Here is a 230,686-nt window from a genome sequence, read left to right on the forward strand (position 1 = left end):
AACTTCATTATTATGTTGAAGTTGTAATACTTCTCCCTGGGCAATTTTAGATGAAGTTGATGATAATAATTTTAGTACCTCTAAGTTTCCATCTTCAACCATCATCTCAAAACATCTACTTAAGAGATAATCTCCAATTAAAACAGAGGAATGATTGCTCCAAATTTTATTTAACGTTCCTTTACCTCTTCTAATCTCGCCTTCATCGATAACATCATCATGCATCAAAGTTGCACTGTGAATAAGTTCTACACAAGCTGCTAAATTTATATCTCTTGACCCTTTAGAGTAACCACATAACTTAGCACTTCCTAATGTTAATAAAGCTCTAAGTCTTTTGCCACCAGTTTCTATATGATAATTAGTCATTTTTTGAACTAATTGAACATCACTAATTAATTTAGATTTTATTCTTTCTTCAGTCAAAGCTAGTTTTTCTTCAACAGAATCCCTCAATTGGAAATATGAATTATTTATCTGGTTTTTAAGCTGTACTACAGTTCCCATATTAATTTTAAATTATTATAAATAAGCTATATTTATTACTTATCATTTGACGCACCTATTTCTTCAATTATAAGTAGTCTTTATAATCAACTAAATATTCTGTAAGAAATAAATATGTTCTCCTTTTTAAAAAAGAAAAAAATTGTTTCACATATTAAATTAAATGGTGTCATTGGTAATGCTGGTAAATTTAAGCAAGGTATTGATTTTGCAGGACAGGAAGAAATTATTAAAAAAGCTTTTTCACTAAAAAAAGCTGCTGCAGTAGCAATATCAATCAATTCTCCAGGAGGTTCACCTGTACAGTCACATTTAATTTATAGTTTTATTCGTCAGCAAGCTAAAAAAAGTAATAAGAAAGTTATTTTTTTTGCAGAAGATGTTGCTGCATCTGGGGGATATCTTATCTCATGTGCTGGAGATGAAATTTATGCAAATTCAAGTTCAATTATTGGGTCTATAGGGGTTATATATTCATCATTTGGTTTTACTGAATTAATCAAGAAAATAGGCGTTGAGAGAAGAGTTCACACAGCTGGAAAGAATAAGAGCACACTTGATCCTTTTATGGAAGAAAAGGAAGAAGACATTCAAAGACTAAAAAATATTCAATTAGATTTACACCAAGATTTCATAAATATTGTTGAAAAAAGTCGTGGAGCAAAATTAAATAAAACAGAAGTAGAATTATTTTCTGGTGAATTTTGGTCAGGTTCAAGAGCTAAGAAATTAGGATTAATAGATGGCATAGGAGATGCACATGAAATCTTAAAAGAAAAGTATGGTGAAGATGTAGTAATTAAAAAATTTGAAAAAACAAAAGGGTGGTTAAGTCAAAAACTTTCATCTTCAAATCATATTGACCAATTTGCAAATATTTTAGATGAAAGATCAATCTGGCAAAGATATGGTTTCTAAATCAAAAGAAAAAATTCTTACATTTCAAGATACAATTTTAAATCTTCAAAAGTTTTGGAGCAAAAAGGGATGTGTAGTTCTCCAACCTTATGACATGGAAGTAGGAGCAGGTACATTTCATCCAGCAACTACATTGAGGTCATTAGGGACTAAACCTTGGAAGACAGCATATGTGCAGCCATCAAGAAGACCTACAGATGGAAGGTATGGAGATAATCCAAATAGACTTCAACATTATTATCAGTTTCAAGTTCTTATAAAACCTTCACCTGAAAATATTAAAAAACTTTACCTTAATAGTTTATCATCTATAGGAATTAATCATTCAGATCATGATATTAGATTTGTGGAAGACGACTGGGAAAGTCCAACATTGGGTGCTGCTGGTCTTGGTTGGGAGGTATGGTGTGATGGCATGGAAATTACTCAATTTACTTATTTTCAACAGATGGCAGGATTTGAGTGTAAACCTGTTTCTGTAGAAATTACATATGGATTAGAAAGAATATGTATGTTTATTCAGCAGCAAAAAAATGTCTACGATCTGTTATGGAATGATGATGGTGTAAAATATAAAGAAGTATTTCATCAAGCTGAGAGAGAATTTTCGGCATATAATTTTGAACATGCAAATGTAGAGTCACTTTTTAAAATGTTTGATATGCACGAGTTGGAAGCAAAGTCATTAGTTGAAAAAAAAATTTCATTACCAGCTTATGATCAATGTTTAAAAGCAAGTCATGTATTTAATATATTAGATGCACGTGGAGCAATTAGCGTTGCTCAAAGAGCAGGATATATTGCAAGAATAAGAGATATTACAAAATCAGCTGCTAGTATTTGGTTAGATAGTCAAAAATAATGTCTGAATTTTTCTTAGAATTGTTTAGCGAGGAAATACCTTCAAATTTACAAAAAAATTTAAGAGAAAATTTACTAAAAAGTTTTAATGAATTTTTTTTAGAAAAATCTATTAAATTTAAAAATAGTTCGTCTTACTCAACACCCAATAGATTGTTAATTTTGTTTGAGGGGGTTGAAAAGAAGATAGTTTTAAAATCTGAAGAAATAAAAGGTCCGAGTACAAAGTCTCCGGATGCTGCGTTGGACGGATTTGCGAGATCAAATGCTGTTTCAAAAAAAGAATTGTTTATAAAAAAAACAGATAAAGGTGAGTTCTATTTTTACAAAACTAGATCAAAAAAATTAGATACTCATACTTTATTAGAAGGAGCCATACCTCAAATACTGAATAAAATTCAATGGAAAAAATCAATGAAATGGTCAAATTATGAACTATTATGGGGTAGGCCGTTAAAATCTATCTTATCCATCTTTGATAAAAAAAAACTAAATTTTAAATTTCATCATTTCATTTCATCTAACTCGACATTTGTAGATCAAGAATTTGAAGAAAAGAAAAAACTATTTTCAGACTTTAAAACATATAAAAATTTTTTCAAAAAAATGGATATACTTATCGATCACACTGAGAGAAAAGATTTAATAGAAAAAAAATTCGATATTATTTTAAAAAAAAGAAATATAAATATTGACAGCAATCCCAAGCTTCTTCAGGAAGTAGTCGATTTAACTGACCAACCTAACGTAATTGTTTGTGAATTTGATAAAAAATTTTTAAATATACCCAAAGAGATTTTAATACTAACCATGCAATATCACCAAAAGTATTTTCCTACTTTTGATAAAAAAGGAAACATTACAAATCAATTTTTGGTAGTAGCAAATAATAAAGATAAAAAAGGATTAATTAAACTAGGAAATGAAAGAGTAGTTGAAGCAAGATTAAGTGATGCAGAATTTTTCTGGCAGAAAGATAAAGCTCAAAACATGGTCAAAAAAATTTCTGATTTAAAATTAATGAATTATTTCAAAGGTCTTGGAAATTATTTTGATAAAGCTCAAAGAATGAGAAAGCTAGGTGCTATTATTTCTGATGAGTTATTAATTAGTAAAGAAAAAGTGGAATTATCAGCATCGATTAGCAAAGTAGACTTGTTATCTGAATTGGTTGGTGAATTTCCAGAACTTCAAGGGATTATGGGAGGTTATTTTGCAAGTATGCAAGGTTTTGATAAAGAAATATCATTTGCTGTTAGCGAGCAATATTTACCCATTGGATCTGGAACAAAAATTCCAAAAAAACCTTATAGCATTGCTTTATCCTTAGCTGACAAGATTGATACTTTAGTTGGATTTTTTGGCGTAAACCAAAAACCAACAAGTTCCAAGGATCCTTTTGCCTTAAGAAGATTAGCATTAGGGATTGTTAGAATTATGATAGAAAATAAAAAAGATTTTAAAATTAGAGATTTAATAAATTATTCTTCAAGTTTGTATCAGGATCAAGGATTTGAATTTGAGAATAAATCTTTACAAAAAGAATTACTAGATTTTCTTTTAGAGAGATTGAAATATTATATGAAGGAGGAAAATATCCGAAACGATATAATACAAGCTTCAATAAGTTCCTCTAACTTAGATCAATCTGTAATTATTTTTAATAAAGCAAAAAATTTAAATAAAATAATAAATAAACAAAACGGAATTGATATTATTTCAAGCTATAAAAGAGCATCAAATATTCTAGAAAGTGAATTAAAAAAGGATAAAATTGAATTATCTAATACAACTGACCCTGGTATTTTTAAAACTGAGCTTGAAAAAAATTTATTTAAAAAAATTAATGAATTGAGGAAATATTTTTCTAGTATTAATAATGATGAAAATTTTGTTCAAACATTGGACAATTTAGCAAGTATTAAAAGAGAGGTATTTGATTTTTTTGATAATGTAATTGTGAATGAGGATGATCTGATAATTAAGAAAAATAGGCTAGAACTAATTCAAATGATGTGTAAAACATTCGACAATTATGTTAACTTTTCTTTAATCGAGTCTAGCTAATGACGAAACTCATATTAAACTTTAATTCGAAACAATCTAAAAGTATTAAAAATCCAAAAAATTTTTTAGGTGGCAAAGGTGCTAATCTTTCTGAAATGGGCAGAATGGGTTTGCCAGTTCCCCCTGGTTTTACAATATCCACTAAAGTTTGTGAGATTTTTTATAAAGATAAAAAAAAATTGAATAAAAATTTAATTTCTCAAATTAAAAAAGAATTAAAAAATATAGAAAAAGATGTTTCTAAAAAATTTGGAGACTTAAAAAATCCTTTGTTATTATCGGTTAGATCAGGTGCTAGAGTATCTATGCCAGGAATGATGGATACAATTCTCAATTTAGGTTTAAATGATAAAACAGTAAACGCGTTAGCTTTGAAAACTTCCAATGGGCGATTTGCCAAAGATAGTTACAGACGATTTATTCAAATGTATGGAAACGTTGTGATGGGTGTAGAGGGCTATCATTTTGAAGAGTTAATTGAAAATTATAAATTAACAAAAGGTGTTTTGTTAGATACAGACTTAGATGAAAATGATTGGGATGGTTTAATTGATGATTTTAAAAGAACAGTAAAAGAAAAAACAAAAAAAGAATTTCCTCAAGATGTGTTTCAACAACTATTTGGAGCAATTAGTGCTGTATTTTTATCATGGGAAAGTAATAGAGCAAAAGTCTATAGAAAGTTAAATCAAATACCAGCAGAATGGGGAACAGCAGTCAACGTTCAATCAATGGTTTTTGGTAATATGGGTGATGATTGTGCTACCGGAGTTGTATTTACAAGAAATCCATCAGATGGATCAAATGAAATATATGGTGAGTACTTAATTAATGCACAAGGAGAGGATGTTGTTGCTGGTACAAGAACACCTCAATACATAACTAAGAAGGCAAGAAAAAATGCTAAAGTTGAAGAACCTTCAATGGAGGAGTCTTTGCCAAAAGTTTTCAAAGAATTAAAAAAAATTTTAAAAAAATTGGAAAAACATTACAAAGATATGCAAGATGTAGAATTTACGGTTGAGAATAATAAGCTGTGGATGCTTCAAACTAGATCGGGAAAAAGAACTGCGAAATCTGCGGTAAAGATTGCAGTAGATATGGTTAAGGAAAAATTAATATCAAAAAAAGAAGCAGTATTAAGAATTGATCCAAACTCTTTAGATACACTTTTGCACCCTACGCTTGATGAAAAAAGTACAATCAATGTAATAGCAAATGGTTTGCCTGCATCTCCAGGAGCAGCAAGTGGGAAAGTGGTTTTTACCTCAGAAGAAGCAGAAAGATTAACTTCTATGATGCAAGACACTATTTTAGTAAGAGTAGAAACGTCCCCTGAGGATATACAAGGAATGCATGCTGCAAAAGGAATTTTGACGGCCAGAGGAGGAATGACGAGTCATGCTGCTGTAGTTGCAAGGGGCATGGGAAGACCATGCGTATCTGGTTCAAGTGAAATTGAAATAAATTATGAGATGAAGACATTTAAAACATCTTCAATGGAAATTAAAGAAGGGGACGTCATTACTATAGATGGATCAACCGGTAGAATTATATCAGGAAGTGTGGCAACAGTTAAACCAGAGATATCTGGAGATTTTTCCAAGATAATGACTTGGGCAGATAGTTTTAGAAAATTGAATATTAGAACAAATTCTGAAACACCTAGGGATACCAAAACAGCAAAAGATTTTGGAGCTGAAGGAATTGGTCTTTGCAGAACAGAACATATGTTTTTTGATGAAGAAAGAATTTTATCAGTAAGGGAAATGATTTTATCAAAGACTAAAGAAGATAGATCAATTGCATTAAAAAAACTTTTACCTCATCAAAAAGAAGATTTTATAGAAATATTTAAAATTATGAGTGGATTGCCAGTTACAGTAAGATTGTTAGATCCACCTCTTCACGAGTTTTTGCCTCGAACAGATAAAGAAATTAATGAAGTTGCAAATATTGTTAATCTTCCAGTAAAAGAAGTAGAATCTAGAATTGATGAATTGCATGAACAAAATCCCATGTTGGGTCATAGGGGATGTAGACTTGGAATATCTTTTCCTGAAATATATGAAATGCAATGTAGAGCAATATTTGAAGCTCTAGCAGAGCTCAAAAAAGAAAAAATTAGATCTGCTTTTCCAGAAATTATGATCCCATTAGTATCTACTGAAGCAGAAATAAAAATTATGAAAGATTTAGTAATTAGAATTGCAAGTGAAGTTCAAAAAGAGCATAAATTAAAAATTGAGTTTATGGTAGGTACGATGATTGAGCTTCCTAGAGCAGCTATAAAAGCCAAAGATATTGCAAAACATGCTGAATTTTTTAGCTTTGGGACTAATGATTTAACTCAAACTACATTTGGAATAAGCAGAGATGATAGTGGAAAATTTTTAAATGATTATATAGATAATAAAATTTTTTCAATTGATCCGTTTATTTCGATAGATGATGGAGTTGGAGATTTAATCAAAATAGCTGTTGAAAAGGGAAAAAGTCAAAATAAAAATATTAAACTTGGAATTTGTGGAGAACACGGTGGTGATCCTAACAGTATTTTATTTTGCTCAAAAGCTGGATTAAATTACGTTTCTTGTTCTCCGTACAGAGTTCCTGTAGCAAGATTGGCTGCTGCACAAGCCGAATTAAAAGATAAATAGAGAGAATTTTATGAAGGGATATAGATTTATTACAGATGATGACACATCAAAATTTTGTCACCGTGTTTCTGAAGCATTGTCAAATGGTTGGACTTTATATGGAGAGCCAAAAATGACATTTGATAAAAAAAGAGGTGTTATGCGTTGTGGACAAGCAGTCATAAAAAATTCACCTAAAAAAAAATACTCAAAAAAAATTAATTTATCATCAATTTAAAGTAGGGGGCGTTCTGTTGCCAGGTGCCCCGGACCCCGTGCTTAATTAACTAAGTTAATTATGCAGCAAGTGCGTAACTTTCGTTAGCAATTATAAATTAGCCCGTTACGGTGGAACAATCCCGAACGAAAGAATAGCCTTTAGTCACCCGTCGATTCTAGTTCACCCCCGTAAGTTGTAATGGTGGAGGTGGTGGGTACTGCCCCCACGTCCGCAATGGTTATTACGAAATTCGTTTATCGTCGTAGTTGGAAATCCAACATTAATAATATAAAAGTAATTACAACAGATTCAATAACAATCATGAAATTAACAAAAGAACAATCAGAAGAAATAAAAAACCAGCAATCCCAAAGCAATCAAACTAAAAGAGTTACCGCTCCAGAGCTTGAAAAAATACTCTACGAAGCGCTGCCAGCATTAGATCATGGATTTGTAAGAGTAGTTGATTATATGGGTGATGACACGTCTATAGTTCAGTCAGCAAGAGTATCTTATGGAAAAGGGACAAAGCAAGTTTCAACAGATAAAGGTTTAATAAAATACTTGATGAGACATTGGCACAGCACACCATTTGAAATGTGTGAAATAAAATATCATATTAAACTTCCAATATTTATTGCAAGGCAGTGGATCAGACATAGAACTGCCAACGTAAATGAATACTCCGCAAGATATTCAATTTTAGATAAAGAATTTTATTTACCAACTAAAGAAAATTTAGCAGCGCAATCTACTAGCAACCGACAAGGAAGAGGAGATGTCCTTGAAGGAAAACAAGCAGAAGAAGTTTTAGAACTTTTGAAAAGTGATGCAGAGAGAACTTATGACAATTATGAAACAATGCTTAATGAAAGATATGATGGTTCAACAATTGACGAGAATAAAAAAGGATTAGCAAGAGAACTTGCAAGAATGAACCTAACATTAAATACCTATACCCAGTGGTATTGGAAAACTGATTTATTAAATTTAATGAACTTTTTAAGGTTAAGAGCTGATAGTCACGCTCAGTATGAAATTAGAGTTTATGCAGACATAATGTTAGATACAGTTAAAAAATGGGTACCGATTACTTATGATGCATTTATGGATTACAGAGTAGGAGGAACAGAGGTTTCTGCTAAGGGAAAAGTTATAATTCAAAAACTTATTAAAGGTGAAAATGTAGATGTTGAAAGCTCAGGTCTATCTAAAAGAGAATGGAATGAATTGATGGCTGCTTTTGATCTTAAAGATAAGTTGATTTAATCTTCTCAGCAAAATCTAGATATATTTTTGAAATTTGATGGTCTGGGTTTAATTCGACTATTGGTTTTCCTTGGTCACCAGAATTTCCAACATCAGGATTTATTGGTATTTCACCTAAAAAATCTTTTTGAAATTCTTCTGCTGTTTTTTTTACTCCGCCTTCTCCAAAAATTTTGTACTTCTTGCCATCATCTCCAACAAAAAAACTCATGTTATCAACTAAACCTAAAATTTTAACTCCAAGCTTATCAAACATTTTAATTCCTCTTTTTACATCCAAAAGAGCAACTTCTTGTGGAGTTGATACTATGATTGCACCATCCATTTTAATTTCTTGTGAAAAAGTTAATTGAGTGTCACCAGTTCCTGGAGGCATATCAACAATTATAAAATCTAAATCCTTCCAATTAACCTTCTGAGTAAAAGTTTTAATTGCACTTGTCACCATTGGACCACGCCAAATCATCGGAGTTTGCTGATCTGCTAAAAATCCAATTGACATACATTGAATGTCATACTTTGTTATGGGGTCTAATTTTTGACCGTCACTTTTTGGCTTTTCATTAATATCAAACATTTTTGGAATTGAAGGGCCATAAATATCAGCATCTAACAATCCAACTTTGCATCCAACTTTTTTTAAAGCCAAGGCAAGATTCGTTGCAAATGTAGATTTACCTACACCACCTTTTGCACTCGAGATTGCAATAGTAAACTTAGTTCCTAGAATTGGATTTTTTGTAAAAACTCTAGGCTCCACCTTCTTTTTCATTGCGTCACTTAGTTCTGTCTTTTTATCTGACATAAAACTATCCTTACTTGTTTTTTGCGATAAAGACACTATATACTTTGACATATGTCAGATGATTTCAGAGGCAGAGGCGGAAGCCCATGGGGAACACCTCCAGGAGGTGGTAGCGGAGGTAATGGTTCAGGAAGAGGACCAACACCACCAAACGTAGATGAAATCATAAGAGAGTTTCAAGATAAAATAAGAAAGTTTTTACCTGGTGGAAAATCTTCAGGTGGAAAGTCTATTGGATTAATTTTATTAGTCTTAGCATTTGTATGGCTTGCAAGCGGGCTTTATAGAGTATTACCTGATGAACAAGGTGTTGTTCTTAGATTTGGAAAATTTGTTAAAACTACTCAACCTGGATTGAACTATCATATTCCTTTTCCAGTTGAGACTGTTCAAACTCCAAAAGTAACTAAAGTAAATAGAATCGATATTGGATTTAGGTCTGAAAGAGATAGTGGTTTTTCTACAGGTGGAGGAGTTGCAGATGTTCCTCAAGAAAGTTTAATGCTTACTGGTGATGAAAACATTGTAAATATTGATTTTTCAGTATTTTGGGTAATTAAAGATGCTGGAAATTTTTTATTTAAAATTCAAGATCCTGTAGGAACGGTTAAAGCAGCTGCAGAAACAGCAATGAGAGAGGTAATTGCTAAAAGTGATATTCAACCAATACTGACAGAAGGTAGATCAAGTATTGAGATAGAAACTCAAGAAATTATTCAAAGTATTTTAGATGATTATGAAAGTGGAGTGCAAATTACTCAGGTACAAACTCAAAAAGCTGATCCACCTGATCAAGTAATTGATGCATTTAGAGATGTTCAGGCTGCAAGAGCAGATATGGAAAGGTCTAAAAACGAAGCTGAAGCTTATGCAAACGATGTGATCCCAAGGGCAAGAGGGGAAGCACAGAAAATTTTACAAGCTGCAGAAGCTTATAAAAAAGAAGTTGTTGCTAAAGCTGAGGGTGAAGCTAGTAGATTTTTAGCAATTTACAATGAGTATGCTAAAGCAAAACAAGTTACACAAGAAAGAATGTTTTTAGAGACAATGGAGACTGTTCTAGCAGATATTAATAAAATTATTATAGATAAAGAATCTGGTTCAGGTGTTGTGCCATATCTACCATTACCAGAGCTTAAAAAGAAAGAGACAAATTAAATGAAAGCTGGAAAAATAGTAGCTGGAATATTAGTTTTAATTGGCGTTGTAGCTTTCCTATCAGTAATTATAGTCAAAGAAGTTAATCAAGCGATTATTCTTCAATTTGGTGATCCAAAAAGAATTATAATGAAACCAGGCTTAAACTTTAAGATTCCATTTATTCAAAACGTTGTTTATTTAGATAAAAGGATTTTAAATTTAGATACCCCGCCAGAGGAAGTAATTGCATCTGACCAAAAAAGATTAATTGTTGATGCTTTTGCGAGATTTCAAATAGTTGATCCTTTGAAATTTTATATTTCTGTTGGAGACGAAAGGGTTGCAAGATCAAGATTGTCTACGATTATAAACTCAAGAATTAGAAATGTTTTGGGTCAAGAAGAATTACAAACTTTGCTATCACAAGATAGATCAAAACAAATGTCTTTGATTAAAGATGGAGTTAATAACGAAGCGCAAAATTTTGGAATAAATATTGTAGATGTAAGAATAAAAAGAGCTGATCTTCCTACAGCGAACAGTGATGCAATTTACAGAAGAATGCAGACTGAGAGGGAAAGAGAAGCAAAGGAATTTAGAGCAAAAGGTGCTGAGATGGCGGTAACAATTACTTCGACTGCTGACAAAGAAGTAACCGTAATATTAGCAGATGCTCAAAAACAATCAGAAATTATGAAGGGAGAAGGTGACGGAGAAAGAAACAAAATTTTCGCTGAAGCTTTTGGAAAAGATCCTGAATTTTTTGCTTTTTATAGATCTATGCAAGCTTATGGTAAAGCATTTAATGCAGGTGAAACATCAATGATCTTGTCTCCTGATAGTGAATTTTTCAAATTTTTTGGAAATATAAATCCTGATATTAAACAGTAGTTTTTAGATGAATGAGCTAGTCATAGCTTTTGGTCTTTTTTTATTTATAGAGGGAATTTTATATGCCTTATTTCCAGCAAAAATGAAAAGTATGCTTAAAAAAATTGAACTTGTTAAAGATAGTCAGCTAAGATCAGGAGGACTTATTTTTGCAGTTATAGGTTTTGTGATAATTTATTTTATTAAAAGTTAATATGAAAAAATTAAAATTTATTGTTTTAACAATTATATTTTCTTTTAGTTTTTCGTTACAATCAAACTCTAGGCCTGTTCCAGCATCATTTGCAGATCTTGCAGAAAAATTGATGCCATCTGTAGTAAATATTTCTACATCGACTACCGTGGTTACAAATAATAACTCTTTTCCATTTCAATTTCCTCCAGGTTCTCCATTTGAAGACATGTTTAAAGAATTTGGAACTCCCCAGGAGAGAAAATCAGCAGCTTTGGGTTCTGGATTTATTATTGATGAGAAGGGAGTAGTGGTTACAAATAATCACGTAATTCAGGATGCTGATGATATTATTGTTAGAGTAAACGGTGACCAAGAATATAAAGCAAAAGTGCTTGGTGCTGATCCTTTAATGGATATTGCGGTATTACAACTAGATACAAAAGATAAGTTTAAACCAGTTGGCTTTGGAGACTCTGATAAAGCAAGAATTGGTGATTGGGTTTTAGCAATTGGAAATCCATTTGGTCTTGGAGGAACAGTAACTGCTGGAATTATTTCAGCAAGGAATAGATCAATTGGATTATCAAGATATGAAGATTTTATTCAAACAGATGCATCAATAAATTCAGGAAATTCAGGTGGACCTTTATTTGATATGGAAGGAAATGTGATTGGAATTAATACAGCTATTCTAGGAAGAAATGGTTCTATTGGTATAGGATTTTCAATTCCATCAAACAGCGCTCAACAAGTAATCAAACAACTTATAGAGTTTGGCGAAACAAAAAGAGGTTGGCTAGGTGTAAGAATTCAAGATGTAACAAAAGAAATTGCTGAAGTTGAAGATCTAGATAAACCAAGAGGTGCTTTAGTTGCAAGCGTTGCCGAAAATAGTCCCTCTGAAAAAGCAGGAATTCAAGCTGGAGATATTATTTTGGAGTTTAATGGAGTTGAGATTAAGCAAATGAAAGAGTTGCCAGCAATTGTTGCAAGAACAGAAGTTGGAAAAAATGTAGATGTAAAAATTTGGAGAAATAAAAAAGAAATAACTAAAAAGGTTTTATTGGGAAGATTAGAAACCTCTGATGATTTTAAAGTAAGTGAAAATCCAAAACAAAATGAAAATAATTTAGATGAAATTGTAGAGAGTTTAAGAATATCAGTAAGACCTTTAACTAAAGAGGATATAAAAAACCGTAAATTACCAAACCAAACTACAGGATTAGTAATTACCAATATGGCTAATAACAGTCCTTTAGTAAACTCAATCGAGATCAATAGCATTATTATTGAAGCTCAGAAGAAAAAAATTAAATCAGCAGATGATTTAAGAGATATCACTGAGAAAGCAATAAACTCAAATCAAAAAACTATTTTAATTGCAATTTATAACAATCAAAATCAACGAAGATATATTGGCGTTAAATTAGATTAGTAATGGATTTGAAATCCAAGATAATTTTAATTTCAGGACCTACAGCATCTGGAAAATCAAGTTTTGCAATTAAACTTGCAAAAAAAATTAATGGAGAAATTATTAATGCAGATAGTATGCAAGTTTATAAGCAACTTAAAATCTTGTCTGCAAGACCTAGTCCAAAAAATTATCAGTCAATAAAACATCATCTATATGGTTTTCAAGATGCAAAGAAAAGTTTTTCAACTGGTGATTGGCTTAAAATTGCAAATAAAAAAATAATTGAAGTTAAAAATAGAAAAAAAGCTCCAATTCTTGTAGGAGGAACTGGGCTTTACTTCAAAGCATTAACTGATGGTTTGGTTCAAATTCCAAACATTCCAATCAAGTTTAGATATCAAATTAGAAATTTAAACAAAAAAATTGGCCAAAATAAATTTTATAAGCAATTATTAAAACTGGACCCTCTTTCAAAAAATAAAATTAATCCAACTGATATTCAAAGATCAATAAGAGCATTTGAAGTTAAAAAGTTTACAAAAAAATCTCTTCATGATTGGTTTAAAAGTACTAAATCAAATTATTTAGAAAAGGATTTCTTTAAAATTTATATCGATTACCCTCGTGAAGAGTTAGTTAAAAGAATTCATCAAAGAACTGGAAAAATGATTAGAATGGGCGCTGTGAATGAGGTCAAAAGATTTCTAAAACTAAAAATTAACGAGCAGATGACTGCATGTAAAGCAATTGGAATAAATGAAATTCAGGAATATTTAGCAAAAGAAAAAAAAATTGATGAAATCAAAGAAAAAATATCAATAAAAACTAGACAATACGCCAAAAGACAAAGCACATGGGCCCGAGGACACATGAGCGATTGGGTTAAATTGAATCCATCTGAGATAAATAAATTTCTAAAAAAAATATAAATTTTCTATACTTAACCTTGACCAATTAGCACAACTTCAGCTAGATTGCGAGATGCCAAAATTATTAACTGGAGCAGAAATTGTATTTAAGTGTCTTGAGGACCAAGACGTAAACCATATTTTTGGTTATCCCGGTGGTGCTGTACTGCCAATATATGACGAATTAAAAAATCATCCATCTATTAAACATATTCTTGTAAGACACGAGCAAGGTGCAGGTCATGCAGCAGAAGGTTATGCCAGATCATCTGGTAAACCTGGTGTAGTTTTGGTTACATCAGGCCCTGGTGCCACTAATGTAGTCACTGCTTTAACTGATGCGTATATGGACTCAGTTCCAATGGTTTGTATTTCGGGTCAAGTCCCAACACACCTAATTGGTACGGATGCATTTCAAGAGTGTGATACAACAGGAATAACAAGACCATGTACAAAGCATAACTGGTTAGTAAAAGATATTAATGATCTTTCAGATGTTATGCATGAAGCATTCAAAGTTGCAACGACAGGAAGACCTGGCCCAGTATTAATTGATATTCCAAAAGACATTCAATTTGCAAAAGCAAAATATAAAAAACCAAAAAAAGAAAAAAGTTTAAATGGAAAATCTCACAATAGGTTTTCAGCTGATGAAATTGACCAATTAATTAATTTAATTAATAAAGCAAAGAAGCCAATAATTTATAGTGGCGGAGGCGTAATTAATTCAGGACCAAAAGCAAGTGAAGCTCTTAGAAAATTTGTTGAACTAACAGGATTTCCAATTACTTCAACTTTGCAAGGCCTAGGTGCTTATCCTGGAGATGATAATCAGTTTTTAGGAATGCTAGGAATGCATGGAACATATGAAGCAAACAATGCAATGCATGACTGTGATTTGTTAATTAATATTGGTGCAAGATTTGATGATCGTATTACTGGAAAAATTGATGAGTTTTCACCTAATTCGAAAAAAGTTCATATTGATATTGATCCATCATCAATTAATAAAATTATTAAAGTAGATCTTGCAATCGTAGGCGATGTAACGAAAGTAATTGATAAAGTAAATAAAACAATTGTTAAAAAGAAAAATGGTAATGGTAAATCAAATAAACCTAATATTGCAAAATGGTGGGAACAAATTCAAAAATGGAGAAATAAAGAGTCTTTAAATTTTATTAATAGTGAAGATAGCATAAAACCTCAGCATGCTGTTCAAAGACTTTATGAATTAACAAAAAATAAAGATACTTATGTAACAACAGAAGTAGGTCAGCATCAAATGTGGGCTGCTCAACACTATAAATTTAATAAACCAAATAGATGGATGACTTCAGGAGGATTAGGAACAATGGGATATGGATTACCTGCAGCTGTTGGAGTTCAAGTAGCTCATCCAGAAAAATTAGTTATTGATATTGCTGGAGAAGCCTCAGTTTTAATGACAATGCAAGAGATGTCTACGGCTGTTCAATACAACTTACCAATAAAGATATTTATTTTAAATAATCAGTACATGGGAATGGTAAGACAGTGGCAAGAGCTGCTTCATGAAAAGAATTATTCTGAAAGTTATTCAGAAGCATTACCAGATTTTATGAAAATGGCTGATGCTTATGGCTGTAAAGGAATTAAGGCTGATAATCCATTAGAGCTAGATGAAAAAATTCAAGAAATGGTTGACCATAATGGTCCTGTTATTTTTGATTGTCGTGTGGATCCAAATGAAAACTGTTTCCCAATGATACCTTCAGGTAAACCCCATAATCAAATGATCTTAGGACCAAACGATCAAGAAGAGAATAAAATAAAAGGAAAAGGCAAAGCCTTAGTTTAATCAAAATGCCAAAATCAAAGTCAGCTTATAGCTCTCCATCTATAAAACAAAAATCAGATACTTATATTTTTGTTGTTTGGGTAGATAACGAGGCGGGTGTTCTGGCGAGAGTGGTTGGTCTGTTTTCTGGAAGAGGTTATAATATTGAGTCTTTGGCAGTAGCAGAAATTGATGCTATCAAAAACATATCTAGAATAACAATTGTAACAACTGGAACACCACAGGTAATTGAACAGATTAGACTGCAATTAACCAAATTAGTTCCTGTGCACAAAGTTGCTGAATTTAAAAGAGACGATAAAGATGTGATTTTTAAAGAGATGGCTCTATTTAAAATTGTAGGTAAAAAAAATAAAATTGAAAAATGTTTAAATGCTTGTAAAAAATTTAACCCAGTAGTATTGGATGAAACAAAATCATCTGCTGTTATTCAAATAACAGCACTTAGAAGAGAGATTGATAAAATGAACAAAAAATTAAAACCCTTGGGACTTATAAGCACTTCAAGAACAGGGGCTGTTGCAATGACAAGAGGTGCAAAAATTTTTAACTAATTAATAGGAGATAAATTATGAAAATGTTTTATGAAAAAGATGCAGATGTAGATTTAATTAAAAATAAAAAAATAGCTATTTTTGGTTATGGAAGCCAAGGCCACGCTCATGCACTTAACCTAAAGGATAGTGGAGTTAAAGAGATTGTTGTTGCATTAAGAGAAGGATCATCAAGTGTTGCTAAAGCTGAATCAAAAGGTTTAAAAGTGATGAACTTATCTGATGCAGCTGCTTGGGCAGATGTTGTTATGATATTAACTCCAGACGAATTACAAGCTGAAATTTATAAAAACCATATTGAACAAAGAGTAAGAGAAGGAACAAGTATTGCTTTTGCTCATGGTTTAAATGTTCACTATGATTTAATTAAAGCAAGAAAAGATTTAGATGTATTTATGGTTGCTCCAAAAGGACCTGGTCACTTGGTAAGAAGCGAATATGAAAAAGGTGGTGGAGTTCCATGTTTGTTTGCAGTTCATCAGGATGGATCTGGTAAAGCAAGAGATTTAGCTCTTTCGTATGCATCGGCAGTAGGCGGAGGAAGATCAGGTATTATTGAAACTACTTTCAAAGACGAAGTTGAAACAGATTTATTTGGTGAACAAACTGTTTTATGTGGTGGTTTAGTTGAACTAATTAAAAATGGATATGAAACTTTAGTTGAAGCTGGTTATGAACCTGAGATGGCATATTTCGAAACAGTTCATGAAGTTAAATTAATTGTTGATTTGATCTATGAAGGTGGAATTGCAAATATGAATTATTCAATTTCAAATACTGCTGAATATGGTGAGTATCAATCTGGTCCAAGAATTATCAATAAGGAAGAAACAAAGAAAAGAATGAAAGAAGTTTTGGCGGATATTCAATCTGGTAAATTTACCAAAGAGTGGATGGATGAGTGCAAAACTGGTCAAAAAAACTTTTTAGCAACTAGAGCGAAATTGGCCGAACATTCTGTAGAAAAAGTTGGGGCAGAGCTAAGAGCCATGATGCCTTGGATAAGTAAGAAAAAATTAGTCGATAGCGATAAAAGTTAATTATTAATAGAATTTTATATCTGTAATAATCTTTTTTTTTCACTTATAATTTTTTTATAAATTTAAAAAAGAGGTTAATTATGAAGGCTAAAAATTTAGTAAGAATATTACTATCATTAGTTCTAGTATTTGGATTTTCTTCAGCATGGGCAAAAACTATCAAATGGTCAATGCAAGGAGACAGTCTTACACTAGATCCACACGCACAAAACGAAGGTCCAACTACTCAAGTATCTAGACAAGTTTATGAAGCTCTTGTTCAAAGAGCTGTAGATATGAAAATTGAACCAGCGTTAGCAAGAAAATGGACAGCTACAGATCCTAATACTTGGATATTTAATTTAAGAGAGGATGTAAAATTTTCTGATGGTTCTAAAATGACATCAGCTGATGTTGTATTTAGTATATTAAGAGCTAAACAAAGAACATCTGATTTCAAAGAATATATCAGCACGATATCTGATGTTAAAGCGGTTGGGGAATATGCTGTTAAAATTACAACAAGCAAACCTAATCCTATACTTTTAAATCAACTGTCAAACATTTTTATAATGTCTAGAGCTTGGTCAGAGGCAAACTTTGCAATGTCTCCTCAGAATTGGGATGCAGGACAAGAAACTTTTTCTGCAACTAATGCTTTGGGAACAGGTCCATTTAAAATTACTTTGAGAGAGCCTAACACAAAAACAGTGTTTAAAAGAAATAAGCATTGGTGGGGTGATATGGAAGATGATGGCATAAAGCAAATTGAGTTACTTCCAATTAAAAATGCTGCAACAAGAGTAGCTGCCTTACTGTCTGGTGAGATTGATTTAGTGACTGATGCACCTGTTCAAGATTTAAAAAGAATTGGTTCTTCTTCAGGACATCAAGTTGTAAGTACACCGCAGATGAGAACAATCTTTTTAGGAATGGATCAAGCAGCAGATAAATTAAGAACTGGAAACACTGGTGATAATCCTTTCAAGAAAAAAGAAGTTAGACAAGCACTTTATCAAGCAATTGACATTGAGGCTATCAAGAAAAAAGTAATGAGAGGTCTAAGTGAGCCAGCTGGAATAATTACATTCCCAGGTGTAAATGGTTACACAGCAGAACTTGATAAAAGATTACCTTATGATGTTGATGCTGCAAAAAAACTTTTAGCTAGCGCAGGTTATCCTAATGGGTTTGATGTTGAACTAAGATGTCCAAACGACAGATATGTAAATGATGAAGCAATTTGTACAGCTGTTGTTGGTATGTTGGGTAAAATTGGAGTTAACGTTAACTTGTTTGCTCAAACAAAAAGTAAACACTTCAAAGAGCTAAAAGATGACCAAGGTGATTTTTATATGCTTGGATGGGGTGTACCAACTTTAGACAGTCATTACGTATTTCATTATTTATATGAAACAGGTGCTAGTTGGAACAAAGTTAACTTCAGTAACCCTGATGTAGATGCTGCAATTAGAGTTATGGAAGGCGAAGTTGATTTAGATAAAAGAAACGCTGCAATCGCAAATGCTTGGAAAATTGTAAAAGATGATATTGCTTATCTTCCTTTACACCACCAAGTAATTTCTTGGGCATCTAAAAGTAACGTGAATGTTCCTATCAGACCTAATAACGAACCGTTATTCAGAGCTGCTAGCGTAAATTAAATTAAAATTATTATAAGCCCCTTAAGTTTATAAGGGGCTTATAAATTTAAAATCCTCATAAATTGATAAAGTATTTTTTTAAAAGATTGTTTCAATCAGCTTTGGTAATGCTAGTTGTTGCCTTTGTCTCTTTTTCCTTGTTCAATTTTGTTGGAGACCCAATAAACAACATGGTCGGAGAAGAAACTTCGGATGAAGAAAGAGCTGAATTAAGAGAAACATTAGGTTTAATGGACCCAATTCATGTTCAATTTTCAAGATTTGTAATCAATGCGTCTAAAGGAGAGTTTGGTATTTCTTATCAATTAAGAAGACCAGTGTCTGAACTGATTGTTGAGAGATTACCAGCTACTATTGAACTTGTTGTAATTTCTGCTTTGATAGCATTAGTGACAGGAACTCTTTTAGGAGTTTATACAGGTATAAATAGAAAAGGTTTTTTAAGTGACTTTGTTTTAGCAATCTCATTGCTTGGAGTGTCACTCCCCACATTTGTAATTGGGATATTATTTATTTACTTATTTGCTGTAATTCTAGGAGTGCTTCCCTCGTTTGGTAGAGGAGAAGTTGTTGACATAGGATTTTGGACAACAGGTTTTTTAACAGTTTCAGGTCTTAAAGCGATAATTCTTCCATCAGTTACATTAAGTCTTTTTCAAATGACATATATCATCAGGCTAGTAAGAGCTGAAATGATGGAAATTTTACAAACTGATTATATAAAATTTGCTCGAGCACGTGGAATTAGTGAAGACAGTATTAAATACAAACATGCGCTAAAAAATGGTTTAATACCTGTAATAACAATTGCTGGAATTAATATTGGAACTTTAATTGCTTTTTCAATTATAACTGAAACTGTTTTTCAATGGCCTGGAATGGGTTTCTTGTTTATTCAAGCTGTTCAGTTTGTAGATATACCAATTATGTCAGCTTATTTAGTTTTTATTGCATTTGTTTTTGTAATGATAAATTTTATAGTTGATATTCTGTATTATTTTATTGATCCAAGGATCAGAGTTAAAGGAGATACAGCAAGTGGATAATAATTTGAGTTTAACAAGATGGGAAAGAATTAAGGATAGCGATATCTATCATAGCTTCATAAAGTCTCCTACGGCAATTATATCCTCAGTAATTTTATTTGTTATTTTTTTCTGTTCTTTTTTTATTGAATTTTTAACACCTTACACTCCTTTTGATCCATCATCTTTATCTTTGATGGATGCATTTACACCTCCGTCTTGGACAGAGGATGGTTTAGCAAAATTTATTCTTGGTACAGATGGTCAAGGAAGAGATATGTTATCAACTATATTATACGGGTGTAGGATATCCCTTATCGTTGGTTTTGCTGCAATTATATTTAGTTTAGTTCTTGGCGTTGGTTTAGGATTAACGGCTGGATATTTTGGTGGCAAATATGAAATGGTAGTAATGAGACTTACAGATGTTCAATTGACTGTACCAAGTATATTAATGGCACTATTGGTTGATGGAATAGCAAGAGGATTAATTTCTAGAGAAATGCATGATGAAATGGCAATCTATGTTTTGATTTTTGCTATTGGAATTTCCGAATGGCCACAGTTTGCAAGAGTATCTAGGGCAGCAACTTTGGTAGAAAAAAATAAAGACTATGTTTCTGCCTCAACGATAATCGGTGTTTCAAATATAGTAATTATGTTTAAACATATTCTACCAAATATTATGAGACCAGTTTTGGTCATCGGTACAATTGGTCTAGCTCTTGCAATCTTGGCAGAGTCGACTTTAAGTTTTTTGGGTGTTGGGGTTCCTCCAACAACTCCTTCTTTGGGTACATTAATAAGATTGGGAAATGATTTTTTATTTTCAGGAGAATGGTGGATTACATTTTTCCCAGCAATTTTTTTGGTGATTTTAGCTTTTTCCATTAACTTATTAGGAGATTGGATGAGAGACACTTTAAATCCAAAATTAAAAAAATGAGTTTTTTAAAAATAAATAATTTAAGTGTTGATTATAAAATGCGTAAAGAGACTGTTTACGCAGCCAAAAACGTTAATATTGAGGTAAATAAGGGTGAAATTTTAGGACTGGTTGGAGAGTCTGGTTCTGGAAAAAGTACTGTTGGAAATGCTATTATTAATTTAATTGATGAACCAGGAAAGGTTTCAGGTGGTTCAGTAATTTTGGGAGACTTAAATATTCATGAAAACTCAGAGAGTATAATTAAATATCGAGGTAATAAAATTGGATTAATATTTCAAGACCCACAAACATCTTTAAATCCAATATTAACAGTTGGTGAACAATTAATTGAAACTATACAAACTCATTTAAATTTAAACAAAGAGGAATCAAAAAATAAATCCATTAATTTACTAAAAGAAGTTGGAATTAAGGATGCTGAAAAAAGATTTAATGATTATCCTCATCAGTTTTCAGGAGGAATGAGACAAAGAGTAGTAATTTCTTTGGCCTTATGTTGCGAACCAGAATTACTGATTGCCGATGAACCTACTACTGCTCTAGATGTTTCTATTCAATCACAGATTTTAGATTTAATTAAAAAATTAACAAAAGAAAGAAACTTAGCTGTGATTTTAATCACTCATGATATGGGTGTTATTGCTGAAACAGCCAATCGTGTAGCTGTGATGAAAAGTGGAAATTTAGTCGAAATTGGTGAAACAAAAAAAATATTAACAACTCCTCAACAAAGTTATACCAAAAGTCTTGTAAGTTCGGTTCCACCTACCAACAAGAAAATTTCAAGATTTGTAATAGTAGAAAAAAACAAAAAAAATAAAGAAAATAATATCAAAATTTTGAATAGATGGACTAAAAAAGAAATTACCAAACAAGATTTAGTTCTAGTTAAAAATCTTAATAAAAGTTTTGATGACAATTTTTTTACAGAAAATTCTAAAAATTCTGTGTTAGCTGTAAATAATGTTTCATTTGAAATAAAAGAAGGTGAGTCATTCGGATTGGTAGGTGAGAGTGGTAGTGGAAAATCAACTATTGCAAAAATGATTGTAAATTTATTTAAACCTTCATCAGGAGATATATTTTTTGATAACACTTGTATTACAAAGATAAAAAATAGGTCTGAACTAATGAAATTTAGAAAACAAATACAAATGATTTTTCAAGATCCCTATTCATCACTAAATGGTAGATTGAAAGTAAAAGATATTATTGCTGAGCCTATTACGCTTCACAATCCTTCGATATCTAATTCTGATCTAAATAATTATGTCTATGATTTATTAGACTCTGTTGAGATGTCTCAAAAATCAGCAGATAGATATCCTCATGAATTTTCTGGTGGTCAAAGACAAAGAATTTCGATCGCGAGAGCTTTAGCAACTCAGCCAAGACTCTTAGTTTGTGATGAACCCACATCTGCATTAGACGTTAGTATTCAAGCACAAATATTAAATTTATTAAAAGATCTTCAAGAGCAATTAAATTTAACTATTTTATTTATTAGCCATGACTTACCGGTTGTAAGACAAATGTGTGATAGAATTGGAGTTCTAAAAGATGGCAAGTTATGTGAAGTTTCAAATACTGAGGATTTATTTTTGAACCCTACTCATGAATACACAAAGGAACTTTTACACTTGATGCCTAAAATTGAGTCTATTTATAATTAATTTTTGTATCACCTAAAATGGACAAAAAAATTTAGCTATTTATACTAATTATTTTGCAATCTCTCTTATAGATTGTATTATAGATCTTCCAAAAATTTTTATTATGAGCGACAAAGATAGAGTCTTTATATTTGATACAACTATGCGTGATGGCGAGCAATCACCTGGCGCATCAATGAGTTTGGAAGAAAAAATTCAGATTGCTAGAGTATTTGATGAACTGGGAATTGATATTATCGAAGCAGGTTTTCCTATAGCATCACCAGGAGATTTTGAGGCTGTTTCTGAAGTTAGTAAGATTTTAAAAAATTCTATTCCAGCAGGATTATCTAGGCATTCAGTAAAGGATATTGATAGAGCTTACGAAGCACTAAAACACGCACCTAGATTCAGAATACATACTTTTATTTCAACAAGTCCTCTACATATGAAACATAAATTAAATATGTCACCAGAAGATGTTTATGAGTCAATTGGTAAACATGTTTCTTATGCAAGAAAATTTACTGATGATGTTGAGTGGTCATGTGAAGATGGGACAAGAACAGATATGGATTATATGTGTAAAACAGTTGAGCTTGCAATAAAAAATGGAGCAACTACAATTAATATCCCTGATACCGTTGGTTATACAATACCATCTGAGTTCACAACAATCATTGAAACACTTTTAAACAAAGTTCCTAATATTGATAAAGCAATTTTATCTACTCATTGCCACAATGATTTAGGTTTAGCAGTAGCTAATTCTTTAGCTGGTGTTCAAGCAGGAGCAAGACAAATTGAATGTACTATAAATGGTTTAGGTGAGAGAGCAGGAAATGCTGCATTAGAAGAAGTTGTTATGGCAATTAAGACAAGACCAGACTTGATGCCTTACGAAACTGGAATTAATACAACTTTATTAAGCAAAGCATCAAAGATAGTTTCAAATGCAACTGGATTTCCAGTCCAATATAACAAAGCAATTGTTGGAAAAAATGCATTCGCTCATGAGGCAGGTATTCATCAAGACGGAATGTTAAAAAATAGACAGACTTATGAAATTATGACGCCAGAGAGTGTCGGAGTTAAACAAACTTCATTGGTAATGGGTAAACATTCTGGACGTCATGCTTTTAAAGATAAATTAAACAGTTTGGGTTATCCAGATTTAACAGATGATGTAGTAGGAAATGCATTCGCAAAGTTTAAGGTTTTAGCTGACAAGAAAAAACATGTTTATGATGAAGATATTATTGCACTTGTTGATGATAGTTTAATTGTTGATAATAAAGTTAGCGCAATTAACTTAAAATCATTAAAAGTATTTGCGGGTACAGGAGAACCTCAAAAAGCAGAGATGACTCTAGATGTATACGGAGATGTAAAACAAGCTATAGAAACTGGGGATGGACCAGTTGATGCAATATTTAAATGTATAAAAACCCTTTATCCTCATGATGTAAATTTACAGCTTTATCAAGTGCATGCTGTAACCGAAGGTACTGATGCTCAAGCAACCGTAAGTGTAAAAATTGAGGAAAATGGAAAAACTACTGTGGGTCAAGCAGCAGATACTGATACTTTAGTTGCTTCTGCAAATGCTTACATAAATGCTTTAAATAAAATGATAATTAAACGAGATAAAACAGCTCCAATGGAGCAAGAAAGTCAAAAGGTAAGGGGAATATAATGGGATTATTCGATAGCGTTAAAAAAGTATGGAGTCAAGATATGGCAATAGATCTTGGAACAGCAAATACACTAGTAGTATTAAAAGGAAAAGGTGTTGTTCTTAATGAACCATCTGTTGTTGCAATTGTTGATCAAGGCGGAAAGAAAAATGTTTTAGCTGTTGGAGATGAAGCTAAAACAATGCTTGGAAGAACACCTGGGAATATTAGTGCTATCAGACCCTTAAGAGATGGTGTTATAGCAGACTTTATAGTTACAGAGGAGATGATCAAACACTTTATAAAAAAAGTTCATAAAGGAAGTACTTTCGCTAATCCTAGAATTTTAATATGTGTACCAACTGGTTCAACACCAGTTGAAAGAAAAGCAATTCAAGACAGCGCATTAGCTGCGGGAGCAAGAAGAGTTCAATTAATTGAAGAACCAATTGCTGCAGCTATTGGAGCCGGACTTCCAATTTCTGAAGCCACAGGATCAATGATTGTTGATATAGGTGGTGGTACCAGTGAGATAGCAGTCATGTCATTAGGTGGACTGGTTTATTCTAAATCCCTAAGGGTTGCTGGTGATGCTATGGATACAGCAATAGTAAATTACATGAGAAAAGAATACAATTTACTGATTGGAGACACCACTGCTGAAAAAATTAAGAAAGAAATGGGTACAGCTGTTCCAACAGGAACTAACACTTACCCAGTAAAAGGTAGAGATTTAAGATCAGGTACTCCTAAAGAAGTAAATATTACCGAGGAAGATACTGCTGAAGCATTAAATGATATATTGAAAGAAATGGTTGGTGCAATCAAAGATGCTTTAGAAAATACTCCCCCTGAATTATCTGCTGATCTAGTAGATATGGGTCTTACTTTAACAGGTGGTGGAGCTTTATTAAAAAATATTGATAAAAGATTCTCAAAGGAAACAGGTTTACCAGTACATGTTGCTGATGATCCATTGTCTTGTGTTGCAGTTGGAACTGGTAAAGCTTTGGATCAGGAAGAAACTTTTTCTACTATGTTATCTGAATATTAAAAGATGGTAAAAGGCAGAGACGACTTTGTAATTGCCTTAAGATCAGTTTTTTTAAAAAAGAAAGATCAACAAAAGTTTTCGCTTATAAGCTTAATTATTTTATCTGTTGTTATAATAATTTTAAGCAATTTTAATTTTAAACCAATTCAACTTGTTAAGTTAGGAATTAACGAAGTAATATATAGATCTTCTTATGTTGTATCTGTACCAGAAAATAAAATTGAAGAGGTAATATCTAAAATTAAATCACACCTTGATTTTTATAAAAATCATCAAAACCAATTAATTAAAATAGAAAATACAGATGAGATTAAAGTATTAAATACTATTTTAACTGCTGAAAATAAAAGACTTAGAGAGTTGATTGATGAAAGCATAAATTCAGAAGATATATTTGCAAGAGTTTTAATTGATAGAGAAAGTCCATACTTAAAATCAATAGTTTTGAATAGAGGAACTAAAGACAATGTAAAAATGGGAATGGCTGTAATGGATCGAAATTATTTGGTCGGTCAGATTATTGAGGTAAATTATTCAAATTCAAGAGCTCTACTTCTGTCAGATTTAAATAGCAAAATACCAGTAGTAATTCAGCCCCCATTTCTACAAGCTGTAGCCTCTGGAACTGGTAAGGATCATGGGATAATTGAATATACCAAAGATGAGTACAAAGAAAATCAGATTGAAAATGAGGCTGTTGTATACACTTCTGGTCTTGCAGGTATTTTTAAACCAGGTATTCCAGTTGGTAAAATAACAAATAGTTCAGAGCAAGTAAGTTTTTTTTCTGATTTTGGACAATTAAGTTTTGTAAAGATTGTAGAATTTAAAATAGGGGAGCGTCAATAATGGCTTCATTGAACAAAAGTACATTCTTTAGATCATTCCTCTCTTATTTGCCGATTATTATTTTGTTTTTTTCAGTGTTTAATGAATTTGACTTTAATTATTTAAAGTTAGATTATTTTTCATTCAACTTAGTTTTCATTTTAATCTTTTTTTGGACTTTAAGAAATCCAGATTACCTGGGATATTTCTCAATTTTCTTAGCAGGAATTATTAATGATGTAGTAATTGGTATTCCAATTGGAATAAGCAGTTTTTGTTACTTACTAATCTGTGCCATTACTTCATATATTAGACAAATTACACTAAGTCCAAAATTTATAAATGATTGGCTTTCATTTATCATTGCTGTTTTGCTTATCAATTCAATTCAAGTAATAATTTTAGACTTAGTATTTTTATATCAGGTAGATTTTATGGATTACTTAATAAACTCTGGTTTTACTTTTCTATTTTACCCATTATTTTTTATTTTATTTAACATTTTAAATAGCAAAATTTCAAATAAACAGAATGATTAGCGGTAATTCAAGTATTAGAAAAACAGACGTAATTAATAGACGGATGTTTATTATTGGTGCTGCAAAAGTAATTATTTTTACAGGAATTATAGCTAGACTTTTTTCTCTGCAAGTTAACGAAAATAAAAAATATCTTACTCTTTCAGATAAAAATAGAATTAGAGAGTGGAAGTTGCCACCAATAAGAGGTGATATAGTGGATTACTTTGGCAATGTTATAGCCGGAAATTTAAAAGTATATCAACTTCATATAATTCCAGAACAAGTTGAAAACTTCAATTATTTGTTAACTCGATTAAAAACTCTACTTAACCTGAGTGATAAAAAAATAGAAAAAATTGTAAAATTAAAAAATAAATTAAAACCTTGGGAAAGTATTATTGTTTCTGAAAACTTATCTTGGAGTGATTTTTTAAAAATAAATAATTATTTATATGACTTAGTTGGTGTTAAACCAGTTATGACCATTTCAAGAAATTACCCTTTTAGCGAAACTTATACTCATATTCTAGGATATGTCAGTCAACCTAATGAAGAAGAGATTTTAGCTAATGAAACTGTTCAAGAAAGATTTGTTCCAGGTATGAAAATTGGAAAATTAGGTCTAGAAAAAACTTTAGAAAATTACTTAATTGGTACAAATGCTATCCAAAGGTATGAAGTAAATGCTTATGGGAAAAGAATTAATCAACTTGAACATCAAAAAGGCAAACAAGGTTTAAGAGTAAGATTAACTGTTGATACGGAGGTTCAGAAAGCTTGTGGAAGACTTTTAAATGATCGTGCTGGATCTATAAGTGTAATGGATATTTATACTGGCGATATTATAGCAATGTACTCTTCTCCATCTTACGACCCAAACAAATTTTTATTTGGAATAAGTAATGATGATTGGTCATTAATTAGAAATAATCCATTAAAACCACTAGTAAACAAGACACTTGCAGGACTTTATTCTCCAGGATCTACAATAAAACCAATTGTAGCTTTATCTGCTTTAGAAAATAAAATTGTTAGTCCAAGTTTTAAAGTTAAATGCACTGGTAAAATGGAACTTTATGGACAGACCTTCCACTGTTGGAAAGAAAAAGGTCATGGATTTGTAAGTTTAAAAAATGCAATGAAACAATCATGTGATACCTATTTTTATGAAGTTGCAAGATTACTAGGAGTAGATCGATTAAATGTTACAGCTGAAAAATTTGGCCTTGGTAAAAAAGTGTTAGGAGATTATTTTGATTTTGAAAAATCAGGTTTATTTCCAAACACTAAATGGAAAAAAAATAATCTTGGAAAAGGTTGGGTTCTTGGTGAAACATTAATAACTGGAATAGGTCAAGGTTACACTCAAACAACTCCACTTCAATTATGCCTTATGACAGCTCAGATTGCTAATGGAGGCTACTCTATAAAACCAAGAATAATAGTTGATAATAATACTGTTTCTTTCGAAGAAGCTAAAAATAAATTTGAAGAAGAGCCTTTATTTTCAGAAGAAAAAAAATTATTTGAGAATCCTAAAAATATAAAAATTGTTCAAGAGGCCATGTTTAGTTCAACTAATGAATTATACGGCACATCATACAAATCTAGAATAGACGATCCAAAATATCAATTTGCTGGTAAAACTGGAACTGCGCAGGTTAAGAGAATTAGTATGCGAGAAAGAGAACTTGATCTTAAAATTGAGCAAATCCCTTATAAAGATCGAGATCACGCATTATTTGTTGCTTATGGTCCGTATATTAATCCAAGATACGCATTAAGTATTATAGTTGAGCATGGTGGCTCAGGAAGTAAAACTGCAGCACCAATTGCAAAAGAATTGTTCAAATTAATAATTGATAGAAATGATCTAAGAAATAAACAAAAAAATTTTGAGGAAATAGAAATTTGATGTTTCAACACGATAGATTAAATAACGAACTTACTTTCTGGCAAAAGATTAAAGAGTTAGATTATATTTTACTGACAAGTATATTTTTACTTTCAATATTAAGTTTATTTGTGATGTACTCAACAGATGGAGGAGAAATTCTATTTCATACAAAAAGTCATTTTAGTAAAATAGTAGTTTTTTTCCCTTTAATGATTTTAATTGCGTTTTTTAATATTAGATGGTGGCACAACTTATCATACTTGTTTTATATAGCTGTAATTCTTCTACTAATTTATGTTTCTTTTTTTGGAATAAAATCATCAGGCTCAAGAAGATGGATGGATTTATATTTATTTAATTTACAGCCTTCCGAGTTAATGAAAATAGCAATTATACTTTGCTTAGCAAAATATTATCACAGGGTTAAAATTGAAAATGTAAACTCAGTTACAAGTATCATGACAGTTATTACTATAATTTTAGTACCAATTATTATGGTGCTCTCACAACCAGATTTAGGAACTTCAATTCTCATTGCATCAAGTGGACTAATTGTTTTGTGGCTGGGAGGCGTTAAGATAAAATATTTTATTTATTCTTTTATAGTTTTTTTAATATCACTACCTTTTGTAATTTCTTTCTTAAAGCCTTATCAAAAATTGAGAATATTGACTTTTTTAGACCCTGATAGAGATCCATTGGGCGCTGGTTATCAAATAATTCAGTCAAAAATAGCAATAGGTTCTGGTGGCATAGAGGGCAAAGGTTTTTTAAAAGGCACACAAAGTTATTTGGATTTTTTACCTGAAAAACATACTGATTTTATATTCACTTTATTTTCTGAAGAGTTTGGATTTATAGGATCAGTAGGATTATTAATTTTGTATTCAATTATTATTATCAGAATTTTGAGAATAGGTGCTATCTCAAGAAGCAATTTTTCAAGGTTATTCTGTTTTGGATTTGCTTTTGCAATATTCATTTACATTGTTGTAAATCTTTCAATGGTCTTAGGTTTATTGCCAATTGTGGGTTCTCCATTACCGATAATGTCCTATGGAGGTTCCTCTATGTTAGCAACTATGATCGGATTTGGTATTGTTCTTAGTGCCAAGATAAATCACAAACAGATGATTGCTTAAAATATTTAATTTAATTAAGCATAATTTGTCACTATGAAACTTTAATTTTTTAATTGTATAACGTCCTTATGAATAATAAAATTAAGGTTGGAATAGTTGGTGCAGGTATCCAAGGTGTTTCAAATGCATTGTTCCTTCAAAAAAAGGGATTTAATGTAACAATATTTGATAGAGATAATCCAGGAAGCCAAGCAGCCTCTTATGGAAATGCAGGACACTTTTCGCCTTATGCTTCACTTTCTTTAAATAGAACTGATGTCTTAGCGGATGTTCCGGCTATGTTGTTAAGTTCAACTGGTCCTCTAGCTTTAAAGTGGAATTATGTTCCAAAAATGATTCCATGGTTCATGAAATTTATCATGAACACTACAAAAACAAAGATGATGCATACTGCAAAAAATATGCATCAAATTTTAGATTTAGCTTTACCAGCTTATGATGAATTATTTGATGAAATAGATCTTGAAGGATTAGTGGAAAACAAAGGAATACTTTATATCTGGAATGATCAAGATTTAAAAAGTAGGGAATTAGAAATTAGAGTTAGAGATGAACTGGGAGTAAAGCAGCAACTAGTTAACAAAGCTGAAATTCATGATTTAGAACCCCATATTAAACCTTTCTATCATGCTGGAGTTTACTATCCTTATGCAAGACATGCTCGAAATCCAAAGAGAATCCTTTTAAAATTATTTGATCTATTTTTGCAAAAAGGTGGAAAGTTTAACAAAGTAAATATTAAAGATATAAAATTTGAAGATGAAAAACCTATTTTTAAAACTGAAACACAAAGTTATGTTTTTGATAAAGCAGTAATTGCTTGCGGCGCTTTTTCTAAAAAATTGACTGATAATTTAGATGAGCAAATTCCTCTAGATACTGAAAGAGGATACCATGTCCATTTTAAAAACTGTGATCATTTATTAAGCCGACCAGTAATATTTTCAAACCGTGGTTTTGGAATTACACCAATGGAACAAGGATTAAGAGTAGTTGGTACAGTTGAATTTGGTGGATTAGAAAATCCTTTGTCAAAATCTAGAGTTAAAAATTTAATTAATAATGCAAAATATATGCTTGGTGATTTACCCGAGCATGAGGATGAGTGGTTAGGATTTAGACCAACTTTACCAGACTTTTTACCTGTCATGGGGCCATCAAAAAATTATAAAAATGTTTATTATTGTTTTGGACATCATCATTTAGGATGGACTTTAGGCCCAATTTCTGGAAAGATTGTTTCAGGAATGATTGCGAACGAAAATACAAACTTAGATTTAAAACCATATAGCTCGCTTAGATTTAGTTAAGTGACCAAAGATAATAATTTTCTAGCTTATATATATCTATTTTTGACTGTAACATTTTGGGCAGGAAATTTTGTAGTGGGTAAGCTTGCAAGTTTTTATGAAGTTCCACCATTTTCACTAAATTTTTATAGATGGTTTTTTGCTTGGTTAATTTTAGCACCTTTTACAATTCCTGAAATATTAGAGAAAAGAAACTATATAATCAAAAACTATAAGCTTTTTATTATATTAGGAGTTACCAGTATTACAGTTTTTAATTCTATTGTTTATTATTCATTAAATTTTACGCAAGTGATCAGTGGAGTTTTAATGATCTCAACTATACCCGTAATGATAATGCTATTTTCATCAATTTTAAAAATTGAAAAGACAAACATTTTTCAAATTATAGGAGTGATATTCTCTTTTGTGGGTGTGATTACGATTATCACAAAAGCAAATATTCAAATTTTAAAGAATTTAGATTTTAATAAAGGTGATATTACAATGGTTATAGCAATGTTTTCTTGGGCTTTATATTCTACATTATTAAAAGGAAAAAAATATGAATTAACACAAATATCTTTGCTTCAAGTAGTAATAACTTTTGGTTTGATATTTTTAATACCAGTTTATTTTATTGAGTATCAAATTGGATTTAGAATTGACTTAGAGTTACCATTTATTTTAATTTTATCCTATGTAGTTTTGTTTCCAGGTTTGGCATCTTTTCTTTTATGGATTAAAGGAATTTCAATGATAGGAGCTAATCGATCAGGAGTTTTTTTGCACTTAATGCCAATATTAAGTGCAATTATGGCAATGCTTTTTTTTAGTGAAAAATTTATGTTTTATCATATTTTAGGCGCTTGTTTTATTGTAACAGGAATATTGCTATCAAATAAGAAAGTTAAAAATGCTTAAAGTTGCTATATTAGATGATTATCAAAATGTTGCTCAACAATTTGTTGATTTAGAAAAATTATCTGGAAAATATGAATTTAAAATTTTCAGTGAACCTTTTGTAGACGAAGCAGATGCTATTGATCAATTAGCTGATTTTGAGGCTCTTTTGATAATGAGGGAAAGAACTCCAATTACAAAAAATCTAATTGATAATTTAAGTGATTTAAAATTTGTTATCACGAGTGGATTAAGAAATAGATCTATAGACCTAGAAGCTGCTAAAAAAAGAAAAATTATAGTTTGCGGGACAGATATTAATATCAATCCTACTCCTGAACTAACTTGGGCATTAATTCTTGGCTTAGCTAGGAATTTTAAAGAAGAGTTTGATAATATGTATCAAGGATACTGGCAAACTACTATTGGTGTTGAGCTAAAAGGAAAAATATTAGGATTAATAGGATTGGGAAGAGTAGGAAGTGAAGTTGCAAAAATTGGAAAAGCTTTTGGAATGCAAGTTATGGCTTGGAGTGAAAATTTAAGTTTAGATAAATGCAAAGAGCTAGATGTCTTGCCATGTAGCAAAGATGATTTGATTAAGAACTCAGATGTTTTATCTATTCATGTGCAAGGTGGAGAGAGATATAAAGATTGCATAACATTAAAAGAGTTAGACAATATGAAGAAGACAGCTTTTTTAATTAATACCTCAAGAGGTCCAATAGTTAATGAGGATGATTTGATTATAGCATTATCAACTAATGTAATTGCTGGAGCTGGAATTGATGTTTATGAAAAAGAGCCTTTGCCTGAAAATAATAAATTAAGATTTTTACCTAACGCTTTGTTAACTCCACATATAGGATATGTAACAGCAGAAAATTACAGTATTTTTTACAATCAAATGATTGAGGGATTAGAGGCTTGTGTTAATGGAAAGCCAATTAGAGTTTTAGAGTAACCATGGAGTTACCAGTTGTAAATCACGAAGATTATTTTGCAAAAATTGGAGATGATCATAAATTTCCAATAAATAAATTTAGTGAACTTGCAAATTATTTAATTAAAAAAAATGTAGTCAAAAAGTTTCTCAAACCTTATCCATGTTCATCTGAAACATTAAAGTTTGCTCACTCTGAAAAATATATAAGTGATATCAAAAATAAAACTTTAGATAAAGATGGTGTAAAAAAAATAGGTTTTCCTTTGGTAGATAGTGTTGTTAAGAGATCTTTGGTTGCAACAGGGGGTACTGTGTTGGCATCAAAACTTGCAATTAATTATGGAATTTCTTGTAATACGGCTGGAGGGAGTCACCACGCTAATTACAATGGTGGTGCTGGTTACTGTGTATTTAATGATGTAGCAGTTGCAGCTCATTATTTACTTAACAGGGGTCTGGCCAATAGAATTTTAATTGTAGATCTTGATGTTCATCAAGGAAATGGCAATTCAGATATTTTTAAAGAAAATAGAAACGTTTTTACATTTAGCATGCATTCAAAAACTAATTATCCTGCAAAAAAATCTATTAGTGATTTAGATGTAGAGCTAGAGGACAACACAGAGGATGATACATACATCAAAACTTTAAAGCACTATTTAACAGAGTTAAATCAAGAAAATTTTGATTTTGTATTTTATATCGCAGGAGTAGACATTCATTTCAATGATCGATTAGGAAAATTAAAAATTTCCGATCAAGGTGTAAAGTTTAGAGATGAGCTTGTAATAGAAAATTTTTATTCAAAAAGAATACCTTTTTGTGGAGTTTTAGGAGGAGGATACAATAAAGATTTTGAAAAATTAGTAGAATTGCACTCTTTGTTGCATCAAACTTGTGCTAAGTATATTTGAATATGACAAAAAAAATTAACCCCAACTTAACCGCTGAACAGAAATTAATTTTATTTGAGGAAGGCACAGAACTTGCTGGATCAAGTGAACTTAATCATGAAAAAAGAGAAGGAAGTTTTCATTGTGCAAATTGTGGTGAGAAGTTATTTGACTCAAATACTAAATATGAAAGTGGATCTGGTTGGCCATCTTTTTATGAATCTTTACCAGATGTTTTTGAAACAAAAACAGATTATCATTTAGGTTATGGAAGAACAGAATATCATTGTAAAAAATGTGGTGGTCACCATGGACATATATTCGATGACGGTCCAGAGCCAACTGGAAAAAGATATTGCAATAATGGTGTCTGTTTAGTTTTTAAACCAAAAGCTTAAAAATAATTTTAATTTTTTAACAAATCTTGTAGTTTATTTTCTTTTTCTAGAGCCCTTACTTCATCATAGCCACCTATATGCTGCTCATCAAAAAAAATTTGTGGAATTGTTCTTTTTCCATTTGCTTTTTTAATCATTTCATCCATTGCACCTTCAACTTTTGAAATATCAATTTCATTATATGGAGCATTGTTTCTTGTTAATAATCTTTTTGCAGCCTCACAATAATTACATAGGGGGCCAGTATACATGGTAATTTTTTTCATAACTTATAGATAGTCACCTTTTTTAATTTTACTAGTGATTTCTTTTCTAGAATATTCAAATTTTTTTCTATGTTTGATACTTTTTTGATTTACTCTTTTTCTCCACAATCTAAATGATGATGGTTTTAAAGATCTTCTCATAATTTTAATTACATCAGATTCTCGCTTCCCTGTTTTTTTCTCAATTTCCTCAAAAGTAATTCTGTCTGCCCATGCCGCCCAAATTACCCAGTCTGGGTCATCAATACTGGGTTCAGGATTTTTAACTTTAGTTACTGGGGTGTAGCCTTTTTTTTTCATAAATCCTTTATATTTGAAAAAAAAATTTAATGCATTTTTTTTACCCTCTGATATTATGATTTAGATAGTCCTTCTTAGCCATCTTTAGCTCCCGGTTTTTAAGGACTATCTTCTCTAAAAATATGCTTCCTTTAGAATTCATACTTTATTTACAGATTATCATTTTTTTATTCATTACTCCTGGTACTCCTAGAATAGTTATAATTTCTTACTCAATGAATTATGGTGTAGGGAAATGTGTTTGGTCAGCGCTTGGAGATGTTACTGCAAATTTAATTCAAGCTACTTTGGTAATTTTTGTAATAGGTTCTTTTTTTTCAGAAAATTCATTAATTCTTAATATTTTTAAATGGATTGGAGTTCTTTACATTTTATATCTTGCTTATGATATTTATAAGTCTCGTCCAAAAAATTTAAAAGATAAGGAAGAAGTCACAAAAAGTAATTTATCTTTTTTTAGAGATGGATTTTTAGTTGCAGGAACCAGTCCTAAAGCTTGGATGTTTTTTCCTTTTATATTTCCACAATTTATTGATTTTAGTTCCAATCTTTTAGTTCAATTTATAATTTTAATAACAACTTACGTTGTGTTAGATTTTTTATCTCTGATTGGTTATGCAATACTTGCACAAAAATTGATTAAATGGATTACTGCAAATCCGAAAACTATTAATACAATTTCAGCGAGTGTTTTAGTCATTATTGCTGGAATTATTGTTATTACACAACAGTATTAAACTCATACTAAGTCTTTATTCCTACTTGCATTGTTTGAAAATTGTTTATTTAATTAGTTATTAATTAATTAATTAAAGGGGAAATAAAATGAAGTTAAATAAAATAATTTTAAGTTTTGTTTCTGCATTAGTAATTTTATTTTCAACTTCTGTTGCATCTTTTGCAAAAGTAGTTGGTGACAAAATTATTTTAGGTGCTGCAATTTCCTTAACTGGTAAGTACTCATCAAATGGTGTTCATACTCAAAATGGTTATAACATGGCCGTTGACAGAATTAATAGCATGGGTGGTGTAAAAGTTGGTGGAAAAACTTATAAGTTTGACATTATCTATTACGATGATGAATCAAACCCTAAGAGAGCTGCACAGCTTGCAGAAAGATTAATTTCACAAGATGGTGTTGAGTTTATGCTTGGCCCATACAGTTCAGGTCTTACAAAAGCTATTGCACCTGTAACTGAAAAATATGGTGTTCCAATGGTTGAGGCAAATGGTGCATCTAGATCTTTGTTTACTAAAGGTTACAAATATCTATTTGCGGTACTAGCTCCAGCAAACTTATATCTTGATGTAGCAATTGAAACAGCAGTTGAGCTAAATGGTGGAAAACCAGTTAGAATTGCTCAAGCTTTTGAACAAGATGCTTTTTCACAGGACGTTAGATTAGGTATTTTAGATGCTGCAGAAAGAACTGGTTCTAAGATCATTATAGATGACAAATTGCCTAAAGAGTTAAATGATATGGCTGCAACTTTGGTTAAGGTGAAACAAATGAAACCAGATGTTCTTGTTGTATCAGGTCATACTAAAGGTGCATTGACTGCAATCAGACAAATTGCTGAAATGAAAGTTGATGTTCCAATGTTGGCTATGACTCACTGTGATGCTGCTAAATTATCAAAACAACATGGTAAAAACTCTCAGTATGCACTTTGTGCTTCTCAATGGCATAAATCTCTAACCTATAAAGATGATTTCTTTAAAGATGGAATGACATATGCTGCAGACTTTGAGAAAGAGTTTGGATATGATCCACCATACCAATCTGCTGAGTCTTCAGCTGCATTGTTAGTATTTAAAGATGCATTTGAAAGAGCTAACTCTTTCGATCAAAAGAAAGTAAGAGATGCTCTTGCGGCTACTAACATGCAAACATTCTATGGAAATATTAAATTTGCACCTGGCGGTCAGAACGTTGATAAGCCAATGGTACTTTTCCAAGTAATGTGTGATGAAGCTGGTAAATGTGAAAACAAAGTTGTTGCTCCATTAAAATGGGCATCTGCTAAGTTAATTCACCCAGTACCTAAGTGGTCTGAAAGATAATAATTAAAAATTGAGCCCCCTAGTAATAGGGGGCTTTTTTTTATATAAACCAAAAAAGATTTTATGGATTTTCTTGTATTTCAATACCCAATGATAACGGTTCAAGCTTGCTTGGACGGTATTCTTTTAGGAGTATTATTTGCATTGATTGCTTATGGTATGGCACTCCAATGGGGTGTTATGAATATTATTAATATTGCTCAAGGAGATCTAGTAATTTTAGGAGGATACATTGCATACTTTATGTATCTATATGGTATTCATCCAGCATGGGGAGTTATTGTTGCTCCAATCATAATGTATTTCGTAGGAATAGCGATTTACAAACTGGTTATTAATAAAGTAGTAGATAGAGATTTATTTATCTCAATTTTAGCAACTTTTGGAATAAGTATTTTGTTCATGCAGTTAATGAACTTTGCATTTGGTGCAGATGTTGTTTTGGCAAACTCTCATTACGGTACAACAATGTTGTTTGATAACAATGTTGTTCTTCCAAATTCGAAAATATTTTCAGCATTTATCAGTATTCTATTTGCAGTTTGTTTGGTGATTTATATGAAAAAATCTAAGCTTGGACGAGCAATTAGAGCTACTGCTCAAAATGCACGTGCTGCAAAAATTTTAGGCGTAGATACTGAAAAAGTATACGCAGCAACTTTTGGAATTAATGCTGCTTTATGTGGTGTAGCTGGGGCCTTGATTTCTATAACATTTACTATTCACCCTTATATGGGTTTACCTTACACGATTAGATCTTTCATGATTGTAATTGTTGCTGGTTTAGGAAATTTACCAGGAGTAGCTATGTCAGGAATGGGATTAGGAGTTTTTGAAGAATTTGCAGATTATATTTTAGGTACAGAATTTAGAATTGGATCAGTATTTTTATTACTAGTTTTAATTTTAGTTTATCGAAGATTTAAACTTTCAAGAAAAAGAGAGTACTTAAAATGAGGAAAGTTAAAATTAATGATAATCAAGGTCAATCAGTCGAAGTTGACATAGATAAATTTAAAAAACACTTAGACGAATATCATTCATCAGGCTCAAGTGTACATGATGAAGATGGTCATTATTTTACAGTTGATCAAAATTTCAGAGAAAAAATTAATATTCTATATGAACAAAAATAATTTAATACTTTATATTGGAATTTTAATATTTGGTTTATCAGCACCATTTTTATTTCCAGCATTCAAAGTTCAATTATCTATTCTTTGCATTCTAATTGTTCTTGCAACTACTTGGAATATTCAAGGAGGAGAGATGGGCTACAATACATTTGGAAATATTTTGTTCTATGGACTGGGAATGTATTTGTGTGCTTCAGTTCAGGTTGGAATGTTTTTTCCATTAGCAGAATGGACAGAAAGTGGTGGTGAAAAAACATTTGTACATACTCCTACCCAATTTTTTCAAGGTATGGCGATGGGACTTGTTGTTGCTGCAGTAGTTCCAACTATTGTTGCTGGTTTAATTGGTTATGCAATTTTAGGATTGAGAGGTCACTACTTTGCAATTTGTACTCTAGGATTAGGAGTAGCTGCTGGTGAAATTTCTGGAGGAATTGAAATTATTGGAGCAGGGCAAGGTTTTACTACTCCACCTTTTCCTAACGTAGGAGGCTTAGAAGCTAGAGGAGAGTTCTTCTATTTTTTAAGTTTCTTAGTTTTGATACTTACATTCGTTGCAGTCAAAGCAATTTACTCTACTAGATTTAAGTTAATCCTTAATGCAATCAGAGATAATGAAGACAAGGCTGAAGCTATGGGAATTGCAACAATGAAATATAAAATTATTGGTTGGATGATTTCTGCATTTTTCTGTGGTCTTGCAGGAGGAATAATGGGTGGACTAGTTGGATATATCGACTCTACAGACGTTGCTTTTGACGGAAGAGAAATGGGAGTGTTCATGGTTTTAATGGCAATATTGGGTGGTAAAGGAACTCTTTGGGGACCAATTATTGGTGCAACAATATTCCATATTTTTAAAGAAGGATTTTGGACATTCTTCCTAGGCTGGCAGTATGTAGCCTTGGGAGTTTTAATTGTGGTGATTGTAATTTATTTCCCTGAGGGATTAATGGGATGGTTGAGAGAAAAATATCCTCACAGATTTGGAGAAGTAGTTGATGAAGCTGATCGAAAGGCTCAGGTAGAGATAAAATGAGTATTTTAGAAGTTAACAATGTTAGTAAATCTTTTGGAGGAGTAAAGGCTAATGTTGATATCTCCATGTCAGTTGAAAAAGGTAAAATTGTAGGATTGATTGGCCCGAATGGATCAGGAAAAACAACTTTGTTTAATTCAATTGTAGGCACTTATCCAATTGACCAGGGTTCAATTAAATTTAATGGAAAAGAAGTTTCTGAACTTCCTGTTCCCGTAATAGCAAAACTAGGATTATTAAGAACATTTCAACAAACAAGAATTTATGGAAAACTTAACTGCATTGATAATATGCTTATTAGCCACAAAGGTAGCGATGAAAGTTTATTAAAACTGTTTTCAAAAATACCTCAAGAGCTTACAGAAAAAGCAGAAAATTTACTAAATTTTGTTGGCTTATATCAGAAGAGAAAACTTAGAGCAGGAGATTTATCTTTCGGACAACAAAAACTTTTAGAGCTTGCCATGGCATTAATGAATGAACCAGAAATGCTATTGCTAGACGAACCAACAGCAGGAATTAATCCAACTTTAATCAATGGAATTATAGATAGATTAATAAAAGTAAATCAAGATTTTGGCATAACTCTCTTGGTTATTGAACACAATATGAGAGTGATAATGCAATTAGCTGAGAATATATTTTGTTTAGCCCACGGTAAAATGTTAGCAAATGGTTCACCAGATGAAATTAAAAACGATAAGCGAGTTATCGATGCATACCTAGGAGCCCAATAATGTCAAATCAATATGAAGTTTTAGGAAAAGCTCCAACGCCTGAAGATTTAAAAAAACTATCTCCAGATGAAATACATCTAACAATTAAAAATTTAAATGCTGGGTATGGTAAAATGGAAATTTTACACAATTTTGATTTATTTGTGAACAAAGCACAATCGCTATGCTTGATAGGACCAAACGGAGCCGGTAAATCTACAATTCTTCACTCAATCTATGGATTTACAAATATCTTCTCTGGTCAAATTGAAATAGAAGGAAAAGAAATTACAAATCTTACTCCAGCTGAAAAATTAAAATCAGTTGGAATTGCATATATCTTGCAAGACAATTCAGTATTTCCAGATATGACAGTTGAAGAAAACTTGTTAATGGGTGGATATATTAAAGATAAAACAGAGGAATCTTTTGAAGAAGCTGAAAGAATTTTAGAAAAATATGAGAGATTAAGAAATAGAAGAAATCAGCCTGCTAAAGTTTTATCTGGTGGTGAAAGAAGGTTATTAGAAATTTCTAGAGCATTAGTTATGAAACCATCAGTATTGTTGGTTGATGAGCCATCAATTGGTTTAGAACCAAGATACATTGATATGGTTTTTGAAATTTTGAGAGATCTTCAACAAAATGAAAAGAAAACTATTATATTAGTTGAACAAAATGCCAAAAAAGGACTAGAATTTGCAGACATTGGATATGTATTAGTATCTGGACAAACTGCAATTGCTGGCAAAGGGGATGAGTTATTGCAAAACCCTGATGTTGGTAGACTATTCCTTGGTGGCTAATGATAAATAAAGATTTCTTTTTTAAAGGCTATAAATCAATACTAGCACATGATAGTCCAGCAATAGCATTAGGTTGTTGCTTTATTGCTATAGGAGCTCTTTTAAAAAATCTTGGCTTCAATATTCAAGAAAGTATTTTTTCTACAATGCTGACTTACGCTTTGCCAGGATCTTTGGTTATGGCAGAGTCTTTATTGGTTGGTGCTTCTTTGTTAAATATTTTTTTAGCAGTTTGGTTTGTTAATGCTCGTTTATATCCAATGGCTGTTTCTTTGTTTCCATTAATGATGCATGAGGATCAACCAAAGTGGAAATATTATTTTTCATGTCATTTCATAGCTGTATCAGCTTGGTTGATTATGAAGAGTAATTATAAGACTATTCCAGAAAAATATAGAATTGATTATTGGATAGGGATTGGAAGCGCCACTTGGAGCGTTGCCGTAATCGGAACTTTAATAGGTTTCTATTTTTCAGAATATTTAAACAAGGAAATGATGATGGGTTTAGCTATTTTAAATCCTGTTTATTTTTTATGCATGATGGTAGGAGCGTCTAAAACAAGACAAGTTACTTTATCAGTTTTACTTGGAATTATTTTGGGACCTGTTTTTTATTTTTTTTCTCCAGAATGGTCTATTTTATTAGGCGGAGTAGTTGGTGGGACTATTGCTTATTTAGTAGGAGAAAAAAATGTCAACTAGTATCGTTTTAGCAATTTTGGTGACATCCCTTGCAACTTTTTTATCAAGATTTCTTGGGGCAGTAAGCTCAGAGGGTATAAAAGAAACTTCTAAGATATTTAAATGGTTCAACTGTTTAGCTTATGCAACTTTAGCAGCTCTAATTGCAAGAACAATAATTTTTCCAGTCGGAGTAATGGATGACTCAAGTTACTTAGTAAGATTTGTTGTTGTTGTACTATCCTTAACTGTTTTTTTTATTTCTAAAAAAAATTATGTTTATCCCACAATTTTTTCTGCCATAAGTATGGCAATATTGGTTAATTATTTCTAAATAAAATTGATTTATTAAAAAAGTTAACTTAAGGTTTCTTATGCAAAAAATACCTGGTTTAGAAATTCAAGAACATGATAAATCAAAAAGAATTTTGAATATTAAAATTACTGATGAGATTATTAAGAAATTAGTTTTTCCATTTAATAAATTCGACTTAACAGCTTTAGAACTAAAGCCTTTTACAAGGTTTACAATAGCAAAAAGTTTAGATGATTTAACAGAAAATAAACTTAGTAAACTAATGAACTCAATAATTAGAGATCGTTCAACTGGTTGTTTTATAATAGGGCCAAAAAATATTTCATCAAAAATTAATGATAAATTTTTAGTAAAATTATCAACTGCTATTGCCTATTTAATTGGAAATCCTAACCATGATTCAATGGCAGGAAAATACTATGCTCGTTTCCATGTTAAACACGAAGATGCAAGCGACTCTTATTTAAGAAAAGCTTACCGTAATATGGATCTTCATACAGATGGTACTTATGTTAAAGAAATTACTGATTGGTTAATTATGACAAAGTTAGAAGAAGAAAATGTAGAGGGTGGAGAGACTGCGATGTTGCATTTAGATGATTGGGAACATTGCAAAGAACTATCAAATGATCCTGTGGGTAAACAAGATTTTCTTTGGAGCTCACCTAAGAGTAAAAATGTAGATTATAAAGTTGAGCATCCAGTTTTTTCTTCAGATGATAAAGGAAGACCACATATTTCATATATTGACCAATTTCCTGAACCAAAAAACATGGAACAAGGCAATTTTTTACAGAGATTATCTGATGCTCTGGAAGGAAGTGAAAATAAAGTAATTACAAAGTTACCGGTTGGTTGCTCTATAATTGCAAATAATTATTTTTGGCTTCATGGAAGAAAACCTTTCAAAGAAAATAAAGAATTAAGCAGAGAATTGTTGAGAATTAGAGGATCTTTTTTTGTTAATTAATCCAATATAATCAATATAAAGTAATCAAAATATTATGATTTTAGGTTTTATTGGTACGGGTAAAATTGCATCTTCAGTAATAACTGGAATATGTAAATCCAGTCTTAAATATAAAAAAATAATAATTTCTCCAAGGAATAAACAGATTGCCAAAAGTTTAAAAAAAAAGTTCAAAAAAATAGTTATTGCTAAAGATAATCAACAAGTTATTGATCAATCTAATTGGGTATTTTTGTCTATTACACCTACGGTGGGAGAGAAGATAATTAAAGATTTAAAATTTAAGTCTAGTCAAACAATTGTTAGCTTTATATCCACAATAACACTGTCACAGTTAAAGAAAGCTGTTAAAGTAAAAGCAAAAATAGTAAGAGCAATTCCCTTGCCACCAATATCATTAAAGAAAGGACCAGTTCCAATTTGTCCTCCGAATTCAAAAGTGAAAGCTTTTTTTAATCATTTAGGAACTACTGTAGAAATCAAAAATGAAAAATCTTCAATAAACTTTTGGTCTACATCTGGAATGATGGCACCTTTTTATGAAATGCAAAGAATAATGTCTGATTGGTTAGTTAAAAAAGGGGTAAAAAGAAATAATGCTCAAAAATATATAACTTCATTGTTTTTAGCTTTGTCAGAAGATGCAATTGTACATTCTAAAGAGAATTTAAAAAAGTTAGTTAAAGAGTCGCAAACACCTAAAGGATTAAATGAACAGGGTGTAAATGAATTGACAAAATCTGGTTTTTATAAATCGTTAGAGAAAACTTTAAATAGTATTTACAAAAGATTAGATAAATAAATGTCTGAAAATATTTTAGAGATAAATAATTTATCAAAGTATTTTGGAGGACTTGCGGCAGTTTCTGATTGTTCTATTAAAGTTAAAAAAGGAACTATTACAGGGATAATTGGTCCAAATGGATCTGGTAAAACAACTTTATTTAATTTAATTGCTGGAAATTTAAAATCCTCAGGTGGGAGTGTAACCTTTGATGAAGAAAATATAACAGATGTTCCATCTTATGAATTATTCTCGAAAGGACTGCTTAGAACTTTTCAAATAGCACATGAGTTTTCAAATTTGTCTGTTTTAGAAAACTTAATGATGGTTCCAGGAAATCAATCAGGCGAAAAGCTAATGACGGCATTATTTAAGCCAGGTTTAGTTGCAAAAGAGGAAGCAGAAGTTAAAGAAAAAGCAAAAGAAGTAGTTGAATTCTTAAATCTGGGGCATTTGTCAAATGAGCTTGCAGGTAATCTTTCTGGAGGACAAAAAAAATTGTTAGAACTAGGGAGAACAATGATGGTTGATGCAAAATTAGTGTTATTGGATGAAGTGGGAGCAGGGGTGAATAGAACTTTATTAAAAGATCTCGGCACTGCAATCGAAAAGCTAAACAAAGAAAAAGGTTATACTTTTTGTATGATTGAGCATGATATGGATTTTATAGGGAGATTATGTGATCCCGTAATTGTTATGGCCGAAGGATCAGTTTTATTTGAGGGTTCTGTTGAGGAAGCTAAAAAAGATGAAAAGGTAATAGAAAGTTATCTTGGCAGAGGATCAAAATTAAAGGATGAAGTTTAATGGCATATTTTGAGGGAATAGAGATGACTGGTGGTTATGGAAATGGACCAGATATAATTAATTCTTGTTCTGTTGAAGTAAACAAAGGAGAAATTGTTTCTATTCTAGGACCTAATGGTGCTGGAAAATCTACAGCTATGAAAGCAATGTTAGGTTTATTAAATTTAAAATCTGGATCAGTTAAAATTGACAGTAAAGATATTTCAAAACTTTCTCCACAAGATCGAGTTAAACAAGGAATTTCATTTGTTCCTCAAACCAAAAATGTTTTTGCGGGAATGACAGTTGAGGAAAATTTAGAAATGGGGGCCTTTTTAGTAAACTCTGAGATAAAAAATATTATTGAGGAAATTTACGAACTATTTCCAATCCTTAGAGAAAAAAGAAATCAAATGGTAGGTGAATTGTCTGGTGGTCAAAGACAACAGGTAGCACTTGGAAGAGCATTAATGATTAAACCCACAGTTCTAATGCTGGATGAACCTACCGCAGGCGTATCACCAATTGTTATGGATGAATTGTTTGATCATATCGTTAAAGTAAAAAGAACTAATGTTGCTATTTTAATGGTAGAGCAAAATGCTAAACAAGCATTAAATATTTCTGATAGAGGTTATGTATTGGTAACTGGAGAAAATCGTTATTCAGGAACAGGTAAAGAATTATTGAACGATCCAAGAGTAAGAAGCTCTTTCTTAGGAGGATAGTATGGATCTTATTAATGCAATAATTCTTTTGCTAAATTATATTTTTATTCCAGGACTTACTTACGGTTCTCAATTAGCTTTGGGTGCAATTTTTGTTACTTTAATTTATGGAATCCTGAGATTTGCTAATTTTGCAACTGGAGACATGATGTCATTTGGAACCATGATGACAATTTTATTCACTTGGTATTTTCAATCTTTAGGTATTTCTCTTGGAGTTCTGCCTACAGCATTAATTGCACTTCCATTTGGTATTTTTTTTATGATCCTATACATGCTTACAATCGATAAATTTGTTTTTAAGTATTACAGAACTCAAAAAAGTCCTCCAGTTCAGTTTGCTATGGTTAGTATCGGTGTGATGTTTGTAACTCAAGCAGTTGTTAGAATTATAATAGGTCCAGGAGATAGAAGATTTTTTGATGGAGAAAAATTCATTATCAAGGCTAGAGAATTTAAAGAAATGACAGGTTTAAACGAAGGACTTGCTCTTAAATCTACTCAGGTAATTACAATTTTTGTTACAATAATCTTAGTCTCTTTATTATTCTGGTTTTTAAACAAAACTAAAACAGGAAAAAGCATGAAAGCTTACTCTGATAACGAAGATCTTGCTTTGCTTTCAGGAATAGATCCTAAGAAAATAGTATTGGTAACCTGGGTAATTGCAGGAATTTTAGCTACTATTGGAGGAGCTTTGTATGGTTTAGATAAAAGTTTTAAACCTTTCACTTACTTTAATAATATGCTTCCTATTTTTGCTGCAGCAATTGTTGGAGGAATTGGAAATCCTTTTGGTGCATTTTTGGGTGGCTATGTGATTGCTTTTTCAGAAATTTTATTAACATATGCATATAAGAAATTTTTTATGTACATATTACCTGTAAGTATGGAACCAGAAGGCTTAGTTCAATTACTTTCGACCGATTACAAATTTGCAGTTTCATTTTCAATCTTGGTGATTGTATTACTTTATAGACCATCAGGGATATTCAAAGGGAAAGTATTGTGAGAAAAAATCTAAACGTTATTGCAGCATACAGTATCATGATGGTTCTAATTCTATTAGTTGGAATTTTTCAATCATGGAATATTGCATTATCAATATTTAATCTTTGCTTAATTTCAGCAGTTATGACCATGGGTGCAAACATACAATGGGGTTATGCTGGTTTAATAAATTTTGGAATAATGGGATACACAGCTTTAGGAGGTCTTGCTGCAGTAATAATTTCAGTTGATCCCGTCCAAGAAGCATGGAGAGCTGGTGGATTTGATATTTTAATGTGCTTATGGCTCATCATTGTAATGGTTTTAGTTATCAGATTTATTTTGAAAAATTTTGAAAAATCAAAACTAAGAACTTACAGTATTGCAGCTCTAATTATTGCAGCTATCATAATTATCAGAGTTACAGCGGAACCAGGTATTGAAAAAATTGAAGCTGTAAATCCTGCAACAACTGGTTTTCTTGGTGGGTTTGGTTTACCTATCATTTTCTCCTGGATCGTAGGTGCATTATTTGCTGGAGGTTTAGCTTTTATAGTTGGAAAAGTTGCTTTAGGTTTAAGAGCTGATTATCTAGCAATTGCAACACTATTGATTTCAGAAATTGTAATAGCAATAATTAAGCATGAAGACTGGTTAACTAGAGGTGTTAAAAATGTAATCGGCTTAAAGAGACCTGCCCCATATGAAGTCGATCTACAGACCACTGATTGGTTTATAAATTTAGTAGAAAAGTTTAAATCTAGTAAGTTAGATCTAATTACTGATTTATCCGAAAGACAAGCAGCGTTAAATCAATTTGTAATCGAAGGTTCTTCAATTTTTGTTAAACTATGCTACTCAGGTTTGTTCTTAGTTGTTGTTATAATACTTTTAATTCTTACTCAGAAAGCTCTTTATTCTCCATGGGGAAGAATGATGAGAGCAATAAGAGATAATGAAGAAGCAGCAAATGCTATGGGTAAAAATGTTGTGAAACAACACCTGTTAATTTTTATTTTAGGCTCAGCTATTGTTGGAATTGCTGGCGCAATGCTTGTTACACAAGACGGCCTATTCACTCCAGGAAGCTATAGACCTATGAGATATACTTTCTTAATTTGGGTAATGGTAATTGTAGGAGGAAGTGGAAACAACTTTGGTGCAATTTTAGGTGGTTTTGTTGTGTGGTTTTTATGGATCGAAGCAGCACCAATTTCAATGTTTTTAATTAATTTCTTTACAGCAGGTATTCCTGAAACAAATGCTATCAAAGCTCATTTAATTGAAAGTGTTCCTTATTTCAGATTTTTGCTAATGGGATTAGGATTGTTGTTTATAATGAGGTATCGACCTAAAGGTATACTTCCAGAAAAAATAGAAATAAAATAAACCAAATGAAATATATTATATTAGGTGCTGCAATTGCTTGGGCTATGTATATGGCTGACAAGTATATGTTTTAATGAACAGAAATCTTTCGCTACTTATTTCAAGCCAAGTTTTTGGTTTCACAGCGGCCAATGTAACAGTTTTTTTAAGTGGAATAATCGGAAGTCAGCTTTCAACTATTAAATCACTAGCTACTTTTCCTCCTTCAATTTATGTAGTTGGTATAGCAATCTCTACTATTTTTGCTGCAAAAGTTATGTCAATTATTGGCAGACGTTTAGGTTTTGTTTTGGCATCTATAGGTAGCTCTTTAGCTTGTTTACTTGCTGCTTACTCAATCTTTATTAATAGCTTCATAATATTTTCATTTTCTTGTTTTTTACTTGGTACTGGAATGGCTTTCATTCATCAGTATAGATTTGCAGCAGCTGAAACAGTTGAAAAAGACAAAGCACCCAAGGCAGTTTCTATGATTTTGTTAGCTGGAATTGTCTCTGCATTTATAGGAATTACTTTAGCAAATAAAACAAAAGATTTAATTAGTGATCATGTTTATGTTGGATCGTATATCGCATTAGCATGTCTTACTATAATGCCTGCAATTTTTTTAAGTTTTTATAAAAATTCAAAAATTACTAACAATAACAATTCAACAAATACTAATGTTAGGACTTACAAAGAATTTGTTTCTGATCCAAAATTTTTACAAGCAATGGTAGCTGCTACTTTTGGTTATGTGGTTATGGCATTTTTAATGACAGCTACTCCAATTAGTATGCATTATGTCCATAAATTAAGTGTAGACAAAGTTGGATTGGTTATCCAATTTCACGTACTTGGAATGTTTCTTCCATCATTGTTCACAGGTAATCTAATAAAGAGATTTGGTTTTTCAAATATAATGTACATGGGAGTATTTTTTTATGCTTTGACAATATCATTAAGTTTATTTGAACCGACTTTTATAAATTATTTTGCCTCATTGATATTTTTAGGTATAGGATGGAATTTTCTATATATCTCAGGAACTAGCTTGTTAGTAACCGCCTACAATGAGCAAGAAAAATTTAAAGCCCAAGGATTTAATGATCTAATAGTTTTTTCTGCTACAGCAATTGGAAGTTTATCAGCAGGAATTTTAATTTCATTGTTGAGTTGGAAAATAGTAAATTTTATGTGTATTCCTTTTTTGATAATTATTTTATTTGTAATTTTAAGAGCAGATATAAAAAAAGCCCCAGCAAACTAATTTACCAGGGCTTTTTAAAATAAGATTTAAATTATCTTTGTTTTTTAGTTTTGAATTTTCCGCTTTTAACTTCTTGTTCTAAGAAAGAACCTTCAGCTTCACCAACACTAGTAAAAGATACTCCAGTAGCACCTTCGTAATTTATCTTTTTACCTTTTGCTAGTAAGTCTAAACCTTTCTTTAATTCACCTGGGTAGATTTTAGTACCAGGAGCGTTAGCAACATCCATTACATTTTTTGCAATAGATGCTCTGTCAGCAGAATTACCCGCTTGCATTGCAAGAACGATTAAAGCAGCTGCATCATAAGACTCTCCAGTGTAAGGACCAGATGAATCTATACCACCAGCTTTTGCAACTTCTGCAAATACACCAGCACCTTTGCCAGTAGAACCTGGAAGAGATCCAAATGATTTGCTCAAGTCTTTACCAAATGCATCAACTAATGATTGACCAATCATACCATCTGATAAAACGAAAGTATCAAATGCACCAGAGTCTAAAGAAGCCTGAATAATTCCTTTTCCTCCTTGGTCAAGATAACCAATAACTGCTACAGCATCACCACCAGCAGAAGCAAGAGTTGCTACTTCTGATGAGTAATCTGCTTTACCATCTTCATGAGCAGTTACAGTTGTAACTTTAATACCATGAGCTTCAACTGCTGCTTTGTAAACATCAGCTAAACCTTTTCCATAGTCATTGTTAGTATAAGTGATTGCAATACTTTTTACTTTTCTGTCTTTAGTAATGTCAGCTAAGATTTGACCACCTCTAGCATCTGATGGAGCAGTTCTAAAGAAATATCCATTATCATCTAGAGTAGTTAATCCTGGAGAAGTTGCTGAAGGCGAAATCATTACTACACCATTTGGTACAGCAACATTTGTTGCAATAGCACCTGTTACACCTGAACAGTCAGCTCCCATAATTGCAGCTACACCACCTGAAATTAAACCTTCAGCTGCTGCTGTTGCTGCTGCTGAGTCAACACAAGTTGAGTCCGCTCTCATTGCTTCAATTTTTTTTCCACCAAGTAATGAACCTGAATCTGAAGCTTCTTTAAATGCAAGCTCTGCAGATGCAGCCATAGCTGGAGTAAGAGATTCAATTGGACCTGTAAATCCTAAAATGATTCCCATTTTGATTGAATGTCCGTCTGCCATAACGTTTGAACCAAAGCTTGATACAAACATAAATGCAGCGATAAATAGTTTTCTCATTATCTTCCTCTTTATTGTTAACAATTTATAAAATCTAATTTAAGTATGAATAATCTGAATATTCAATGACAAAATTGGCTTATTTTAAACTATTATCTGATAGAGAATGGGTCTAAAGATGGTTCATCTGATGTGTAGAACCAAGTTGTTTTTACTCTTGTGTAATCTTTAATTGAGTCAATTCCTGCCTCTTTACCGTATCCACTATCCTTGATACCTCCAAATGGAGCTGAAGGTGAAATTAATCTGTAAGTATTAACAAATGTTATTCCAGCTCTAATTGCTTTTGATACTCTCATACCTCTAGATAAATTGCTGGTATATACTCCAGAAGATAATCCATACTGATTGTCATTCATTTTTGAGATAACCTCTTCTTCAGTATCAAATTTCATTACTGATAAAACAGGTCCAAATAATTCATTTTCTGCAACAGGTAAATTATGATTATCACATTCAATTATAGTCGGTGGAAAGTAATAACCTTTATTTGAAAAAGAATGTCTCTCACCACCACATTTAATTTTTCCACCTTGATCAATAGTTTCTTTAATATTTTTTTCTATTGTTTCTAATTGTTTAAAATTACTCAATGGGCCCATTTCAGTTTCAGGATCCATAGGTGCTCCTATTTTTATTTTAGAAGCTCTTTCAGAAAGTTTGTTTAAAAATTCGTCATAGATACCTTTTTGAATATAAAGTCTTGAACCAGCTATACAACTTTGACCGCTTGCTCCAAAAATTCCTGCTGTAATTCCATTAATTGCATTTTCTTGCTCGGCATCATCAAAAACAGCTACTGGACTTTTTCCTCCAAGTTCTAAACTTACTTCAGAAAGATTTTCTGCTGAATTTTTAATTATATGTCTTGCGGTTTCTGGTCCACCTGTGAAAGCAATTTTTTCAACTAAATCATGCGTTGTTAAAGTTTTTCCACATGGGTCTCCAAATCCAGTTATGACATTTACTACTCCTTTGGGTATCTCAGTTTTTTCAATTAATTTGGCAAATTCAAATAATACCGCCGGTGCTAGTTCTGATGATTTAATTACAACTGTATTTCCCATTGCAAGTGCTGGAGCTAATTTAGTGGCAGTTAAAAACATTTGCGAGTTCCAAGGGATAATGGCTGCCACCACACCTATAGGTATTCTGGTGGTTATTGCTTGAATATTCGGTTTATCAATTGGCAAAACTGTACCCTCAACTTTATCAGCTAAACCTGCGTAGTAATCATAGTATTCTGCAATATAGATTGCTTGTTTTTTTGTTTCTCTAAACAATTTTCCTGTATCTATTGTTTCTATTTCTCCGAGCATTTCTGCATTTTCTCTTAACTGGTCCCCAATAGCTCTTAAAAATTTTGCTCTTTCCTTAGGAAGTAATTTAGGCCATTCACCTTCGAATGCTTTTTGCGCAGCTTTAACTGCTTTATCAGTATCATTAGCACTTGCTTCAGGAACAATTGCCCAAGGTTCATTATTTTCAGGGTTTAAAGTTTCAAATGTTTTATTGTTTTCAGCATCGACCCACTGTCCATCAATATACATTTGATATTTTTTAAGTTTACTCATTTTCTTTGATAAAATTGTTTAGAGATGAATTTACATCATCGGCACACTCAATACCACAAAGATGTTTTCCATCCCTGATTATCTTTAATTGGCTTTTTGGTATTAAAGCATTTAATTCTTGAGACATTTTAACTGTAGAGCCAATGTCATATTCTCCAGTCATAACTAAAGTGTGATTTTGAATTTTATTAAAATCCTCATCATTTTGATGTTTTACAAACAGCTCATAAACTTTCAGAAAATGATCCATATTATTAGCTGCTAAAATAGAGCTAATTTTATCATAAATACTTGGATGGTTTTCAATATACTTGTCTGTAAACCATCTTTTAAGAGCTTGTCTTGACAATTTAAGATCTTTCTTTGCTTGTTCAAATCTTTGATTTACAATTTTTTGTTGCTCTTCGGTCCTTTTATATATTGAGCATAAAAGAGTTAGTGATTGTAAATGTGAACTGTGATTAATAGCAAAATTTCTCGCAATCAAAGAACCTATTGAAAAACCAACCAAATGAATTTTTTTTATATTAAGGTGGTTAATTAAATCAATTAATTGATCAGAAAAGTCATCAAATGAAATTATTTCCTTATCTAAAGATGATTTTCCATGACCAAGAATATCATATGCAAGAGTACTATAATCATTAAAAAAATCTAATTGAGGTTTCCAAATCTCGTGGGTTAAACCTACACCATGAACAAATACAATTGGAATTTCTTGGTCTTTTTTTATGTATGAGTAAAAAGTTCCAGAAGCAGTAGTTCCAGTGGTCATCAAGATTTATTTGGGTTCAATTCCCATTTCTTTCATATCTTGATATCGATCACCTGTTCTAGCGTGTGCCCTTCCAGTAGATGCTCCACCTATCGCAATTACCACCTCATCATTAAATGGTGCATCATGTATAGTAAATTCATGTGTTAGATAATAAGGTCTTAACCCAGAGTCAGTTTTATGCATCATGGGAATAGAAATTTTTGATCCTGCTGGTCCTCTTGTGTTTGTAAAACTTAAATAAGATGTGCCTCCCACAGCGTCTCTAAATTTATTTCCAAATCTCAAAGTGTGAATAAAAGCAGATGCATGCTCTATTTCTCCATCCAGTCCAACTACTCCTGCTTTACCATATGCTAGTATTTTTTCTGGAGATCCTATTTCTTTTATTAATTCTGGAACAAGTAAATCACCTAACTTAGGAGCTAGATCTAAAATAGTTGGTCTTAAGTCCTCAACAAATCCTTGACCATGCCATGGATTTTTAAAAACTGCAGCAACAGATACTAATAATACAGGCTCTTTTGCTTCCTTGCCTCCTTCAATAAAAGTTTTGTCTACAAATTTTGTAAATTTTCTTAGTTCTAATTTCATTTTTTAATTCTATGTTGAAAACTATCTCTTCTAAAACTGTATAATGCTTTTGGATCTACATCAACATCAATCACAGAAGGTTTATTGCTTTTAATTGCAGCTCTAACTGCTTCATTTATTTCAGAAACTTTTTTAACTTTAAATCCTTTTGCCCCATATAATTCTGCAACTTTATCAAAAGATGGACTTGTTATATCAGCACCTAAATATCTTTTACCAAAAAAATCTTTTTGATAAGCTTTTTCGGCTCCCCAACTTTGGTTATTCATCACTATAGTTGTTGTATTTATTCCATATTCAACAGCTGTGCTTAATTCAGAAATAGTCATTCCAAAACCACCATCGCCCATCAAACTTACAACTGTTTTTTTGGGTTTTGCAACTTTAACTCCAAGTCCACAAGCGAAAGAGAAACCAACTAGGCCAAAATCTAAAGGTGTAAATAGAGAAGGGGGATCATAGTATTCTAAAGCGTCTGTTGCTTGTAAGCACAAGGTTCCTGCATCTAAAGTGATCGCTGAATTTTTAGGTAATACTTTTCTTAGTTGTTTAAACAAACCTTTTGGTTGGATTGGAAAATTTTTTCCTAAATTTTCATTTTCTCTATTATTTAAAAATTCTTTTCTTTCTTTAAAATACAAATCAGTCCATTTTTTTACATCTAATTTGATTTTTTCTTTTTTAATTTCTTTATATAATTGAACAGTGGCTGTTGCAGCATCTGCATGAATTCCTATTGATACTGGAAAATACTTTCCAATCATTTTTTTTTCTAATTCAATTTGAATTATTTTTGCTTTTTTATTTATATTTTCATAAGAGTAAAATGTTGAATTGAATCCTAGTCGAGTACCGATAGCTAAAATAATATCTGCTTCTTTGACTAATCTTGATGCAACAGGATTGCCTCTTGGCCCCATTTGCCCTGCATTTAATTTATGACTAAATGGTATGGCATCTCCATGACCTGCGGCTGTAACAATTGGAACATTAAGCAATTCTGCCAATTTAATAACTTCTCTATATTTTGAGTTATATTTAATTCCAGCCCCAACAATTATTGTAGGATTTTTTGATTTCAGTAGCAATTTAGTTGCTTTATTTATTCTCTCTTTATTTACTTTAAGATTACTTTCACTTGAGAACGAAGGTTTATTTATATTAATATTGTAAGTATTTTTTTCCGCCAATATGTTTCTTGGAAGATTGATACAAACAGGTCCTCTTCTTGGTTTCATTGATAAATCAAATGCATCGCCAATTACTTTAGGAACAATCTTAGAATTTTTTACAGTCCAAGTCTTTTTTGTAATTGGAGTAAACAAGGATTGTTGATCTAGGCCTTGAAAAGCATCTTCCATTTTATCTTTTGTTGAGTAAGAACCTGCAATCGCAACTACAGGAGAGAAAGCGGCTTTTGCTTGCGCTACCCCAGTCACTAAATTTGTTGCACCTGGTCCATTTTGACCTGCAATAATTACGCCATGCTTATTAGATGCTCTTGCATATCCATCAGCCATATGTGTTCCAGTTCGCTCATCTCTAACTCCAATAAATTTTATACTTTTTTCATGATAAAGAGCATCAAACATTTCCATTGTTGCAGAACCTATTAAACCAAAAACGTGTTTAGTTTTTTCTCTTTTAAGAGCTCTAACGGCAGCTTGACCACCGCTTATTTTTTTTTTGGAATTGATCACGAAACTTTTTTAACTTCAGTACCTAAATCATCTAGAAAATGAGGCATAACTTTTTCTGTAAAAAGTTTAATACTTTTCATACAATCTTTATGTTTCACGCCAGGAAAGTTTGACCAAACTTGTAAGTTTTGTAAATTTAATTCAGATTTTAATTCATGAATTTTATCAATCACATATTCAGGCGTTCCAAATAACATATTTCTTTTGTGTAAAAATTCATAATTTAATAAATCCAGCTTACCTTTGGTCTCTGGAAGTTCTTCACCTGGATCCATATGATTGCCTAGACCACGCCAATGACAAACCCAACGCATATAATTTACCATGTGTTCACCAGCCTTTTCTTTAGCTTCTTCCATTGTATCAGCTACAAACATATCTCTAACTAGAGATACACCTTCACCTAAAGGAATATTTTTTTTGGTTACTTCAGATCTTTTATTTTTATAAGCTTCAAATTTTGCCTTTAGAGCTTTTACTGTTGGTATCCACATTATAATATTAATATTATTCTCAGCTGCCCACTCAATTGATCTAATTCCATCAACTACTTGATGAATAGGAGGATAAGGTTTCTGAAAAGGTTGTGGCAAAACACTAATTTTTTTCAATGTGTTATCTTCCATATTCATAAATTCTTCACTTGGTGGGCTCATATCATGTTGCCAAACATAATTTGGAGAAGGATATGTATAAAACTCACCTTGATGACTAAAAAACTTTTCACTCCATGCTTTTTTTAGCACTTCAAGTGTTTCAGCAAACAATCTGAAGTTTTTTGCCTGGTCTTTAAGATCAGCTTCTTTGTTTAAATTGATTGCTTCTCTACCGTAAATTCCTCTAGCAACACCTACTTCAACTCTTCCTTTTGAAAGTTGATCTAGCGTAGCAATATCCTCTGCTAGTCTTATAGGATTATGAAATGTAATTACATTTGCAGCTTGTCCTATTCTAATATTTTTTGTTCTTGCAGCTGCATCTACCCCCATCATTATTGGGTTAGTGCATGACTCCATTCCTTCATGATTAAAGTGGTGTTCAGTAAACCAAATAGAGTTCCAATTATTTTGATCACAATATTCTGTGATTTCCTTAGTTTCGTCTAATAATTGATGATATGGTTTGTGTGTCCAGTTAGTGGTATTGCAAAAATAACCAAATTTCATAAAGCCTCCTTTAAAAGTTAATTTAAAGACGACCGATCCCACTTTCGCAAATCTTTGATTTCAACGACGAGTTATGTATCGCTTTATAAAATAACGTATCACTTTTTAATAGCAGTGGAAATCTAAAAAAGCTTCTTTTTATCTGTCCATGGACCTTTTTTAGTTTTGGGTAAAAACTTTTTAAGATCTAATAGGACTTTTTCAGACAGCTTTCTGTATGTAGTAAGTTTTCCTCCATAAATGTTTAAAAGTGGTAATTTTTTTACAATTTGTAAATCAAAAACATAATCTCTTGTAACTTTTGAGGCTTCTTTAAAATCCTCTATTAGAGGTCTTATTCCTGAATAAGTATCAACTATATCTTTTTTGCTGATTTGTTTTCTTAAATAATTATTTACTGATCGAATTAAATATTGAGTTTCTTGTTTTGATATTCCAGTATTTTCTGGAGATTTAACTTCCACCTCAGTTGTTCCAATTAATGAAAATTTCTTTTTGTAGGGAATTACAAAAATTATTCTTTTGTCTGTATTTTGAAATGTAAATGCAACATCTTCTTTGTATAATTTCTTTGTAATTATGTGACTACCTTTAACTAATCTGATTTTATTTTTAGATTTTATTTTTATATTTTTATGCAAATTTTCATTTATCCATGGTCCTGATGCATTTATTAAAACTTTTGATTTTATTTTTTTTCTATCTTGAAGACTAATGACCCATTCATTATTAATAATTTCAGCTTTTTTAACTTTATTGTATTCTAGTATTTTGGCTTTATTTTTTTTTGCATCTTGTGCATTTAGTTTTGTTAATTTTTTATCATCAATTTGAATATCGTAATATTGAAAACCAGTTTTGAATTTCTCCTTAAGAATATTTGGAAATTTTTTATTAAGATCTAATGTTTTTGATTTTGGAATACTAGTTTTCCCACCCAAATTATCATACAAAAGCAAACCAAATTTAATTAACCATGCTGGTCTAATTTTATCAGTATGAGGAATAATAAATGGAATTGGCTTTGAAATGTGTTTTGCAATTTTGTAAACAATCTCTCTTTCTTTAAGAGAATCTCTTACTAATTTAAATTCATAATTTTCTAAATAACGGAGACCACCATGAATTAATTTTGTTGACCAAGAAGAAGTTGCTCCTCCTATTTCTCCTTTATCTGCTAAACATACAGACAAACCTCTTCCAGAAGCATCTCTTGCAATACCAGCTCCATTTATACCGCCACCTATTATGAATAAATCAAATACTTTAGACATCAAACTGAATTGTTTATAAAATGTAATAATAATTTTTCAATGACTTAAATTATTTTAACGCTGGTATTCGATAAATTTTTTTAAAGATTGATTTAAAAATTTTTCATAAATCTTACCTGTGTTAGAATATTTTTTTGAATTAAGGAAAGATTTACTCATTTTAAAGTCATAAGAGGGCTCAAAGAAGAATGGAACGGAAAGTCTCTTGCTTTTATTCCATAGCACTCTGTGATTTGTAGCTTTAAATTTACCTTTACTTAAAAACTCTAAAGCTCTTCCTGTATTTACTACCAAAGCTTTTTTATTAAATGGCACATCATACCATTTTTTCGTTTTTCTATTCTGTACTTGAAGACCACCTTTTTTATCTTGGTATAGAACTGTAAATATTCCACTATCTACATGCGTTTCACATCCAAGTGCAACTCCATCTTGTTTTGATATCTCCACTGGCCTTGTTTGATTTGGATAATAATTAAATCTTAAAGTACTTAAAGTTTTTAACCTTGCAAAAGCTTTGTTTGAAATATTTGGATCAAGTTTATTTAATTTAATTACACTTTTAAATAAAGTTTCACTTAAATTGTAAATATTTTCAAAATATTTATTCAAAGCCTTAATGGAAGTTTTGTTAAAACATTTATTTAGATCTAAATATTCAATGTATTGGTTTCTAGTTTTTGAAGAATATTTCTTGGTAATTTTTAAATCTCCTATATCCAAACCTTCTTTTCCATTTACATCATTTGGAAAATAACCTCTGTAAAGATTGCTATTTTTTTTATTCCATTTTTTTGGTGATAATTTCCTTTTTTTACTGTCTGACAAATTGAAAAACTTGTTTCCTATTCCACATATTTTATTAATTTCTTTCAAATCAAGACCATGACCAGTCACTTGAAAAAAACCTATATTTACACAAGCTTTCTCAATTTCTTTAATTGTTTTTAACGCACTCCGGGTCTCAAAATTATTTTTGATAAGTGATGATATATTAATTGTGGGTATATAATTTTTGGTCATCTTCTAACAGGTGTTTCTGTAGCAATGTACTGCTCTCTGACTCTTTCTCTTAAATAGATATATATTCCTGCTGCTATTATACAGGCAACACCTAGAAATATTCTTCCAGATGGAATCTCGTTAAATAGGAAATACCCTGGTATCATCGACATTATAATTAGAGAGTATTCAAATAAAGAAACAACCGATGGAGATGCAACTATGTATGCAGAAAATATACAAAGAAAAGCAATTGATGCTGCTACACCAAAAAATAATATAAATTTCCATGTGTAATCAAAGTTAGAAAACCATTCTCTAAAAATAAATTGAGTTGTTGGATCAAAATGAGAATTGTTAAACTGACCATTGCCCATAAACAGATAAATAGCTCCACATAATATGAGCGCAATTAAGTAAAAGTAAAATAACTGAGTATTTACATCATCTTTGTCAGATGTATATTTCGTTATTGTCATAGAAGCTGCATAAAAAAATGCACATCCGACTGGAAGTAGACTTCTGTATTCAAAGTCTGAAAAATTTGGATCTAAAACTATAAACACACCAATAAAACCAAACACAATTGCAGACCATCTTCTTATCCCAATATGTTCATTTAAAAAAAATTTAGCAAAGATTGAAACAAAGAAGGGGCAGGAGAAAAAAAGTGCATTAGCTGTAGCTAATGGCATATAAGTTAGAGAAATAAAAAATGCTGAAAAAGCCAAAAAATGCAAAACTACTCTTACTAAGGTTAAAATTGGATAGTAAGTTTTTAAACTAACCTTTTGTTTTTTAAATTTGATGTAGCAAAACAGTAAAATTGCAGCAACAAAGTATCTGCCAAAAAAAATTTCATACAACGCTGCTTTTTCAAATATAAATTTGATTAATGAGTCCTGCATTGCAAATAAAGTCATTGCAATAATAATAAGAACAATTCCTTTAGAGTTATTATCGGTACTCATTTCGCACCTATACCAAAATAAGATAATGAATAATATTTAATTATTTCTTAAGTTTTGAGGTGAACAAAAGATTTTCACTTGAAAATTTAGCTTCATTTTTCTCTATAAAAGAAGCCATCAACTTCAACTTTTCTTCTTCAAATTCTGTTACCTTTCTTTTGCTGAGATCAATATATAAAGATATCCATTCCATCGATGCTGAAATTTTTTTAGTCTCTTTTACAATCATTTCCATTTTTAAATGTAATCTTTTTTTATCATGGTCAAAATAAGTGAGGTTTATATCGACATTTTCACCTTCTTTGACCTCATTAAGATATTTAGTATTTGTCTCTACTACCATCGTGCTTCTGTTTAGATTTTTTGCTGCACTTGCTCCCATTTTAAACTTTTCAAGCGCTACTTCCCATGCTTCATCAAATATTAAAACATAATAGGCCATGTTCATGTGATTGTTATAATCAACCCAATTATTTGTGATAGTGAAGCTTTTAAGAAAAACAGACATTTAATAATTTAATTTAATATTAATATCATATAATAAAGTTTTATGAAAAAAGTATTAACAGCTAGTTGTTTATGTAAAGGTGTAAAGTTTAAAACACTTAATAAACTTAGAAGTGTATCAAATTGCCATTGTGTTCAATGCAGAAAAACTCATGGTATATTTGGTGCCTATACAAATATTAAAGACAAAGAAATTAAATTTTTAAATAAAACTACCTTAAAGTGGTTTAAGTCGTCTAAGAATTCTAAGAGAGGTTTTTGTAATAAATGTGGAGCAAGTATATTTTTTAAAGTTGACAAATCTGACAATGTTTCAATTTCTGCAGGAATGCTTGATGGTAAAACAAAACTAAAAACTTTTAGAAATATATTTGTAGGTTCAAAGTCAGATTTTTATCAAATCAATGACAAACTTCCAAAATATAAAAGATTTGCTAAATAATATTATTTTAAGATTTAGTTAAAGAAGACTGTAATTCTTGATTAGTAATATAACCCTTAATATTACCGTTCTTATCAACTACTTCACAATTTGAGTCTGAACAAACTATTTGAGGTAAAAATTCTTCAATAAATTGATCTTCATTTACTTTAATAACGTTTGATTTATCAATATTTTCAGATTCATTTAAATTTTTCATAATTATTTTTGCTTTGATTACCTTTGCTCTATTAACATCTTTAACAAAAGCTTTTACATAATCATCTGCAGGGTTCATTATAATTTCTTCTGGAGTTCCAACTTGTACTAATTTTCCTGAATTTAAAATTCCAATATGGTCACCTAATCTCAATGATTCATCAAGATCATGAGTAATAAATACAATTGTTTTTTTTAATTCTGATTGAAGATCAATAAGTTGTTTTTGCATATCACTTCTTATAAGTGGATCTAGAGCACTAAAAGCTTCATCCATTAACATTATGTCTGTATCAGTTGCTAATGCTCTTGCTAAACCTACACGCTGCTGCATTCCACCAGATAATTGATTTGGATATTGATTTTCAAATCCATTTAATCCAACAGCATCAATTTTTTCCATTGAGATTTTGTTTCTCTCATCTTCTGCTTTGCCTTGCATTTCCAAACCATATCCAACATTTTGCAAAACTGTTTTATGTGGAAATAATCCAAACCTTTGGAAGACCATACTCATTTTGTGTCTTCTAAACTCAATTAGCTTTTCTTTATCAAGCGACATCACATTTGTGCCCTCAACCAAAATTTCACCGTCAGTTGGATCTATAAGTCTATTTAAATGTCTAATTAATGTAGATTTTCCTGAGCCCGAAAGACCCATGCAAACAAACGTTTCGCCTTCTTCAATTTTAAGAGATACATTATCTAAACCAACTGTGTGCCCAGTTTTTTCTAATATTTCATCTTTAGTTGAACCTTCCTTGACCATTGGAAGCACTGATTTTGGATTATTACCAAAGATTTTATATACGTTGTTGATTTCGATTTTTGACATCAATTAAGTTCTAACAGTTCATAGCGTACAATGTAAAACAATTTCTATACAACTGATAATTGCTTTTTAAAAATTCGATTTTGTTTGATTTTGTTGGTCATTTTAATAATCATTTAATTTATGACCAAATCAGATCAAGATATTCGATGCGAACTATCTGCTCTTTATAGAATTTTACACATGTATGGGATGACAGATTTAGCTAATCAATGTGCTGGAGCTAGATCAGCTGAAGATGAAGATTGTTCTTTTGTTCATCCTTATGGAATGTTTTATGAAGAGATTACAGCATCATCTTTAGTAAAGATTGATAAAGATGGTAGAAAAATAAATTCAGATGGACCATGGTTAAATGATGGTTGTATCAATCTTGCACAATGGATTTTTAATTCACGTTCTGATGTTAACTTTTATGTTCACGGACATGCTAATGATGTTATGGCAGTTGGAGGAACTAAAGAAGGTTTGATGCATCTTTCACAAGCAGCAGTCTATTTAAATCATTTAATTGGATATATCGATTATGAATTTGTTGAGGATAAAGATTTTGGAAAAAAATTTGAAAACCTTATAGGGAAGCACGATATTTTAATTACAAGAAATCATGGATACTACACGGTAGGTAAAACTGCTGCAGAAGCATTTTTTAGAGCTTATTATTTAGAACAAGCATGTACTGTTCAAGTTAAAAACTTATCTATGGGATTAAGTAAACATGAAATAGACAAACAAAAAGCTGCTTATTTTTGGGACAATATGAGTAGTTCAGATGATTATAATTATGATGGAAAAACAGAGTGGGCTGCATTATTAAGAAAATTAGATCGTGAAAATTCAAATTATAAAAGTTGATGGAACAAAATTATAAAATTGAAAATATAACTAAAAATTCTACTAATTTAGAAGTTGATTGGAGTGATGGAAAAAAAAGTAAGTTTAATTATTTGTGGTTAAGAGATAATTGTCCTACAGCACACGACAAAGACTCTCGTCATAGAATGTTTAACATTCTCAAAGTATCTAAAGATATAAATCCTAAAAAATTTTCTTTGAGCAATGATGGTAAACTCCAAATTGAGTGGAGTGAAGGAGATCATGTTAGTTATTATGATCAAAAATGGCTGAGAGATAATTGTTATACAATTAAAAACAATTTAGAATACAAATCACCCTACAAGCTTTGGGATAATTCTCTTCAAGATCATTTAAAATCTGTAGAAATTGATCATGATGAAATCGTTAATTCAGATGAAGGCTTAATTAAATGGTTGGAACTTTTGCATCATACTGGAATTGCAATTGTAAAAAATGCACCGACAGATGAGAACTCTGGATTTAAAGTTTTAAATAGAATTAGTCATACTAGAGAAACTTTTTTTAAAACTCCATTTGAGGTAATTAATATTCCAAAACCAAACAATTCTGCTTATACAGCACATGCTTTGAGAAATCATATGGATTTACCTTGGTTTGAAACACCTCCAGGTTATCAATTCCTTCACTGCCTGATTAATTCTGCAAATGGTGGAGATTCTTCAGCTGTAGATGGATTTGCAGTTGCAGATTATTTAAGAAAAAATGAAAAGGAAATCTTTGATACACTAGTTAATGTTCACCTTAAATTTAGAGATATGGATTACACACAAGAGTCAGTAAGAAGTTATTATGCGCCAGCAATTTCTTTAACTAAAGATAATGATTATCACGACATTAGATTTAGTGTTGCAACTATGGATGCCTTAGATTGCCATCCTGATTTAATGGACAAAGTTTATAAAGCTCATCATCGATTTGGAAATTTATTACACGATGATAAATTTCAAATTAAATTTAGATTAGGGCCAGGAGATATATTTACTTTCAACAATAGAAGATTGCTTCATGGGAGAACTGAATTTGATCCAAATTCTGGTCACAGACATCTCCAAGGATATTACATGGATCGTGATGAAATTATAGGAAGATTAAGGTATTTGAGAAATTCAAATTAATTCCAACCAGTTACGTTTTTTACCTCTAAAAATTCTTCCAATCCCCAAACTCCTCCTTCTCTTCCATTTCCGGACTGCCTGTAACCACCAAAAGGTGTTCCAACATCAGCTGCATTACCGTTTATATAAACACATCCTGATCTTAATTTTTTTGCAACTCTATGAGCTTTTTCTTTATCATCAGTTTGAAGATAATTTCCTAAACCATAAGAAGTATCGTTTACAATTTTCACTGCTTCATCTTCAGTATCAAATGGAATAATTGATAAAACAGGCCCAAAGATTTCTTCCTTTGCGATTCTCATCTCATTAGTAACATCTGTGAAAATAGTTGGTTTAATAAAATATCCTTTATTTAAACCATTTGGCAATTCTGGTCCTCCAGCAGCCAAAGTTGCTCCCTCAGAAATTCCACTTTCAATAAGATTTATAATTTTGTCGTACTGAACTTTTGAAATTACAGGACCAATGTGATCTCCTTTTTTAGTCGCTTGATCAACTTTAATTTTATTAGCTTCATCAACAGCTTCTTTTACTGCTCTTTCATAAATAGATTTTTCAACTAACATTCTTGTAGGTGCATCACAAGATTGTCCTGAATTACTCATTACATTTCGAATACCATCCCTTACTGCATCTTTGTAACTGTCAGCAAAAACAATATTTCCACCTTTGCCCCCAAGTTCAAGACAAACTCTTTTAATTGTATTAGCAGCATTTTTAGAAATTAATTTACCAGCTCTTGTTGAACCAGTAAAAGAAACCATATCAATATCTGGATGACTTGAAATGTCTGTTCCAACTCCAGCTCCATCACCATTTACTAAATTAAAAACTCCTTTAGGAAAACCAGCTTCATGGATCATTTCAGCAAACAACATTCCCGATATAGGAGCAATTTCTGAGGGTTTTAAAATCATTGTGCAACCAGTTGCAAATGCCGGAGCAACTTTAAGAGCAATTTGATTTATTGGCCAATTCCAAGGAGTTATTAATCCACAAACTCCAATTGGTTCATAACAAATATGATTATTTGATTTTTCATCAAAATGTTCTTCAAAGTTAAAATTTTTAAGTCTTAGTATAAAATCTTCTAAATGATCTCTTCCTGATGCTGTTTGAACATCAGTCGACCAATCCATTGGAGCACCCATTTCTAATGAAATAGCTTCTGCCATTTCATTAAATCTTTTTTTGTAAATAGTTAATAATTTTTCTAATAATTTAATTCGTTCCTCTTTTGAGGTTTCTTTCCAAGTTTCAAATGCTGTTTTTGCAGCTTTTACAGCTCTATTTGTATCTTCAGTGGATCCTAGAGAAATTACTGCGCAAGGATCTTCATTACATGGATTGATAACATCAAAGTCATTCCTCTTAATTGGATCTACCCATTCACCATCAATATAAAATTTTCTTTTATCTAGCATGAATTTATTTTAGCATAATATTTAAATTTCATATCCTTTTTCCTCAGGCTCATTATCAACTAATTCTTCTGGAAACCCTTTAGCTCTAAAATCAATGTTATTCAAATCTTCCATTCTTTTTACAATCATAGAAGACCAAGCTCTAGACCCATATTTTTTTTGTCCATCTTTAAATATTTCAACAATTTTTGGAGATATCTCTAGAGGAGCATTTAACTTCTTCGCTAGATCATCAAATAAGCCTGTGTCTTTTAAAACTAAATCCATTGTAAAATTTATATTATAAGATCCATTTAAAATTACCTGACTTTCTGTTTCGTGAACAAATGAATTTCCTGATGATGCAGCAATTCCTTTGAATGTTTTTTCAAGATCTAGATTAGATTTTTTTGCAACTGTCCAAGCTTCTCCTAAAGCAACCAAATGTACTGAAGCTAAATAATTTGTAATTACTTTAAGAGTACTTGCTGTACCCAATTCACCAGTATGTAAAACTTTTCTTCCCATGACTATTAAGACAGGTAAAATTTTTTCAAATGCTTTTCTCTCACCACCTACAAAAATTGCAATATTTCCTGTTGCAGCTCTATGACAACCACCACTTACTGGGCCATCTAAAGGTATAGCGTTTTTTGCAATTACTTTTTCTCCAATTCTCTTTACCTCAGCTTCATCAGTAGTACTCATTTCAAGCCAGATTTTATTTTCAGAAAGTCCTTCAAGCACTCCATCTTCAGCTTCCATAACTTCTGCGCTTACTTTTAGGGATGGTAAAGAAGTAATTACAAGATCAACTTGTTCTGCAAGTTCTTTTCCAGAGTTTGCAACTTTTGCGCCTAAATTTTTAAATTGATCTGTTAAATTTTGATCTACATCTCTTACTGTTAAGTCAAATCCATTTCTCAGTAAACTTCCTGCAAGTTTAGCGCCTACATTTCCTAGACCAATAAAACCTATCTTCATTATTTAACCTCTTCTTTTTTATTTTTTGTAAAAACTATCAATATCACACCAACTATTATTATTGCTCCACCAATGAATAGTTCTTTTGTCGGCTCTTCTCCCAAAAGAAAAATTGCAGCTAATAATCCTGTTGGAGGAATTCCCATAGTTACAATTGGTAGAACTTTATAAATTGGATTGTTTTTTATGACATAATAAAAGCAACCATATGTTACAGGCTGCATTATAAAACCAATGTAGATTGCAATAATCCAATGATCAATTTTTGCATTAGAGATATAATTTATAGTATTTCCATCAATGATTGCTGATAGTAATATTAAAATTGGACCAGAAAATAATGCCATCCAAGCAACCAACGCTAAAGGGTTAATTTCTTTACTTAAAGGTTTCACCATTACTTGCCCAAGAGCCCAAATAGCAGAGCCTAGTATCGTCAGTCCAATACCAATAATTTTTCCATCTAAATTTGGTGAGCCAGTTAAAACATAAACGCCCATAAATGCTATACCAATACCAATTAAAGCCCTAACTGTTGGTTTCTCTTTAAGCATAAAGTAAGCAAAAATAACTCCAAACGGTACTTCCATTTGTACTAACAAAACCGCAGATGATGCATCAATTAAGTCTAAACCAGAGTAAGTAATACTGTACTGTAAAGTATTTGCTATTAAAGATGCTATGAATATTTTTAATAAATATCCTCTCGGTATTGGAAACCACCAGACTAAAATTGATGCCGCAAATATAAATCTTAAACCCATTAATAAAATTGGTGGAAAGGATTCAAATGCTGGTTTTGCAATGACAAAACCAAATCCTAAAAAAATTGGAACCAGCGATGCGATGAAGGTATCTTTTAAATTCATGTCGTTAATTTAATATTAATGATTATTAAAGAACTTCTGATATATTCATCTTTTAAAATATGAATTCAACAAAAATAGATCCAAAATACATTAGTAAATCAAATCCAAGAGTCGGCTTAATAGCTCTTGCAAGTGATTTTATGATTGAGAGAGATTTCATTAATGTCATAAAAGACAGGGAAATTGATTTTTTTGTAAACCGTATTGAGTGTTACAATCCATTAACTCGAGAAAACCTGATTAAAATGTCTAACAAAGTAACTGAGGTTGCAAAAGATATTTTACCAGATCAAGATATTGATTGTGTTGTTTATGGTTGTACCTCTGGAACCATTGCAGCTGGATATAATTCTATTGAACAAAAAGTAAAAGCAGCAAAACCAATGGCTGATGTTACAACGCCAAGCACTGCAGCAATTAAAGCTTTAAAAAAATTAAATATAAAAAAAATTTCTTTGTTCACACCATATAGTAAAAAACTAAATGATGAGGTTTTAGAATATTTTAAAACTGAGGGATTTGAAATTACCTCTAATTCTTACTTTGATATCGAGGCTGATTATGACATTGGTAAAGTAGATCAAGATTATTTATATGAAGTATTATCAAAAATTAATTTAAATGGGGCAGAGGCTTTGTTTGTTTCGTGTACAGCATTACCTGTATTACCAATTATTGATAAACTTGAAAAAAAATTAAACACAATTGTTTTATCTAGCAATCAAGCATTAATTTGGGATACACTTGTAAGAATAAATAAAAATAACTCTGTTGAGGGATTTGGAAAACTATTTGAGGCAAACTAATGTCATTTACTAAAGAAGAATACAAACAAAGATTAAAAAAAGTTCAAAAAATGATGCAAGAAAAAGGCATCGAACTTTTAATTTCTCATGACACTAATAATTTATATTATCTAACTGGTTATGACGCCTGGTCATTCTATTATGCTCAATGTGCAATCGTTCATGTAAATGCAGACGAACCATTATGTTTTGTAAGAGCTCAAGATGCAGGTGGCGCTTATATAAAAACTTATTTAAAAGATAAAAATATTTTAGTTTATGATGAAGAGTACATTCATACTTGGCCAAGACATCCTTACGATAGATTAGTTGAAATAATTAAAGAGAGAAAATGGGATAATCTATCAATAGGTTTAGAGATGGATGCTCACTATTTTACAGCTTTTTGTTATGAAAAAATAAAACAAGGTTTGCCAAATGCCAAAATCAAAGACAGTGATCGATTGGTGAATTGGGCAAGATTTACAAAATCTGACGCAGAAATAAATTACATGAAGTCTGCAGCAAAAATTTCAGAACAAGGAATGAAAACTGCAATGGAAGTTATTAAACCTGGTGTAAGGCAGTGTGATGCAGTTGGTGAAATTCAAAAAGCACTTTTTTATGGAACAGAGGAATTTGGTGGTGAATATTCAAGTATTGCAACTCTTCTTCCAACAGGAAAAGGTACTTCTGCTTCACATTTGACTGCTACTCAAGATAAATTTGTTGAGGGAGAAGCAACAATTATTGAACTTTCTGGAGTTTATAAAAGATATCACGCTCCTATGGCGAGAACAGTTTTGCTTGGAAAACCTAATCAATTAAAAATTGATACAATGAATAAAACTATTGAAGCCCTAAACTCAGGTATTGGAGCAATTAAAGCAGGAAACACTGTAGATGATGTTGCTCAAGCTTTTTGGAAAATACTTGATAAATACGGCATCGAAAAAAGATCAAGAACTGGTTATTCAATAGGGATTGGTTACCCTCCTGATTGGGGAGAGCATACTCTTAATATATATAAAGGAGACAAGACAGTACTTGAGCCAAATGTTTGTTTTCATATGATTGCTGTGATGCAATTTGGTGACTGGGGTGTTGAGGCGTCTGAGGCTATTAGAGTTACAGAAAATGGTTCAGAGTTATTTTGTAATTTTCCAAAAGAGCTTCATATCAAGAGTTAATTTACTATTGAATTCTACTTTCACAAATGTTTAATAATCAACTTTATGTCTAAAAATCCAGAATTCGTAAAATTTGATAAAGTAGATAAAAGTTATGACGGCAAAGTACTTGTCGTTAAAGATCTTCAATTAGATATTGCTGAAGGTGAGTTTATAACGATGCTTGGGCCATCTGGTTCAGGTAAAACAACTTGTCTAATGATGTTAGCTGGATTTGAAACTCCAACTAATGGAGAAATTTTATTAGACGGAAATATTATTTCAAACATTCCACCTCACAAAAGAGGAATTGGAATGGTGTTCCAAAATTATGCACTATTTCCTCACATGACAGTTTATGAAAATTTAGCGTTTCCTTTAAGAGTAAGAAAAGTTGAAAAAGATGAAATTGATAAAAAAGTAGATAAAGCTTTGTCGATGGTTTCTTTAAATGGATTTGAGTCTAGAATGCCAGCACAACTTTCTGGAGGACAACAACAAAGGGTTGCTGTTGCAAGAGCACTAGTATTTGATCCAGCTGTTGTTTTAATGGATGAACCACTTGGTGCATTAGATAAAAATTTAAGAGAGAGCATGCAGTATGAAATTAAACATATTCATGAAAGTATAGGCGTAACTGTTGTCTATGTAACTCATGATCAAAGTGAGGCTCTTACTATGTCAAACAGAATAGCTGTATTTAATGATGGTAAAGTTCAACAGTTATCTGATCCAGCAGAACTATATGAGAAACCAGTAAATTCTTTTGTTGCAGAGTTTATAGGTGAAAATAATACATTTAATGGTGAGGTCTCAGATATAGATAAAAATAAATGTAAAGTTAAATTAGGTAATGCAGAAATATTAGCCAACCCTATTTCGGTAAAATCAAAAGGTGAAAAAACTACAGTATCTTTAAGACCAGAAAGAGCGTTGATAAATCCAACTGATAAAATGGATAATATGTTCACTGGAAAAATTGAGGAAGTAATTTACCATGGTGACCACACAAGAGTTAGACTAGACTTACTCGGTAGTTCTGAGTTCATTTTAAAAGTACCAAACAGTACCTCTAACCTTGAGCTAAAAGTAAAAGAAGATATCAACATTGGTTGGAACAGTGTTGATGCTAGAGCTTTAGATCCAAAATAGGTTTAATCAAAAATCTAAAATAACATAAGATAAAATGAGCTGTTGACTTCACTTGCTCATTTTGGTGTACTTTATTTATATAAATTAATTTATATTAATGTTTAAACGGAGGAATAATGAAAAAATTAAGTAAATTATTACTTGCTCTTTCTTTTGCTCTTTCAATAACTTCATCAGCATTTGCAGTTACTGTTGCATCTTGGGGTGGAGCTTATACAGAATCTCAAAAGTTAGGGTATGGTGATCCAACTGCTAAGGCACTAGGAATAGAAATCAACTGGGTTGATTACTCTGGTGGTTTATCAGAAATTAAAGCACAAAAAGAAGCAGGTGCTATTACTTGGGATATTATAGACTTATTTGCATTCGATACAATTAACGGATGTGACGAAGGTTTGTTTGTTAAATTTGATTTTGACAAAGACTTCCCAGCTGCACCAGATGGAACTCCTGCAAGTGAAGACTTCTTCACAGGAATGCCAAGTGAATGTGCTGTAGGAAACATCTTATATTCTTGGAACTATGCTTTTGATACAAGAGCATTTGGTGGTAAAGAGCCTAAAACTATTAAAGATTTCTTTAACACTAAAAAATTCCCAGGAAAAAGAGCAATCTACACTAGTGCTTTAACTAATTTAGAAATTGCTTTAGCTGCGGATGGCGTAAAGTTAGGTGACGGCGGAACTAGAGTTTACAGAAAACTTTTAGCAGACGGTGGAATCGACAGAGCGTTAAACAAAATTAAGAAACTTTGTACAGATCCAAATGGTGGATGTGTATTCTGGTCTGCAGGTGCTCAACCACCTGAATTACTAGTTGCTGGTGAAGTTGTTATGGCGACTGGTTGGAACGGAAGATTCTTCAATGCAGAAGTTGGTGAAGGTGCTCCAATTAAACAAGTGTGGGATGGTCAAGGTCTTGACTATGAATACTTTGCTTTAGTTAAAGGTGGACCAAACGAAGCAGATGCTAAAAAAGCTTTAGCTATGATGACTAACACTGAAATGTTAGCTGGTAGTGCGAAGTATATTGCATATGCTCCATGGAGAAAATCTTCTCTTGATGTAATCACTGCTGGTGAGCCATGGTACAAAGATGGTAAAACAGACATGATGCCTCAAATGCCAACTGCTCCTGCTAACACTAAAAACTATTTCTTAGTAGACCCATTCTTCTGGGCTGACTATGGAACAGAGATTGGTGAGAAGTGGGAAGCTTTCAAAGCAGGCCTATAATTTCAGTTTTAATCACTGAATTTATATAATATATTTAGGGCGGTTATTAACTAGCCGCCCTATTTTTTTTATGAGCTCTGAAGTAAAACAAATTTTAACAACTGACGGAATACCACTAGAAGTCAGTTTGAAGAAAGCAGAAAGGAAGAATAAAGTTAAAGCCTTCCTTCTAGTTGCTCCTTTGTTATTATTTTTAGTCATCACTTATATATTTCCAATTGGAGAAATGTTTACGAGAAGTATTGATGACAAAATGATCACAAACATGCTTCCAAAAACATTTAAGGAAATGGAAAATTGGGATGGACGAGAATTACCTCCTGAAGAAGTTTTTTCTGCTTTTTATTATGATTACAAAGCTCTTGTTGAAAAACAAGAACACGGAAAACTTGGTCAAAGATTAAATAAAGAAAAAAATGGTTTTAATTCAACAACCAAAAGATTGTTTAGAAATATTAAAAGAAAAAAGATAGATGAAAACGCTAGTTTCAAAGAACAGATGATGAAGGTTCATAAAAATTGGGGTAAAGTTGAGTACTGGCAAGCTATAAAAAGGACAGCACCACCATATACATTAGCTAAATATCTAAAAGGTATGGATATGTATTATGCTGCTGATGGAAGTATCGCTCAAGTAGATGAGGATAGAAGAATTCATAGAATTTTATGGTTAAGAACGCTTGAAATTGCGTTTTTTGTAACCCTATTTTGCTTTGCAATGGGTTATCCTATTGCTCATTTATTGGCTACATTACCAATGAAGTACTCAAATCTATTAATGATTTGTGTTCTTCTCCCATTTTGGACTTCATTATTGGTCAGAACTGCAAGTTGGATGATTTTATTACAGCAACAAGGAGTCGTTAATGATTTCTTTGTGATGATAGGATTAGTTGCAGACGATAACAGGCCTGAAATGATGTATAATAAAGTTGGTACCTATGTGGCGATGACACAGATATTATTGCCATTTATGGTTCTTCCACTTTACAGCGTCATGAAAACAATCTCTCCTAGTTTAATGAGAGCTGGAAAATCTTTAGGTGGAACACCTTTTGTTGCATTTTGGAAAGTTTATTTCCCATTAACTATTCCAGGTATAGGAGCGGGATGTTTATTAGTATTTATATTGGCAATAGGATATTACATTACTCCAGCATTGGTAGGAGGTGCCTCTGGAACTTTGATAAGTAACCAGATTGCATACCATATGAAAACAACTTTGGACTGGAGCTTTGCATCTGCAATGGGATTGATGTTGTTAACTGGAGTTTTAGTTGTGTATTGGATTTATAACAAATTAGTTGGAGTTGATAATATTAAATTAGGATAAAGATGGCATTACCAAGTTATACAGAAACGCGTTATAGAATTTGGCATTATGTTTATTTAGCTATTTGTGCTTTTGTATTTTTCTTTTTAGTTGCGCCTTTATTCGTAATATTTCCATTATCATTTAATGCTGAAGAATTTTTAGTTTTTTCTGAAGGAATGAAAAATCTTGATCCTGATGCCTTTTCTCTAAGATGGTACAAGGATATGGTTTATGGAACCAAAAACCCATGGGGACTAGCTGCAAAAAATAGTTTTATAATTGCAATATTTGCAACGATAGGATCGATAATACTTGGGACATTGGCTGCGTTAGGTTTAAGCAGTAGGCACATGCCTTATAAGGGAATTATAATGGCAACTCTTATTTCACCAATGATTGTTCCATTAATTATATCAGGTGTTGCAATATTCTTTTTCATGGCAAAAGTTGGTTTAGCAGCAACACATACAGGAATAGTTTTTGCTCATATAATCCTAGGAACTCCATTTGTTGTAATTACTGTAACAGCAACATTATCAGGATTTGATCATAGTGTAACAAGAGCTGCTGCTAGCTTAGGTAGTAACCCTGTAAACACTTTTATGAAAATTACTCTTCCATTGATATTACCAGGTGTAATTTCAGGAGGTTTATTTGCATTTGTAACTTCATTTGATGAAGTAGTTGTAGTTTTATTTCTTGCTGGTTTAGAAAATACTACAATTCCAGTACAAATGTGGACTGGTTTAAGAGAGCAGCTTAGTCCAACAATTTTAGCTGTTGCAACATGTTTAATTATTCTTTCAACTTTAATACTAATTAGTGCAGAACTATTAAGAAGAAGATCTGAAAGGTTAAGAGGAATTAATAGATAAAATTAAACAGCTTCAATTATTGTTGCAATTCCCATCCCTAAACCAATGCATTGAGTAGCAAGAGCGTACTTTTTATTTTCTCTTTTTAAAAGTTGTGCAGCCTTGCCTGTTATCCTAGCACCTGTTGCTCCCAAAGGATGTCCTAAAGCAATTGCTCCTCCATCTAAATTTACTTTATTAATATCTATTTCTAAATCTTTGATACAAGCTAGTGATTGAGATGCGAAGGCTTCATTTAACTCCACAATATCAATGTCTTTTATTGAAAGTTTAGCTCTTTTCAAAGCTTTTTTAGTCGCTGAAATTGGTCCTAATCCCATAAAATTTGGATCACATCCTTCAACAGCAGTAGATTTTATTCTCCCAAAAATTTCTAAACCATTCTCTATAGCAAAATTTTCTTCACATATCAGAGTTGCAGCAGCTCCATCAGTTAGAGGAGATGAAGTTGCAGCTGTTACGGTTCCATTTTGATCAAATACTAACTTTAAACTATTTAGTTTTTCCATTGTGCTATTAGGTCTAATATTTTCATCAGTTTCACAATTACCTATCTTAGTAATTTCGCTTTTAAATTTATCTTTTTGTTGGGCTTCATTTGCTTTTCTATGACTTTCTAAGGAGAATTCTTGTTGCTCTGTCCTTGAAATATTATATTTTTTTGCAACATTCTCAGCAGTAATTCCCATTGATAAATATAAATGTGGATTTTGTTTTGCTTCATCAGAATAAGGGTAGGGTAAAGGATCAAAGCCAGTTCTAACTCTTGTCATGCTTTCAACACCTCCACAAATAAATATCTTACCTGATCCCATTGCTATTTTTCCTGCAGCAATATGAATTGCCTCCATTGAAGATCCACACCATCTATCTACAGACATACCAGGAACTCTCATATCTAGATCTGATAAAAAAGTAACTAATCTTCCAATATTAAAACACTGTTCACCAACTTGAAAAGCACAACCAATAACAACATCATCAATTTCCTTTGGATTAATTTTTGATTGTGAAACAAGATTTTTAATTACTTCAGCTAGCAGATTAACTGGTTTTACATCTATTAATTTCCCTTTATTTGCCATTGCAAAAGGTGATCTGGAGTAACCAGCTATTACTGAATTGTACATTTTTCTCTTTAATATTGTGTTAATTTATATAGCTTATCAATTTAATTAATCAGGAAATTTGTATTATTTCAAGTTTTTGATTAATTCAATAAAAGTTTATTATTTATGGATATAAAAAAAGTAGTTGTTATTGGATCTGGTACAATGGGTAGTGGAATTGCAGCGCACCTTTGTAATGCAAATGTCCCTGTAACTCTTTTAGATTTAACAACAGAAATATCTGAAAAAGCTAGAGACAGAATTCATAAATCAAGACCTCCATTACTTTTAGATAAAACCAAAATTGAAAATATTAAAGTTGGAAATATTAATGATAATTTTGATGTAGTAAAAGAAGCTGATTGGGTTGTTGAAGCTGTTGTTGAAAGAATTGATATAAAGCACAATATTTATGAAAAAATATTTAAGAATAGAAAACAAGGAGCAATTGTTTCATCAAACACATCATCTATCCCAATTAAAGTTTTGTCAGAAAAATTAACTGAAGAAGAAAAAAAGGATTTTTGTATAACTCACTTCTTTAATCCAGTTAGATACATGGGATTATTAGAAATTGTAAAAAATGAAAATAATGATTTAAATAAAATCAATTCTCTTAAAAAATTTTGTGAAATTGAATTAGGCAAAGGTGCGATCGTTTGTAATGATACACCTGGTTTCTTAGGAAATAGAATAGGTGTTTATGCAATGCAGGTAGCAATGACAGAAGCATTTAGAATGAAATTATCAATTGAAGAAGCCGATGCAGTGTTTGGAAGACCAATGGGTATACCTAAAACAGGAGTTTTTGGCTTATATGACTTGATTGGAATTGATTTGATGGCTGATGTTTTAAAAAGCTTTATTAAAGAACTTTCTGATAATGATGAATTTCAAATTGTTGCAAAAGAAATACCACTTGTAAAAAAATTGATTGATACTGGTTACACTGGACGAAAAGGAAAAGGTGGTTTTTACAGAATGAATAAAAGTGGAAACCAAAAAATATTAGAGGCTATCAATTTAGAAACAGGTGAATATACAACCTCCAAAAAAATAGACTTAGGAGTTGAAACTGTAGATATAAATAATTTAATTAATCGAAAAGATAAATATGGAGAATATGCTTGGGAAGTAATTTCTAAAATAATTAAATACGCGTCTTCTTTAGTTCCAGGAATTACAGACAAATTCAACGATATAGATGAAGCAATGAGACTTGGTTTCAATTGGGCAATGGGTCCTTTTGAAATGTTAAAATCAATTGGAGTTGAAAACTTTTTTTCAAGGATAGATAATTTTGAAAATAATAAATTTTTAGAAAATTTATCTAAGTCAAAAGATGAAAACTTTTATGGAGAAAGACAATTATATACTGATATCGAAACACTAGGAAAAATTAGACCAACAGCAATAAAAGTAGACAAAAATAATTCTGCTGAAATTCACCGTTTTAAAGATTTTAATATTGTCGAATTTACTACAAAAGCTTGTGCATTAGATTATGATTCAATGGATGCATTAAAAAATGCAACTGACAAACCACTTATTGTTATGAATGAAAGTATGCAATTTTCTGCGGGTGTGAATTTGAGTTATACGATGAATTTTGCAGACAAGAATGATTTCAAATCTATAGAAAAATTTATTAAATACTTTCAGGATACTTGCAAAACATTAAAGTATTCTAAGCACCCAGTAGTTTCTGCACCCTCAGGTCTTACTTTAGGTGGTGGTTTTGAAGTTTTAGTTCAAAGTAACTTTGTTGCATCACACACAAATATTGTGGTTGGTCTTGTAGAAACAATTGTTGGATTGGTGCCAGCTGGAGGTGGATGTAAAGAAATGTTATGGAGATGGTCACAAACAGAAGAAGCAAAATCTGATCCTGATTATGCTCCTTTAAAAGTTTTCGATATCATTGGATACGCAAAAACTGCAACTTCCCCTGTAGAGGCAGAGCCTTTAAAATATTTAAAACCTGAGGATAGAAAAATCATGAATAGAAACAGTCTTTTTGAGGAGGCTAGAAAACTTATCCATGAAAACAACGATTTTGTTCCTCCAGAAGAGTGCAAATTTAATCTATCAGGCAAACCTTTGAAAGAGAAGATGATTAAAGTTTTAGAGAAATTATATAATGAAAAAATTATATTAGATCATGGAATGCATGTTGGAACAGAACTTGCAAATGTTTTGAGTGGTGGTGATACAAATTTAGATAAAACTTTATCAGAAGATGATCTATATAAATTAGAGTTAGATTCTTTTATGAGATTAATAGAAACTAAACAAACTCAAGAAAGAATTAAACACACTCTTTCAACTGGAAAACCTTTAGTTAATTAGTCTCTAACATTCTAAAAGTGTTTATATAATCAGGTCTTAGTACATAGATTGCTTTATTCCCTGTTTTAATTTTCTTAAGAATATCTAGACCAAACTTTACTTTTCCAAGCGGAGTGTATTCTCCTTGATAAATTGGAATATCTTTCAAGGTAATAAAAAATTCACTATCTTCAGAGTCAAATTCTGTTGATCTTGCAAAACCAACACTACCTTCAGTAAATTCAAAATCATCACTAAGTTCTGATTTTAATAATCCTAATCCTGATTTTCCACTTCCAATTTTTGAGTAATCTAAATATTTAATGTTCCCAAATTCAAGATCACCAGCTTGCACTAAAGTATTTTCAACCACCTTATAGAAAGCTGAACCATCATACATTTTTTTTTCAATTAATATTTTAAATCTTTCAACTGCTTTAGGAGAAATTTCAGGATATAACTCAATAATAACATTTCCACATTCTAAATTTATTACCGCAATATTATCTGGGTTTTTAAAGTTTAATGTTTTTAAATCATTGCTGTCTATAAATAGACATTTACTTTTTAATAAAAAAAAAGATGAAAAAGCAGAAACGGCCAAAACTATTAAAAAAATAAATAAAATTTTTTCTGATTTTGATGCCTTAATTGTTTTAATCATAAAATATTTTCATCGATTTTAGATATATTTAATTTAATAAAATTAACCTTATTATTTAATATAGAGTCGTTTTTTATTTTCTCTTCAATCAAATTTTTATTAACCATTAAAAAAGAAAAGATTTCAGCCATATCTTCTGATGGAATTGATTGAGAGTATTCTGTTAAAAAACCATTAGTATTTTCATATAAATCTAAATTTAATCTATCTGAGCAAGTGGAACATTCAGCGTATTCAAAATCAGAATTATTAAATAAAGAAAATTTTTGATCATTAAAATCATCTTCATAACTATTTTGAATCATGTGAAAAATCTCATGATGAATCATTCTTTCAAAATATTTTTTGTTAAAGTTTATGTCTAATATTAAAGTTCTATTTTTATTATCTGGTATTCCGCCAGTATTGATGTTCGAAATAAATAAACCTTCACAAAATACAACATATTTTAAATTTATTTTTTTAAGAAATTTAGAATTGTATCTTTTAATATTTCTCTCAATTGTTGGAAATTTTGTATTAAGATTTTCTTGATTTGTCTTATTGCAAGTAATGTTGTCATCCACTCCTATTTTAAAATCTCCTTTAGCATTTAAATAACGGATATTGTTCTCATTTTTTAGTTTATAGATTTCCAAGTTCGGAATTTTGATTAGATTGTATATTTCATCAGCATTTACCTGTGAAAACTGAAATATTAAGATGAATAAAATAATAATTTTCATTAATTTATTATAGACGAATTAGATTAGATAATATTATCTTAGATTATTAAAAAATGACAAAAGAAAGAAACAAAAATCCTATTCAACCAGTAAGTGGAACAAAAGTACCTCGATATGCTGGTCCAAGTACTTTTGCAAGATTACCAGAATTAAGAGATGTTGAGAGCTGTGATGTAGCGATTGTTGGTGTTCCGTTTGATGCTGGTACCAGTTATAGACCAGGAGCGAGATTTGGTCCTCAGAGTATAAGACAAGCATCTAGACATTTAAGAACAAATTATCATCCTAGTTATGATGTGGAGCCTTTTAAAATTCAACAAGTTGCAGATGCAGGAGATATTTCGTGCAATCCATTTAGCATTGATGAAGCTATTAAACAAATAGAAGAGGGAGCAACTGATCTATTAAACAAAGTAGGTGGAATAATTAGTTTAGGTGGCGATCATACAATTGCAGTGCCATTATTAAGAGCAATTAATAAAAAAAATAAAGGACCAGTTTCTCTAGTTCATTTTGATGCTCACTTAGATACTTGGGATACTTATTTTGGTGCTCCATATACTCATGGAACTCCATTTAGAAGAGCAAGAGAAGAAGGTTTATTTTTAGATGATGCTTCAATGCATGTGGGAATAAGAGGACCTCTTTACAGCAGAGATGATATAAAAAATGATGAAAGTTTTGGTTTTAAAATAATTCACTGTGATGAATTTCAAACTGAAGGAACAGATAAAATTGCAGAAAGAATTAGAAAAAGAGTCGGAGATAATCCACTTTATTTATCTATAGATATTGATGTTTTGGATCCCGCATTTGCACCTGGTACAGGAACGCCAGAAATTGCAGGAATGACAACTAGAGAAATGGTAAATGTATTAAGGGGTTTGTCTGGATTAAATTTAGTTTCAGCTGATGTAGTAGAAGTTTCACCAGCATATGATCATGCTGAAGTTACATCTCTTGCAGCTGCAACAATAGTTTACGAATTAACAAATTTATTTGCAAAATCATAAGGAAAGGATAATTTTAAATCATGTTAGATAAAAAAAATTTTTATATTAATGGTGCTTGGGTTAAACCAAACAGTGCTGAAGAAATTAAAGTAATCGATCCAGCTACAGAAGATAACTGTGCTGTAATTACTTTGGGAAATAAAGCAGATGTTGATTTAGCAGTTGCTGCAGCAAAAGATGCTTACGAATCTTGGGCCTTTTCCTCTAAAGAAGAAAGAATTGCATTATTAGAAAAACTTTATGAAAATTATAAAAAAAGATGGGCAGATATTGCAGAAGCCATAACTCTTGAAATGGGTGCACCAAAAGATTTTGCCACAAAATTACAAGCAGGAACAGGAGCAAGTCATATTAAATCATTTATCAGATATTTGAAAAATTTCGAATTTGAAAAACCATTGGGAGAACACGCTCCTAACCAAAGATTAATTTATGAACCTAAAGGTGTTTGTGCATTAATAACACCTTGGAATTGGCCAATGAACCAAGTTTGTTTAAAAGTAATGCCAGCAATTGCTGCAGGTTGCACAATGGTATTAAAGCCATCAGAATTAGCGCCACTTTCATCAATGATACTTGCTGAAATTATTGATGAGGTAAAATTTCCAAAAGGTGTGTTTAATTTAGTTAATGGTGATGGAGCAACAACAGGCGATGCTCTTACAAGCCATCCAGATATTAATATGATCTCTTTCACAGGCTCAACAAGAGCTGGAGCTTTGATTTCTCAAAATGCTGCTAAAGATTTTAAAAGAGTAAGCTTAGAGCTAGGTGGTAAAGGGGCAAATATAATTTTTAAAGATGCTGATCCAGAAGCAATTGAAAGAGGTGCTTTAAGATGTTTTAGAAATTCTGGACAATCTTGTAACGCTCCAACAAGAATGTTGGTTGAAAAATCAATGTATGATAAAGCTATAGAGAGATTAAAAAAATATACTGAAAATTTTGAAGTGGGTGATCCTAAAAAAGAAGGGGAGCACATAGGTCCAGTTATTTCAGAAACTCAATACAATAAAATTCAAACTTTAATTCAAAAAGGTATTGATGAAGGAGCAAAATTAGTTGCTGGAGGAACAGGTAAACCTGATGGATTAGATAAAGGCTACTTTGTTAAACCAACAGTTTTTGCAGACGTAAATAACGATATGGATGTTGCAAGAACTGAAATTTTTGGACCTGTTTTATCTGTTATCCCATTTGAAACAGAGGAAGAAGCAATTAAAATTGCAAATGATACTTCATATGGATTAACAAACTATATTCAAACTCAAGACACTGAAAAAGTTCAAAGAGTTGCTAGAAAATTAAGATCTGGAATGGTAGATGTTAATGGAGCTGGTATTGCTGTTGATGCACCATTTGGAGGTTTCAAACATTCTGGTATCGGTAGAGAAGCCGGCGAACATGGCTTAGAAGAATTTTTAGAGGTGAAAGCAGTAGGTGGTTGGAGTTAATTTACTGATTTATCTTTTACACCTTCTAAAAATTTAAGGCATTTTTTCATCTCGTTTAATTCTATGAACTCATCAATTTTATGAGCTTGTTCTATGGATCCAGGTCCACAAACAACTGTACTAATTCCTAGTTCTTGAAATAAACCGGCTTCTGTTCCAAAAGAAACCACTTCCCTTGAATTATCACCAGTTATATTTGATACAAATTCACATGCTTCAGATTCATCTAATCTATTAAACCCAACTACTTCACCAATCGTTTCCTTTTTTATATAAGAATCTGGAAATACCTCTTTCATTTCCGGGAGCAGTACTTCATTTGCATATTTATCAATTTCATTTGTTACAAATTCCCCATCTTCTTTGACAACTGGCCTTGTTTCCCATTCAACACTACATTTGTCTGCAATAACATTATGAGCAATACCACCTTTAATGCCTCCAATTGATAAGGTTGAATGTGGAGGATCAAAAATACTATTTTCTTTAACTCGTTTTTTTAACTGTTCTCTTATTTCTAAAAGTTTTCCAACATACCTAGTAGCATACTCTGCAGCATTTACTCCTAGATGTGGTTTTGAACTATGTCCTGCTAGTCCTCCAAAGTGAACTGTGTATTCATTCATACCTTTGTGAGCATCTATTATTTTCATTGTAGTTGGTTCTCCAATTATACAAATTCCATTTTTGATATCTCTTTTTTTCAATTCCTCTATCAACAGAGGAGCACCAATACACGCAGTCTCTTCATCAAAAGTGTAACAGAAATGTAAGTCTCTATCTAAATTACTTTCTTTAAAGATTGGTGCATAAGCAAGTGTACATGCAATAAAACCTTTCATGTCACATGAGCCTCTTCCATAAAGTTTATCTTTTTTAATTGTTGCAACAAATGGATCGGTGCTCCAACCTTTAGAAACTGGAACTACATCAGTGTGTCCTGATAGAATGATTGGTTTTTTTGTGCTTTGATTTTTTGCTTTTAAAGTTCCAAAAAGATTAACTCTTTTTTTATCATCATCGTAAACTTTGAAAGTATCTATTCCGATGTTATTTAAAATGTTTTCACAATAATCAATCAAATTACTATTATCTTGGCCTGAGATAGTTTTAAATGCAATTAAGTCAGTTAAAATCTTGATTGATTTTTCATATAAATTGTTATCTATACTCATAAACTTAAAACACTATATTATATTATGATTAAAGAGCAAATTACCTATGACATTTTTGACAAAGTAGATATTAGAGTTGGTACTGTAATTTCAGTTAAAAAAAATGAAAAGGCTAGAAAACCATCTTTAGTAGTTGAAGTAGATTTTGGAAGTGAAATTGGCATCAAACAATCATCAGCTCAAATTACTCATTATTATAATGAGGAGAATTTAAAAGGAAAGCAGATCATTGCAGTTTGTAATTTTCCTGAGAAAAATATTGCTGGTGTAGTTTCACAAGTATTGGTTTTAGGAGCAATAGATGCTGAAGGGAAAGTTACTTTAGTACACCCATCACAAAAAGCTGAGAATGGTTTACCAATTGCTTAGTAATGCATCCTGAAATTCTCTCGATAACTTTATTTGGAATTGTTGCTGCATTTACACCTGGCCCTAATAACTTTGTTGCTTTTTATTCTGGTTTTAACTTTGGTATAGTTAGAACACTTCCACATATAATCGGGGTTACCCTAGGATTTCCATTTCTATTATTATGCCTAGCTTTAGGTTTGATAAATATATTTAAGCTTTATCCTTTGATTCAAGAAATATTAAAATATTTAGGAACTCTATTTTTGATTTACTTAGCTTATAAAATTTCTTTTTCAGGTCCATCAAATCAAGAAAATAAAAATAAAAATCCGATTAAATTTCATGAAACTTTTATCTTTCAGTTTCTAAATCCAAAAGGTGTAATTGCATCTATAATTCTTGTATCCACTTATATAAACCCAGGTGAAACATTTGTGAGTTATACGACTCAAATTCTTGTTATGGCATTACTAGTTTCAGTAACGAGTATAACTCTTTGGACATTTTTGGGTAAATTCTTTAGGAAATTTGCGACAAATCAGAAATTTATTAATTATTTTAATTATGCTATGTCACTGCTTCTTTTAACAAGCATAATAACTTTTTATTTATAAAATATGACACCAGGAAACAAAAATTCTTATAATTCTCTTAAAAAAATTAATATCAACAACAAAGAGTATAATTATTATTCATTAAGCGAAGCAGAAAAAAATGGGCTAGATGGAATTAATAAACTTCCAAAATCTCTAAAAGTTTTATTAGAAAATTTATTAAGATACGAAGATGATTTGAGTGTTACAAAATCTCAAATAGAAGCAATTAAAAATTGGCTGGAAACAAAAAAATCAAAAACTGAAATTGCATATAGACCTGCAAGAGTTTTGCTTCAAGATTATACAGGAATTCCTGCTGTTGCAGATTTAGCTGCAATGAGAGAGGCTGTTAAAGAAAAAAATAAAGATCCCAATACAATCAATCCATTATCAGCAGTTGATCTTGTAATTGATCATTCTGTTCAAGTTGATCAATCTGCAAAAGCAGATTCATTTGAAAAAAACGTAGATATAGAATTCAATAGAAATGGTGAGAGATATTCATTTTTAAAATGGGGACAACAAGCTTTTGATAATTTTAGAATTGTTCCTCCAGGAACAGGAATTTGTCATCAAGTAAATTTAGAATACTTATCTAAAGTAGTTTGGTCTGAAGAATTTAAAGGTGAGAAATATATATTTCCAGATACACTTGTTGGCACAGACAGCCATACAACGATGGTTAATGGACTTTCTGTTTTAGGCTGGGGAGTAGGAGGTATTGAAGCAGAAGCAGGAATGTTAGGCCAACCTATATCTATGTTGATACCTGAAGTGATTGGTTTTGAAGTAAAAAATAAAATGCCCGAAGGTACAACGGCAACAGATCTTGTTTTAACAGTGGTTAAAATGTTAAGAGATAAAGGTGTTGTTGGAAAATTTGTAGAATTTTATGGAGATGGGTTAAAAAATCTAACTCTTGCAGATAGAGCAACTATTGCAAATATGGCTCCAGAATACGGTGCTACTTGTGGTTTTTTTCCAATAGATGATGAAACTTTAAAATATCTAAAATTTTCAGGAAGAGATCAGCACACTGTCGAAGTAGTTGAAAAATATGCGAAAGAACAAGGGTTATGGGCAAGTAATGATTTAGAATTTACTGATGTAATTTCATTAGACATGTCTACAGTTGTACCAACTATTTCTGGGCCAAAAAGACCTCAAGATAAAGTTTTGTTAACTGATGCACCAACTTCATTTAAAAAAGTTTTATCTGAAGCAACAAACAAAGATCAAAAATCAATATCGAAAGTTTCAAATACTGATTATGAAATTCAAGATGGTTCAATTTTAATTGCTGCAATAACTTCATGTACCAATACTTCAAATCCAAATGTTTTAATTGGAGCAGGTTTGCTTGCTAAAAAAGCTGTTGAGTATGGATTAGAAGTTAAACCTTGGGTTAAAACATCATTAGCACCTGGATCTCAAGTAGTAACTGACTATTTAGAAAAAGCTGGTTTAAATACTTATTTAGATCAATTAGGTTTTAATTTAGTTGGATATGGTTGTACCACTTGTATAGGAAACTCAGGACCACTTCCTGAAAATATAGTAGAAGCGATTCAAAAAGAAAATATTCACGCCGTTTCTGTACTATCAGGAAATAGAAACTTTGAAGGAAGAATTTCTCCACATATTAAAGCAAACTATTTAGCTTCTCCACCATTGGTGGTTGCTTACGCAATAGCAGGACATATGGAGTTTGATTTATACAAAGACCCTCTTGGCAAAAGTAAAGATGGGAAAGATATATTTTTAAAAGATATTTGGCCATCAAATCAAGAAATAGAGGATACTTTAAAACAATCTTTGAATGCTGATATGTTTATTCAAAGATACTCAAATGTTTCTGATGGTCCTACTCAATGGCAACAAATTAAAACTGAAAAAAGCAGTATTTACAAATGGGATGAAGGTTCAACTTATGTAAAAAAACCTCCATTCTTTGAAGGTTTATCTGATGAACCAGAAGGATTTAAAGAAATTAAAGATGCAAGACCGTTATTAATATTAGGTGATATGATAACAACAGATCACATTTCACCAGCTGGAAGCATACAAAAAGATAGTCCAACTGGAGAATATTTTATGGAACATCAAATTTTACCTAAAGATTATAATTCTTATGGCTCAAGAAGAGGGAATCATGAAGTTATGATGAGAGGAACTTTTGCTAATATTAGAATTAGAAATGAAATGGCGCCAGGAACTGAAGGTGGATTTACAAAATTATATCCTGAAGAAAAAGTAATGCCTGTTTATGATGCAGTTGTTGAGTATAAAAACAGAGGAACTGATTTAGTCGTAATAGGTGGTAAAGAATATGGAACTGGCTCTTCGAGAGATTGGGCTGCTAAAGGAACTAAACTTTTAGGAGTAAAAGCAGTTATTGCTGAAAGTTTTGAAAGAATTCATAGATCGAATTTAATTGGAATGGGAATTTTACCACTGCAATTTAAAGATGGAGAAAATAGAAAAAGCTTAAACTTAGTTGGTTCAGAACTAATAAGTGTAGTTGATATTGAAAAAGGCATAAATCCTTCTGATGAAGTTACTATAGAAATCAAATATATCTCTGGAGAAATTAAAAAAGTGAAGACTTTATCTAGAATAGATACTAAAAACGAGCTGGAGTATTATAAAAATGGAGGAATTCTCCAATATGTGCTAAGGAACATGATTTAATATGGACGAAGATTTATCAATTGTAAATGCAAATACTAGGAACGAAAAAATTAAAAACTTTTTTGTTAATAACAAAAAGGTTCTAATTTCTTCAGTTATTGTTTTAGTTTTGGTTGTAATAGGTGTTTACAGTTATGATAAATATACAACTGATAAAAAAAAACAGATATCTGATAATTTTAATGCAATTACTATTGATCATTCTGAAAGTGATAAAGAGACAACTTTAAATAAATTATTGGAGATAATTAATCAAAAAGATCCAACTTATTCTCCACTTTCTCTTTATTTTATAATTGATAACAATCTCCTTTCTGATCAAAGCGAGGTAAATAAATTATTTGATGTCATAATCGATGAAACATCACTAGATAAAGAAATTAAAAATTTAATTATCTATAAAAAGGCACTATTTAATGCAGATCAGGCAAATGAAGCTGATTTACTAAATATGCTAAATCCATTAATTAATTCAGAAAGTATATGGAAATCACACGCATTATACTTAATGGCCGAATATTTTTATGCACAAGATCAAAAACAAAAAGCAAAAGAATTTTTTCAACAAATAACGACTTTAGAAAATCCAAATCCAGATATAAGAATAGAATCAGAGAAAAGATTAAACAGAGATTTGAGTGATTAGACTATTAGCATTATTTATTACATTTTTTCTTCTAAATAATTGTTCTTTCAATGAAAATTCAAGAATTTGGAAAGATAAGGAAAAAGACTTATCAGTAAAAGAAAATGTAAAAAAAATATTTGCAGAGGAAGAAGTAAAAGCCTCTGAATTTAATCAAGAAGTTAAACTCGATTTATCTGGATTAAGAACAACCAACAAAATAATAGTTAATACCAATAACTACGGTGCCCAAAACTATGATGGCCAATTAGAAAAAATAGGTAATTTTAAATTTTCAAAGTTAGATGAAATAAATAATCTTAATTACAAACCAATTTTCCTATCAGATGGATTAATTTTCTTTGATAAAAAAGGTACAATTATTAGATATGATAATAATAAAAAAGTGTTATGGAAAAAAAATCATTACACCAAGTCAGAAAAAAAATTAAGACCAAAGTTAAATTTTGCAATTAAAGAAAATAGTATATTCATTACAGACAGTATTGCTAAATATTATTCGATTAATCTTGAAACAGGTGAATTGAATTGGACAAAAAATAACACCTATCCATTTAATTCAGATATCAAAAGTTATAAAAACAAAATTTTTGTTGTTGATTATAAAAATACCTTGAGATGCTATAAAATTGAAGACGGATCTGAATGTTGGAATTTGCAAACAGAAGATTCTTTTACAATATCAAATGCAAAATATTCATTAATTTTAATTGACGAAATGGTGGTGTTTAGTAACTCAATTGGAGATATCACAGCAGTTGATATTGAGACTGGATTAATCAGTTGGCAGTTGCCAACTCAAAGCAGCAGTATTATTAATGAAACTTATAATTTCAAAATATCAAAACTAGTATCAGATGGAAAATCTGTCTATTTTTCAAATAATAAAAATGAATTTTATTCTGTAGATGTTAAAACAGGAGTAGTTAATTGGATAAATGATTTAAATTCAAATATTACTCCAATAATTACTGGCAATTTGATTTTTACAGTTTCTAATGATGGATATTTGTATGTTGTTGAAAAAAATAAAGGCAACATTCTTAGAATTACAGATCTTTTTAATAACTATAAAATTAAAAAAAGAAAAGAAATTGAACCAGTTGGTTTTGTGATAGGTAATACTAATTTGTATTTAACAAATACTGACGGAAAAATAATAATTGCTGATTTAAGTGAAGGAAAAGTTTTAAACGTAGAAAAAGTCTCTGGAGACATTGTTTCAGAACCATTTATATTTGATAATAATTTGTATGTAGTTAGAAACGGTTCTATCGTACAATACAATTAAATATGATCTTGAAATTTTTAGAAAAGATCGGAAGAAAAAAAGTAGTTCTAGATAGAGGACCATCACACCCAAAATTTGAAGAAGCAAAACCGTGGATGAATAGATATTATGTGATATTCAGAAATAGACCCAAATGGTTTCCATTTAATATATTAATTCATGAAATGTTAGATGATGATCATGGTGATGGGGTGCATAACCATTTATGCCCATACATTACAATAATTTTAAGAGGAGGGTACTGGGAAACAACAAAAAATGGAAGATTTTGGCGAAAGCCTGGATACATTGGTTTTAGATCAGCAAATGCTTTTCATAGAGTTGATTTAGAACCAGGCACAAAACCAATGACAATATTTATTCCAGGACCATTTGGTTTACGAAAAGGACCACGATCAGAATATGGTATCGATTTTAAAACTAAAAGAAGTTAATGGCCTTACCTTTTGAAAAAGAATTTATATCTCACTGTAAAAAACAAAATTTAGAAATTAATCCTAGTCAGATAGATTTAGTAAAAAAATTACAAGAATACTACGAGGGTAATTTTCAATCATTAATATCAAAAATTTTTCAAAGCCAATCTTTTAAAAAAGGATTTTATTTATATGGTGATGTTGGTGTAGGCAAAACAATGATTTTAGATTTCTTTTTTAATCAATTAGATCATAAGAAACTAAGGTCACATTTTAATGAGTTTATGTTGAGTTTTCATAATTTTGTTCACGAAAGAAAAGGTAGTAATCAAGAAAATATTATTAATGAATTTGTTAAAGATTTAAAATCAAAAGCATTGATAATTTACTTTGATGAGTTTCAAGTAACCAACATTGTTGATGCTATGATTTTAGGAAAATTATTTAATCAAATCTTCAAAGAAGATATAAAAATAATTGTAACTTCCAATACTAAAATCTCTGAGCTTTACAAAGATGGTCTTCAAAGAGATCAGTTCAAACCATTTATAAAAATAATGGAGGATCAATCTTTTCAATACGAACTTGTAATTGAAGATGACTATAGAAAATCTAATAATTCTCAAGATAGATACTTTTTTCCACTTGATGAAGAGACTAATTTTAAAATAAATAAATTTTTTAGAACTATTACTAAGGATAAAAATAAAACTGAGAAAATAATTAATGTAAAAGGAAGAAATTTTAAAATAGAAAATTTTTATGAAGGAGTGGCTAGATTTGATTTTAAAACATTATGTGATCAGAATTTAGGTGCAGAAGATTATTTAGAAATTATTAAAAATTGTCTTTTTATAGTAATCGATCAAATACCACAATTTGATAATTTTAATTCTAACCAACAGCAAAGATTTATAACTTTATTAGATATAATTTATGATAATAGTGTTCCAATTGCAGTAACAGCTAATCAAAGTTTGGATAAATTTACATCATCAAAACTATTAGAAAAACCATTTGAAAGAACAATCAGTAGATTATACGAATTAACATCTAAAGTGATGAATTCATGAAACAAGAATTTTTTAATCTTCAAATAAATACAAATGGTCAAAAGTTATATGAATTTACAGATCAAACTCTTAATTGGATAAATGAAAATAATTTTAAGAATGGAATTTTAAATTTGAGCATCCAGCATACCAGTGCGTCTTTAATTGTACAGGAGAATGCCGATCCAGATGTACAAACTGATTTGATTAAATATTTTGATAAGCTGGCACCAATGGATAATTCGCTTTATGTTCATACAACTGAGGGTAAAGATGATATGCCAGCTCATATAAAATCTGCATTAACGAATAATCAAATTTCTCTTAGTATTAAAAATAAAGAATTATTACTTGGAACTTGGCAAGGTCTCTATCTATTTGAACATAGATTACAGTCTCAAAAAAGATCTATAATTCATCATTTTTTGGGAGAATAAGTTATTTTTTCTTCAGAGATTGAAATGCATCCAATGCAGCAGCTCTTGCTTTTTCATGAATAACTATTGGTTGTGGATAGTCTTTACCTATAATTGTTTTAATTGCTTCTTGGTATTTGATTTCCATTTCCCAAGGTTTGTGAATGAATTTTGCAGGAACTTTATTTAATTCAGGAACCCATTTTTTTACATAAATTCCTTCCTTATCAAATTTTTCACCCTGAAGAATAGGATTAAAAATTCTAAAGTATGGCGCAGCATCAGCTCCACAGCCTGCAACCCATTGCCATTGTGCTACATTATTTGCTTTATTAAAATCAAGTAAGCAGTTTCTAAAATGCTTCTCTCCCTCTATCCAATTAATTCTCAAATGCTTTACTAAAAAGGATCCAACAACCATTCGAATTCTATTATGCATCCATCCAGTTTCGTATAACTCTCTCATACCGGCATCAACTATTGGATACCCTGTCATACCTTTTTTCCATGCTTTTAAAAACTTTTCATTTTTAGCCCATGGGAATTTGTCAAATTCTTTTCGAAAATTGCCTTTTAAGAATTCAGGAAAGTAATTAATTAGACTATGAGAAAATTCTCGCCAACCAAGTTCGTTTATATATTTTCTATACCCTATTCCTTTTGATTTTAGCTCACTACACTTTTTCCAAATTGTATTCACATGAATTTGACCAAATTTTAAATATGGGGATAACCTAGAAGTACCATTTATAGAAGGGATATCTCTATTAGTCCCATAATCTTTAATTTTATTTTCTAATAAATCTTTTAGAATCTTTTGAGAAACATTTTCTGAAACTTTCCAATATTTATCAAATTTTTCATACCATTTTTTATTTGGTAAAATATTTTTGAGATCTAAAGAATTCTTAAAAAAATTGATGGCTTTAGTTTTCTTTTTTACAGTGTAATTTTTACTTGGCGGTTGATTAAGATAAATTTGTTCAGCAGTTCTCCAGAAAGGTGTAAATACTTTAAATGGTGTACCGTCATTTTTAGTTACTTCTTGAAATTCATTTAAAATATTTCCTTTAAAATATTTGTATTCTATTTCGTTTTTTATAAATAGATCTCTTATTTTTTTTCCTTTAGATATAACATCTGGTTCATAAATTTTATTCCAATAGATGCATACATTATCTTTTTTTTTCAGTTTTGATAAAATATCCAACTCATCACCTTTTAAAATTTCTAGATTGATTTTAAATTTTGAAAGTTCTGTTTTTATTGACTCTAATGATTTAAATAACCACCATTTCTGAGCTTCTCTTTTGTTATCAAATTCATTATTATTATAAATATATAACGCAACCACATTCTCATGATTATTAGTTGCAAAGGAAAGAGCTGGATTATTATCAATTCTAAAATCTTCTCTAATCCAAAATATTCCAGTGCTTTTCATGATAGTTATTTTTGATTTACTAATTTTTGATACATTTCTTGATCGGTATCACCCTCGCAACCAAAAATTAATACATTAGAATTTTCATTAAGATCAATTTTTGTCTTAATTGTTTCATCTTCGCAGCTTGCAATTAAACTAATTACACCTGGTGCAGCATTTTCACCTGCAATTATACTCTCTTCACTAAAGCTTGCATTTCCAAGTAATTTCATAGTTTTTGCAATATCATCATCTGGTAAACTTATACAGTGTTTAACTGAGTTTTTTAAGATTTCCCATGGCACAAGTGACACTTCTCCACATGACATCCCGCCCATTAAACTTTCTCTTTTAATATCAATTTTTTCTATCTTTCCAGTTTTAATGCTTTCCATAACACAAGCTGCACTATCTGGTTCTACGACAATTACTGTTGGAATATTATCTAAATATCTTGCTATCCCAGCTACCATTGCACCAGCCATGCCACCAACTCCAGCTTGTAAAATAATATGAGAAATTTTTTCATTATTAATTTGTTCAGCTATTTCCTTCATCATGACTGAATAACCAGCCATTGTATATTTGGGTACCAGCATATAATCTTTCCAAGCAACATCCTGAACAATTTGCCAATTATTTTCTGTAGATTGTTTTATGCATTCAATCAAAGAATTTTCGTAATTGCCTTTAACCTTTATAACTTCTGCACCAAGTGCTTCCATAGCTTTGCCTCTTGCATCACTTACAAATTCACTTATGAAAATTTTACATTTTAAACCTAATCTTTTTGCACCCCAAGCAACAGATCTACCATGGTTTCCAGCGGTAGCAGTCGCTACAACTATTTCTTTATTTCCTTTAGTAACTTTTTCAACTGCATAAGCTCCCCCTAGGGCTTTAAAAGATTTTAAATTAAATCTTTTATTTTCGTCTTTATAAAAAATATTTTTTAAATTTAATTCTTTAGATAATTTGTTTAATTTAATTAAGGGTGTAGGGGAGTATCCTTCCCATTTTGAGATAGAATTGTAAGCATCATCTATATCTGTTGAGGTTAATGAGCTTAAAATTTGATCTTTATCAAATGAATATTTTTTATTATCTACAAATTCAGTTAATTTCCATTGATGACCGTTAGATAAAATACTCATAAACTAACAATCTAATGTATTATTTTTTTCCCACTTAGTGACTGCTTTGGTTTTATCAAAACTTTCTTTTGATTTAAATTCTTTAATTTCTGTATCTCTTAATTTTATATAACTTGAAATAACACCTGATCCAAAAGCTTCATTCATACTTTTATTATCTTTTAATTGAGAAAGTGATTGATCTAACTCATCTGGTAATTTTGGTAAGTCAGGATATTTTGCAAAGTCTTCGTACATATTGCAATGCAAAGGATTACCGGGATCGATTTTATTTTTGATGCCATCTAAGCCAGCAGCCAAAATACTAGCTTGTAATAAATATGGATTTGCTGATCCATCCATTAATCTTAATTCAAACCTTCCTGGATCAGGAATTCTAATCATATGTGTTCGGTTGTTCCCAGTGTAAGAAATACTACTTGGTGACCATGATGCTCCAGATTTTGTAGGTGGTGCATTAATTCTTCGATAACTATTAATTGTTGGATTAAAGAATGCTGACAACGATGATGCATTTTTAATTACTCCACCTAAAAAATTATATGCAATTTTACTTAATCCAAGTTTATCAGACTTATCTAGAAACTTATTTTTCTTACCTTGCCAAACTGAAACATGAGCATGACACCCATTACCTGTTAAATTGTTAAAAGGTTTAGGCATGAATGTTGCTCTTAATCCGTGTTTTTCAGCAATTGTTTTAACCATGTATTTAAAAAAGGTATGTCTGTCTGCAGTTTCTAAGCAGTCAGAGTAATCCCAATTCATTTCAAACTGTCCGTTTGCGTCCTCATGGTCATTTTGATAAGGACCCCATCCCATTTCAATCATACAGTCGCAAATTTCTTTAATTAAATCATATCTTCTCATCAATGCAGATTGATCATAACAAGGTTTTGATTGAGTATCTCTTGGATCTGCAATTGACTCTCCATCAGGTGATATTAAAAAATATTCACATTCAACACCTGACTTCATTGTTAAATTTTGTTTTTTAAGTTTTTTAATTTGATTTTTTAACATTACTCTTGGCGATGCTTCCACTGGTTTACCGTTCATCCATAAATCAGATGCTAACCATCCAACTTCTTTATTCCATGGCAATTGAATCAAGCTATCAGGATCAGGGATCCCAAACATATCAGAGTCTGCTGGCGTCATATCTAGCCATGCCGCAAAACCAGCAAAGCCAGCACCTGCAGTTTGCATTTCTTTGATTGCATGAGCTGGAACAAGTTTTGATCTTAAAACTCCAAAAAGATCGACAAAGCTAATTAAAAAATATTTAATTTTTTTTTGTTTTGCAATTTTAAATAAGTTTTTAGCCATTAACTAGCTTAACATAATTATTTAAAAAAAGATAAGATAGTTTCTTTATAATAAATTAGATTTACAACTATAATAATTATTATTGCTAAAATTACACCGTATTTAGCTTTAGGAAATACAACTCCTCTCATTTTTGAGGGTCTTAATTCTTCATTTTCATCTGTCATAAAAAATTTAAATTAAAAAGGGCGCTATTAATTAAAACAGCGCCCAAATTTTTATTTTAATTACCAATCGGTAATATTGCTTTTATGATCATTAGCACCATGTCTCTTCTTTGCTAATCTTGAAAGTTCATCACTTTCAGATTTTGCAGTTAAGACGTGCCAACCAATCCATAAAATAATAGCAATGATTACCAGTATACCTTCACTAGATCCAGCACCAGGGTAAACAGCGCCAACTACTTCTTCAGCTGGCTTGTTAAGGTGATCTATCCAGTTTGTTACTGTAGCCATATATTTCTCCTTTACCTGGTTGCAGATGAAACTGCTTTTTCATCTTCTTTAGCAGCCTCCATCATTTCATAATCTAGTCCAGCTATTTCTACCTCCCGAGGGATTCTTAATTTACCCATACCGTGAAGCACTTTAGCTATGACATAGCCTGGTATTAGTCCAAGAACAACAAACATAATTATTGCTCCGATGAACTGTCCAAGAGGATTGATTGTTGCATAAGTAGTTCCATCCCACATAGCACCCACACTATAACCAGATGAAGGGTAGCCCCATAAAACAAAACCACAAATTACAAGACCAACAAATCCCGCATAACCGTGAACTGCTACTGCACCAACTGCATCATCGATTTTGAACTTTCGTTCAACCCAGTAATGTAGTTTGTATGCAATCACAACACCAATCATACCAATGATCATTGATTGAATTGGATGATATAAGTCATTTCCAGCTGAAGCACAGATAACACCTGCTAGTCCACTAGAGTATGTCCAGAAAGGATCACCTTTAGCAATCCAATATCCGGCCAGTAATCCTCCTGATAATGACATCAAGAAGTTAAAGGTAATACCACTAAGTGTAGTAGGAGTTACGTAAATGTTTGTAGCTGTCCAATAAGATATACCTTCCATTCCATATTCTGGACCTAAGTCAAAAATTGGAATGTTACATGCAGCATAAAATCCCCAGAAACCAGTATAAATTAAAAATAATCCAACTGTTACTAGCCAAGGATTTCTAGGCCCTATATTTCTAGGTTCACCACTTGATGAGAATTTTCCAATTCTTGGACCTAAAACAACAAGAACACCTAAAGCAAATCCACCCGCTATTGCGTGAATTACTCCTGATGCATATGCATCATGGTATCCTAAAAGTTTTAACATCCATCCATCAAAGTGCCATCCCCAAGCAGCATCAATTGTCCAAAATACAGATCCAATTGCGATTGCTAAAATACCAAATGCAAATGTTGTAATTCTTTCAATGATTGCTCCTGAAACGATAGAAGCAGCTGTCCAAGAAAACAGAAGGAAAGCAGCCCAGAAGACACCAGAAATGTGATCCCCTAGATTGATTGCCATAAGTTCACTTGTAGCTGTATACCAAGTAGCACTAAACGCAGACTCATCTGTGATTAGAGCAGTACTCTCATTCATTATTGAAGGTGCTAATCCAGGTCCTGTTGGAAAAGCCCAGTAAATCCACCAACCAAATAAAAACCAAGTTACTGTTACCAAAGGTATCAGCATTGTGTTTTTCATAAGAGTATGTTGATGGTGTTTATATCGAGAAGCTCCAACTTCATACATACAGAATCCAACGTGAATTAAGAACATCAGCACCACTGTTACCCAGTAGTAGAACTCTGTAAATATGGTAGTAAGAGCAGCTAACTGATCAGTCATATTCTCTCCCCATATTTGTTATCCTAAACCCTATAAAATTATTAGGTTACTTACAAATATAAAGATAAACTAAAAACCTAGTGTGGTCACTAGGTTTTTAGAATTGAAATCAACTATTGATTGTTATTTAAAATTTTAGATATGCCTTTTTCAAATCAACAAGAGGATGTTTTGGAGACATTTGAAACTTAACCAGAAGCTCTCTTGCAATCATATCTCTGTCTTGTTGATTGTTAGGAAGTTTAATTGATTTTGGAATTGTTACCCATCCATTTGCATTTCTGCAAAACACTGCAGGTCTTCCTTCTTCGTAACCCATGTGTACATCTTCCAACCAATTTAAATCATCCCATCCCATTGCCTCAATATATTTTTTTAAGAATGGAGTTATTTTATTATAATCAGGCAACAGGTTAACGTCGTATCTATAACCAATCGACTGGCCTATCATTTTTTCTCTAGCAGTTTGTTTTTTTACTCCAAACTTAACTTTTGAAACTTTAGCTTTCGATTTAGTTTTTTTAGTTTTCTTTTTAGCCATCGTTACCTCTTATATTTTGTGATAGTTATCAACACCTACAGTGTAGTTTGTACCTGCAAGTGGAACTTTCGCTAATGCAGAAGCTTCAGAAGTTAAAGCCGCTAAATCTTCTGGTTCTAACGAATGAATATTCGTCTTACCACAAGCTCTAGCTAACAATTGAGCTTCCAAAGTCATTGAGTGTAGATAGTTATATACTCTCAACGCTGCATCATCAGGATTTAATCTTGCTCTTAATTTTGGATCCTGAGTAGCAACACCAACTGGACATCTTCCAGTGTGGCAGTGATAACACTCTCCAGCTTTTACACCCATTTCTTTTTCGAAATCAGCTTCTGGAATATCTTTGTTGCAGTTAAGTGCAATCATTGATCCAGTACCAATAGCAATTGCATCAGCTCCAAGAGCTAAAGCTTTTGCCATATCAGCACCATCTCTTACACCACCTGCATAGATTAACGTTACTTTTCCAGTTTTACCCACATCATCAATTGCTCTTCTTGCTTCTCTAATAGCAGCAATTCCTGGAATTCCAGTATTTGCAGCAGCAATGTGTGGTCCTGCTCCAGTAGATCCTTCCATACCATCTAGATAAATAGAGTCTGGGTCACATTTTGCAGCCATACGCACATCATCATAAACTTTAGATGCACCAAGTTTTAATTGAATTGGAACTTTATTTTTTGTCAATTGTCTTAACTCTTCAACTTTTAGAGCTAAATCATCTGGACCTAACCAGTCAGGGTGTCTTGCAGGTGATCTTTGGTCAATACCAGATGGTAGTGATCTCATTTCTGCAACTTGGTCGGTTACTTTTTGACCCATTAAGTGTCCACCCATACCAACTTTTTGTCCTTGTCCAATAAATACTTCAATTCCATCAGCCAATTGAGCGTGATGAGGATTGAAACCATATCTTGATTGAATACATTGGTAATACCATTTCTCTGAATATCTTCTTTCATCTGGTATCATTCCACCTTCACCTGAACAAGTAGCACTTCCTGCCATAGTAGCTCCTCTTGCTAAAGCAGTTTTTGCTTCATATGAAAGTGCACCAAAACTCATTCCTGTAATGTAAACAGGTATATCTAATTCAATTGGGTTTTCGCATCTTGGACCAATTACAGTTTTAGTTTCACATTTTTCTCTGTAACCTTCGATTACAAATCTTGTAAGTGTTCCAGGCAAAAATACCAAATCATCAAATGTTGGAATTTTTTTCATTAATGCCATTCCACGCATTCTGTATCTTCCTAATTGAGATTTGATGTGAATGTCGTCTATTACTTCAGGAGTAAAAATAGCATTGTGTCCTAGTAGACTTTTATTTCTTTTACCCTCTTCATGAACATGAACGTCAGCTTTTCCACCAACGCCTTTACCGTTCTTTTTACTTTTTTTCTTAGGCATTAAATTGCTCCCTTCTTCTCTGTAGGTTCTAAATTATCGTAATTCCAAAGTTTTTTACCAGCTACAATTTTTTTCATTTTACTAACGTCAAAATTTTCACCAATTTCAGCAACTTTTAATTTTCTTTTTAGCCAATCTTGATCGCTTGCTGTTAATTCAGCATCTACAGCATCACTACCATAAGATCCAATTTCTCCTCCTACGAATATTGTCCCATCGTACATTGAGTCGCCCAGGTTAATTCCAACATCTCCAAGAATTATTATTCTTCCTCTTTGCATCATAAAACCAGTGAAAGCACCTGCGTCACCACCAATAATGATAGTTCCACCTTTCATGTCAATACCAGTTCTAGCACCAACGCTACCTTTGCAGATTAAATCTCCACCTCTGATTGCTGCACCAAAACAAGATCCAGCGTTTTTCTCAATTACAACTTTACCAGCCATCAAGTTTTCTGCACAAGACCAACCAACTCTTCCATTGATTCTTACAATTGGTCCATCACATGAACCAATTCCAAAATAACCTAAACTTCCTTCAAAAATTAAATTTAATTTATTAAGGATACCCACACCCAAACTGTGTTTTCCTTGAGGGTTTTTGATTACAATTGTTCCGTAACCTTGGCTCATTAAATTATCAATTTCTTTATTAGCCTCCGCAGCAGTCATATCTTTAACGTCAAGATCAGTTCTTTTGTTAAAGTCTACGTCATAAGTTCCAAAGTAATAAAAATTCTCTGCCTCATCTGGGTTAAAGAATTTTTGTTGAGTTCTTCCTGTTAGAACTTCGGTATGCATACCCATTGATTGGGCTTTAGATTTTTTTGATACTGTTTTTAGATTTGCCATACTTTAACCTCCCCATCAAATGGATCATATGTGTCTATTTCTTGTGGTAACACTGATCTAATAGCTATCTCCTCTGATCCCATTGCAACTAAATCATCTGATTCATATAAAACTAAAGGTTTTGCAGCCATAGTGTCTTTAGCCATTCCTAAAGAGTCTTTTGTAGCAACAAAATAAGTAAATACACCATCTAAACCAGTTAAACTCTCTTTCATGCCTTCTTCTAAAGTTGCACCATCTCTCATTTTTTCTGCAAGATAAACTGCGATTAATTCTGAGTCACACTCAGACATAAATCTCATTCCTTTATTTTCCAACACTCTTCTGTTGTTCCAATAGTTCGTTAATTGACCATTGTGAACTACAGAAACGTCACTAAAAGGATAGCCCCAGAAAGGGTGGGCAGATTTGATATCAACACCAGACTCAGTCGCCATTCTAGCATGACCTATTGCATGAGTTCCAACAACTTTATCTAGACTATATCTATCACAAACCATTTTTGCGTTACCTAAATCTTTAATAACTTCTAATGATTTACCCATAGATAAAATTTCTACACCTGGAATACTTTCTATTCTTTGAGAAAAATCTAACAAATCTTTTGTATTGTAATCAATCTCATATCTTAAAGAGTAGGGAAGTGTTCTTTCTTCTTTAACAACTTTTGCTCCCATCTCAGCTAGAGTTTGATCTACAACTTTTTTTCTTTCATCATATACAGAAACATCTTCCATAACAGACGAACTTCCTTCTCCAACGTTCTCACCAACTTTAAAACGCATGATGAAATTTTTGCCATCTGTATCTCCATACAAAGCATATCCAGTTGAGTCTTCACCTCTATGTTTTAACGCTTGAAGCATACCTTGTAATTCGCTTCCAACATTTGAGGATTTTCCTCTATGAATTAATCCTGCTATCCCACACATATTTTTATACCCTTTCTATTATTTTATGACCTACGGTAAGCAATCAAGATAAGTATCCAGATCCCATTGAGTTGTAGCACCCAAGAATCTTTCCCACTCATCGTTTTTGTACCAATGGAAAACTTTATACATTTCATCCGGCATTGCAGATTTAATTACTTCATCCTCTGCAAGTCTAGCCAAAGCTTCACCAAGACTTAATGGAAGTTTTTTAACATCTTTACCAGCCTTTTGAGCTTCGTAAATATTTCTAGACTCAGGAGCAGCTGGTTTTAATTTTTTACTAATTCCATGATCACATGCTTTTAGTAATGCTGCACCTAATAAGTATGGATTATGCATAGAGTCTACTGATCGGTATTCAAATCTACCTGGTGCAGAAACCCTTAATCCACATGTTCTATTTTGGTATCCCCAGTCAGCATAAACTGGCGCCCAGAAACCTTGATCCCATAATCTTCTATAAGAGTTAACCGTAGAAGATCCTAATGCTGTTAGTGCTGGCAAGTGTTCCATGATACCTGCAATTGATTGCAAACCAATTTTACCTGGTAACTGCATGTCTTTAGTATCAGGCATAAAAGTATTAGTTCCACCTTCAACGTAACTAAACACTTCTTCAACACCTGGAAGATTTTTGTTTCCAAGTTTGTTTACTTTAACTTTTCCACCTTTCCACAAAGACATATTTGTATGACATCCACTTGCAGAAACTCCCATAAAAGGTTTAGTCATAAAGCAAGCTATTAAATTATGTTCCCTTGCAACTTGAGCACAAATTTGTCTGTATGTTGATAATCTATCTGCATTTCTTAAGACGTTATCATAAGTCCAATTTAATTCTAATTGACCTGGTGCATCTTCGTGGTCCCCTTGAATCATATCAAGTCCCATTGCTTTTGCGTATTCAATTACCTTCATAAATACTGGTCTTAACGATTCAAATTGATCAATGTGATAACAGAATGGCTTAGAAAAACCTTTACCTGTTGGGGTTCCATCTTCATTTTTTGTTAACCACATCATTTCAGGCTCAGTACCAACTCTTAATTCTAGACCATGCTTTTTCTTAAATTCATCCATGAAAATTCTTAGATTTCCTCTACAGTCTGAAGTTAAGTGACCACCTGGATTTTGTCTTTCTTCTCTGTTTCTAAAACATGTTACAAAAACTCTTCCAACTCTTTTGTCCCAAGGTAGTTGCACAAAAGTTTCTGGATCAGGTATTCCAACAAGCTCCATAGCTTCTGGACCATAACCAATGTAGTTATTGTGACGATCTAAAAATAAGTTTGCTGTTGCTCCATAAACTAATTGAAATCCTTTTTCTGCTGTTCTTTCCCAGTGATCGGCAGGTATACCTTTACCTACAACTCTTCCTGTTACAGAAATAAATTGATAATAAATATAAGTTATTCCAAGTTCGTTAATTTTTTCTCGAACTTTTTTTACTAGTTTAGCTCTACCTGGCTGGTTAACATGTTTTTCTAGATCCGTCATTTTCACCCCTCAATGAATTATTAATTATTCAAGCGTAGCTGAAAATTTTATTAGTGTCTAGGCTTAGAGTTTAACTCCAAGGGAACGGACTGTTAGAAGTCGGATGAAGTTCACCCTTCTCGTAACGGTTGAATCTAAACGGCTTCAATAAATCACTTTCAGTACCAAGAATTTCTTTTGCAACAAGTTCACCAACACCAATCATTTTATATCCGTGATTAGCATCAGCAATCATGTAAACGTTTTCAAAAAATCTATCGAAGATAGGAAAAGAGTCAGGTGTCATACATCCTAAACCACCTGATGGTCCTTTTCTGTATAAGTCTGATTTTCCTTCAAATCTTTTTTGGCAATGCGCAAGTGCTGAACACCACATTTCACTAAAAGCATCTGTTGTTTGATACTCTGGAGATTCAATTCCATAAGGATCAACATTTACTTGATCAAAATGTTTTTTAACAATGTAAGGAGAAGTTCCACCTTGTACACCTAAACCTTCAATATCAGGTTTATAATAAATTCCCCAAATTTTATCCGTTAACAATTTTTTTGTTTTGTCAGAGTATAAAGGTGCTGTCGAGTCAACGTGAACTACAGGTGGTTGTTTACCGTCATTTGTTTTTAAGAAATCTGGCTCAACACCGATAACTCCTTCTTGAAGCATCCAGTAAGTCCACATATCAGTTTCATGCATCTTACCATCTTTACCTTTTATGTGAGCTGTCTTTGGTAACTCTAACATATTCCAAAAATCTCTTGCCCATGGTCCTGCACCAACAACTACTTGTTCGCACTCAATAGTTCCTTTGTCGGTTTCAACACCAGTTACTGCTTGACTGTTACTTCCTTTTTTAAAACCAGTTACTCTTACACCTTTCATAACTTGAACACCATTAGATGTAGATTTACTTTCTAAAGCTTTAATTGAATCTTTATTAAATGCGTATCCACCTTTTTTCTCATGAAGTACAGAAGTGATGCCTTGAGCTTGCCAATCATCAAAAATTCCTTTCATGTAATTTGTGCAATCTTTTTCACCTTCAATAAAAACTGACTCATATCCAATTGCTTTTTGTTGTTCATATATACTTGCAACATCTTCATGCATTACTTCTGGAGATATTTGTAAGTATCCAACTGGATTATATTTAAATGCTTTAGGATCACTTTCCCAAACTGAAACTGAATGAGCCATCAATTCTCTCATTGCTGGCTGAAAATAATTATTTCTTACAACTCCACATGCAATTCCACTTGCACCAGCAGCTGTATCTTTTTTTTCTAATACAACTATGTCGCCAGGATTTTTGTAAGTTTCTGAAAGTTTCCATGCAGTACTTAAACCGTGTATTCCACCACCGATTATCACTACTTTTGCTTTTGAAGGTAATGTCGTCATAACAAAACATTATTTTTTGATGAGAGCAATTAATATAATTATTTATAGAAATAAATATTATATATAAAAATTAGATATTTTTTGCAGTCATCAAAAATTTATTAATAACTGATGTTTTTGAGCGTATCTAAATAGTCATTAAACTCTTTAATAAATGACTCGCTCGGGACTATATTTTTAATTCGCTGATCAGTTGAAGTTTTTTCTAGTTTGAAGAATCCTTTTTCACAAGCTTCCGTAATTATCAAAGCTGATTTTGGTCTAGATGTTTTAAATAATTTTGTTTTTAATTCTTCAACAGATAGTTTTGTTCCTTCTTTAAAAGCTGACATAACTAATAACATCATGTGATAGTGAGAAGGTGACTTTCTGAAAAAATAATTACTAGAAGTATGGGATTGTTTCATTTGCTCTTCCCAGAAATCTAATAGGGTTTTTTTTTCTTTTGGCATTTTTTAAGATCTTACTCTTGATTTAGTTGGATCATAGAATGGAAACCCTACGACTTTTGCACTAATTCTTTTTTGGTGACCATCTATTTTTCCAATTTCAACTTCTGTTCCAATTTCAGAATATTGAGAATCAATTCTACACAAAGCAACATTTTTATTTAGTGTTGATGATAGACATCCACTTGTAACAATACCCACTTGAGCTCTACCAATATGAACACAATCACCATGACCTGCAATTTCTTTTCCAATTAATTCTAATCCAACCAATTTTTTTTGTGGATTGTTTTTTCTTTTTATTAATTCTTCTTTACCAATGAAGTCCTCTTCTTTTGTTTTTAAGGGAACTGCAAAACCAATCCCTGCTTCAAAGGGGTCTTGTTGACCATCAAATTCATTTCCAAATAAAATTAATCCAGCTTCTATTCTAAGTTTATCAAGAGCAGCAAAACCAGCAGGAATTAAACCATCATCTTTTCCTGCTTCCATTAATTTATCCCAAACTTCAGGGGCATGGTTTGGATGACACCATACTTCATAACCAAGTTCACCTGTATAACCTGTTCTAGAAACAATTAGCGGAATACCTTGTAATTCTTCAATTCTACAAATTGTAAATCTAAACCAACCAAGTTCATCAATAGATGGTTGAGTGGGTGGTGTAAAAATTATCTTTTTCAAAATATCTCTACTTTTTGGACCTTGTATAGAAACATTACTAATTTGGTCGGTTGAATTTTTAACATTCGCATTAAAATTTTTTTTCTTCGCTATTTCTTTTAACCATTCTCCAGCATACTCATCACCACATATCCATCTAAATCCTGTTTCACTTAATCTTAATAATGTTCCATCATCAAACATCATTCCATTTTCATAACACATTGCAGAATATACAACTTGGCCAACTGATAATTTTTTGATGTTTCTTGTAAGTGTGTAGTTTAATAATTCCTCAGCATCTGGACCTATTATTTCAAATTTTCTAAGTGAAGATAAATCAATTAATACCGCATCGTTTCTACAGGCATTATATTCATTTACTATTCCGTGTTTCGTATAATCATTTGGAAGCCAAAAACCTCTTGCATCAACAAAATTTCTAGTAAGTTGAGATGTACGTTCGTGGAAACCTGAATTTCTTGTTAATTTTTTTTCTGAATCTGTTTTCATTCGAAAAGCAAATGACTTTCTAAATTCTTTATTTTTGTCATAAGTTCTAACAAAAATTTCAGTAGGATTCCATGAATTACAAGCATCAATATCACTAGGACAAGCTGTGGTACCAATTGTTAAATCTTTTAACGCTCTAAACATTACATAATCACCTGGTCTAGAATAAGATTCATCAGATATTACCGAATTTAATCCAGCAGCCGATGTATTAAAAAATAAATTAATTGCATGCCATCCTTTTTGTTTTTGAACTCCATATTTAGACATACTCTCAGTTAAATTATCTGAGCAGTTAGGATGACCAAAGTAACCAGCATCTTCATAATATTTTGAAGTACATGCAAGATTAAAAGTATCATGTTTACCAACTGTATCTCTTATTACCTCTACTAAGGGTTCATGATCAGTATCATAAAATTTTGAATGTAATCCAGGACCAGGAAAAGTATTTCCCATAAAAGTTCTAGTTGTTTGCCAATCTAATCCTTTTTCTATTCCTTTTTCTAATTTTTTTGTATCAAATGCTACAAAATCTGAACATTGTCTTCCAGTAGGACTTATAACTTGAATGTAATCTCCTTCTTTAACTTGGTAAGATGTTGAAGTTTCTTTATCTATGTTTTCTTCATAAAGTGGTTCAAAAACTGGATCAGGTATAACACTTAACTCTTTATCATTTGTAATTTTTGCTCTTTTAATAAATATAGTTAAATCTGTTGGTGGATTTTGTTTGGTAACATCCATATCTTCACCAGGTGCAGCAAAGATTGCATAACATTTATCTTTTGATTTAAGTTTAACCTTTTCTTCAGCTTTTGTATCAAGATCAAAAACTATTGATGATTTAGACTCTTTTATATTTAGGTTTCTTTTTTTTAATTGATAATTTGTTGCTAAGATTGTTTCATCTTTTCCATTTAAAATGTCTCTTATAAAATTTTTTTGACTATTTTCTTTTAAATTTAAAATTTCTAATTCTGACTTTCCATCTTTATTAAAACAAATTATTTCACAAATTTGATTTCCTTCATCGTTAATAATTTCTATTTCATCATCAGGAAAAATTTGAAAAGCAGTAAGAGCACCTCCATTTACAATATGTCGTTCAACTCCAGGTGGTAAAATATTTAGTCCAGGATTTTTAATGTCTTTACTTGTTCCAAACATTTTTAAAATTTTTTAATATTGATATATTTTTTATCACCATTTTTATTGATTAAATATATATATATTTTTTAGAACTAATAATTCTTTACCTAGCTATTCGTTTTAACATAGAGTGTTAATATTAATATTAATAGAGGGGAAAAAATGAAAAAAATAATGTCATTATTATCTGCTCTAGTTATTTCTGTAGTAAGTTTCTCAGGAATTTCTAATGCTGATAGCAAAAAGCCCATCGTAATCCCAACTCATAACTGGTCATCTCAAATTGTAATGGCTTACGTTATTGGTGGAATTTTTGAAAGCATGGGTAACAACGTAAAATATGTAAACGCTGACTCACAAGCGGTTTATGAATCAATCAGAATTGGAGACGTAACTATTTCTCACGAAGTATGGGAGTCTGCATTCGGTAAGTCATTTACTACTGCTTTAGACAAAGGTGGTTTACTTGACTGGGGTGATCATGAGGCAAGAACTCTTGAAGATATGGGTTACCCGAACTGGGTTGTTGAAAAAGGTTTGTGCCCAGGTCTACCAGATTGGACAGCTTTAAAAAATCCAGACTGTGCTAAAAACTTTACAACACCTGACTCTCCAGATGGAAAAGGAAGAATGTTGGAAGGACCTCAAAGTTGGCATGGTGATTTAATTCCTCAAAGAGTTGAAGCTTTAGGCTTAGGTGATCTTTGGTGGGTTAAATTTGCTGGAGGTGCAGATGCACTTTGGGCTGAATTAGCAGCGGCTGAAAAAGAAGGAAGAGGAACTATAATCTTTAACTGGACACCAAACTTTACAGATGGTGCTGGTTTTACATTTATTGACTTCCCTCCATACACAGCAGGTTGCAGACCAGAAGATGGTGGTGATGGTAAATGTGGTTCTCCTGATGGATACTTGAAAAAAGCAGTTCATGAGGATTTCCCAAAAACTCACCCAGACGCAGCAGCAGCATTTAAAAAGATGTCATTCTCAACAAGTCACATTGGTGCGATGGCAGCTTTAGTTGATGTTGATAAAATGACTCACGAAGATGCAGCTAAAAAATGGTTAGCTGACAACGAGTCAGTTTGGAAACCTTTTACTAAATAAGGGTAAAAGTTAAAAAAATTAAAATCTCCCCCAACTTGTTTGGGGGGGATTTTTTTTTATTCTAATTTGTGTAAAGTGACAAAATGAAAAAATTTCTAATTTTCATATTTTTAATTTCTTTAATTAACTCAACTGCATTTGCTCGAAGTACAGGATGTAAAGAAGGAAACTGTGAAAATGGTTTTGGCAAATGGATTTATACCGATAAGACAACTTATGAAGGTGAGTGGGTTGCAACAAAAAAAGAAGGTCAAGGAGTTGAGACATGGCCAAACGGATATATTTACAAAGGTGAATTTAAAAACAGTCAATGGAGCGGAAAAGGAGTTTTAACTTTTCCAGATGGATCTACTTATGACGGTGAATGGTCCAAAGGTTTTATGAATGGACAAGGAACATTTACTTGGGCAGATGGAAAACAAAAATCAGGCACTTGGGTAAACGGAAAGTTAAAAGAGTAATGTCAAAAGAAAATAGTTTAAATAAAACTGAAGACAATTCAAACTCAACAAAGCAATTTATTGGTTTAGTTATTGTTACAGCAATAGTGATAGCTTTTTTTGCTGTTTTAAATGGAATATTTGGAGGGGGAGAAGAGCTTGTAGAAAAAATGAAATTGGAAGAACAAAGAATTGCTGAAGAAAGAAAACTAAGTGAATTAATATCTAAATTACCTTCAGGAATATTAGTATCCTTCGATGGAACTGACCACTATAGATTAACTGATGAGGTATATGAGCAAGTATGTAAAGCTACGAAATTAATTCCACAACGAGCAATTATGGGTGCTAATTTTTTAAATTTTAGAGCACACGAGATTTACACAATCAACGGAAATAAAATTGATGAAACTTTTGTTAAATGGGATCAAGAAAAAGGTAAGTGTTATGCAGGTTTTACAGTAAGTGGAAACAATGTTGGGGTAGATGAAACCATTACTGTTAGTGGAGAAGCTTTGAGTTTTTTAAGTACAGGTATTGATACTAGAGTTTACTATATTAAGAATTTTTAATGATGAAAGGTTACAATAATTAACATTTAAATTTTATTGAATTTCATATAACTTTGAAAAGATTTATGTCTGAGACCGTTATTAAGTGTGAGTCAGTTTATAAAATTTTTGGTGAGAATGCCAAAAAAATGCTTGAAGAGTCCAACGGCAATGTAGATGCAAAGACATTTCAAGAAAACGGTTGCATAGTTGGAGTTAACAACGCTTCGTTTGAAGTTTCAAAAGGAGAAATGCTAGTAGTAATGGGTTTATCTGGGTCAGGTAAATCAACATTACTAAGATGTATTTCAAGATTAACAGATGCAACTGGAGGAAAAATTTTCATAGAAGGTCAAGATCTACTTCAATTAAACAATAAAGAATTAATTGAGCTTAGAAGAAATAAAATGGGAATGGTTTTCCAAAGTTTTGCCTTGTTGCCTCATAAAACAGTTGTAGAAAATATTGCTTTCCCACTTCAGATAAAGGGTATTAAGACTGAAGATAGTATTAGTAGAGCAATGGAAATGGTTAAACTAGTTGGACTTGATGGAAGAGAAAATTATTTTCCAAGAGAGCTTTCAGGAGGTCAACAACAAAGAGTCGGGATCGCTCGGTCTTTAGCAGTAGAACCTGATATTTGGTTTTTAGATGAACCGTTTTCAGCATTAGACCCACTAATAAGAAAAGAAATGCAAGACGAGTTTTTAAGATTGCAAGAAAAATTACAAAAAACAATTATGTTTATTACTCATGATTTTGACGAGGCTTTAAAATTAGCTGATCGAATTGCGATCATGAAAGATGGCATTATAGAACAGTTAGATACACCTGCCAACATTGTTTTAAATCCAGCTACAGAATATGTAAGAAAATTTACCGAAGAAGTTCCAAGAGAAAAAGTTTTAGTCATTGAAGATGTAATGGATAGTTCAAATAAAGATAATTTAGGAGATATAAAAGTTTCAAAAGACGACATTATCGAAAATGTTGCAGAAAAAATTCTTACTCAAGAAAAAATTGTAGGAGTGGTTGACTCTAATAACAATATTATTGGTTCAATAAAACCTTCAACAATTATTGATACAGTTTTTGGAGGAAGAAAAAATAGTAGCTAGACCATGGAATATTTAAAAAAATACCCAAAGTTGTTTCAATGGATATTTTTGTTGGTTGTATTTTTTGCTCTATGTTTTGCAATTGAAGTTCCTGAAACTTATAAATTCATAAGAGGCCAAGCAGAATTTGTAAAAGATCCTAACCAAAGTGTTTATTTTTTTCTAGGTAAAGAAGTCCGATATTATGCTTTCGATGTATTTTGGAGATTACCACCTTTACTTGGGTGGCTACCTATTTGGATAAACGACACTTTATTTTTCTTGATGAACGAGTGGATGCCAATGGAGTTTTGGAATGAAGATACTCAAGAGTTCAAAACAAGACCACTGTTATTAGAGATTAGTAGAAATTTGACGTCTTTTATGACGTTTTTGATTGAGTTGATTAGAGAAATTTTGCTTGGAGGTTTAGAAACTATAGTTGCATTCACGAGCTGGGATTTTATTGATGCTTATCCTTGGTTAGAATTACCAGGTTTACCTTGGACTATCGTTGCAGCCGGAGCGACAATACTTGCATATAAACTGAGTGGTATAGGACTTGCTATATTTGCAGGTTTAACAATGGTCTATATTTCAATCTTTGGTCAGTGGAAACCTTCAATGCAAACACTTTCTTTTATATTAGTAGCTGTTCCTCTGTCATTTGCATTCGGTATCAGTTTAGGTATTGCTGCTTACAAAAGTAAAAGAGTTGAAAATGCTTTGTATCCAATTCTTTTAGTGATGCAAACAATGCCTCAATACGCAGTATTAGTTCCTGCCCTTGTTTTGTTCGGTGTTGGTGATCATGCAGCTGTAATAATTACAATGGTAGTAGCAGTTCCTCCAATGATTTTATTAACTATTCTTGGACTACGAGCAGTTCCTCCAGAAGTCATCGAAGCAGGAAGAATGAGTGGTTGTACAAATTGGCAGTTAATGACTAAAGTACTTATTCCAACCGCAAGAAGAGATATCTTAATAGGAGTTAACCAAGTAATTATGGTTTGTTTTTCTATGGCAGTAATCTCTGCGTTTATTGGTGCTAAAGGATTAGGATTTAATCTATTGCTTGCTTTGAACCAACTTAACATTGGTCTCGCTCTTGAGGCAGGTTTATGTATTAGTTTGATTGCAATTCTATTAGATAAAATGTCATTAGCGTGGGCAAATCAACAACAAGATTATTTCGGCAATCTTACTTTTTTCCAAAGAAATAAAAATATTATATTTTTTGGTGGATCAGTAGTTGTTGGAGCTATTCTTGCTTATATCGGAACATTTATTTTTAAAGATACATTTAATTATTTATTTGAAGTTCCACACAACAAAGGATTTTCAACAGCTGATTTTTGGAACAAGGGTGTAGATTGGATTTTTGATACATTCTTTGTTTACATAAAAGCATTTAATACATGGTTAATTACAGAAGTGCTTCAACCAATGAGAGCTCTGTATCTAAGAATGCCAGCTGTTGCTACTTTAGTGTTAGCTGTAGGTGCTGGTTATTTAATTGGAGGAATTAGATCAGCATTAGTTGTTGCTGCTTTAACTTTATTTATAGCATTAAGTCCTTGGTGGGATAGAGCATTGGTTACATTGTACATGGCAACTTTTGGAGTAGTTGTTTCTTGTTTAATAGGCTTCACAGTTGGAACTTTATGTTTTCAAAACAAAAAGTCTGCAGCATTTATGTTAGGGGTTTGTGATATTTTTCAAACTTTCCCATCATTTGTATACCTAATTCCTGTAATGATGCTGTTTGGAATTACAGATACTTCAGTATTAATTGCTGTAATTGTTTACGCTACAATTCCAGCAACCAGATATACTATTGAAGGGTTAAGAAGTGTACCTGCTGGTTTGCATGAAGCAGCAACGATGTCAGGTGTTAATAAATTTCAAAGATTAACTAAGATTGAATTTCCATTAGCTTTCCCACATATGATGCTTGGAATAAATCAAACAATCGTATTTGCTTTATTTATGGTCATTATTGGAGCCTTTATTGGAACAGAAGATCTAGGCCAGTACATTTTAAAGGCATTGTCAGATAAAAATGGAGCTGGAATAGGATTAACTCTAGGTATCTGTGTTGCTTTCATAGGATTGATTTTTGATAATTTAATCAGAACTTGGGTTGAGAAAAGAAAAAAACACTTAGGCATAGCTTAGTCCATTGAAAAAATTTATTATTTCTATTGATCAAGGAACAACATCTTCAAGAGTAATTTTATTTGACATAAAAGGTAATATTGTTTTTGTTTCACAATTTGAATTTAAACAATATTTTCCAAAAAATGGTTGGGTAGAACATAATCCAAATGAGATCTGGTCCACAACACTTAAAGCTTTAAAACAAGTAATAAATAAAGCCAAAAAATTAAAAGGTCACATACTTACAATTGGAATTACAAATCAAAGGGAAACAACAATTCTATGGAATAAAAAAACAGGAAAGCCAATTTATAATGCAATTGTATGGCAAGATAGAAGAACCCAAGATTACTGTAAATTGCTTAAGAAAAAAAATTATGAAAATCTATTTAGAAATAAAACTGGATTATTTATAGATCCATATTTTTCAGCAACAAAAATTAAATGGATTTTAGACAATGTTAAAATTTCCAAAAAACTTCTTAGTTCAAATGATTTATTGTTTGGGACTGTAGATACATTTTTAATTTGGAAATTAACAAAAGGTAAGCAGCATTTAACTGAAGCATCTAATGCAAGCCGAACAATGCTGTATAATATTAATAACAATAAATGGGACAAAGAAATTTTAAAAAAACTAAATATTCCACTTAAGATTTTACCAGAAGTCAAAAACTCAGCAGATAATTTTGGAAAAACAGATAAAAAAATTACAGGGGTCGAAATTTCAATTTCTGCAGTTCTTGGTGATCAGCAGGCTGCAGCATTTGGACAAACTTGTTTTGAAAAAGGATCTATAAAAAGTACATATGGTACTGGTGCATTTGTTATTATGAATACTGGTCCAAAAAAAATTAATTCGAAAAACAAATTACTGACTACTATTTGCTATCGATTAAATAATAAAAATACTTACGCCTTAGAAGGTTCAATTTTTATAGCTGGCGCAGGAGTACAATGGTTAAGAGATAAAGTAAAATTGATCAAAAAAGCACCTGAAACTGAAAAAATTTCAAAATCATCTAAAATTAATGACGGTGTTTTTGTTGTACCAGCTTTTAGCGGAATGGGAGCACCTTATTGGAGACCAGATGCAAGAGGAGTAATCACAGGACTAACAAGAGACAGTGATTGGAAAAGTATAGTAAGAGCAACCGTAGAATCTGTTGGTTATCAAAGTTTTGATTTGTTTGATTCAATGAACAAGGATGGTTTGAAACCAAGAATAGTTAAGGTAGATGGTGGAATGGTTGCAAATAATTGGTTCACACAATTTTTAGCTGACATTATTAATTTAAAAGTAGTTAGACCAAAAATATTAGAGACAACTGCTTTGGGTGTAGCTTTATTAGCTGGACTTCAAATAGGAGAATATAAATCTTTAAATCAAATCAAAAATATGTGGAAAAAAGATCGTGTTTTCTCTCCAAATATTAAAAAAACATTAAGAAACGAACTTTTAGCGGGGTGGAAACTAGCAATTAAAAAAACTTTAGCGTAACTAGTCTTATGAAAAAAGTTTTAATAATAGGAGCGGGCGCAATGGGTGCTGCATTTACTTTTCCCCTTGCTGACAATAATCATAGAGTAACTTTAACCGAGCCTTACAGTAAAAATCTATTAAATAAATTAATAACCAAAAACAAATTTCATCCAGCATTAAAACTTAAATTGTCAAAAAAAGTTTCAATCAAAAAATTTTCATCAGACTTACTTAATGAAAAATGGGAATTAGTTGTTGTTGCAGTAAGTTCTATTGGAATTGAAATGGTTAGACAGCATTTAAAAAATATAAAAAGAAAAGTTTCTATTCTCGTTTTGACCAAAGGTCTTAAATATGATCGAAATAATAAAAAAATTATTACTATGTCGGAGCAACTAAATAAAGGAAATAAAAATTTAAATATTTCAGTTTTAAAAGGACCTTGTCTAGCAAAAGAGTTAGCAAAAAAAATAAAAAGTTACACTGTGATAGCAAATAAGAATATTAATATTGCAAAAAATATAGGAAAATTAATCTCAACTAAATATTACAAAACAGAATATTCAAGTGATGTGAAAGGAGTTGAATTTTCATCTGCAATTAAGAACATATATTCAATGATTATTGGATCGGGTGAAGGTGAAAATACTGCTTCAGCTTTATTTAGAAAATCATTAGATGAAATGGAATATTTAATAAAATATTTTAGAGGTAAAAAAGAAACAGTTCATGGGTTAGCTGGAGTGGGTGACTTATATGTTAGTGCAGTTGGAGGAAGAAATAGCAAAATGGGTGAATACTTAGGGAAAGGCTATACTTTTAAAATTGCAAAAAATAAATTTATGAAAAATGATACAGTTGAGGGCGCAGATCTTGCTAGAGAGATAGCACCCTACATACTGAAAAAAATTAATAGAAATAAAATACCACTTATGTTTGCACTATTAAGTGCAATCACAAAAAATAAAAAATTAAAAGTTAACTATTAATTATTTATTTAAAAAAGTTTTCATCGAGTCGTCCATTGCAGTTTCCCATGGAGTATGGTGTATAGGTGCAACAGAACCTGTAACAGGTGATGAAAACGATTTGTTTCTGTAAGTTAAGATGTCTTCTACTTTATGATGTTCCCATTCTTTGAAATGTTTTCTAATTAATTCAAAATCTATTTTTGGATAATCAGACATATCATGAAGTTCTTTCGTGTACTCAGTTTGAAAATCAATCATTTGATCTGGGTTTTCTAATTTTTCCTCCATAGCAACCCATTTATTGATATCTTTATTGATATCATCAGCACTTGGCATTTTAATTTTCCCCATGATCACATCTCTTGCAAACCAAGCTTGGCAATCAAACATATTAAAAGTATGGAATTGGTCTTGCATACCAAGATATAAAAGTTTGTGATTATCTTGCCAAACAACTCCTTTATATAATTTCGGTGGATACAATCTGTTATGTGTTTTTAACTTTATGCTTTCATCTAAAAATGGAAAATGATGCAGGTAACCAGTGCACAAGATTATTGCATCTGCATCTTGTTCTGTACCATCTTTAAAAATTGCTTTTTTTCCTTCCAATCTATCTAGATAATGAACTTCTTTCATACCTTTAGGCCACTTAAATCCCATAGGTACATTTCGATATCCAATAGTTACACTTTTGGCCCCATATTTATTACACTGTAGAGCAACATCCTCAGCTGAATAACTGCTTCCTAAAACAATCACATCTTTTCCTCTAAACTCCTCTGCATCTCTAAAATCATGTGAATGCATTATTCTTCCTGGAAAAGAATTCATTCCCTTGTATTCAGGAATAAATGGAACAGAGAAATGACCAGTAGACACAACCAAATAATCAAATGTATCTTTTAAAATTTCGTCTTTAGCTTTGTCTTGATAAGTAATTTCAAATTTTTCATTGCTGAAAGTTACATTTGTAACTCTTGTGTTTAGTTTTATTTTATTTTTAATTTTACCTTTGCTTACTCTTCCAAGTATATAATCTTGCAAAACTTCTCTTGGCGGAAAAGAAGGAATTGGCTGTCCAAAATGTTCATCAAAAGAATAATCTGCAAACTCTAAACATTCTTTAGGACCATTTGACCATAAATATCTATACATACTATTATGAATTGGGTCCCCGTATTGGTCACTACCTGTTCTCCAATTATAGTTCCACAAACCTCCCCAATCTTCTTGTTTTTCAAAACAAACTATTTCAGGAATTTTTTCACCTTTATTTTCTAAGTGTTCGAATGCTCTTAACATTGATAGACCGCAAGGTCCTGCTCCAATAATTGCAATTTTACTCATTGTGTTTTCTCCAGTTTATAAATATGCTTACCAAATATAAACAAATTAAAAATAAAATTACAATATAATTATTAACTCAAGATGGCTGAGATAAATATTTCTAATATAAATAAATCTTTTGGATCTACGCATGTGATCAAAGATGTGTCTTTGGATATAAAAAGTGAATCTTTCACTGTATTGGTTGGACCAAGCGGATGTGGAAAATCAACAATGTTAAGAATGATTGCTGGCTTAGAGGAGATCAACTCAGGAACAATTTCAATAGATGGACAAGTTGTAAATGACCTTCCTCCTAAAGAAAGAAATATCGCAATGGTTTTTCAATCATATGCTTTGTATCCACACATGACAGTGTTTGATAATATGGCTTTTGGATTAAAGATTGAAAAAAAATCTAAAGAAGAAATTACAGAAAGAGTTATGGAAGCTGCTAAAATTCTTCAAATTGAAGAATACTTAGAGAGAAAACCAAAACAATTATCAGGGGGACAAAGACAAAGAGTTGCAATTGGTAGAGCTATTACAAGAAAACCAAAAGTATTTTTGTTTGACGAACCTTTGTCCAATTTAGATGCAGCTTTAAGAGTTCAGATGAGAGTAGAATTAGCTAAATTGCATGATCAATTAAATGCAACAATGATTTATGTTACACACGATCAAACAGAAGCAATGACACTTGCAGATGATATAGTTGTATTGGACCAGGGTATTGTTTCTCAAAAAGGATCACCTTTAAAATTATATAATGAGCCAGAAAATTTATTTGTAGGTGGATTTATTGGTTCACCAAAGATGAACTTTATTAATTCTAAAGTTCTAAGTTCTAATAATTCTGGAACAGAAGTTGAAATTTCAGGACAAGGGAAAATTATTGTTCCAAAAATTTCAGATAAAGTTTCACCTGGTGATAGTGTTAAAATTGGTATCAGACCTGAGCATATCTTAATCAATGGAGGCGAAAATTGCTGGGAAAGCAAAGTATTCGTAATTGAAAAATTAGGTTCATCTACTTTTTTGTATCTTGAAAAAGAGGGAGAACCTCTAGTAGTTCAAACTGATGGAGCCAGCAAAGTTAACGTAGGCGACAATCTTAGCTTAAGTTTCGATCTAAACAAATGTCATTTATTTGATAGCAATAATTTAGCCTTTAAATAAAGGTTTTTTTCATTTCTTGTTGAAACTTACTCAAACGAGATATGACACTATTGCATAAGAAATTTCTTTTTAAAAATAATAAGGTTTAATTAAAATAATAATAAGGAGATAACAATGTTTAAAAAAACATTAATAGTATTATCTGCTTTAGCATTTTTTATTAATAATGTTGCTTTTGCAGATATCAAGTTTTGGACAACTGAAACTCAACCAGCAAGAATGGCTAAGCAAGAAGATATGGCTAAAGCTTTCGAAGCAAAAACTGGTATTGCAGTTGAAGTTATTCCAATCGATGAGAAAGAATTAGGTAAAAGAGCAACAGCTGCAGCTGCAGCAGGTGATTTACCTGATGTAATTTATCATACACTTCAATATGTATTGCCATGGGCTGAAGCAGGAATTTTAGATGTTGATGCTAACAATGATGTAGTTAAAGAATTAGGTAAGAAAACTTTTGCACCTGGAGCATTAAAAATGGCTAAGCAAGGATCAAAAATTGCTGCTGTTCCAGTTGATGGTTGGACTCAAATGATCGTTTATAGAAAAGATCTTTTTGAGAAAGCGGGTTTAGAGCCACCAACTAGTTATGCAAATATCACCAAAGCAATAGAGGTTTTATCTTCAAGTGATATGTTTGGATTTGTTGCTGCTACAAAAACAGACGAAAACTTCATGAGTCAGGTTTTAGAACATGTATTATTGGCTAATGGAGTTAACGTAGTTAAAAAAGGTGGTATTAAAAAACAAGGAAACAAACTTAAAAAAGCTTTAGAGTTTTATAAAACAATTGCAAAAGCTAGTCCAGAAGGTGAATTATACTGGAAGCAATCTAGAGAACTTTATTTTGCAGGTAAAACTCCAATGATTATCTGGTCTCCATTTATTATGGATGAGTTAGCAGGGTTAAGAGATTCTGCTCCTCCAACAATAAATGACGATCCAACTTCAAGTGAGTTAGCATCAAAAACTGGTTTCATTACAAACTTTAGTGGACCGAACAATAAAAAAGGTGCTGCTTGGGCAGATGTAAGATACTTTGGTATAACAGCTGATGCAGATACGGATGAAGCTAAACAGTTTATTCTTTATTCTATGGATGAAGGATATACTTCAACTTTAGCAATTGCTCCTGAAGGAAAATTTCCTGTAAGAAGAGGTAATGCAAGTGATCCAGCTGCGTATACTAAAGCTTGGTCAAAACTTCCAGTTGGAGTAGATAGAAAAGCTCCATTAACTGATCTTTATTCAGCAGATGTTATCGATAACATTGTAGCTGGTTTAGATACTGCTAATAGATGGGGAGTTAAAGAAGGTGAACTTTCTAGAGCTTCTAAAGTTATCAATTCTCAATTCATTAATAGAATAACAAGATTATATATTGATGATCAAATTGATGTTGATGAAGCAGTTGATATGATCAATACTGCATTAGCACAGTTCAATTAATTTTAATTTTTTAAAAAAGCGGATAATATTAATTATCCGCTTTTTTTATGAGTAATTCACTTTCAAAAATAGAAAAAAGAACTGCTTATGCCTTAACTTTGCCAGCAGTTTTAATAGTATTTGCAATAGTATTATTTCCAATATTTTCAAACGTTTGGATTAGTTTTAAGGAAGTTCAATTAAAAGATATAAGAATTCCAGAGCCACGAGCTAAAAAAATAGTTAAATCTATTAAAAACGAAGATTCAAAAATAAAGATTATATATAAATTAAGAAATAGTTCCTTAATTCAAGATATTAGAAATGTTAAATTTCAAGATAAATTCCCAAGTAATGTTAAACCGATTGATTTAGATGAGAGATGTAAGTTCACTTCAAATAAAGTTCAGTGTGATTTTGGTAATTGGTCAAAAAAATACAGAGAGCAATTTATAATTTTTTTTGAGACAAAAAATGGTGAAAAAATTGATAAAAAACAATTTAAATTAAATAAACCTAATTTAAAGGGAAAAGCAGATAACATACTTTTGACAAGTGATTTTACTTTGTCAAATTTTAAAAAAGTAATCACAAACTATGAATTTAAAGATTTATTATTAACAACATTTTATTATACTTTTTTTGGAACTGTGGGTGCGATTGTTTTTGGAATTTTGTCAGCACAAATGGTAAATCAAAAGTTTAGAGGTCGAAGCTTTGTAAGAAGTACGTTATTGTTTCCTTATGTGGCTCCAGTTGTGGCCTTAGCTTTTACATGGGAACTTCTATTAGATCCTAATAGTGGTACTTTAAATAATCTATTACTGAATTATAGTATAATAGATAAGCCAATAAATTTATTAGGTCAAAAGTATGTATCAATTTTTATTTTTGGTTTTGAATTTAAATTAAGATTAGCGCTTACAACTGTTATTATCTTTGAAATCTGGAGATATTTTCCTTTAGCTTTTCTTTTTATATTAGCAAGACTTCAAGCAGTTCCTAAAGAACTTTATGAGGCAGCAGATATTGATGGTGCTGGGCCTTACACTAAATTTATGAATATAACATTGCCACAGATTACTGCAGTGATTTCAATTTTGTTTATGATTAGGTTTATTTGGAATTTTAATAAGTTCGAAGATATTTTTCTTTTAACAGGAGGTGCGTCAGGAACAAGAACACTTCCAATTAATGTCTATGAACAGGGATTTTCAATAGGAAATATTGGAATGGGATCTGCTGTATCAATGGTGATTGTATTATTACTTTTATTTTTTATGTTAATTTATTTTAAGCTTATAGGAAAAAGAGCCAATGAGAATTAAATCAATTATCACATTTAGTCTAATTTCCTCATTTTTTTTATTTTCACTGATTTCTATTTGGAAAATTTTATCCACATTACAAGGAATTGAGCTTCAAACTTTAAATTTTAATTTTTATTTTTTAAGTGGAATTATAATTTCTATTATTTCAATTTTCTTAAGTGAAAAATTTAACAAATTATCTAAAGTAATTTTATTAGCATCTGTGTTTGTTTTAGTTGATTATTTTATTAATAGTTCTTTACCTGTTTGGCATTATATAGGTACATTTCTTATACTATTATTTTTTGTTAATAAGCTATCTAATTATAATAAAAAACATTTTAATTATGATTTTTCTGCACAAATTATATTTTTTGATTTTTTAACCTTATTTGGAATAATCTTTTTTTCTTTTGTAATTTTATTCCCTTTTTACTTGATGCTAGTAACAAGCTTCAAGACCCAAGCCCTTTTATTAATTAATCCTTTAGATTTCAGTGTTGATTTAACACAAGATATAAAAACCTTATTCAAATCCTATATTGTGGTTTTTACAGAATATAATTTTGGCAGGTACATGCTTAATAGTTCAATTGTTTCAGTAGGCACGGTTATAATTACTTTATTACTTGGGATCCCAGCAGCTTATGCAGTAGCAAGATTAAACTTTTTTGGAAAACATTTTTTATCTACTTCTATTTTAATTATATATATGTTTCCAGCTATTGTCCTCGTCATACCTCTTTACACAGTTTTTAGTCAATTAGGTCTAAGAAATTCTGTATTTGGATTATTAATTATTTATACAGCCACAACACTGCCAGTTGCAATTTATATGCTCCAAGGATATTTCAAAAGTATACCAAAAGAACTTGAAGAAGCGGGTATAATGGATGGACAAAATTGGTTTGGAATAATTGTTAAAATCATTTTACCTTTAAGTTTACCAGCAATTGCCTCTGTAGCATTATATGTATTTATGATTGCCTGGAATGAGTTTTTATTTTCACTAATGTTTTTAGATAGCCCTAGCTCATTTACATTATCAAGAGCAATACAGTTCTTAAACGTAGGAGCTGAAACACCAAGACAATATTTAATGGCTGGTTCAGTAGTTGTAACTTTACCAATTTTATTTATTTTTGTTTATTTTGAAAAATATTTAGTTAGTGGATTAACATCAGGGAGCGTTAAGGGTTAATGAGTTTGTTAAAAAGAGAAGCTGAGAATATTTTATTAAATAATAGGCGTGAGGGATACACTCTGCCTACAAACAATAAGTTGTACCCAGCTCAATGGAATTGGGACTCAGCATATATAGCCCTCGGTTATTCTTATTTTAATAAAGAATACGCAATAGTTGAGTTAGAAAAGTTGTTCGAAGGACAATGGTCAGACGGTATGGTTCCTCATATTTTGTTTCATCAAAAGGATGAAAATTATTTTCCCAATCATAATACTTGGCAGTGTGGCGATAAAATTCCATCATCTGGAATAACTCAACCACCTATAGTCTCAAGTATTTTAAAATTAATGTTAGATAAGAATGAATTTAGTTCGAGTGAAATGAAAAGAATTTTGAACTTAATAAAAAAAACAAAAAAATATTTAGAATGGTTTTATAAATATAGAGACCCAAATGATACTGGTTTAGTATCAATATTACATCCTTGGGAAAGTGGCACAGATAATTCGCCTTTATGGGATTTTCCTTTAAGTAAAATTTTAATTGAAGAAAATTTGGAATATAAAAGAAGAGATTTGGATGTCTCAAGTAGTGATGTACGACCACTTAAAAGAGATTACGATTGTTATATTACTCTTTTAAATCAGTTCAGAAATGAAAAATATAATCCTGAAAAGCTCTACGATATTTCAATGTTTAATGTTGCTGATATAGGTTTTAATTCTTTGTTTTTGAAAGCTTGCAAAGATCTAGTCTATATTGCAACAAAAAATAATATTGACTGTGCTTCAATTGAAAAAAAAATAACAAAAACTGAAAATAAATTGATTAGTTTATATAATCAAAATGATAATTCATTTTATTCATTCGATGTTTTAAATAAGCAATCTTTAGAAATCCCTTCTATTACAAATTATTTTATTTTGTTTGCAGATATTCAAAATAAAGAAATTAATAATTCGATAATTCAAAGTTTAAAAAAGTATAATTCGAATGAAAAATATTTCTTTTCGTCAATAAAGCCTGATAGCAAATATTTTGAGGAGATAAGATATTGGAGAGGACCTGTTTGGATTAATTGTAATTGGATCTTATATAAAGGATTATTGGAAAAAGACCCTAATTTTGCTAATAAAATAAAATCACATACATTAGATTTAATGCATGAAAAGGATTTTCATGAATACTACAGTTGTAAATCAGGAACTCCTTATGGTGCTAATAATTTTTCTTGGTCAGCAGCTTTATATTTGGATTTAATAAATTAAAAGTCTAGTGGAATGGAATTCTCTTCCACAAGTTTTTTGAAAAAATAATATGACTTTTTAGGAGTTCTTTTTAAAGTCTTAAAATCAACGTGCACTATTCCAAATCTCTTTTCAAATCCTAATGCCCATTCAAAATTATCCATGAATGTCCATGCAAAATAGCTTTTAACTTTAGCTCCATCATCAATAGATTTTTTTACAGCATTTAAATATTTTTTAAAATAATCAATACGATCGGTGTCGTTTATTTCTCCATTTTTTTCAATTAAATCTGGATATGCAGCTCCGTTTTCAGTTAAATAAATATCTGGATTTCCATAATTATTTTTTAAATCCATAATTTGATCATAATAAGCATCTGGAACAATTTCCCATCCCATAAGAGTTAACTTTGTATCTTTATCTTCAAGACCAAAAGGTAATTCATCATTAACTGCTCCTCTTGCTTTAAGTAAATTATTGTTGTCAGCTTTAATTCTATAATGTTGATAATGGTTTAATCCTATAAAATCATTTTTTTGAAAAATAGTTTTCATGTCATCTTGTTGAATATGTTTTGAGACATTATCAATTAATAATTCTGGATACTTTCCAAGATACATAGGGTCAGCAAATGATCTATTCCAATAAGTATCAAATAATTTAGTAGCATGAAGATCTTCACTTGATTTTGTAGCAGGAATACAGGGTGCCATATTAAATGAACAACCAATTTTAATATTATTGTTTAAAGCTTTCATTGCTTGAAAAGCTGTACCATGTGCAAGATTAACATTATGTATTGATGCAAAATATTTCTCTAAATCTTTGTATCCTGGAGCCATATAACCATCTACATATCCATAAATTGTAAAAACAGCTGGTTCATTAAATGTGATAAAATGATTACATCTGTCTCCAAAATTTTTAACAATAGACTCTGAATAATCTGCAAATATATTTGTCATATCTCTATTTGCCCAACCTCCTTTATCTTGTAGAGATTGAGGAAGATCCCAGTGATATAAAGTTATGAAAGGTTCAATATTTTTTTCTAAACATTTGTCAATTAATCTTGAATAAAAATCTATCCCTTTTGGATTTATTTTACCTTTTCCTTCTGGAATAATCCTAGTCCACGCTAAAGAAAATCTATAGGAATTTAGATTTATATTAGCCATCAACTCAATATCTTCTTCGTATCTATGATAATGATCTACAGCTGTATCCCCGTTTTCATTATTTTTTACTTTTCCAGGTGTATGTGTAAAAGTATCCCAAATACTTTTACTCTTTCCATCTTTATCAATAGCACCCTCTATTTGGTAACTTGCAGTTGCAGTCCCCCAAAAAAAACCATTAGGAAAGTTATTTTTCATGTCAATTAAATTTTGGTATCCAATTTTTATGAGCTATTAACAACTCATCTACCATAGAACTTATTTGATCTAAACTTAATAAAGAGGAAGTAAGTGGATCCAACATAGCTGCATGATAAATAGCATCTTTCTTTTTAGTTCTTAAAGCTTCAACAGTTAACTGTTGTACATTTATATTAGTTTTCATTAGGTTTGCTAAATGCATTGGTAAATCCCCAACTTTTTGTGGGTTAATTCCTTCATTATTTATTTTACATGGTACTTCAACACAACAATCATCTGGTAAATTAGAAATCAACTTGTTATTCAAAACATTACCATTAATTGTGTCTTCTTTTCCGTCAACAATTGATACAATAATCCGTGAAGCATACTCTAAAGATTTCTCACAAACAAATTTTTCTCCATCTAATAAATTTTGCTCTTGTTGATCCCACTCTTTAATTTGTTTTTTGCACCTTCTAATATATTCATTAATTGGAATATTGAATTCACTCAATAAATCCTCTCTGTTATTTTTAATAAACCAAGGAGTATATTCTGCAAAGTGTTCGGATGATTCTGTAACAAAATATCCAAATTTTTCTAAAACTTTATATCTAACTTCATTCGTGCATCCGTCCCAATTGGTTCCAAATGTTTTTTCTTTTCCAGCTTTAAAAATTTTAGGATAAAGATTTTCTTTTTTTCCATCAGAATTAATTTTTTCAAACTTAGTATAAAAAGACATATGATTGATACCTGAACATTCATAACTAATATTTTTAATATCCTCACCAATATCTTTTGCTAAATCTTCAGCAGTTCCTTGCACAGAATGACAAAGCCCAACATATTTAAGCTCAGGGGCAAATTTAGACAATGCTAAACAATTAATTGCCATAGGATTAACATACTGCAACATAGTTGCGCCCGGACAAACTTCATTCATATCTTTTGCAACGGACAACAGGGCAGGAACTGTTCTCAATCCTCTCATAATTCCACCTATTCCTAAAGTGTCACCAATAGTTTGTTTTAGTCCATACTTTGCTGGTATTTCAAAATCAATAACTGTAGAAGGCTCATAACCTCCTATTTGAAACATTAATATTACGAAGTCAGCTCCACTGAGTGCTTTTTTTTGATTTTTTTCAATTATAATTTTTGGATTTACACCTATTGATTTTGCAACTTTTTCTGCGACTAAATTTGAGGTTTTTAATCGTCTTTCATCAATATCTTGCAAAACTATTTCACAGTTACTGAATTTTTTTTCAAGCAAAATATCTGTAAGTATATTTTTCATAAACACAGTACTTCCAGCTCCAATAAATGTAACTTTAATCATACTAACCTTTAGTTGCCCCAAGAGTTAATCCAGCAATAAAATGTTTTTGCATTAAGAAAAACATAACAACGGGAGGTATAGCAGCAACAATGGATCCAGTTGATAACAAGTGATAAGCTGTAATCCATTGACCATTCAATGATTTTAATCCAGCAGTAATAGGCATTGCATGATCACCTTGTATTAAGACAGTTGCCCAAAAATAATCGTTCCAAATAAATGTAAAAATTAATACACAAAGTGCTGCTATAGCTGGTCTAGTTAAAGGTAATATTATTTTCCAAAATATTTTAAATTCAGATGCTCCATCCATTCTTGCGGCTTCAATAAGCTCTTGAGGTAGAGCTTTAATAAAATTTCTCATAAAAAGTGTACAAAACCCTGTTTGAAAAGCTACATGAAATAACACCAATCCTGTAATAGTGTTGTAGAGACCAATTTTAAAAGTCAGGTCTCTAACTGGTATCATTAAAATTTGAAATGGAACAAAGTTTCCAGCTATAAAAATAAAAAATATTGTTAAATTTGTCTTAAATTTATAGTTAGCAAGTGCAAAGCCAGTCATACAACTTAAAGCAACCGCTCCTAACATTGTTGGTATAGTTACTTTAAAACTATTTAGAGTATATTTAACCATTGGAGTTTTAGTGAAAACATCGTGTAAATTTGAAAAAAGTAAAAATTCACTCGGTGTTCCCCACATGTTTCCAGCTGTAATATCTCCCAGGCCCCTGATAGATGTCATTAAAATACCAAATATTGGTATCAGCCAAATAATTAATGAGATAGGTAAAAATATTTTATAAATATATTGATTTACAACTGGTCTTTGATGAATAGGAGTAGGGAACATTTAGTTATTATCCTCTCTCTCATTTCGATACATTCTGTATATGAAAAACAAAATATAAAACATCATTATCGTAAATAAAACAGTTGCTATTGCTGACCCGTATCCCATTCTGTATCCATATTCACTTAAAGCTTGCTCAAACATGTAATACGCCAAGACATTTGAATATCCATAAGGACCTCCTTGAGTCATTATTGCTACCATATCGAAACTTCTTAGTGCACCAATTACAGTAACTACAATTGCTAGAAAAGTTGCAGGTCTAAGCTGTGGGAGTACTATGTTCCAAAATAAATGAAACCCTTTAGCACCATCCATTCTTCCAGCTTCGATTTGTTCAGGGTTAATATTATTAAGTCCTGTTAAATATAAAATTAAACAATAAGCAATTTGCGGATATAGACCTGCAAATATTATCCCATAAGTAGCAGTATCTTCATTTGCAAGAATTGAAAATCCCTCTAACCCAATGAAATTTAGAAATGGTGCAATGACCCCATAGTTTGGTTGGTAAAACCAGGTAAAAATTAGACCAATAACCACTTGAGATATAACAAATGGAAAAAAAAATAGAGATTTTACTAACCTAATTCCAAAAACAACTTGATTTAAAAATATTGCTAATCCAAGACCAATAGGAACAGCTAGCATGAAAAATACTAACCACTTAACATTATTCCAAAGTGAAATATAAAAATATTCATCATCTAGTAGTTCAATATAATTTTGAAGACCAACATATATCGAAGGGGACAAGCCATCCCATTGATAAAAAGATATACCAATAGATACAAATATTGGAGCTATTACATAAATGAAAAAAAATATCAAACCTGGAGCTAAAAAAATCCATGGGCTTACTTTAATTTGATTTTTTTGCCACCAAGTAATTCTTTTTGCTTTTGAATTATTTAGTTCCATTTAATTCTATTTTAAAAATTGATGAAATCGATTTTAAACCTAGGGGCTAATAAGCCCCTAAGTTAAATTAAAAGTTTATTTATAAACTCTTTGACGTACTTTTTCTAATCTTTCCAAGATTTTTTGTCTTCTGTCTGGATTAGACATGTATTCTTGGAAGCCCTTCATACCTTCTGATGCCATTTGAGCTGGAGCATCTCTATCGTAGAATTGCGCCATCGCATAAGCATTATTAAGCATATTTAATCCTGCTGATAAGAAAGGATCTCCTTCTTTAACACCAGAGTTTTTGTTAATAGGTAGCTGACCTAATATTTTATTAATCTCTTCTTGCACATCAGCTCGAGACATAAATATCAAGAAACGTTTTGCATCAGTTTTATTCTTAGCTTTTGAAGGTATATGCACTGTATCAGTAGGTGCCTCCTCAGCCATTGGAATACCTGGAGTTATTTCAGGAAATTGAAAGAATCCTAAAGTATCATCATTTAAACCACCCTCTTTTAAAGGAGCAACTGCAAAATTACCCATAACATACATTGCAGCTTCACCATTAATCATTGGGGTTAGAGCCTCTTGCCAACTTAGAGCAGCATGATTTTCTAAAAAGTAACCAGGTTTAACCAACTCATCCCATTTATCAAAAACTGCTTGAACTTTAGCATCAGTATAAGGAACTTTTCCTAAAGTAAGATCCATATGGAATTCATATCCATTTGTTCTTAAATTTAAGTAGTCAAATACTCCTGCAGTAGTCCATAGATATTTTGATCCAATAGTTATCGGTGTAACACCACTTGCTTTAATTGTTTCACAAGCTTTAACGAACTCATCCCAAGTTTTTGGAACACTAATACCTAAGTTATTAAAAATATCTTTTCGGTAATAAACTCCCCACTGATAGTAAGTATAAGGAATTCCCCATTGCTTGCCACCAATTGTCATGGATTTTTTAGCATGCTCCATATTTTCACTTAAGTTTCCATCAACCCATCCTGAATCTGACCAGATATCAGACACATCTTCAAATAAACCTGCTCTAACAAATGGCAACATTCTGTTTCCTGCATACCAGTTTGCCACGTCAGGTGGATCAGTGTTCAAAAAATTTCTAATAGATTGTTTGTAACCTTCATGATCAAAAACATTCCATTTTACTGTGACATCAGGATTTTCATCTTCAAATTTCTTAATGATATATTCAAAAGCTGCTTTAGGTGCTGCATCAGATGTATCTGTGTTTATTACTAAAGTACCAGCAAATGAAGTTGAAGAGATTATTCCAAACGTCATTATTAATGAGATAATAATCTTTTTCATTTATACTCCTTTTATTATGTATGAGTAATAGACTATGTATTTTTCAAATCGATTACAAACGAAAATTTCGATTACTATTTGTCGCAAAAAAAAATTGGTAAATTATAAATAGTTTCTAATATTAAATTATAGAAAATATCTATATAATTATACTAATTATAATTTTTTTATGAATTGGAATTATCCTACTACTATTTGGTTTGGAGCAGGTAAAATAGAAGATCTTGCAACTGCCTGTTCAAGTTTAAAAATTAAAAGTCCACTTTTTGTAACTGATAAAGATCTTTTAAATCTTCCAATGACTTCAAAAGTAATTGAAAAATTAAAAAAAGACTTTGATCATTTACAAGTATTTTCACAATTTTCAGGAAACCCAACTGGAAAAAACGTGATGGATGGGGTTTCTTTATATATAGAAAAAAAATGTGATGGAGTAATTGCCTTTGGTGGAGGTAGTGCATTAGATGTCGGAAAGGGAATAGCTTTTATGTGCGGTCAAAAAAGACCTATATGGGATTTTGAAGATATAGGTGATTATTGGACAAGAGCTGATGGAAATAAAATTTCTCCAATTATAGCGGTTCCAACTACCGCAGGAACAGGCTCAGAAACAGGAAGAGCTTCAGCCATCATTAATGAAGAAACAGGAATAAAAAAAATAATTTTTCATCCAAAAATTTTACCTTCTATTGTAATTTTAGATCCAAATTTAACCAAAGATCTTCCTCCAAGAATAACAGCTGCAACAGGAATGGATGCACTTGCTCATAATCTCGAGGCTTTTTGTGCACCTGGATTTCATCCAATGGCAGATGGAATTGCACTTGAGGGTATGAGATTAATTAAAAATTCTTTAATAGAAGTTTATAAAAATGGTAAGAACATAGAAGCTAGATCTGAAATGTTAGCGGCATCTAGCATGGGTTCTACTGCTTTTCAAAAAGGTCTTGGTGCAATACATTCTTTAAGTCATCCAATAAATGCACAGTTTGATGTACATCATGGTTTAAGTAATGCTATATTTATACCTTATGTTCTAACTTTTAATAAATCAGTTATTGAAAACAGAATTAAGTCTATTTGTAATTATCTTAATCTAAATAGTACATTTGAAAACTTTTTAGAATGGATATTAAATTTGCGTAAAGAATTAAATATTCCTCATAAACTTTCAGATGTTATGGATTGTAATGAAATTGATTTAGAAAAACTTTCTTTAATGGCATTTGAAGATCCATCTACAGGAGGCAATCCAAAAAAAATAACACAAGATGATTTAAAAGAGATGTATAAAAAAAGTATTTCAGGAGAATTATTTTAATGAAGAAAATTTTGGTAGTAGAAGGTAATTTACAAGAGGAAAATCAAAGTTTTACAGAAGCAGGTATTCAAACTCATACTGAAAGCTTAAAACATAGTCTTTCTCATTTTACTGATCAACTAAATATAGATGTAGTTAATCCATCTTCAGATGAAAATATAAGCGAGAATATTGATCCATTAGAAAGTTATGATGGTCTTATTTGGGGTGGAAGTAGTTTAAATATTTATAACAAGACACCTGAAATTTTAAGACAAATAGAATTTATGAAAGAGTGTCAGAAAAAAATTAAAAAAGTTCTAGCGATTTGTTGGGGAATGCAAGTTGCAGTAACTGCCGCTGGTGGTGAGGTAAAAAAAGCTGAGAAGGGGTCACACCGAGGGATTGCAAGAGATATTGAAATTAATGAAAATGGTTTAAATCATCCATTATATAAAAACAAAAATAAAAAGTTTAATACTCCAGCATTTAATTTTGATGAAGTTGTAACTCTTCCAGAAAATTCAACACTGCTCGCTTCGAACCCAATTAATAACGTTCAAGGTTTAAATTTTAAAATTGGAAATTGTGATGTGTGGGGCCTTCAGTATCATCCAGAAATTACATACAACAAGATGATTAACTTAATTATTTTTAGAAAAGATAGACTTATAGAACGTGGTGCTTTTGAAGACCAAAATCATATCGATTATCACATTAAAAATATAGAAATAGAAAATAAAAAATTAGATAAAATTTCCAGAATGAGAGAATTAGAGAATTGGTTAAATTATCTTAACTTAGAATAATCCTTCAATTTCACCTTTTTCATTAAGTTTAATAGAGTCAGCTGCAGGAACTCTAGGTAATCCAGGCATAGTCATGATTGCACCACAAATAACCACAATAAACTCTGCTCCTGATGATAGCCTTACTTCTCTCACTGGTAAAGCATGACCTGTCGGTGCTCCTTTAAGATTTGGATCTGTTGAAAAACTGTATTGAGTTTTAGCAACGCAAATTGGTAAATCACCATACCCAGCTTCTTCAAAGTTTTTAAGTTGATCTCTAATTTTTGTATCAGCAATTACTTCATCTGCTCTATAAATCTCTTTTGCAATAGTCTCTATTTTTTTAAACAGAGGTGTTTTGCTTTCGTATAAAAATTGAAATTTAGCTTCATCTTTTTCACACAATTCTGAAACATGAGCTGCTAATTCTTTTGTACCTTCACCACCATTTGCCCAATGAGTACATAGACTAGCTTTAACACCTAAATTATCACAAAAATCTATAAGTGCTTTCACTTCATTATCAGTATCTTTTATAAAATGATTAACTGCTACAGCAACAGGTAAACCAAATTTTTTAACATTTTGAATATGTCTTTCTAAATTTACTAACCCTTTTTTTAAAGCTTCAACATTTTCGTTTTTCAAATCATCTTTAGCAACACCACCGTGCATTTTTAAAGCCCTTATAGTTGCAACAATTACAACACAGCTTGGTTTTAAATTTGATTTTCTACATTTAATATCTAAGAATTTTTCTGCACCAAGGTCAGCACCAAATCCCGCTTCAGTTACAACATAGTCTGCTAATTTTAAACCAGTCTTAGTTGCGATAACCGAGTTACAACCATGAGCAATATTTGCAAACGGACCACCATGAATAATTGCAGGATTATTTTCCAAAGTTTGTGTAACATTAGGTCTGATAGCTTCTTTTAAAAGAACTGTCATAGGACCTTGAGCATTTAAGTCTTTCGCATAAACTGGTTTTTTATCTCTGGTATAACCAATAGTTATATTTCCAATTCTTTTTTCTAAATCTTCCAAATCATTTGATAAGCAAAAGATTGCCATTATTTCTGATGCAACTGTAATATCAAAACCATCTTCTCTTGGAAAACCATTTGCCACACCACCTAAATTTATATTTATAGATCTTAATGATCTATCATTCATGTCCATAACTCTTTTCCAAACAATTCTTCTTACATCGATATCCAGTTTATTTCCCCAATAAATATGATTATCGATTAATGCTGATAATAAATTATGAGCCGATGTAATTGCATGAAAGTCACCTGTAAAATGTAAATTGATTTGTTCCATTGGAACGACTTGAGCATAACCTCCACCAGCTGCTCCACCTTTCATACCAAAAGAAGGACCTAAGCTTGGTTCTCTAAGACATACAATAGATTTTTTTCCAATTTTATTTAAACCATCATTTAATCCAACTGAAGTTGTAGTTTTCCCTTCTCCTGCTGGGGTTGGAGTAATAGCAGTTACTAAAATTAATTTTCCATCTGGCTTATCTTTTAGTTGCTCTAAATATTCTAAATTTATTTTTGCAATATGTCTGCCCATAGGACTAAACGCAGAGCTTTCATCAGGTACATTTATCTTTGCTAAAATATCATTTATTGGTTGCATTTTAGCTTCTCTAGCTATCTGTATATCTGATTTTACTTCGCTCATTCGTTATCCTTTATTGTAAATTTTTTTGCATAATAATTATCTTATTTGAGATTTTTCGAAACTTCTAAAATATATATATAAAAAAAATAAGAACTATTTAAATTCATTAATATAAAATTCTAATATGCAAAAGTATTCTATTTTTAGCTTGGTTAAAAATGCATTAACAGGCCATCAAAATTGGGATTTAGCTTGGAAAGATCCAAATCCTAAAGAAGAGTACGATGTTGTTATCATCGGAGGTGGTGGTCATGGTTTAGCTACAGCGTATTATCTAGCTAAAGAACATCAAATTACAAAAGTAGCTATCATTGAAAAAGGATGGATTGGCGGTGGAAACGTTGGTCGTAACACTACAATTATCAGATCAAATTACATGCATGATGAAAATGGTCTTTTCAGTGAGTTTGGAATGGATCTATGGAGAAAGATGAGTCAGGACTTAAATTACAACGTAATGTTTTCTCCAAGAGGAATTATTAATCTTGCACACTCAGATGCACAAATGAATGCATACGCAAGAAGAGGAAATTCGATGAGATTAAACGGAATTGATGCAGTTCTTTTAAACAGAGAAGAAGTAAAAGAATTAATTCCAATGGCTGACTTTTCAGATAACGTAAGATTTCCAATCTTTGGTGGATTGATGCAACCAAGCGCTGGAACTGCTCGTCATGATGCAGTTGCCTGGGGATATGCACGTCAAGCAGACTCAATGGGAGTAGATATAATTCAAAATTGTGAAGTTACAGGTTTTGATGTTTCTGCAGGAAAAATAAAAGGGATCAGAACATCTAGAGGAAATATTAAAGCAAAAAAAGTTGGTCTATGCGTTGCAGGAAGCACAAATATTTTAGCTGAAAAATTAAATATGACTTTGCCAATTGAAACGCATCTTTTACAAGCTTGTGTTTCTGAACCAGTGAAACCAGTTTTAGATAAAGTTGTAACTTTTGGTGCAGGTCACTTTTATATTAGTCAATCAGACAAAGGTGAAATGGTAATGGGTGGAGACCTCGATGGTTATAATAGTTACGCTCAAAGAGGTAATCTTCCAACATTACAACATGTTTTAACTGAAGGAATTGCGATGATGCCATTTTTAAGTAAATTAAAAATGCTAAGAACTTGGGGTGGGATTATGGACATGTCAATGGATGGTTCACCAATAATTGATAAAACTCATATTGATGGTTTGTATTTAAATTGTGGATGGTGTTACGGAGGCTTTAAAGCAACTCCAGCATCAGGATGGACATTTGCACATACTATTGCTCAAGATAGAGTTCATGAATTAAATGCAGGATACAGTTTGAACAGATTTAGTACTGGTCATCTTATTGATGAAAAAGGTCTTGGTACAAAAACTTGGATTTCATAAATGTTACATATTAAATGCCCACATTGTGGAATGAGATCTCAAAATGAATTTTCTTATGGTGGAGATGCTACTGTTAAAAGACCAGAACTAAATAAAAAAGTCACAGATCAAGAATGGGATAATTTCGTATACAATAGAGTTAGTCCAAGAGGAAAACATTTAGAACTTTGGCAGCATTTATCTGGTTGCAGACAGTGGATAAAAGTTGAGAGAGATACTGCAACACATGAAATTTTTAAAACTTATAAAGCTAACGAAGAAATTGCTTAATGACACAGAGTTATCGAATAGAAACAGGTGGCTTAATAAATAGAAATAAAAAAATTTCTTTTAAGTTCAACGGCACATCTTATTTTGGATATGAAGGTGATACATTAGCTTCAGCTTTACTAGCAAATGGTGTTCATTTAGTTGGTAGAAGCTTTAAATATCACAGACCTAGAGGGTTTTTTGGTGCAGGAGTTGATGAACCTTACGCTGTTGTTCAACTTTATAGAAATGGTGAAACGGAGCCAAATATTAAAGCAACCGAACAAGAATTATTTGAAGGATTAGAGGCAAGCAGTGTTAATTGTTGGCCAAGTGTTAACTTTGATATTGGGGCTATAAACAATTTTTTAAAAATATTTTTACCTGCTGGATTTTATTATAAAACTTTTATGTGGCCAAAAAGCTTTTGGTACAAAATTTATGAGCCATTTATTAGAAAAGCAGCTGGATTAGGAGTAGCATCAACAAAACATGATAAAGAAAGATATGAACATAAATATGAGTATTGCGATCTTTTAATTGCTGGATCTGGACCATCAGGTTTAGCGAGTGCGTATTCTGCAGCGAAAAATGGAGCCAAAGTAATTTTGGCTGAGGACAAACCAAGATATGGTGGTTCATTATTAACAAGTGATGTGAATATTGGTAACCAATCTGGAAAAGATTGGGCGGACGGTATTATTTCAGAATTGAAAGAGATGCCAAACGTAATAGTAAAAAATAGATCTCAAGTTTTTGGATATTATGATCACAACATGTTGGTAATGTCTGAAAAAGTTAGTGATCATCTACCTAAAACTAAAAAATATCATCCAAACAAAAGACTTTGGTACATTAGAGCAAAAGAAGTTCTAATTTCATCAGGATCAATCGAAAGACCAATTGTTTTTGGAAACAATGATACTCCTGGAGTAATGCTTTCATCTGCAGCTAAAGAATATTTAAAAGTTTATGGCGTCTTAGTTGGAAAAAAACCTTTAGTGTTTACAAACAATGATAGTGGCTATGAAACTGCAATTGAATTTAAAAAACATGGAGTTGAGCCTATAGTTTTAGACTCTAGATCAAATCCACAATCAGAAATTATTGATGAAGCAAAAAATTTAGGAATTAATATTAAAGATTCATATGTAGTAGTTGCAGCACAAGGTTATAAAAAAGTAAAATCAGCTGATGTGGCAACTATTTCTGAAGACAAGAAAACACTTGGCAAAATAGAAAATATAGTTTGTGATTGTATATGTGTTTCTGGATTTTGGACACCTACAATTCATTTGGCATCACAATCAGGAAATAAAACTAAATTTAATGAAGAGATAGACGCGTTTGTTCCAGGAGTTTCAAAACAAAATGAAACAACTTTGGGAGCTGCTAACGGTGTGTTTACTCTAGAAGAAACTTTAAAAACATCATTTGAAAAAGGAAAGGAATTATCAAAAAAAATTACCGATAAAGATAACGAAATATCTATTCCAAATGTAGTTGAAAAAAAATATTCTAAACATGATAAGTTTTGGTGTGTTCCATTACCAAAAGGTAAAAGTTATAAAAGATTTTTAGATTTTCAAAATGATGTTGCTGTTTCTGATGTAGAGATTGCATTAAGAGAAGGTTATAGATCAATCGAACATGTAAAAAGATATACCACTTTAGGTATGGCAACAGACCAAGGAAAAACAAGTAATTTAAATGGATTACAATTAGTATCTGAGATTGAAAATAAAGTTGTTCCGTCCGTTGGCCACACAACTTTTAGACCTCCTTATACACCTATTTCCATAGGTGCTATTGTTGGTAGAGAAGTAGGAAAGCATTCAAAACCAACAAGAAAATCTCCAATTCACAATTGGCATGAAGAGCATAACGCTGTTTTTGTTGATGCAGGAGTTTGGTTAAGACCAAGATACTACAAAAGAAGAAACGAAACTTTGTTCGAAGCTTCAAAGAGAGAAGCGAAAAATGTAAGAACAAATGTTGGTGTTTGTGATGTAACAACTCTTGGTAAGATCGACGTTAAAGGTCCTGATGCTGCTGAATTTTTAAACAGAGTATACACAAATGCATGGTTGAGGTTACCTGTTGGAAAAGCAAGATATGGAGTGATGTTAAGAGAAGATGGGATAGTGATGGATGATGGTACAACTACTAGAATTTCAGAAAACCACTATCACATGACAACAACTACTGCTCAAGCAGCGAATGTGCTTTCGCATTTAGAGTATTATTTGCAACTTGTTTGGCCTGAACTTAATGTAAATGTAGTTTCAACAACTGAGCAATGGGCAGGAGCTGCCATAGCTGGTCCTAAATCAAGAGATTTATTACAGAAATTGTTCCCTAAAACAGATGTATCTAATGAAGGTCTTCCGTTTATGGGATATGTCGAGGGTGATTTATTTGGTGTTAAAGCTAGAATATTCAGAATTTCATTCTCAGGTGAATTAGCTTACGAAGTTAATGTTGAGTCTGATAACGGAACATTTATGTGGAAAAAAATAATTGAACTTGGAGAAGAGTTTCAAATTCAACCATATGGAACTGAAGCACTGTCTACACTTAGAATTGAAATGGGGCATGTTGCAGGTTCTGAATTAGATGGAAGAACAATTCCTTACGACAATGCATTAGAAGGGTTAATGAGTAAAAAGAAAGATTTTATTGGAAAAAGATCACTACAGAGATCAGCTTTTGTAGCTGAAGATAGACAGCGAATTGTAGGCGTTGTTCCATTGGATAAAAAAACTAGTATACCAGAAGGTTCACACTTAGTTAAAGACGCTAACGCTCCTTTGCCAAATAAAAAATTAGGTCATATTTCAGCTTCTTGTTGGAGTGTTGAGCATGATAATCCATTTTCATTAGCAATATTAAAAGATGGAAAAAATATGATTGGAGAAAAATTATTTGTAATGTCTCCATTAAAAAACAAAGTTATTCCTGTAGAGATAGTTTCATCACATTATGTGGATCCAAAAGGAGAAAGAGTAAGATCATGAGTTTAATTTCAGCCTTAAATAATGTGCATGTAAAAGGTCAATTTGGAGATTTTGAAGGTAAAGATGATAAAAATTTAATTTCAATATCTGAAACTACTAATTTATTAATTGTACAGATAGTTCAGTATAAAAGTTCAAACTCATCATTAGAAAACATGCAGGTAGATGGTCTAAATTTAAGAGACAATCCATCTTTAGTTAGCTCCAATGATAACACAAGAATACTTTGGAACGGTCCAAGAAATTGGATTTTAGTTTCTAAGAAAAAGGATATTTTAAATGAAATAGAGCAAAAATTTAATGATAATGAATTTGCAATAACTGACATATCTCATTCAAAAGCAATAGTTGAAATTGAAGGTAAGGAAGCCAAGGAAGTTTTAAAAAAAGGATGCCCATTTAATTTTGGTGAGCTAGAAAAAAATCAATGTTTAAATTCTACTTATAACGGAATGTCAGTTACTATTGATATGCTTGATGATGATCCAGATAAATTTAGAATATTTGTATTAAGAAGTTTTGGTGAATCTCTTTATCACTCAATAACAGACGCATCTTTAGAATTTGGATATATTGCAAAGTAATTATTTTTCTCTAGTAGCAATATAAACACCAATAGTAGCTATAAAAAATCCTAAAAGATCTAAATTAGATAATTTCTCATTTAAAAATAACCATGCCATGAATGCAGATGTAGGAGGAATTAAAAAAAATATTGAAACTGTTTTGCTTGCAGAATTTTTTTTAATTAAGAACATAAGTATTGTGAATGCTCCAAAGGACACTAAAAAAATTTGATGACTCATTGCAATTATAAATGTTTTTGAAAATTCAATGTAAGGATCGGCATAAAAAATTATAATTAACAAATGAAATGAAAATCCTCCAAGTGCTTGGTTCATATTACTTATTGATAAGGGTAGGTTGTTGCTTATTGTTTTTTGCCAAAGAGTTGAACTTGTTATTGCTATCAAAGCTATAATAGTTGCAATTAATCCAGCAGTTGGAATTTTTGATCCAATTTCAAAACCTAGAACCAATGATGCTCCAATAAATCCTAGTAAAACACCTATCCATTGTTTAATAGAAACCTTCTCTTTAAGTATTGGTCCACTTAATGCATTAGTTAGTATTGGCTGAAGAGTTACAATTAAAGCAGCAAGGCCAGTGGGCATTCCAATAGAAATTGAATAAAAAACACCTCCTAAATAAAACCCATGAAAAAGAACTCCACTAAAAAAAGATTGTAAAAAATTTTTTTTACTTACAATTATTTTCTGCTTTGAATAAATAGAATAAATTAAAAAACCAAATGCTACTAGTGCAAATCTAAAAGCTAATGCAGCAAAAGGATCGCTGTAATCAATGATTGGTTTTGTAGTTATGAATGCTGATGACCAAAGTAAAATAAATATAAATGGGAATACCTTAATCACTGTAGTTATTAATTTTAAATTTAATCAATTAAATTTAATTTAATCAAATTTTTTTGCTTAGTTTCTTTGCACCACATTTCGTAACTTTCACAAACTCTCCAAAGATGATTAAAGGCTCTTTGAGATAATTCCAGAGGGAAATGAGTTTTTGTATAATACAATTTTGGTATTTTAAGCAAAAATTTAACCATAGAAACTTTTTGAATATCTAAAAGTCTTAATGTTTCTTCATTAATTTTCTTACCAGTAATTTTATCAATAAAATCGTTATCTTTTAATTCAGATATCCAATTTTCATGAAATTCTCCTGAGCTAATAAAATCATAATCTTTTGTTGTCATGAAAATCTCAAATGCTTGGATGTTATTAACTTCAGGATTTTCATTTTTTATCTCAATTATTTTAGAATATATTAGTTCTGCAACTCTTAAAACGTAGGGCTTATCAATTTTAGATGTCACTGTTTATCTTTTGTGTTTCTGCATTGCAGAGCGGGCAAGAATTAAATTTGGATCCAAAAATATCTTTGAAGATTTAATATTCTTGAATGATTTAAAAGCAAATATTGCAATTGGCAACTCAGTACAACCTAAAATTATTTTTTTACATTTCATTTTTAGCAAATATTTTATAGCTGGTTTGATAGCTTTTTCGGCAGCTCTAACATTGCCCATTTTTACAAACTTGATTGCCTTATTTACTGAATTTTTTTGAAGATTTTCAGATGGATTAACCAATTGATAGCTCTGATCAAAAAATTTATTATACACTCCAGTTTTTAAAGTACCTTCAGTGGCCAATAAACCAACTTTTGAATTTTTTTTACAATTCTTTTTTGTAAATTTAAAAACTTCTTTTGGCATATTTATAATTGGGATATTGATTTTTTTTTGTAGATCATCAAACCAATAATGTGCTGTATTACATGGGATAACAATAAATTTGCATTTATTCCTTTCTAATAACTTACAACCTTCAAGAAGACTTTTTAAAACTTTATTATATTTTGTTTTATTGGATTTATTTGTATTTAGATTTGATAAATTTTTTGTTTGAGTACCTATAGATTCCGGTCTTCCTGGAATATTTGATTTGTTATACAGAACAAATAAAGGATACTCTTGATCAATTTTACCTCTATTTAGTACCGCAAGCTTATTGCAAAAATCAAGACCAGCTTGAGTACCCATTCCACCTAAAATTCCGATCATAAATTTTTTATTATTTTAAATACAACTTATATAATTAAATTTTTTGACTAAAAGTTGTTTTTTTATAAGGTTTGGTACTGGCTGAATAAAATTATTTACTAAAAAATAAAATTTTTTCAGCCAATAGGAAGTGTGAAATTATGCAGTTTTTAAGTTAACTGCTGAAGGACCTTTAGGACCATCTTCAACATCGAAAGTCAAAGCTTGACCCTCATCTAAACCGTTCATACCAGCATCTCTTACTGCTGAAACATGTACAAACACATCTTTTTCTTTGTCTTCTCTTTCAATAAAACCAAAACCTTTGGTTGGATTGAACCATTTTACTTTACCTGTTAGACTCATATTTTTTCTTCTTACTTTTTGTTATATTAATTATTACTTAAAATTTATAATTAAGTAATTTAGGCTTTCTTTAGATTTTAATGGGTTTTGTCAACAAAATAGAGAAATTATTCGATCTTATTGTCAATCTGTAGCAATCAATTTAGTCAAATAAACAGAATTAACATCTTCTTTATAATGAGCAAAAGGTTCACAAGGCTCAAAACCACAAGATTTAAAGAGTTTTCTTGCAGGAATAAAAAAATTTCCAGCACCTGTTTCAATACTTAATCTTTTAATATCTAATTTTTTTGCCTCACTTATTAGATGATTAATAACAATAACACCGTGTCCTTTTTTTCTAAAATTGTCATGAATTCTAATTGATTTAAATTCTCCGTGACCCTCATCTAAAAATTTTAATGCACCACATCCCATTAATTGATCGTTGTTATATAAACTCCAGAATTTAATCGATGGAACTTTAAGACCAGGGATGTCTAAAACATGAGCACTTCCCTCTGGTGAGGCAGCTCTAAGTTCAACAAAATGCTTAGTTAAAAGCTTGTGAACTTCTGGATCATCGAAATTTCCTTCAATTGATTTTAACATTTTATTCTAGAATAGTGATGTGACCCATTTTTCTTTTATCTTTAATTTCTTTTTTTAAATAATCAAAAAAGAATTCATTATCTTTAAGTTTTGGAGAATTTCTATAGTGAGATATTTGATCTCCTAATAAATTTATCATTTTTGCATTTGATAATTTTTTTAAAGGTATCTGTTCAAGTCCACAAACAGCTCTGATGTGATTTTCAAATTGACTTACATTAAAAGCATTAATTGTTAAATGCCCAGAATTATGAACCCTTGGAGCAATTTCATTTACATAAAGATTATCATTTCTATCTATAAAAAATTCTACACATAGAGTACCGACATATTTAAGCTCTTCAGCAATAAGAATTGCCCAATCTTTGGATTGATTAAATATTTTTTCATTTATATCTGCAGGTATTTTAGAATGTTTTAAGATCTGATCTTCATGGGTATTTTCTATAGGTTCATAGATTTCATATTTATTATTACTAAACCTAGTTATGATAATTGATATCTCTTTTTTAAGTTTGACCAATTTTTCTAAAATATATCCTCTTGATAAATCCAATTTAAGATTTTTTAATTCTTCTAATGATGAGACAGGGTGTTGCCCTTTACCGTCATAACCTAACGTTGTAGTTTTAATTATACCTGGTAAAAAATCTTCAAGGACATCAATATCAGATTGATTTTCAACTGAGACGTATCTAGTTGTTCTTATATTTAATTTATTTACAAAATCTTTTTCTGCTAACCTATGTTGAATTAATCTATTTACTGAAGGTTTTGGTAAAACTGGTTTTAACTTATTGATATCATTTAATGTTTCATATGGAATGTTTTCGAATTCATAAGTTACGATATCAACTTTGTTTACAAATTCATTTATTTTTTCTTTATCATCATATTTTGCACCAATAAATTCATCACAAAAATTTTGAGCTGGTGCTTCCAAATCATCACAAAAAATTATTATCTTTATTCCTAATTTTTTCGCAGCTATTGCAAGCATACTTCCTAATTGGCCGCCACCAATAATCCCAAGAGTAATATTAGACATTTTATTTTGGAGCTCTTTTAACAGATTTAGTTTGGTTTGATCTCCAACTTTTTAACTTATTTTTGATTGAAGAATTATTAATAGCCATTATTTCAGCTGCAAGTAATGCAGCATTAATAGCGCCATCTTCTCCAATTGCTAAAGTACCGACAGGAATCCCTTTTGGCATTTGAGCAATCGAAAGCAAACTATCTAAACCTTTTAATTTTTTACTTTCAATCGGTACACCCAAAACTGGAATTTGAGTCAATGCAGAAATCATTCCAGGCAAATGTGCTGATCCACCAGCTCCAGCAATAATTACCCCAATATTATTTTTTTCTGCCTTTAATGCAAAATCGTACATTCTCTTTGGGGTACGATGAGCAGAAACAATTTTAGTTTCAAACGAGACACCTAATTGTTTAAGAGTTTTTTCTGCTAATTGCATAGTTTTGTAGTCTGATTGACTACCCATAACTATTGAAACTTTTTTGTTAGTATTTTTTTTCATGAAAATGGCTTTATTGTTTATTTCAAAATTAATCAAAAATTTCAATAAAATTAATAGTATTTCAATTTAGATTGATTAATCTTATTTCGTTATGAATTTTAAAATCGATAATTTGCAATATTGCAATTGGTCTAGAAAAATTTTTGAAATAAACAGAGCCGCAGGTTTAGATGCAGTTCATGTAACTATAGTTTATCATGAAGATTATGATGAACTACTAATAGAATTAAATAAGTGGGAAAAAATTTTTGAAGCAAATTCTGATCTTATATTTCCAGGAAAAGATTTTAAAGATATTGAAAAAGCAAAGCTTGAAAACAAAACAGCAATATTTTTTGGTTTTCAAAATTGTTCACCAATTGAGGATGACATAGGTTTGGTTGAAAAAGTTCATGAACTTGGATGCAGATTTATGCAACTAACCTACAATAATCAATCTCTTCTTGCCACCGGTTGCTATGAAAAAATTGATAGCGGAGTAACTAATTTTGGAAGAGAAGCAATAAAAGAAATGAATAGAGTAGGCATCGTTGTTGATATGTCTCATTCTGCAGAAAAAAGTACAATGGATGCAATTGAAATAAGTGAAAAACCAATTGCGATTACACATGCAAACCCTTCTTTTTGGCACGCTGCAAAAAGAAACAAGTCTTCAGATTTGCTTAAGATGCTCAGTGATAGTGGAGGAATGTTAGGTTTATCTTTATATCCACATCACTTGAAAGAAAATACCAATTGTACTCTTGATAGTTTTTGTGAAATGGTGGCAAAGACTGCAGAAATTATGGGAGCAAGTAAAATTGGTATAGGGTCAGATCTTTGTCTTGATCAACACGACAGCGTAGTTGAGTGGATGAGAAATGGTACTTGGACCAAAACTAAAAATTACGGAGAAGGATCAAAAAATAAACCAGGCTTTCCAAAACAACCTGATTGGTTTGAAGACACAAGAGGATTTACAAATATAGAACAAGGTCTCAAAAAGATTGGATTTTCAGATGATGAGACACATGGAATACTAGGAAATAATTGGTACAATTTTTATAAATCAATTTAAGTTATGCAAGTAGAACTAAGAGATCCAAATACTATTATGAAATTATCTCGTTTGGGATCTTTTCATCAATCTAAACTATCTTTTTTAAGAAGCTTTTTGAATGAATTTAAAGACTGGGAATATAAACAAGATTTGTTTAATTTAGATGAAAATGGTTATGGTGAGGCAGTTTATTCATTTAAAAAAGACAAAAGAGTTTATTCATTAGTTTGTTTTGCAAATCATATAGAAGATGAAGAAAGATCAGACAGGGTTATAGCTACTAAGTGGGATGCAGCTTTTACACTTCACGATGGTGTACCAGGCAAAAAAGATATTGAAAGATTAAAAAATGAAGTTCCCAAACAAGAAGTCGGAAGACTTTCTTATAAAGAACTTACGTTATCAAGAGCGAATAAATCTGTACGTTTATTTAATCATGTAACAGAGAGTTTAAGTCAAGGATTGCAACCAGATTTAAATTTATTATCAAAAGTTGGCTATTTATACAGAACTACTGCTGTTTATGGATCTGGTAAATTCGGTTTAGCAGATAGGTTTAGAATAAAAAATCGTGAGGAAATTAACGGACCATTTAGATTAGAAATGATGCTAGTTTATCTTGTAAGACAGTTCACTTTTGACCAAGTAAATCATGTTGCTTATCATAAGAATCCAAAAAAAGCAGTCAAACTAGACGAGCGAATCTCTAAAAATCTAGGTATTGGAAATTCTACTGGATTGGGAATGGCACCTTTTATTGTTAATCATCCAACACTTTTAAATAACTGGATCTTAAGTAGAGAAATAGCTTTAAAAAAAATTAGAGAAATTAAAGATGTAAATAAAAATGATAGTGAGCTTTTTATTGATTGTGTAAAAAAATCATTAACAAATATCACAAGCTGGAACACTGATAGTGAATATCAAAAAAATAAAATTAATAATCTATTAAAAGATGTTCAAAAATTTTTGAAATTCATTGAGAATAATTTTGATTTTACAAGAGAATATCCTTTCAACAGTATTTATGAGTGGCTTGAGCAAGAAACATGTGAAGAATGTATTGAGTATGTTGTATCCATTATGATGGAACCATATAGTGAAATAACTGAGCCTTTAGTAAAAGAAATGAGCTCTGATGAAGAAAAATATTTTAACATACCAGCTCATCGAACTGTTGAAGATTTAAGAAATATAATTGAGAAAAAATATCCAAATATTTTAGAAATTAATTTTGAAAAAAAAGAAAATAATCAAAATTTTTGGTTTATCTCAAAAAATAAAGAAGAGCCAAGATTAGCTGATAGATTTGAAGAACATGGTTCAGAATTAGAACAACCTTTAGCCATAGCCAGAGACATAAAAAAACTTTACGAAATATTATTGGTTTCTAAAAATAGTCAAACCGTATCTGACTTTTTAATAAAAAACTCTGATTTAAGACATGTTATTAGAAGAGTTTTTGTAGTTGAAAAATTTCCTTATTCAGAAATTCAAGATAATACAATTGGTAAAAACATAATGCCTATTGATATGTTGAGATTGAAGCTATCTTTCTTTGGGGCGTTAAAATTTGACCCAAGATCTGACAAGTGGTTAAGAATTTGTATGTTTCAAGGAGCACCATTACCTCATGAATTAAAAAATTATGATGAGCAGTGGGTTTATAAAAATAACATTTAACATGAAATCATTAAGTGAAATCGAAACCACTGTTAAAAGAGCAACTAAAGCTAGCGGATATTCATGGGGAGTTGCTGAAGAAACAGCAAAGTGCGTAAGACTATTAGAGTCTTTTGGTCTTCCAGGTGTTAAGCATATAAATAAATATTTTTCTCAAAGGAAAGAAAATAGTTTTCAAAATTTAAATCTAATATTAGAAAAAAATCAAACTTCAGCAAAACCTTATTGTCCAATAATCCTTGGAGTTAGTTTTTTAGATCAATCAAAATCTTTAGAGACTTTTAAAAAAATTGAACTAAATAATGTTGCTTACCCTTCAATATTTTTAGCTTTTGTAAGTAGAGCATCAGAAATTATTGGTAAAAAAATTCATATAAATCTTGATAAAAAAGAAATTATTTTAAATCTAAATTTAAATATCTATTCTAATATTCCTAATAACGAATTTCCGTCTATTGCAAATCATTTAGAGATCAGTTTTCTAGAAAATATTGATAACTTTTTGGAGGAAGAGTGGAAGAATTTGTACAAATTATCTGAAGATACTTTTGTTGAAGAATCCGAGAGTTTAAAACAAGGTGGGGCAGGTGCAGGCCTAACAGATAATGACTGATAATTTTGATGAAATTAAGGATCAAGATAACAGTGAAGATTTAAATAATATTTGTGATGAGTGTAAAGAAAAGGATGAGAGTGTATCTCAAAATTTAATTTTAACTGGCTTTAAAATTTGTAAATCTTGTAGAGTTTCAAAGACTATTTTTCCAATCTAGCTAATCTGATTAGTTGGAAGCATGTTCATTCTGCTCATTACGAATGTAATTGACAGAAACGCTATTATCAAAAAAGATAATAAGACTATACCAAAAGATTTAAAATTAGATTTTAAATTTAAAATTTCTTTTGTTGAAATGATTAAACCTGCAAAAATCCAAAATTGAGTAAGAAAAATTATAGGTATCATTAAATCTGGAGTTACTGCAAAAAATCTTAGTAAACCAGGAGCATGAGCAAAACCAACTGCGGTTAAAACTTTTTTAAATGATACTTTGGTTTGCTTATCTGGAAAAAGTTTTACACCTATCACAAAAATGAAGATTGCCCATATCAACCAAGTAACTATTGCTGTTAGACCCGACATTCCTATTGCTGTTTTAATGACAGTGTTAGCTGCTACTGCGCCAGCAACTCCATCTAAAATCATTATTAAGCCTGCGAAATATATAGAGGCTTCACCAAAATTTCTGTTATCAGAATAAAGTGTTTTATCTAATTTTATTGATTTGAAAACTATATTTAAAAATTCACCAAACATTAATTTTTATCTCTTTTATTTTTTTGAGCTTTATATGAAACTATTAATGGAAATACTATTAAAGCAATCGCAATAATAATGCAAATTGCTATTAAAAACCCTTTTGTCATTGAAATTTGGGGGAGTTTAAATAACTCCCCCTAAATAAATTTAGCCTTTTACAACTTCTCTTGTGTTTGCGTTGAAAGACTCTTTGAATGGAATATCCACTACTACAGCATCAACAGGTGTTCCTGGAGTTTCTGAATATTCTGCAGGTAGATGAACTTTATATTTAGTTCCTACTTTTCCTTTTGGAAAACCATTTGCATTTAATGTTCCATCAAAAGGAACATATCCCATTGCAATGTTTGTTTTCTTTTCAGGATGCCACCATGGTGACGTTAAAAATCCTACCGGATCTCCACCACTTTCAGGAGAAACTAACCAAAAGTCAGGTGCATAATTATCAATAGGTTTACCACCTAATTCCATACCAACTAGTTGGAGTTTGTATGGTTTTTTACCTGCTTTTAATTCCTCTTTCATCTTTTCTAGTGCAGCCTTACCAACATAATCAGCGGTTTTGTTCCATTCTCCTTTTCCAGACAAAGAAACTTGATAACCTAAATTACATTGGAACGGATTGTGTTGTTGATCCATGTCTTGTCCCCATGAAAGAATTCCTGCTTGAATTCTTCTGTGGTGAGCAGGCGCAATAACCATTAAGCTGTGTTTTTTTCCAGCTTCAAGTACAGCATTCCACATATCCTCAGCATATAAAGTAGAGTTTCTTAGATAAATTTCATAACCAGCTTCTCCTGAGAAACCAGATTGTGAAATCACAACATCTCTTCCACCAATTTTTGCTTCAGCTAATCCGTAGAAAGGCATATTATCGAAATCTACTTGATCTCCACATAAATCTTTCATTAATGCTTTTGATTTAGGACCTTGAATTTGAACTGGGCTCACATCAATTTCTTCAATTTTACAATCAAATCTTCCATCTGCGTTTACACCTTGAAGATATAAACCAATATCAGAGTCTGATAATGAAAACCAAAATTCATCTTCAGAAATTCTTAAAAGAATTGGATCATTTAAAACTCCACCATAAGCATTACATAGGATTACATATCTTGCTCTCATTGGTGAAATTTTAGTTGCATCTCTAGTGATCACATAATCAGTAAATTTTTCTGCATCTGGACCCTTAACTCTTATTTGTCTTTCAACAGCAACGTTCCACATAGTTACATGGTTTACGATAGCATCGTATTCAACCATAGCACCACCATCTTCAGGTTTTACATAACCTCTTGGGTGATAAATACGATTATATACAGTTGCTCTCCAACAACCTGCCTGCATTGATAAATGCCAATAAGGTGATTTTCTTACCCTTGTTGAAATTAACATTTCAACTTTTGTTGGCCCACTTTGTCTTAAGTTGTATGGCACTTCTCTGTCTGACTGATCAACAGAAGTAACATGTTTTAATTTAGTATAGTCAAATTCATTAGACATAACTATTCTCCCTCAACCACTTGTTAGTTTCCTTCAAGCCGCCGAATGTATAAATGTGGAAGTTATCAGTGTGCGATTTAACTTTCCCAATTAAATCATTAGGGTCTTTAGGTTTCAATAAATCTAACGCCTTACTAAAATTAGATTTAAGAAAGTTTAAGGAATTTTTTGCCCCAACAATATTAGCAAATTTAATTAAGCTAGATATTTTTAAGGGCCCAGTGATTCCAACATGCACTGGTACGCTTTGTTTAGAAATAAAATCAATAATAGGCTGAGGATCTAATAACCATTGAGTTACTATATAATCAGCGTAAGGCTTTTTATCTATCATTGCTTTTTCTAAATCTGTGTCGGATATATCAGGACTCCCTTCAGGATGTCCAGCTATTCCTATTTTCATTTTTTCAAAATAACCTGTTTCTAAAAGTTGAAATGAACTATCAAATTTTCCAAGAGGCTCTCTTCCTCCTCCAATAATTAAAGCTTGTTTGACGCCTGCATCTTTACATCGTGTAACATAATCCTTAAGCTCATTTTCATCTCCCATAGATCTTGCTGGAAAATGTGGAACTGGATTAAATCCTTTTTTTACAAGCTCAGCTGCTTTATCTGCAGTTTCTTTATAATCTCCTCCTGGAAGCATAGTGATATAGACATCACTTAGTGGAGGTACAGTTTCAAGATCTGTTTTAGGACCTATCTCCAAAGAAAAATTCATAATTCGGATCTTTATTGATTTTGAAATATGAGTCTAGAAAATTCGTTTGAGCCAAAGTTACTTCTTCAGCTGACCTCTGTGCTTTTGAATTCTTTGCCCGTACTGCTGAGTGACCCTGTCGAAGATAATTGCTAAGGCTACAATTGCTAAACCATTCATCATTCCTAATGCTAAATATTGGTTAGAAATTGCTTGTAAAATAGGCACTCCAAGACCTTTTACACCTATCATAGATGCAATCACAACCATTGCTAAAGCCATCATAATTGTTTGGTTAATCCCAGCAAAAATTGTTGGAAGTGACAATGGAATTTGAACAGATTTAAGTTTCTGCATTGGAGTTGCTCCAAACGCCTCACTTGCTTCAAGAGTTTCTTTATCTACTTCTCTAATCCCCAGATTGGTTAGCCTTACAATTGGAGGTAAGGCATAAATACAAACAGCTAAAAGCCCTGGAACTTTTCCTATACCGAGTAGCATGATTATAGGAATTAAATAAACAAAACTTGGAATAGTTTGCATCATATCTAATATGGGTAAAATTGCTTTTTCTGCTCTTGAAGATTTAGACATTAAAATTCCAATTGGGATTCCAACTACAATACAAACTAATGTCGAAACTGATATAATGGCAACTGTAGCCATACAGTTTTTCCACATACCAAAATAACCAATTATCAAAAAGCAAACAATGGTTCCAATAGTTAATTTTATACTTCTTGAACCTATCCATGCTAATATTGCAAAGACTGCAATAACGATTGGCCAAGGACTATTTACTAAAAGTTTTTCTAGCCAAATTAAAAAATATAATAGGGGATCAAAAAAACCTTCTATTCCATCACCATACGCTCGTGAAAATTCTTTAAAGCTAAAATCAATACCTTTTTTTAACTCTCTTAAGGCTGTCCTATCCATTACTGGAATTTTAGTAAAGAAATCCATAAATTTTTTTTTAAAATCGAACCCGTTTTTAAACGGGTTCGATAATTTTATTTATTAAAGTGCTTTTTTAATTTTTGCAGCGGCGTCACTTGAAACCCACTTAGACCAAACACCCTCTTGTGTTTTTAGGAATTCAATTGCAGCGTCAGCACCTTCTGCTTGGTTTTCACCCATCCAAACTAACATACCGTTCATCACTGGACCAGGATAAGTTCTTTTTTTGAAATAATCCATACCAGAACTTCCAGCTGTGTTTTTGAAGTTATCTGTTACAATAGTGAAAACTTCTGATTTAACCCATGAAGTTTTTTTAGGGTCAGCACATTCTTGCTCTGGTAAAACTATACAGTTGTCCCAGTTATCTTTACCGCCCCATTCACCCATGTCTACAGCTCTCATATCATATTTTCCGATTAAAGCTGTTGGTGACCAATAGTAACCAAACCAATTTTCTCCTCTTTCAGCAGCTTTAGCAATTGAACCATCAAGTCCTGCAGCAGAACCAGTTTCAACAATTGCCCAACCTTTTTCTTCCATGCCCCAAGCTCTAAAATGATTTCTGTTACTTAATTCACAGTTCCATCCAGGAGGGCAAATGTGGAAACCACCTTTTGAAGGATCTTCTGGATGAGGGAATAGATCAGGTCTTTCTAAAATTGCAGCGGCAGTTGTTAGCTCAGGATGCTTTTCTAGAGTAGCAGGTAATACCCACCAACCTTCACCTAAACCAGTGATTGGAGCTTTGTTGATTGAATGCATTTTGCCTTCATCAACAGCTTTGTTCAATGCAACTATTGCAGCGTTAGCCCAAAATTCTGGAGCAACATCTGGCTCACCTTTTTCTTGCATAGATGTAAATGTAGGCATTGTTGCACCTGGCACCAACTCCACAGAGCATCCATAACCTTCTTCTAATATAATTTTATCAACTTCAGCCATGAAGTTTGCTGAGGCCCAGTTCATATTAGCGATAGTTATATTTCCACAAGCAGCATTAGCTACACTTCCAAAAGAAGTAAGACCAAAAACAACGGCTAGGGAAAGAAGTATTCTTTTAATTTTCATTATATCTCCCAATATTTGATTCATTTAAAAATCAAATTGAACATATTGAGAGAAATATTGCAAATTAAATTCAATTCTAAGTTGAAGTCAAATTGTCTTTAAATGTGCATTAAATTTAGTTATGGTTTTTAAATGAAATTTTCAGCAAATTTTTTTTTCAAAGAGTTTGTTTATATTTTAAATTGTAAAACAGTTTTTCAGCAAATCATTATTAGAGAGTCGTAATTTTTAAACCCTAAATTAATTTTTTAATTAATTAATTAAAGGAGGTTTATGAATTTAAATAAAAAATTATCAGACATCTTAGATCCTAAAAAAATAGAAGTTGTTAAAAATCCTATAGAGAAAGCTCATGGATTACCTAATGAGTGTTATTTGAATGACGATTATTTAGAATTTGAAAAAGAAAAAGTTTTTAAAAATAATTGGACGATGGTTGGTGTTGCAAGCTCGGTTCCAAATCCTGGTGATGCAAAGCCATTTAATCTTTTAGATATTCCAATATTAATAGTCAGAAACAAAGATAATGAGATAAAAGTTTTTCACAATGTTTGCAGTCACAGAGGTTTCAAACTAGTTGACCAAGAATGTAAATTAAAAAATGTAATAAGATGTCCTTATCATTCCTGGTCTTATGATTTTAATGGTAAATTAACTGTTACTCCTCATATAGGAGGATTAGGAAAACATGAAGTAGAAGGATTTCATAAAAATAATAGCAACCTTAAAGAAATAAGATCAAAAGTTTGGATGGATTTAATCTTCATAAATATTAATTCTAATGCAAAACCCTTTGAAGAATTTATTAAACCTTTGGAGGATAGATGGTCTAAGTTTATTTCTAAAAAAGATCAACAACTAATAAGACATGCTTCTGACAATGGTTACTTTAATATGACCGTAAATAGTAATTGGAAATTTGCTATAGAGAATTATTGCGAAAGCTATCATTTGCCATGGATACATCCTGAGCTGAATAGAGTTTCAAATATTGCAGATCATTATCATATAGAAGATAAAAATTTTAATTTCTCTGGACAAGGAAGTGATAAATATTCACAACAGTTTGATGGGAATATAAAATTTAAATGTTTTCCCAATTGGCCAAGTGAAGTATCTGAAAAATCTGAATATGTATCATTATACCCAAATGTAATGTTGGGAATTCACATAGATCATTTTTATGCATTTTGGTTAGAACCAATTTCAAACAATCAGACAAAAGAACACTTTGAATTATATTATATCGGAGATGAAAGCGCTTCGAGCGATGAGTTTAAAGGGATTAGAGAAAAAAATTTTGCATTTTGGCAAGAAGTTATGAACGAAGATGTAACTGCAATTGAAGGAATGCAAAAAGGGCGAAGCTCACCTGCTTATAATGGTGGAAATTTTTCACCTGTAATGGATACACCTACTTTGATGTTTCACAAATGGGTTGCAACAAATTTAACAAAATGAAAGGATAAATTATGAAAAAAGATTTAATTACAAGGTTAAATGAGGGTCCTATCATGTGTGCAGAAGGATACCTTTTTGCAATGGAAAGAAGAGGTTATCTTTCAGCAGGTCCATTTGTTCCTGAGGTTGTGTTGGAGCATCCTGAAGTAGTAACTCAATTACATAGAGAGTTTATCAGAGCTGGTTCAGATGTAGTTCAGGCATTTACTTATTATGGTCATAGAGAAAAACTAAGAATAATTGGTAAAGAACATTTATTAGAACCAATGCAAAAAAATGCTCTTAAAATTGCAAAAGATGCAGCAGCTGAATTTAAAGATTTAGATTTGATGGTTTGTGGAGATGTTGCAAACACAAACGTGTTTGATCCAGGTGATGCAAATACTCATAAGCAGTGTCAACAGATGTATGAGGAGCAAGTTGCTTGGGCAAAAGAGGCTGGAGTTGATTTTGTTATTGCTGAAACAATTAGTTGGACTGATGAAATGAAAATTGCATTAAAAGCAATTAAGGATGCTGGGCTAATTGCAGTTTGTAATTTTGCAATTCCCAGAGGCGATAAAACTAGAGAAGGACATAGTGCTGAAGATGCATGTAAGATTGTGGAAGATCTAGGTGCCGATGTAGTTGGTCTAAATTGTTATAGAGGACCAGAGATGACGATGAAACTTTTAAAAAAAGTTAGAGACAAAGTTTCTTGTCATGTATCAGGGCTTCCCGTTCCTTACAGAACTACTGAGGAAGAACCTGGTTTTTTAAATATTACCGATCATGGTTGTGATTGTATTCCTGGTGGAAATGCATTCCCTGTAGCTTTAGATAATTTATTTTGTAACAGATTTGAAATGGCAGAATTTGCAAAAGATTGTGTTCAGAATAAAATAAATTTTATTGGTATATGTTGTGGTGCTGAAGCTCATCATGTCAGAGAAATGTCTGTTGCAATTGGTAAAAAACCAATTTCAATGAAATACATGCCGGACATGAGCAAACATTTTCATCATGGTACTGATAAATCTTTAAAAAAAGTAAATAAAGAAATTAAATATTAATGGAAAAGCATGCCAAAGTTGTAATCATAGGTGGCGGTGTAGTTGGGTGTTCTATTCTTTACCATTTATCTAAATTTGGATTAAAAGATTGTATTTTACTTGAAAGAAATGAATTAACATCAGGTTCTTCGTGGCATGCTGCTGGAAATGTTCATGTAATTTCTTCTGACCCAAATATCTCTCGGATGATGGCTTACACAATTGGTTTATATAAAGAGATTGAAAAAGAGTCTGGTCATTCAACAGGATTTAAACCTAGTGGAGGTTTTTACTTAGCTTCAAACGAAGTATGGGCTGATTATTTAAAGAGAGAAAGATCAAAAGCAAGATACATGGGTCTTGATCAAGAATTTATTTCTTTAGAAGAAGTAAAAAAGAAACATCCGTTAATTGATCCTTCTAGATACTTGTTGGCATTATGGGATCCTATTGATGGTGAAGTTGATCCATCAGGAGTTACTTATGCTTTTGCAAAAGCTGCAAAAGTTCATGGTGGAAAATATTATACCCACACTGTCGTAAAAGACACAAAACAAAAAGAAGATGGAACCTGGGATGTATTTACTGAAAAAGGAAACATTAATGCTGAAATAGTAATTAATGCGGGTGGTTTATGGGCAAGAGAAGTTGGTCAATTAGCAGGATTAAATCTTCCAGTTCAGCCAATGGAACACCACTATTTAATCACCGAACCTATTCCAGAAATTGAAGCAATGGGTGACCAAAGATTGCCTATCGGAACAGATTTTGAAGGAAATATTTATTTTAGACAAGAAGGAAAAGGAATGTTGCTTGGAACTTATGAACCAAAATCTACTCCCTGGAAAGTACAAGGAACACCAATGAATTTTGGTCATGAATTATTGGAACCGAAATTAGATAATATTGAAGATCGATTAGCAATTGGGTTTGAGAGAATGCCTGCCTTAGAGCGTGCAGGAATAAAAAATATAGTTAATGGACCATTTACTTTTGGTCCAGACGGGAGTCCTTTGATTGGTCCTGTACCAGGAATGAAAAATTATTGGGTTGCAGTTGGTGTGATGGCTGGATTTTGCCAAGGGGGTGGAGTTGGAAAATGTATAGCTGAATGGATTATTGACGGTGAGCCTTCCATTGATGTTTGGGCAATGGATGTTGCAAGATTTGGAGATTATGCATCTCCTCAATATGGAACAATAAAATCTTCAGAAAATTATGAAAGAAGATTTATTATGACATTTCCCAATGAAACTTTACCAAAAGGAAGAAAACAAAAAACTACAGCACTTTATGATCGTTTTGTTAATCAAGGAGCTATGATGGGAGATAGTTTTGGATTAGAAAATGTTTTGTGGTTTGCAAATAATAAAGAAGATGCTCATGAAGAACCAACAATAAAAAGATCAAGATCACATGATTATGTTTCAAAAGAAGTTATTAATGTAAGAGAAAACGTTGGTTTGATTGAAGTTGCAAATTTTTCAAAACATGAATTCAAAGGCCCAGATGCGAGAAAATTTTTAGATCATATAATGGCTGGAAGACTTCCCAAACCTGGAAGAATATCTTTATCACCAATGTTATCTTATAGAGGAAAATTGTGTGGAGATTTAACAGTTGCTTGTTTGGATGAAAATGAATTCATGGTATTTGGATCTGGTGCTGCTCAAGAAATGCACAGACGTTGGTTTGAAAGTCACTTAGATAAATTTAATTTAAATTATAAAAATAGATCTGATGAGTTTCATGGATTATCAATTGCAGGACCTAATTCAAGAAAGGTTTTAGAAAAAATAGTAAGAGATGATGTTTCAAATGAAAAATTTAAGTTTAGAGACTCGAGAAGAATGTTTGTTGGTGGAGTTCCTGCACTAGTAAATAGAATTTCATTCACTGGAGAACTTGGTTACGAAATATATGTAGCACCTCATTATCAATTAAAATTATATGAAGAACTAGTTGAAGCTGGAAAAGAATTTAATATTAAACCCTTTGGTGGAAGAGCATTAATGTCGATGAGGCTTGAGAAAAATTGGGGAGCTTGGACATTAGATTATAGACCAGATTTTACTGCTAAAGAAACAGGATTAGATGTTTTTATCAATTGGGATAAAGAATTTATAGGTAAAGAAAATGCACAAAAGGAAAACTCTTCAAACAAACTTATACCTTTAATTGTTGAAACTAATGATATTGATGTAACAAATAATGAAGCTGTTATGAATGGAGATCAAAGTATAGGTTACGTTACTTCAGGTGGTTTTGCACATTTTGTAAACAAGAGTGTTGCCTTTACTTTTGTAGATCAGGATAAATTTAAATCTGAAAATAAAGTGCAAGTAGAGATAAATGGAGATTTATTTAATTGCTCAATTATTAAAGAACCACTTTATGATCCAAGTGGTCAAAAAATGAGAAGTTAATGCCTGATCAAGAAAAAGACGTATCTAAAAATTTAAACATTTATAAGTTGGACAAAACAGAAGACGTGATGAATTATTACGCAGATTGGGCTGAAAATAACAAATATAATAAGGACATGATTGATTGGAATTATACAGGTCCAAAAGAAACAGCTGCAGCTTTTAAAAAACATCAGCAAAATAAAGATGCATTAATACTCGATGCAGGTTGTGGTACAGGGCTAGTTGCGCAAGAATTAGAGAAATTTGGGTTTAATAATTTTCATGGAATAGATTTATCGCAAGATCTTTTAAATTCAGTTCCAAAAAATCTTTACAAAAAATTAAGTAAATTAGATTTAAATAAAGAAATTCCTGAAGCAGATAATACTTATGATAGTGTGTTATGCGTTGGAACCTTCACATTTGGTCATGTCAAAAATAATGCTCTAGATGAGTTTTTAAGAATTACCAAATCAGGTGGCTATATAGGCTTCACTATAAATGAGGGTATTTTTAAGAAATATAGTTTTGATACTAAAATAGATCAATTTAAACAGAACAAATTGTGGGAAGAAAAGGATTTCTTTAAATCAGATTACATTGCTAGTAAAAATGTAAACGCATGGTTAGGAATTTATAAAGTTACAAAATGAGATTTAGTAGAAAAATAGCTCCAGAATTTAAACCAAAACAGAATTTTATTACCAAAAAAAGATTAAGAGAAGATGAAATAGATTTTGATAAACTTAGATCATATCGTTTAGATAGAGTTAGAAAAGAATTAGAAAAAAATAATTTAGAAGCTTGCTTTTTATTTGATCCAGTAAATCTTCGATATGCATTAGACACAGTAAACATGAGTGTTTATAATATGCATAATTTAACTCGATACTGCTTTGTTCCAGTTAATGGTCCAGTAATTCTTTATGAATATTTTAATTGTGAAAAGTTATCTGAGCATCTTCATCTCATAGATGAATTGAGACCAGCAATAACTTGGGATTATTTTAGTAACGGAGATCAATCTGAAGAGGAATTAAAAAAATGGATTAATGAAGTTAAAGATTTATCTAAATCATATTTTAAATCAAAAAAAATTGCCATTGATGTTTTAAACGGTCCTGCGGTTTCTGCGTTAAATAAAGAACAAATTCAAGTGGTTGATGCTAAATTAATTTTAGAACAAGCAAGAGTAATTAAATCATCTGAAGAAATTAAATGTATGAGATCAGCAATAGATGTTGCTGAAATGGGCATTGTTAAAATGAGAGAACAATTAAAACCAGGAATGACAGAAAATGAGTTATGGTCAATTCTTCATCAAACAAATATAGAAAATTATGGTGAATGGATTGAGTGTAGATTATTAGCGTCAGGAGAAAGAACAAATCCTTGGATGCAAGAATGTGGAAACAAAGTCATTCAAGATGGTGAACTAGTTGCTTTTGACACAGACATGGTAGGACCTTATGGATACTGTGCAGATATTTCTAGAGCATTTGTAGTTGGTAATAAATTTAATAAGGAACAAAAAAAATTATATTCAATGGCTGTTGAACAAATAGATTACAATTCAAGACTAATTAAAGATGGTTTATCTTTTAAAGAATTCACAGATAAATCATGGGTTTTACCTGAAGATTACTACCCAAATAGATACTCTGTAATGGTACATGGAATAGGTCTTTGCGATGAGTGGCCTGCAATTAGATATCCAACAGATGGTGGTGAACGTAGTGGAATGTTTCAAAAAAATATGACTATAACAGTTGAGAGTTATATTGGTAAAGTAGGTGGTAAAGAAGGTGTTAAACTTGAGCAACAATACCTTATAGGTGAAAATGGACTTGAATTAATGTCCCATCATCCGTTAGAAGATATTTAATACAAATAAAATTTAGGAGAAATAATGAAATATCAATGGGACAATAAAAAACCTACAGCACAAATGTTAGGAAGATGGCAACCCTTCCATGATGGACACTATAAACTGTTTAAAGAGATAATAAAAAAAACAGGACAAGTTTGCATCCAAATAAGAGACGTACAAGGTGTTGATGATAATCCATTTGATTTTGAAACTGTAAAAAAAAATATTGAAGAAAGATTAAATCCTGAATTTGAAGGTCAATTTAAAATTATGTTGGTTCCTAATATTACAAATATTTGTTATGGAAGAGGCGTTGGTTACAAAATTGAGGAAATAGTTTTAGATGAGGAAACTCAAAAAATCTCAGCAACTAAAATTAGAGCTCAAATGAGAGAAGAGGGTAAATTAAAATAATTTTTAATGAACGATAGATTAAACACTATTGTCGATTTAAAAAAATATCCTATTCACGATTTAAATTCTCCAATTATTAAGAATTTAGTAAAAAAATGTAAGGAAGAACTAGATCAATATAGTTGTTCAACTATCCCGAATTTTATTTTGCCTAAATCTTTAGAGGTGATGAATACAGAATTAGAAAAACAACTTGATGAAGTTTATATGTCAAAAGAAAGCATCAATGCATATCTTTATGCTAAAGATGATCCAAGTTTACCTGCAAAACATCCAAAGAGAAATTTTATGGAAAGGTATAATGGATATTTAAATTCAGATTGTTTTCCGAAAAATTCAGAAATGAAATATCTTTATGAAACTGAAGAACTTTTAAAATTTGTTTCTGCATGTTTAGGCATTTCTCCTATTTATAGATGGGCAGATCCTTTGGCTTGTCATGCGTACAATGTTATGAAACCTGATGGAATTCTTCCCTGGCATTTTGATAGTTGTGAATTTACTCTAAGCTTGATGATTCAGAAACCTGAAAAAGGAGGTGTTTTTGAATATTGTCCAAATATTAGAGCACCAGGAAACGAAAATTTTGATGAGGTTAAAAAAGTTTTAGAAGGAGACCGATCAAGAGTAAGGCAGCTTAAGTTAGAACCAGGAGATCTTCAAATTTTTAAAGGAAGATTTACTCTTCATAGAGTTACAAAAGTAGAAGGTCAAAAATCTAGATATATGTGTATTCCTGCTTATGTTTTAGATCCCTACAGAGTAAATACTCCAGAACACTCAAAAGCAATTTATGGTAAAGTTTTACCAATTCATATAGAAAGAAATCAGGCTAGATCCGATGGATTAACTGATTAAATGACTAGTAATATTAAAATAAAGAGAATTAATTCTGAGATTTCATCAATAATAATTGATGAACCAAAAACATATAATTCTCTTTCATTTAAAAATCTTTCCGATTTATTAAAATCATTAAAAAAATTAGATGCTGATAAAAAAACTAAAGTAATAATCATAGAGGGCGCAGGAAAAGGATTTAGTGCTGGCCATAATCTAAAAGAAGTCAGAAGTCTAAAAAAAAAAGATAAATATCAAAAGTTATTTAATCTTTGCTCTAAGGTTATGTTACAAATTGTTGAAGGAAAAAAACCAGTTATTGCAAAGGTTCATGGGGCAGCTTTTGCAGCAGGCTGTCAGTTAGTTGCAAGTTGTGATCTCGCATATAGCACCAAAGACGCTTTATTCGCGACACCTGGTGTAAATATTGGATTGTTTTGCAGCACACCAATGGTGGCGGTTAGTAGAAAAATTAATCGTAAACCAATGATGGAGATGCTTTTAACAGGAGAACCTATTAAAGCAAATTATGCAAAAGAAATTGGTTTAATAAATAATCATTTTTCTAAATCAAAATTAAACGATGAAGTTTTAAAAGTAGCAAAAAAAATTGGATCGAAATCTAATTTGACCATTAAAATCGGAAAACAGGCTTTTTATAAGCAATTAGAAATGCCTCTAAGAAATGCTTATGCATACACTAGCAAAATGATGACTGTTAATATGATGGCAATGGATGCCAAAGAAGGCATCTCGGCCTTCTTAGAAAAAAGACAACCAAATTGGAAACATAAATAATAATGAAGAATAAAAAAAATATACTCATTATTTTATTTATTATTTTTGGAATGTACTTTGTATTAAATTTTAAAGATCATAATTTTAAAAGAGCAGTAGATGCTTGTATTGCAGGAAGTCAAAAATTATCTGAGACTAAAATTGCTGATTTGAATGCAGCAAGAAAATTCTGCGAAGAACAAATTAAAAAAGAAAACAAATAACTAAATGAGTGACATAAAGAGAATTTTAGAAAATTCTAAATCTATAGCGATGATTGGTGTTAGTAATGATTTAAAAAAACCTTCAACTATTGTTATGAAATATATGCAAGAGTATGGTTATAAAGTTTATCCAGTTAACCCATCAGCTAAGGGTAAAAAAATTTTAGGTGAAGAAGTGTATGCTTCGATAACAGAGATTAAAGATCCTATTGACATTGTAGATGTTTTTAGACCTTCTAAAGAAGCCTTTGGCATAGCTGAAGATACTGTGAAAATTGGTGCTAAGGTATTATGGTTACAACTTGGAATAAGAGACGAAAATGCTAAGTCACTTGTAGAAAAAAATAATATAGAATATGTAGAAAACAAATGTACTAAAATGGAATATCAAAAATATTTTTTAAAAGTAAGACAAGCTTTTCCTGTTTTGAGTAATTAATTTTATGAACATAGTAAATTTTACACCAATTCCAGCTTTTACTGGTGGATTGATCATTGGTTTAGCAGTGGTGGTGTTTTTTTTACTGAACGGCCGTTTAGTGGGAATTAGTGGTATCGCAAGTAATGCGTTAACAGAGAAAGAAAATAAATTTGATAATTTATTATTCTTGTTAGGTTTAATTATTGCACCATTTATTTACTCCTTATTTTCTAATGGAGGAATTAACATTAGTATTTCTAATTCTTATGTCTTGATGATAGCAGCAGGTTTGTTGGTTGGAATCGGAACACGGATCAGTGGTGGTTGTACAAGTGGACACGGTATAAGTGGTATTGGAAGATTTTCTTTAAGATCAATTATTGCAACAGTTACATTTATGATTATTGGAATATTAACTGTATTTATAAAAAATTTATTATGAACAAATTAGCTTCCCTTCTTTCAGGTATAATATTTGGTATCGGTTTAGTGATATCTGAAATGGTTAATCCAGCAAAAGTATTAGGCTTTTTGGATTTATTTGGAAATTGGGATCCATCTCTTGCATTTGTGATGATGGGAGCTTTGGTTGTTTCATCTCCTATGTTTCATATAATTAAGAAAAAAGAAAAACCATTACTCGCAGAGAAATTTAATTATTCAAATAACAAAACAATTAATAATCAGTTAATATTAGGTTCAGCTTTATTTGGTGCTGGATGGGGATTAGGAGGATTATGTCCTGGTCCAGCTATAACTTCTGTTGCTTTATTGAATATTTACTCAATAACTTTTGTTGTTTCAATGTTTATAGGATTTTACTTAGTTAAATCATTCAATTTAAACTCCTCAAGATAAATTTATAATTTTTCTTAATTGTTTATAATGAGCAGAAATAATTTTTTATGGATAAAGTATTAAAATTTTTAGACAGCACTTTTTTAGATTTAGGTCGACAATTTAAATGGACTTATTTTCCTCCTTTGATGGTTTATGTTGCGGCTGGTATTTCTGGATTAACTGGAATAGTTGGAACTTTTTTTGTTAAAGACTACTTAAATTTATCTGCAGCTTTTTTAGCTGGACTTGGGTTTTGGGCTGGAATTCCATGGGCATTAAAAATGCCTTTAGGTCATTTAGTTGACCTTATATGGGATAGAAAAAATTATATGGTTTACTTTGGCGCTTCTTTAATCGCTTTAAGTTTGCTGATTATGTATGGACTTATAATTCATACAGAAGACATGTCTGAAATTTTCACAGTTGAGACTTGGTTTGTGATTAGCGTAATTTTAGCACCTGTTGGTTATGTAATTCAAGATGTTGTTGCTGATGCTATGACTGTTGAAGCTGTCCCACTAACTGATGAGAGTGGAAATGATTACAGTAAAGATCAAGTTAAAATTATGCATACAACAATGCAAACCCTTGGTCGTTTTGCAATTATTGGAGGCACTGTTTTAGTTGCGTTGGTGAATGTAATTTTATTTAGAGATGCAGATAGCCTAGAACAGTCTGCTAAAATTGCTCTATACGGTAAAATTTATTTATATGCGTTAGTTATTCCAGTTGTTTCAATCTTAGGGGTATTTTTAGCAAAATATTTAAGGAATAAGAAAATTCAAAATTTAAAATCTAAAGGACTTGAATTTAAAGAAGAAAGAGGAACTGAGAAAACAAAAATTAATTGGTGGATCCTTGGAGGAAGCTTAATTTTTGTTATTTTCACTTTATCTATCGGATCGTTCAAAGTTCCTTTTGCACAAGAAATTGTTTTCATTGGTTCAGTTATCATAATTTTATTTTTGATGTTTAAACTCATTAAAGAGTTGCCAGAGAATTTAAGGTTAACAATTGTTGGTACTGCAGTAATTATATTTATATTTAGAGCAATGCCTGGTCCTGGTCCTGGTCTGACGTGGTTTGAAATTGATGAACTTGGTTTTAATGAACAATTTTTTTCAATTTTGTCTTTACTGGCATCAATTTTAACATTGGCTGGAATTGTTTTATTGAGACCTTTTATGGCCAATAACTCAATTGCAAAAATTATTGTTGTATTAAGTATAGCTGGTGCAATTTTATTTTTACCAAGTGTTGGAATGTATTATGGATTTCATAATTGGACCGCTTCAATAACAGTTGGTGTAGTTGATGCTAAATTTATAGCGATACTAAATACAGCTTTAGAGTCTCCATTAGGTCAGGTATCAATGATACCTTTATTAGCTTGGATTGCTAAAAATGCCCCTTCACATCTTAAAGCAACTTTTTTTGCAGTATTTGCTTCTTTTACAAATTTAGCTCTTTCCGCAAGTGCTTTAGGAACAAAATATTTAAATCAAATTTTTACAGTTACTAGAGAAGTAAAAGATAAAGTTTCAGGAGAAATTCAAACTACTGCTGATTATTCAGAGCTTGGGATATTGTTAATTGTTGTAACTTTACTTACACTTATTTTGCCTATTTTATTTGTCTATATAATTAACAATAGTAAGTACAAAACCTCAGAATAAACAATAATTTTATAGTTTTTTTGGTTTTTTTTGTTAATTAAAAATTATGAAAAAAATTTTCCTAGTTTACGGTCATTATAATGAAAATTCATTTAACGCAGCAATTAAAGATGAATTTATCAAACACTCTGAATTAAAAGGTAACAAAGTAGACGTTGTAGATTTATACAAAGAAAAATTTGATCCTGTATTTGCTGGAGAAGACCCAAGTGCTGAAGTCTTAGATCATCGTAAGAGAATAGAAGAGTGTGATACAATTGTATTAGTTGCGCCAATATGGAATTTTAGAATGCCAGCAATTGTTGAAGGATGGATTGATAAAGTGTTGGCACCACCATGGGCATTTAGATTTAAGCAACTAGTTGGAAACTATGGTTATCCAATTGGTAATTTAAGAAAAAAAAAAGCAGTAATTTTTTGCACATATGGTTCACCAAGACTAGCTATCACTACATTTTTTTTAAATTTACCGATTAGACGACTTAAAAGAGGGGTATTTCATATGTGTGGCATATATAACATTACCTATCGAAGATATTTTGCAGTACCTTTTGTAAGTGACTCAAAAAGACAAGAGTTCTTAGAAGATGTTAGAAAAACTGCGAATAATATTTAGCACTTTATTAATTTTATTATTAACTACTGTTTATTCATATTCAGAGTTAGTAAACCCAAACAAAAACATTACGCCAAAAGAAGTTGTTGAAATTCAACTTAATGGTCTCAAACAAAATGATTTAGAATATAAAGATAGAGGGATAGAGCAAACCTGGACCTTTGCTCACCCTAATAATAAAAAAGTAACAGGTCCCCTAGGTAATTTTAAGCGAATGATCAAAGGAGCCTCATATAAAATGATGATTAATCATCTAAGTCACACTATCACAGAGCTAGGCAGTAGTGACAAATGGGCCCAATTTGAGGTCATCATTTTAGATAAGGACAAAATTTATCACAAGTTCAATTGGCAGGTTGAAAAATATACAGACGATGGAGTTTTAAAAGATTGCTGGTTGACCACAATGGTCTCAAGTCCAATTCCACTCGGCAGCTCAATTTGATTATCCACAGATACATTTTTGTTTCGTTACTAATAAAAATTTAGTAGGAATCACGAAATGAAAACAAAAACTAAAGTCGTAGTAGTTGGTGGTGGAGTAGTTGGTGTCAGTGCTCTTTATCATTTAGCAAAAAAAGGTTGGTCTGATGTAGTCCTTGTTGAGAGAAAAGAATTAACCTCAGGTTCAACTTGGCATGCAGCAGGTTTATTGCCGTTATTTAATATGAGTTACTCTGTAGGTCAGCTACATAAGTATGCAGTAAATCTTTATAAAACTTTAGAAGAAGAAACTGGAAAAAATGTTGGCTTTAGTGTTGTTTCAAATATTCGTTTGGCAAGTACAAAAGATAGAATGGATGAGTACCATCAGTACGCAGGTGTCGCTCGAACGATTGGAGTAGATGTAAAATTTTTAACTCCACAACAAGTAAAAGAAATTTGGCCTCTATGTCATACAGATGATTTAGTTGGAGCAATTCAACACCCAGAAGATGGATACATCCAACCAGCAGATTTAACACAAGCTTTAGCTACTGGTGCAAGAAATATGGGAGCAGAGATTTATAGAAACACAACTGTTCTATCAATGAGACAAACAAAAGATGGATGGATTGTTGAAACAGATAAAGGATCAATAGAGTGTGAACATGTAATTTCTTGTTCTGGAAATTTTGCAAGACAAACTGGTGAAATGGTTGGATTAGATATTCCAGTTATTCCTGTTGAGCATCAATATATCGTGACTGAACCTCATCCTTTAATTCAACAAAGAAAAAAAGATGGTTTACCAGAAATGGGAGTTTTAAGAGATAGCGATAGCAGATGGTATATGAGAGAAGAAGCGGGTGGATTAATTTTAGGACCTTATGAAGATGGTGCACCAGCATGTTATGTAGAAGGACCGTCAAAGAATTCTGAATATGAATTATTTCAAGAAGATTTAGATAGATTAGCTCCACATATTGAGGGAGCAATACATAGAGTTCCAGCTTTCGGAGAAGTTGGAGTTAAGAAAGTTTATAATGGAGCAATTTGTTATACACCTGATGGAAATCCAATTGTTGGACCTGCTTGGGGATTAAAGAATTTTTGGATTAATGAAGGTCATAGTTTCGGAATAACTGCAGCAGGTGGTGCTGGTTGGCAACTTGCAGAATGGATTGTAGATGGTGAACCAACAATTGATATGTTGGGAGTTGAGCCAAGACGATATGGAAACTATGCAACAAAATCTTATTTGAAGGCTAAAAATGAAGAAGCTTATAGTCATGTTTTTATAGTTCACTATCCAGATGAAGAAAGACCTGCAGCAAGACCTTTAAGAACAGCTCCATGTTACGAAAGAATGAAAAATTTAGGAGCAGTTTTTGGACAAAAATTTGGATGGGAAAGACCTAACTTTTTTGCAACGGATGGAATGGAACAAAAAGATGATTGGTCGTTTAGAAGATCAAAATGGTTTGATGCAATTAAAAAAGAATGTCAAAACGTAAAAGAAAATGTTGGTCTTTTAGATATGACTGCTTTTGCAAAATGCAGAATAAGAGGACCTAAAGCAGAGGAATTTTTAGATTATTTAGTTGCAAACAAACTTCCAAAAAAAATTGGAAGAATAAATCTATGCCACGCATTAAATACCAAAGGTGGTGTGCACTCAGAATTTACAATCATGAAGGAAGCAGAGAATAGTTATTACTTAGTATCAGCTGGAGCAAATTTAAGATTAGATCATGACTGGATTCAAAAATGGATGCCAGATGACGGATCTGTAATTTTTGAGGATTTAACAAATAGCACAGGTGTATTGGTAGTAGCTGGACCTAAAGCAAGACAACTAATGCAAAAAGTTTCAACAGATGATTTTTCTAATAATAACTTTAAATGGTTAACAGCAAAAAATGTGAATGTAGGATATGCACCAGTTAATGCCATGAGAGTAAATTTTGTTGGTGAACTTGGATGGGAACTTCATCATCCAATCGAGTATCAAAATCATATTTTTGATAAATTAATGGAAGCTGGTAAAGATTTAGGAATTAAACCATTCGGCATAAGAGCAATGAATAGTTTAAGAGTTGAAAAATCTTACAAATTAGTTGGAACAGAATTGTCGATTGAATATTCTCCATACGAATCTGGACTAGATAGATTTATTCACCCAAATAAAGGAAACTTTATTGGTTTAGAGGCACTTAATAAATGGAGAGAAAAAGGTTTTGATAATAAATTAGTAACTTTAGAAGTTCACAATACTAAAGATGCAGATGTTCTAGGAAATAATCCTATATTTAAAGACGGTGAAGTTGTTGGAAGAGCAACAGGTGGTGAGTTTGGGTTTAGATTAGATAAATCAATTGCTCTAGCAATGGTAAAACCTGATTGTTCTAATGTGGGCGACAAATTACAAGTTGATATATTGGGTGAAATGTATGACGCTACCGTTTTAGATGAAAGTCCATATGATTCAGAAAATAATTTGTTGAGAGCTTAATGAAAATCTTAGTAGCAGTAAAAAGAGTTATTGATTACAACGTTCAAATCAGAGTTAAAGAGGATGGCACTGGTGTAGTTACAGACAACGTAAAAATGTCAACCAATCCACCAGATGATAATGCAATCGAAGAGGCAGTAAAAATTAAAGAAGCAGGAAAGGCAACTGAAGTGGTTGCAATAACTGTAGGTGAAGAAAAAGCTCAAGAAACTGTTAGAAAGGCTTTAGCAGTTGGAGCAGATAGAGGAATTCATGTTAAAGCAGATGGAAAACTAGAACCTTTAGCTGTTTCAAAAATTTTACAAAAGATTGTTGAAAAAGAAAATCCAGATTTAGTTTTTATGGGAAAACAAGCAATTGATGATGATTGTAATCAAACAGGTCAAATGTTGAGTGCATTATTAAATTGGCCACAAGCAACTTTTGCATCAAAGATTGATATAAAAGATAATAAGCTAGAAGTTACTAGAGAAATAGATGAGGGACTTGAAACAATTGAAATAAATGTTCCTGCTATTGTAACTTGCGATTTAAGATTAAATGAACCAAGATACGCTTCTCTTCCAAACATTATGAAGGCAAAGAAAAAACCAATTGAAGAAATTTCTGCATCTGATCTAGGTATTGATACTTCTCCAAGAGTAGAGCAAATTAAAGTAGAAGAGCCACCAAAAAGAAAAGCGGGCATTAAAGTGGCGAATGTAGCAGAATTAGTTCAAAAATTAAAAAATGAGGCAAAGGTAATATAATGGCAGTTTTACTTATAGCAGAGCATAATAATAAAGAGTTAAGACCATTTACATTTAATGCGGCTACAGCCGCTTCACAAATTGATAGCGAAGTTCATGCTGTGATAATTGGAAATGATAGTGCAGAGGCATCAAAACAATTATCAGAACTTCCAGTAATTAAAAAAGTATTAAGTGTTGAAGCACCACACTATGAAAATTTCATTGCAGAAAATTTTGCTCCAGTTGTGGTTAATTTAGCAGAAAATTATTCTCATATCATTTGTTCAGCAAATACATTTGGTAAAAATTTAATGCCAAGAATTGCAGCTCATCTTGATACCTCACAAGTTAGTGACATTATAAAAGTAATATCTTCTGATACTTTTGTTAGACCAATTTATGCTGGGAATGCTTTTGCAACAGTTAAAAGTAATGATGCAAAAAAATGTGTAACTATTAGACCAACTTCATTTGATCCTTGTGAAAGCTCAGGAGGTTCAGCACCAATTGAGAAAATTGATGCTGGTGAAGAATTTTCAAATACAAAATTTATAAAAAGAGAAGAAATTAAATCTGATAGACCTGAACTAGGTACAGCTAGAATTGTTGTATCAGGTGGAAGAGGAATGCAAAGTGGAGATAACTTTAGGTTAATTACTGAAATTGCTGATAAGCTTGGAGCAGCTATTGGAGCATCAAGAGCTGCAGTTGATGCAGGTTATATAAGCAATGATCATCAAGTTGGGCAAACCGGAAAAGTTGTCGTGCCAGATTTATACATAGCTGTTGGAATATCAGGAGCAATTCAGCATTTAGCGGGCATGAAAGAAAGTAAAGTCATAGTTGCAATTAATAAAGATGGTGAGGCCCCAATTTTTAGCGTTGCTGATTATGGTCTTGAAGCAGATCTCTTCGAAGCTTTGCCTCAGTTCATGGAAGAGCTGAACAAATTAAACACTATACAAAAATAATCCTTACAGTTAAAAATTACATTATGTCTAGAGAATCTATGGAATATGATGTTGTAATCATTGGTGGTGGCCCATCAGGATTAGCGACTGCAATTAAATTAAAACAATTAGATTCAAATTTAAATGTTTGTTTGCTTGAAAAAGCTTCAGAAATAGGAGCTCATATTTTGAGTGGGAATGTTTTTGAAACAAGAGCTCTAGATGAGTTATTACCTAATTGGAGAGAACTTAACTCGCCAATTAAAACAAAAGTAACAAAAGAAAAATTTTTATTTTTAGGAAAAACAAAATCTTTAAGTTGGCCAACTTGGCTTTTGCCAGCAGTTCAACAAAATCATAAAAATTATATTATTAGTTTAGCTAACTTATGTAGATGGTTAGCTGAACAAGCAGAAGATTTGGGTGTAGAAATTTTTCCAGGTTTCCCAGCAAATGAAATTTTATATAACGATGACGGGTCTGTTAAAGGAGTAGCTACCCAAGATATGGGTATAGATAAAGAGGGTAACAAAAAAGATAGTTTTGAACCAGGCATTGAGCTATTAGGAAAAGTAACAGTTTTTGCTGAAGGTTGCAGAGGTCATCTAGGAAAACAATTAATTCAAAAATTTGATCTGAGTAATGGAAAAGATCCTCAGCAATATGGAATTGGTTTTAAAGAAATTTGGGAAATAGAAGAGAAAAATCATGAAGAAGGACTAGTAATGCATACAGCTGGATGGCCACTTGATAACAACACTTATGGCGGAAGTTTTATGTATCACGCTGAAAATAAACAAGTATTTTTAGGTTATGTAATTGGATTAGATTACAAAAATCCACATTTATCTCCATACGATGAGTTTCAAAGATTTAAAACTCATCCAGTAATTAAAAAAATTATAGAGGGAGGAAAAAGAATTTCATATGGTGCAAGAGCATTAATCGAGGGAGGATTTCAAAGTTTACCTAAAATGTTTATGCCAGGTGCTTTACTAGTAGGATGTGATGCTGGTACATTAAATATGCCTAAAATTAAAGGCTCTCATACTGCAATGAAAAGTGGAATGATTGCAGCTGAAACTATTAATGAACACTTAAAAGAAAACAAAGATTTATCTAATTATGAAGATAAATTTAAAAAAAGTTGGTTATATGAAGAATTATTTGAGGCCAGAAATGTAAAACCTAGTTTTAGCTGGGGATTAATTTTGGGGATTATCTTTACAGGTATTGATCAAATATTATTTAGAGGAAAACTTCCTTTTACACTTAAACATAAGCATGCAGATCACGAAACATTAAAACCTGCAAGTCAAATGCCTAAAATAGATTACCCAAAGTATGATAATGTTATAACTTTTGATAAGACTAGCTCAGTTTATCTTACAGGAACTAATCATGCTGATAATCAACCAGTCCATTTACAACTTAAAGATCCTGATTTACCAATCAAATACACTTTAGAAAAATTTGATGAACCTGCACAAAGATATTGTCCTGCTGGAGTATACGAAGTGCAGAAAGAAAATGATGATAATAAGTTTATAATTAACTCGCAAAATTGTATTCACTGTAAAACTTGCGATATTAAAGAACCTTCACAAAATATAACTTGGGTGACACCAGAAGGTGGTGGTGGACCAAGATATGGAAATATGTAAATTAAGATAGATCTATTGCGAATTTTTTTAAAGTTTCGATAGGTAAATATTTTAAAGTATTTTTATGAGTTCTTTTTAGAAATATTGGACATCCTTTACCAGCTTCAACTGCCCGTGCATACCAGCTTGCACAAACACACCATCCATCTCCATCTTTTAATCCTGGAAACCCAAATTCTGGATGAGGAGTAATTAAATCATTTCCTGCTTCTTTTAACCATTCTAAAAATTCAGTTGTAACTTTCGCACAAACTGTGTGTACACCTTGGTCATTTTCATCTGTATTGCAGCAACCATCTCTAAACCAACCTGTTAATGGATCATTCGAGCATTCTTCCAAATCTTCATCTAAAACATTTTTTTGTAAATTACTGTGGACCATGAACATTAAAAATATTTTCGTCAATAAATGCATTAAAAGAAATTGATCTTCTTTCTTCTTCGCATCCTTTAAAAGGATATACAGTGTGCATTAAATAATGGGGAAAAAAATAAAAATCACCTAATTTAGGCTTAACAGTGAATTTAGAGTGTGATATAAATTGTCTAGTACCATGAATAAAGTTCAATGTTCCACCAAGGTATTCTTTATTTTCTTTGTCTTGAATATGTTTTCCAAGTGTTTTTGGAATTTTTAAAAAACCAGCGCCCGATATGTGACCTCCATGCCAGTGAACAGGGTTGTATTCATTTTTAAATTGTCTAACTACCCAAGAGTCTATTAGATTAAATTTTGATATATCTTTTTTTAAATCTAATTTAATCCATTGTTTCACGGAGTTTGCTAAAAAATTAAGCCATCCAGAATCTGTCATAATTTTTTTTTCCAATTGAAATTCTTGTGTGACATCTCCTGCTAACATTTTTCCATAATCTAAATTTCTTGATAATCTCTCGTCTTCTATAATTTTGTCTATATATTTATTTAACTTGTTGATGATTTCATCTGGTATTTTTACTTTAAATATAGAAGGTCCAAAAGGTTTAAATAATTTAAATTCCATTATTAAATTTTTGTAGGATTTGGTTGTCCTTTATAAACCTCTTCAGGATCAAATTTTTTTTCTTTTTCAAGAAATTCCATTTCTACTTTGCGTCCATTATCAATTGGTCCCATAGGAATAGATCTATAAAAGCATGATCTGTATCCAACATGGCAACTAGCGCCGTCACCTATATCAACTGTTAACCAAATTGAGTCTTGATCATCATCAATTCTGATCTCAGACACTTTTTGGGTGAACCCACTTGTTTTACCTTTGTGCCAAATTGCTTTTCTAGATCTACTAAAGTAGTGAGCTTCTTTGGTTTCTATTGTTTTTTTTAATGCTTCAACATTCATATAGCCGTGCATTAAAATGTCTTTGGTTTTAGAACACATAGTAATGACAGGTATTAAGCCATCATTATCAAATTTTGGAGAAAGAAGATTTCCTTCTTCGATATCGTAGATATTTTCTCTTTTTTTGAACATAGAATGTGATTATGTAGCACATATCTAGATATAATAAATATTTTAAAATTAGTTAATTACTGTATAAAAAGGCGCTATGAAATTAGTAAAAGATACTGACAATAAGTTAAATGAAAATAAGCAAATTTCAGACAAAGATGCTGAAGAAGCTTTTAAAACAATTTTAACATGGATGGGAGAAGACCCAAATAGAGAAGGTTTATTAGAAACTCCAAAAAGAGTTGTTAAAGCATTTAAAGAATATTTTAAAGGTTACAAAGAAGATCCAGATAAAATTTTGGATAAAACTTTTGGTGATGTAGAGGGATATGATGACATGGTTGTCCAAAAAAATATTTCTGTTCAAAGTCATTGTGAACATCACATGGCACCAATTATTGGAAAAGCTCATGTTGCTTATATTCCAAAAGAAAGAGTTGTAGGTTTAAGTAAACTTGCAAGAGTAGTTGAGGTATTCTCTAAAAGACTTCAAACTCAAGAAAGACTTACAATGCAAATTGCAAATACTTTAATGGAATCATTAGATGCAAAAGGTGTTGCGGTAACAATAGATTCAACTCATCAGTGTATGACTATGAGAGGAATTAAAAAAGAACAAGCAACTACAGTAACAAATTATTATTTAGGTCAATTTAAAGAAGATTTAAGTTTTCAAAATAGATATTTACGATTTATTAGCACTACGCTAAAAGATTAAAGTGTCTGATCAATTCAAAGCAATAGTTCTTAATCAAGAAGGTGAAAATTTTTCTAGAGAAGTAAAATCTTTAGATAGAAGTTTTTTAAAACATGGAGATGTAACTGTTCAGGTAGAATATTCTGATTTAAATTTTAAAGATGGAATGATTCTAAAGAATGGTGGAAGACTAGTAAAAGAGTATCCGCACATACCAGGAATAGATTTTTCAGGAAAAGTAATTGAAAGTGAAAATTCAAAATTTAAAGAAGGTGATGAAGTAATATTAACTGGTTTTAGAGTTGGAGAAGTATTTTTTGGTGGTTATTCTCAGATAGCAAAAGTCAATGCAGATTTCCTAGTAAAAAAACCTGACAACTTAACCAGCAAGCAGGCAATGATTTTAGGTACTGCAGGCTTAACTTCTTTAATGAGTGCATTTGCAATTCAAGCAAGAGAAAGTATTTTGCTTGGAGAAAAAGTTAACGATGTTTTAGTAACAGGGGCAACTGGAGGCGTTGGTAGTGTTGCAATAATGGCTTTAACAAAATTAGGATACAATGTAACTGCAGTATCTGGAAAAGAAAGTAAGTCAGATTATTTAAAATCTTTAGGTGCAAAAAACATTATAAATAGAGCTGAATTTGATAAAGACCCAAGACCAATAGATAAAGGTTTATGGGATGGAGTAGTAGACACTGTTGGAGGAAAAATTTTAGCAAACGCAATTGCACAAACAAAGCCTAATGGAATTATAGCTGTATGTGGAAATGCAAATAGTAATGAACTTAACACTAATTTACTTCCTTTTATGTTACGAGGTATTAAGGTTTGGGGAATGGATTCCGCAAATTGCAGTATAAAAAGAAGAGAATTTATGTGGGGTGAAGCATCAAAATTAATTGATTTTGAATTGCTTGAAAAATCAGTTTTAACAGTAGGTTTAGAGGAGCTAATTGAAACTTATCCTAAAATTTTAAAAGGTGAAATTTCCGGAAGAGTATTAGTCGATGTAAATAAATAATGGATTGGGATAAATTAAAAATTTTTCATGCAGTTGCGGAAGCTGGAAGTTTTACAAATGCTACTGTAAATTTAAACCTCAGCCAATCTGCAATCAGCAGACAGATACAGTCCCTAGAACAAGATTTGAAAGTACAACTATTTGAAAGACATGCAAGAGGATTAACACTTACAGAAAACGGTGAATATGTTTTTAAAACTGCACATGAAGTAATAAGCAAGTTAAAAGAGGTTGAAACATCTCTAGGTGATCAAAAAAATAAACCAACAGGCAAATTAACTATAACAACAGTAAGAAGTTTTGGTACTCACTGGTTAACGCCTAGAATTCAAGAATTTATGAGACTTAATCCAGAGATTGAGATTGAATTAGTCTTTGATGATAAAGAATTAGATTTAAGTACAAGACAGGCTGATATTGGAATTTTCATGAGAAGGCCAAAACAGCTTAATTATATTCAAAAAAAGCTTGTTGATATTAAATATTATATTTATGGATCAAATAAGTACTTAGAAAAAAATGGAATGCCAAAGACAATAAATGATCTAAATAAACATAAATTTATTTCGTTTGGAAAAGGAGCACCTTCTCCAGTTTATAATCCAGATTGGGCATTAAAAATTGGAATGCATGATGGTAAAAAAAGAAAATCAATCATGAAGGTAAATAGTGTAATGGGGCTCTTGCTAGCTGTAGAGTCTGGGGTAGGATTGGCTGCACTTCCTGAATATTTAGTAATAAATTCGAACAACGTAATTAAAGTACTTCCGAAAGTAGAAGGGCCCATAACAGAAGCGCACTTTGTTTACCCTCAGTCATTAAAAAATACTGCTAGAGTTCAAGCATTTAGAAATTTCTTATTTAGTAAAATCGGCGACTGGAAATAAAAATTCCCTATATTAAGCAATATAAAAAAAAGTATTGATATATGCGTCAATATATGCGATTGATAATCATTCGCATTGAGAATAATTCTCATTCGCAAAAAAACCAGGGTAAAGAAAAGGAAACAAATGAAAAAAATAACATTACTAGCATTAATTTTATTTTTCTTTGCCAAAATGAGCTTAGCAGGTGAAGTAAATGTTTTTAGTGCAAGACATTACGACTCTGACATTCAGTTGTATGAAAAGTTTACGAACAAAACAGGTATAAAAGTTAACGTAGTTTCAGGCAAAGACAAAGCGTTGCAAAAAAGAATTACTGAAGAAGGAAAAGACTCCAAAGCTGATTTGTATATTACAGCAGATGCTGGAAGACTAGGTGCATTTGACGAAAAAGGTATGTTTCAGAACTCTATGTCAGCGCAGATCGAAGCTTCAGTGCCAGCAAACTTTAGATCTGATAATTGGACAGGTATCGCTAAAAGAGCAAGAATTATTTATTATTCACCAGAAAGAGTAAGTTTAGAAGATTTAAAAGAGACAACTTATGAAAGTTTGTCAGATCCAAAATGGAAAGGAAAAATTGTAATTAGAAAATCTAATAATATTTACAATCAATCTCTTGTTGCATCATTAATCAAAAATAATGGTAAAGAACAAACTTTAGAATGGGCAAAAAAATTAGTTTCAAATTTTGCAAGAAATCCTAAAGGAAATGATAGAGCTCAAATTTTAGCTGTTGCTGCTGGTGAAGCTGATTTGGCTATAGCAAACACTTATTACTATGCTTTGATGTTATCCGGTCAAAAAGGAGAAGATCAAAAAGAAGCTGCTCAAAAGGTATTACCTTATTTTCCAAATCAAAACAATAGAGGGACACATATGAATATAAGTGGTGGAGGTATTTTAAAAAATTCTCCTAATCCTGAAAATGCAAAAAAATTATTAGAATTTCTTTTAACAAAAGAAGCACAACAACATATAGTAAACAATACATTTGAATACCCAATGATAGATGGTGTTGAACCACACCCTCTTATAAAAAAAATGGGTGAAAATTTTAAACAGGATTTACAAACAAAAGTTGGAGACTATAAAAAAAATCAGGCTGATGCATTAGAAGTAATGTTGATGTCTGGTTGGAAATAAAAGAGGTTAACACTAAGTACTTTTGGTATAAAGTTTATTACCCTACTTAATACCATTAGTACTTCGTTAAAAATGGGTAATAAAATTAATATTTGGTTTTTGAGCTCTTTGCTCATTTCTATGATAGTTGCGATACCAATTGTAACTGTATTTACTAGTTTTTTTGAACCAACTGGTGAGTATTTATCAATAGTTAAAAACACATTTTTGTTTGAATATATTTCTAATTCAATAATTCTTGTAATTGGAGTTTTAATTACAACTTTTGTAATTGGTGTGGGATCTGCTCATTTAGTTTCATTTTATAAATTTCCTGGAGTTAATTTTTTTAAATGGGTTTTAATTTTATCTTTTGCAGTTCCAGCTTATATTTATGCATATTCATTAACTGCTTTTTTTGAAAACTATGGAACAGCTTTTTCAATTATGAAAAACTTATTTGGTGATGGAAATTATAATACCGTTTTACCTAAATTTGATGGAATGCTAGGAGCTATAATTTCAATTTCATTTTCACTATTTGGTTATGTTTACGTGTTAACAAGAACCTCATTTCATTATCAATCTCAAAATTTGCTAGAAGTTGGTAAAAACCTTGGTTTTTCAACAAAAAAAACATTTTTTAATATTATTTTACCATCAGCAAGACCAGCAATTATTGCTGGATTATCTTTAGTTGCTATGGAGACTTTATCAGATTTTGGTGCAGTATCTTTTTTTGGGATATCGACTTTAACCACTGGAATTTATGATGCGTGGATATCTTTTGATGATTTGGCTTTAGCAAACAGAATATCTTTTTTTCTTTTAATTTTTATATTTGGATTATTTTTTTTAGAGAATATATCTAGAAAAAAAGCACAGTATCATTCGCCTGCTAAAGGAAATTTTAAAACGAAAACTCTCAAAAAATTAACTGGTTATAAATCTTTAATGGCAATAATATTTTGTTCATTCGTATTTCTTGCAAGTTTTATATTCCCAGTTTTGCAAATGTTGTATTGGACAATTAAATTTCCAAAACATTTTATAGATTTAAATATTGTAGAATTACTGTCAAACACATTGATATTAGTCTTCTTATCAGGCTTCCTTTTAATATTTTTATCTTTCATATCAAATTATGGAAATAGAATTAGCAAAAATAAGTTACTAAACATACTAACAACTTTTTCAATTACTGGTTACGCGATACCAGGCATAATATTAGCTGTTGCCTTCATAACTTTTATTTCTTGGTTTGATGAAAATGTTTTTTATTTTTTTGATATAAAACAAATTTTTATTGGATCTATAATTGGTTTAGTAATTGTTTATTTTGTAAGATTTTATTCTTTAGCTAACAACGGTATTAAATCTGGATATTTAAAAATTAATTATTCAATTGATGAAAGTGCATATCTATTAGGTTATTCAAAATTAAAAACTTTTTTAAATATTCATATCCCTTATCTTAAAAACTCAGTCTTATTAATTGCTATATTGTTATCAATCGAAATAATCAAAGAATTACCAATTACATTAATTATGCGTCCTTTTAATTTTGAAACATTTGCCACCCAAGCTTATATATTTGCTTCACAAGATTTACTAGAAGCTGCTGCCGCACCTTCATTAATACTTATTATGATTGCAAGTATTTTTATATTAATTACATCTAAGTATATGTTTAAAGATAAATAAAATGAGAAATAATTTTTTAGAAATTGAGAATGTTACTTTTGCTGCAAGCTCTAAAAATAAAGTAACCAATGTTTCATTTAATATTGAAAATGAAGGAGACATAGTTTGTTTGTTAGGCCCCTCTGGAATTGGAAAAACTACAATATTAAGAACAATAGCTGGTCTTGAAAAAATTCAGTCTGGTAAAATTATTTTAAAAAATAAAATTATTTCATCTAAAGAAAACCATGTTGAACCTGAGGATAGAAATATATCTTTGGCTTTTCAAGACAACTCTCTATTTCCTCACTACAATGTTTTGGAAAATATAAATTTTGGGGCTGAGAGAAATAAAAAAAAGAAGAAAGGTTTAAATTTTAAAGAAATAGTGAAATTTCTTCATTTAGAAAAAATCTTAGAAAAGTATCCTCATGAAATTAGTTCTGGAGAAGCTCAAAGAGCCTCTTTAGCCAGATCTTTGTTATCAAATCCTGATTTGTTACTATTAGATGAACCTTTGTCGAATATAGATCAAAGTTTCAAAGAAGAAATACAGGTAAAGTTAAAGCAAATCTTAAAAGACTTAAAAATTACAACAATAATTGTTACACACGACTCTTACGAAGCATTCTATTTAGGTAACAAATGTGGAATTATTTTAGACGGAGAACTCAAACAATTTGATGATCCCTATAATGTTTATCACTTCCCAAATTCTGTTGATGTAGTTAATTTTTTAAACAGAGGAATATTAATTCCAGCAAAAGTTACAGATGAAAATACTTTAGAAAATGATGATTTAGGTACAATTAAAGGTAATTTTACAAAACATTATCCAAAAGGATCTAAAGTACAGTTATTGTTACAGCCAGAAGATCTAGAACATGATGATAAAAGCAATTTAAAATTAGAAGTGGTTGATAGAAAGTTTAGGGGGACAAATTTTATATATACTCTAAAAACTAGTAGTGATTTATTAATTCCTGTTTTTGTTCATTCGCATCACGTCCACCAACATGAAATTGATGAAAAATTTGGGATTAAACGTCCGATAAATATTGATCACATAGTTTGTTTTTAATAGAACCCAAAGAAATGCTTACAAAAAAACAATTATTTACTAGGGGTATGCTGGATATTTCTCCACATATGTTGTCTGTGATCCCATTTGGAATAATTTGTGGAGCTATCGGTGTTGAATTGGGATTTGACCCATTATTAGTTTATGCGATGTCTATTATTATTTTTGGTGGTGCATCACAAATTGTTTTTTTACAATTATTATCAGGTGGTGCATCTGGATTGGTAGCAGCAACATCTGTCGGTGTTATTAATTCAAGACATCTTTTATATGGAGCAGTTTTATCAGAGTACTTAGAAAAATTATCATTAATAAAAAAATTGTTAATCTCTTATATTATTGTCGACCAAGGTTTTGCAGAATCTAATAAATTTTTTAAAAAAAATAAATCAGAGCAGTACTTACATTATCATTTGATTGGTACAGGTTGCACGATGTGGGTTTGTTGGCAAATTGCTACATTGTCAGGAATCATTTTAGGTTCATTTGTTCCAGAGGAACTTGGATTAAAATTTGCAATACCACTTACTTTTATAGCTATTGTAATACAAGATTTAAAAAAACTTGATCACTTAATTGTAATGATTGTATGTGGATTGAGTTCGTTATTATTTTATGATGCTCCATTTAGATCTTATATAATTATTTCACCTATACTCGCTTTGTTTGTTGCGGCTTTAATATTGAGGTTAAAAAAATAAAATGACCTGGTTATCAATTATTGTTGCAGGAATATTAACTTACTTTACTAGAATGACGATGGTAGCTCTAGTAAGTCGAGACATGTTGGGAGATAAAATAAAAGCTGTGTTAGCTTATGTTCCATCAGCCGTGTTTCCTGCAATAATATTTCCAGGAATTTTTATAAATGACTACGGTCAGTTCATTGAAATGGATGACCCTAAAATATTTGCTGCAATTGTTGCTGTAATTGTTGGTTATTTTTCAAGAAATATAATCGCAACTATTTTGTCTGGTTTAATTTCTTATTGGTTTTTGATATTTATCTAAAATGATCTTTAGACAAATATTCGATAGTGTTTCTAGCACTTATACTTATTTAATTGCATCTGGAAGAGGACGGGAAGCTTTAATAATAGACCCAGTCTTAGAAAAAGTTGATCAGTATATTAATTTGTTAAATCAATTAGATTTAAAATTAGTAAAGGTGATAGATACCCATATTCACGCAGATCATATCTCTGGAATTGCTGAACTAAGAGATAAAACTAATTGTGTAACTGTTATGGGTAATAAAACTCCTGCCGATGTAGTTGCAATGAGAGTATCAGATGAAGAGATAATCAAAATAGATGGAATTGATCTACAAGCTTTATACACTCCTGGCCATACTTCTGAGAGCTTTAGTTTTTTGATGGGTGATAGAGTGTTTACAGGAGATACATTATTAATTAGAGGTACTGGTAGAACAGATTTTCAAAACGGAGATCCTAAAGACTCTTATAATTCAATATTTAACAAATTATTAAAACTACCTGATCAAACTCTAGTTTATCCTGCGCATGATTATAAAGGAGAAATGGTGAGTACTATTATAGAAGAAAGACAATTTAATCCAAGATTACAGGTAAAATCAGTAGAAGAGTACGTGGATATTATGAATAATTTAAATTTACCAGATCCCAAAATGATGGATGTTGCAGTTCCAAGTAATCTTAAGTTGGGCATTGATTTAAACCGTCAAAAAGTAAACAATGGAATTGAGCCAGAGGAGTTTAACAAGATTAAAAAAGAGGAAAATACAGTTCTGATAGATTTAAGAGAGCAAAATGAAATAGATAAAGAAGGTAAATTAGATAACAGTAATATAGTCCCATTTCCTTCTATGCATGATTACATTGAAAAAAATAAAGATAGCTTAAAAAATAAAAAAATTCTTTTTTACTGTGCTCATGGACACAGATCTACTTTGGCAGTTCAAATTTCTAAATCATATAATTTTGGTAACTGCTTTCACTTAATTGGTGGGTTGGAAAAATGGAAAAAAAAAGGATTAGAAATTAAATAATGACAGCATCAACTTTTCATTGGTCTTGTAAACATACTTGGAGAAGAAGCGCAAAGAATACAGCCTGGTGTTTGTTAGGTTGTGCCATTGGAGATTTTGGAACAATTTTATTTTTTCAACTTACACAAATTCCGTTTCCAGTATTAGGAATAATGATACTAGCAATAATAAACGGTTTAATTACAAGTATAATATTAGAAACAATAATTCTAATGAGACAAGGTTTTGTATTTAATAATGCTTTGAAGACAGCTTCTGGAATGAGTTTGATTTCAATGATTAGTATGGAAGTAATGATGAATTTGACCGACTTTGTTTTAACAGGTGGTGCCATTTTAACTTGGTGGGTTATTCCAATTATGCTGATAGTAGGTTTTTTAACTCCATGGCCCTACAATTACTGGAGATTAAAAAAATACGGGATTAACTGTCATTAAATCTTAAATAAATCTTGTTTAAATAATAAAATAAAGACAAAGCTCTCAAAATCATAAATATCGTTAGTGATATCCATACCCCATGATTTGAAATGTAATTTGTAAGAACTAAAGAAATTAATAAATATAAAGAAACAGAAAAAAACATAGCATTTCTAATTTCTTTTGTTTGAGAGGCTCCAATAAAAATACCATCAAATTGATAACAAAAAGATGCAAAAAAAGGTAAGATAATCATCCAAATTGAATAATCTAAACTTAGAGATCTTATTAGATCAATATCAGACATCATATAAATCACATTCTTATGAATAAAATAATAAACAACAGAAATACCTAAGCCTGTAACTGAACTTAAAATAAAAGAATTTTTAACAATTGAACTGAATAAATTTTTATCTTTTTTACCCAATGAATAACCAATAATTCCTTCAGTTGAAAATGCGTAAGCGTCTAAAATGAATGCTGATAGAAAGACGAGATTAATTAATATTGCGTTAGCAGCTATATACTCTTCTCCAATTTTTGATCCAAGGTATGTGAACCACAAAAAAGAAAAAGTAAGTAATATAGTTCGAATAAAAATATTAAAATTAATATTAAAAATATTTTTTAATTTATTTAGATCAACAATTTCCCTTAATATAAAATTAATCTTTGTAAGCTTGTTTAAATAAAAAAAAGTATAAATTAAAAAAACAGTAGAGGTAATTATCCCAGAAAAAAGAGTTCCATAAGCAACACCTTTAATGTTTAAATTGTATTGAGTTACGAGAATTATACTCAATATAATATTTAATATTGAGAAAAATCCTACTGCAATACTTGAAATTTTAGTTTTTTGTAATCCAACAAAAAGACCTGTTATAATATAAAGAGTAAGTTCGCCTGGAGCTGAATAAATTCTAATTTTAAAATATTCCTCATAAAAAGAAGTAGTTTGTGAATTTAGATCAAATATTTGTAAACTTATCTTAAGAACTAAATTTTGAGCAAAAAATAAGACAATAGAAAGTATAATTACAAATAACAAATTTCTTAAAACAATATTAATAATTTCTTTATAATTTTCAGCTCCATTAGCTTGAGAAACCATACCGACTGTTCCCATTCTTAAAAATCCAAAGCTCCAAAAAATCATTGAAAATAAATTTGCTGCAACAGAGGTTGCAGATAAATAAGAAACATTACCTAAGTTACCCATTAAAGACGTATCAATAATTGCCACTAATGGAATCGCAAGGTTGGCAAAAAAAATTGGAATAGATAATTTTAAGATATATCCAATAGATGATTTTTCCATGTCTGATGATTAATTATTATAATATTTTTTTTAATAAATTTTCTTTAAAGAATAATTTATGAATTATTACGGCACTTACATGTAAAGCAACTAAACCAATAAGTACATAGTTTGATATTATATGAATGTTATAAAATTGATCAGCTAGTTCAAAATTGTCTTTTATTTTTATTTCTTTTAAAAAAATCACTAGAGGTTCACCGTTAAATAGTTTCTTTAAAATTCCTGAAATAGTTATTGATAAGACTGTGATGTATAAAAATAAGTGATTTAGTTTAGCAATAAACCTTTGCCCCATAAAAGTAGCAGGTCCTAACTTTGGAACAGGATTAATCAAATTATTAAGTAATCTAAAAATTATAACGTAAAATATTCCAAGACCAATCAATACATGAATGTTTTCAATAGTTATTCTTTCCTCACCAAAATCTAAACCAACTAAATAAAAGCCAAGAGGAATTTGAATTAAAAGCAAGATTGCACTTAACCAGTGCATTAACTTTGAAATCAGTCCATATTCTGTTAAGGTGTTCTTAACATGCATAACTTATTAAAACATACCAAGAAGATCTTTGGTACAATAATATTATCTTTAATTATGGTGTTTTCTGGCTCATTAGCTAATGCTGAGTTGTCAGTAGAAGATATTATTAAAAGTAGAAAAGCACTATTTAGTAAGAATTATAGTACCGCTAAGAGGGTACAATCTTTTTCTTCAAATGGAGATTTTGATGAAGCGATAGAACTAATGAAAGAAATGAGTGTAAATTACATTACTTTATTAGATCTATTTCCAGAAAATTCTAAAGAAGGATTTAAAACAGAAGCACTACCTATAATTTGGGAAGAAAAAGATGCTTTTAATTTATTAATGCAAAAATCTGCTGATGATATGATTAAACTCACTTCTATTATAGAAGATGCAGATGATATCAGAGGAACTCTAGGAAAATTAATGTGGGCGAATTGTAAGGCCTGTCATTCCAAATATAGAAAACCTCATTAATAAATTCATATACCCATTTTGGTTAATTAAAATTAATTTTGTTTAATTAATTTAAAATCTAAGTAGTTTCTTTTTTTATGGATAAAATTCAATCTCACGCCAAGCTAGTGATTGTTGGCGGTGGTATAATGGGAGTTAGTTTACTCTATCATCTTACAAAAGAAGGATGGAATGATGTTGTATTAATTGAAAAAAGTGAACTTACTTCAGGATCAACTTGGCATGCTGCAGGTCAATGTCCTCATATGTTAACGAGTTTAAATCTTGCAAAAATTCATCTTCATTCAACTAACCTTTATAAGTCACTAGAAAAAGAAACTGCGCAACCAACAGGATTTCATGAAACAGGAAGTTTAAGGTTAGCATATACCAAAGAGGATCTTGAGTGGTTTGATTATACTAAAGGAATTTTAGATATAGCTGGTTCTCCATGTTCAATTATATCAACAGAGGAAATTCATCAATATCATCCCTTTATAAAGTTAGATGGAATTAAAGGTGCTTTTTTAACTCCAGAAGATGGCTATACAGATCCAACCAGCACAACAAATGCAATGGCTAAAGGTGCAAGAAATGGTGGAGCCAAAATTTATAGAAAAAATAGAGTAACTGATATTGAACAATTACCTTCAGGAGAGTGGAAAGTAATTACTGAAAAGGGTGATATTGTTTGTGAGCATGTTGTTAATGCTGCAGGAAGTTTTTGTCCAGAAGTAGCACAGATGGTTGGTTTAAAAAATGTTCCAAGTATAAATATGATCCATCAATACTTAGTTACAGAAGCACATACTGAAATAGAAAAATTAAGTAAAGAATTGCCAGTTGTGAGAGATCCAGACTCTTCTTCTTATCTAAGACAAGAGGGCAAAGGACTTTTAATTGGTCCTTATGAAAAAGATGTAGCAGCTTGGGCTTTAGATGGAATGGATTGGAAATTTGATATGGAGTTGTTAGATCCAGATCTTGATAGAATTGCAGAACACTTAGAAAAAGGAATGGATCGTATTCCACAGTTTAAAGATGTAGGTATTAAAAGAATTATATGTGGTCCTATTACACATACTCCTGATGATAATTTTTTAGCTGGTCCTGCACCCGGACTTAAAAACTTTTGGATGTTTTGTGCAGCAAGTATTGGAATTGCTCATGGAGGGGGAGCTGGAAAATATATGGCTCAGTGGATTGTGCATGGTGACTCAGATATAAATATGATGGAATTTGAACCAAGAAGATACATGAGTTGGGTTGATAAAAATTATTCAGTTGAAAAATCGAAAGAGCAATATCGAAGAATGTATGTAACGCCAATGCCTAATGATGTTGTAGAGGTTGGAAGACCAATGAAAACAACGCCAATTTACCAAAAGTTGAAAGAAAAAGGTGCTGAATATTTTGATTTATATGGATGGGAAAAACCAGCTTGGTTTAATAAAGATAATACTAAAGAAGAATTAAGTTATAAAAGAAATAATTTATTTCCTATAATTCAAAAAGAATGTCTACATGTTCATAACAATGTAGGCTTGATAGATCTATCAACTTTTTCAAAATACGAAATTACTGGAGAAGATAGTTATAACTTTTTAGAAAGACTTTGTATTAATAGACTTCCAAAAAAAGATGGAAGTATTGTTTTAACTCATCTTTTAAATGATATTGGAAGAATTCAAACTGAACTAACTTTAACCAAATTAAAAGATAACCATTATTACGCATTATCAGGTGCAGTATCAGAAATTAGAGATTTGGATTGGCTAAATCAGAATAAAAAAGAAAACGAAAAAGTTGAAATTAAAAATATAACTTTAGACAAAGGTGTAATTGGTATTATAGGACCAAAATCAAGAATGGTTTTGCAAAAATTAACAGAAACAGATTTAGGAAATGAAAATTTCCCTTGGTTAAAAAGTAAGGAAATAAGTTTAGGTAACATTAATGTAACAGCTTTAAGAGTAAACTATATGGGCGAACTAGGTTGGGAATTGCATCATGACTTTAAAGACATGGAAAAACTATATGAGTTATTAAGCGAAGCTGGTAAGGAATTTGATATTATAGATTTTGGAGCTCATGCAATGGATTCTATGAGGATTGAGAAGGGATACAGAGGTTGGGGGTCAGAATTAACTCCAGAAATTAGCGTAGTTGAAGCAGGATTGGAAAGATTTTTTAATATTGAAAAAAAATCTGAATTTAAAGGATCCAAAATTGTATCTAATTTAATAAAAAATGGCCCAAAGATTAAATTAGTTTATATGGAAGTTGATGCTGTAGATGCGGATGCTCATGGAAATGAACCAATTTACTCTAATAACAATATAGTTGGCCTTACAACATCAGGAGCTTATGGCTATAGAGTAAACAAAAGTTTAGCCTTTGGATATGTCAAAACTGAATTTGCAAAAGTTGGAAATGAGTTTTTGATTAAAATCCAAGGAAAAGATGTTAAATCAAAAGTTATTGATGAACCTGCTTTTGACTCAAATAATGATAGGCTAAAGTCTTAAAATAAACAATGCTTCCAGTATCAGTAACAGATCATATAGAGGAATACGTTTCTCAAGAGATATATGTTCAAGTTGCAATAATTAAGGGTAAAGAAAAAATTTCTACAGATTCAGCAATCAAAAAATATTTTGTTAGTAATCATTTTAAAGAATTAAGTTTAGGAAAACCTTACGATCATTTTATTGATGGTTTAAGAGACAAATGTTTGGGCAAATTAAAAAATTCTCCTATGAGAAATACAGAAACTGATGATGAAACAATTATAATGTTACAAAAAAAATTAAAGGAATTAAGTGAAGTGGAATTAGAGGATACTTACTGGGAAATAGAAACTGGAGAATTTTTTTCAGGTGAGCAAATTAAAGAGTTAGAAAAAGATCGAGATAAACTAATTACAAAATTAAACTCAAGAGATGAAAATGAAGTTGTAAAAACAATTTTTAAATTTTGTAAAATTTATGAAAAGTTGTGTGAAAAAAAATATCCAGAAGCACCACTTCCGCTAGAAATATTAAAGTCTAAAAATTAATTTTTTTAAGGGTTCGCTCTTTAGTTGATACCTAAAGAGCTCCCTTTTTATCGCCTCTTTGGCATTAAATCCAAACGGATTTTATTATTTTAAGTTTTTTTATATCTAAAGATCTTCAGCTAAGTATCAGGTGGTAGCAATTTTAACATAAACCTCCTTCATATAAAAAGGTAATTATATCAAAATTATTTTCAATAAATTTATTTGCATTTAGTGCAAATATATAAGTTGAATACAACCTACTGCTTTAGTAGATTCCCGATATCCTATTTAAATTCCTTCAATTATTTTTTATTAATTAATTCACTAATAAAGTTTTCTCCATAACCATCATCAACAGCTTTTTGAAAATAATTTTTATTTAGTTCAGCAACTTTTTCAGCTTCAGGAAAATCTTTTAAAAGATCCTGAATGTAAGTTAAATCTTTAACAGAGTTACTTGCAGTAAATTTAAATCCTGTGTAATCACCTTTAAGTAAATTATCAAAAACTCTGTTCAGAGCCGCAGAGTTTCCAGATCCTAGTTTTGCAACATCAAATACTTTTTTTAGATCTAATCCTAATCCAGTAGCACATTTTGCTAAATGATTTACTAATGCTCCATTTCCTAAAGATAAAAAGTTATTTAAAAGTTTTGATTTTGCACCCATACCTACTGGACCAAAATGAAAATAATCCTTACAAAATATATTAAAATAAGGCTCTGCTATTTTAAAATTCTCATCTGACGCCCCAACTATACCACCCAAAACACCTTCTTCTGCTTGAACAGGTCCTCCCATTACTGGACATTCAACGTAGTTGATATTATTTGATTTAAAAATTGCCTCAGTTTCAATAGAGCCCGTTTTATTGTGAGTAGTAATATCAATTACAATTGTTTTATTGCTTAAGATATTTGATAATTTTTCTGAAATAGATTTCGCAATAGGTGTATTGGTAACACACATAAACAAAGCATCTAAATTTTTAGATGCAAAATCTTCAAAAGATTTAACTTCTTTAGCTCCCTCACTTACTATCTTTTCTATAGGTTTACGATTTTTGTTAGCAATTACAAAAAGATTATTTTTGTGCTTAATGATGTTTTTAGCAATTCCATAACCCATATAACCAACACCAATAAAACCAATATTTTTCATCAAACCTCCAATTTTAAGTTTTTTTACCTTCAGTTCTTATAAATAATAAACCAAATATTATTACACCCACAACACCCACAATCTTATTTATATCAAATGGTACACCAAAAATGAAAAAATTAAAAATTGTAGACCAAACTAATTGAGAATATTGAAAATTAGTTACAAAAGATAAATTTGATAATTGAATTGCATATATAATTAAAGAGTGGCTTACAAAGCCTGCAAAACCAAGTAGCGCTAAGTATAACCAAAAAATATTATTACTTAATGGTTCCCATTTAAAAAAAATATAAATACTAAATATTATTGCTCCCAAAATAGAAGTATAAAATATTGCTGCAAATGGATCGTTATCACTTGATACTACTTTTGTAAAAAATTGGTAAAGCGCCCAACATATAGGTGGAACGATTGGAAAAATTAAATCTACACTAAATATTTTCATACTAGGACTTAAAGAATAAACAATTGAACTAAAACTAAGGAGCATCAAAAGAATTCCTTTAAAAGTCAAAATATCTTTTAAAAAATAAGCAGAAAGTAAAGCAACGATTAATGGGGCTGTAAAGAAAACTACATAAATATCTACTAGGTCAAACTTTTGAAGAGAAAAAAACATAAACGTTGTAGCTGTCACCATTAATGTTGATCTAATTATTTGAACTTTGAAATTTTTTTTTAAGTTTACTTTTGGCTTAAAAATTAAAAAAAACACAATTAAAGATACTAGATGAAAAAAAAATCTTCCCCATATAGCCTGTGGAATAGGCATGACTGTACCTAGGTATTTTGCACTAGAATCCATACAAACAAACATAAAGAAACCACCTGCAGCTAATAAAATTACGTTTAATAAAGATGTTTGATTTTGCACTTTAGGAAATTTTTTACATTACAACGCCTACTTGCCAAGGATTAAACTCCTCGTCACCGTAGCCATTGATTTCGCTTTTTGATTTATTTCCTGATGCAGTATTTACTACTAATTCAAATATTTTTTGACCAACTTCCTCAACTTTTTCTTTTCCTTCAGCTATTGTTCCGCAATTAATATCCATATCTTCTGACATTCTTTCAAACATTGCTGAATTAGTTGAGAGCTTTAAACTTGGAACTGGCTTACATCCAAAACAAGATCCTCTTCCAGTTGTAAAACAAATTACATTTGCGCCTGATGCAACTTGCCCTGTAACAGATACTGGATCATATCCAGGTGAATCCATAAAATTGAAACCTTTATTTTTAAGAGGTTCAGCATAATTTAATACATCTTGTAAAATTGAGTTTCCACCTTTAGCAACTGCTCCTAAAGATTTTTCTAAAATAGTTGTAAGTCCACCTTTTTTATTTCCTGGGGCAGGGTTATTATCCATAGAACTATTGTTTATTGATGTATAATGTCTCCACCATTCAATTCTTTTTATTAATTTATCTGCAGTTTGTTGTGAATTAGCTCTATTAATTAATAAATGTTCTGCCCCATAAATTTCTGGAGTTTCAGATAAAATTGAACTTCCACCTTTTTTAACTAAAAGATCCGCAGCGACTCCTAATGCAGGATTAGCTGTAATTCCTGAATAACCATCAGATCCTCCACATTGTAAGGCTAAAGTTAAATGACTAACAGGCTGAGATGTTCTTTGAACATTATTTGCTTCAGATAAAAGGTTTTTTATTTGAGATAATACTTTATCAACAATTTTTTTTGTTCCACCTTCATCTTGGATAGTTAAGAAGTGAATTCTGTTGTGCTTTTTAAGAGACTCATCAAATAAACTTACCTGTGCACATTCACAACCTAAACCTATAACAAAAACATGAGAAAAATTTGGATGATTTTTAAAACCATCAATCGTTCTTTGAAAAATTTGCATTCCTTCACTTTCAGTATTCATTCCACATCCTGTTGAGTGAGTAATAGGAACAATTCCATCTATATTTGGATAATCTTTTAAAATGTCTGAATATTTTATTTTTTCAACAATCATTTTTGTAACTGTTGCAGAGCAATTAACGGTACTAACTATTCCAATATAATTTCTTGTAGCTACTTGGCCGTTATCCCTTAAAATTCCATTGAAAAAAGTATCTGCTTTTTCGTCAACATTGTGTGATTTATCAGTTACTTTGAAATCTCTTTTAAATTCTCTAAATTCTAAATTATGAGAGTGAACATGCTCTCCTGGTTTAATATCATTTAAAGCAAATCCAATAATTTGATCATATTTGATAATAGGATCACCTTTTTTAATCTCTTTTAAACATACTTTGTGACCAAAAGGGATTGGATCTAAGGTACTTATATCATGGCCTTCAATTTTAGTTTTTTCTGGTATGATAAATTGACTTACGCCAACATTGTCATTGCCATTTAAAACTATTAGATTATTCATAAATTTATTATATAACCAATAACTTAAACAAACCATTATATTAATTATGCCTAAAAAAAGAAAAAAGAGTTTCCGAAGTCAACAGTGGTTCAATAATCCAAAAAACCCTGACATGACGGCTTTATATTTAGAAAGGTACTTAAATTATGGTCTTACAAGAAAAGAATTGCAATCTGGAAATCCAATTATAGGTATTGCTCAATCAGGCAGTGATCTTTCTCCATGTAACAGACATTTTATGTCTTTGACTAAAAGAATTAAAGATGGGATCAGAAGAGCCGGAGGAATTCCAATGGAATTTCCAACTCATCCTATTCAAGAAACTGGAAAAAGACCAACAGCTATGTTGGATAGAAATTTATCTTATTTATCTTTGGTGGAAGTTTTGTATGGTTATCCAATCGATGGAGTTATTTTAACTACAGGATGTGATAAAACTACTCCTGCAGCCTTAATGGCAGCAGCCACAGTTAATATTCCTGCAATAGTTCTTTCAGGTGGCCCAATGTTAGATGGAGTTTACAAAGGAAAACTTGCCGGATCTGGATTAGTAGTTTGGGAAGCTAGAAAAATGTTAGCTAAGGGAGAAATTAAATACGAAGAATTTATGGACATGGTTGCATCTTCAGCACCAAGTGCTGGTCATTGCAATACTATGGGAACAGCATCTTCAATGAATTCAGTTGCAGAAGCTTTAGGTATGTCTTTACCTGGAGGAGCTGTAATTCCCGCACCTTACAGAGAAAGAGAACAGATTTCATATGAAACTGGAAAAAGAATTGTTGGAATGGTTCATGAAGATTTAACTCCATCTAAAATCATGACACGTAAAGCATTTGAAAACGCAGTAGTAGTTGCAAGTGCAATAGGTGGATCAAGTAACTGCACAACACATTTAAGTGCAATAGCTAAACATATGGGAATTAAGTTTGATTTATCTGATTGGCAAAAATTAGGTCATAATATTCCTTTGCTAGTCAATTGTCAGCCAGCTGGTGAATATTTAATGGAAAGTTTTCACAGAGCAGGCGCAATACCAGCAGTTATGAAAGAATTAATTAAGAATAAAAAAATTCACACTAATATAAAGACTGTAACTGGAAAAACAGTTGGTGAAAATTTGAAAAAGAAAATTGATGTTGATAGTAAAGTAATCAAAACATTTAAAAATGCTTTAACAGAAAAAGCTGGTTTCTTAGTTATGAGAAGTAATTTCTTCTCATCTGCAATAATGAAAACATCAGTAATCAGTAAAGAATTTAGAGATCAATATCTATCAAACCCTAAACATCCAAATGCTTTTGAGTGTAAGGCAATTGTTTTTGAAGGTCCTGAAGATTACCACAAAAGACTTAATGACAAGAAATTAAAAATTGATGAGAACTCAATATTAATTGTTAGAGGATGTGGTCCAGTAGGTTACCCTGGTTCTGCAGAAGTAGTTAATATGCAACCACCTGACAGATTGTTAAAAAAAGGTATTAGACATCTACCTACTTTAGGAGATGGAAGACAAAGTGGAACATCTGAAAGTCCTTCAATACTTCATGTATCACCAGAGTCTGCAGTTGGAGGAGATTTAGGAATAGTCAAAACAGGTGATAAAATTAAAATTGATCTAAATAAAAGAAGAGTTGATTTACTAATTTCTCAGGCTGAGTTTAAGAAGCGAAGAAAAAATAAAAAGAAATTTAAAGCAAATAATCAAACTCCTTGGCAAGAAATATTCAGAAATACAGTAGGTCAATTAGATGATGGTGCTTGTATTAATTCTAGAGGAAAATATTTGGATGTATCTCATACAAAAGGTTTACCTAGAGACTCTCATTAAATGAAACCAAAGATATTAGTTTCTAGAAAAATTTCAGATTTAGCAGAAGAAAAATTAAGTAAAGAATTTGATGTAACATTAAATCCAAAAGACGAGCCAATTCCAGAAAGTGAATTAATTAAGATAATAAATGACTATGATGGGATGATTTCTACAGGATTTGATAAAATTGGAGAAAATTTTTTCAATAATCTAAATGGTAAATTAAAAATCATTGCTCAGGTAGGAGTAGGTTACGATAATATTTCTGTTAACTCAGCTTTAGAAAAAAAAATAAAAGTTACCAATACACCAAATGTATTAAACGAAGCTGTTGCAGAGCTAACTATTCTTTTAATTTTAGCTGCATCAAGAAGAATTGGCGAAGCTTATAATTTAGTTAGAACTGATAATTGGAAAAATCAAAAACCTGACTTAACTAAATTTATGATTGGTAATTCAGTTACTGGTAAAACTTTAGGTATTATTGGTATGGGACGAATAGGAAGAATGGCTGCAAAAAGTGCAAAAGCATTTGGCATGAAAATAATTTATTATAATAGAAATAAGTTGTCTGCAGATTTAGAAGATGGTGCAAAATATTATTCAGATTTAAATTCAATGTTACCGAATTGTGATTTTGTAAGTATACACACACCAGCTACCGCAGAAACAAAATACATTCTTAATAAAGATACAATAAGCTTATTACCAAAACATGCAGTTGTCATAAACACATCAAGAGGATCAACAATTGATGACGATGCATTAATTGATGCACTAGAAAATAAAAAAATTTATGCAGCCGGTTTAGATGTTTTCAACAATGAACCAAATTTAGATAACAGATATTTAAAACTAGATAACTGTTTTGCACTTCCTCATGTAGGTAGTGCGACACATGAAACACGTCTTGCAATGAGTATGATGGCAGTTGATAATATTTACTGTTTTTTCAATAAAAAACCCTTGATTTCAGAAGTAGTTTAGAACAATTCTATTCTCTGTGTTTATAAAATATATATAATTTCTATATATAATAACTAAACTGATTTAATTGAAATAGAAAATCATTTATGATTAACTTTCAAAAAACATAAACGAGAGGAAGATAATGTTTAAATTAATATCTAAAACTTTAGCAGCGGTGGCTATGGTTTCAGTTGCTTTATTTGGCTCTGCAAATGCAAAGACTTTAAAGATTGAAACTCACTTTACTGCTAGCTCACCAAATGGTGAAGTTGCGGCTCAGTTCGCAAAAAATGTAGAAAAGTTTTCTGGTGGAAGCTTGAAAATTGAAATGTTCTACTCATCTTCAGTAACAGGTAAATCTGCTGAGGTATTTAACTCTGCACAAACTGGAATTATCGATTGTGATATGACTGGTGCTGGTTACCAAACTGGTAAAAATGCAGCGTTCCAATTCGCAGGTGATGTAATGGGTGGATACGATAACCCATACCAACAATATGAATTCTTGAACTACCCAGGAGCTCAAGATGCTGTTGATGCATTATACAACAAATATGGAATGACTTTAATTGGTTGGTGGATACCAGGACATGAGTCTTTAATATCTAGCAGACCAATTCCAGATGTTGCTTCATTGAAAGACTTTAAATTTAGATCACCTCCAGGAATGGAAAGTATGATCTTTACAACTTTAGGTGCTAAGCCAATCGTTATGGACTTTGGTGAAGTTCCTACAGCTTTACAAACTGGTCTAATCGATGGTGCTGACTATTCATCTTTAGCAACTAACTATGCTGGTGGACACTATGAGCAAAACAAATATGCTACATATCCAGGTTTCCACTCTATGCCGGCTGACCACTTAGCTTGTAACACAAAAGTATGGAACAAGTTAAAGCCACATGAGCAAGGTGCTATGAAAGCTGGAATAGAAATCGCTGGAAGAACTATTACTAGCTTAGTTGAGAGAAAAAACGCTGAAGCTGTTAAAGCTTTAAATGAAATGGGCGTTACTCTTCATGACTGGTCTAGAGAAGATAGACTTAAATTCAGAACAGCTGCACTTGCTGCTTGGGAAGAATGGAAGACTAAATCTCCAGAAGCTGCGGCTTTAATCGAAATACACAAAGCTTACATGAAAGCTAATGGTATTATGTAATAAATAAATTTTGAAGGGCCTGAAAAGGCCCTTCGAATAAAATCTAAAATTTTTACTCAATGATAGATAAAGAGTTACAAGAACAAAATGAAAAAGTAGCGAGTAAAGATGATTTTCCAATTAATTGGATTGATAGAGTTTCCTTATTTTTAAGTCACACAATAAAATATCTAATTCCTGTAATTGTAATTGTGATGATGTATGAAATTTTTATGCGATATGTTTTATTTAAACCAACTTTGTGGGCAAATGAATTATGTTTATGGCTAGCTGGTGTTTGCTATTTGGTTGGTGGAATATACGCAACAAGATTAAGAAGCCATATTAGAATAGTTTTACTTTACGACTGGGTGGGAAGACCAACTCAAAGAATTTTTGACTTAATTAGTACTATAATAATTGTTCTTTTTGCTACAGCAGTAATTTATGGTGGATGGGAAGATGCACATAGATCTTTTACTACTTGGGAGAGATTTGCAACTTATTGGGATCCTCCAATTCCAGCTACAATGAAACCACTTACACTTTTATGCGTATTTCTTATTGCAGTTCAATCTGTAAATAACCTAATCATTGATTGGAGAAATCCAAAAGAGAAACAATACGACCCTTCTAAAGAATTAAAGTAAGATGGAATTTGAAATAGGAACACTCTCGATAATATTAATAGTTGGATTATTAGCACTTATATCTATTGGTGTTCCGATGGGATTTGCATCAGGTTTCATGGGTGCAGTACTAGTATTTTTATACATAGGTGAGCATGCATTAGGAATATTGCTTTCAAGGTATTATTCACTGGTTGTTACTTATTCATTTTTGTCAGTACCTTTATTTATCTTTATGGCCTCCTTGCTCGAACGCTCGAATATTGCACGAGATCTTTATGATGCATTAAACGCGTGGTTAAGAAAAACTAGAGGTGGAGTAGGTGTAGTTACTGCAATCATGGCAACCATCATGGCTGCAATGAGTGGAATTATTGGAGGAGAAATAGTTCTATTAGGGTTAATTGCATTGCCTCAAATGTTAAGACTTAAATATGATCAAGACATGTCTATTGGAATTATTTGTGCATCTGGATCTTTAGGCACAATGATACCTCCATCAATTGTTTTAATTATTTATGGATTAACAACAGAGACTTCTATTACGATGTTATTCCAAGAAGCAATTGTTCCAGGTTTAATGATCTCGGGTTTAATTATTACATACATTCTTATTAGAACAAGGTTGCAACCTCATTTAGCTCCATTGAGTGATGAGCCGGCTTTAACTTTAAAAGAAAAAATGTCTTACCTTCCAGGTCTACTTCCACCAATTGGAATTGTAATTATTGTATTAGGTTCAATTTATTCTGGAATGACTGGTATTACTGAGGCAGCAGGAATGGGTGTTGTTGCTACTTTAATTATTATTTTTGCAAGAAAAGAACTGACATGGTTTTTATTTAAGGATGCATTAACAAGAACTTTCAAAGCATCTGGAACTATTTTGACAATTACATTTGGTGCAACAGTTTTAGCGGGAGCTTATTCTCTTGCTGGTGGCCCAAAATACGTTGCAGAAACAATTTTAGCTTATGATTTAAAACCAATGTATTTAATTTTTATGATGCAGATTATGTTTTTAATCATGGGAGCATTTATGGATTGGGTTGGAATTGTATTGTTAGCAATGCCAGTATTTTTACCTATAGTACTTGCACTTGGTTTTGATCCGATTTGGTTTGGAATATTATTCTGTGTAAATATGCAGGTTTCATTTTTAAGCCCACCATTTGGACCCGCTGCTTTCTATTTAAAATCAGTTGCTCCTCCACATATATCTTTAACAGATATCTTTAGAGGTTTTGCTCCATTTATAGTTATTCAGTTAATTGTATTAGCATGTGTTATGTTCTTCCCAGAAATAATGACACAAAATTTCCACGAGTTTAAACCAAAACCATGATAACAATTGGATTTATTGGAACAGGCCTAATGGGCCTACCAATGGCTAAAAATATATTAAAATCTGGATTTAAATTAAAAGCTTTCAATCGATCAATAGAAAAAGCAGAACCTTTAAAAGAGTTTGGTGCAGAAATTTCAAAAACAATAAGTGATGTAGTTAAAGATAGTGATTTTGTCATTACCATGTTAACTGATGATAGTGCTGTAGATGCAATAACTTCTAGTTCAGATTTTTTAGACAACTTAAAATCAGGATCAACAGTTATAGATATGAGCTCTGTAAAACCCACGACAGCAACAAAACACGGAACTAATTTAAAATCAAAAAATGTAAATTATTTAGATGCACCAGTTTCAGGAGGAACAATCGGAGCAGAAGAAGCTTCACTAGCTATCATGGTTGGCGGTGAACAAAGTATTTTTGATAAATCTGAAAAAATTTTAAAAGCAATGGGAAACCCAACATTAGTTGGACCTATTGGAAGTGGACAGGTATCAAAACTAGCAAATCAAATTGTTGTTGGAGTTACAATAGGAGCTGTTGCAGAAGCCATAACATTATGTGAAAAAGCTGGAGCAGATCCAAATAAATTAATCAAAGCTCTTTCAGGTGGATGGGCGGATAGTAAAATACTTCAAACTCATGGAAAAAGAATGATTGATAAAGATTTTAGCCCTAAGGGTAAGACCTATACTCATTTGAAAGATATGAATAATATTTTAGAATGTGCAAATTCTTATAATACTCATTTACCTATTTCAAATTTAGTTAAAGAAATGTATAAGACTTTAGTTGATAATGGTCATGGTAACACTGATCACAGTTCACTTTATAACGAGATTGAAAGGATAAATAAAAAATGAGCGGAAGACTTAATGGGAAACAAATTGTTGTAACAGCAGCAGGACAAGGAATTGGAAAAGCAACAGCAATTGCATTTCATAAAGAAGGAGCTCATGTAACGGCTACAGATTTAAATGACAAAACTTTAGCAGACTTAAATAAAGAATATCCAGATATTAAAGTTACCAAATTAGATTCAACTGACAACAATGCAATCTTAGACTTTACTAAAACTCTTGATAAAGTAGATGTATTGTTTAATGCGGTTGGATTTGTTCACCATGGAACAATATTGGAATGTGAAGAAAAAGATTGGGATTTTTCTTCTAATGTAAACGTCAAGTCGATGTATTTTATGTGTAAAGCTATTTTACCTTTAATGGTCAAACAAAATGGTGGAAGTATTATTAATATATCTTCATGTGCATCTAGCTTTAAAGGTTTTCCAAATAGATTTGTTTATGGGACAACTAAAGGTGCTGTTATCGGTTTAACCAAAGCAATTGCAGCAGATTTTGTAAAACAAAATATCAGATGTAATTCAATTGCTCCTGGAACAGTTTATTCACCTTCTTGGCAAGATAGGGTAAATCAAAGTCCAGATCCTGTTCAAGCAAAAAAAGATTTTATAGCAAGACAACCTATGGGAAGATTAGGTACCGCAGAAGAGATTGCTGCAGTTGCAGTTTATCTAGCAAGTGATGATGCAACATTTACAACAGGAAGTACAATTCATGTTGATGGTGGAATTTCAATATAATTTAATAACAAAAGGACAATTATGAAATTATTAAGAGTAGGCCAAAAAGGACAAGAAAAACCAGCAGCTTTAGACAAAGATGGTAAAATTAGAGATATCAGTTCACATATTTCAGATTTAAATCCTGATCATTTAAATTTTGAAACTATTTCAAAATTACAAAGCGCTGATTTGTCATCTCTTCCAGAAATATCTTCAAGTGAAAGAATTGGTTCATGTATTACAAAACCAGGAAAATTTATTGCGATAGGTTTAAATTTTTCAGATCACGCTGCTGAAACAGGAGCAGAAGTTCCATCTGAGCCAATTACTTTTATGAAAGCAACAAGTTGTATCAATGGTCCTAACGATGATATCGAAATTGTGTCTGGTTCAAAAAAATTAGACTGGGAAGTAGAATTAGGAATTGTAATTGGAAAACATACAAAACATATTTCAGAAGCTCAATCACAAGATCACATCTTAGGATATTGTTTAGTAAACGATATTAGTGAAAGAGAATGGCAAATAGAAAAAATGGGTCAATGGGTAAAAGGAAAATCTCATGACACATATGGACCAATCGGACCTTATTTAGTAACTAAAGATGAAATTGCTGACATTAATAATTTAAAAATGAGTTTAGATGTTAATGGTCAAAGAATGCAGACTGGAAATACTAATACTATGATCTTTAATGTTAACGTTATTGTATCTTATTTAAGTAAATTTATGTCATTACAGCCAGGTGATATAATTACAACTGGTACACCTCCAGGAGTTGGTATGGGAATGAAACCACAACAATTCTTGAAAGCTGGTGATACAATGAGATTATCAATTGAAAATTTAGGAGAGCAAAACTCTAAAGTAGTTGCTTTATAATCTTTTGTGAAAATAACTTCTATTAAAAGTCATGTACTTAAATATGAGTTAGAGAAAGAATTAGGTTATTCACAACAATATTATAAACACAGAACAGCTCATTTAGTCGAAGTACAAACTGATGAAGGTATTACTGGATGGGGCGAATGTTTTGGTCCAGGTAATATTGCTTTAGCTAATAAGTTCATTGTTGAAAAGGTAATTCAGCCTTTAATAATAGGTGAAAACCCTTTGAATAAAGAACATATTTGGCAAAAAGTTTACAATCTTTTAAGAGATAGTGGTCAAAAAGGAATGCCAATACAAGCTTTGTCAGGAGTTGACATAGCTTTATGGGATATCTTGGGAAAAAAAACAAACTCTCCTCTTTACCAACTTGTTGGTGGAAAATGTAATAATGAAGTTCCTGTGTATGGATATGGAATGATGTTACAAAAAAAATCAGTGGATGAACTAATTCCGTTGTTTGAAGAAGAAGCTAAACAGATTAAATCAAAAAATTTTAAAGCGATGAAAATGAAGGTTGGATTAGGTCCAAAAGAGGATTTAAGGTTGGTTCAAGCAGTTAGAAATTCTATAGGTAAAGATTTTAAATTAATGGTGGATGCTAACCATGCTTATAATCTGAAAGATGCTCATTATGTTGGAAAAGGACTTGATGAACTAGATGTTTATTGGTTTGAAGAACCTGTTGCTCCCGAAGATTACAACGGTTATCGAGAATTGAAAAAAAATATATCAACTAGTGTAGCTGGAGGTGAGGCAGAATTTACAAAGTATGGTTGGAATAAATTAATTAACAATAATTGTATTGATATAGCTCAACCTGAAGTATGTGGATTAGGAGGTATTACAGAATATTTGAAAGTTGCAGCCTTGGCGCAGGCTAACTTTGTTCCTGTAATTAATCATGTTTGGGGATCTGCTGTAAGTATAGCGGTAAATCTTCATTTATTGACCGCACAACCAGATATGCCAGGGGGATTATTCCCAACAAAATCTATGCTAGAATTTGATACAACAGAGAAAAATATCTTTATTACAGATCTACCAAAAGAAAATTTTTCAATTTTAGATCAAGTTAAAAACAATAATGGGTTTGCATCAGTGACAGACAATGTAGGTATTGGTATAAACCCAAATGAGGAATTTATTAAGGAGTTTGAAGTAAATGAATAAAATTAAAACTACAGAACCTAAACCAATTTGGAAAATAAGATGTACTTTAGGTGAGGGAACACTTTGGGTTAAAGAACACAACTCAATTTATTTTGTTGATATAAAGAAAAAGAAAATTTGTTCTTTAAATATTAAAAATAAAAAAAAGAAAATATTTAAAGTTAATAAAGAGATAGGTTTCATTGCTCATGTAAGAGATCATATATTTATTTTAGGATTACAAGGTGAATTAAGAATTCAAAATTTAAAATCAAAAAAAGTTTTAAAATCGATACCTATAGAACCTAAATTAAAATTGAATAGAATAAACGATGGCAAAACTGATCCTGCTGGAAATCTTTGGTTTGGAACTATGGATAACTTAGAGAGAAAAATTGAAAAAGGATCTTTGTATAAATTAGATAAAAATTTAAAATTAACTAGAGTTGATAAAAACTATAGAATTACAAATGGCCCAGCATTTATCGATCAATATAATTTTTACCACAATGATAGTCCTAAAAAAATTATCTATAAAATTAAGATAAATAAAAATAATAAAATAATTAGTAAAAAAATATTTAAAAAGTTAACTCCTGAAGAAGGAGTTCCAGATGGAATGACCGTAGATAAAAATAAAAATTTATGGGTTGCCCATTTTCGTGGGGCATGTGTCTCAGTATTTAATAGTAGAGCAAAATTAATTCACAGAATTAAGTTTCCAGCTAAAAATATTACTAATTGTGCCTTTGGTGGTAAGAATAATCAAGAACTCTACGTTTCAACAGCTACAAAAGGAATAGACAAGGCTGATTTGCGAAAATTTAGATATTCAGGATTCTTTTTTGGTGTAAAAACAAACACAAAAGGAGTTTTACAAAAAAAATTTATTTTAAGTAATGAAGCAGAGAGATCTTTACTATGAACGAATACCTACTAAGCTTTTAAGAGAAGATATAAGATTATTAGGAACTTTCCTTGGAAGAGTAATCAAAGATCAAGAAGGCACAAAATTTTTCAATATTGTTGAGCGATTAAGATTATTATCTAAAAACACCTTATTAGATAAAAATAAAAGTAAGGTATTTTCCAAAATTTCAAAAGACATAAGAAAGCTTTCACCTGAAATTACTTTTAAGGTCACTAGAGCTTTTTCACATATTCTAAATTTAATGAATTTAGCTGAGTCTTTAGATGCTTCTAGAAAACTTAATGAATACGATAATCCATATTTTAAGAACAAAAAACAAAATCTATTTATTGAGGATATTATTAATAATCTATTTAAAAATAGAAAAATCTCTGACAAAAAAATTTATGATCAGGCAACAAAACTTGATATTGGAATAGTTCTCACCGCACATCCAACAGAAGTTAAGAGAAGAACACTAATTCAAAAATACGCAAATTTAACTACCTTGATGGAACAACGTCATCTTTATAAAAAATACCCCGCAAAGATTATTGAAATAGATCGAAAATTATATTCGGAGATAGCCATTATTTGGAAAACTGATGAATTAAAAAGAACCAAACCATCACCACTTGATGAAGCTAGATGGGGCTTGGCTGTAATAGAAGATAGTTTATGGGATACAATTCCAAGAGTTTACAAAAGATTGAATGATATTTTTAGGAAAAATCTAAATAAAGATCTTCCTAGAAATTTTAATCCTATTCAATTTGGTTCCTGGATGGGTGGTGATAGAGATGGAAATCCAAATGTTACATCTGAAGTAACAAAAAAAGTTATTTTATTTTCAAGATGGCAAGCTGCAAAGTTATACGAAAGAGAACTTACAAAATTAATTCAAGATTTATCAATGGAAGAATGTTCTAATAAAATCAAAAAAGTTACTGGAAATAGTTTTGAACCTTACAGAGTTTATTTAAGACCTTTAAGAGACAAAGTAAGAAGAACACATCACTTAATTGAAGCACATATAAATTATAATAAGCCATTAGATGAAAATAAATTATTAAAAGATAAGTACGAAATCATAAATCCATTAAGAGAAGTTAGAACTTCCTTAAACATGAACAAAGGTCAACACATTGCAAATGCAGATTTGTTGGATTTGATAAGAAGAGTTAGATGTTTTGGAATAAATTTAGCAAGATTAGATATCAGACAGGAGTCTGATAGACATGAAAAACTTTTAAATGAAATATTTAAAAAGAAAAATAAAATTAATTATTCACAATTACCTGAAGAAAAGAAAATTGAATTACTTAATAAATCAATAAAACAAAAAAAAACTTTTGTTAATAAAATTAATTTAAGGGACAAAGAGAATGTAGAAGTTTGGAAAACATTTAAACAAATATCTAAAGAGCCAGAGCAATGTATGGGCGCGTATGTGATTTCAATGACTTCAAAAGCATCTGATATTTTATCTGTTTATTTATTGCAATTACAGGCCGAAACAAAGAATTTGTTAAGAGTAGTACCACTTTTTGAAACTTTAGATGATTTAAAGAATGCCAATGGTGTTATGCAAAATTTATTTAAACTTCCTTGGTACAGAAAAATGATCAACTCAAAACAAGAAGTAATGATTGGATATTCAGACTCTAGTAAAGATGCAGGAAAACTATCTGCAAGTTGGCATCAATACAAACTTCAAGAAGAACTTAGAAATTTAGCTAAAAAATATAAAATAGATCTTGTATTTTTTCATGGAAGAGGAGGATCTCCAGGAAGAGGAGGAGGACCAATTCAGGCAACTCTTAAATCTCAACCATCTGGAACAGTAAATGGAAAAATTAGAATTACTGATCAAGGAGAGGTGATACAGCAAAAATATGGATATAAACCTTTAGCTGAATACAACCTATGTAGTTATATCGGTGCAGTAATGGAGGCAACTCTAAATCCACCTCCTAGATCAAAACCAAATTGGCGAGAGCTTATTCAAAAAATGTCTGAGATTTCTACATCTGCTTACAGAAAGTATTTAAATCAAAGTGAAGATTTTATTAGATATTTTAAAACTGTTACTCCACATAAATCTCTTGGAAAACTTGCAATTGGTTCAAGACCCACCAAGAGAAAAAATGTTGATAATATTCAAAGTTTAAGAGCTATCCCTTGGGTATTTGCTTGGACGCAAATTAGACTAATGCTTCCTGCTTGGCTCGGTACAACTGAGGCTTTGAGATATGGATCAATTAAAAAATTTAAAAAAACTATGACAGACATGGAGAGGAACTGGCCTTATTTTGTATCAACAATGGATATTTTGGACATGGTGATTTCAAAGGTTGATCCTGAAATATCAGTAATTTATGAAAATAATTTAGCTGACAAATCTTTGATAAGAATTGGAAAAAGATTAAGGTTTCAATTTGATGCATTGGTCAAATTGCACAATAAAATTACTCCAAAAGAAGTTATAAAAGAGAGAAAAGAGTTTAGAAAAGCATTATTTATCAGAAACAACTACACTGAGATGCTAAACATTCTTCAGGCAAATATAATGAATAAATTAACAAATAAAAAATATAAAAATTTAGATAAGAAATATTTAGACGATGCTTTAATGACATCTATTGCAGGAATTTCTGCAGCAATGAAAAACACTGGATAGATGATTGAATATTTAATTGCTTTTGGGGCAGGGTTAATAAGTTTTTTATCTCCTTGTGTTTTACCTTTGATACCTGGATATATATCTTTTGTATCAGGCCAATCTCTTAAGGAAATAACAGAGAAACAAAATTTTAATATTATTCCCTTAATTAAATTTTGTTTTGGTTTTTCATTAGTATTTATAATTTTTGGAGCTTCAGCATCTTTTTTGGGACAAGTATTGTTAGAGAACTCTCAATCTTTAAGATTAATCGCTGGACTAATTGTAATATTTTTTTCATTACAATTATTAGGTGTTTTTAATTTTAGATTTTTAAATATTGATAGAAGATTTGATTTTAAAAAAATTGATAGTTTTTTCTTTCCTGTGATAATTGGTGCTGCTTTTGGATTTGGATGGACACCTTGTATTGGTCCAATATTAGGATCAATTTTGGCTTTAGCTTCAATTGAAGATACTTTATCAAGAGCAATAATTTTATTAAGCTTTTACTCTTTAGGTTTAGCCATACCTTTTGTTTTATCTGGCTATTTAATTCAAAAATTTTTAATTTTTTCAAAAAATATGCGTCAGTATATAAATATTATATCAAAAGTGGGTGGTGCAATTCTTTTAGTAACTGGAATATTAATTATTACAAATAAATTGCAAGCAATTGGGTTTTATTTAATTGAGATCTTTCCTTTTATGCAAAACTTTGGTTAAAGTAATTAATGAAAATTTATCAAATAGATTCAAGTGCTAGAAAAAAAGGCTCAACATCGAGAGCGTTAGCAAAAAAACTTTTGGAAAAAATCAAAAAACCAGAGGATGAAGTAATTTATAGAGATTTAGATGATGAAATGCTTTTTGTAAGTGGTTTAACAGAATCTGGAATGAAAATTGATGAGAAAGATCAAACTGAAGAACATAAGAAAATGTTTGAACTTTCCGACAAGCTAGTAAAAGAATTAAAAGAGAGTGATATTATTATAATTTCAGCTCCAATATATAATTACGGACCACCCGCAACTCTTAAAGCTTGGTCAGATTTAGCTGCAAGAATAGGGGAAACTTTTAAATTTAAACCTAATGGTAGAAGAGAAGGGTTATTAAAAAACAAAAAAGCATATCTTGTAATTACTTCTGGTGGAACAAAACTAAATAGCTCTGAGGATTTTTTAACGCCTTGGTTAAAATTTATTTTAAACTTTTTTGGAATTGAAAAAGTTGAAGTTATAAGCGCTGATCAAATGGCTTTAGATTATGAAAAATCTATTAGAGATGCTGAAGCTCAAATAGAAAATATTTCTATAGATTAAACTTTCTTTTTAAGTGTCTTAATTTTCCTTCGGTACTATCGTAGTCTATATAGCAACCTTGCAAAAATCTTTCTCCTTCATTAGCATCATAAACTGTTCGTCCATGAAGTAACCTATGATTATCCATCATCATTAAATCTTTTGGAGCAAGTTTAAATTCTATTCTATATTTATCGGAATTGTACATTTCAGACAGTTTTTTTCTTGCTTGATAGTATAAATCTAATTTTTCTTTATCTAAGATTGGAACAAAATCTAATCTTGGACTAAATCTTACTTGTTTAAAATTTTTATACTCATCTAATTCAATTAAAGGACACAAAGATTCTAAAATTACTTCTTTATCAATAAATTTAAATCTTACTTTTACTTCTGTTAAGATTTTATAATAATCAGGATAACTTTTCTTTAAATCTTCAGTAACAGTATATCCATCAACCAATGTAGAATATCCTCCTGAAACTTTACTCTCTATACAATGTAAAAGTTGGATGCATGGCACAGGGTTTCGATATGGATTATCTGTATGCGGTGCAAGAGCTAGAGAAGTATATGCAAGATCATTAGGATTAGGTTTTGATTTAACATCAAAATATTCTCCAAAGTTAGTTCTTCTTACACTTCCAATTGAGTTTGCAAACTCAACAATGTAATTTTTAGTTGTTGGTATATTTTTAATTACTACAAATCCAAACTTATAAAAAGAAACAAGTAGGTCATGCATTTCTTTACTTTCATAAAAATTATCTTGGTATTCAAAATTTTTGATATTACTTAAACTAGAGTCCCATTTAGTTTTTTTTATAGATTTTATAACTGTATCTTCTTTTGAAAATTCTAAAGCAATTTTATTGAGATTAAGCTTAGAACTAATTCCATCATTAAAGTTAACTTCTAAAAATTCCTCATGAATAGAGGCTTTGTTAATGATTATATCATTGCTCAAACTAGTTGGGTCAAAAAGTCTTTGTTGAGTTCCTTTATCAACAAATTCTTCACCATCCACTCTTTCTCTTAACCAAAAAGGATGTATTTCTTTTTTCTCAGTACCGTTATTGAAGTAGACTTTATTTTCGTGAAGCTCAATTTTCATAAATAATATTTGAGCATTATTTAAAATTTAACTTTAATCAATATAAATTAAATAGTAAGAGTTCTTTGTGAATAATTTTGATACAAAAAAATATCCAGTATTTTCAAGTTTTTTAAACCAGTTAGCAAAAGATCTAACAAAATTTTATTATGCTAAGTTAGATAAGCCATTCAAGATAACCAATAAAATGAAAGGCAAAGGTTATGATCCAGTAACTACATCTGACAAAGCTTTTGAAAAGTTTATAAGGTCCAAAATTTCTAAAAGATTTCCAGATCATCAAATTATAGGTGAGGAATACGGTCACAAAAATACTAAAAGTGAATTTTCATGGGTAATAGACCCAATTGATGGAACTAGATCATATGTTGTTGGAAATCCTAGTTGGAGTAATTTGATTTCATTAAATTATAATGGGGAGCCAATTTTAGGATTAGCAAATTTCCCTAAAATGAAAAAATATTACTTAAATGTAAACAAAAACACTGCATACGTTTTTGAAAATAATAAAAAAAGAAAACTAAAAGTTAATTCTAAATTAAATTTTGCAAATTCGAAGTTAGCTGCAGCTTTTCATAATCAATTAACTTTAAAACAACAATCCAAAATTCAAAAATTTATTAAACGAATGCAATTTCCATGTTTTGATGCTTTAACATATTGTCAACTAGCTGAAGGCAGACTTGAAATGGTTGCACAGTGTGCAAACAAGATTTGGGACATTCATCCAATAATGCCAATAGTGAGAGCAAGTGGGGCCATAGTAACTACGTGGGGTAATAGAAATCCTGTGGTAGGAGGAAATATTATTGTCTCAAATAATAAAGCAAATCATAAACAAATATTAAAATTATTAAAACCTTTAGCTGAATGATACCAGAACGAGCGCAATCAATTTTAGATTTCTGGTTTAAAGAAACTCCTTTTGAGATGAGATTTAAGAAGGAAGATAAATTTGATCAAAAGATAAAAGATAATTTTTTAAATGATTACGAACTTGCTTGTCAAAATGAATATGATGATTGGCAGGATAATCCCATGAGCTGTTTAGCTTTAGTAATTTTGTTTGATCAATTTTCAAGAAATATATTTAGAGATAATAAAAAAGCATTTGCTCAAGATCAAAAAACTAGATTGATAGTAAATGATGCAGTGTATTCTGGATATTTAGAAGCTATGAATGTTGATCAAAGATTCTTTATGCTTTTACCTTTAATTCACAGTGAAGAAATTAGTGATCATGAAATGGCTTATTACTTATTAAATAAATATTTAAGGGAACATGAAGGCTACAATAAGATTAAAAAATTTTGGCAAGACCACACTAAAGCAATTAGACAGTTTCATAGATATCCACATAGAAATGAAATTTTAGGAAGAGAGTCTACTGAAGAAGAGCTGGAATTTTTAAAAGGACCAAACTCTTCCTGGTAAAATGAATTTAGAATTTATTTTTAAAGTTATAGATAAAGAAGAATGGCAAAAAGCTAAGCAATCTGGAACTTATGGTGGATCTGAAAAAGATATTAAAGATGGCTATATTCATTTCTCAGAAGAAGATCAGGTCGAGGAAACCTTAAAAAAACATTTTCCAAATAAAGAAAACCTTGTTTTGCTTAGAGTAAATGCTTTTAAACTTGAACACTTACTTTGGGAACAAGCATCAAATGGTGATATGTACCCACATTTATATTCTCCATTAGATACAACTACTGTTGTTAATGAATATGAACTATCTTTAAATGAAGATGGAAGTTATCAACTTCCAGACATTTTAAAAAAATATCAATTTAATCGACCTAAGTAATTAACCATTACTACGCCAATAATAATTAAAGCAATTCCAATTATCCCATAAACATTAGGAACTTGGTTAAATTTTAATACAGCGAAAAGAACAACACCTGTTACTGTTAAGCCACTATAAATTGAATAAGCAAATCCAACAGGTATTGCATGCATAGCTTTTGCAATTGAAAACATTGTAATACACATAAACAGGATACATAAAATTGAAGGAGTTAGCTTTGTAAAACCTTCAGAAATTTTAGCAAAACTGTTTGAAGCTATTCCAAAAATTATACCGTTAGCTAAAAACAAATATCCTATAAGAGGTTTCATATTATTTACTTCCTAAAAAATTAACCATTAAAACTCCAATAATTATAAATACTAGTCCGATCATGGAGTAAAGATTTGGAACTTGATTATATTTAATTACACCCACTATAACTGTTGCAATGATTGTTAATCCTGCAAATGAAGCGTAAGTGATACCCATTGGTATATTTTTCATCACCAAGGAAAGCGCATACATGCACAATACAATTGTAATTGCGGTAATTATACTTGGGAAGAGAAGAGTAAAACCTTCAGCACTTTTAGCAAAACTATTTGATGTAACTCCTAGGAATACAGCAACACCTAAGAACAAGTATGAAGTAGCGAGACTCATTTAATAATATTAAATGAAATCTCGCTAAATATATATAATTATTTAGGCATTGGAGTAGCACCAGTTTCTAAACTAACAATTTTTCCATTGTCATATTTATAAACTGCCATTACAGCCTCAACATTTCCATCGTTAAATGTAACAAAAGCATGATGAATTCCAATTTCATCATTCTCGTAAACAATTCTAACTTTATCTTGATTGATATCACCACTCATTGCCCATTTGATAACATCAACTTTTGTTAAAACATTTCCTGATTTATGCATTGTAAATTTAAAATCATCATGCAAAAGCTCATTCATCGCTGCTTCGTCTTTATTTTTTAATGCGGCACTATATTTTTCTAAGATAGACATTTATTCCTTTCTTTTATTCGCCAGGTTTTTTAAAGTTTTTTCCAGCATCTGCAGCTTTGTTAAAAGTTTTATTATAATCAAATACTTCATGAATCATAATATCTTCCATTAAACCTGCGTTCATAATTGCAACTTTCATTCCAAGAACACTTTCGTAATCTCCTTCAATAACATTGATTACATCAAATCTTCCTCGAACCCACTCATAACTATGAAACTTTACTCCAACAGTATCACAAATAGCTTTGATAGCTGCTCCTCTGTCTGCATTAGGATCACTTTGCATTCTTAAAGCAAGATCACGACTAATCTTTCCAATAATATAAAATTTAGACATTTTTTCTCCTGTTGCTTAATTTAATAATTAAAGTCTAACAGAGATAATCCAAAATGTGGAGTCTCTGTTCTTTTTATACTTTAGCTAATTCGTAAATTTCATAACCATCCATTACTTCATCAAATACAGGTTTTGAAACTGGGTTTGACCCATCCATAAATGAATGAAGTGCTGCCATGTCATGAACTACAATTTTAAACATTACTGTTGATTTATCAGGTGAAACACTAGCTATTGTTTTAGTAACATCAGCTACTTTTTTTCTTTCAACCATACCTTCATCTGATTGCATAAAGCCCATAAACTTTTCAAAGCATCCTTCTTTTAATTTTCCTACTACCAATATATCTTTCATTTTTTTTCCCTTATCTTTATCTTTTATTAATATAGAGTTTGAACTACTTTCTTAACTCTATCTTCTCCATTAGGTACTGTTGAATTTATAAAGTCATGACAAGCGTTAGTTTTAGCCTTATCAAATTTAGATCCATAAAACTTATCAACAGCTTTGTTTACTCCTTCATCCCATTGCTTTTCAGGGACTCCAACTTCTAGGGCATAAGCTTTTAAAACTTTAACTGATGCCATAGATTTTTCTTTCATACTATATTCAAATGTTTCACCAATTGGCAAGAAATAGTTAGCCATATAAATACCACTACATTCCCAAGCTCTATTCTTGTCACTATCAGACATATCCGCATATGCAGAGGTCAGAAATAAAACACTGAATAAAATCACTATTATTTTTTTCATAATTTTCTTCTATTTATTTTATTGTAACAACAGTTGTTCCGGGAAAAGTATATCCCACAACATAACTAAATAGCATTTTTTGAAATTCTTGTATCATTGGCCATTTGCTTCCAAGCTCTTGGTGATTTTGAAAACCAGCAGGATTTTCATAATACTCAGTTAAAATAAAATACATATTTCCAGTCATACCTTGTGAAGGATCTGCAGGATTATTCCATTCAGGTCCTTTGATAACTGAATATGAATTTAATTTTTTTTCACCGGTCATTGGATGAGTTTCTTTCATCCATTTATGGTGCGTTTTTAACATTTCTTCGACTTTAGCAACATCACTAGCTGGAACTTTCAAAGTAATAGCAAACGCATTTGCTTTTGCATGGCCGTCAGCGTTAGCAATTGTAGTAAATAAACTAAGCATCAAAATTATTATTATTTTTTTCATTTTATCTTTCTTTTTAATTATTAATTATAAGTAATCGAAGACTGTTACATATTCATGACAAAGTCTCTCGTGTTTATAACGCGCGTCAGTTATGCAATTAAGGAGCACAAAAATTGCTGATTATGTTGTTTTATCTGATGATAAAATTTGATAGGGTTTTAATATGATCGAAAAATTTAATGGAATTTTTTATTTAATTGTATTTTTAGTACATTTTATTGTTTTTGCTGTTTATGCATATCAAACCGTTTTCGCTACAAAGAAATTTTTAGATAAGTTCGGTATTGATGATACTGGTGCTGGAATGACCAGATTTTTTGGTTCTTTGTTTATAGGTGCTGTTGCGATGGCAATATGGGTTGGCTTTATTAGACCTGATGGTCTTCAAGGAACATGGGCATTTTTTAATTTAGTGTTTTTACAAAACCTTTCAGCTTTTATTGTTGGTATATATAATATTAAAATCAATAAGCTCGGTCACACACCACAAACATCTAATGAAGGAATTATTGCACCAGGTATTCTAACTTTGTTAAGTGCAATACTTTGTTACGGATTAGCAGATAAGATTTATATCTAAAACCAACTAGGTATTGGTAGACCTTTTTCTTCTAAGAATTTTTTATTGAACATTTTAGTTGCATATTTATCGCTTCTGTCACAAAGGATTGTAACGATGGTTTTACCAGGTCCTAATTCTTTTCCCATTCTAATAGCTCCAGCAATATTTATTCCACAACTAGTTCCTAAACTTAGACCTTCATTTTGAATTAAATCATAAAGAATAGGTAAAGCTTCATGGTCATCAATAGAGTAAGCATCATCAATTTTAGCCTCACCAAAGTTTGCTGTAACTCTACTTGAACCAATTCCCTCTGTTATAGATCCTCCTTCAGATTTTAACTCTCCATTCTTTATATAATTATAAAGAGCAGAACCTTTGGGGTCTGAAAGGTAAATTTTGATATCTTTATTCTTTTCTTTTAATGCATTACTTACACCCGAAATGGTACCACCAGTTCCAGATGAACACACAAAACCATCTACCTTACCATCTGTCTGTTCCCAGATCTCTTGACCTGTTCCCTCATAATGACCTTTTGCATTTGCAGTATTATCAAATTGATTAGCCCAAATAACTCCATTGTTATTTGAAGGTCTTAATTCATCTGCAAGTCTTGCAGCAACCTTTACAAAGTTATTGTCATCTTTATAAGGCTTTGGTTCAACTAATCTTAACTCAGCACCAAGGTTTCTAAGTAAATCTTTTTTTTCCTGAGTTTGATTGTCGTTCATTACAATAATCGTTTTGTAACCTAAAGAATTTCCTAAAAGACCTAATCCAATTCCAGTGTTACCAGCTGTACCTTCAACAACGGTTCCACCTTTAGAGATTAATTTTTTTTCTTGTGCATCTTTAATTAATGCAAGTGCAGCTCTATCTTTTACAGATCCGCCTGGATTTAAAAATTCTGCCTTACCATAAATATTACAACCAGTAATCTCTGATGCAGCTCTAAGTTTTATAAGTGGAGTATTTCCAATCCCAGAAATAAAATCGTTTTGCGTATTATTCATTTTCTGATTTTTTATCACTATCAGGGGTAATTCCGTAAGGTTTAAATTCACTATCAGCTATTCCAACATTCTTAGCGGGAATTCCAACCATAACAGCATTCTCAGGAACATCTTTTGTAATTACAGCGTTTGCACCAATTTTTGCACATCGTCCAACAGTTACCGGACCTAGTACTTGTGCTCCTGATCCAATAACCACTTCATCTTTAATTGTTGGATGTCTCTTCATATTTCTTTGATCATTTGCATTTATACTTGGTGCAATTCCACCCAATGTAACCATATGGTAGATAGTAACATTATCACCAATATCTGAAGTTTCACCAATCACAACTCCCATACCATGATCTATAAATAAATTTTTTCCAATTTTTGCATTAGGATGAATTTCAATTCCAGTTAAGAATCTTGAAAATTGAGAAATGATTCTTGCAACTAGATAAAATTTAGCAGTACTAAAAAAGTTTGCTATTCTATGAAAGAATACTGCTTTGACACCTGGATAGGTTAAAATCAAACTAAGCTTTGATTTTGCTGCAGGATCTCTATCAATTATCGATTGTAAATAATCATTCATTGTATTTTATGCTCACTTGAAATTTTAATAAGTGGCTTATATAGTCATTATATTCTGTTATTAAAGATTAATTATGTACAAAAACACTAATTGTTTTCATTTAGCTATACCTTGTGGTGATCTAGAGGTCGCAAAAAAATTTTACAGTGAAACTTTAGGATGTAGATTGGATAATTCTGCACAAGAGTGGGCTGATGTTGACTTTTGGGGTAATGAATTAACACTTCATAAAAGTGATCATAAATTAGATAACGAAAGACATGATGTGGACATGGGAAATGTGTCTGTACCCCATTTTGGTGTACACTTATCTAGAAAAGATTTTGATGCACTCAAACAAAGATTAAAAGATAGTGGCACTAAATATTATGACGAACCATACCTAAGATTTAAAGGCACAAAGTATGAACAAGAAACATTCTTTGTAAAAGACCCTAACGAAAATATACTAGAGATTAAAACTCTTACATCTAACCCAGAATAGTAAAAATACATCTAATTTTTAGATACTTATTTTCTTTGACACCTTCTCTTAATTCGCGTTAGACTTTATTTATAAATAATTAAGGAGAGATAATGAAAATAATCAAATCTACACTTGTAGCTGGATTAATTTCAATTTTATCAATTTTCTCTGCAAACGCAGAAAAAGTTAAAATTGGAGATCCAGGTTGGACAGGTGCAACTGCAATTGCAAACTTACTTGCTGCAGTAGTTATAGACAAAATGGGTGGTGAAGCAGAATTAGTTCCTGGGAACAATACTGCAATTTATGCAGCAATTGACAGAGGAAAAGGTGAAATCGATGTTCACCCTGATATTTGGTTACCAAACCAAGAAGCTTACACTAATGATTTAGTTCCAAAAGGAACTTTAAAATTAAGCAGCAAACCATATGAAGGAAACCAAGGTTACTGTGTTTCCCAACAGTTTGCAAAAAAAATGAATATTACAGCTATTGAAGACTTAGCTAGACCAGAAGTTGTTAAAGCAATGGACAGCGATGGAAATGGTAAAGGTGAATTTTGGATTGGTGCTGATGGTTGGGCTTCTGCAAATGTTAACCAGGTTAAATTAAGAGACTATGGTTTATATGATGCTGGTATCGAAGCAGTTAGAGCTGCTGAAGCAGTTAAAAATGCAAGAGTACTAGACTCAATCAAAAAAGGTGAAGGTTATGCATTCTATTGTTACAAGCCTCATGCAATTTGGGGAATGGCTGACGTAGTAATGTTAACAGAACCAAAATATGATCCTGCAAAATATAAAATGATTCAACCTAAAGCAGATGCTGACTGGTACAAGAAATCTTATGTTGCATCAAAAGATGCTCTTAAGCAAATCCAAATCGGTTGGGCTACTTCTTTAGAGAGTCAATCACCAGCAATTGTAGAATTCTTTAAGAATTTTCAATTAACAGCTGATGATGTTTCTGCAATGGCATATGCAGTTTCAGTTGAGAAAAAAGATCCAGCTGATGTAGCAAGAGCTTGGATGGAAGCAAATAAATCAACTGTAGACAGTTGGTTAGGACTATAATCTAAATCAAAATCTATACTCGGCAATTTAAGATTGCCGAGTATATTTTCCTATAATAAAAGACAAAAATGGATTCATCGAGTTCAGCAATACAAATTCAAAATGTTTGGAAAGTATTTGGTAATACTTCTAAAGAAGCATTAGATGCAATCCAAAATAAAAAAATTTCAAAAACAGAAGCCTTAGAAAATTACAACTCAGTTATTGGAGTTTCAGATGTTTCATTTGATGTTAAACAAGGTGAAATATTCTGTGTTATGGGGCTTTCTGGAAGTGGAAAATCTACATTAGTAAGGCATATTAATAGACTTTTAGAACCAACATCAGGGAAAATTTTAATCAATGGTCAGGATGTAATGGCCTTAGACAGAGAAAACCTTCAAGAATTAAGAAATAAAAAAATAGGGATGGTTTTCCAAAACTTTGCACTCATGCCTCATAGATCTGTTGTTGATAACATTGCAATGCCGCTTGAGATAAGAGGTGTAAGCAAAAATGATAGATTAGACGCTGCAAATAAAATTTTAGAAATTGTAGAGCTACAAGGTTGGGGTAATAAGTTTGCTCACGAACTATCTGGAGGAATGCAACAAAGGGTAGGTCTTGCAAGAGCACTAGCAGCTGATCCAGAGTTTCTGTTAATGGACGAACCTTTTAGCGCATTAGATCCACTGATTAGAAGACAGCTTCAGGCTGAATTCATCAAACTCTCAAAACAAATGAAAAAAACTACAGTATTTATTACTCATGATTTAGATGAAGCAGTAAGAGTAGGACACAGAATTGCTATTATGAGAGATGGAAAAGTAATCCAAATAGGTACACCTGAAGAAATAGTTGTAAGTCCTGCAGACGAATATGTTGCTGACTTTGTAAAAGGAATTTCAAGACTTAAAGTTGTTCAAGCAAAAACAATCATGCAATCTATTGAGAGTTACGAGAGTGCTAATGGAAAATTAAATGAAAACAACAAAAGTGTTGGAGAGAATGAATTATTAAGCAAGCTCATTGAGTTATCAAAATCTAGTGAAGGACCATTGTTAGTTAAAGATAATAATCAAAATAATGTTGGTGTGTTAACACAATCAGATCTTTTAAAAGCGGTTATAGAGGGTGGAGATGGAGAATAAACAAATACACAATCCAACTAGATCAGAATTAATTACAGATTTTGTAAAATCTAATCCTGAATATTATATTAAAGAATTTCAAAAAATTGGTAGCAAACCTTCTTTTTCATTTTCATTCAATTTGTATGCTGGAATTCTAGGACCTATTTGGTTTGGAATGAGAAATATTTGGAATTGGGCTTTAGCTTTCTTAATTATAGAGACGTTTTCAGTTGTTCAAATTATTAGAGGTTTGTTTGGTAATATTACTAAAGAAGCTGTAGAAAAAATTAAACAAGTTGAGTCAACTATAGCTTTTAGAAACAAACAGTTAGAAGCAGCTATTACAAATAATCCAGACAAAGTTGAGGTTTATAAAAGAAATATCAAATCACTAGAAGATGCAATGCAAGGTTACATAGATGAAGTAGCAAGGATTGAGGCATCAGCTATTTGGATTACAATTTTTGGTATTGGGTTATTAATTGCCGTTAAAGTTGTTCAAGGAATACTAGCCAACTCGATATTAGAAAAAAGATATTCAGAATGGTTATCAGACAAAACTCTAAGACCTGGAATGCAAGTTAAGAATTTTGTCTCAAGTACAATGTTTGCTGCAGTTATTATGTTTTTTTCTGTAGTGCATTATAGTTTTCCTGGTGTAATTTCATTAATGGATGATTTTCCAACTCATCCAGATATCAGGTTAACATCAATAAAATGGGTAGAAACAATCTTTGATTATGCAGTATTGAAAGGAGATGCGTTATTTACAGCAATTACCATAGGTATTAGATCAGTACTAGATTTCTTAGAGTTACTTTTTGTAAAAACTCCTTGGATAGTAATTATTACAACCATTGTAACCTTAACTGGATTAGCGGCAGGACCTAGAGCTGCAATATATTCAGCAGGATTTTTGTGTTACATGGGATTTTTAGGTTTCTGGGTTAAAGCTATGACAACATTAGCTCTTTTAGGAACAGCAGCAGTATTAAGTATTGTAATTGGTATTCCTCTTGGAATTTTTTGTGCAAGGAGACAAAGATTTTATTCAATGATCAGACCAATTATGGATTTCATGCAAACAATGCCTGCTTTCGTATTCATGATTCCTGTAATAGCATTTTTTGGAACTGGAAAAGTTGCAGCAGTTATTATTACAATGATATTTGGTGGAACACCTGTAGTTAGGCTAACAGTTCTTGGTTTAAGAGGAGTGCCTGAAACAATTAGGGAAGCTGCAATCGCTTATGGCGCATCTAAATGGTACTTGCTTAGAAAAGTAGATTTACCATTAGCAACTCCATCTATATTAGCAGGTGTTAACCAAACAGTTATGTTAAGTTTAGCAATGGTAGTTGTTGCATCATTAATCGGTGCCAAAGGTTTAGGTCAAGATGTATTAGAAGCACTTCAGTACGCTAATGTAGGACAAGGTATTTTAGCAGGAGTAGCAATATTATTTGTAGCTCTTATTCTTGATAGAGTTGTTCAGGGTAGAAAACGAGTTTAAGAAAAATCAATGGAATACGCACTGTTAGGTTTTTTTACTGGCCTAAGTTTAATTTTAGCAATTGGTGCTCAAAACATTTTTGTAATTGAACAAGGTTTAAAAAAACAGCATGTATTTTTAGTTTGTTTAGTTTGCTCTGTTTCAGATTTAATATTAATTTTTATTGGAATTTTTTTATTTCATTTTTTTAATCAATTTTTTAATTCAATAGTAGAATTTATTTTTAACCTTCTTTTAGTGGTTTTTTTAATTCATTTTATTTACTCAAAAATAAAAACTCATTACAAAGAGGTTAATTTTCAAAGTAATGTTAGTGCAATATCAAAGTTAAATATTTTCTTAAAAACTTTAGGGTTCACATATTTAAATCCACATGTTTACTCAGATACAGTTTTTATTCTTGGAAATTTTTCTAAGAACTACTTATTAAATCAAAAACTTTCATTTGCGATAGGCGCATCTTTTGCTTCATTTTTGTTTTTCTTTATTTTGGGATATTTATCAAATTATCTTTCCAAGTATGCTAATGACAAAAAAATATGGCAGGTAATAAATATATTCATCATAGCTTTTATGAGTTTTTTAGTTTTGTTTATTTTAAAGGAAATGATAATTAAGCTTTTATGAGTAATATTTTTGTAGATGATAAAGGTGAAGGTTTTCCATTTGTTTTAGTACATGGATATTTAGGCTCCTCAGAGATGTGGTGCTTTCAAAAAGATTACTTTTCAAAAAAATTTAGAGTTATTGCTCCTGCACTTCCTGGTTTTGGTGAAAGTCATAATGTGCAATCATTAAATTCTATTAATGCGATGGCAAAAAAAATAATTGAAATACTAGATGAAAAAAAAATCGAAAAATTTAATTTAATTGGACATTCAATGGGCGGAATGATTGTTCAAGAAATAACAAAATTAATTGGTGATAGAGTTAATAAATTAATCTGTTTTGCAACAGGATCTATTGGAGATATCCCTGGCAGATTTGAAACTATGGACGAAACTAGAGAAAAACTTAAGAAAGAAGGTGCTGAAGTATCATTTTCAAGAGTTCCTCCTAAATGGTTTGTAAAAGGAGATAAAGATAAAAATTATTTTTTATGTGCTAATGCAGTTAAAAATGTTTCATTAGAAACTGCTGATAACGCCTTGCTTGCAATGAAAAATTGGAGAGGTATTGATAATTTAAAAAACATTAAAAATGACACCTTAATTATATGGGGTGATAAAGATATCTCTTACAATTTTGAACAGGTCGACACGTTAAATAAAAATATTAAAAATAGTCGACTAGAAATATTTGAAAATTGCAGTCACAATGTTCACTTAGAAGAACCAGATATATTTAATAATCTGGTAAATGATTTTATCTCAAAATAATATTTTTACTTAATTTTTCTAATTTTTTAAAAGCGTTCTTAAACTTTTTATTTAAGTGAAACTTTCCTGGAAAAATTATGCATTTAATTTTTGCTTTAACTGCTGAATTTAAACTTTCTTGAGAATCTTCAATAGCCAAACATTCCTTAGGTTTTAATTTAAGCTTTTTTAATGCAAGAAGATATATGTCTGGATTTGGTTTTAAATTTTTAACCAATTTTGAATTTCCAATAAAATTAAAGTTTTTTTGACTAATTGATTTTCTTAATGATAAAAGAATAGAATTAATATTATTTTTTGAGGTAGAGGTTACAAAAGCTAATTTAATTTTTTCTTTAATACAAAGATTAATTATATTTTTAACACCCGGTCGTAATTTTAAATGATTTTTCTTTAAGTAATTATTGAATAGTTTAGTTTTTAGGTCTCTTAATTGCTTAGCATTAACTTTAATACCTTTTTTTATCGCATATTCTGTTATTCTATCTCTACCACCTGATTTATTTAGAAGTTTGATATATTCTTTTTTAGTCCAATACCAATCCAATCCATTTTTTTTAAATGCTTCATTAAAGGATTTTCTCTGAATTTCTGATGTTTCAACTAAGGTTCCAATAGAACCGAACAACAAGGCTTTGTAATTTTTCTTCAACCTTTTACAGCTCCAGTAGTTAAACCACTGATAACTTGTCTCTGGAAGAACATGACTAACATAAATAATGGTGCCGTTGCAGAAACTACTGCTGAAACTGCCCACATTAGATTACCCTCATGTTGGTTAGTTCCTAAATAACTTTGTATCTTTGGAACCATCGTATGATTTTCTTGATTAAGTAGTAAAGCTGTTACCGTAAAGTCATTATAAGCAAGCATTAAACTAAATAATCCAGCAGTAATAACTCCAGGCCACATCACTGGCATTATGATATGTCTAAATGCTTGAAAATATGAACATCCATCAATCAACGCACTTTCATCAAGCTCTTTTGGAATTGTTTTAAAGAATGAATAGAGTAACCATAAAGTAAATGGTTGATTAATAGCAACTAAAACTACAATAGTTGTTGGCAGTATTCCCCATATTTGTAATTCAAAAAAAGGAAATAGATAACCCGAGACTAGAGTTATATGTGGCATGGCTCTAAAGATTAAAGCTGCCATTAAAATCCAAAATGCATATTTTTCAGTTGATCTTGAAAGAGCGTACGCTCCTAAAGTTCCTAAAAATAATGAAATACTAACAACAAACACAGTAACGATAATAGTATTCTTTGATGCTTTCCAAAACTCACCTTCAAACCAAGCTTCATGATAAGCATTTGTTGTAAATTTTTCACCAGTTTCAATTAATGTATTGAAAGCTGAAATTGCATACCACCAGTCTGACCTTGAAAAAAAGTCTGCTCTTACTTTAAATGATCCCCAAAAAGTCCAGATGAATGGAAAACATGCAACTAACAACCAAGAAATAATAAATATGGTATTAAATGTTTTCAAAGTATTTGATTTTTTATCTAAACCGTAATCCATATTTATCTCGCAGTTTTAAATTCTTTCCATGTTCTAACTAATACAGGGGCAAGCAAAATTGCTATGCCGATGATTGTCATCATTGATGTCGCTGCAGCAGAACCAAACAAAATCACTTCTTCATTTACTAGGTTATCGTAAATTAACCATGAAAGAGATTGCGCACTACCTTCAGCACTAAAACCTATAATTGGTTCAAAAACTCTAAAATTATCCATCAATGATATTAATGCAACAAATGTTACTACCGGGTAGATATGAGGTAGCACAATATGTTTTATTCTTTGAAATCTTGAAGCACCATCAATAATTGCAGCTTCAATAGGTTCTTGAGGGACAGTTTGAAGTGCAGCATAAAAAACTACGAATGCAAAAGGGGAGTGATGCCAAATTCCATATATAATAATTGTTATCCATGTGAGAGTTTTAGAGGATTTCAAAGATAAATATGGATCATTCATTAAATTTTGAATGTTGGCTCCTATTATTCCTTGAGAGTCTATCATCCAGAATAATACTAAAGACCCAACTAATGGAGTTACAATCATTGGCAAAATAGTACCAAAGATTAAAGGACCTCTAATTTTTCTTGAGATTGCGTTTAAACTCAAAGCAATAATAAAACCCAATAACAAAACATTTGGGGTCACAAATATACAATAAGTTAATGTGAATATTAGCGCTTTATAAAATGGTAGATTAGTTACTTGATCAACAAATTCACCAAAAGTTTCTGTTTCATTCCAAAATTTTTTTATTTCTTCTGTAGCTAAATGGTTTCTATCTATATACGTCCCAAAACCATTAAATTTTCCAAGAGGTTTTGCTTTTCTTATTTTAGTAGTTGCTTCATTATCGACTACAATTGAAACAGTGCAGCCAAATGGATCACATTTTTTAACCTCTTTAACTACTTGATCATGCTGAGCGTAAAAAGATTGAACTCCAGTAGAAATGATAGGAAGCCCAATAAAAAGGATCATTGCTAATCCTGTTGGTAAAAAAAACCAAAAAAAAGTTTTATTAGGCATTGAAAATTTTTGTTAAGTGGGGATCAAGTCCCCACTTAAATATTAGATTTTATAGAAAGCCTTGTTCTTTAGCTTTACTAGTGTAAGCAGCTTCAACATCTTTTAATGCTTGTTCAGCTGACTCTTTACCTTGTAAAAACTCAACAATCTCACTTCCTAATGCACCATGCATTAAACCCATTTGTGGTAACATTGGATATGGTTTTGCACCCATTTTTACAGCTTCAATTACACCAATAGATTTTGGTCCTGGAACAAATCCTTCTACCAACCAAACAGCTTGGTCAGCAGCATCAGCAACCATTTTCTTGTTTGATGCAGCGTGCGCCAAAGCTCTAAATGTTGCTTCAGCATCAGCATCAGGTCTATTTTTTGCAAGTGTGAATCCATCCCACCATAAAGTTGCAGCTGGGATATTTCCACCAGCAACAGTAGCTGGACCTGTTAGTTTTGTAGCCTTAGTAATATTAGCATCACCTTCATCATCTAAAAGTGTACCTGATCTAGAAGCCCATAATGTCATTAAAGCAACATTTCCAGCTTCCCATTCAACTTTAATAGCTTCACTATCATGTGTTAAATAATCTGGGTTACTTAATTCAGATAATTTTTTTAGCATGTTTAAAGTAGCAACACCTTTTGCATTATTTACATTTGGTTCTGCACTTCCAGACTTAAAGAATTCACCACCATGACCAATGTACATGTTCACAAACTCTTCTGCTAAGTTCCAACCTGCTTTGTAAGCAGCAGCATATGGATATTGCATTTTTCCTGAAGCTCTAATTTTTTCAGAAGCAGCAACTACCTCTTCATATGTTTTTGGAACAGCTATACCAAGATCTTTTAAAACATCTTCTCTATAGTATAAGTGTTGAGTGTTAGCCATAAATGCTACAGCCATTACTTTTCCATCAATTGTGATCAATTGAGAGTCTTGAATTCCTTTTCCATATTTTTTAACAAGATCATCTAAAGGTCTTATTAAGTCTTGGTTCATTAAAGGAACGATTGAACTGTTTGCTGCAATTCTAGCTGAAAATTCAGATGGATTTGCAGTAAGAGCTGGCACTGCGATTTTATTGTGCTCAGATGAATGAGTCACTTTAAAATCTGCACTTCCTTTACATTGTTTAGAAGTTTCAACGAAAGTTCTTAATGCAGGAAAATCATTAGCCAAAATATTTATTGAACCACTTTTAATGTTACAATCTGCATTAGCAGAAGTTCCAAAAAGTAAAAACAATAAAGTAACTAGTATTTTTCTCATATGTTTTCTCTCTTTATATTTGTTGTTAAATTATAATTTAAGTTCAAAAACTATATCTATTAAGAAGTTTAAATTAAAGAGGTAATTAAATCACTTTTGACGCAAGTTCTGCGCCATGCACCAAAGACTCTAGCTTCTTATAAACAATATTTTCATCAACATTTCCAAAGCCAGCAAAGGTACTAAAACCACAATCTGTTCCAGCAACCAGTTGATCTTTCTCAACAACTTTTGAATAAGTTACAAGTCTATTTTTTACAACCTCGGGATGTTCGACAAAGTTTGTGGTTGAGTCGATTACTCCAGGAGCAATTATTTTGTCGTTTGGGATTTTTAAATTTTCAAAAATTTGCCACTCATGAGAATGTCTTGGATTTGACGACTCAATTAAATAAGTTTGTATATTAGCCTTTAAAGCTATAGGCATAATTTTTTCTAGCGCAATGTCATGCAAATGGGGTCCTTCATAATTTCCCCAGCAAATGTGCATTCTTATCTTGGAGCTATCTATATTGCTAATAGCGTTATTTAAACATTCTATTTGTTTTTCTGCTCTTCTTAAAAATTCTTCTTCTGATAAATCTTTAAAAGTCATGTGTCTTGCAAGAGCTAAATCTGGACAATCTAACTGAAGTTTTAATCCATTTGATGTAATTTCTTCATATTCATCTTTCATCAGGTTAGATAAATTTTCTAAATATTCATCATCATTTTTATAAAATTTATTGGGTAAGAAAGCTGAAATAACTCCTGGAGAAGCAGCATTCATGAACGCATCTTTATGATTATTTTTTTCTAAAGCTTGTTTAAAATTATTTATATCTTTTGTTAGGGAAGTTTTATCTTTAATTTTTAATTCACTTGTACAGCAAGGTCGTGTGTAAGTAGGAGTACCACCTGTTCTTGCAATTCTTTCTTTAAAAGATGGAAAGTCGTCTAAATCTTTTGGTGCTTTTCTTTCACTTTCTCCTGAAAAGCCATCAATTCTATCTTTAACATAAGTTGCATAGCTAATCTTAGACATTTCACCGTCACTAATATAGTCAATTCCAACTTCTATTTGTTTTTTAACAATATTATCTACATCTCTTTGAACAATTTCATCAAATTGATTTAAATCTATTTTTTCTTTTTGATCTTTCTTAAATAAAAGATCAGATAATTCATTTGATCTTGGCAAACTTCCTACATGTGTTGTTTTAATTTTACTCATAATTTATTTCATTAAAATTTGTTTCCAAATTGCAACCTCATCAAACAAAACCCATTCTCTTATAACATTTCCATCAATTATTTCTGCATGGTTTATACCCATTATAAAAATATTTTGATTTGATTTTTCTCCAAATTCTTCAGTGTCTTTAGAATGTTTACCTTCTAGAAACCATCTTATTGATGTTCTAGGATTTTTATCTGCTTCTTCTAAATAACCAATGTGCTCAACAGAAAACTTCATATCACTCAAAGTATCTTTTAAAGCATTCCAAAATTTGATTATATCCTCTCTCCCATGTCCGATTTTGTTTCCAGGCCAATAAATAGTTGCAGCTCTTGCATAATCGGAAAAATCATAATCATCTTTAAAGATATTTTTTAATATTTTGGAGTATTTACCTCCAGCAGAATCATTAGGTACAACGCCTTGCTTGTAATCTGAATTCATCTCAGAATTTGAATTAAATAATTGTTTTGCTTTTTCAACACCGCCTTCTTTATCTATAAGCATTTGAGCAAAATCTTTTGGTGTAAATCCTATTTGTCTTACCATTGCACCTTGATCACGAACAATCCATTCATCATAGACTTGATTATTTTTGCATGCACAATCAGCAATTACTCTGTAATAAATATCTTTACCAGTTGGTTTGCCGTATGAACCATCACCAAGATGTGTTCCTTTACTTAAAATTCTATGAGATGAATGATAACCGATATCATCATTTCCATTCCAAATCACATCTTCACCAAGCAATTGTCTGTTAGGAAATTCTTTTAAGGTCGCATAAGTAGCATCGATTACAGGTTTGTTTCCATAGGTGACACCAAATGGTGATCTAACTGGAATATTATCACTATAAAATTGACCAATAGACTCAACATCTTTATTTTCCCAAATTTGTTTAGTTATTTTTAGTATGTAATCAGGAAAGTTTTTATATTTTGGATCAAAACCTTTCATTAGATTTGTGTTACACAATTTAAGTAACTGTCCTCATTTTCATCTATTTTAATATTAACTTTTGAATTAATTGGAATAGAAATTGTGTCTTTAGCATTTAAAACACACTTAAAATCATCAATCATAATTTCCCATTTTCCAGTTCTTGAGAACATTATTGTAGGTTTTTCAAATTTTAAATTATTAATATAGCCTTTACTGGATTTTAAAATTGAAAGGTTAAATCCTGTATCTTGATTTATTACTGGAGAGAACTCTTTTTTTTCAAATTTGCTTCCAAGAATTTGAATTAAATTAACATTCTCATTGAGTTTGTTTTCATGTTTTGAATTTTCATTACTTTTACATATAAACTTTTCTAGTTGATCCAATTTATAGTTATCAAATTTTTTTATTTCCTCTTGAGAAATAGGCTCGAGAATTGTTTTTCCGTCTGGAATTTGATTAACAGATAAATCAATTAATGAATTATCATTTAATAGTGCCATACCAGTTTTTTTTGCTTTTTCTAAAACACTTGGAACCCAAGTTATTATTCCAGGATCATCTCCACCTAAAACAACAAAAATTAGTCCTTCTTCGTCACCTGCGTTTTCAAATGCTCTAAACATATTAGTTGGCATTGAAATTATGTCACCAGCATTCAAAATTGTTTCATCTTTTCCTTCTGCTCCCCAATAAAATCTCCATCTACCAGAATAAATAACAAATACTTCTGCAGTTGTGTGACTATGTAAGCCCGAACCATTTTGGGGAAGTGCTGACACAGCACCTAAATTAAAACTATGAGGTATAGCAATTTTTATAAATTGTTTACTATCTTCAGCTACACCAGGTCCAACTATAGAATAATTTTTTCTTTCTTTGTGACCTTCAAGTTTTCCTTCCACAAAGGGTAGAGTGCTTGGAACCAGCTCATTAAATTTTGCTAACCTATTTTCCATATGTTTTTCTAATTGAATTATGATATTAACCCTACTTAAATTAAAATAAATGCCAATACAACAATTTGATACAGGTTTAAAAGAACAGCAGGGTGTAAAAAAAATTGAAATTACACCTGAAGAAAATTTTAATAATAAAACAAAAGTAAGAAGCTACTTAAAAACAATCATAGAAGGTGGAATATCTAAATTAGATCAAAATATAGAAAATTATTTTGATAAAGATGTAAAAGTTAATTGTTTTCACCCTGTTAATGAATTTGAGGGTGTAAATAATTTTAAAGAAAAATTTTGGCTACCTCTATTTGAAGCTTTTCCAGACATTGAGAGAAGAGAACAGATAGTTATTGGAGGTACATTTAGAGATAAAGTTCAAGTTGGATCAGTATCTATGCTTTCAGGCACATTCAAAAAACCTATTTTTGGAATAAAGCCAATTAATAAAATGGTAAATCTTAAATGCTGTGAAGTCCATGAATTGAAAAATGATAAAATTGTAGAGAGTTATATTCTAATTGATTTATTAGATTTGATATTTCAAACAGGAAAAAATCCAATCAAACCTTCAAGAGGTTCAGAGGGAAATTGGCTAAATCCAATTAATATCGATGGTGTAAATTATTTTGAAAAAGATATGAAGGTTTCTGAAGAAAGTTTAGACCAATCTTTAACGATGCAAAGGAGCTTGAACATAAAGCCAGAGTTAGAAACTAATTCAGATGAAGAATTAAAAGATAAATTAATTAATCATCCACAAAGTGAATTTTGGCATGATAAAATGATATGGTATGGGCCAAGTGGAATTGGTACTGGAAGAAACTTAGAGGGATTTGTCGACAACCATCAGTTACCATTTAGAAAAACTTTTAAAGAAAGAAATTATTGGAAATTAGGACATTACTGTGAACTTGGTGACGGAAACTTTTCAATGACTGCTGGCTGGCATAGCATACAAGCAGTCTATGGATCAGATGATTGGTTAGGATATAAATCTGATAATCAAAACGTTACTATGAGAGTAATGGATTTTTACCATCACCACGAAGGTAAAATTAGAGAAAATTGGGTGCCTATAGACTTAATACATATACTTAAGCAAATAGGAATTGATGTTTTAGAGTTAATTAAGGACTAATCTTTTAACTTATCCCACTCAGACATACCGCCTGTAATATTTTTAACGTTCTTAATTCCCATTTCTTTCATTGTTTTTGTAGCAAGAGTTCCTTGTCCTCCTAAACCACAAAATACAACATATTCTTTGTCAGGATTATTTTTAAAAGTATCGTTTTCAATAGGACTTCCTTCAGCTAAATAAAATTCTAGCAAACCTCTATCTAAATGCATTGCATTTCCAATAGTACCTTTAGAAAAACTTTCTTTATCTCTAACATCAATGAATTGAACGTTAGGATCGTTTAATTTCTTCTTTGCCTCTTCAGCAGTGATGTTTTCTATTTCATTGCTGACGCTCATTACTTCTTCAAATTTTTTCATGTTAAATCCTATTTAATAAATTGTTTAGTAACCGTATTTTTTCAATCTAACATCACCAGTTCTTGCATGAGCTTCCATTCCTTCATATCTTGAAAGTCTAGCAGCAGCTGCTCCAACAAGTTCAGTAGATTCTTTTGTCATTCTTTGGAAACTTAAAGTTTTGATAAATTTACCAACAAACAAACCACCCGTATATCTTCCAGCACCTTTAGTTGGAAGAATATGATTTGTTCCTGAACATTTATCACCATAAGCAACAGTTGTTTCTTCACCAATAAATAAAGAACCGTAATTTTTTAATCTTTTGTGGAACCATTCTAAGTTTTTAGTTTGAACTTCTAAGTGCTCAGGTGCGTACTCATCACTAATTGTCGCCATTTCCTCGTCTGTATCACAAAGAACAACTTCTCCGTAATCTCTCCAAGCAGCTTCTGCATTAGTTCTTGGTAACTCTGGAAGATCAGCAATAAGCTCAGGTACTCTTTTAATAACCTTTTCTGCTAATTCTTTACTTGTTGTCCAAAGCCAAGCTGGTGAATTGTATCCATGCTCTGCTTGTCCAACTAAATCTACTGCAACGATTTCTGGATCTGCATTTTCATCAGCAATAATTCCTATTTCTGTTGGACCTGCAAATAAATCAATCCCTACTTTACCAAATAAAATTCTTTTAGCTTCAGCAACAAATTGGTTTCCAGGACCTACCAATATATCAGCTGGTGCATTTCCAAATAAACCATTGGTCATTGCAGCTATTGCTTGAACACCACCTAGGTTCATAATTACATCTGCACCACAAAGATCGGCAGTATAAACAATAGTTGGATGAACACCAACACTAGGTTTTGGAGAGCTACATACTAAAATATTTTTAACTCCAGCTACTTTTGCAGTTGTTACACTCATTACTGCAGATGCAATGTGAGCATATCTTCCAGCAGGTACATAACATCCAGCGGTATTAACAGGAATTAATCTTTGTCCTGCATATAAACCTTCAGACAATTCAACTTCAAAGTCTTGACCATAATTTTTTAATTGAGCTTCCGCAAATTTTCTCACTCTTTCATGAGCGAACTGAACATCATCTTTAGTTTTTTGATCTAAATTTTTTTTAATATCTTCAATTTTTTCTTTAGAGATAACCACTTCACCTTCATACTTATCAAATTTTTTAGAAAGTTCTTTGCAACCTTCTTCTTTACTTGTCTCAATATCTTTAAGAATATTTTCAACTATTTCTCTAGTTTTTGTATCATCAGTTGATGATGTTTTTGGTGATTTCTTTAAGTATGTAATTGCCATTTCTCTCCTTTTAAAATTTAAAGTTTTTTAGGATAATTTCTTATAAAATTCAATTAATCATTTAGTCCAAAGCTACTACTGCCGCAGCTATAGATGCCAATCTTGCTTGAGCTTCATCTGATCTACTAGTTATTACAACCGGGACTTTTCCTCCCACCACAACTCCTGCAGCACATGCACCCATAAAATAAATCATCATTTTAACTAGGGCATTTCCGGTTTCAACACTTGGTACTAATAATACATCAGCTTCTCCTGCAACTAAATTTTTAATACCTTTAATACCAGCAGATTTTTTTGAAATACTATTATCAAAAGCTAAAGGTCCAAAAACATCTGCATTCAAATTTTCTTCTTTAGCAAGCTTTGTTATTTCAGCTGCTTCAATTGAACTTGGCACACTTTCTAAAACTTCTTCAGTTGCAGACAATACAGAAACTTTTGGTCTTTCAATTCCTATACGATTTGAAAAATTTATTACATTTTTAAGAATATGCATTTTAGTTTTAACATTTGGCAAAACATTTAAAGCGCCATCAGTTATTATTAATGGCTTATCCTCTTTATCAACTGTCATATGCCAGATATGACTTAATCTAGTTTTACCTAATAAGTTATACTCTCGTTTTAAAACTTCTTTCATAAGAACGTCAGTATGAATATGTCCTTTAACAATTATTTTAACTTTATCTTCACTAGCAAGTTTAGCTGCAATTTTTGCAGTATTGTTTTCAACTGGCTCATGAATAAGTTCGTATTTTGAAATATCCCAACTAAGTTCCTCAGCACATTTTTGTATCTCAACTTCATGACCGATAAAAACTGGTTCAATTAGATTTTCATTTACAGCATCCTGAATAGATAACATAGGTAAAGGTTTACCAGCATTTACAACTGCAACCTTAACTCCTTTTTTACTAAGAGCTATATCTAAAAGTTTATTTGGACAGACAATTTCTTTGTTTGAAAGCATTATTTACAATTATATTACAATTTATAAATGTATATAGAAATTATATTTTAAAAGTTAACATTTCATTGTAAGTTTAAATTGTGGAGATAGTAACTAAAATAGCACCAATAATCCTGGCTTTAATAATGTTAGGCTTAGGTTTAGGTTTGAAGTTTGAAGATTTTTCAAGAGTGTTCAAATCTCCAAAAGATTTTATTGTTGGTTTTATTTCCCAATTAATAATTCTTCCTATCGTTGCTTACTTATTAATTATAATTTTAAGAACGCCTCCAGAAATAGCAATTGGGGTAATGATTATAGCAGCAGCTCCTGGAGGAGTTACCTCAAATGTGATGACTAAGTTTGCAGATGGAGATGTTGCCTTATCAATATCGCTTACTGCTGTAATTAGTTTGTTGAGCATAATCACAGTTCCATTAATTATATTTACATCTGCAGATTTACTTGGAATCACTGAAGTTTCAAAAAATATTTCAATGAGCGGTATAGCTATAAAAATGTTTTTAGTTGTAACGGTACCTGTTATTTTAGGAATGATAATTAGAAGGTTTGCTGAAAATTTCATATCTTCTAAAGTTGAAATATTCAATAAGCTTAACATCATATTATTTGCTATTTTTTTTGTAGCTGCATTTTATTCAGAAAGAGATAGTTTTTTAACTTTTATAAAACAAGCAGGATTGATTGCCTTAATTTTAAATATATCAATGATGGTTATTGCATATTATATCGCAAAAGCTTTTGCTTCAGGTGTTAAGCAAATGAGATGTATAGCTTTAGAATGTGGGCTACAAAATGGTACTTTGGCACTTTTTGTTTCTACTCAAATATTTGGTACTGATATCTTATATGCATTACCAACAGGTGCTTATGCATTAATCATGTATATAACTGGATTTATTTTTATCTTTTTTTTAAGGAGATCTAATTAATTTTAATTTGATTTAAAACTCTAAGAATTAACTCAGAAAGCATATCTAAAGTTTTTTCTTGCTCTTTTTTTCCACTTATACTTGTCTCTCTAGACAGATTTACAGAAATTAATTTTTTTTCATTATAATTCATCCATCCAGCTTTAATTAATTTGTTTAGTTTTCTAACAACCGTTGGTCTTGGTATACCTGTGATATCTGAAATCGACATAGCATTTAACCCAACACTATCAGCTTCACTTATCTCTTCTACCCATTTTTTTGCAGTTAATTTTTTTAATCCAAAGCTTTTATTTGTTGCAGCGTTAGCAAATACTAATAATCCAATGCATACCAATTCATAATCTTTAAACATCTTTTTCCATCTAATATAGTAAGCAAAAATAAATTTATAAAATTGGTACCAACAAAAAGAAAATTGTTCTTTAATCTTTTTTGAAACTTCATCAGGATTATAAAATTTATCAATTTTGTTTTCATTCACTAGAATTTTAGATGAAATTGAAATCAACAAAGAAAGATGTCTTAAAGATTTTATAGGTTTTACAGTTTCATATGCAGATCTATCGATAAAAATTTTTTTATTTTTTCTTTTTATTACTCCTCGTTTTTCCAATTCTGCAACCTTTCTTCTTGCGCTTTCTTTAGGAATTAGAAGGTCTTTAGCAATTTTGATGATCTTTATTTCCTCAATTTCTAGTGTTTTGTCTTTATAAAAACTTTCGAAGTCAATAAGAACGTTGTTTTCTCTATAAAATTTGAAGTCATTATTGACCAAATATATTAGGATTATGTATGTGTCTATATCCTTAAAGTTACTGTATGCACCAATAAGCCAATCAGAAACAAATCTAAAAAATATAGGGCTTAAAGTGTTGTAATTTTTACCTATCAGTATTCTCAAATACGATTCATTAACAGCTGAAGATATACTTGGTATTTTTTTCATAATAAAAAACCCAATATGGACAAGCTGTTGATTATAGTCAACCCATTTTGGACAAATTAATTTTTAGTGTCTTAGTTGAATAATTAGCCCAAATTTTAAAAAAAACCCATTCTGAGCGTTAATTTTTACACTGTAAAAAATCAATGTTTAATATTTTATAATGCTCAATAATTTAATAAAAACAACATTAATTGTATTATTAATCGCTTTAACTTCTTGTTCTTCAAGATCGCCCGAACCACTTGCAATTGATACTTTAGAAATATCTGCCAAAGAAGATATCAAGAAAATATCAGAAATTAGAGAACAAAACGAAATACTCAAAAACAATTTAGATATTGATTTATATAAAGCGATTGCACTTGCAATTGAGAATAATAAAGACATTAAGATAAAATTATTCGAAACAGCACTAGCAAATCAACAACTAGAAGACATTAAGTTTGATATGCTTCCCTCGATGTCAGCTGATGCGGGTTACACAGGAAGTGAAAAATATCAATCAAGCACTAGTGCAACGGTAGGCTCAAACGATACTGCAGGAAGCAAAGGATCTTCATATTCCACATCAAGAACAAAAGATGTGTTTGAGCAAAATGTAGGTTTTGCATGGAATGCGCTTGATTTTGGTTTATCATATATAAGAGCAGGCCAAAGTGCAGATAGGTATTTAATTGCTAAAGAAATTGAAAAAAAATCAACTAACAACATTGCAAAAGAGGTAATCCAAGCTTATTGGAATGCGCTTTCAGCACAAAAATTAATTAAAAAGTATGATCCGTTAATTAAAAAAGTTAACCAAGCACTTGGTGATTCTCGAAAAATTGAAGAGATGCTATTGCAAAAACCAATGGACGCACTTTTATATCAAAAAGAATTATTAGATATTAAAAGAGCACTCATCAGTCAAAGACAAACATTAATTAATGCGAAAATAACTTTAGGAGGATTGATGGGGCTACTGCCCAATCAAGAATATAATTTAGTTAAAACAAGCAAACCGATCAATATTCTGGATATGAAACTAAAGAATATGGAGAGACATGCTTTAATAAATAGAACTGAATTGTTAGAAAACAGATATCAAGAAAGAATTTCATTAGCAGAAACTAAAGCGGGTATAAGATCATTGTTACCAAGTTTTAATTTAAATGCAAGTTACACAAGTTCATCAAATAATTATTTACAAAATAAACAAAACTTTGAGTACGGTTCGTCAATTGGTGCAAACTTATTAAATGTTTTTAGAGCACCCTCAATTAAAAAGGTAAACGAAGCAAATACAGCAATTATCAGAGAGCAAAGACTTGCTCTATCAATGGCGGTGCTGTCACAAGTTCACTTAGCTAATATTGATTTTCAAATGAGTATGGAAGAATATGAAACAGCTGATCGTTATTATTCAGTATCAAAAAAAATTGCTAACCAAGTAAGGAACGCTCAAAAAATTGCAAGATTTGGTGATCTAGAAATAATTAGAGAAGATGCAAGTTCATTAGTTGCTGAACTTAGAAAAGATATTGCATTTGCTAAGATGCAATACTCGGTCGCCCAAGTTTATACTTCAGTTGGAGTAGATGTTGTTAGAAAAGAAAATTTTGAGGACTGTAATCTTTATATTTGCGATACTGAATTATATGCAGGAGAAATTGAAGATTTATTTGATGAATTAGGTGAAAGTTATATATCTGAAGTAATCAAGCCTATTCAAAAACAAAACCCTGTTGTTGAGAATTATAACCAAGGTTTTGATAAATTTACATTTGCGAAAAATACATTTAAACTTCAAGGTAAGGGGCAACCTCAATATTCCGTAAGATTAGCAAATAATCAACCATTGCCAAATTGGATTGATTTTTTACCAACTCAGAGAACTTTTTTAATTGATAAGCAAAGCAAAGGAGATGCTTATGAATTAGAAATAATTGTTAATGTAAAAAATATTAATACGACAGTAGAGGATAAATTTACTTTAGTAGTTGATGAAAAAATTAAGAAAGAAAAAGATTTAGCTAAACATCAAAGAATAGAAAAAGAAAAGAGATTAAAAGCTCAAAGAATAAATAAGAGTATTTTTAAAAATACAGCATTTGGAACTGAAGAAGCAAAAATTAAAATAAAAAAAGAGATAAAGAAAGCTGAGGAGATAACTAAAGAGCGTTTTGCAGCTTTAGATTTATTTTATGAAAGAGTAGCAATTAAAGATGGCAAGGATTTAAGAGTATTCTCTGATAAAAAAATTAACAAAATGATTATTAAACAAGAGAAAAAAAATAAAAAATTAAGAAAACAACTCGCAAAACAAGAAAAGAAAAAAAATAAAACCAATATTTTTAAAAAGATCAAAAATAAATTACTGAACAAAAAATCTACCAATGAAAAAGAAGCAAATTTAAATATCGAAGAACTTAAAATTAAACAAGATCAAGATCTTTTAATTACAAACAAGTTATGAAAAATAAAAAACTTTAAAATAAGCAAGGTATAGGAATGACTGTTCGAGAGATTAAAAGACATAAATTAAAAAAACCTGCAATCAAAAAAGTTAAAAAGAATATCGAAATCAAAATAAATCCTGCAACTGGTAAAGCGCAAGGTTTTTTATTAAATAAACCAAAGTTCACACTTTCAAAATCTCCAAAAACAAAAGTGGGCCAAACAATTATGGGTAAAATTAGTATCATTAAAAAGAGAACTAATAACACTGTTGTAACCCCTGGAAAAAAAATATCTGGAAAATTGAAATCAAATTAAATGATTAAAAAACGTGAAAGGAAGCAAAAAATATTTATTGAAGCGCTAGAGCAACGGATAATGCTTGATGGTGCTGGAGCTGTAACTTTTTTAGATTTAATTGATGATCGTAACCAGCAAGAGATAAAAAAAAACTCTAAAATAATCGATACCTCAAAAGAAAATAATGAAGTGCCTTTTGCAAATGTAGCAAGAGATCAGTCAAGAAAAAGCGTGGTGTTTATTGATAGTGCGGTGCCTGATTATGAAACAATCATTAGTTCTTTTAAAGAAAACACAGAATTTTATTTAATCAATTCCAATGAAGATGGTTTTAAAAAGATAGATCAAATCCTAACAGATAGAAAAGAAATTGATGCTTTACACATCATTGGTCACGGTTCTGCTGGAGAAATATTATTTGGTAATGCATTTTTAAATAATGATACTATTGCTAATTATCAAGCAACTTTAGCATCCATTGGTCAATCATTAACAAGTAGTGGTGATATTTTATTTTATGGTTGTAATGTAGCAAGCACAGATCAAGGTGAACTTTTAATAAAGAAGATTTCAGAAATAACAAAAGCAGACATTGCAGCTTCAGATGATGTTACTGGTAAAGGTGGTGATTGGGTTTTAGAAAACAAATTCGGTATTGTTGAAACTAAAAATGTTCAAGTTTTAGATTACAATCATTCACTTGGATCATTGTCTACTGTGAGCAGTCCATCAGGTACTGGAATTACTCACAAAGATAATAACGTTACAATAATGGATCATACAACTAATAATCTCAACGTAGGTTTGGGGAGTGGCGGTGCTTATTCAACTATTGGAGCTAATTTTGGTATAGTTTTGGAGAGAGAAAATGTTTCTATATCTTCTGGTGATCATATTTCAGACGTTGATGTTGATACTAGTGACACTTTGGATGATCCTACTAGTTCACCAAATTCTGAAATACAAGGTGGAGCTGATCAGACAGCCTCCGAGGATATGACAGTTAATTCTTATCTTATGATGCATGTAAACGGCGCAGATAAAAATGCATTAAATGATGCTGGTGAGGTCGTGTTTGGTGGAGAAATAGTTGGTATTTTATTTGATCAAGCCCACACAAGAGCCCAAACTGTTGATGGTAATACATTTCATAGTAATAGTTTTATTTATAATTTTACAAATTCTGGTGGAAGTTCAAATGCGATAGATACTGATGGCGCAAGAATTATTGAAGGTAACGGTAGTACTCAAAACTTTTTTAATTCTTATAAAACCTCTATTTCCAGTACCCTTAGTAATGCAGATATGGAGTGGGTATCAGTTGGTAATCATGGTAGTGGAACAAACAATGTTTTGCAGTTTGGATCTGATAATGGTGCACTCAAACATGGAGACTATATAAGAATTCTTGTTAAGCAATCAAATTCAGCTCCAACAGCATCTGATGGTACTGTTTACATAAATGAAAATAACCAAGTTTCTTCTGCGGGAGATAGAACACCATCAAATATAACAAAAGTTTTTTCAGCAAGTGATTTTAATTTTTCTGACACAGATGGTGACAGTTTATCAAAAATTCAAATTACCTCATTAGAAAGTTCTGGTGATTTAGAATATTCAACCAATGGATCCACTTGGAGCGATGTTACTACAAATTTAGAGATTAGTGCTGCAAATTTAGGAAATGGATATTTAAGATTTACACCAGCTGCAAATTCAGAAAGTGATGTAACTTTTGGATTTAAAGTTCACGATGGAACTGAGTACAGCTCATCAGCTTACACAATGACAGTATCTGTTAACGCTGCACCAAATGTAACAGATACTACAGTTGCAGGAACTGTTTCAGCAGGAGCAACTACTTCAAGTGCAGATATTCATGATATTGTAGCTGATAGTGATGATAATGATAGTGTTTTAGTTGTAACAGGTGTTGCATCAGGAAATGAAAGCTCGAATAATACAATAATTACAAATAATACTGGGGTTGGCTCAGCAGTAACAGGTACTTACGGATCTTTAACAGTAGCTGCTAATGGAACTTATACCTATACAGCAAGTGCATCGAATAATATTTCTCACGGTTCAACAGCAACAGACACATTTACATTTACAACTCGTGATAACGAAACTAACTCTGGCTCTTTTGCTTACGATGTTGGTACAATTACTTTTACTGTTGCTTCTAGTAATAATGCACCTGTAGCAGTTAATGACACTGATAGCATTACCGAAGGTGCAACGGAAGACGTTAAATCTGATGGAAATCATCTATTAAACGATGATACAGATGCTGATAGTGATAGCTTAGTAGTGACACATATTAGATCAGGCTCAAATTCTGATCAAGCAGTTAGCTCAGGAACTAATTATAGTAACGGAACATCGATAACAACTTCTTATGGTACTTTAGTAGTTGGTGCAGATGGTACATATAGATATACAGCATCAGGATCAGCTTCAAATGCTTTGGCTGCTGGTGCTACTGCAACAGATACTTTTACTTACACAATATCAGATGGGAATGGTGGAACAGATACTGCAACATTAATTTATACAATTACGGGTGTTAACGACAATCCATCAGCAACAGCAGACACGGGTTATATTGCTGAAGACAGTACATTAACTGTTGCAGATGGAGCTTCAGCTAATGATCAAGATAGCGATAGTGATTACAATAGTGCTACAGGAGATCATACAGGTGATGTTTTAGGAAATGATACTGATGCAGATACAGCAAACACATTAACAATTACAAGTATTACCGCAACAACAGCGGGTGGAAGTGCGCAAACTACTTTTACAAGCAACACTGAAACAGTTACAGGATCTTATGGTACTCTAACAATTAATTCTAATGGTTCATACTCTTATGCAGCAACCGCGGACGCAGCAGATGCGCTTGATGCAGGTGATACAATTACTGATGTATTTACTTATATAGTTTCTGATGGAACAGCAACAGCCACATCCACGTTAACAATTACTATCGCAGGGATTAACGATGCACCAGTAGCTCAAGATGACGTTGGTGTTATAGTTGAAGGTG

Annotated in this window: 231 protein-coding genes and 1 other RNA gene (2 of these 232 only partly in view); 147 read left to right on the forward strand and 85 right to left on the reverse strand. The window is 31.2% G+C overall.

Annotation, left to right across the window (positions count from 1 at the left end; all coding sequences use genetic code 11):
- Positions 1-507: the beginning of a polyprenyl synthetase family protein gene (locus ACTTA6_RS00325; protein WP_440614011.1), read on the reverse strand. 507 nt of this gene lie to the left of the window's left edge; the window shows 507 of its 1,014 coding nt (coding positions 1-507); its start codon is at positions 505-507; its stop codon lies beyond the left edge, outside the window.
- 114 nt (positions 508-621) lie between these two features.
- Between ACTTA6_RS00325 and ACTTA6_RS00330 the strand changes: the two genes are divergently transcribed.
- From ACTTA6_RS00330 to ACTTA6_RS00350, 5 genes are read left to right on the forward strand one after another with little or no spacing between them, the layout of a single operon-like run.
- Positions 622-1,425, forward strand: coding sequence for a S49 family peptidase (locus ACTTA6_RS00330; RefSeq protein ID WP_440614012.1), 804 nt, complete (start codon positions 622-624; stop codon positions 1,423-1,425).
- Complete coding sequence (locus tag ACTTA6_RS00335) at positions 1,391-2,287, forward strand: glycine--tRNA ligase subunit alpha (protein ID WP_440614013.1); 897 nt, start codon at positions 1,391-1,393, stop codon at positions 2,285-2,287. The genes ACTTA6_RS00330 and ACTTA6_RS00335 overlap by 35 nt, the downstream gene beginning before the upstream one ends.
- A complete protein-coding gene (glyS, locus tag ACTTA6_RS00340) occupies positions 2,287-4,353 on the forward strand; it encodes a glycine--tRNA ligase subunit beta (RefSeq protein ID WP_440614014.1) in 2,067 nt (688 codons plus the stop codon). The genes ACTTA6_RS00335 and glyS overlap by 1 nt, the downstream gene beginning before the upstream one ends.
- The gene (gene ppdK / locus ACTTA6_RS00345; protein ID WP_440614015.1) at positions 4,353-7,013 is read left to right on the forward strand and encodes a pyruvate, phosphate dikinase; all 2,661 of its coding nucleotides are present in this window, start codon (positions 4,353-4,355) and stop codon (positions 7,011-7,013) included. Before glyS ends, ppdK begins: the two co-directional genes overlap by 1 nt.
- Before the next feature lie 10 nt (positions 7,014-7,023).
- On the forward strand, positions 7,024-7,230 hold the full coding sequence (locus ACTTA6_RS00350) for a DUF1737 domain-containing protein (protein ID WP_440614016.1): 207 nt from the start codon (positions 7,024-7,026) through the stop codon (positions 7,228-7,230).
- Here ACTTA6_RS00350 and ssrA read toward each other — a convergent pair.
- Positions 7,231-7,529: a transfer-messenger RNA gene (gene ssrA / locus ACTTA6_RS00355) on the reverse strand.
- Between the two features lie 4 nt (positions 7,530-7,533).
- Here ssrA and thyX point away from each other — a divergent pair.
- Entirely contained in the window at positions 7,534-8,481 is a 948-nt protein-coding gene (gene thyX / locus ACTTA6_RS00360; protein WP_440614017.1) for an FAD-dependent thymidylate synthase, read from the forward strand.
- On the opposite strand, the gene ACTTA6_RS00365 is transcribed toward thyX, so the two are convergent.
- Positions 8,462-9,286 (reverse strand): Mrp/NBP35 family ATP-binding protein, encoded by an 825-nt coding sequence (locus ACTTA6_RS00365; protein ID WP_440614018.1) that lies wholly within the window; start codon positions 9,284-9,286, stop codon positions 8,462-8,464. The two genes, thyX and ACTTA6_RS00365, sit on opposite strands and share 20 nt — an antisense overlap.
- A 51-nt stretch (positions 9,287-9,337) precedes the next feature.
- Between ACTTA6_RS00365 and hflK the strand changes: the two genes are divergently transcribed.
- The 23 genes from hflK to msrB all read left to right on the forward strand — a co-directional run bounded on the left by hflK (position 9,338) and on the right by msrB (position 34,067).
- A complete protein-coding gene (hflK, locus tag ACTTA6_RS00370) occupies positions 9,338-10,444 on the forward strand; it encodes an FtsH protease activity modulator HflK (RefSeq protein ID WP_262590309.1) in 1,107 nt (368 codons plus the stop codon).
- The gene (gene hflC, locus ACTTA6_RS00375; RefSeq protein WP_440614019.1) at positions 10,445-11,317 is read left to right on the forward strand and encodes a protease modulator HflC; all 873 of its coding nucleotides are present in this window, start codon (positions 10,445-10,447) and stop codon (positions 11,315-11,317) included.
- Between the two features lie 7 nt (positions 11,318-11,324).
- On the forward strand, positions 11,325-11,510 hold the full coding sequence (locus tag ACTTA6_RS00380) for a DUF2065 domain-containing protein (RefSeq protein ID WP_262590311.1): 186 nt from the start codon (positions 11,325-11,327) through the stop codon (positions 11,508-11,510).
- Between the two features lies 1 nt (position 11,511).
- Positions 11,512-12,927: a Do family serine endopeptidase gene (locus ACTTA6_RS00385; protein WP_440614020.1), complete on the forward strand. Its 1,416-nt coding sequence runs from the start codon at positions 11,512-11,514 to the stop codon at positions 12,925-12,927.
- 2 nt (positions 12,928-12,929) lie between these two features.
- Complete coding sequence (miaA, locus tag ACTTA6_RS00390; protein WP_440614021.1) at positions 12,930-13,838, forward strand: tRNA (adenosine(37)-N6)-dimethylallyltransferase MiaA; 909 nt, start codon at positions 12,930-12,932, stop codon at positions 13,836-13,838.
- A gap of 52 nt (positions 13,839-13,890) precedes the next feature.
- Complete coding sequence (locus ACTTA6_RS00395; protein WP_440614022.1) at positions 13,891-15,657, forward strand: acetolactate synthase 3 large subunit; 1,767 nt, start codon at positions 13,891-13,893, stop codon at positions 15,655-15,657.
- A gap of 5 nt (positions 15,658-15,662) precedes the next feature.
- On the forward strand, positions 15,663-16,211 hold the full coding sequence (gene ilvN, locus ACTTA6_RS00400; RefSeq protein WP_440614023.1) for an acetolactate synthase small subunit: 549 nt from the start codon (positions 15,663-15,665) through the stop codon (positions 16,209-16,211).
- A 17-nt stretch (positions 16,212-16,228) separates the two neighbouring features.
- Positions 16,229-17,251, forward strand: coding sequence for a ketol-acid reductoisomerase (gene ilvC, locus ACTTA6_RS00405; protein ID WP_075506263.1), 1,023 nt, complete (start codon positions 16,229-16,231; stop codon positions 17,249-17,251).
- A gap of 80 nt (positions 17,252-17,331) precedes the next feature.
- On the forward strand, positions 17,332-18,894 hold the full coding sequence (locus ACTTA6_RS00410) for an ABC transporter substrate-binding protein (RefSeq protein WP_262590316.1): 1,563 nt from the start codon (positions 17,332-17,334) through the stop codon (positions 18,892-18,894).
- Between the two features lie 62 nt (positions 18,895-18,956).
- Positions 18,957-19,940 carry an ABC transporter permease gene (locus tag ACTTA6_RS00415; RefSeq protein ID WP_440614024.1) on the forward strand — a complete coding sequence of 328 codons (984 nt, stop codon included), beginning with the start codon at positions 18,957-18,959 and terminating at the stop codon, positions 19,938-19,940.
- The gene (locus ACTTA6_RS00420; protein ID WP_440614025.1) at positions 19,933-20,865 is read left to right on the forward strand and encodes an ABC transporter permease; all 933 of its coding nucleotides are present in this window, start codon (positions 19,933-19,935) and stop codon (positions 20,863-20,865) included. Before ACTTA6_RS00415 ends, ACTTA6_RS00420 begins: the two co-directional genes overlap by 8 nt.
- Positions 20,862-22,541: a dipeptide ABC transporter ATP-binding protein gene (locus tag ACTTA6_RS00425; protein WP_440614026.1), complete on the forward strand. Its 1,680-nt coding sequence runs from the start codon at positions 20,862-20,864 to the stop codon at positions 22,539-22,541. Before ACTTA6_RS00420 ends, ACTTA6_RS00425 begins: the two co-directional genes overlap by 4 nt.
- A gap of 103 nt (positions 22,542-22,644) precedes the next feature.
- A complete protein-coding gene (locus ACTTA6_RS00430; RefSeq protein WP_440614027.1) occupies positions 22,645-24,216 on the forward strand; it encodes a 2-isopropylmalate synthase in 1,572 nt (523 codons plus the stop codon).
- A complete protein-coding gene (locus ACTTA6_RS00435) occupies positions 24,216-25,250 on the forward strand; it encodes a rod shape-determining protein (RefSeq protein WP_075506259.1) in 1,035 nt (344 codons plus the stop codon). Before ACTTA6_RS00430 ends, ACTTA6_RS00435 begins: the two co-directional genes overlap by 1 nt.
- A gap of 3 nt (positions 25,251-25,253) precedes the next feature.
- A complete protein-coding gene (mreC, locus tag ACTTA6_RS00440; protein WP_440614028.1) occupies positions 25,254-26,099 on the forward strand; it encodes a rod shape-determining protein MreC in 846 nt (281 codons plus the stop codon).
- Complete coding sequence (gene mreD / locus ACTTA6_RS00445; RefSeq protein ID WP_440614029.1) at positions 26,099-26,617, forward strand: rod shape-determining protein MreD; 519 nt, start codon at positions 26,099-26,101, stop codon at positions 26,615-26,617. Before mreC ends, mreD begins: the two co-directional genes overlap by 1 nt.
- Positions 26,610-28,514, forward strand: coding sequence for a penicillin-binding protein 2 (gene mrdA / locus ACTTA6_RS00450; protein ID WP_440614030.1), 1,905 nt, complete (start codon positions 26,610-26,612; stop codon positions 28,512-28,514). Before mreD ends, mrdA begins: the two co-directional genes overlap by 8 nt.
- Positions 28,514-29,638, forward strand: coding sequence for a rod shape-determining protein RodA (gene rodA, locus ACTTA6_RS00455; RefSeq protein ID WP_440614031.1), 1,125 nt, complete (start codon positions 28,514-28,516; stop codon positions 29,636-29,638). The genes mrdA and rodA overlap by 1 nt, the downstream gene beginning before the upstream one ends.
- Before the next feature lie 68 nt (positions 29,639-29,706).
- A complete protein-coding gene (locus ACTTA6_RS00460) occupies positions 29,707-30,948 on the forward strand; it encodes an NAD(P)/FAD-dependent oxidoreductase (protein WP_440614032.1) in 1,242 nt (413 codons plus the stop codon).
- Positions 30,949-31,851, forward strand: a complete 903-nt coding sequence (locus ACTTA6_RS00465) for a DMT family transporter (protein ID WP_440614033.1) — start codon at positions 30,949-30,951, stop codon at positions 31,849-31,851.
- The gene (locus ACTTA6_RS00470) at positions 31,844-32,794 is read left to right on the forward strand and encodes a D-2-hydroxyacid dehydrogenase family protein (protein ID WP_262590328.1); all 951 of its coding nucleotides are present in this window, start codon (positions 31,844-31,846) and stop codon (positions 32,792-32,794) included. Before ACTTA6_RS00465 ends, ACTTA6_RS00470 begins: the two co-directional genes overlap by 8 nt.
- Before the next feature lie 2 nt (positions 32,795-32,796).
- Positions 32,797-33,690 (forward strand): histone deacetylase family protein, encoded by an 894-nt coding sequence (locus tag ACTTA6_RS00475; protein ID WP_440614034.1) that lies wholly within the window; start codon positions 32,797-32,799, stop codon positions 33,688-33,690.
- A 2-nt stretch (positions 33,691-33,692) separates the two neighbouring features.
- Entirely contained in the window at positions 33,693-34,067 is a 375-nt protein-coding gene (gene msrB / locus ACTTA6_RS00480) for a peptide-methionine (R)-S-oxide reductase MsrB (RefSeq protein WP_075506251.1), read from the forward strand.
- Positions 34,068-34,075: 8 nt separating this feature from the next.
- Here the strand turns inward: msrB and grxC are convergent, their stop codons facing one another.
- Both grxC and ACTTA6_RS00490 read right to left on the reverse strand, forming a co-directional pair.
- Positions 34,076-34,333, reverse strand: a complete 258-nt coding sequence (gene grxC / locus ACTTA6_RS00485) for a glutaredoxin 3 (protein WP_075506250.1) — start codon at positions 34,331-34,333, stop codon at positions 34,076-34,078.
- Positions 34,334-34,336: 3 nt separating this feature from the next.
- Positions 34,337-34,633, reverse strand: a complete 297-nt coding sequence (locus ACTTA6_RS00490; protein ID WP_075506249.1) for a TIGR03643 family protein — start codon at positions 34,631-34,633, stop codon at positions 34,337-34,339.
- Positions 34,634-34,755: 122 nt separating this feature from the next.
- Between ACTTA6_RS00490 and ACTTA6_RS00495 the strand changes: the two genes are divergently transcribed.
- From ACTTA6_RS00495 to ACTTA6_RS00570, 16 genes are all read left to right on the forward strand, one after another.
- Entirely contained in the window at positions 34,756-35,370 is a 615-nt protein-coding gene (locus ACTTA6_RS00495; protein WP_440614035.1) for a LysE family translocator, read from the forward strand.
- Between the two features lie 88 nt (positions 35,371-35,458).
- Positions 35,459-36,697, forward strand: coding sequence for an amino acid ABC transporter substrate-binding protein (locus ACTTA6_RS00500; RefSeq protein ID WP_440614036.1), 1,239 nt, complete (start codon positions 35,459-35,461; stop codon positions 36,695-36,697).
- 63 nt (positions 36,698-36,760) lie between these two features.
- On the forward strand, positions 36,761-37,654 hold the full coding sequence (locus ACTTA6_RS00505) for a branched-chain amino acid ABC transporter permease (RefSeq protein ID WP_075506246.1): 894 nt from the start codon (positions 36,761-36,763) through the stop codon (positions 37,652-37,654).
- Positions 37,651-37,833, forward strand: coding sequence for a hypothetical protein (locus tag ACTTA6_RS00510; RefSeq protein ID WP_440614037.1), 183 nt, complete (start codon positions 37,651-37,653; stop codon positions 37,831-37,833). The genes ACTTA6_RS00505 and ACTTA6_RS00510 overlap by 4 nt, the downstream gene beginning before the upstream one ends.
- A complete protein-coding gene (locus tag ACTTA6_RS00515) occupies positions 37,820-38,872 on the forward strand; it encodes a branched-chain amino acid ABC transporter permease (RefSeq protein WP_440614038.1) in 1,053 nt (350 codons plus the stop codon). The genes ACTTA6_RS00510 and ACTTA6_RS00515 overlap by 14 nt, the downstream gene beginning before the upstream one ends.
- Positions 38,869-39,609: an ABC transporter ATP-binding protein gene (locus ACTTA6_RS00520; protein WP_075506243.1), complete on the forward strand. Its 741-nt coding sequence runs from the start codon at positions 38,869-38,871 to the stop codon at positions 39,607-39,609. The genes ACTTA6_RS00515 and ACTTA6_RS00520 overlap by 4 nt, the downstream gene beginning before the upstream one ends.
- Positions 39,609-40,394 (forward strand): ABC transporter ATP-binding protein, encoded by a 786-nt coding sequence (locus ACTTA6_RS00525; protein ID WP_440614039.1) that lies wholly within the window; start codon positions 39,609-39,611, stop codon positions 40,392-40,394. The genes ACTTA6_RS00520 and ACTTA6_RS00525 overlap by 1 nt, the downstream gene beginning before the upstream one ends.
- Positions 40,394-41,098: an AzlC family ABC transporter permease gene (locus ACTTA6_RS00530; RefSeq protein ID WP_440614040.1), complete on the forward strand. Its 705-nt coding sequence runs from the start codon at positions 40,394-40,396 to the stop codon at positions 41,096-41,098. Before ACTTA6_RS00525 ends, ACTTA6_RS00530 begins: the two co-directional genes overlap by 1 nt.
- Positions 41,088-41,411: an AzlD domain-containing protein gene (locus ACTTA6_RS00535; protein WP_440614041.1), complete on the forward strand. Its 324-nt coding sequence runs from the start codon at positions 41,088-41,090 to the stop codon at positions 41,409-41,411. The genes ACTTA6_RS00530 and ACTTA6_RS00535 overlap by 11 nt, the downstream gene beginning before the upstream one ends.
- A gap of 40 nt (positions 41,412-41,451) precedes the next feature.
- Positions 41,452-42,363 carry a glutarate dioxygenase GlaH gene (gene glaH / locus ACTTA6_RS00540; protein ID WP_440614042.1) on the forward strand — a complete coding sequence of 304 codons (912 nt, stop codon included), beginning with the start codon at positions 41,452-41,454 and terminating at the stop codon, positions 42,361-42,363.
- A 34-nt stretch (positions 42,364-42,397) separates the two neighbouring features.
- A complete protein-coding gene (locus ACTTA6_RS00545) occupies positions 42,398-43,165 on the forward strand; it encodes a pyrroline-5-carboxylate reductase (protein ID WP_440614043.1) in 768 nt (255 codons plus the stop codon).
- Positions 43,166-43,954: an ABC transporter ATP-binding protein gene (locus tag ACTTA6_RS00550; RefSeq protein ID WP_440614044.1), complete on the forward strand. Its 789-nt coding sequence runs from the start codon at positions 43,166-43,168 to the stop codon at positions 43,952-43,954.
- Positions 43,954-44,661 (forward strand): ABC transporter ATP-binding protein, encoded by a 708-nt coding sequence (locus ACTTA6_RS00555; RefSeq protein ID WP_440614045.1) that lies wholly within the window; start codon positions 43,954-43,956, stop codon positions 44,659-44,661. The genes ACTTA6_RS00550 and ACTTA6_RS00555 overlap by 1 nt, the downstream gene beginning before the upstream one ends.
- A gap of 1 nt (position 44,662) precedes the next feature.
- Positions 44,663-45,673 carry a branched-chain amino acid ABC transporter permease gene (locus ACTTA6_RS00560; RefSeq protein WP_440614046.1) on the forward strand — a complete coding sequence of 337 codons (1,011 nt, stop codon included), beginning with the start codon at positions 44,663-44,665 and terminating at the stop codon, positions 45,671-45,673.
- Positions 45,674-45,708: 35 nt separating this feature from the next.
- On the forward strand, positions 45,709-47,040 hold the full coding sequence (locus ACTTA6_RS00565) for a branched-chain amino acid ABC transporter permease (protein WP_075506298.1): 1,332 nt from the start codon (positions 45,709-45,711) through the stop codon (positions 47,038-47,040).
- Positions 47,041-47,113: 73 nt separating this feature from the next.
- Positions 47,114-48,289 (forward strand): MFS transporter, encoded by a 1,176-nt coding sequence (locus ACTTA6_RS00570; RefSeq protein WP_440614047.1) that lies wholly within the window; start codon positions 47,114-47,116, stop codon positions 48,287-48,289.
- A 31-nt stretch (positions 48,290-48,320) separates the two neighbouring features.
- On the opposite strand, the gene ACTTA6_RS00575 is transcribed toward ACTTA6_RS00570, so the two are convergent.
- The 10 genes from ACTTA6_RS00575 to ACTTA6_RS00620 form a co-directional block, all read right to left on the reverse strand.
- Positions 48,321-49,511 (reverse strand): ABC transporter substrate-binding protein, encoded by a 1,191-nt coding sequence (locus tag ACTTA6_RS00575; RefSeq protein WP_440614048.1) that lies wholly within the window; start codon positions 49,509-49,511, stop codon positions 48,321-48,323.
- Positions 49,512-49,603: 92 nt separating this feature from the next.
- Positions 49,604-51,085, reverse strand: coding sequence for an aldehyde dehydrogenase (locus tag ACTTA6_RS00580; protein WP_440614049.1), 1,482 nt, complete (start codon positions 51,083-51,085; stop codon positions 49,604-49,606).
- Complete coding sequence (locus ACTTA6_RS00585; protein WP_440614050.1) at positions 51,078-51,860, reverse strand: alpha/beta fold hydrolase; 783 nt, start codon at positions 51,858-51,860, stop codon at positions 51,078-51,080. The genes ACTTA6_RS00580 and ACTTA6_RS00585 overlap by 8 nt, the downstream gene beginning before the upstream one ends.
- 6 nt (positions 51,861-51,866) lie before the next feature.
- Positions 51,867-52,454: an amino acid synthesis family protein gene (locus tag ACTTA6_RS00590; RefSeq protein ID WP_440614051.1), complete on the reverse strand. Its 588-nt coding sequence runs from the start codon at positions 52,452-52,454 to the stop codon at positions 51,867-51,869.
- The gene (locus tag ACTTA6_RS00595; RefSeq protein WP_440614052.1) at positions 52,451-54,154 is read right to left on the reverse strand and encodes a thiamine pyrophosphate-binding protein; all 1,704 of its coding nucleotides are present in this window, start codon (positions 54,152-54,154) and stop codon (positions 52,451-52,453) included. The genes ACTTA6_RS00590 and ACTTA6_RS00595 overlap by 4 nt, the downstream gene beginning before the upstream one ends.
- Positions 54,151-55,320, reverse strand: a complete 1,170-nt coding sequence (locus tag ACTTA6_RS00600; RefSeq protein WP_440614053.1) for an LLM class flavin-dependent oxidoreductase — start codon at positions 55,318-55,320, stop codon at positions 54,151-54,153. Before ACTTA6_RS00600 ends, ACTTA6_RS00595 begins: the two co-directional genes overlap by 4 nt.
- Positions 55,321-55,442: 122 nt before the next feature.
- Positions 55,443-56,594: a glycerol-3-phosphate dehydrogenase gene (glpD, locus tag ACTTA6_RS00605; RefSeq protein WP_440614054.1), complete on the reverse strand. Its 1,152-nt coding sequence runs from the start codon at positions 56,592-56,594 to the stop codon at positions 55,443-55,445.
- Between the two features lie 54 nt (positions 56,595-56,648).
- Positions 56,649-57,617: a 2OG-Fe(II) oxygenase family protein gene (locus ACTTA6_RS00610; protein ID WP_440614055.1), complete on the reverse strand. Its 969-nt coding sequence runs from the start codon at positions 57,615-57,617 to the stop codon at positions 56,649-56,651.
- A complete protein-coding gene (locus tag ACTTA6_RS00615) occupies positions 57,614-58,567 on the reverse strand; it encodes a DMT family transporter (protein ID WP_440614056.1) in 954 nt (317 codons plus the stop codon). The genes ACTTA6_RS00610 and ACTTA6_RS00615 overlap by 4 nt, the downstream gene beginning before the upstream one ends.
- A gap of 40 nt (positions 58,568-58,607) precedes the next feature.
- Positions 58,608-59,075, reverse strand: a complete 468-nt coding sequence (locus ACTTA6_RS00620; protein ID WP_440614057.1) for a thioesterase family protein — start codon at positions 59,073-59,075, stop codon at positions 58,608-58,610.
- Positions 59,076-59,117: 42 nt separating this feature from the next.
- On the opposite strand from ACTTA6_RS00620, the gene ACTTA6_RS00625 reads away from it, so the two are divergent.
- A complete protein-coding gene (locus ACTTA6_RS00625) occupies positions 59,118-59,516 on the forward strand; it encodes a GFA family protein (protein WP_440614058.1) in 399 nt (132 codons plus the stop codon).
- Positions 59,517-59,523: 7 nt separating this feature from the next.
- On the opposite strand, the gene ACTTA6_RS00630 is transcribed toward ACTTA6_RS00625, so the two are convergent.
- On the reverse strand, positions 59,524-60,549 hold the full coding sequence (locus ACTTA6_RS00630; RefSeq protein ID WP_440614059.1) for a quaternary amine ABC transporter ATP-binding protein: 1,026 nt from the start codon (positions 60,547-60,549) through the stop codon (positions 59,524-59,526).
- A 120-nt stretch (positions 60,550-60,669) separates the two neighbouring features.
- On the opposite strand from ACTTA6_RS00630, the gene ACTTA6_RS00635 reads away from it, so the two are divergent.
- Complete coding sequence (locus ACTTA6_RS00635) at positions 60,670-61,401, forward strand: class II aldolase/adducin family protein (RefSeq protein WP_440614060.1); 732 nt, start codon at positions 60,670-60,672, stop codon at positions 61,399-61,401.
- Positions 61,401-62,540: a TauD/TfdA family dioxygenase gene (locus tag ACTTA6_RS00640; protein ID WP_440614061.1), complete on the forward strand. Its 1,140-nt coding sequence runs from the start codon at positions 61,401-61,403 to the stop codon at positions 62,538-62,540. The genes ACTTA6_RS00635 and ACTTA6_RS00640 overlap by 1 nt, the downstream gene beginning before the upstream one ends.
- On the opposite strand, the gene ACTTA6_RS00645 is transcribed toward ACTTA6_RS00640, so the two are convergent.
- Genes ACTTA6_RS00645 through ACTTA6_RS00655 form a run of 3 tightly spaced genes read right to left on the reverse strand, consistent with a single transcriptional unit; the run spans position 62,537 to position 65,799 of the window.
- Positions 62,537-63,967 carry an aldehyde dehydrogenase family protein gene (locus tag ACTTA6_RS00645; protein WP_440614062.1) on the reverse strand — a complete coding sequence of 477 codons (1,431 nt, stop codon included), beginning with the start codon at positions 63,965-63,967 and terminating at the stop codon, positions 62,537-62,539. The two genes, ACTTA6_RS00640 and ACTTA6_RS00645, sit on opposite strands and share 4 nt — an antisense overlap.
- Before the next feature lie 21 nt (positions 63,968-63,988).
- The gene (locus tag ACTTA6_RS00650; protein ID WP_440614063.1) at positions 63,989-64,930 is read right to left on the reverse strand and encodes an NAD(P)-dependent oxidoreductase; all 942 of its coding nucleotides are present in this window, start codon (positions 64,928-64,930) and stop codon (positions 63,989-63,991) included.
- The gene (locus ACTTA6_RS00655) at positions 64,930-65,799 is read right to left on the reverse strand and encodes a DMT family transporter (RefSeq protein ID WP_440614064.1); all 870 of its coding nucleotides are present in this window, start codon (positions 65,797-65,799) and stop codon (positions 64,930-64,932) included. The genes ACTTA6_RS00650 and ACTTA6_RS00655 overlap by 1 nt, the downstream gene beginning before the upstream one ends.
- A 59-nt stretch (positions 65,800-65,858) precedes the next feature.
- On the opposite strand from ACTTA6_RS00655, the gene ACTTA6_RS00660 reads away from it, so the two are divergent.
- The 6 genes from ACTTA6_RS00660 to ACTTA6_RS00685 all read left to right on the forward strand — a co-directional run bounded on the left by ACTTA6_RS00660 (position 65,859) and on the right by ACTTA6_RS00685 (position 72,330).
- Complete coding sequence (locus ACTTA6_RS00660; protein ID WP_440614065.1) at positions 65,859-66,605, forward strand: maleate cis-trans isomerase family protein; 747 nt, start codon at positions 65,859-65,861, stop codon at positions 66,603-66,605.
- A complete protein-coding gene (locus ACTTA6_RS00665) occupies positions 66,605-67,774 on the forward strand; it encodes a M24 family metallopeptidase (protein ID WP_440614066.1) in 1,170 nt (389 codons plus the stop codon). The genes ACTTA6_RS00660 and ACTTA6_RS00665 overlap by 1 nt, the downstream gene beginning before the upstream one ends.
- A 45-nt stretch (positions 67,775-67,819) precedes the next feature.
- Positions 67,820-68,905 carry an ABC transporter ATP-binding protein gene (locus ACTTA6_RS00670; protein WP_440614067.1) on the forward strand — a complete coding sequence of 362 codons (1,086 nt, stop codon included), beginning with the start codon at positions 67,820-67,822 and terminating at the stop codon, positions 68,903-68,905.
- A 116-nt stretch (positions 68,906-69,021) separates the two neighbouring features.
- A complete protein-coding gene (locus tag ACTTA6_RS00675; protein ID WP_440614068.1) occupies positions 69,022-70,140 on the forward strand; it encodes an extracellular solute-binding protein in 1,119 nt (372 codons plus the stop codon).
- 70 nt (positions 70,141-70,210) lie between these two features.
- On the forward strand, positions 70,211-71,473 hold the full coding sequence (locus ACTTA6_RS00680; protein ID WP_440614069.1) for an ABC transporter permease: 1,263 nt from the start codon (positions 70,211-70,213) through the stop codon (positions 71,471-71,473).
- A gap of 2 nt (positions 71,474-71,475) precedes the next feature.
- The gene (locus ACTTA6_RS00685; protein ID WP_440614070.1) at positions 71,476-72,330 is read left to right on the forward strand and encodes an ABC transporter permease; all 855 of its coding nucleotides are present in this window, start codon (positions 71,476-71,478) and stop codon (positions 72,328-72,330) included.
- Positions 72,331-72,332: 2 nt separating this feature from the next.
- Here ACTTA6_RS00685 and ACTTA6_RS00690 read toward each other — a convergent pair whose 3' ends face one another.
- Positions 72,333-73,460 carry a thiolase family protein gene (locus ACTTA6_RS00690; protein ID WP_440614071.1) on the reverse strand — a complete coding sequence of 376 codons (1,128 nt, stop codon included), beginning with the start codon at positions 73,458-73,460 and terminating at the stop codon, positions 72,333-72,335.
- 105 nt (positions 73,461-73,565) lie between these two features.
- On the opposite strand from ACTTA6_RS00690, the gene ACTTA6_RS00695 reads away from it, so the two are divergent.
- Positions 73,566-75,788 carry a 3-hydroxyacyl-CoA dehydrogenase NAD-binding domain-containing protein gene (locus ACTTA6_RS00695; RefSeq protein WP_440614072.1) on the forward strand — a complete coding sequence of 741 codons (2,223 nt, stop codon included), beginning with the start codon at positions 73,566-73,568 and terminating at the stop codon, positions 75,786-75,788.
- Here ACTTA6_RS00695 and ACTTA6_RS00700 read toward each other — a convergent pair.
- Positions 75,781-76,431, reverse strand: a complete 651-nt coding sequence (locus ACTTA6_RS00700) for a peptidylprolyl isomerase (RefSeq protein ID WP_440614073.1) — start codon at positions 76,429-76,431, stop codon at positions 75,781-75,783. The genes ACTTA6_RS00695 and ACTTA6_RS00700 overlap by 8 nt on opposite strands.
- Positions 76,428-77,156 carry a putative zinc-binding metallopeptidase gene (locus tag ACTTA6_RS00705; RefSeq protein WP_440614074.1) on the reverse strand — a complete coding sequence of 243 codons (729 nt, stop codon included), beginning with the start codon at positions 77,154-77,156 and terminating at the stop codon, positions 76,428-76,430. The genes ACTTA6_RS00700 and ACTTA6_RS00705 overlap by 4 nt, the downstream gene beginning before the upstream one ends.
- A 53-nt stretch (positions 77,157-77,209) precedes the next feature.
- On the opposite strand from ACTTA6_RS00705, the gene speB reads away from it, so the two are divergent.
- Positions 77,210-78,169, forward strand: a complete 960-nt coding sequence (speB, locus tag ACTTA6_RS00710) for an agmatinase (protein WP_440614075.1) — start codon at positions 77,210-77,212, stop codon at positions 78,167-78,169.
- A gap of 20 nt (positions 78,170-78,189) precedes the next feature.
- Positions 78,190-79,623 carry an aldehyde dehydrogenase family protein gene (locus ACTTA6_RS00715; protein WP_440614076.1) on the forward strand — a complete coding sequence of 478 codons (1,434 nt, stop codon included), beginning with the start codon at positions 78,190-78,192 and terminating at the stop codon, positions 79,621-79,623.
- On the opposite strand, the gene argE is transcribed toward ACTTA6_RS00715, so the two are convergent.
- Positions 79,620-80,798: an acetylornithine deacetylase gene (gene argE, locus ACTTA6_RS00720; protein ID WP_440614077.1), complete on the reverse strand. Its 1,179-nt coding sequence runs from the start codon at positions 80,796-80,798 to the stop codon at positions 79,620-79,622. The two genes, ACTTA6_RS00715 and argE, sit on opposite strands and share 4 nt — an antisense overlap.
- A gap of 27 nt (positions 80,799-80,825) precedes the next feature.
- On the opposite strand from argE, the gene ACTTA6_RS00725 reads away from it, so the two are divergent.
- The 8 genes from ACTTA6_RS00725 to ACTTA6_RS00760 are packed head-to-tail and all read left to right on the forward strand — an operon-like array spanning position 80,826 to position 88,278.
- A complete protein-coding gene (locus ACTTA6_RS00725) occupies positions 80,826-81,167 on the forward strand; it encodes a tRNA-binding protein (protein WP_440614679.1) in 342 nt (113 codons plus the stop codon).
- 2 nt (positions 81,168-81,169) lie between these two features.
- The gene (locus ACTTA6_RS00730) at positions 81,170-81,763 is read left to right on the forward strand and encodes a LysE family translocator (RefSeq protein ID WP_440614078.1); all 594 of its coding nucleotides are present in this window, start codon (positions 81,170-81,172) and stop codon (positions 81,761-81,763) included.
- 3 nt (positions 81,764-81,766) lie between these two features.
- On the forward strand, positions 81,767-84,436 hold the full coding sequence (gene acnA, locus ACTTA6_RS00735) for an aconitate hydratase AcnA (protein WP_440614079.1): 2,670 nt from the start codon (positions 81,767-81,769) through the stop codon (positions 84,434-84,436).
- Between the two features lies 1 nt (position 84,437).
- Complete coding sequence (locus tag ACTTA6_RS00740) at positions 84,438-85,082, forward strand: tetratricopeptide repeat protein (RefSeq protein ID WP_440614080.1); 645 nt, start codon at positions 84,438-84,440, stop codon at positions 85,080-85,082.
- The gene (locus ACTTA6_RS00745; protein WP_440614081.1) at positions 85,075-86,373 is read left to right on the forward strand and encodes an outer membrane protein assembly factor BamB family protein; all 1,299 of its coding nucleotides are present in this window, start codon (positions 85,075-85,077) and stop codon (positions 86,371-86,373) included. Before ACTTA6_RS00740 ends, ACTTA6_RS00745 begins: the two co-directional genes overlap by 8 nt.
- Before the next feature lie 2 nt (positions 86,374-86,375).
- Positions 86,376-86,807 carry a hypothetical protein gene (locus ACTTA6_RS00750; protein WP_440614082.1) on the forward strand — a complete coding sequence of 144 codons (432 nt, stop codon included), beginning with the start codon at positions 86,376-86,378 and terminating at the stop codon, positions 86,805-86,807.
- Positions 86,807-87,862 carry a cell division protein ZapE gene (zapE, locus tag ACTTA6_RS00755; protein ID WP_440614083.1) on the forward strand — a complete coding sequence of 352 codons (1,056 nt, stop codon included), beginning with the start codon at positions 86,807-86,809 and terminating at the stop codon, positions 87,860-87,862. Before ACTTA6_RS00750 ends, zapE begins: the two co-directional genes overlap by 1 nt.
- Positions 87,859-88,278, forward strand: a complete 420-nt coding sequence (locus ACTTA6_RS00760; RefSeq protein ID WP_075506200.1) for a secondary thiamine-phosphate synthase enzyme YjbQ — start codon at positions 87,859-87,861, stop codon at positions 88,276-88,278. Before zapE ends, ACTTA6_RS00760 begins: the two co-directional genes overlap by 4 nt.
- A gap of 1 nt (position 88,279) precedes the next feature.
- Here ACTTA6_RS00760 and ACTTA6_RS00765 read toward each other — a convergent pair whose 3' ends face one another.
- The 14 genes from ACTTA6_RS00765 to gcvT all read right to left on the reverse strand — a co-directional run bounded on the left by ACTTA6_RS00765 (position 88,280) and on the right by gcvT (position 103,470).
- On the reverse strand, positions 88,280-89,701 hold the full coding sequence (locus ACTTA6_RS00765; protein ID WP_440614084.1) for a cryptochrome/photolyase family protein: 1,422 nt from the start codon (positions 89,699-89,701) through the stop codon (positions 88,280-88,282).
- A gap of 5 nt (positions 89,702-89,706) precedes the next feature.
- Positions 89,707-90,837, reverse strand: coding sequence for a diaminopropionate ammonia-lyase (locus ACTTA6_RS00770; protein ID WP_440614085.1), 1,131 nt, complete (start codon positions 90,835-90,837; stop codon positions 89,707-89,709).
- Positions 90,838-90,840: 3 nt separating this feature from the next.
- A complete protein-coding gene (gene glnT, locus ACTTA6_RS00775) occupies positions 90,841-92,166 on the reverse strand; it encodes a type III glutamate--ammonia ligase (RefSeq protein WP_440614086.1) in 1,326 nt (441 codons plus the stop codon).
- Between the two features lie 17 nt (positions 92,167-92,183).
- Positions 92,184-92,333 carry a hypothetical protein gene (locus tag ACTTA6_RS00780; RefSeq protein ID WP_428079744.1) on the reverse strand — a complete coding sequence of 50 codons (150 nt, stop codon included), beginning with the start codon at positions 92,331-92,333 and terminating at the stop codon, positions 92,184-92,186.
- Positions 92,334-92,393: 60 nt separating this feature from the next.
- The gene (locus ACTTA6_RS00785) at positions 92,394-92,624 is read right to left on the reverse strand and encodes a hypothetical protein (RefSeq protein ID WP_440614087.1); all 231 of its coding nucleotides are present in this window, start codon (positions 92,622-92,624) and stop codon (positions 92,394-92,396) included.
- Between the two features lie 11 nt (positions 92,625-92,635).
- Positions 92,636-94,036, reverse strand: a complete 1,401-nt coding sequence (locus ACTTA6_RS00790) for an ammonium transporter (RefSeq protein ID WP_262590390.1) — start codon at positions 94,034-94,036, stop codon at positions 92,636-92,638.
- A 127-nt stretch (positions 94,037-94,163) separates the two neighbouring features.
- Positions 94,164-94,577, reverse strand: coding sequence for a hypothetical protein (locus tag ACTTA6_RS00795; protein WP_440614088.1), 414 nt, complete (start codon positions 94,575-94,577; stop codon positions 94,164-94,166).
- 9 nt (positions 94,578-94,586) lie between these two features.
- A complete protein-coding gene (locus tag ACTTA6_RS00800) occupies positions 94,587-95,990 on the reverse strand; it encodes an FMN-binding glutamate synthase family protein (RefSeq protein WP_262590391.1) in 1,404 nt (467 codons plus the stop codon).
- Entirely contained in the window at positions 95,990-96,844 is an 855-nt protein-coding gene (locus tag ACTTA6_RS00805; protein WP_262590392.1) for a GXGXG motif-containing protein, read from the reverse strand. The genes ACTTA6_RS00800 and ACTTA6_RS00805 overlap by 1 nt, the downstream gene beginning before the upstream one ends.
- Positions 96,832-97,776 carry a glutamine amidotransferase gene (locus tag ACTTA6_RS00810; protein WP_075506194.1) on the reverse strand — a complete coding sequence of 315 codons (945 nt, stop codon included), beginning with the start codon at positions 97,774-97,776 and terminating at the stop codon, positions 96,832-96,834. The genes ACTTA6_RS00805 and ACTTA6_RS00810 overlap by 13 nt, the downstream gene beginning before the upstream one ends.
- 30 nt (positions 97,777-97,806) lie before the next feature.
- Entirely contained in the window at positions 97,807-99,276 is a 1,470-nt protein-coding gene (locus tag ACTTA6_RS00815; RefSeq protein WP_440614089.1) for a glutamine synthetase family protein, read from the reverse strand.
- 70 nt (positions 99,277-99,346) lie between these two features.
- On the reverse strand, positions 99,347-100,675 hold the full coding sequence (locus ACTTA6_RS00820) for an NAD(P)/FAD-dependent oxidoreductase (RefSeq protein ID WP_440614090.1): 1,329 nt from the start codon (positions 100,673-100,675) through the stop codon (positions 99,347-99,349).
- Between the two features lie 101 nt (positions 100,676-100,776).
- The gene (locus ACTTA6_RS00825; protein ID WP_262590395.1) at positions 100,777-101,127 is read right to left on the reverse strand and encodes a hypothetical protein; all 351 of its coding nucleotides are present in this window, start codon (positions 101,125-101,127) and stop codon (positions 100,777-100,779) included.
- Between the two features lie 3 nt (positions 101,128-101,130).
- A complete protein-coding gene (gene gcvT, locus ACTTA6_RS00830; RefSeq protein ID WP_440614091.1) occupies positions 101,131-103,470 on the reverse strand; it encodes a glycine cleavage system aminomethyltransferase GcvT in 2,340 nt (779 codons plus the stop codon).
- 144 nt (positions 103,471-103,614) lie between these two features.
- On the opposite strand from gcvT, the gene ACTTA6_RS00835 reads away from it, so the two are divergent.
- From ACTTA6_RS00835 to ACTTA6_RS00865, 7 genes are all read left to right on the forward strand, one after another.
- Positions 103,615-104,559: an ABC transporter substrate-binding protein gene (locus ACTTA6_RS00835; RefSeq protein ID WP_262590397.1), complete on the forward strand. Its 945-nt coding sequence runs from the start codon at positions 103,615-103,617 to the stop codon at positions 104,557-104,559.
- Between the two features lie 83 nt (positions 104,560-104,642).
- Entirely contained in the window at positions 104,643-105,020 is a 378-nt protein-coding gene (locus tag ACTTA6_RS00840) for an MORN repeat-containing protein (protein WP_440614092.1), read from the forward strand.
- Positions 105,020-105,571 carry a hypothetical protein gene (locus tag ACTTA6_RS00845; RefSeq protein WP_440614093.1) on the forward strand — a complete coding sequence of 184 codons (552 nt, stop codon included), beginning with the start codon at positions 105,020-105,022 and terminating at the stop codon, positions 105,569-105,571. The genes ACTTA6_RS00840 and ACTTA6_RS00845 overlap by 1 nt, the downstream gene beginning before the upstream one ends.
- A 65-nt stretch (positions 105,572-105,636) precedes the next feature.
- Positions 105,637-106,668: a quaternary amine ABC transporter ATP-binding protein gene (locus ACTTA6_RS00850; RefSeq protein ID WP_440614094.1), complete on the forward strand. Its 1,032-nt coding sequence runs from the start codon at positions 105,637-105,639 to the stop codon at positions 106,666-106,668.
- Positions 106,669-106,671: 3 nt separating this feature from the next.
- Positions 106,672-108,825 carry an ABC transporter permease gene (locus ACTTA6_RS00855; protein WP_440614095.1) on the forward strand — a complete coding sequence of 718 codons (2,154 nt, stop codon included), beginning with the start codon at positions 106,672-106,674 and terminating at the stop codon, positions 108,823-108,825.
- A 4-nt stretch (positions 108,826-108,829) separates the two neighbouring features.
- Positions 108,830-110,308: a glycerol kinase GlpK gene (glpK, locus tag ACTTA6_RS00860; RefSeq protein WP_440614096.1), complete on the forward strand. Its 1,479-nt coding sequence runs from the start codon at positions 108,830-108,832 to the stop codon at positions 110,306-110,308.
- A gap of 8 nt (positions 110,309-110,316) precedes the next feature.
- Positions 110,317-111,279, forward strand: coding sequence for a 2-dehydropantoate 2-reductase N-terminal domain-containing protein (locus tag ACTTA6_RS00865; protein ID WP_440680343.1), 963 nt, complete (start codon positions 110,317-110,319; stop codon positions 111,277-111,279).
- On the opposite strand, the gene ACTTA6_RS00870 is transcribed toward ACTTA6_RS00865, so the two are convergent.
- A complete protein-coding gene (locus tag ACTTA6_RS00870; RefSeq protein ID WP_440614098.1) occupies positions 111,280-112,611 on the reverse strand; it encodes an NAD(P)-binding domain-containing protein in 1,332 nt (443 codons plus the stop codon). It abuts the gene before it with no gap.
- 81 nt (positions 112,612-112,692) lie between these two features.
- On the opposite strand from ACTTA6_RS00870, the gene ACTTA6_RS00875 reads away from it, so the two are divergent.
- From ACTTA6_RS00875 to ACTTA6_RS00895, 5 genes are all read left to right on the forward strand, one after another.
- Positions 112,693-113,769, forward strand: a complete 1,077-nt coding sequence (locus ACTTA6_RS00875) for an ABC transporter ATP-binding protein (RefSeq protein ID WP_440614099.1) — start codon at positions 112,693-112,695, stop codon at positions 113,767-113,769.
- Between the two features lie 114 nt (positions 113,770-113,883).
- Positions 113,884-115,215: an ABC transporter substrate-binding protein gene (locus ACTTA6_RS00880; protein ID WP_440614100.1), complete on the forward strand. Its 1,332-nt coding sequence runs from the start codon at positions 113,884-113,886 to the stop codon at positions 115,213-115,215.
- Between the two features lie 47 nt (positions 115,216-115,262).
- Complete coding sequence (locus tag ACTTA6_RS00885) at positions 115,263-116,522, forward strand: carbohydrate ABC transporter permease (protein WP_440614101.1); 1,260 nt, start codon at positions 115,263-115,265, stop codon at positions 116,520-116,522.
- Positions 116,512-117,705, forward strand: a complete 1,194-nt coding sequence (locus ACTTA6_RS00890) for a carbohydrate ABC transporter permease (protein WP_440614102.1) — start codon at positions 116,512-116,514, stop codon at positions 117,703-117,705. The genes ACTTA6_RS00885 and ACTTA6_RS00890 overlap by 11 nt, the downstream gene beginning before the upstream one ends.
- Positions 117,705-118,958: an MGH1-like glycoside hydrolase domain-containing protein gene (locus tag ACTTA6_RS00895; protein ID WP_440614103.1), complete on the forward strand. Its 1,254-nt coding sequence runs from the start codon at positions 117,705-117,707 to the stop codon at positions 118,956-118,958. Before ACTTA6_RS00890 ends, ACTTA6_RS00895 begins: the two co-directional genes overlap by 1 nt.
- Here ACTTA6_RS00895 and ACTTA6_RS00900 read toward each other — a convergent pair.
- The 5 genes from ACTTA6_RS00900 to ACTTA6_RS00920 form a co-directional block, all read right to left on the reverse strand.
- A complete protein-coding gene (locus ACTTA6_RS00900) occupies positions 118,955-120,316 on the reverse strand; it encodes a GH1 family beta-glucosidase (protein WP_440614104.1) in 1,362 nt (453 codons plus the stop codon). The two genes, ACTTA6_RS00895 and ACTTA6_RS00900, sit on opposite strands and share 4 nt — an antisense overlap.
- Position 120,317: 1 nt before the next feature.
- Positions 120,318-121,646, reverse strand: a complete 1,329-nt coding sequence (locus ACTTA6_RS00905; protein WP_440614105.1) for an alpha-glucosidase/alpha-galactosidase — start codon at positions 121,644-121,646, stop codon at positions 120,318-120,320.
- Position 121,647: 1 nt separating this feature from the next.
- On the reverse strand, positions 121,648-122,499 hold the full coding sequence (locus ACTTA6_RS00910; RefSeq protein WP_440614106.1) for a carbohydrate ABC transporter permease: 852 nt from the start codon (positions 122,497-122,499) through the stop codon (positions 121,648-121,650).
- Complete coding sequence (locus ACTTA6_RS00915; protein WP_440614107.1) at positions 122,500-123,420, reverse strand: carbohydrate ABC transporter permease; 921 nt, start codon at positions 123,418-123,420, stop codon at positions 122,500-122,502.
- A gap of 75 nt (positions 123,421-123,495) precedes the next feature.
- Positions 123,496-124,740, reverse strand: coding sequence for an ABC transporter substrate-binding protein (locus tag ACTTA6_RS00920; protein ID WP_440614108.1), 1,245 nt, complete (start codon positions 124,738-124,740; stop codon positions 123,496-123,498).
- A 169-nt stretch (positions 124,741-124,909) separates the two neighbouring features.
- Here ACTTA6_RS00920 and ACTTA6_RS00925 point away from each other — a divergent pair, with 169 nt between their 5' ends.
- Both ACTTA6_RS00925 and ACTTA6_RS00930 read left to right on the forward strand, forming a co-directional pair.
- Positions 124,910-126,061 (forward strand): iron-containing alcohol dehydrogenase, encoded by a 1,152-nt coding sequence (locus ACTTA6_RS00925; protein WP_440614109.1) that lies wholly within the window; start codon positions 124,910-124,912, stop codon positions 126,059-126,061.
- Positions 126,061-126,849: a type 1 glutamine amidotransferase gene (locus tag ACTTA6_RS00930; RefSeq protein WP_440614110.1), complete on the forward strand. Its 789-nt coding sequence runs from the start codon at positions 126,061-126,063 to the stop codon at positions 126,847-126,849. Before ACTTA6_RS00925 ends, ACTTA6_RS00930 begins: the two co-directional genes overlap by 1 nt.
- Here ACTTA6_RS00930 and ACTTA6_RS00935 read toward each other — a convergent pair.
- Entirely contained in the window at positions 126,841-128,526 is a 1,686-nt protein-coding gene (locus ACTTA6_RS00935; RefSeq protein WP_440614111.1) for a formate--tetrahydrofolate ligase, read from the reverse strand. The genes ACTTA6_RS00930 and ACTTA6_RS00935 overlap by 9 nt on opposite strands.
- Positions 128,527-128,650: 124 nt before the next feature.
- On the opposite strand from ACTTA6_RS00935, the gene ACTTA6_RS00940 reads away from it, so the two are divergent.
- From ACTTA6_RS00940 to ACTTA6_RS00955, 4 genes are read left to right on the forward strand one after another with little or no spacing between them, the layout of a single operon-like run.
- Complete coding sequence (locus ACTTA6_RS00940) at positions 128,651-129,907, forward strand: sarcosine oxidase subunit beta family protein (RefSeq protein WP_440614112.1); 1,257 nt, start codon at positions 128,651-128,653, stop codon at positions 129,905-129,907.
- Complete coding sequence (locus ACTTA6_RS00945; protein ID WP_440614113.1) at positions 129,908-130,177, forward strand: sarcosine oxidase subunit delta; 270 nt, start codon at positions 129,908-129,910, stop codon at positions 130,175-130,177.
- Positions 130,177-133,173, forward strand: coding sequence for a sarcosine oxidase subunit alpha family protein (locus tag ACTTA6_RS00950; RefSeq protein ID WP_440614114.1), 2,997 nt, complete (start codon positions 130,177-130,179; stop codon positions 133,171-133,173). Before ACTTA6_RS00945 ends, ACTTA6_RS00950 begins: the two co-directional genes overlap by 1 nt.
- The gene (locus tag ACTTA6_RS00955; protein ID WP_440614115.1) at positions 133,170-133,757 is read left to right on the forward strand and encodes a sarcosine oxidase; all 588 of its coding nucleotides are present in this window, start codon (positions 133,170-133,172) and stop codon (positions 133,755-133,757) included. Before ACTTA6_RS00950 ends, ACTTA6_RS00955 begins: the two co-directional genes overlap by 4 nt.
- Here the strand turns inward: ACTTA6_RS00955 and ACTTA6_RS00960 are convergent, their stop codons facing one another.
- From ACTTA6_RS00960 to purE, 7 genes are all read right to left on the reverse strand, one after another.
- A complete protein-coding gene (locus ACTTA6_RS00960) occupies positions 133,758-134,609 on the reverse strand; it encodes a DMT family transporter (protein WP_440614116.1) in 852 nt (283 codons plus the stop codon). It abuts the gene before it with no gap.
- Between the two features lie 20 nt (positions 134,610-134,629).
- Positions 134,630-135,070 carry a hypothetical protein gene (locus tag ACTTA6_RS00965; protein WP_440614117.1) on the reverse strand — a complete coding sequence of 147 codons (441 nt, stop codon included), beginning with the start codon at positions 135,068-135,070 and terminating at the stop codon, positions 134,630-134,632.
- Positions 135,071-135,073: 3 nt separating this feature from the next.
- The gene (locus tag ACTTA6_RS00970) at positions 135,074-135,820 is read right to left on the reverse strand and encodes an aspartate/glutamate racemase family protein (protein WP_440614118.1); all 747 of its coding nucleotides are present in this window, start codon (positions 135,818-135,820) and stop codon (positions 135,074-135,076) included.
- A 138-nt stretch (positions 135,821-135,958) separates the two neighbouring features.
- Positions 135,959-136,165, reverse strand: coding sequence for a cold-shock protein (locus ACTTA6_RS00975; RefSeq protein WP_075506166.1), 207 nt, complete (start codon positions 136,163-136,165; stop codon positions 135,959-135,961).
- A gap of 123 nt (positions 136,166-136,288) precedes the next feature.
- The gene (locus tag ACTTA6_RS00980; protein WP_440614119.1) at positions 136,289-136,756 is read right to left on the reverse strand and encodes a GNAT family N-acetyltransferase; all 468 of its coding nucleotides are present in this window, start codon (positions 136,754-136,756) and stop codon (positions 136,289-136,291) included.
- 1 nt (position 136,757) lies between these two features.
- Positions 136,758-137,804 carry a 5-(carboxyamino)imidazole ribonucleotide synthase gene (locus tag ACTTA6_RS00985; protein WP_440614120.1) on the reverse strand — a complete coding sequence of 349 codons (1,047 nt, stop codon included), beginning with the start codon at positions 137,802-137,804 and terminating at the stop codon, positions 136,758-136,760.
- Between the two features lies 1 nt (position 137,805).
- Complete coding sequence (gene purE, locus ACTTA6_RS00990) at positions 137,806-138,297, reverse strand: 5-(carboxyamino)imidazole ribonucleotide mutase (protein WP_262590420.1); 492 nt, start codon at positions 138,295-138,297, stop codon at positions 137,806-137,808.
- Between the two features lie 91 nt (positions 138,298-138,388).
- On the opposite strand from purE, the gene ACTTA6_RS00995 reads away from it, so the two are divergent.
- Genes ACTTA6_RS00995 through ACTTA6_RS01010 form a run of 4 tightly spaced genes read left to right on the forward strand, consistent with a single transcriptional unit; the run spans position 138,389 to position 141,792 of the window.
- On the forward strand, positions 138,389-139,354 hold the full coding sequence (locus ACTTA6_RS00995; RefSeq protein ID WP_440614121.1) for a membrane dipeptidase: 966 nt from the start codon (positions 138,389-138,391) through the stop codon (positions 139,352-139,354).
- Positions 139,355-139,357: 3 nt separating this feature from the next.
- Positions 139,358-141,019 carry a hypothetical protein gene (locus tag ACTTA6_RS01000; protein WP_440614122.1) on the forward strand — a complete coding sequence of 554 codons (1,662 nt, stop codon included), beginning with the start codon at positions 139,358-139,360 and terminating at the stop codon, positions 141,017-141,019.
- Between the two features lies 1 nt (position 141,020).
- Complete coding sequence (locus ACTTA6_RS01005; protein WP_440614123.1) at positions 141,021-141,632, forward strand: DUF3726 domain-containing protein; 612 nt, start codon at positions 141,021-141,023, stop codon at positions 141,630-141,632.
- Complete coding sequence (locus ACTTA6_RS01010) at positions 141,625-141,792, forward strand: hypothetical protein (RefSeq protein WP_440614124.1); 168 nt, start codon at positions 141,625-141,627, stop codon at positions 141,790-141,792. The genes ACTTA6_RS01005 and ACTTA6_RS01010 overlap by 8 nt, the downstream gene beginning before the upstream one ends.
- Here the strand turns inward: ACTTA6_RS01010 and ACTTA6_RS01015 are convergent.
- The 5 genes from ACTTA6_RS01015 to ACTTA6_RS01035 form a co-directional block, all read right to left on the reverse strand.
- Positions 141,789-142,334, reverse strand: a complete 546-nt coding sequence (locus ACTTA6_RS01015) for a hypothetical protein (protein WP_440614125.1) — start codon at positions 142,332-142,334, stop codon at positions 141,789-141,791. The two genes, ACTTA6_RS01010 and ACTTA6_RS01015, sit on opposite strands and share 4 nt — an antisense overlap.
- Positions 142,335-142,484: 150 nt before the next feature.
- Positions 142,485-143,843 (reverse strand): aminomethyl transferase family protein, encoded by a 1,359-nt coding sequence (locus ACTTA6_RS01020; protein WP_440614126.1) that lies wholly within the window; start codon positions 143,841-143,843, stop codon positions 142,485-142,487.
- Positions 143,836-144,564, reverse strand: a complete 729-nt coding sequence (locus ACTTA6_RS01025; RefSeq protein ID WP_262590427.1) for a methylenetetrahydrofolate reductase — start codon at positions 144,562-144,564, stop codon at positions 143,836-143,838. The genes ACTTA6_RS01020 and ACTTA6_RS01025 overlap by 8 nt, the downstream gene beginning before the upstream one ends.
- Positions 144,565-144,621: 57 nt before the next feature.
- Positions 144,622-145,509, reverse strand: a complete 888-nt coding sequence (locus ACTTA6_RS01030) for an ABC transporter permease (protein ID WP_440614127.1) — start codon at positions 145,507-145,509, stop codon at positions 144,622-144,624.
- A gap of 54 nt (positions 145,510-145,563) precedes the next feature.
- Complete coding sequence (locus ACTTA6_RS01035) at positions 145,564-146,574, reverse strand: glycine betaine ABC transporter substrate-binding protein (RefSeq protein WP_440614128.1); 1,011 nt, start codon at positions 146,572-146,574, stop codon at positions 145,564-145,566.
- A 273-nt stretch (positions 146,575-146,847) separates the two neighbouring features.
- On the opposite strand from ACTTA6_RS01035, the gene ACTTA6_RS01040 reads away from it, so the two are divergent.
- The 19 genes from ACTTA6_RS01040 to ACTTA6_RS01130 are packed head-to-tail and all read left to right on the forward strand — an operon-like array spanning position 146,848 to position 165,432.
- Entirely contained in the window at positions 146,848-148,035 is a 1,188-nt protein-coding gene (locus tag ACTTA6_RS01040) for an aromatic ring-hydroxylating oxygenase subunit alpha (protein ID WP_440614129.1), read from the forward strand.
- Between the two features lie 11 nt (positions 148,036-148,046).
- On the forward strand, positions 148,047-149,087 hold the full coding sequence (locus ACTTA6_RS01045; RefSeq protein WP_440614130.1) for a homocysteine S-methyltransferase family protein: 1,041 nt from the start codon (positions 148,047-148,049) through the stop codon (positions 149,085-149,087).
- Positions 149,087-151,492 (forward strand): GcvT family protein, encoded by a 2,406-nt coding sequence (locus ACTTA6_RS01050; protein WP_440614131.1) that lies wholly within the window; start codon positions 149,087-149,089, stop codon positions 151,490-151,492. The genes ACTTA6_RS01045 and ACTTA6_RS01050 overlap by 1 nt, the downstream gene beginning before the upstream one ends.
- Positions 151,492-152,127 carry a class I SAM-dependent DNA methyltransferase gene (locus ACTTA6_RS01055; protein WP_440614132.1) on the forward strand — a complete coding sequence of 212 codons (636 nt, stop codon included), beginning with the start codon at positions 151,492-151,494 and terminating at the stop codon, positions 152,125-152,127. The genes ACTTA6_RS01050 and ACTTA6_RS01055 overlap by 1 nt, the downstream gene beginning before the upstream one ends.
- The gene (locus ACTTA6_RS01060; RefSeq protein ID WP_440614133.1) at positions 152,124-153,359 is read left to right on the forward strand and encodes a M24 family metallopeptidase; all 1,236 of its coding nucleotides are present in this window, start codon (positions 152,124-152,126) and stop codon (positions 153,357-153,359) included. The genes ACTTA6_RS01055 and ACTTA6_RS01060 overlap by 4 nt, the downstream gene beginning before the upstream one ends.
- 24 nt (positions 153,360-153,383) lie before the next feature.
- The gene (locus tag ACTTA6_RS01065; protein WP_440614134.1) at positions 153,384-153,758 is read left to right on the forward strand and encodes a cytidyltransferase; all 375 of its coding nucleotides are present in this window, start codon (positions 153,384-153,386) and stop codon (positions 153,756-153,758) included.
- A 6-nt stretch (positions 153,759-153,764) separates the two neighbouring features.
- Positions 153,765-154,616 carry a HalD/BesD family halogenase gene (locus ACTTA6_RS01070; protein WP_440680344.1) on the forward strand — a complete coding sequence of 284 codons (852 nt, stop codon included), beginning with the start codon at positions 153,765-153,767 and terminating at the stop codon, positions 154,614-154,616.
- Positions 154,617-155,396, forward strand: a complete 780-nt coding sequence (locus ACTTA6_RS01075; protein ID WP_440614136.1) for an enoyl-CoA hydratase — start codon at positions 154,617-154,619, stop codon at positions 155,394-155,396.
- A gap of 2 nt (positions 155,397-155,398) precedes the next feature.
- On the forward strand, positions 155,399-155,599 hold the full coding sequence (locus tag ACTTA6_RS01080; RefSeq protein ID WP_440614137.1) for a hypothetical protein: 201 nt from the start codon (positions 155,399-155,401) through the stop codon (positions 155,597-155,599).
- Positions 155,600-155,603: 4 nt separating this feature from the next.
- Entirely contained in the window at positions 155,604-156,038 is a 435-nt protein-coding gene (locus tag ACTTA6_RS01085) for a CoA-binding protein (RefSeq protein WP_440614138.1), read from the forward strand.
- Between the two features lie 4 nt (positions 156,039-156,042).
- Positions 156,043-156,462 (forward strand): YeeE/YedE family protein, encoded by a 420-nt coding sequence (locus ACTTA6_RS01090; protein ID WP_440614139.1) that lies wholly within the window; start codon positions 156,043-156,045, stop codon positions 156,460-156,462.
- The gene (locus ACTTA6_RS01095; RefSeq protein ID WP_440614140.1) at positions 156,459-156,878 is read left to right on the forward strand and encodes a DUF6691 family protein; all 420 of its coding nucleotides are present in this window, start codon (positions 156,459-156,461) and stop codon (positions 156,876-156,878) included. The genes ACTTA6_RS01090 and ACTTA6_RS01095 overlap by 4 nt, the downstream gene beginning before the upstream one ends.
- 47 nt (positions 156,879-156,925) lie before the next feature.
- Positions 156,926-158,536 carry a hypothetical protein gene (locus ACTTA6_RS01100; RefSeq protein WP_440614141.1) on the forward strand — a complete coding sequence of 537 codons (1,611 nt, stop codon included), beginning with the start codon at positions 156,926-156,928 and terminating at the stop codon, positions 158,534-158,536.
- A gap of 46 nt (positions 158,537-158,582) precedes the next feature.
- Positions 158,583-159,152: an NAD(P)H-dependent oxidoreductase gene (locus ACTTA6_RS01105; RefSeq protein ID WP_440614142.1), complete on the forward strand. Its 570-nt coding sequence runs from the start codon at positions 158,583-158,585 to the stop codon at positions 159,150-159,152.
- The gene (locus ACTTA6_RS01110; protein ID WP_440614143.1) at positions 159,124-159,597 is read left to right on the forward strand and encodes a hypothetical protein; all 474 of its coding nucleotides are present in this window, start codon (positions 159,124-159,126) and stop codon (positions 159,595-159,597) included. The genes ACTTA6_RS01105 and ACTTA6_RS01110 overlap by 29 nt, the downstream gene beginning before the upstream one ends.
- 57 nt (positions 159,598-159,654) lie before the next feature.
- On the forward strand, positions 159,655-162,087 hold the full coding sequence (locus ACTTA6_RS01115; RefSeq protein ID WP_440614144.1) for a GcvT family protein: 2,433 nt from the start codon (positions 159,655-159,657) through the stop codon (positions 162,085-162,087).
- Entirely contained in the window at positions 162,087-162,836 is a 750-nt protein-coding gene (locus tag ACTTA6_RS01120; RefSeq protein ID WP_440614145.1) for an electron transfer flavoprotein subunit beta/FixA family protein, read from the forward strand. The genes ACTTA6_RS01115 and ACTTA6_RS01120 overlap by 1 nt, the downstream gene beginning before the upstream one ends.
- Positions 162,836-163,789 (forward strand): electron transfer flavoprotein subunit alpha/FixB family protein, encoded by a 954-nt coding sequence (locus tag ACTTA6_RS01125; RefSeq protein WP_440680345.1) that lies wholly within the window; start codon positions 162,836-162,838, stop codon positions 163,787-163,789. Before ACTTA6_RS01120 ends, ACTTA6_RS01125 begins: the two co-directional genes overlap by 1 nt.
- Before the next feature lie 23 nt (positions 163,790-163,812).
- Entirely contained in the window at positions 163,813-165,432 is a 1,620-nt protein-coding gene (locus ACTTA6_RS01130; RefSeq protein WP_440614147.1) for an electron transfer flavoprotein-ubiquinone oxidoreductase, read from the forward strand.
- Position 165,433: 1 nt separating this feature from the next.
- Here ACTTA6_RS01130 and ACTTA6_RS01135 read toward each other — a convergent pair whose 3' ends face one another.
- From ACTTA6_RS01135 to hisI, 3 genes are read right to left on the reverse strand one after another with little or no spacing between them, the layout of a single operon-like run.
- A complete protein-coding gene (locus tag ACTTA6_RS01135) occupies positions 165,434-165,814 on the reverse strand; it encodes a DUF2237 family protein (RefSeq protein WP_440614148.1) in 381 nt (126 codons plus the stop codon).
- A complete protein-coding gene (locus ACTTA6_RS01140; RefSeq protein ID WP_440614149.1) occupies positions 165,801-166,436 on the reverse strand; it encodes a putative 2OG-Fe(II) oxygenase in 636 nt (211 codons plus the stop codon). Before ACTTA6_RS01140 ends, ACTTA6_RS01135 begins: the two co-directional genes overlap by 14 nt.
- A gap of 2 nt (positions 166,437-166,438) precedes the next feature.
- Positions 166,439-166,906, reverse strand: a complete 468-nt coding sequence (hisI, locus tag ACTTA6_RS01145) for a phosphoribosyl-AMP cyclohydrolase (protein ID WP_440614150.1) — start codon at positions 166,904-166,906, stop codon at positions 166,439-166,441.
- Between the two features lie 76 nt (positions 166,907-166,982).
- Here hisI and folE point away from each other — a divergent pair, with 76 nt between their 5' ends.
- The 10 genes from folE (at position 166,983) to ACTTA6_RS01195 (ending at position 175,848) form a co-directional block, all read left to right on the forward strand.
- A complete protein-coding gene (gene folE / locus ACTTA6_RS01150; RefSeq protein WP_440614151.1) occupies positions 166,983-167,603 on the forward strand; it encodes a GTP cyclohydrolase I FolE in 621 nt (206 codons plus the stop codon).
- 1 nt (position 167,604) lies between these two features.
- Positions 167,605-168,606 carry an MDR family oxidoreductase gene (locus ACTTA6_RS01155; RefSeq protein WP_440614152.1) on the forward strand — a complete coding sequence of 334 codons (1,002 nt, stop codon included), beginning with the start codon at positions 167,605-167,607 and terminating at the stop codon, positions 168,604-168,606.
- Complete coding sequence (locus ACTTA6_RS01160) at positions 168,606-169,493, forward strand: LysR family transcriptional regulator (RefSeq protein WP_440614153.1); 888 nt, start codon at positions 168,606-168,608, stop codon at positions 169,491-169,493. The genes ACTTA6_RS01155 and ACTTA6_RS01160 overlap by 1 nt, the downstream gene beginning before the upstream one ends.
- A gap of 126 nt (positions 169,494-169,619) precedes the next feature.
- Positions 169,620-170,639: an extracellular solute-binding protein gene (locus ACTTA6_RS01165; RefSeq protein ID WP_440614154.1), complete on the forward strand. Its 1,020-nt coding sequence runs from the start codon at positions 169,620-169,622 to the stop codon at positions 170,637-170,639.
- A gap of 72 nt (positions 170,640-170,711) precedes the next feature.
- On the forward strand, positions 170,712-172,322 hold the full coding sequence (locus tag ACTTA6_RS01170) for an ABC transporter permease (protein WP_440614155.1): 1,611 nt from the start codon (positions 170,712-170,714) through the stop codon (positions 172,320-172,322).
- 1 nt (position 172,323) lies between these two features.
- The gene (locus ACTTA6_RS01175; protein WP_440614156.1) at positions 172,324-173,382 is read left to right on the forward strand and encodes an ABC transporter ATP-binding protein; all 1,059 of its coding nucleotides are present in this window, start codon (positions 172,324-172,326) and stop codon (positions 173,380-173,382) included.
- A gap of 14 nt (positions 173,383-173,396) precedes the next feature.
- On the forward strand, positions 173,397-174,083 hold the full coding sequence (locus ACTTA6_RS01180) for an AzlC family ABC transporter permease (RefSeq protein WP_262590458.1): 687 nt from the start codon (positions 173,397-173,399) through the stop codon (positions 174,081-174,083).
- Position 174,084: 1 nt separating this feature from the next.
- On the forward strand, positions 174,085-174,393 hold the full coding sequence (locus ACTTA6_RS01185) for an AzlD domain-containing protein (protein WP_075506129.1): 309 nt from the start codon (positions 174,085-174,087) through the stop codon (positions 174,391-174,393).
- Between the two features lies 1 nt (position 174,394).
- A complete protein-coding gene (locus ACTTA6_RS01190) occupies positions 174,395-175,411 on the forward strand; it encodes an MBL fold metallo-hydrolase (protein ID WP_440614157.1) in 1,017 nt (338 codons plus the stop codon).
- Positions 175,411-175,848, forward strand: coding sequence for a DUF4396 domain-containing protein (locus ACTTA6_RS01195; protein WP_262590461.1), 438 nt, complete (start codon positions 175,411-175,413; stop codon positions 175,846-175,848). Before ACTTA6_RS01190 ends, ACTTA6_RS01195 begins: the two co-directional genes overlap by 1 nt.
- Here the strand turns inward: ACTTA6_RS01195 and ACTTA6_RS01200 are convergent.
- Both ACTTA6_RS01200 and ACTTA6_RS01205 read right to left on the reverse strand, forming a co-directional pair.
- The gene (locus ACTTA6_RS01200) at positions 175,835-177,151 is read right to left on the reverse strand and encodes an MATE family efflux transporter (RefSeq protein WP_440614158.1); all 1,317 of its coding nucleotides are present in this window, start codon (positions 177,149-177,151) and stop codon (positions 175,835-175,837) included. The two genes, ACTTA6_RS01195 and ACTTA6_RS01200, sit on opposite strands and share 14 nt — an antisense overlap.
- A 16-nt stretch (positions 177,152-177,167) precedes the next feature.
- On the reverse strand, positions 177,168-177,695 hold the full coding sequence (locus ACTTA6_RS01205) for a cytochrome b (protein WP_440614159.1): 528 nt from the start codon (positions 177,693-177,695) through the stop codon (positions 177,168-177,170).
- On the opposite strand from ACTTA6_RS01205, the gene ACTTA6_RS01210 reads away from it, so the two are divergent.
- The 3 genes from ACTTA6_RS01210 to ACTTA6_RS01220 all read left to right on the forward strand — a co-directional run bounded on the left by ACTTA6_RS01210 (position 177,690) and on the right by ACTTA6_RS01220 (position 181,194).
- On the forward strand, positions 177,690-178,157 hold the full coding sequence (locus tag ACTTA6_RS01210; protein ID WP_440614160.1) for a c-type cytochrome: 468 nt from the start codon (positions 177,690-177,692) through the stop codon (positions 178,155-178,157). The genes ACTTA6_RS01205 and ACTTA6_RS01210 overlap by 6 nt on opposite strands.
- A 77-nt stretch (positions 178,158-178,234) precedes the next feature.
- Positions 178,235-180,664 (forward strand): FAD-dependent oxidoreductase, encoded by a 2,430-nt coding sequence (locus ACTTA6_RS01215; protein WP_440614161.1) that lies wholly within the window; start codon positions 178,235-178,237, stop codon positions 180,662-180,664.
- Positions 180,665-180,672: 8 nt separating this feature from the next.
- Complete coding sequence (locus ACTTA6_RS01220; protein WP_440614162.1) at positions 180,673-181,194, forward strand: hypothetical protein; 522 nt, start codon at positions 180,673-180,675, stop codon at positions 181,192-181,194.
- A 284-nt stretch (positions 181,195-181,478) separates the two neighbouring features.
- On the opposite strand, the gene ACTTA6_RS01225 is transcribed toward ACTTA6_RS01220, so the two are convergent.
- Genes ACTTA6_RS01225 through ACTTA6_RS01235 form a run of 3 tightly spaced genes read right to left on the reverse strand, consistent with a single transcriptional unit; the run spans position 181,479 to position 184,732 of the window.
- Complete coding sequence (locus ACTTA6_RS01225) at positions 181,479-182,336, reverse strand: NAD(P)-dependent oxidoreductase (protein WP_440614163.1); 858 nt, start codon at positions 182,334-182,336, stop codon at positions 181,479-181,481.
- Between the two features lie 13 nt (positions 182,337-182,349).
- A complete protein-coding gene (locus ACTTA6_RS01230; RefSeq protein WP_440614164.1) occupies positions 182,350-183,213 on the reverse strand; it encodes a DMT family transporter in 864 nt (287 codons plus the stop codon).
- A 13-nt stretch (positions 183,214-183,226) separates the two neighbouring features.
- Positions 183,227-184,732, reverse strand: a complete 1,506-nt coding sequence (locus ACTTA6_RS01235) for a UxaA family hydrolase (protein WP_440614165.1) — start codon at positions 184,730-184,732, stop codon at positions 183,227-183,229.
- Between the two features lie 46 nt (positions 184,733-184,778).
- Between ACTTA6_RS01235 and ACTTA6_RS01240 the strand changes: the two genes are divergently transcribed.
- The 13 genes from ACTTA6_RS01240 (at position 184,779) to ACTTA6_RS01300 (ending at position 199,148) form a co-directional block, all read left to right on the forward strand.
- Complete coding sequence (locus ACTTA6_RS01240) at positions 184,779-186,563, forward strand: IlvD/Edd family dehydratase (protein WP_440614166.1); 1,785 nt, start codon at positions 184,779-184,781, stop codon at positions 186,561-186,563.
- Positions 186,564-187,532, forward strand: coding sequence for a 2-hydroxyacid dehydrogenase (locus ACTTA6_RS01245; RefSeq protein WP_440614167.1), 969 nt, complete (start codon positions 186,564-186,566; stop codon positions 187,530-187,532).
- A 124-nt stretch (positions 187,533-187,656) separates the two neighbouring features.
- The gene (dctP, locus tag ACTTA6_RS01250; RefSeq protein ID WP_262590472.1) at positions 187,657-188,673 is read left to right on the forward strand and encodes a TRAP transporter substrate-binding protein DctP; all 1,017 of its coding nucleotides are present in this window, start codon (positions 187,657-187,659) and stop codon (positions 188,671-188,673) included.
- Between the two features lie 59 nt (positions 188,674-188,732).
- Positions 188,733-189,302 (forward strand): TRAP transporter small permease subunit, encoded by a 570-nt coding sequence (locus ACTTA6_RS01255; RefSeq protein ID WP_262590473.1) that lies wholly within the window; start codon positions 188,733-188,735, stop codon positions 189,300-189,302.
- A gap of 1 nt (position 189,303) precedes the next feature.
- Complete coding sequence (locus ACTTA6_RS01260; RefSeq protein WP_440614168.1) at positions 189,304-190,626, forward strand: TRAP transporter large permease; 1,323 nt, start codon at positions 189,304-189,306, stop codon at positions 190,624-190,626.
- The gene (locus ACTTA6_RS01265; protein WP_440614169.1) at positions 190,623-191,492 is read left to right on the forward strand and encodes an NAD(P)-dependent oxidoreductase; all 870 of its coding nucleotides are present in this window, start codon (positions 190,623-190,625) and stop codon (positions 191,490-191,492) included. Before ACTTA6_RS01260 ends, ACTTA6_RS01265 begins: the two co-directional genes overlap by 4 nt.
- The gene (locus tag ACTTA6_RS01270; RefSeq protein ID WP_440614170.1) at positions 191,489-192,232 is read left to right on the forward strand and encodes an SDR family oxidoreductase; all 744 of its coding nucleotides are present in this window, start codon (positions 191,489-191,491) and stop codon (positions 192,230-192,232) included. The genes ACTTA6_RS01265 and ACTTA6_RS01270 overlap by 4 nt, the downstream gene beginning before the upstream one ends.
- Before the next feature lie 21 nt (positions 192,233-192,253).
- Positions 192,254-193,096, forward strand: a complete 843-nt coding sequence (locus ACTTA6_RS01275; protein ID WP_440614171.1) for a fumarylacetoacetate hydrolase family protein — start codon at positions 192,254-192,256, stop codon at positions 193,094-193,096.
- Positions 193,097-193,102: 6 nt separating this feature from the next.
- Complete coding sequence (locus ACTTA6_RS01280; RefSeq protein WP_440614172.1) at positions 193,103-194,275, forward strand: mandelate racemase/muconate lactonizing enzyme family protein; 1,173 nt, start codon at positions 193,103-193,105, stop codon at positions 194,273-194,275.
- Positions 194,268-195,179 (forward strand): SMP-30/gluconolactonase/LRE family protein, encoded by a 912-nt coding sequence (locus ACTTA6_RS01285; RefSeq protein ID WP_440614173.1) that lies wholly within the window; start codon positions 194,268-194,270, stop codon positions 195,177-195,179. Before ACTTA6_RS01280 ends, ACTTA6_RS01285 begins: the two co-directional genes overlap by 8 nt.
- The gene (ppc, locus tag ACTTA6_RS01290) at positions 195,154-197,844 is read left to right on the forward strand and encodes a phosphoenolpyruvate carboxylase (RefSeq protein WP_440614174.1); all 2,691 of its coding nucleotides are present in this window, start codon (positions 195,154-195,156) and stop codon (positions 197,842-197,844) included. Before ACTTA6_RS01285 ends, ppc begins: the two co-directional genes overlap by 26 nt.
- Positions 197,845-198,552 (forward strand): cytochrome c biogenesis CcdA family protein, encoded by a 708-nt coding sequence (locus tag ACTTA6_RS01295; RefSeq protein ID WP_440614175.1) that lies wholly within the window; start codon positions 197,845-197,847, stop codon positions 198,550-198,552.
- An 8-nt stretch (positions 198,553-198,560) separates the two neighbouring features.
- Positions 198,561-199,148, forward strand: a complete 588-nt coding sequence (locus ACTTA6_RS01300) for an FMN-dependent NADH-azoreductase (protein ID WP_075505866.1) — start codon at positions 198,561-198,563, stop codon at positions 199,146-199,148.
- On the opposite strand, the gene ACTTA6_RS01305 is transcribed toward ACTTA6_RS01300, so the two are convergent.
- Positions 199,138-200,241: a TauD/TfdA family dioxygenase gene (locus ACTTA6_RS01305; RefSeq protein ID WP_440614176.1), complete on the reverse strand. Its 1,104-nt coding sequence runs from the start codon at positions 200,239-200,241 to the stop codon at positions 199,138-199,140. The two genes, ACTTA6_RS01300 and ACTTA6_RS01305, sit on opposite strands and share 11 nt — an antisense overlap.
- A 67-nt stretch (positions 200,242-200,308) precedes the next feature.
- Between ACTTA6_RS01305 and ACTTA6_RS01310 the strand changes: the two genes are divergently transcribed.
- From ACTTA6_RS01310 to ACTTA6_RS01320, 3 genes are read left to right on the forward strand one after another with little or no spacing between them, the layout of a single operon-like run.
- On the forward strand, positions 200,309-201,115 hold the full coding sequence (locus tag ACTTA6_RS01310) for an inositol monophosphatase family protein (protein ID WP_262590483.1): 807 nt from the start codon (positions 200,309-200,311) through the stop codon (positions 201,113-201,115).
- Positions 201,112-201,675, forward strand: coding sequence for a DUF924 family protein (locus ACTTA6_RS01315; RefSeq protein WP_440614177.1), 564 nt, complete (start codon positions 201,112-201,114; stop codon positions 201,673-201,675). The genes ACTTA6_RS01310 and ACTTA6_RS01315 overlap by 4 nt, the downstream gene beginning before the upstream one ends.
- A gap of 1 nt (position 201,676) precedes the next feature.
- Positions 201,677-202,048, forward strand: coding sequence for a DUF952 domain-containing protein (locus tag ACTTA6_RS01320; protein WP_440614178.1), 372 nt, complete (start codon positions 201,677-201,679; stop codon positions 202,046-202,048).
- Here the strand turns inward: ACTTA6_RS01320 and ACTTA6_RS01325 are convergent.
- From ACTTA6_RS01325 to ACTTA6_RS01355, 7 genes are all read right to left on the reverse strand, one after another.
- On the reverse strand, positions 202,027-202,362 hold the full coding sequence (locus ACTTA6_RS01325; protein ID WP_440614179.1) for a DMT family transporter: 336 nt from the start codon (positions 202,360-202,362) through the stop codon (positions 202,027-202,029). The two genes, ACTTA6_RS01320 and ACTTA6_RS01325, sit on opposite strands and share 22 nt — an antisense overlap.
- A 1-nt stretch (position 202,363) precedes the next feature.
- Positions 202,364-202,696: a DMT family transporter gene (locus tag ACTTA6_RS01330; RefSeq protein WP_440614180.1), complete on the reverse strand. Its 333-nt coding sequence runs from the start codon at positions 202,694-202,696 to the stop codon at positions 202,364-202,366.
- Between the two features lie 38 nt (positions 202,697-202,734).
- On the reverse strand, positions 202,735-203,055 hold the full coding sequence (locus ACTTA6_RS01335; RefSeq protein WP_440614181.1) for a nuclear transport factor 2 family protein: 321 nt from the start codon (positions 203,053-203,055) through the stop codon (positions 202,735-202,737).
- A 13-nt stretch (positions 203,056-203,068) separates the two neighbouring features.
- Positions 203,069-203,392, reverse strand: coding sequence for a GYD domain-containing protein (locus ACTTA6_RS01340; protein WP_075505873.1), 324 nt, complete (start codon positions 203,390-203,392; stop codon positions 203,069-203,071).
- 73 nt (positions 203,393-203,465) lie between these two features.
- The gene (locus ACTTA6_RS01345; protein ID WP_440614182.1) at positions 203,466-203,747 is read right to left on the reverse strand and encodes a hypothetical protein; all 282 of its coding nucleotides are present in this window, start codon (positions 203,745-203,747) and stop codon (positions 203,466-203,468) included.
- Positions 203,748-203,773: 26 nt separating this feature from the next.
- The gene (locus ACTTA6_RS01350) at positions 203,774-204,148 is read right to left on the reverse strand and encodes a hypothetical protein (RefSeq protein ID WP_440614183.1); all 375 of its coding nucleotides are present in this window, start codon (positions 204,146-204,148) and stop codon (positions 203,774-203,776) included.
- 13 nt (positions 204,149-204,161) lie between these two features.
- On the reverse strand, positions 204,162-204,590 hold the full coding sequence (locus tag ACTTA6_RS01355; protein WP_440614184.1) for a hypothetical protein: 429 nt from the start codon (positions 204,588-204,590) through the stop codon (positions 204,162-204,164).
- 163 nt (positions 204,591-204,753) lie between these two features.
- Here ACTTA6_RS01355 and ACTTA6_RS01360 point away from each other — a divergent pair, with 163 nt between their 5' ends.
- Entirely contained in the window at positions 204,754-205,170 is a 417-nt protein-coding gene (locus ACTTA6_RS01360) for a hypothetical protein (protein WP_440614185.1), read from the forward strand.
- On the opposite strand, the gene ACTTA6_RS01365 is transcribed toward ACTTA6_RS01360, so the two are convergent.
- Positions 205,167-206,168 (reverse strand): cysteine synthase A, encoded by a 1,002-nt coding sequence (locus tag ACTTA6_RS01365; protein ID WP_440614186.1) that lies wholly within the window; start codon positions 206,166-206,168, stop codon positions 205,167-205,169. The two genes, ACTTA6_RS01360 and ACTTA6_RS01365, sit on opposite strands and share 4 nt — an antisense overlap.
- Entirely contained in the window at positions 206,161-206,745 is a 585-nt protein-coding gene (epsC, locus tag ACTTA6_RS01370) for a serine O-acetyltransferase EpsC (protein ID WP_440614187.1), read from the reverse strand. Before epsC ends, ACTTA6_RS01365 begins: the two co-directional genes overlap by 8 nt.
- A 73-nt stretch (positions 206,746-206,818) precedes the next feature.
- On the opposite strand from epsC, the gene ACTTA6_RS01375 reads away from it, so the two are divergent.
- From ACTTA6_RS01375 to ACTTA6_RS01400, 6 genes are all read left to right on the forward strand, one after another.
- Positions 206,819-207,229 (forward strand): VOC family protein, encoded by a 411-nt coding sequence (locus tag ACTTA6_RS01375; RefSeq protein WP_145595791.1) that lies wholly within the window; start codon positions 206,819-206,821, stop codon positions 207,227-207,229.
- 92 nt (positions 207,230-207,321) lie between these two features.
- Entirely contained in the window at positions 207,322-208,284 is a 963-nt protein-coding gene (locus ACTTA6_RS01380; protein ID WP_440614188.1) for an ABC transporter substrate-binding protein, read from the forward strand.
- Positions 208,285-208,352: 68 nt separating this feature from the next.
- Entirely contained in the window at positions 208,353-209,414 is a 1,062-nt protein-coding gene (locus ACTTA6_RS01385) for a quaternary amine ABC transporter ATP-binding protein (RefSeq protein ID WP_440680346.1), read from the forward strand.
- Entirely contained in the window at positions 209,404-210,909 is a 1,506-nt protein-coding gene (locus ACTTA6_RS01390; protein ID WP_440634446.1) for an ABC transporter permease, read from the forward strand. The genes ACTTA6_RS01385 and ACTTA6_RS01390 overlap by 11 nt, the downstream gene beginning before the upstream one ends.
- 9 nt (positions 210,910-210,918) lie before the next feature.
- Positions 210,919-211,536, forward strand: a complete 618-nt coding sequence (locus ACTTA6_RS01395) for a LysE/ArgO family amino acid transporter (protein WP_440680347.1) — start codon at positions 210,919-210,921, stop codon at positions 211,534-211,536.
- The gene (locus ACTTA6_RS01400) at positions 211,533-212,288 is read left to right on the forward strand and encodes an alpha/beta fold hydrolase (protein WP_440680348.1); all 756 of its coding nucleotides are present in this window, start codon (positions 211,533-211,535) and stop codon (positions 212,286-212,288) included. Before ACTTA6_RS01395 ends, ACTTA6_RS01400 begins: the two co-directional genes overlap by 4 nt.
- On the opposite strand, the gene ACTTA6_RS01405 is transcribed toward ACTTA6_RS01400, so the two are convergent.
- The 7 genes from ACTTA6_RS01405 to ACTTA6_RS01435 form a co-directional block, all read right to left on the reverse strand.
- Positions 212,275-212,940, reverse strand: a complete 666-nt coding sequence (locus tag ACTTA6_RS01405) for an HAD-IA family hydrolase (RefSeq protein ID WP_440680349.1) — start codon at positions 212,938-212,940, stop codon at positions 212,275-212,277. The genes ACTTA6_RS01400 and ACTTA6_RS01405 overlap by 14 nt on opposite strands.
- A complete protein-coding gene (locus ACTTA6_RS01410; protein ID WP_440618252.1) occupies positions 212,937-213,818 on the reverse strand; it encodes a carbohydrate ABC transporter permease in 882 nt (293 codons plus the stop codon). Before ACTTA6_RS01410 ends, ACTTA6_RS01405 begins: the two co-directional genes overlap by 4 nt.
- A 2-nt stretch (positions 213,819-213,820) precedes the next feature.
- Positions 213,821-214,849, reverse strand: coding sequence for a carbohydrate ABC transporter permease (locus ACTTA6_RS01415; RefSeq protein ID WP_440680350.1), 1,029 nt, complete (start codon positions 214,847-214,849; stop codon positions 213,821-213,823).
- A 49-nt stretch (positions 214,850-214,898) separates the two neighbouring features.
- Entirely contained in the window at positions 214,899-216,119 is a 1,221-nt protein-coding gene (locus ACTTA6_RS01420; protein WP_440680351.1) for an ABC transporter substrate-binding protein, read from the reverse strand.
- Positions 216,120-216,204: 85 nt separating this feature from the next.
- The gene (locus ACTTA6_RS01425; protein ID WP_440652299.1) at positions 216,205-217,332 is read right to left on the reverse strand and encodes a cobalamin-independent methionine synthase II family protein; all 1,128 of its coding nucleotides are present in this window, start codon (positions 217,330-217,332) and stop codon (positions 216,205-216,207) included.
- Between the two features lie 3 nt (positions 217,333-217,335).
- Positions 217,336-218,298 (reverse strand): ester cyclase, encoded by a 963-nt coding sequence (locus ACTTA6_RS01430; protein WP_440680352.1) that lies wholly within the window; start codon positions 218,296-218,298, stop codon positions 217,336-217,338.
- On the reverse strand, positions 218,298-219,242 hold the full coding sequence (locus ACTTA6_RS01435; RefSeq protein WP_440680353.1) for a cupin domain-containing protein: 945 nt from the start codon (positions 219,240-219,242) through the stop codon (positions 218,298-218,300). The genes ACTTA6_RS01430 and ACTTA6_RS01435 overlap by 1 nt, the downstream gene beginning before the upstream one ends.
- A 49-nt stretch (positions 219,243-219,291) precedes the next feature.
- On the opposite strand from ACTTA6_RS01435, the gene ACTTA6_RS01440 reads away from it, so the two are divergent.
- Positions 219,292-220,377 (forward strand): ester cyclase, encoded by a 1,086-nt coding sequence (locus ACTTA6_RS01440; RefSeq protein ID WP_440618256.1) that lies wholly within the window; start codon positions 219,292-219,294, stop codon positions 220,375-220,377.
- Here the strand turns inward: ACTTA6_RS01440 and ACTTA6_RS01445 are convergent.
- The 3 genes from ACTTA6_RS01445 to ACTTA6_RS01455 all read right to left on the reverse strand — a co-directional run bounded on the left by ACTTA6_RS01445 (position 220,374) and on the right by ACTTA6_RS01455 (position 223,017).
- Entirely contained in the window at positions 220,374-220,739 is a 366-nt protein-coding gene (locus ACTTA6_RS01445; RefSeq protein ID WP_075505893.1) for a rhodanese-like domain-containing protein, read from the reverse strand. The genes ACTTA6_RS01440 and ACTTA6_RS01445 overlap by 4 nt on opposite strands.
- Positions 220,740-220,763: 24 nt before the next feature.
- On the reverse strand, positions 220,764-222,044 hold the full coding sequence (gene hisD, locus ACTTA6_RS01450) for a histidinol dehydrogenase (RefSeq protein ID WP_440618257.1): 1,281 nt from the start codon (positions 222,042-222,044) through the stop codon (positions 220,764-220,766).
- 61 nt (positions 222,045-222,105) lie between these two features.
- Positions 222,106-223,017, reverse strand: a complete 912-nt coding sequence (locus tag ACTTA6_RS01455) for a bifunctional enoyl-CoA hydratase/phosphate acetyltransferase (RefSeq protein WP_440618258.1) — start codon at positions 223,015-223,017, stop codon at positions 222,106-222,108.
- Positions 223,018-223,097: 80 nt separating this feature from the next.
- Here ACTTA6_RS01455 and ACTTA6_RS01460 point away from each other — a divergent pair, with 80 nt between their 5' ends.
- Positions 223,098-223,949 (forward strand): bile acid:sodium symporter family protein, encoded by an 852-nt coding sequence (locus tag ACTTA6_RS01460; protein ID WP_440618259.1) that lies wholly within the window; start codon positions 223,098-223,100, stop codon positions 223,947-223,949.
- Here the strand turns inward: ACTTA6_RS01460 and ACTTA6_RS01465 are convergent.
- Positions 223,942-224,898: a MarR family transcriptional regulator gene (locus ACTTA6_RS01465; RefSeq protein ID WP_440680354.1), complete on the reverse strand. Its 957-nt coding sequence runs from the start codon at positions 224,896-224,898 to the stop codon at positions 223,942-223,944. The genes ACTTA6_RS01460 and ACTTA6_RS01465 overlap by 8 nt on opposite strands.
- A 160-nt stretch (positions 224,899-225,058) precedes the next feature.
- Here ACTTA6_RS01465 and ACTTA6_RS01470 point away from each other — a divergent pair, with 160 nt between their 5' ends.
- The 3 genes in view from ACTTA6_RS01470 to ACTTA6_RS01480 are tightly spaced (at most 35 nt apart) and all read left to right on the forward strand, a layout consistent with a single transcriptional unit that may run on beyond the window.
- On the forward strand, positions 225,059-227,353 hold the full coding sequence (locus ACTTA6_RS01470; RefSeq protein WP_440680355.1) for a TolC family protein: 2,295 nt from the start codon (positions 225,059-225,061) through the stop codon (positions 227,351-227,353).
- Positions 227,354-227,388: 35 nt separating this feature from the next.
- Positions 227,389-227,652, forward strand: coding sequence for a hypothetical protein (locus ACTTA6_RS01475; protein ID WP_440618262.1), 264 nt, complete (start codon positions 227,389-227,391; stop codon positions 227,650-227,652).
- A protein-coding gene (locus tag ACTTA6_RS01480) for a VCBS domain-containing protein (RefSeq protein ID WP_440680356.1) crosses the window boundary here: on the forward strand, positions 227,653-230,686 show its 5' end (the start). Its footprint extends 10,703 nt past the window's final position; 3,034 of the gene's 13,737 nt are visible here — the first part of the coding sequence; it begins with the start codon at positions 227,653-227,655; its stop codon lies off the right edge, out of view. It begins immediately after the preceding gene.

Origin of the sequence: Candidatus Pelagibacter sp. HIMB1636, from assembly GCF_052047675.1 — a bacterium.
Classification (GTDB): domain Bacteria; phylum Pseudomonadota; class Alphaproteobacteria; order Pelagibacterales; family Pelagibacteraceae; genus Pelagibacter.

Excerpts from the sequence above, each read along its gene's own strand:
- ACTTA6_RS00330 (WP_440614012.1), top strand. The coding sequence starts at position 622 with ATGTTCTCCTTTTTAAAAAAGAAAAAAATTGTTTCACATATTAAATTA.
- ACTTA6_RS00335 (WP_440614013.1), top strand. The coding sequence starts at position 1,391 with ATGAAAGATCAATCTGGCAAAGATATGGTTTCTAAATCAAAAGAAAAA.
- glyS (WP_440614014.1), top strand. The coding sequence starts at position 2,287 with ATGTCTGAATTTTTCTTAGAATTGTTTAGCGAGGAAATACCTTCAAAT.
- ppdK (WP_440614015.1), top strand. The coding sequence starts at position 4,353 with ATGACGAAACTCATATTAAACTTTAATTCGAAACAATCTAAAAGTATT.
- ACTTA6_RS00350 (WP_440614016.1), top strand. The coding sequence starts at position 7,024 with ATGAAGGGATATAGATTTATTACAGATGATGACACATCAAAATTTTGT.
- thyX (WP_440614017.1), top strand. The coding sequence starts at position 7,534 with ATGAAATTAACAAAAGAACAATCAGAAGAAATAAAAAACCAGCAATCC.
- ACTTA6_RS00365 (WP_440614018.1), bottom strand. The coding sequence starts at position 9,286 with ATGTCAGATAAAAAGACAGAACTAAGTGACGCAATGAAAAAGAAGGTG.
- hflK (WP_262590309.1), top strand. The coding sequence starts at position 9,338 with ATGTCAGATGATTTCAGAGGCAGAGGCGGAAGCCCATGGGGAACACCT.
- hflC (WP_440614019.1), top strand. The coding sequence starts at position 10,445 with ATGAAAGCTGGAAAAATAGTAGCTGGAATATTAGTTTTAATTGGCGTT.
- ACTTA6_RS00380 (WP_262590311.1), top strand. The coding sequence starts at position 11,325 with ATGAATGAGCTAGTCATAGCTTTTGGTCTTTTTTTATTTATAGAGGGA.
- ACTTA6_RS00385 (WP_440614020.1), top strand. The coding sequence starts at position 11,512 with ATGAAAAAATTAAAATTTATTGTTTTAACAATTATATTTTCTTTTAGT.
- miaA (WP_440614021.1), top strand. The coding sequence starts at position 12,930 with ATGGATTTGAAATCCAAGATAATTTTAATTTCAGGACCTACAGCATCT.
- ACTTA6_RS00395 (WP_440614022.1), top strand. The coding sequence starts at position 13,891 with ATGCCAAAATTATTAACTGGAGCAGAAATTGTATTTAAGTGTCTTGAG.
- ilvN (WP_440614023.1), top strand. The coding sequence starts at position 15,663 with ATGCCAAAATCAAAGTCAGCTTATAGCTCTCCATCTATAAAACAAAAA.
- ilvC (WP_075506263.1), top strand. The coding sequence starts at position 16,229 with ATGAAAATGTTTTATGAAAAAGATGCAGATGTAGATTTAATTAAAAAT.
- ACTTA6_RS00410 (WP_262590316.1), top strand. The coding sequence starts at position 17,332 with ATGAAGGCTAAAAATTTAGTAAGAATATTACTATCATTAGTTCTAGTA.
- ACTTA6_RS00425 (WP_440614026.1), top strand. The coding sequence starts at position 20,862 with ATGAGTTTTTTAAAAATAAATAATTTAAGTGTTGATTATAAAATGCGT.
- ACTTA6_RS00430 (WP_440614027.1), top strand. The coding sequence starts at position 22,645 with ATGAGCGACAAAGATAGAGTCTTTATATTTGATACAACTATGCGTGAT.
- ACTTA6_RS00435 (WP_075506259.1), top strand. The coding sequence starts at position 24,216 with ATGGGATTATTCGATAGCGTTAAAAAAGTATGGAGTCAAGATATGGCA.
- mreC (WP_440614028.1), top strand. The coding sequence starts at position 25,254 with ATGGTAAAAGGCAGAGACGACTTTGTAATTGCCTTAAGATCAGTTTTT.
- mreD (WP_440614029.1), top strand. The coding sequence starts at position 26,099 with ATGGCTTCATTGAACAAAAGTACATTCTTTAGATCATTCCTCTCTTAT.
- mrdA (WP_440614030.1), top strand. The coding sequence starts at position 26,610 with ATGATTAGCGGTAATTCAAGTATTAGAAAAACAGACGTAATTAATAGA.
- rodA (WP_440614031.1), top strand. The coding sequence starts at position 28,514 with ATGTTTCAACACGATAGATTAAATAACGAACTTACTTTCTGGCAAAAG.
- ACTTA6_RS00460 (WP_440614032.1), top strand. The coding sequence starts at position 29,707 with ATGAATAATAAAATTAAGGTTGGAATAGTTGGTGCAGGTATCCAAGGT.
- ACTTA6_RS00470 (WP_262590328.1), top strand. The coding sequence starts at position 31,844 with ATGCTTAAAGTTGCTATATTAGATGATTATCAAAATGTTGCTCAACAA.
- ACTTA6_RS00475 (WP_440614034.1), top strand. The coding sequence starts at position 32,797 with ATGGAGTTACCAGTTGTAAATCACGAAGATTATTTTGCAAAAATTGGA.
- msrB (WP_075506251.1), top strand. The coding sequence starts at position 33,693 with ATGACAAAAAAAATTAACCCCAACTTAACCGCTGAACAGAAATTAATT.
- grxC (WP_075506250.1), bottom strand. The coding sequence starts at position 34,333 with ATGAAAAAAATTACCATGTATACTGGCCCCCTATGTAATTATTGTGAG.
- ACTTA6_RS00490 (WP_075506249.1), bottom strand. The coding sequence starts at position 34,633 with ATGAAAAAAAAAGGCTACACCCCAGTAACTAAAGTTAAAAATCCTGAA.
- ACTTA6_RS00495 (WP_440614035.1), top strand. The coding sequence starts at position 34,756 with ATGCTTCCTTTAGAATTCATACTTTATTTACAGATTATCATTTTTTTA.
- ACTTA6_RS00500 (WP_440614036.1), top strand. The coding sequence starts at position 35,459 with ATGAAGTTAAATAAAATAATTTTAAGTTTTGTTTCTGCATTAGTAATT.
- ACTTA6_RS00505 (WP_075506246.1), top strand. The coding sequence starts at position 36,761 with ATGGATTTTCTTGTATTTCAATACCCAATGATAACGGTTCAAGCTTGC.
- ACTTA6_RS00510 (WP_440614037.1), top strand. The coding sequence starts at position 37,651 with ATGAGGAAAGTTAAAATTAATGATAATCAAGGTCAATCAGTCGAAGTT.
- ACTTA6_RS00515 (WP_440614038.1), top strand. The coding sequence starts at position 37,820 with ATGAACAAAAATAATTTAATACTTTATATTGGAATTTTAATATTTGGT.
- ACTTA6_RS00520 (WP_075506243.1), top strand. The coding sequence starts at position 38,869 with ATGAGTATTTTAGAAGTTAACAATGTTAGTAAATCTTTTGGAGGAGTA.
- ACTTA6_RS00525 (WP_440614039.1), top strand. The coding sequence starts at position 39,609 with ATGTCAAATCAATATGAAGTTTTAGGAAAAGCTCCAACGCCTGAAGAT.
- ACTTA6_RS00530 (WP_440614040.1), top strand. The coding sequence starts at position 40,394 with ATGATAAATAAAGATTTCTTTTTTAAAGGCTATAAATCAATACTAGCA.
- ACTTA6_RS00535 (WP_440614041.1), top strand. The coding sequence starts at position 41,088 with ATGTCAACTAGTATCGTTTTAGCAATTTTGGTGACATCCCTTGCAACT.
- glaH (WP_440614042.1), top strand. The coding sequence starts at position 41,452 with ATGCAAAAAATACCTGGTTTAGAAATTCAAGAACATGATAAATCAAAA.
- ACTTA6_RS00545 (WP_440614043.1), top strand. The coding sequence starts at position 42,398 with ATGATTTTAGGTTTTATTGGTACGGGTAAAATTGCATCTTCAGTAATA.
- ACTTA6_RS00550 (WP_440614044.1), top strand. The coding sequence starts at position 43,166 with ATGTCTGAAAATATTTTAGAGATAAATAATTTATCAAAGTATTTTGGA.
- ACTTA6_RS00555 (WP_440614045.1), top strand. The coding sequence starts at position 43,954 with ATGGCATATTTTGAGGGAATAGAGATGACTGGTGGTTATGGAAATGGA.
- ACTTA6_RS00560 (WP_440614046.1), top strand. The coding sequence starts at position 44,663 with ATGGATCTTATTAATGCAATAATTCTTTTGCTAAATTATATTTTTATT.
- ACTTA6_RS00565 (WP_075506298.1), top strand. The coding sequence starts at position 45,709 with ATGATGGTTCTAATTCTATTAGTTGGAATTTTTCAATCATGGAATATT.
- ACTTA6_RS00570 (WP_440614047.1), top strand. The coding sequence starts at position 47,114 with ATGAACAGAAATCTTTCGCTACTTATTTCAAGCCAAGTTTTTGGTTTC.
- ACTTA6_RS00575 (WP_440614048.1), bottom strand. The coding sequence starts at position 49,511 with ATGAGAAAACTATTTATCGCTGCATTTATGTTTGTATCAAGCTTTGGT.
- ACTTA6_RS00580 (WP_440614049.1), bottom strand. The coding sequence starts at position 51,085 with ATGAGTAAACTTAAAAAATATCAAATGTATATTGATGGACAGTGGGTC.
- ACTTA6_RS00585 (WP_440614050.1), bottom strand. The coding sequence starts at position 51,860 with ATGACCACTGGAACTACTGCTTCTGGAACTTTTTACTCATACATAAAA.
- ACTTA6_RS00590 (WP_440614051.1), bottom strand. The coding sequence starts at position 52,454 with ATGAAATTAGAACTAAGAAAATTTACAAAATTTGTAGACAAAACTTTT.
- ACTTA6_RS00600 (WP_440614053.1), bottom strand. The coding sequence starts at position 55,320 with ATGAAATTTGGTTATTTTTGCAATACCACTAACTGGACACACAAACCA.
- glpD (WP_440614054.1), bottom strand. The coding sequence starts at position 56,594 with ATGTCTAAAGTATTTGATTTATTCATAATAGGTGGCGGTATAAATGGA.
- ACTTA6_RS00610 (WP_440614055.1), bottom strand. The coding sequence starts at position 57,617 with ATGACCAAAAATTATATACCCACAATTAATATATCATCACTTATCAAA.
- ACTTA6_RS00615 (WP_440614056.1), bottom strand. The coding sequence starts at position 58,567 with ATGAGTACCGATAATAACTCTAAAGGAATTGTTCTTATTATTATTGCA.
- ACTTA6_RS00620 (WP_440614057.1), bottom strand. The coding sequence starts at position 59,075 with ATGTCTGTTTTTCTTAAAAGCTTCACTATCACAAATAATTGGGTTGAT.
- ACTTA6_RS00625 (WP_440614058.1), top strand. The coding sequence starts at position 59,118 with ATGAAAAAAGTATTAACAGCTAGTTGTTTATGTAAAGGTGTAAAGTTT.
- ACTTA6_RS00630 (WP_440614059.1), bottom strand. The coding sequence starts at position 60,549 with ATGTCAAAAATCGAAATCAACAACGTATATAAAATCTTTGGTAATAAT.
- ACTTA6_RS00635 (WP_440614060.1), top strand. The coding sequence starts at position 60,670 with ATGACCAAATCAGATCAAGATATTCGATGCGAACTATCTGCTCTTTAT.
- ACTTA6_RS00640 (WP_440614061.1), top strand. The coding sequence starts at position 61,401 with ATGGAACAAAATTATAAAATTGAAAATATAACTAAAAATTCTACTAAT.
- ACTTA6_RS00645 (WP_440614062.1), bottom strand. The coding sequence starts at position 63,967 with ATGCTAGATAAAAGAAAATTTTATATTGATGGTGAATGGGTAGATCCA.
- ACTTA6_RS00650 (WP_440614063.1), bottom strand. The coding sequence starts at position 64,930 with ATGAAGATAGGTTTTATTGGTCTAGGAAATGTAGGCGCTAAACTTGCA.
- ACTTA6_RS00655 (WP_440614064.1), bottom strand. The coding sequence starts at position 65,799 with ATGAATTTAAAAGATACCTTCATCGCATCGCTGGTTCCAATTTTTTTA.
- ACTTA6_RS00660 (WP_440614065.1), top strand. The coding sequence starts at position 65,859 with ATGAATTCAACAAAAATAGATCCAAAATACATTAGTAAATCAAATCCA.
- ACTTA6_RS00665 (WP_440614066.1), top strand. The coding sequence starts at position 66,605 with ATGTCATTTACTAAAGAAGAATACAAACAAAGATTAAAAAAAGTTCAA.
- ACTTA6_RS00670 (WP_440614067.1), top strand. The coding sequence starts at position 67,820 with ATGTCTAAAAATCCAGAATTCGTAAAATTTGATAAAGTAGATAAAAGT.
- ACTTA6_RS00675 (WP_440614068.1), top strand. The coding sequence starts at position 69,022 with ATGAAAAAATTAAGTAAATTATTACTTGCTCTTTCTTTTGCTCTTTCA.
- ACTTA6_RS00680 (WP_440614069.1), top strand. The coding sequence starts at position 70,211 with ATGAGCTCTGAAGTAAAACAAATTTTAACAACTGACGGAATACCACTA.
- ACTTA6_RS00685 (WP_440614070.1), top strand. The coding sequence starts at position 71,476 with ATGGCATTACCAAGTTATACAGAAACGCGTTATAGAATTTGGCATTAT.
- ACTTA6_RS00690 (WP_440614071.1), bottom strand. The coding sequence starts at position 73,460 with ATGTACAATTCAGTAATAGCTGGTTACTCCAGATCACCTTTTGCAATG.
- ACTTA6_RS00695 (WP_440614072.1), top strand. The coding sequence starts at position 73,566 with ATGGATATAAAAAAAGTAGTTGTTATTGGATCTGGTACAATGGGTAGT.
- ACTTA6_RS00700 (WP_440614073.1), bottom strand. The coding sequence starts at position 76,431 with ATGATTAAAACAATTAAGGCATCAAAATCAGAAAAAATTTTATTTATT.
- ACTTA6_RS00705 (WP_440614074.1), bottom strand. The coding sequence starts at position 77,156 with ATGAAAATTATTATTTTATTCATCTTAATATTTCAGTTTTCACAGGTA.
- speB (WP_440614075.1), top strand. The coding sequence starts at position 77,210 with ATGACAAAAGAAAGAAACAAAAATCCTATTCAACCAGTAAGTGGAACA.
- ACTTA6_RS00715 (WP_440614076.1), top strand. The coding sequence starts at position 78,190 with ATGTTAGATAAAAAAAATTTTTATATTAATGGTGCTTGGGTTAAACCA.
- argE (WP_440614077.1), bottom strand. The coding sequence starts at position 80,798 with ATGAGTATAGATAACAATTTATATGAAAAATCAATCAAGATTTTAACT.
- ACTTA6_RS00730 (WP_440614078.1), top strand. The coding sequence starts at position 81,170 with ATGCATCCTGAAATTCTCTCGATAACTTTATTTGGAATTGTTGCTGCA.
- acnA (WP_440614079.1), top strand. The coding sequence starts at position 81,767 with ATGACACCAGGAAACAAAAATTCTTATAATTCTCTTAAAAAAATTAAT.
- ACTTA6_RS00740 (WP_440614080.1), top strand. The coding sequence starts at position 84,438 with ATGGACGAAGATTTATCAATTGTAAATGCAAATACTAGGAACGAAAAA.
- ACTTA6_RS00750 (WP_440614082.1), top strand. The coding sequence starts at position 86,376 with ATGATCTTGAAATTTTTAGAAAAGATCGGAAGAAAAAAAGTAGTTCTA.
- zapE (WP_440614083.1), top strand. The coding sequence starts at position 86,807 with ATGGCCTTACCTTTTGAAAAAGAATTTATATCTCACTGTAAAAAACAA.
- ACTTA6_RS00760 (WP_075506200.1), top strand. The coding sequence starts at position 87,859 with ATGAAACAAGAATTTTTTAATCTTCAAATAAATACAAATGGTCAAAAG.
- ACTTA6_RS00765 (WP_440614084.1), bottom strand. The coding sequence starts at position 89,701 with ATGAAAAGCACTGGAATATTTTGGATTAGAGAAGATTTTAGAATTGAT.
- ACTTA6_RS00770 (WP_440614085.1), bottom strand. The coding sequence starts at position 90,837 with ATGAGTATTTTATCTAACGGTCATCAATGGAAATTAACTGAATTTGTA.
- glnT (WP_440614086.1), bottom strand. The coding sequence starts at position 92,166 with ATGGCTAAAAACTTATTTAAAATTGCAAAACAAAAAAAAATTAAATAT.
- ACTTA6_RS00780 (WP_428079744.1), bottom strand. The coding sequence starts at position 92,333 with ATGACAGATGAAAATGAAGAATTAAGACCCTCAAAAATGAGAGGAGTT.
- ACTTA6_RS00785 (WP_440614087.1), bottom strand. The coding sequence starts at position 92,624 with ATGGCTACAGTAACAAACTGGATAGATCACCTTAACAAGCCAGCTGAA.
- ACTTA6_RS00790 (WP_262590390.1), bottom strand. The coding sequence starts at position 94,036 with ATGACTGATCAGTTAGCTGCTCTTACTACCATATTTACAGAGTTCTAC.
- ACTTA6_RS00795 (WP_440614088.1), bottom strand. The coding sequence starts at position 94,577 with ATGGCTAAAAAGAAAACTAAAAAAACTAAATCGAAAGCTAAAGTTTCA.
- ACTTA6_RS00800 (WP_262590391.1), bottom strand. The coding sequence starts at position 95,990 with ATGCCTAAGAAAAAAAGTAAAAAGAACGGTAAAGGCGTTGGTGGAAAA.
- ACTTA6_RS00805 (WP_262590392.1), bottom strand. The coding sequence starts at position 96,844 with ATGGCAAATCTAAAAACAGTATCAAAAAAATCTAAAGCCCAATCAATG.
- ACTTA6_RS00810 (WP_075506194.1), bottom strand. The coding sequence starts at position 97,776 with ATGTGTGGGATAGCAGGATTAATTCATAGAGGAAAATCCTCAAATGTT.
- ACTTA6_RS00815 (WP_440614089.1), bottom strand. The coding sequence starts at position 99,276 with ATGACGGATCTAGAAAAACATGTTAACCAGCCAGGTAGAGCTAAACTA.
- ACTTA6_RS00820 (WP_440614090.1), bottom strand. The coding sequence starts at position 100,675 with ATGACGACATTACCTTCAAAAGCAAAAGTAGTGATAATCGGTGGTGGA.
- ACTTA6_RS00825 (WP_262590395.1), bottom strand. The coding sequence starts at position 101,127 with ATGCCAAAAGAAAAAAAAACCCTATTAGATTTCTGGGAAGAGCAAATG.
- gcvT (WP_440614091.1), bottom strand. The coding sequence starts at position 103,470 with ATGTTTGGAACAAGTAAAGACATTAAAAATCCTGGACTAAATATTTTA.
- ACTTA6_RS00835 (WP_262590397.1), top strand. The coding sequence starts at position 103,615 with ATGAAAAAAATAATGTCATTATTATCTGCTCTAGTTATTTCTGTAGTA.
- ACTTA6_RS00840 (WP_440614092.1), top strand. The coding sequence starts at position 104,643 with ATGAAAAAATTTCTAATTTTCATATTTTTAATTTCTTTAATTAACTCA.
- ACTTA6_RS00845 (WP_440614093.1), top strand. The coding sequence starts at position 105,020 with ATGTCAAAAGAAAATAGTTTAAATAAAACTGAAGACAATTCAAACTCA.
- ACTTA6_RS00850 (WP_440614094.1), top strand. The coding sequence starts at position 105,637 with ATGTCTGAGACCGTTATTAAGTGTGAGTCAGTTTATAAAATTTTTGGT.
- ACTTA6_RS00855 (WP_440614095.1), top strand. The coding sequence starts at position 106,672 with ATGGAATATTTAAAAAAATACCCAAAGTTGTTTCAATGGATATTTTTG.
- ACTTA6_RS00865 (WP_440680343.1), top strand. The coding sequence starts at position 110,317 with ATGAAAAAAGTTTTAATAATAGGAGCGGGCGCAATGGGTGCTGCATTT.
- ACTTA6_RS00870 (WP_440614098.1), bottom strand. The coding sequence starts at position 112,611 with ATGAGTAAAATTGCAATTATTGGAGCAGGACCTTGCGGTCTATCAATG.
- ACTTA6_RS00875 (WP_440614099.1), top strand. The coding sequence starts at position 112,693 with ATGGCTGAGATAAATATTTCTAATATAAATAAATCTTTTGGATCTACG.
- ACTTA6_RS00880 (WP_440614100.1), top strand. The coding sequence starts at position 113,884 with ATGTTTAAAAAAACATTAATAGTATTATCTGCTTTAGCATTTTTTATT.
- ACTTA6_RS00885 (WP_440614101.1), top strand. The coding sequence starts at position 115,263 with ATGAGTAATTCACTTTCAAAAATAGAAAAAAGAACTGCTTATGCCTTA.
- ACTTA6_RS00890 (WP_440614102.1), top strand. The coding sequence starts at position 116,512 with ATGAGAATTAAATCAATTATCACATTTAGTCTAATTTCCTCATTTTTT.
- ACTTA6_RS00895 (WP_440614103.1), top strand. The coding sequence starts at position 117,705 with ATGAGTTTGTTAAAAAGAGAAGCTGAGAATATTTTATTAAATAATAGG.
- ACTTA6_RS00900 (WP_440614104.1), bottom strand. The coding sequence starts at position 120,316 with ATGAAAAATAACTTTCCTAATGGTTTTTTTTGGGGGACTGCAACTGCA.
- ACTTA6_RS00905 (WP_440614105.1), bottom strand. The coding sequence starts at position 121,646 with ATGATTAAAGTTACATTTATTGGAGCTGGAAGTACTGTGTTTATGAAA.
- ACTTA6_RS00910 (WP_440614106.1), bottom strand. The coding sequence starts at position 122,499 with ATGTTCCCTACTCCTATTCATCAAAGACCAGTTGTAAATCAATATATT.
- ACTTA6_RS00915 (WP_440614107.1), bottom strand. The coding sequence starts at position 123,420 with ATGGAACTAAATAATTCAAAAGCAAAAAGAATTACTTGGTGGCAAAAA.
- ACTTA6_RS00920 (WP_440614108.1), bottom strand. The coding sequence starts at position 124,740 with ATGAAAAAGATTATTATCTCATTAATAATGACGTTTGGAATAATCTCT.
- ACTTA6_RS00925 (WP_440614109.1), top strand. The coding sequence starts at position 124,910 with ATGAATTGGAATTATCCTACTACTATTTGGTTTGGAGCAGGTAAAATA.
- ACTTA6_RS00930 (WP_440614110.1), top strand. The coding sequence starts at position 126,061 with ATGAAGAAAATTTTGGTAGTAGAAGGTAATTTACAAGAGGAAAATCAA.
- ACTTA6_RS00935 (WP_440614111.1), bottom strand. The coding sequence starts at position 128,526 with ATGAGCGAAGTAAAATCAGATATACAGATAGCTAGAGAAGCTAAAATG.
- ACTTA6_RS00940 (WP_440614112.1), top strand. The coding sequence starts at position 128,651 with ATGCAAAAGTATTCTATTTTTAGCTTGGTTAAAAATGCATTAACAGGC.
- ACTTA6_RS00945 (WP_440614113.1), top strand. The coding sequence starts at position 129,908 with ATGTTACATATTAAATGCCCACATTGTGGAATGAGATCTCAAAATGAA.
- ACTTA6_RS00950 (WP_440614114.1), top strand. The coding sequence starts at position 130,177 with ATGACACAGAGTTATCGAATAGAAACAGGTGGCTTAATAAATAGAAAT.
- ACTTA6_RS00955 (WP_440614115.1), top strand. The coding sequence starts at position 133,170 with ATGAGTTTAATTTCAGCCTTAAATAATGTGCATGTAAAAGGTCAATTT.
- ACTTA6_RS00970 (WP_440614118.1), bottom strand. The coding sequence starts at position 135,820 with ATGATCGGAATTTTAGGTGGAATGGGTACTCAAGCTGGTCTTGATTTT.
- ACTTA6_RS00975 (WP_075506166.1), bottom strand. The coding sequence starts at position 136,165 with ATGAGTCTAACAGGTAAAGTAAAATGGTTCAATCCAACCAAAGGTTTT.
- ACTTA6_RS00980 (WP_440614119.1), bottom strand. The coding sequence starts at position 136,756 with ATGTTAAAATCAATTGAAGGAAATTTCGATGATCCAGAAGTTCACAAG.
- ACTTA6_RS00985 (WP_440614120.1), bottom strand. The coding sequence starts at position 137,804 with ATGTCTAATATTACTCTTGGGATTATTGGTGGCGGCCAATTAGGAAGT.
- purE (WP_262590420.1), bottom strand. The coding sequence starts at position 138,297 with ATGAAAAAAAATACTAACAAAAAAGTTTCAATAGTTATGGGTAGTCAA.
- ACTTA6_RS00995 (WP_440614121.1), top strand. The coding sequence starts at position 138,389 with ATGAATTTTAAAATCGATAATTTGCAATATTGCAATTGGTCTAGAAAA.
- ACTTA6_RS01000 (WP_440614122.1), top strand. The coding sequence starts at position 139,358 with ATGCAAGTAGAACTAAGAGATCCAAATACTATTATGAAATTATCTCGT.
- ACTTA6_RS01005 (WP_440614123.1), top strand. The coding sequence starts at position 141,021 with ATGAAATCATTAAGTGAAATCGAAACCACTGTTAAAAGAGCAACTAAA.
- ACTTA6_RS01010 (WP_440614124.1), top strand. The coding sequence starts at position 141,625 with ATGACTGATAATTTTGATGAAATTAAGGATCAAGATAACAGTGAAGAT.
- ACTTA6_RS01015 (WP_440614125.1), bottom strand. The coding sequence starts at position 142,334 with ATGTTTGGTGAATTTTTAAATATAGTTTTCAAATCAATAAAATTAGAT.
- ACTTA6_RS01020 (WP_440614126.1), bottom strand. The coding sequence starts at position 143,843 with ATGTCTAATGAATTTGACTATACTAAATTAAAACATGTTACTTCTGTT.
- ACTTA6_RS01025 (WP_262590427.1), bottom strand. The coding sequence starts at position 144,564 with ATGAATTTTTCTTTGGAGATAGGTCCTAAAACAGATCTTGAAACTGTA.
- ACTTA6_RS01030 (WP_440614127.1), bottom strand. The coding sequence starts at position 145,509 with ATGGATTTCTTTACTAAAATTCCAGTAATGGATAGGACAGCCTTAAGA.
- ACTTA6_RS01035 (WP_440614128.1), bottom strand. The coding sequence starts at position 146,574 with ATGAAAATTAAAAGAATACTTCTTTCCCTAGCCGTTGTTTTTGGTCTT.
- ACTTA6_RS01040 (WP_440614129.1), top strand. The coding sequence starts at position 146,848 with ATGAATTTAAATAAAAAATTATCAGACATCTTAGATCCTAAAAAAATA.
- ACTTA6_RS01045 (WP_440614130.1), top strand. The coding sequence starts at position 148,047 with ATGAAAAAAGATTTAATTACAAGGTTAAATGAGGGTCCTATCATGTGT.
- ACTTA6_RS01050 (WP_440614131.1), top strand. The coding sequence starts at position 149,087 with ATGGAAAAGCATGCCAAAGTTGTAATCATAGGTGGCGGTGTAGTTGGG.
- ACTTA6_RS01055 (WP_440614132.1), top strand. The coding sequence starts at position 151,492 with ATGCCTGATCAAGAAAAAGACGTATCTAAAAATTTAAACATTTATAAG.
- ACTTA6_RS01060 (WP_440614133.1), top strand. The coding sequence starts at position 152,124 with ATGAGATTTAGTAGAAAAATAGCTCCAGAATTTAAACCAAAACAGAAT.
- ACTTA6_RS01065 (WP_440614134.1), top strand. The coding sequence starts at position 153,384 with ATGAAATATCAATGGGACAATAAAAAACCTACAGCACAAATGTTAGGA.
- ACTTA6_RS01070 (WP_440680344.1), top strand. The coding sequence starts at position 153,765 with ATGAACGATAGATTAAACACTATTGTCGATTTAAAAAAATATCCTATT.
- ACTTA6_RS01075 (WP_440614136.1), top strand. The coding sequence starts at position 154,617 with ATGACTAGTAATATTAAAATAAAGAGAATTAATTCTGAGATTTCATCA.
- ACTTA6_RS01080 (WP_440614137.1), top strand. The coding sequence starts at position 155,399 with ATGAAGAATAAAAAAAATATACTCATTATTTTATTTATTATTTTTGGA.
- ACTTA6_RS01085 (WP_440614138.1), top strand. The coding sequence starts at position 155,604 with ATGAGTGACATAAAGAGAATTTTAGAAAATTCTAAATCTATAGCGATG.
- ACTTA6_RS01090 (WP_440614139.1), top strand. The coding sequence starts at position 156,043 with ATGAACATAGTAAATTTTACACCAATTCCAGCTTTTACTGGTGGATTG.
- ACTTA6_RS01095 (WP_440614140.1), top strand. The coding sequence starts at position 156,459 with ATGAACAAATTAGCTTCCCTTCTTTCAGGTATAATATTTGGTATCGGT.
- ACTTA6_RS01100 (WP_440614141.1), top strand. The coding sequence starts at position 156,926 with ATGGATAAAGTATTAAAATTTTTAGACAGCACTTTTTTAGATTTAGGT.
- ACTTA6_RS01105 (WP_440614142.1), top strand. The coding sequence starts at position 158,583 with ATGAAAAAAATTTTCCTAGTTTACGGTCATTATAATGAAAATTCATTT.
- ACTTA6_RS01110 (WP_440614143.1), top strand. The coding sequence starts at position 159,124 with ATGTTAGAAAAACTGCGAATAATATTTAGCACTTTATTAATTTTATTA.
- ACTTA6_RS01115 (WP_440614144.1), top strand. The coding sequence starts at position 159,655 with ATGAAAACAAAAACTAAAGTCGTAGTAGTTGGTGGTGGAGTAGTTGGT.
- ACTTA6_RS01120 (WP_440614145.1), top strand. The coding sequence starts at position 162,087 with ATGAAAATCTTAGTAGCAGTAAAAAGAGTTATTGATTACAACGTTCAA.
- ACTTA6_RS01125 (WP_440680345.1), top strand. The coding sequence starts at position 162,836 with ATGGCAGTTTTACTTATAGCAGAGCATAATAATAAAGAGTTAAGACCA.
- ACTTA6_RS01130 (WP_440614147.1), top strand. The coding sequence starts at position 163,813 with ATGTCTAGAGAATCTATGGAATATGATGTTGTAATCATTGGTGGTGGC.
- ACTTA6_RS01135 (WP_440614148.1), bottom strand. The coding sequence starts at position 165,814 with ATGGTCCACAGTAATTTACAAAAAAATGTTTTAGATGAAGATTTGGAA.
- ACTTA6_RS01140 (WP_440614149.1), bottom strand. The coding sequence starts at position 166,436 with ATGGAATTTAAATTATTTAAACCTTTTGGACCTTCTATATTTAAAGTA.
- hisI (WP_440614150.1), bottom strand. The coding sequence starts at position 166,906 with ATGTTCAAAAAAAGAGAAAATATCTACGATATCGAAGAAGGAAATCTT.
- folE (WP_440614151.1), top strand. The coding sequence starts at position 166,983 with ATGAAATTAGTAAAAGATACTGACAATAAGTTAAATGAAAATAAGCAA.
- ACTTA6_RS01160 (WP_440614153.1), top strand. The coding sequence starts at position 168,606 with ATGGATTGGGATAAATTAAAAATTTTTCATGCAGTTGCGGAAGCTGGA.
- ACTTA6_RS01165 (WP_440614154.1), top strand. The coding sequence starts at position 169,620 with ATGAAAAAAATAACATTACTAGCATTAATTTTATTTTTCTTTGCCAAA.
- ACTTA6_RS01170 (WP_440614155.1), top strand. The coding sequence starts at position 170,712 with ATGGGTAATAAAATTAATATTTGGTTTTTGAGCTCTTTGCTCATTTCT.
- ACTTA6_RS01175 (WP_440614156.1), top strand. The coding sequence starts at position 172,324 with ATGAGAAATAATTTTTTAGAAATTGAGAATGTTACTTTTGCTGCAAGC.
- ACTTA6_RS01180 (WP_262590458.1), top strand. The coding sequence starts at position 173,397 with ATGCTTACAAAAAAACAATTATTTACTAGGGGTATGCTGGATATTTCT.
- ACTTA6_RS01185 (WP_075506129.1), top strand. The coding sequence starts at position 174,085 with ATGACCTGGTTATCAATTATTGTTGCAGGAATATTAACTTACTTTACT.
- ACTTA6_RS01190 (WP_440614157.1), top strand. The coding sequence starts at position 174,395 with ATGATCTTTAGACAAATATTCGATAGTGTTTCTAGCACTTATACTTAT.
- ACTTA6_RS01195 (WP_262590461.1), top strand. The coding sequence starts at position 175,411 with ATGACAGCATCAACTTTTCATTGGTCTTGTAAACATACTTGGAGAAGA.
- ACTTA6_RS01200 (WP_440614158.1), bottom strand. The coding sequence starts at position 177,151 with ATGGAAAAATCATCTATTGGATATATCTTAAAATTATCTATTCCAATT.
- ACTTA6_RS01210 (WP_440614160.1), top strand. The coding sequence starts at position 177,690 with ATGCATAACTTATTAAAACATACCAAGAAGATCTTTGGTACAATAATA.
- ACTTA6_RS01205 (WP_440614159.1), bottom strand. The coding sequence starts at position 177,695 with ATGCATGTTAAGAACACCTTAACAGAATATGGACTGATTTCAAAGTTA.
- ACTTA6_RS01215 (WP_440614161.1), top strand. The coding sequence starts at position 178,235 with ATGGATAAAATTCAATCTCACGCCAAGCTAGTGATTGTTGGCGGTGGT.
- ACTTA6_RS01220 (WP_440614162.1), top strand. The coding sequence starts at position 180,673 with ATGCTTCCAGTATCAGTAACAGATCATATAGAGGAATACGTTTCTCAA.
- ACTTA6_RS01225 (WP_440614163.1), bottom strand. The coding sequence starts at position 182,336 with ATGAAAAATATTGGTTTTATTGGTGTTGGTTATATGGGTTATGGAATT.
- ACTTA6_RS01235 (WP_440614165.1), bottom strand. The coding sequence starts at position 184,732 with ATGAATAATCTAATAGTTTTAAATGGCAATGACAATGTTGGCGTAAGT.
- ACTTA6_RS01240 (WP_440614166.1), top strand. The coding sequence starts at position 184,779 with ATGCCTAAAAAAAGAAAAAAGAGTTTCCGAAGTCAACAGTGGTTCAAT.
- ACTTA6_RS01245 (WP_440614167.1), top strand. The coding sequence starts at position 186,564 with ATGAAACCAAAGATATTAGTTTCTAGAAAAATTTCAGATTTAGCAGAA.
- dctP (WP_262590472.1), top strand. The coding sequence starts at position 187,657 with ATGTTTAAATTAATATCTAAAACTTTAGCAGCGGTGGCTATGGTTTCA.
- ACTTA6_RS01255 (WP_262590473.1), top strand. The coding sequence starts at position 188,733 with ATGATAGATAAAGAGTTACAAGAACAAAATGAAAAAGTAGCGAGTAAA.
- ACTTA6_RS01260 (WP_440614168.1), top strand. The coding sequence starts at position 189,304 with ATGGAATTTGAAATAGGAACACTCTCGATAATATTAATAGTTGGATTA.
- ACTTA6_RS01265 (WP_440614169.1), top strand. The coding sequence starts at position 190,623 with ATGATAACAATTGGATTTATTGGAACAGGCCTAATGGGCCTACCAATG.
- ACTTA6_RS01270 (WP_440614170.1), top strand. The coding sequence starts at position 191,489 with ATGAGCGGAAGACTTAATGGGAAACAAATTGTTGTAACAGCAGCAGGA.
- ACTTA6_RS01275 (WP_440614171.1), top strand. The coding sequence starts at position 192,254 with ATGAAATTATTAAGAGTAGGCCAAAAAGGACAAGAAAAACCAGCAGCT.
- ACTTA6_RS01285 (WP_440614173.1), top strand. The coding sequence starts at position 194,268 with ATGAATAAAATTAAAACTACAGAACCTAAACCAATTTGGAAAATAAGA.
- ppc (WP_440614174.1), top strand. The coding sequence starts at position 195,154 with ATGAAGCAGAGAGATCTTTACTATGAACGAATACCTACTAAGCTTTTA.
- ACTTA6_RS01295 (WP_440614175.1), top strand. The coding sequence starts at position 197,845 with ATGATTGAATATTTAATTGCTTTTGGGGCAGGGTTAATAAGTTTTTTA.
- ACTTA6_RS01300 (WP_075505866.1), top strand. The coding sequence starts at position 198,561 with ATGAAAATTTATCAAATAGATTCAAGTGCTAGAAAAAAAGGCTCAACA.
- ACTTA6_RS01305 (WP_440614176.1), bottom strand. The coding sequence starts at position 200,241 with ATGAAAATTGAGCTTCACGAAAATAAAGTCTACTTCAATAACGGTACT.
- ACTTA6_RS01315 (WP_440614177.1), top strand. The coding sequence starts at position 201,112 with ATGATACCAGAACGAGCGCAATCAATTTTAGATTTCTGGTTTAAAGAA.
- ACTTA6_RS01320 (WP_440614178.1), top strand. The coding sequence starts at position 201,677 with ATGAATTTAGAATTTATTTTTAAAGTTATAGATAAAGAAGAATGGCAA.
- ACTTA6_RS01325 (WP_440614179.1), bottom strand. The coding sequence starts at position 202,362 with ATGAAACCTCTTATAGGATATTTGTTTTTAGCTAACGGTATAATTTTT.
- ACTTA6_RS01330 (WP_440614180.1), bottom strand. The coding sequence starts at position 202,696 with ATGAGTCTCGCTACTTCATACTTGTTCTTAGGTGTTGCTGTATTCCTA.
- ACTTA6_RS01335 (WP_440614181.1), bottom strand. The coding sequence starts at position 203,055 with ATGTCTATCTTAGAAAAATATAGTGCCGCATTAAAAAATAAAGACGAA.
- ACTTA6_RS01340 (WP_075505873.1), bottom strand. The coding sequence starts at position 203,392 with ATGTCTAAATTTTATATTATTGGAAAGATTAGTCGTGATCTTGCTTTA.
- ACTTA6_RS01345 (WP_440614182.1), bottom strand. The coding sequence starts at position 203,747 with ATGAAAGATATATTGGTAGTAGGAAAATTAAAAGAAGGATGCTTTGAA.
- ACTTA6_RS01350 (WP_440614183.1), bottom strand. The coding sequence starts at position 204,148 with ATGAAAAAAATAATAGTGATTTTATTCAGTGTTTTATTTCTGACCTCT.
- ACTTA6_RS01355 (WP_440614184.1), bottom strand. The coding sequence starts at position 204,590 with ATGAAAAAAATAATAATAATTTTGATGCTTAGTTTATTTACTACAATT.
- ACTTA6_RS01360 (WP_440614185.1), top strand. The coding sequence starts at position 204,754 with ATGATCGAAAAATTTAATGGAATTTTTTATTTAATTGTATTTTTAGTA.
- ACTTA6_RS01365 (WP_440614186.1), bottom strand. The coding sequence starts at position 206,168 with ATGAATAATACGCAAAACGATTTTATTTCTGGGATTGGAAATACTCCA.
- epsC (WP_440614187.1), bottom strand. The coding sequence starts at position 206,745 with ATGAATGATTATTTACAATCGATAATTGATAGAGATCCTGCAGCAAAA.
- ACTTA6_RS01375 (WP_145595791.1), top strand. The coding sequence starts at position 206,819 with ATGTACAAAAACACTAATTGTTTTCATTTAGCTATACCTTGTGGTGAT.
- ACTTA6_RS01380 (WP_440614188.1), top strand. The coding sequence starts at position 207,322 with ATGAAAATAATCAAATCTACACTTGTAGCTGGATTAATTTCAATTTTA.
- ACTTA6_RS01385 (WP_440680346.1), top strand. The coding sequence starts at position 208,353 with ATGGATTCATCGAGTTCAGCAATACAAATTCAAAATGTTTGGAAAGTA.
- ACTTA6_RS01390 (WP_440634446.1), top strand. The coding sequence starts at position 209,404 with ATGGAGAATAAACAAATACACAATCCAACTAGATCAGAATTAATTACA.
- ACTTA6_RS01395 (WP_440680347.1), top strand. The coding sequence starts at position 210,919 with ATGGAATACGCACTGTTAGGTTTTTTTACTGGCCTAAGTTTAATTTTA.
- ACTTA6_RS01400 (WP_440680348.1), top strand. The coding sequence starts at position 211,533 with ATGAGTAATATTTTTGTAGATGATAAAGGTGAAGGTTTTCCATTTGTT.
- ACTTA6_RS01410 (WP_440618252.1), bottom strand. The coding sequence starts at position 213,818 with ATGGATTACGGTTTAGATAAAAAATCAAATACTTTGAAAACATTTAAT.
- ACTTA6_RS01415 (WP_440680350.1), bottom strand. The coding sequence starts at position 214,849 with ATGCCTAATAAAACTTTTTTTTGGTTTTTTTTACCAACAGGATTAGCA.
- ACTTA6_RS01420 (WP_440680351.1), bottom strand. The coding sequence starts at position 216,119 with ATGAGAAAAATACTAGTTACTTTATTGTTTTTACTTTTTGGAACTTCT.
- ACTTA6_RS01425 (WP_440652299.1), bottom strand. The coding sequence starts at position 217,332 with ATGAGTAAAATTAAAACAACACATGTAGGAAGTTTGCCAAGATCAAAT.
- ACTTA6_RS01430 (WP_440680352.1), bottom strand. The coding sequence starts at position 218,298 with ATGAAAGGTTTTGATCCAAAATATAAAAACTTTCCTGATTACATACTA.
- ACTTA6_RS01435 (WP_440680353.1), bottom strand. The coding sequence starts at position 219,242 with ATGGAAAATAGGTTAGCAAAATTTAATGAGCTGGTTCCAAGCACTCTA.
- ACTTA6_RS01440 (WP_440618256.1), top strand. The coding sequence starts at position 219,292 with ATGCCAATACAACAATTTGATACAGGTTTAAAAGAACAGCAGGGTGTA.
- ACTTA6_RS01445 (WP_075505893.1), bottom strand. The coding sequence starts at position 220,739 with ATGAAAAAATTTGAAGAAGTAATGAGCGTCAGCAATGAAATAGAAAAC.
- hisD (WP_440618257.1), bottom strand. The coding sequence starts at position 222,044 with ATGGCAATTACATACTTAAAGAAATCACCAAAAACATCATCAACTGAT.
- ACTTA6_RS01455 (WP_440618258.1), bottom strand. The coding sequence starts at position 223,017 with ATGCTTTCAAACAAAGAAATTGTCTGTCCAAATAAACTTTTAGATATA.
- ACTTA6_RS01465 (WP_440680354.1), bottom strand. The coding sequence starts at position 224,898 with ATGAAAAAAATACCAAGTATATCTTCAGCTGTTAATGAATCGTATTTG.
- ACTTA6_RS01470 (WP_440680355.1), top strand. The coding sequence starts at position 225,059 with ATGCTCAATAATTTAATAAAAACAACATTAATTGTATTATTAATCGCT.
- ACTTA6_RS01475 (WP_440618262.1), top strand. The coding sequence starts at position 227,389 with ATGACTGTTCGAGAGATTAAAAGACATAAATTAAAAAAACCTGCAATC.